This is a genomic window from Streptomyces sp. NPDC012935, from assembly GCF_042900345.1.
GTDB lineage: Bacteria > Actinomycetota > Actinomycetes > Streptomycetales > Streptomycetaceae > Streptomyces.
On record NZ_JBIBBC010000002.1, the window covers coordinates 1 to 228,278 of the forward strand.

Annotated in this window: 191 protein-coding genes, 16 tRNA genes, 1 rRNA gene, 1 other RNA gene, 3 pseudogenes and 2 riboswitches (1 of these 214 running past the window's edge); of the genes and pseudogenes, 103 read left to right on the top strand and 109 right to left on the bottom strand. The window is 70.3% G+C overall.

Translation table 11 applies throughout. The annotated features are described in order from the left end of the window. A 16S ribosomal RNA gene (locus tag ACFY5C_RS05330) occupies window positions 1-268 on the bottom strand; the annotation flags it as partial. Between the two features lie 663 nt (window positions 269-931). Continuing rightward, window positions 932-1,480 (bottom strand): MarR family winged helix-turn-helix transcriptional regulator, encoded by a 549-nt coding sequence (locus tag ACFY5C_RS05335; protein WP_369271988.1) that lies wholly within the window; start codon window positions 1,478-1,480, stop codon window positions 932-934. Between the two features lie 142 nt (window positions 1,481-1,622). On the opposite strand from ACFY5C_RS05335, the gene ACFY5C_RS05340 reads away from it, so the two are divergent. Then, the gene (locus ACFY5C_RS05340) at window positions 1,623-2,891 is read left to right on the top strand and encodes an MFS transporter (protein ID WP_389442149.1); all 1,269 of its coding nucleotides are present in this window, start codon (window positions 1,623-1,625) and stop codon (window positions 2,889-2,891) included. A gap of 134 nt (window positions 2,892-3,025) precedes the next feature. Here ACFY5C_RS05340 and ACFY5C_RS05345 read toward each other — a convergent pair whose 3' ends face one another. Beyond that, complete coding sequence (locus tag ACFY5C_RS05345) at window positions 3,026-4,696, bottom strand: SpoIIE family protein phosphatase (RefSeq protein WP_389440739.1); 1,671 nt, start codon at window positions 4,694-4,696, stop codon at window positions 3,026-3,028. 192 nt (window positions 4,697-4,888) lie between these two features. Next, a complete protein-coding gene (locus ACFY5C_RS05350) occupies window positions 4,889-6,268 on the bottom strand; it encodes an NAD(P)/FAD-dependent oxidoreductase (RefSeq protein WP_389442152.1) in 1,380 nt (459 codons plus the stop codon). Between the two features lie 383 nt (window positions 6,269-6,651). On the opposite strand from ACFY5C_RS05350, the gene ACFY5C_RS05355 reads away from it, so the two are divergent. Together ACFY5C_RS05355 and ACFY5C_RS05360 are read left to right on the top strand one after the other, a co-directional pair. After that, window positions 6,652-7,431 (top strand): TetR/AcrR family transcriptional regulator, encoded by a 780-nt coding sequence (locus tag ACFY5C_RS05355; protein WP_389440742.1) that lies wholly within the window; start codon window positions 6,652-6,654, stop codon window positions 7,429-7,431. Window positions 7,432-7,728: 297 nt separating this feature from the next. Then, complete coding sequence (locus ACFY5C_RS05360) at window positions 7,729-9,723, top strand: sigma-70 family RNA polymerase sigma factor (protein WP_389440744.1); 1,995 nt, start codon at window positions 7,729-7,731, stop codon at window positions 9,721-9,723. A 25-nt stretch (window positions 9,724-9,748) separates the two neighbouring features. On the opposite strand, the gene ACFY5C_RS05365 is transcribed toward ACFY5C_RS05360, so the two are convergent. Continuing rightward, window positions 9,749-13,396 carry a BTAD domain-containing putative transcriptional regulator gene (locus tag ACFY5C_RS05365; RefSeq protein WP_389440746.1) on the bottom strand — a complete coding sequence of 1,216 codons (3,648 nt, stop codon included), beginning with the start codon at window positions 13,394-13,396 and terminating at the stop codon, window positions 9,749-9,751. A 43-nt stretch (window positions 13,397-13,439) separates the two neighbouring features. Continuing rightward, window positions 13,440-15,539 carry an asparagine synthase-related protein gene (locus ACFY5C_RS05370; RefSeq protein WP_389440749.1) on the bottom strand — a complete coding sequence of 700 codons (2,100 nt, stop codon included), beginning with the start codon at window positions 15,537-15,539 and terminating at the stop codon, window positions 13,440-13,442. Window positions 15,540-16,285: 746 nt separating this feature from the next. On the opposite strand from ACFY5C_RS05370, the gene ACFY5C_RS05375 reads away from it, so the two are divergent. The 4 genes from ACFY5C_RS05375 to ACFY5C_RS05390 all read left to right on the top strand — a co-directional run bounded on the left by ACFY5C_RS05375 (window position 16,286) and on the right by ACFY5C_RS05390 (window position 21,864). Next, on the top strand, window positions 16,286-17,710 hold the full coding sequence (locus ACFY5C_RS05375) for an MFS transporter (protein ID WP_389440751.1): 1,425 nt from the start codon (window positions 16,286-16,288) through the stop codon (window positions 17,708-17,710). 432 nt (window positions 17,711-18,142) lie between these two features. Then, window positions 18,143-19,369, top strand: a complete 1,227-nt coding sequence (gene lhgO / locus ACFY5C_RS05380; protein ID WP_389440754.1) for an L-2-hydroxyglutarate oxidase — start codon at window positions 18,143-18,145, stop codon at window positions 19,367-19,369. 165 nt (window positions 19,370-19,534) lie between these two features. Next, window positions 19,535-20,386, top strand: coding sequence for a tRNA (guanosine(46)-N7)-methyltransferase TrmB (gene trmB, locus ACFY5C_RS05385; RefSeq protein WP_389440757.1), 852 nt, complete (start codon window positions 19,535-19,537; stop codon window positions 20,384-20,386). 146 nt (window positions 20,387-20,532) lie between these two features. Then, a complete protein-coding gene (locus tag ACFY5C_RS05390) occupies window positions 20,533-21,864 on the top strand; it encodes a PrsW family intramembrane metalloprotease (protein WP_389440759.1) in 1,332 nt (443 codons plus the stop codon). A gap of 18 nt (window positions 21,865-21,882) precedes the next feature. Here ACFY5C_RS05390 and ACFY5C_RS05395 read toward each other — a convergent pair whose 3' ends face one another. From ACFY5C_RS05395 to ACFY5C_RS05415, 5 genes are all read right to left on the bottom strand, one after another. Further along, window positions 21,883-22,827 (bottom strand): aldo/keto reductase, encoded by a 945-nt coding sequence (locus ACFY5C_RS05395; protein WP_389440761.1) that lies wholly within the window; start codon window positions 22,825-22,827, stop codon window positions 21,883-21,885. Window positions 22,828-23,032: 205 nt separating this feature from the next. Next, a complete protein-coding gene (locus ACFY5C_RS05400) occupies window positions 23,033-24,058 on the bottom strand; it encodes a M23 family metallopeptidase (protein WP_389440763.1) in 1,026 nt (341 codons plus the stop codon). An 11-nt stretch (window positions 24,059-24,069) separates the two neighbouring features. Further along, a riboswitch (cyclic di-AMP (ydaO/yuaA leader) is annotated at window positions 24,070-24,227 on the bottom strand. Between the two features lie 229 nt (window positions 24,228-24,456). Next, window positions 24,457-25,542: a PP2C family protein-serine/threonine phosphatase gene (locus ACFY5C_RS05405; protein ID WP_389440766.1), complete on the bottom strand. Its 1,086-nt coding sequence runs from the start codon at window positions 25,540-25,542 to the stop codon at window positions 24,457-24,459. A gap of 124 nt (window positions 25,543-25,666) precedes the next feature. After that, window positions 25,667-25,740 (bottom strand) — tRNA-Met (locus ACFY5C_RS05410). Window positions 25,741-25,838: 98 nt separating this feature from the next. Next, the gene (locus ACFY5C_RS05415; protein ID WP_389440768.1) at window positions 25,839-26,972 is read right to left on the bottom strand and encodes a dihydrofolate reductase family protein; all 1,134 of its coding nucleotides are present in this window, start codon (window positions 26,970-26,972) and stop codon (window positions 25,839-25,841) included. 87 nt (window positions 26,973-27,059) lie between these two features. Between ACFY5C_RS05415 and ACFY5C_RS05420 the strand changes: the two genes are divergently transcribed. Beyond that, a complete protein-coding gene (locus tag ACFY5C_RS05420; protein WP_389440770.1) occupies window positions 27,060-27,575 on the top strand; it encodes a MarR family winged helix-turn-helix transcriptional regulator in 516 nt (171 codons plus the stop codon). Window positions 27,576-27,691: 116 nt separating this feature from the next. Next, complete coding sequence (gene ribA, locus ACFY5C_RS05425; RefSeq protein ID WP_389440773.1) at window positions 27,692-28,336, top strand: GTP cyclohydrolase II; 645 nt, start codon at window positions 27,692-27,694, stop codon at window positions 28,334-28,336. 68 nt (window positions 28,337-28,404) lie between these two features. Here the strand turns inward: ribA and ACFY5C_RS05430 are convergent, their stop codons facing one another. From ACFY5C_RS05430 to ACFY5C_RS05470, 9 genes are all read right to left on the bottom strand, one after another. Next, window positions 28,405-31,686 carry a S8 family serine peptidase gene (locus ACFY5C_RS05430; protein ID WP_389440775.1) on the bottom strand — a complete coding sequence of 1,094 codons (3,282 nt, stop codon included), beginning with the start codon at window positions 31,684-31,686 and terminating at the stop codon, window positions 28,405-28,407. A 368-nt stretch (window positions 31,687-32,054) separates the two neighbouring features. Further along, window positions 32,055-33,653, bottom strand: coding sequence for a hypothetical protein (locus ACFY5C_RS05435; protein WP_389440778.1), 1,599 nt, complete (start codon window positions 33,651-33,653; stop codon window positions 32,055-32,057). 18 nt (window positions 33,654-33,671) lie between these two features. Beyond that, window positions 33,672-34,739 carry a trypsin-like peptidase domain-containing protein gene (locus tag ACFY5C_RS05440; protein WP_389440780.1) on the bottom strand — a complete coding sequence of 356 codons (1,068 nt, stop codon included), beginning with the start codon at window positions 34,737-34,739 and terminating at the stop codon, window positions 33,672-33,674. Window positions 34,740-34,760: 21 nt separating this feature from the next. Then, entirely contained in the window at window positions 34,761-35,129 is a 369-nt protein-coding gene (locus tag ACFY5C_RS05445; protein ID WP_389442155.1) for a trypco2 family protein, read from the bottom strand. A gap of 252 nt (window positions 35,130-35,381) precedes the next feature. After that, window positions 35,382-35,454, bottom strand: a tRNA-Lys gene (locus ACFY5C_RS05450). Between the two features lie 130 nt (window positions 35,455-35,584). Beyond that, the gene (locus tag ACFY5C_RS05455; RefSeq protein ID WP_389440782.1) at window positions 35,585-37,135 is read right to left on the bottom strand and encodes an amino acid permease; all 1,551 of its coding nucleotides are present in this window, start codon (window positions 37,133-37,135) and stop codon (window positions 35,585-35,587) included. Between the two features lie 48 nt (window positions 37,136-37,183). Next, window positions 37,184-40,288 (bottom strand): FG-GAP repeat domain-containing protein, encoded by a 3,105-nt coding sequence (locus ACFY5C_RS05460; RefSeq protein WP_389440785.1) that lies wholly within the window; start codon window positions 40,286-40,288, stop codon window positions 37,184-37,186. Between the two features lie 230 nt (window positions 40,289-40,518). Beyond that, on the bottom strand, window positions 40,519-42,735 hold the full coding sequence (locus tag ACFY5C_RS05465; protein WP_389440787.1) for a DEAD/DEAH box helicase: 2,217 nt from the start codon (window positions 42,733-42,735) through the stop codon (window positions 40,519-40,521). Between the two features lie 936 nt (window positions 42,736-43,671). Next, the gene (locus ACFY5C_RS05470; RefSeq protein ID WP_067022470.1) at window positions 43,672-44,022 is read right to left on the bottom strand and encodes a metallopeptidase family protein; all 351 of its coding nucleotides are present in this window, start codon (window positions 44,020-44,022) and stop codon (window positions 43,672-43,674) included. An 85-nt stretch (window positions 44,023-44,107) separates the two neighbouring features. Here ACFY5C_RS05470 and ACFY5C_RS05475 point away from each other — a divergent pair, with 85 nt between their 5' ends. The 4 genes from ACFY5C_RS05475 (at window position 44,108) to ACFY5C_RS05490 (ending at window position 46,035) form a co-directional block, all read left to right on the top strand. Then, entirely contained in the window at window positions 44,108-45,670 is a 1,563-nt protein-coding gene (locus ACFY5C_RS05475; RefSeq protein WP_389440790.1) for a metallophosphoesterase, read from the top strand. A gap of 80 nt (window positions 45,671-45,750) precedes the next feature. Beyond that, window positions 45,751-45,823: transfer RNA gene (locus tag ACFY5C_RS05480), tRNA-Glu, on the top strand. Window positions 45,824-45,860: 37 nt separating this feature from the next. Continuing rightward, window positions 45,861-45,935: transfer RNA gene (locus ACFY5C_RS05485), tRNA-Asp, on the top strand. A gap of 26 nt (window positions 45,936-45,961) precedes the next feature. Next, window positions 45,962-46,035, top strand: a tRNA-Phe gene (locus tag ACFY5C_RS05490). A gap of 145 nt (window positions 46,036-46,180) precedes the next feature. On the opposite strand, the gene ACFY5C_RS05495 is transcribed toward ACFY5C_RS05490, so the two are convergent. Further along, entirely contained in the window at window positions 46,181-47,353 is a 1,173-nt protein-coding gene (locus ACFY5C_RS05495; protein WP_389440792.1) for an RNA-guided endonuclease InsQ/TnpB family protein, read from the bottom strand. A 249-nt stretch (window positions 47,354-47,602) separates the two neighbouring features. Here ACFY5C_RS05495 and hrpA point away from each other — a divergent pair, with 249 nt between their 5' ends. The 3 genes from hrpA (at window position 47,603) to ACFY5C_RS05510 (ending at window position 52,371) form a co-directional block, all read left to right on the top strand. Beyond that, on the top strand, window positions 47,603-51,574 hold the full coding sequence (gene hrpA, locus ACFY5C_RS05500) for an ATP-dependent RNA helicase HrpA (protein WP_389440795.1): 3,972 nt from the start codon (window positions 47,603-47,605) through the stop codon (window positions 51,572-51,574). 94 nt (window positions 51,575-51,668) lie between these two features. Further along, a tRNA-Asp gene (locus tag ACFY5C_RS05505) sits at window positions 51,669-51,743 on the top strand. A 412-nt stretch (window positions 51,744-52,155) separates the two neighbouring features. Continuing rightward, window positions 52,156-52,371 carry a DUF6274 family protein gene (locus ACFY5C_RS05510; protein ID WP_389440798.1) on the top strand — a complete coding sequence of 72 codons (216 nt, stop codon included), beginning with the start codon at window positions 52,156-52,158 and terminating at the stop codon, window positions 52,369-52,371. Between the two features lie 492 nt (window positions 52,372-52,863). Here ACFY5C_RS05510 and bldC read toward each other — a convergent pair whose 3' ends face one another. Both bldC and ACFY5C_RS05520 read right to left on the bottom strand, forming a co-directional pair. Continuing rightward, the gene (gene bldC, locus ACFY5C_RS05515) at window positions 52,864-53,070 is read right to left on the bottom strand and encodes a developmental transcriptional regulator BldC (protein ID WP_003949541.1); all 207 of its coding nucleotides are present in this window, start codon (window positions 53,068-53,070) and stop codon (window positions 52,864-52,866) included. Window positions 53,071-53,642: 572 nt separating this feature from the next. Further along, the gene (locus ACFY5C_RS05520; RefSeq protein ID WP_389440800.1) at window positions 53,643-54,485 is read right to left on the bottom strand and encodes a hypothetical protein; all 843 of its coding nucleotides are present in this window, start codon (window positions 54,483-54,485) and stop codon (window positions 53,643-53,645) included. A 224-nt stretch (window positions 54,486-54,709) separates the two neighbouring features. Between ACFY5C_RS05520 and ACFY5C_RS05525 the strand changes: the two genes are divergently transcribed. Next, a complete protein-coding gene (locus ACFY5C_RS05525) occupies window positions 54,710-55,798 on the top strand; it encodes a Leu/Phe/Val dehydrogenase (protein ID WP_389440803.1) in 1,089 nt (362 codons plus the stop codon). 317 nt (window positions 55,799-56,115) lie between these two features. Then, on the top strand, window positions 56,116-56,367 hold the full coding sequence (locus ACFY5C_RS05530) for a DUF3073 domain-containing protein (protein ID WP_389440805.1): 252 nt from the start codon (window positions 56,116-56,118) through the stop codon (window positions 56,365-56,367). Between the two features lie 85 nt (window positions 56,368-56,452). Here the strand turns inward: ACFY5C_RS05530 and purM are convergent, their stop codons facing one another. From purM to purS, 9 genes are all read right to left on the bottom strand, one after another. Next, the gene (purM, locus tag ACFY5C_RS05535; RefSeq protein ID WP_389440808.1) at window positions 56,453-57,520 is read right to left on the bottom strand and encodes a phosphoribosylformylglycinamidine cyclo-ligase; all 1,068 of its coding nucleotides are present in this window, start codon (window positions 57,518-57,520) and stop codon (window positions 56,453-56,455) included. Between the two features lie 45 nt (window positions 57,521-57,565). Then, on the bottom strand, window positions 57,566-59,095 hold the full coding sequence (gene purF / locus ACFY5C_RS05540; RefSeq protein WP_389440810.1) for an amidophosphoribosyltransferase: 1,530 nt from the start codon (window positions 59,093-59,095) through the stop codon (window positions 57,566-57,568). A 61-nt stretch (window positions 59,096-59,156) separates the two neighbouring features. Next, entirely contained in the window at window positions 59,157-59,969 is an 813-nt protein-coding gene (locus tag ACFY5C_RS05545; RefSeq protein WP_389440812.1) for an META domain-containing protein, read from the bottom strand. 64 nt (window positions 59,970-60,033) lie between these two features. Further along, window positions 60,034-60,831, bottom strand: coding sequence for a sterol carrier family protein (locus tag ACFY5C_RS05550; RefSeq protein ID WP_389440815.1), 798 nt, complete (start codon window positions 60,829-60,831; stop codon window positions 60,034-60,036). A gap of 20 nt (window positions 60,832-60,851) precedes the next feature. Beyond that, window positions 60,852-61,685, bottom strand: a complete 834-nt coding sequence (locus ACFY5C_RS05555) for a M23 family metallopeptidase (protein ID WP_389440817.1) — start codon at window positions 61,683-61,685, stop codon at window positions 60,852-60,854. Window positions 61,686-61,759: 74 nt separating this feature from the next. Next, the gene (locus tag ACFY5C_RS05560) at window positions 61,760-62,260 is read right to left on the bottom strand and encodes an ArsR/SmtB family transcription factor (protein WP_389440820.1); all 501 of its coding nucleotides are present in this window, start codon (window positions 62,258-62,260) and stop codon (window positions 61,760-61,762) included. 151 nt (window positions 62,261-62,411) lie between these two features. Then, on the bottom strand, window positions 62,412-64,670 hold the full coding sequence (purL, locus tag ACFY5C_RS05565) for a phosphoribosylformylglycinamidine synthase subunit PurL (protein ID WP_389440822.1): 2,259 nt from the start codon (window positions 64,668-64,670) through the stop codon (window positions 62,412-62,414). Further along, on the bottom strand, window positions 64,667-65,371 hold the full coding sequence (gene purQ / locus ACFY5C_RS05570; RefSeq protein ID WP_389440825.1) for a phosphoribosylformylglycinamidine synthase subunit PurQ: 705 nt from the start codon (window positions 65,369-65,371) through the stop codon (window positions 64,667-64,669). The genes purL and purQ overlap by 4 nt, the downstream gene beginning before the upstream one ends. Further along, window positions 65,368-65,631 carry a phosphoribosylformylglycinamidine synthase subunit PurS gene (gene purS, locus ACFY5C_RS05575; RefSeq protein ID WP_015659417.1) on the bottom strand — a complete coding sequence of 88 codons (264 nt, stop codon included), beginning with the start codon at window positions 65,629-65,631 and terminating at the stop codon, window positions 65,368-65,370. The genes purQ and purS overlap by 4 nt, the downstream gene beginning before the upstream one ends. Before the next feature lie 308 nt (window positions 65,632-65,939). On the opposite strand from purS, the gene ACFY5C_RS05580 reads away from it, so the two are divergent. From ACFY5C_RS05580 to ACFY5C_RS05615, 8 genes are all read left to right on the top strand, one after another. Further along, window positions 65,940-66,257 carry an Lsr2 family protein gene (locus ACFY5C_RS05580; RefSeq protein WP_148000186.1) on the top strand — a complete coding sequence of 106 codons (318 nt, stop codon included), beginning with the start codon at window positions 65,940-65,942 and terminating at the stop codon, window positions 66,255-66,257. A gap of 158 nt (window positions 66,258-66,415) precedes the next feature. Continuing rightward, window positions 66,416-66,487 (top strand) — tRNA-Gly (locus tag ACFY5C_RS05585). A gap of 80 nt (window positions 66,488-66,567) precedes the next feature. After that, window positions 66,568-66,640 (top strand) — tRNA-Gly (locus ACFY5C_RS05590). Between the two features lie 131 nt (window positions 66,641-66,771). Continuing rightward, window positions 66,772-67,731, top strand: a complete 960-nt coding sequence (locus ACFY5C_RS05595; RefSeq protein ID WP_389440828.1) for an ABC transporter ATP-binding protein — start codon at window positions 66,772-66,774, stop codon at window positions 67,729-67,731. Further along, window positions 67,728-68,504: an ABC transporter permease gene (locus ACFY5C_RS05600; RefSeq protein ID WP_389440831.1), complete on the top strand. Its 777-nt coding sequence runs from the start codon at window positions 67,728-67,730 to the stop codon at window positions 68,502-68,504. Before ACFY5C_RS05595 ends, ACFY5C_RS05600 begins: the two co-directional genes overlap by 4 nt. Window positions 68,505-68,521: 17 nt before the next feature. Beyond that, window positions 68,522-69,754, top strand: a complete 1,233-nt coding sequence (locus tag ACFY5C_RS05605; protein WP_389440834.1) for a sensor histidine kinase — start codon at window positions 68,522-68,524, stop codon at window positions 69,752-69,754. Next, the gene (locus tag ACFY5C_RS05610) at window positions 69,751-70,401 is read left to right on the top strand and encodes a response regulator (protein WP_389440837.1); all 651 of its coding nucleotides are present in this window, start codon (window positions 69,751-69,753) and stop codon (window positions 70,399-70,401) included. The genes ACFY5C_RS05605 and ACFY5C_RS05610 overlap by 4 nt, the downstream gene beginning before the upstream one ends. A gap of 22 nt (window positions 70,402-70,423) precedes the next feature. Then, window positions 70,424-70,496: transfer RNA gene (locus tag ACFY5C_RS05615), tRNA-Gly, on the top strand. Between the two features lie 40 nt (window positions 70,497-70,536). On the opposite strand, the gene ACFY5C_RS05620 is transcribed toward ACFY5C_RS05615, so the two are convergent. The 6 genes from ACFY5C_RS05620 to ffs form a co-directional block, all read right to left on the bottom strand. After that, window positions 70,537-71,436, bottom strand: a complete 900-nt coding sequence (locus ACFY5C_RS05620; RefSeq protein ID WP_389440839.1) for a phosphoribosylaminoimidazolesuccinocarboxamide synthase — start codon at window positions 71,434-71,436, stop codon at window positions 70,537-70,539. A gap of 147 nt (window positions 71,437-71,583) precedes the next feature. Continuing rightward, the gene (locus ACFY5C_RS05625; protein WP_389440842.1) at window positions 71,584-73,074 is read right to left on the bottom strand and encodes a N,N-dimethylformamidase beta subunit family domain-containing protein; all 1,491 of its coding nucleotides are present in this window, start codon (window positions 73,072-73,074) and stop codon (window positions 71,584-71,586) included. Between the two features lie 259 nt (window positions 73,075-73,333). Beyond that, entirely contained in the window at window positions 73,334-75,880 is a 2,547-nt protein-coding gene (locus tag ACFY5C_RS05630; protein ID WP_389440844.1) for a hypothetical protein, read from the bottom strand. Window positions 75,881-76,240: 360 nt separating this feature from the next. Further along, window positions 76,241-77,494, bottom strand: coding sequence for a phosphoribosylamine--glycine ligase (gene purD / locus ACFY5C_RS05635; protein ID WP_389440846.1), 1,254 nt, complete (start codon window positions 77,492-77,494; stop codon window positions 76,241-76,243). Between the two features lie 87 nt (window positions 77,495-77,581). Continuing rightward, window positions 77,582-79,957 (bottom strand): DNA polymerase III subunit gamma and tau, encoded by a 2,376-nt coding sequence (locus tag ACFY5C_RS05640; RefSeq protein ID WP_389440849.1) that lies wholly within the window; start codon window positions 79,955-79,957, stop codon window positions 77,582-77,584. Between the two features lie 61 nt (window positions 79,958-80,018). Further along, window positions 80,019-80,113, bottom strand: an RNA gene (ffs, locus tag ACFY5C_RS05645) — signal recognition particle sRNA small type. 73 nt (window positions 80,114-80,186) lie between these two features. Between ffs and ACFY5C_RS05650 the strand changes: the two genes are divergently transcribed. Beyond that, window positions 80,187-80,274: transfer RNA gene (locus ACFY5C_RS05650), tRNA-Ser, on the top strand. A 214-nt stretch (window positions 80,275-80,488) separates the two neighbouring features. Here ACFY5C_RS05650 and ACFY5C_RS05655 read toward each other — a convergent pair. The 3 genes from ACFY5C_RS05655 to ACFY5C_RS05665 form a co-directional block, all read right to left on the bottom strand. Further along, a complete protein-coding gene (locus ACFY5C_RS05655; RefSeq protein ID WP_389440851.1) occupies window positions 80,489-80,797 on the bottom strand; it encodes a hypothetical protein in 309 nt (102 codons plus the stop codon). A 98-nt stretch (window positions 80,798-80,895) separates the two neighbouring features. Further along, window positions 80,896-81,120, bottom strand: a complete 225-nt coding sequence (locus ACFY5C_RS05660; RefSeq protein ID WP_389440854.1) for a hypothetical protein — start codon at window positions 81,118-81,120, stop codon at window positions 80,896-80,898. Window positions 81,121-81,164: 44 nt separating this feature from the next. After that, on the bottom strand, window positions 81,165-81,398 hold the full coding sequence (locus ACFY5C_RS05665) for a hypothetical protein (RefSeq protein WP_389440857.1): 234 nt from the start codon (window positions 81,396-81,398) through the stop codon (window positions 81,165-81,167). Between the two features lie 165 nt (window positions 81,399-81,563). On the opposite strand from ACFY5C_RS05665, the pseudogene ACFY5C_RS05670 reads away from it, so the two are divergent. Next, window positions 81,564-81,656: pseudogene (locus ACFY5C_RS05670) on the top strand (ATP-binding protein); the annotation flags it as partial. Here ACFY5C_RS05670 and ACFY5C_RS05675 read toward each other — a convergent pair. From ACFY5C_RS05675 to ACFY5C_RS05715, 9 genes are all read right to left on the bottom strand, one after another. Beyond that, window positions 81,656-84,112: a SpoIIE family protein phosphatase gene (locus tag ACFY5C_RS05675; RefSeq protein ID WP_389440859.1), complete on the bottom strand. Its 2,457-nt coding sequence runs from the start codon at window positions 84,110-84,112 to the stop codon at window positions 81,656-81,658. The pseudogene ACFY5C_RS05670 and the gene ACFY5C_RS05675 overlap by 1 nt on opposite strands. Window positions 84,113-84,201: 89 nt before the next feature. After that, on the bottom strand, window positions 84,202-84,990 hold the full coding sequence (locus ACFY5C_RS05680; RefSeq protein WP_389440862.1) for an Fpg/Nei family DNA glycosylase: 789 nt from the start codon (window positions 84,988-84,990) through the stop codon (window positions 84,202-84,204). 100 nt (window positions 84,991-85,090) lie between these two features. Beyond that, window positions 85,091-86,422 carry a TerD family protein gene (locus ACFY5C_RS05685; RefSeq protein ID WP_389440864.1) on the bottom strand — a complete coding sequence of 444 codons (1,332 nt, stop codon included), beginning with the start codon at window positions 86,420-86,422 and terminating at the stop codon, window positions 85,091-85,093. 62 nt (window positions 86,423-86,484) lie between these two features. Continuing rightward, window positions 86,485-88,485 carry a beta-galactosidase gene (locus ACFY5C_RS05690; protein ID WP_389440867.1) on the bottom strand — a complete coding sequence of 667 codons (2,001 nt, stop codon included), beginning with the start codon at window positions 88,483-88,485 and terminating at the stop codon, window positions 86,485-86,487. Beyond that, window positions 88,482-89,798, bottom strand: coding sequence for a glycoside hydrolase family 36 protein (locus ACFY5C_RS05695; protein ID WP_389440869.1), 1,317 nt, complete (start codon window positions 89,796-89,798; stop codon window positions 88,482-88,484). Before ACFY5C_RS05695 ends, ACFY5C_RS05690 begins: the two co-directional genes overlap by 4 nt. Before the next feature lie 26 nt (window positions 89,799-89,824). Next, a complete protein-coding gene (locus tag ACFY5C_RS05700; protein ID WP_383608046.1) occupies window positions 89,825-90,715 on the bottom strand; it encodes a carbohydrate ABC transporter permease in 891 nt (296 codons plus the stop codon). Next, window positions 90,712-91,689, bottom strand: coding sequence for a carbohydrate ABC transporter permease (locus ACFY5C_RS05705; protein ID WP_389440872.1), 978 nt, complete (start codon window positions 91,687-91,689; stop codon window positions 90,712-90,714). Before ACFY5C_RS05705 ends, ACFY5C_RS05700 begins: the two co-directional genes overlap by 4 nt. Before the next feature lie 5 nt (window positions 91,690-91,694). After that, window positions 91,695-93,008, bottom strand: a complete 1,314-nt coding sequence (locus tag ACFY5C_RS05710) for an ABC transporter substrate-binding protein (protein WP_389440875.1) — start codon at window positions 93,006-93,008, stop codon at window positions 91,695-91,697. 251 nt (window positions 93,009-93,259) lie between these two features. Beyond that, entirely contained in the window at window positions 93,260-94,996 is a 1,737-nt protein-coding gene (locus ACFY5C_RS05715) for a copper resistance CopC/CopD family protein (protein ID WP_389440877.1), read from the bottom strand. Here ACFY5C_RS05715 and ACFY5C_RS05720 point away from each other — a divergent pair. Beyond that, entirely contained in the window at window positions 94,934-95,611 is a 678-nt protein-coding gene (locus tag ACFY5C_RS05720; protein WP_389440879.1) for a hypothetical protein, read from the top strand. The genes ACFY5C_RS05715 and ACFY5C_RS05720 overlap by 63 nt on opposite strands. Before the next feature lie 67 nt (window positions 95,612-95,678). Here ACFY5C_RS05720 and ACFY5C_RS05725 read toward each other — a convergent pair whose 3' ends face one another. From ACFY5C_RS05725 to ACFY5C_RS05740, 4 genes are read right to left on the bottom strand one after another with little or no spacing between them, the layout of a single operon-like run. Further along, on the bottom strand, window positions 95,679-96,452 hold the full coding sequence (locus ACFY5C_RS05725) for an SDR family NAD(P)-dependent oxidoreductase (RefSeq protein ID WP_389440882.1): 774 nt from the start codon (window positions 96,450-96,452) through the stop codon (window positions 95,679-95,681). Next, window positions 96,449-96,922: a cupin domain-containing protein gene (locus ACFY5C_RS05730; protein ID WP_389440884.1), complete on the bottom strand. Its 474-nt coding sequence runs from the start codon at window positions 96,920-96,922 to the stop codon at window positions 96,449-96,451. The genes ACFY5C_RS05725 and ACFY5C_RS05730 overlap by 4 nt, the downstream gene beginning before the upstream one ends. After that, on the bottom strand, window positions 96,919-97,518 hold the full coding sequence (locus ACFY5C_RS05735; protein WP_389440886.1) for a GNAT family N-acetyltransferase: 600 nt from the start codon (window positions 97,516-97,518) through the stop codon (window positions 96,919-96,921). Before ACFY5C_RS05735 ends, ACFY5C_RS05730 begins: the two co-directional genes overlap by 4 nt. Next, window positions 97,511-99,679 (bottom strand): penicillin acylase family protein, encoded by a 2,169-nt coding sequence (locus ACFY5C_RS05740; protein ID WP_389440889.1) that lies wholly within the window; start codon window positions 99,677-99,679, stop codon window positions 97,511-97,513. The genes ACFY5C_RS05735 and ACFY5C_RS05740 overlap by 8 nt, the downstream gene beginning before the upstream one ends. A gap of 77 nt (window positions 99,680-99,756) precedes the next feature. Here ACFY5C_RS05740 and ACFY5C_RS05745 point away from each other — a divergent pair, with 77 nt between their 5' ends. The 5 genes from ACFY5C_RS05745 to ACFY5C_RS05765 all read left to right on the top strand — a co-directional run bounded on the left by ACFY5C_RS05745 (window position 99,757) and on the right by ACFY5C_RS05765 (window position 102,522). Further along, window positions 99,757-100,476 (top strand): siderophore-interacting protein, encoded by a 720-nt coding sequence (locus ACFY5C_RS05745; protein ID WP_389442157.1) that lies wholly within the window; start codon window positions 99,757-99,759, stop codon window positions 100,474-100,476. A gap of 77 nt (window positions 100,477-100,553) precedes the next feature. Continuing rightward, a complete protein-coding gene (locus tag ACFY5C_RS05750) occupies window positions 100,554-101,147 on the top strand; it encodes an HhH-GPD-type base excision DNA repair protein (RefSeq protein WP_389440892.1) in 594 nt (197 codons plus the stop codon). Window positions 101,148-101,259: 112 nt separating this feature from the next. Then, on the top strand, window positions 101,260-101,931 hold the full coding sequence (locus ACFY5C_RS05755) for an HdeD family acid-resistance protein (RefSeq protein ID WP_389440895.1): 672 nt from the start codon (window positions 101,260-101,262) through the stop codon (window positions 101,929-101,931). Between the two features lie 86 nt (window positions 101,932-102,017). After that, window positions 102,018-102,350: a hypothetical protein gene (locus ACFY5C_RS05760; RefSeq protein WP_389440897.1), complete on the top strand. Its 333-nt coding sequence runs from the start codon at window positions 102,018-102,020 to the stop codon at window positions 102,348-102,350. A 46-nt stretch (window positions 102,351-102,396) separates the two neighbouring features. Continuing rightward, window positions 102,397-102,522: a hypothetical protein gene (locus ACFY5C_RS05765; protein ID WP_389440900.1), complete on the top strand. Its 126-nt coding sequence runs from the start codon at window positions 102,397-102,399 to the stop codon at window positions 102,520-102,522. A 32-nt stretch (window positions 102,523-102,554) separates the two neighbouring features. Here the strand turns inward: ACFY5C_RS05765 and ACFY5C_RS05770 are convergent, their stop codons facing one another. Continuing rightward, window positions 102,555-104,207, bottom strand: coding sequence for a helicase HerA-like domain-containing protein (locus ACFY5C_RS05770; protein WP_389440902.1), 1,653 nt, complete (start codon window positions 104,205-104,207; stop codon window positions 102,555-102,557). A 193-nt stretch (window positions 104,208-104,400) separates the two neighbouring features. Here ACFY5C_RS05770 and ACFY5C_RS05775 point away from each other — a divergent pair, with 193 nt between their 5' ends. Both ACFY5C_RS05775 and ACFY5C_RS05780 read left to right on the top strand, forming a co-directional pair. Further along, window positions 104,401-104,697, top strand: coding sequence for a type II toxin-antitoxin system VapB family antitoxin (locus tag ACFY5C_RS05775; RefSeq protein ID WP_003999914.1), 297 nt, complete (start codon window positions 104,401-104,403; stop codon window positions 104,695-104,697). Between the two features lie 136 nt (window positions 104,698-104,833). After that, the gene (locus tag ACFY5C_RS05780; RefSeq protein ID WP_389442160.1) at window positions 104,834-105,445 is read left to right on the top strand and encodes a LytR C-terminal domain-containing protein; all 612 of its coding nucleotides are present in this window, start codon (window positions 104,834-104,836) and stop codon (window positions 105,443-105,445) included. A 51-nt stretch (window positions 105,446-105,496) separates the two neighbouring features. Here ACFY5C_RS05780 and upp read toward each other — a convergent pair whose 3' ends face one another. Next, window positions 105,497-106,132, bottom strand: coding sequence for a uracil phosphoribosyltransferase (upp, locus tag ACFY5C_RS05785; RefSeq protein ID WP_389440904.1), 636 nt, complete (start codon window positions 106,130-106,132; stop codon window positions 105,497-105,499). Window positions 106,133-106,270: 138 nt separating this feature from the next. On the opposite strand from upp, the gene ACFY5C_RS05790 reads away from it, so the two are divergent. From ACFY5C_RS05790 to ACFY5C_RS05830, 9 genes are all read left to right on the top strand, one after another. Continuing rightward, entirely contained in the window at window positions 106,271-106,456 is a 186-nt protein-coding gene (locus ACFY5C_RS05790; RefSeq protein ID WP_389440906.1) for a hypothetical protein, read from the top strand. 310 nt (window positions 106,457-106,766) lie between these two features. Next, window positions 106,767-107,297, top strand: coding sequence for a hypothetical protein (locus ACFY5C_RS05795; protein ID WP_389442163.1), 531 nt, complete (start codon window positions 106,767-106,769; stop codon window positions 107,295-107,297). A 92-nt stretch (window positions 107,298-107,389) separates the two neighbouring features. Further along, complete coding sequence (gene tadA, locus ACFY5C_RS05800) at window positions 107,390-107,821, top strand: tRNA adenosine(34) deaminase TadA (protein ID WP_389442166.1); 432 nt, start codon at window positions 107,390-107,392, stop codon at window positions 107,819-107,821. 59 nt (window positions 107,822-107,880) lie between these two features. Next, a tRNA-Ser gene (locus tag ACFY5C_RS05805) sits at window positions 107,881-107,965 on the top strand. Between the two features lie 163 nt (window positions 107,966-108,128). Next, window positions 108,129-108,308 (top strand): hypothetical protein, encoded by a 180-nt coding sequence (locus ACFY5C_RS05810; RefSeq protein WP_328880638.1) that lies wholly within the window; start codon window positions 108,129-108,131, stop codon window positions 108,306-108,308. Window positions 108,309-108,329: 21 nt separating this feature from the next. Beyond that, window positions 108,330-108,623 (top strand): Dabb family protein, encoded by a 294-nt coding sequence (locus ACFY5C_RS05815; RefSeq protein WP_389440908.1) that lies wholly within the window; start codon window positions 108,330-108,332, stop codon window positions 108,621-108,623. A 165-nt stretch (window positions 108,624-108,788) separates the two neighbouring features. Continuing rightward, entirely contained in the window at window positions 108,789-109,643 is an 855-nt protein-coding gene (locus ACFY5C_RS05820; protein ID WP_389440910.1) for an RNA polymerase sigma factor SigF, read from the top strand. A gap of 267 nt (window positions 109,644-109,910) precedes the next feature. Next, window positions 109,911-110,822 (top strand): RNA polymerase sigma factor SigF, encoded by a 912-nt coding sequence (locus tag ACFY5C_RS05825; protein WP_328426320.1) that lies wholly within the window; start codon window positions 109,911-109,913, stop codon window positions 110,820-110,822. Between the two features lie 49 nt (window positions 110,823-110,871). Next, window positions 110,872-111,639 carry a hypothetical protein gene (locus ACFY5C_RS05830; protein ID WP_389440912.1) on the top strand — a complete coding sequence of 256 codons (768 nt, stop codon included), beginning with the start codon at window positions 110,872-110,874 and terminating at the stop codon, window positions 111,637-111,639. A 12-nt stretch (window positions 111,640-111,651) separates the two neighbouring features. Here the strand turns inward: ACFY5C_RS05830 and ACFY5C_RS05835 are convergent, their stop codons facing one another. Continuing rightward, a complete protein-coding gene (locus tag ACFY5C_RS05835; protein ID WP_389440915.1) occupies window positions 111,652-111,846 on the bottom strand; it encodes a hypothetical protein in 195 nt (64 codons plus the stop codon). Window positions 111,847-112,051: 205 nt separating this feature from the next. Between ACFY5C_RS05835 and ACFY5C_RS05840 the strand changes: the two genes are divergently transcribed. The 4 genes from ACFY5C_RS05840 to ACFY5C_RS05855 all read left to right on the top strand — a co-directional run bounded on the left by ACFY5C_RS05840 (window position 112,052) and on the right by ACFY5C_RS05855 (window position 116,483). Beyond that, the gene (locus tag ACFY5C_RS05840) at window positions 112,052-112,504 is read left to right on the top strand and encodes a MarR family transcriptional regulator (protein WP_362387024.1); all 453 of its coding nucleotides are present in this window, start codon (window positions 112,052-112,054) and stop codon (window positions 112,502-112,504) included. Window positions 112,505-112,517: 13 nt separating this feature from the next. Then, window positions 112,518-115,040 (top strand): MFS transporter, encoded by a 2,523-nt coding sequence (locus ACFY5C_RS05845; protein WP_389440918.1) that lies wholly within the window; start codon window positions 112,518-112,520, stop codon window positions 115,038-115,040. 94 nt (window positions 115,041-115,134) lie between these two features. Next, the gene (locus tag ACFY5C_RS05850) at window positions 115,135-115,959 is read left to right on the top strand and encodes a YceI family protein (protein WP_389440921.1); all 825 of its coding nucleotides are present in this window, start codon (window positions 115,135-115,137) and stop codon (window positions 115,957-115,959) included. A gap of 50 nt (window positions 115,960-116,009) precedes the next feature. Further along, the gene (locus ACFY5C_RS05855) at window positions 116,010-116,483 is read left to right on the top strand and encodes a PPOX class F420-dependent oxidoreductase (protein ID WP_389440923.1); all 474 of its coding nucleotides are present in this window, start codon (window positions 116,010-116,012) and stop codon (window positions 116,481-116,483) included. Here the strand turns inward: ACFY5C_RS05855 and ACFY5C_RS05860 are convergent. The 9 genes and pseudogenes from ACFY5C_RS05860 to ACFY5C_RS05900 form a co-directional block, all read right to left on the bottom strand. Continuing rightward, window positions 116,480-117,259: a TetR/AcrR family transcriptional regulator gene (locus ACFY5C_RS05860; protein WP_389440926.1), complete on the bottom strand. Its 780-nt coding sequence runs from the start codon at window positions 117,257-117,259 to the stop codon at window positions 116,480-116,482. The two genes, ACFY5C_RS05855 and ACFY5C_RS05860, sit on opposite strands and share 4 nt — an antisense overlap. Window positions 117,260-117,406: 147 nt before the next feature. After that, window positions 117,407-118,912, bottom strand: a complete 1,506-nt coding sequence (locus ACFY5C_RS05865) for an MFS transporter (protein ID WP_389440929.1) — start codon at window positions 118,910-118,912, stop codon at window positions 117,407-117,409. 131 nt (window positions 118,913-119,043) lie between these two features. Continuing rightward, window positions 119,044-121,269 (bottom strand): ArnT family glycosyltransferase, encoded by a 2,226-nt coding sequence (locus ACFY5C_RS05870; protein WP_389440932.1) that lies wholly within the window; start codon window positions 121,267-121,269, stop codon window positions 119,044-119,046. Further along, window positions 121,266-122,771 (bottom strand): glycosyltransferase, encoded by a 1,506-nt coding sequence (locus ACFY5C_RS05875; RefSeq protein WP_389440934.1) that lies wholly within the window; start codon window positions 122,769-122,771, stop codon window positions 121,266-121,268. The genes ACFY5C_RS05870 and ACFY5C_RS05875 overlap by 4 nt, the downstream gene beginning before the upstream one ends. Window positions 122,772-122,785: 14 nt before the next feature. Further along, window positions 122,786-124,399 carry an ATP-binding protein gene (locus ACFY5C_RS05880; protein WP_389440937.1) on the bottom strand — a complete coding sequence of 538 codons (1,614 nt, stop codon included), beginning with the start codon at window positions 124,397-124,399 and terminating at the stop codon, window positions 122,786-122,788. After that, complete coding sequence (locus ACFY5C_RS05885; protein ID WP_389440940.1) at window positions 124,396-125,136, bottom strand: response regulator transcription factor; 741 nt, start codon at window positions 125,134-125,136, stop codon at window positions 124,396-124,398. Before ACFY5C_RS05885 ends, ACFY5C_RS05880 begins: the two co-directional genes overlap by 4 nt. A gap of 257 nt (window positions 125,137-125,393) precedes the next feature. Continuing rightward, entirely contained in the window at window positions 125,394-126,281 is an 888-nt protein-coding gene (locus ACFY5C_RS05890; protein WP_389440943.1) for a DUF2797 domain-containing protein, read from the bottom strand. 70 nt (window positions 126,282-126,351) lie between these two features. Beyond that, window positions 126,352-126,540: pseudogene (locus tag ACFY5C_RS05895) on the bottom strand (hypothetical protein); the annotation flags it as partial. Further along, entirely contained in the window at window positions 126,537-126,923 is a 387-nt protein-coding gene (locus tag ACFY5C_RS05900) for an HGxxPAAW family protein (RefSeq protein WP_389440946.1), read from the bottom strand. The pseudogene ACFY5C_RS05895 and the gene ACFY5C_RS05900, both read right to left, overlap by 4 nt. Before the next feature lie 90 nt (window positions 126,924-127,013). On the opposite strand from ACFY5C_RS05900, the gene ACFY5C_RS05905 reads away from it, so the two are divergent. From ACFY5C_RS05905 to ACFY5C_RS05930, 6 genes and pseudogenes are all read left to right on the top strand, one after another. Then, entirely contained in the window at window positions 127,014-127,496 is a 483-nt protein-coding gene (locus tag ACFY5C_RS05905; protein ID WP_389440949.1) for a MarR family winged helix-turn-helix transcriptional regulator, read from the top strand. A gap of 183 nt (window positions 127,497-127,679) precedes the next feature. Continuing rightward, window positions 127,680-128,020: pseudogene (locus tag ACFY5C_RS05910) on the top strand (PP2C family protein-serine/threonine phosphatase); the annotation flags it as partial. A gap of 130 nt (window positions 128,021-128,150) precedes the next feature. Then, window positions 128,151-128,996 carry a PP2C family protein-serine/threonine phosphatase gene (locus ACFY5C_RS05915; RefSeq protein ID WP_389440952.1) on the top strand — a complete coding sequence of 282 codons (846 nt, stop codon included), beginning with the start codon at window positions 128,151-128,153 and terminating at the stop codon, window positions 128,994-128,996. 43 nt (window positions 128,997-129,039) lie between these two features. Continuing rightward, a complete protein-coding gene (locus ACFY5C_RS05920) occupies window positions 129,040-130,086 on the top strand; it encodes an MASE1 domain-containing protein (protein WP_389440954.1) in 1,047 nt (348 codons plus the stop codon). A 200-nt stretch (window positions 130,087-130,286) separates the two neighbouring features. Continuing rightward, window positions 130,287-130,604 (top strand): hypothetical protein, encoded by a 318-nt coding sequence (locus tag ACFY5C_RS05925; RefSeq protein WP_389440956.1) that lies wholly within the window; start codon window positions 130,287-130,289, stop codon window positions 130,602-130,604. Between the two features lie 67 nt (window positions 130,605-130,671). After that, the gene (locus ACFY5C_RS05930) at window positions 130,672-131,475 is read left to right on the top strand and encodes a calcium-binding protein (RefSeq protein ID WP_389440958.1); all 804 of its coding nucleotides are present in this window, start codon (window positions 130,672-130,674) and stop codon (window positions 131,473-131,475) included. 54 nt (window positions 131,476-131,529) lie between these two features. Here the strand turns inward: ACFY5C_RS05930 and ACFY5C_RS05935 are convergent, their stop codons facing one another. The 3 genes from ACFY5C_RS05935 to ACFY5C_RS05945 all read right to left on the bottom strand — a co-directional run bounded on the left by ACFY5C_RS05935 (window position 131,530) and on the right by ACFY5C_RS05945 (window position 133,909). Further along, window positions 131,530-132,906, bottom strand: coding sequence for a hypothetical protein (locus ACFY5C_RS05935; RefSeq protein WP_389440961.1), 1,377 nt, complete (start codon window positions 132,904-132,906; stop codon window positions 131,530-131,532). 636 nt (window positions 132,907-133,542) lie between these two features. Further along, a tRNA-Arg gene (locus ACFY5C_RS05940) sits at window positions 133,543-133,615 on the bottom strand. Between the two features lie 203 nt (window positions 133,616-133,818). Beyond that, window positions 133,819-133,909: transfer RNA gene (locus tag ACFY5C_RS05945), tRNA-Ser, on the bottom strand. Window positions 133,910-134,113: 204 nt separating this feature from the next. On the opposite strand from ACFY5C_RS05945, the gene ACFY5C_RS05950 reads away from it, so the two are divergent. Continuing rightward, window positions 134,114-134,623 carry an SSI family serine proteinase inhibitor gene (locus ACFY5C_RS05950; protein WP_389440964.1) on the top strand — a complete coding sequence of 170 codons (510 nt, stop codon included), beginning with the start codon at window positions 134,114-134,116 and terminating at the stop codon, window positions 134,621-134,623. Window positions 134,624-134,934: 311 nt separating this feature from the next. After that, the gene (locus tag ACFY5C_RS05955) at window positions 134,935-139,242 is read left to right on the top strand and encodes a PAS domain-containing protein (protein WP_389440966.1); all 4,308 of its coding nucleotides are present in this window, start codon (window positions 134,935-134,937) and stop codon (window positions 139,240-139,242) included. Window positions 139,243-139,421: 179 nt separating this feature from the next. Here ACFY5C_RS05955 and ACFY5C_RS05960 read toward each other — a convergent pair whose 3' ends face one another. From ACFY5C_RS05960 to ACFY5C_RS05985, 6 genes are all read right to left on the bottom strand, one after another. Beyond that, window positions 139,422-141,077, bottom strand: a complete 1,656-nt coding sequence (locus ACFY5C_RS05960; protein WP_389440968.1) for a long-chain fatty acid--CoA ligase — start codon at window positions 141,075-141,077, stop codon at window positions 139,422-139,424. A 358-nt stretch (window positions 141,078-141,435) separates the two neighbouring features. After that, complete coding sequence (locus ACFY5C_RS05965) at window positions 141,436-141,996, bottom strand: SigE family RNA polymerase sigma factor (protein ID WP_389440970.1); 561 nt, start codon at window positions 141,994-141,996, stop codon at window positions 141,436-141,438. Window positions 141,997-142,167: 171 nt separating this feature from the next. Continuing rightward, window positions 142,168-143,334, bottom strand: coding sequence for a lipid-transfer protein (locus tag ACFY5C_RS05970; RefSeq protein WP_389440972.1), 1,167 nt, complete (start codon window positions 143,332-143,334; stop codon window positions 142,168-142,170). Continuing rightward, window positions 143,331-143,723, bottom strand: coding sequence for a MaoC family dehydratase (locus tag ACFY5C_RS05975; RefSeq protein WP_389440973.1), 393 nt, complete (start codon window positions 143,721-143,723; stop codon window positions 143,331-143,333). The genes ACFY5C_RS05970 and ACFY5C_RS05975 overlap by 4 nt, the downstream gene beginning before the upstream one ends. Before the next feature lie 62 nt (window positions 143,724-143,785). Then, window positions 143,786-144,739 carry a bifunctional MaoC family dehydratase N-terminal/OB-fold nucleic acid binding domain-containing protein gene (locus tag ACFY5C_RS05980; RefSeq protein ID WP_389442169.1) on the bottom strand — a complete coding sequence of 318 codons (954 nt, stop codon included), beginning with the start codon at window positions 144,737-144,739 and terminating at the stop codon, window positions 143,786-143,788. 308 nt (window positions 144,740-145,047) lie between these two features. Then, window positions 145,048-145,374 carry a hypothetical protein gene (locus ACFY5C_RS05985; RefSeq protein ID WP_389440976.1) on the bottom strand — a complete coding sequence of 109 codons (327 nt, stop codon included), beginning with the start codon at window positions 145,372-145,374 and terminating at the stop codon, window positions 145,048-145,050. A 378-nt stretch (window positions 145,375-145,752) separates the two neighbouring features. Between ACFY5C_RS05985 and ACFY5C_RS05990 the strand changes: the two genes are divergently transcribed. The 5 genes from ACFY5C_RS05990 (at window position 145,753) to ACFY5C_RS06010 (ending at window position 148,876) form a co-directional block, all read left to right on the top strand. Next, on the top strand, window positions 145,753-146,619 hold the full coding sequence (locus tag ACFY5C_RS05990) for a bifunctional DNA primase/polymerase (RefSeq protein WP_389440978.1): 867 nt from the start codon (window positions 145,753-145,755) through the stop codon (window positions 146,617-146,619). Between the two features lie 74 nt (window positions 146,620-146,693). Next, a complete protein-coding gene (locus ACFY5C_RS05995; protein WP_389440981.1) occupies window positions 146,694-147,125 on the top strand; it encodes a hypothetical protein in 432 nt (143 codons plus the stop codon). A 251-nt stretch (window positions 147,126-147,376) separates the two neighbouring features. After that, entirely contained in the window at window positions 147,377-147,907 is a 531-nt protein-coding gene (locus ACFY5C_RS06000; protein WP_389440983.1) for a DinB family protein, read from the top strand. A 103-nt stretch (window positions 147,908-148,010) separates the two neighbouring features. Then, on the top strand, window positions 148,011-148,379 hold the full coding sequence (locus ACFY5C_RS06005; RefSeq protein ID WP_389440985.1) for an amphi-Trp domain-containing protein: 369 nt from the start codon (window positions 148,011-148,013) through the stop codon (window positions 148,377-148,379). 143 nt (window positions 148,380-148,522) lie between these two features. After that, on the top strand, window positions 148,523-148,876 hold the full coding sequence (locus tag ACFY5C_RS06010; RefSeq protein WP_389440987.1) for a VOC family protein: 354 nt from the start codon (window positions 148,523-148,525) through the stop codon (window positions 148,874-148,876). Window positions 148,877-149,229: 353 nt separating this feature from the next. On the opposite strand, the gene ACFY5C_RS06015 is transcribed toward ACFY5C_RS06010, so the two are convergent. After that, the gene (locus ACFY5C_RS06015; protein ID WP_389440990.1) at window positions 149,230-149,619 is read right to left on the bottom strand and encodes a hypothetical protein; all 390 of its coding nucleotides are present in this window, start codon (window positions 149,617-149,619) and stop codon (window positions 149,230-149,232) included. A gap of 433 nt (window positions 149,620-150,052) precedes the next feature. Between ACFY5C_RS06015 and ACFY5C_RS06020 the strand changes: the two genes are divergently transcribed. After that, window positions 150,053-150,127, top strand: a tRNA-Trp gene (locus ACFY5C_RS06020). Window positions 150,128-150,386: 259 nt separating this feature from the next. On the opposite strand, the gene ACFY5C_RS06025 is transcribed toward ACFY5C_RS06020, so the two are convergent. Together ACFY5C_RS06025 and ACFY5C_RS06030 are read right to left on the bottom strand one after the other, a co-directional pair. Continuing rightward, a tRNA-Ser gene (locus ACFY5C_RS06025) sits at window positions 150,387-150,473 on the bottom strand. Window positions 150,474-150,630: 157 nt separating this feature from the next. After that, window positions 150,631-152,220: a S1C family serine protease gene (locus ACFY5C_RS06030; protein ID WP_389440993.1), complete on the bottom strand. Its 1,590-nt coding sequence runs from the start codon at window positions 152,218-152,220 to the stop codon at window positions 150,631-150,633. 275 nt (window positions 152,221-152,495) lie between these two features. Here ACFY5C_RS06030 and ACFY5C_RS06035 point away from each other — a divergent pair, with 275 nt between their 5' ends. The 3 genes from ACFY5C_RS06035 to ACFY5C_RS06045 all read left to right on the top strand — a co-directional run bounded on the left by ACFY5C_RS06035 (window position 152,496) and on the right by ACFY5C_RS06045 (window position 155,277). Next, a complete protein-coding gene (locus tag ACFY5C_RS06035) occupies window positions 152,496-153,323 on the top strand; it encodes a glycerophosphodiester phosphodiesterase (protein ID WP_389440996.1) in 828 nt (275 codons plus the stop codon). Window positions 153,324-153,493: 170 nt separating this feature from the next. Further along, window positions 153,494-154,132, top strand: coding sequence for an ATP-binding protein (locus ACFY5C_RS06040; protein WP_389440999.1), 639 nt, complete (start codon window positions 153,494-153,496; stop codon window positions 154,130-154,132). Window positions 154,133-154,311: 179 nt separating this feature from the next. Then, window positions 154,312-155,277 carry a DUF5926 family protein gene (locus ACFY5C_RS06045; RefSeq protein WP_389441001.1) on the top strand — a complete coding sequence of 322 codons (966 nt, stop codon included), beginning with the start codon at window positions 154,312-154,314 and terminating at the stop codon, window positions 155,275-155,277. A 243-nt stretch (window positions 155,278-155,520) separates the two neighbouring features. Here ACFY5C_RS06045 and ACFY5C_RS06050 read toward each other — a convergent pair whose 3' ends face one another. Then, the gene (locus tag ACFY5C_RS06050; protein ID WP_389441004.1) at window positions 155,521-156,195 is read right to left on the bottom strand and encodes a hypothetical protein; all 675 of its coding nucleotides are present in this window, start codon (window positions 156,193-156,195) and stop codon (window positions 155,521-155,523) included. 56 nt (window positions 156,196-156,251) lie between these two features. Then, window positions 156,252-156,911 carry a bifunctional DNA primase/polymerase gene (locus tag ACFY5C_RS06055; RefSeq protein WP_389441006.1) on the bottom strand — a complete coding sequence of 220 codons (660 nt, stop codon included), beginning with the start codon at window positions 156,909-156,911 and terminating at the stop codon, window positions 156,252-156,254. Between the two features lie 503 nt (window positions 156,912-157,414). Between ACFY5C_RS06055 and ACFY5C_RS06060 the strand changes: the two genes are divergently transcribed. The 4 genes from ACFY5C_RS06060 (at window position 157,415) to ACFY5C_RS06075 (ending at window position 163,373) form a co-directional block, all read left to right on the top strand. Next, a complete protein-coding gene (locus ACFY5C_RS06060) occupies window positions 157,415-158,926 on the top strand; it encodes a PP2C family protein-serine/threonine phosphatase (protein ID WP_389441007.1) in 1,512 nt (503 codons plus the stop codon). A 164-nt stretch (window positions 158,927-159,090) separates the two neighbouring features. After that, window positions 159,091-160,557 (top strand): aminopeptidase P family protein, encoded by a 1,467-nt coding sequence (locus tag ACFY5C_RS06065; protein WP_389441009.1) that lies wholly within the window; start codon window positions 159,091-159,093, stop codon window positions 160,555-160,557. Window positions 160,558-160,688: 131 nt separating this feature from the next. Next, the gene (locus ACFY5C_RS06070; protein WP_389441011.1) at window positions 160,689-162,035 is read left to right on the top strand and encodes a PLP-dependent aminotransferase family protein; all 1,347 of its coding nucleotides are present in this window, start codon (window positions 160,689-160,691) and stop codon (window positions 162,033-162,035) included. Window positions 162,036-162,125: 90 nt separating this feature from the next. After that, window positions 162,126-163,373, top strand: coding sequence for an MFS transporter (locus tag ACFY5C_RS06075; protein WP_389441014.1), 1,248 nt, complete (start codon window positions 162,126-162,128; stop codon window positions 163,371-163,373). On the opposite strand, the gene ACFY5C_RS06080 is transcribed toward ACFY5C_RS06075, so the two are convergent. From ACFY5C_RS06080 to ACFY5C_RS06090, 3 genes are all read right to left on the bottom strand, one after another. After that, window positions 163,348-164,181, bottom strand: coding sequence for a triphosphoribosyl-dephospho-CoA synthase (locus ACFY5C_RS06080; RefSeq protein WP_389441017.1), 834 nt, complete (start codon window positions 164,179-164,181; stop codon window positions 163,348-163,350). The two genes, ACFY5C_RS06075 and ACFY5C_RS06080, sit on opposite strands and share 26 nt — an antisense overlap. Window positions 164,182-164,191: 10 nt before the next feature. Next, window positions 164,192-165,214, bottom strand: a complete 1,023-nt coding sequence (locus ACFY5C_RS06085) for a protocatechuate dioxygenase (protein ID WP_389441020.1) — start codon at window positions 165,212-165,214, stop codon at window positions 164,192-164,194. A gap of 133 nt (window positions 165,215-165,347) precedes the next feature. Further along, window positions 165,348-165,797, bottom strand: a complete 450-nt coding sequence (locus ACFY5C_RS06090; protein ID WP_389441023.1) for an ATP-binding protein — start codon at window positions 165,795-165,797, stop codon at window positions 165,348-165,350. Between the two features lie 276 nt (window positions 165,798-166,073). On the opposite strand from ACFY5C_RS06090, the gene ACFY5C_RS06095 reads away from it, so the two are divergent. From ACFY5C_RS06095 to ACFY5C_RS06135, 9 genes are all read left to right on the top strand, one after another. After that, a complete protein-coding gene (locus ACFY5C_RS06095) occupies window positions 166,074-166,913 on the top strand; it encodes a hypothetical protein (RefSeq protein WP_389441025.1) in 840 nt (279 codons plus the stop codon). A 319-nt stretch (window positions 166,914-167,232) separates the two neighbouring features. After that, window positions 167,233-167,994, top strand: a complete 762-nt coding sequence (locus ACFY5C_RS06100; RefSeq protein ID WP_389441028.1) for a YcnI family protein — start codon at window positions 167,233-167,235, stop codon at window positions 167,992-167,994. A gap of 78 nt (window positions 167,995-168,072) precedes the next feature. Beyond that, window positions 168,073-168,738, top strand: a complete 666-nt coding sequence (locus ACFY5C_RS06105; RefSeq protein ID WP_389441031.1) for an SCO family protein — start codon at window positions 168,073-168,075, stop codon at window positions 168,736-168,738. Continuing rightward, window positions 168,735-169,193: a copper chaperone PCu(A)C gene (locus ACFY5C_RS06110; RefSeq protein WP_389441034.1), complete on the top strand. Its 459-nt coding sequence runs from the start codon at window positions 168,735-168,737 to the stop codon at window positions 169,191-169,193. Before ACFY5C_RS06105 ends, ACFY5C_RS06110 begins: the two co-directional genes overlap by 4 nt. A 13-nt stretch (window positions 169,194-169,206) precedes the next feature. Next, window positions 169,207-171,165, top strand: a complete 1,959-nt coding sequence (locus ACFY5C_RS06115) for a copper resistance CopC/CopD family protein (protein WP_389441036.1) — start codon at window positions 169,207-169,209, stop codon at window positions 171,163-171,165. A gap of 8 nt (window positions 171,166-171,173) precedes the next feature. After that, the gene (gene efeB, locus ACFY5C_RS06120) at window positions 171,174-172,508 is read left to right on the top strand and encodes an iron uptake transporter deferrochelatase/peroxidase subunit (protein ID WP_389441037.1); all 1,335 of its coding nucleotides are present in this window, start codon (window positions 171,174-171,176) and stop codon (window positions 172,506-172,508) included. A gap of 152 nt (window positions 172,509-172,660) precedes the next feature. After that, the gene (gene pheA / locus ACFY5C_RS06125) at window positions 172,661-173,593 is read left to right on the top strand and encodes a prephenate dehydratase (protein WP_389441040.1); all 933 of its coding nucleotides are present in this window, start codon (window positions 172,661-172,663) and stop codon (window positions 173,591-173,593) included. A gap of 567 nt (window positions 173,594-174,160) precedes the next feature. Continuing rightward, a complete protein-coding gene (serS, locus tag ACFY5C_RS06130) occupies window positions 174,161-175,438 on the top strand; it encodes a serine--tRNA ligase (RefSeq protein ID WP_389441042.1) in 1,278 nt (425 codons plus the stop codon). After that, on the top strand, window positions 175,435-176,238 hold the full coding sequence (locus tag ACFY5C_RS06135) for an HAD family hydrolase (RefSeq protein ID WP_389441044.1): 804 nt from the start codon (window positions 175,435-175,437) through the stop codon (window positions 176,236-176,238). Before serS ends, ACFY5C_RS06135 begins: the two co-directional genes overlap by 4 nt. Before the next feature lie 192 nt (window positions 176,239-176,430). Here the strand turns inward: ACFY5C_RS06135 and ACFY5C_RS06140 are convergent. The 6 genes from ACFY5C_RS06140 to ACFY5C_RS06165 all read right to left on the bottom strand — a co-directional run bounded on the left by ACFY5C_RS06140 (window position 176,431) and on the right by ACFY5C_RS06165 (window position 180,766). Further along, window positions 176,431-176,518 (bottom strand) — tRNA-Ser (locus ACFY5C_RS06140). Between the two features lie 294 nt (window positions 176,519-176,812). After that, window positions 176,813-177,043, bottom strand: coding sequence for a hypothetical protein (locus ACFY5C_RS06145; RefSeq protein WP_389441046.1), 231 nt, complete (start codon window positions 177,041-177,043; stop codon window positions 176,813-176,815). Window positions 177,044-177,226: 183 nt separating this feature from the next. Beyond that, a complete protein-coding gene (locus ACFY5C_RS06150) occupies window positions 177,227-177,946 on the bottom strand; it encodes an ABC transporter permease subunit (protein WP_389441049.1) in 720 nt (239 codons plus the stop codon). 12 nt (window positions 177,947-177,958) lie between these two features. Further along, on the bottom strand, window positions 177,959-178,870 hold the full coding sequence (locus ACFY5C_RS06155) for an ABC transporter ATP-binding protein (RefSeq protein ID WP_389441052.1): 912 nt from the start codon (window positions 178,868-178,870) through the stop codon (window positions 177,959-177,961). Continuing rightward, window positions 178,867-179,790, bottom strand: coding sequence for an ABC transporter permease (locus ACFY5C_RS06160; protein ID WP_389441054.1), 924 nt, complete (start codon window positions 179,788-179,790; stop codon window positions 178,867-178,869). Before ACFY5C_RS06160 ends, ACFY5C_RS06155 begins: the two co-directional genes overlap by 4 nt. Further along, window positions 179,780-180,766, bottom strand: coding sequence for an ABC transporter ATP-binding protein (locus tag ACFY5C_RS06165; RefSeq protein ID WP_389442172.1), 987 nt, complete (start codon window positions 180,764-180,766; stop codon window positions 179,780-179,782). The genes ACFY5C_RS06160 and ACFY5C_RS06165 overlap by 11 nt, the downstream gene beginning before the upstream one ends. A gap of 208 nt (window positions 180,767-180,974) precedes the next feature. On the opposite strand from ACFY5C_RS06165, the gene ACFY5C_RS06170 reads away from it, so the two are divergent. The 6 genes from ACFY5C_RS06170 (at window position 180,975) to ACFY5C_RS06195 (ending at window position 187,319) form a co-directional block, all read left to right on the top strand. Continuing rightward, on the top strand, window positions 180,975-181,826 hold the full coding sequence (locus ACFY5C_RS06170) for a M24 family metallopeptidase (RefSeq protein WP_389441056.1): 852 nt from the start codon (window positions 180,975-180,977) through the stop codon (window positions 181,824-181,826). 8 nt (window positions 181,827-181,834) lie between these two features. Further along, entirely contained in the window at window positions 181,835-183,592 is a 1,758-nt protein-coding gene (locus tag ACFY5C_RS06175) for an SDR family oxidoreductase (RefSeq protein ID WP_389442174.1), read from the top strand. Further along, window positions 183,589-184,614 (top strand): MerR family transcriptional regulator, encoded by a 1,026-nt coding sequence (locus ACFY5C_RS06180; protein ID WP_389441058.1) that lies wholly within the window; start codon window positions 183,589-183,591, stop codon window positions 184,612-184,614. Before ACFY5C_RS06175 ends, ACFY5C_RS06180 begins: the two co-directional genes overlap by 4 nt. A gap of 122 nt (window positions 184,615-184,736) precedes the next feature. Next, window positions 184,737-185,285: an RNA 2'-phosphotransferase gene (locus ACFY5C_RS06185; protein ID WP_389441060.1), complete on the top strand. Its 549-nt coding sequence runs from the start codon at window positions 184,737-184,739 to the stop codon at window positions 185,283-185,285. Window positions 185,286-185,419: 134 nt separating this feature from the next. Then, window positions 185,420-186,322 carry an LLM class flavin-dependent oxidoreductase gene (locus ACFY5C_RS06190; RefSeq protein ID WP_389441063.1) on the top strand — a complete coding sequence of 301 codons (903 nt, stop codon included), beginning with the start codon at window positions 185,420-185,422 and terminating at the stop codon, window positions 186,320-186,322. Window positions 186,323-186,431: 109 nt separating this feature from the next. Further along, the gene (locus ACFY5C_RS06195; protein ID WP_389441066.1) at window positions 186,432-187,319 is read left to right on the top strand and encodes a Cof-type HAD-IIB family hydrolase; all 888 of its coding nucleotides are present in this window, start codon (window positions 186,432-186,434) and stop codon (window positions 187,317-187,319) included. 37 nt (window positions 187,320-187,356) lie between these two features. Here the strand turns inward: ACFY5C_RS06195 and ACFY5C_RS06200 are convergent, their stop codons facing one another. The 4 genes from ACFY5C_RS06200 to ACFY5C_RS06215 form a co-directional block, all read right to left on the bottom strand. Then, window positions 187,357-188,427, bottom strand: coding sequence for a M23 family metallopeptidase (locus ACFY5C_RS06200; RefSeq protein ID WP_389441069.1), 1,071 nt, complete (start codon window positions 188,425-188,427; stop codon window positions 187,357-187,359). Between the two features lie 186 nt (window positions 188,428-188,613). Then, window positions 188,614-192,120, bottom strand: coding sequence for a thiol reductant ABC exporter subunit CydD (cydD, locus tag ACFY5C_RS06205; protein ID WP_389441072.1), 3,507 nt, complete (start codon window positions 192,118-192,120; stop codon window positions 188,614-188,616). Window positions 192,121-192,183: 63 nt separating this feature from the next. Next, window positions 192,184-193,203: a cytochrome d ubiquinol oxidase subunit II gene (gene cydB / locus ACFY5C_RS06210; RefSeq protein WP_389441075.1), complete on the bottom strand. Its 1,020-nt coding sequence runs from the start codon at window positions 193,201-193,203 to the stop codon at window positions 192,184-192,186. Between the two features lie 20 nt (window positions 193,204-193,223). Next, window positions 193,224-194,732 (bottom strand): cytochrome ubiquinol oxidase subunit I, encoded by a 1,509-nt coding sequence (locus ACFY5C_RS06215; RefSeq protein ID WP_389441078.1) that lies wholly within the window; start codon window positions 194,730-194,732, stop codon window positions 193,224-193,226. Between the two features lie 141 nt (window positions 194,733-194,873). On the opposite strand from ACFY5C_RS06215, the gene ACFY5C_RS06220 reads away from it, so the two are divergent. Then, window positions 194,874-195,266 carry a cyclophilin-like fold protein gene (locus ACFY5C_RS06220; protein WP_389441081.1) on the top strand — a complete coding sequence of 131 codons (393 nt, stop codon included), beginning with the start codon at window positions 194,874-194,876 and terminating at the stop codon, window positions 195,264-195,266. Window positions 195,267-195,282: 16 nt separating this feature from the next. Here the strand turns inward: ACFY5C_RS06220 and hisC are convergent, their stop codons facing one another. Beyond that, window positions 195,283-196,362, bottom strand: coding sequence for a histidinol-phosphate transaminase (gene hisC / locus ACFY5C_RS06225; RefSeq protein ID WP_389441083.1), 1,080 nt, complete (start codon window positions 196,360-196,362; stop codon window positions 195,283-195,285). A 452-nt stretch (window positions 196,363-196,814) separates the two neighbouring features. Between hisC and ACFY5C_RS06230 the strand changes: the two genes are divergently transcribed. From ACFY5C_RS06230 to ACFY5C_RS06240, 3 genes are all read left to right on the top strand, one after another. Next, window positions 196,815-197,927 carry a LacI family DNA-binding transcriptional regulator gene (locus ACFY5C_RS06230; protein WP_389441086.1) on the top strand — a complete coding sequence of 371 codons (1,113 nt, stop codon included), beginning with the start codon at window positions 196,815-196,817 and terminating at the stop codon, window positions 197,925-197,927. A 307-nt stretch (window positions 197,928-198,234) separates the two neighbouring features. Then, complete coding sequence (locus ACFY5C_RS06235; RefSeq protein WP_389441090.1) at window positions 198,235-199,311, top strand: metallophosphoesterase; 1,077 nt, start codon at window positions 198,235-198,237, stop codon at window positions 199,309-199,311. Window positions 199,312-199,503: 192 nt separating this feature from the next. After that, on the top strand, window positions 199,504-200,373 hold the full coding sequence (locus ACFY5C_RS06240; protein WP_389441092.1) for a hypothetical protein: 870 nt from the start codon (window positions 199,504-199,506) through the stop codon (window positions 200,371-200,373). A gap of 180 nt (window positions 200,374-200,553) precedes the next feature. On the opposite strand, the gene thiC is transcribed toward ACFY5C_RS06240, so the two are convergent. Beyond that, on the bottom strand, window positions 200,554-202,338 hold the full coding sequence (gene thiC / locus ACFY5C_RS06245) for a phosphomethylpyrimidine synthase ThiC (RefSeq protein ID WP_389441094.1): 1,785 nt from the start codon (window positions 202,336-202,338) through the stop codon (window positions 200,554-200,556). Then, window positions 202,331-202,520, bottom strand: a riboswitch (TPP riboswitch). (Overlaps the previous gene by 8 nt.) Before the next feature lie 71 nt (window positions 202,521-202,591). Here thiC and ACFY5C_RS06250 point away from each other — a divergent pair. After that, window positions 202,592-204,421, top strand: coding sequence for a YibE/F family protein (locus ACFY5C_RS06250; protein WP_389441097.1), 1,830 nt, complete (start codon window positions 202,592-202,594; stop codon window positions 204,419-204,421). Window positions 204,422-204,748: 327 nt separating this feature from the next. Here ACFY5C_RS06250 and ACFY5C_RS06255 read toward each other — a convergent pair whose 3' ends face one another. The 4 genes from ACFY5C_RS06255 to ACFY5C_RS06270 all read right to left on the bottom strand — a co-directional run bounded on the left by ACFY5C_RS06255 (window position 204,749) and on the right by ACFY5C_RS06270 (window position 207,038). Continuing rightward, window positions 204,749-205,186, bottom strand: a complete 438-nt coding sequence (locus ACFY5C_RS06255; protein WP_362386916.1) for an SsgA family sporulation/cell division regulator — start codon at window positions 205,184-205,186, stop codon at window positions 204,749-204,751. A 98-nt stretch (window positions 205,187-205,284) separates the two neighbouring features. Continuing rightward, window positions 205,285-206,145 carry an IclR family transcriptional regulator gene (locus tag ACFY5C_RS06260; RefSeq protein WP_389441099.1) on the bottom strand — a complete coding sequence of 287 codons (861 nt, stop codon included), beginning with the start codon at window positions 206,143-206,145 and terminating at the stop codon, window positions 205,285-205,287. A 203-nt stretch (window positions 206,146-206,348) separates the two neighbouring features. Then, window positions 206,349-206,561 (bottom strand): DUF5326 family protein, encoded by a 213-nt coding sequence (locus tag ACFY5C_RS06265; RefSeq protein ID WP_361746897.1) that lies wholly within the window; start codon window positions 206,559-206,561, stop codon window positions 206,349-206,351. Between the two features lie 159 nt (window positions 206,562-206,720). After that, window positions 206,721-207,038, bottom strand: a complete 318-nt coding sequence (locus ACFY5C_RS06270) for a cupin domain-containing protein (RefSeq protein ID WP_328880561.1) — start codon at window positions 207,036-207,038, stop codon at window positions 206,721-206,723. A 60-nt stretch (window positions 207,039-207,098) separates the two neighbouring features. On the opposite strand from ACFY5C_RS06270, the gene ACFY5C_RS06275 reads away from it, so the two are divergent. From ACFY5C_RS06275 to ACFY5C_RS06295, 5 genes are all read left to right on the top strand, one after another. Further along, on the top strand, window positions 207,099-207,476 hold the full coding sequence (locus tag ACFY5C_RS06275; RefSeq protein ID WP_389441102.1) for a phage holin family protein: 378 nt from the start codon (window positions 207,099-207,101) through the stop codon (window positions 207,474-207,476). A 7-nt stretch (window positions 207,477-207,483) separates the two neighbouring features. Beyond that, window positions 207,484-207,975, top strand: coding sequence for a low molecular weight protein-tyrosine-phosphatase (locus ACFY5C_RS06280; protein WP_389441105.1), 492 nt, complete (start codon window positions 207,484-207,486; stop codon window positions 207,973-207,975). Further along, window positions 207,972-209,153, top strand: a complete 1,182-nt coding sequence (locus ACFY5C_RS06285; RefSeq protein WP_389441107.1) for a cystathionine gamma-lyase — start codon at window positions 207,972-207,974, stop codon at window positions 209,151-209,153. Before ACFY5C_RS06280 ends, ACFY5C_RS06285 begins: the two co-directional genes overlap by 4 nt. A 231-nt stretch (window positions 209,154-209,384) precedes the next feature. After that, complete coding sequence (locus ACFY5C_RS06290; RefSeq protein ID WP_389441110.1) at window positions 209,385-210,290, top strand: LysR family transcriptional regulator; 906 nt, start codon at window positions 209,385-209,387, stop codon at window positions 210,288-210,290. Between the two features lie 111 nt (window positions 210,291-210,401). Beyond that, window positions 210,402-210,884, top strand: coding sequence for an NUDIX domain-containing protein (locus tag ACFY5C_RS06295; protein ID WP_389441112.1), 483 nt, complete (start codon window positions 210,402-210,404; stop codon window positions 210,882-210,884). Window positions 210,885-210,917: 33 nt separating this feature from the next. Here the strand turns inward: ACFY5C_RS06295 and ACFY5C_RS06300 are convergent, their stop codons facing one another. Next, complete coding sequence (locus tag ACFY5C_RS06300; RefSeq protein ID WP_389441115.1) at window positions 210,918-212,678, bottom strand: globin domain-containing protein; 1,761 nt, start codon at window positions 212,676-212,678, stop codon at window positions 210,918-210,920. 658 nt (window positions 212,679-213,336) lie between these two features. Between ACFY5C_RS06300 and ACFY5C_RS06305 the strand changes: the two genes are divergently transcribed. Continuing rightward, window positions 213,337-214,203, top strand: coding sequence for a GNAT family N-acetyltransferase (locus ACFY5C_RS06305; protein ID WP_389441117.1), 867 nt, complete (start codon window positions 213,337-213,339; stop codon window positions 214,201-214,203). A gap of 127 nt (window positions 214,204-214,330) precedes the next feature. On the opposite strand, the gene ACFY5C_RS06310 is transcribed toward ACFY5C_RS06305, so the two are convergent. Then, window positions 214,331-214,753, bottom strand: a complete 423-nt coding sequence (locus ACFY5C_RS06310) for a heme-binding protein (RefSeq protein ID WP_389441120.1) — start codon at window positions 214,751-214,753, stop codon at window positions 214,331-214,333. 105 nt (window positions 214,754-214,858) lie between these two features. Then, window positions 214,859-216,088 carry an MFS transporter gene (locus ACFY5C_RS06315; protein ID WP_389441122.1) on the bottom strand — a complete coding sequence of 410 codons (1,230 nt, stop codon included), beginning with the start codon at window positions 216,086-216,088 and terminating at the stop codon, window positions 214,859-214,861. A 140-nt stretch (window positions 216,089-216,228) separates the two neighbouring features. On the opposite strand from ACFY5C_RS06315, the gene ACFY5C_RS06320 reads away from it, so the two are divergent. Both ACFY5C_RS06320 and ACFY5C_RS06325 read left to right on the top strand, forming a co-directional pair. Then, window positions 216,229-216,687: a MarR family winged helix-turn-helix transcriptional regulator gene (locus ACFY5C_RS06320; protein ID WP_389441124.1), complete on the top strand. Its 459-nt coding sequence runs from the start codon at window positions 216,229-216,231 to the stop codon at window positions 216,685-216,687. Between the two features lie 25 nt (window positions 216,688-216,712). Next, a complete protein-coding gene (locus tag ACFY5C_RS06325; RefSeq protein ID WP_389441127.1) occupies window positions 216,713-217,165 on the top strand; it encodes a GNAT family N-acetyltransferase in 453 nt (150 codons plus the stop codon). A 49-nt stretch (window positions 217,166-217,214) separates the two neighbouring features. Here the strand turns inward: ACFY5C_RS06325 and ACFY5C_RS06330 are convergent, their stop codons facing one another. Further along, complete coding sequence (locus ACFY5C_RS06330) at window positions 217,215-218,606, bottom strand: serine hydrolase domain-containing protein (protein ID WP_389441130.1); 1,392 nt, start codon at window positions 218,604-218,606, stop codon at window positions 217,215-217,217. Window positions 218,607-218,815: 209 nt separating this feature from the next. Here ACFY5C_RS06330 and ACFY5C_RS06335 point away from each other — a divergent pair, with 209 nt between their 5' ends. After that, the gene (locus ACFY5C_RS06335) at window positions 218,816-219,379 is read left to right on the top strand and encodes a dihydrofolate reductase family protein (protein WP_389441133.1); all 564 of its coding nucleotides are present in this window, start codon (window positions 218,816-218,818) and stop codon (window positions 219,377-219,379) included. Window positions 219,380-219,496: 117 nt separating this feature from the next. Here ACFY5C_RS06335 and dnaB read toward each other — a convergent pair whose 3' ends face one another. Next, window positions 219,497-220,975 (bottom strand): replicative DNA helicase, encoded by a 1,479-nt coding sequence (gene dnaB, locus ACFY5C_RS06340; RefSeq protein ID WP_369272149.1) that lies wholly within the window; start codon window positions 220,973-220,975, stop codon window positions 219,497-219,499. A 451-nt stretch (window positions 220,976-221,426) separates the two neighbouring features. On the opposite strand from dnaB, the gene ACFY5C_RS06345 reads away from it, so the two are divergent. Then, on the top strand, window positions 221,427-222,773 hold the full coding sequence (locus ACFY5C_RS06345; protein ID WP_389441136.1) for an MATE family efflux transporter: 1,347 nt from the start codon (window positions 221,427-221,429) through the stop codon (window positions 222,771-222,773). 135 nt (window positions 222,774-222,908) lie between these two features. On the opposite strand, the gene rplI is transcribed toward ACFY5C_RS06345, so the two are convergent. The 4 genes from rplI to rpsF all read right to left on the bottom strand — a co-directional run bounded on the left by rplI (window position 222,909) and on the right by rpsF (window position 224,642). Next, complete coding sequence (gene rplI, locus ACFY5C_RS06350; protein ID WP_353692496.1) at window positions 222,909-223,355, bottom strand: 50S ribosomal protein L9; 447 nt, start codon at window positions 223,353-223,355, stop codon at window positions 222,909-222,911. A gap of 18 nt (window positions 223,356-223,373) precedes the next feature. After that, window positions 223,374-223,610, bottom strand: coding sequence for a 30S ribosomal protein S18 (gene rpsR, locus ACFY5C_RS06355; protein ID WP_003949403.1), 237 nt, complete (start codon window positions 223,608-223,610; stop codon window positions 223,374-223,376). 57 nt (window positions 223,611-223,667) lie between these two features. Then, window positions 223,668-224,270 (bottom strand): single-stranded DNA-binding protein, encoded by a 603-nt coding sequence (locus ACFY5C_RS06360; RefSeq protein WP_389441139.1) that lies wholly within the window; start codon window positions 224,268-224,270, stop codon window positions 223,668-223,670. A gap of 81 nt (window positions 224,271-224,351) precedes the next feature. Then, window positions 224,352-224,642, bottom strand: a complete 291-nt coding sequence (rpsF, locus tag ACFY5C_RS06365; protein ID WP_005482942.1) for a 30S ribosomal protein S6 — start codon at window positions 224,640-224,642, stop codon at window positions 224,352-224,354. A gap of 263 nt (window positions 224,643-224,905) precedes the next feature. Between rpsF and ACFY5C_RS06370 the strand changes: the two genes are divergently transcribed. The 3 genes from ACFY5C_RS06370 (at window position 224,906) to ACFY5C_RS06380 (ending at window position 227,680) form a co-directional block, all read left to right on the top strand. Further along, window positions 224,906-225,214, top strand: coding sequence for a hypothetical protein (locus ACFY5C_RS06370; RefSeq protein WP_328880546.1), 309 nt, complete (start codon window positions 224,906-224,908; stop codon window positions 225,212-225,214). 217 nt (window positions 225,215-225,431) lie between these two features. Further along, entirely contained in the window at window positions 225,432-226,550 is a 1,119-nt protein-coding gene (gene femX, locus ACFY5C_RS06375; protein WP_389441142.1) for a peptidoglycan bridge formation glycyltransferase FemX, read from the top strand. A 98-nt stretch (window positions 226,551-226,648) separates the two neighbouring features. Beyond that, window positions 226,649-227,680, top strand: coding sequence for an alanine racemase (locus ACFY5C_RS06380; protein ID WP_328880544.1), 1,032 nt, complete (start codon window positions 226,649-226,651; stop codon window positions 227,678-227,680). Between the two features lie 119 nt (window positions 227,681-227,799). Here the strand turns inward: ACFY5C_RS06380 and ACFY5C_RS06385 are convergent, their stop codons facing one another. Then, window positions 227,800-228,278 carry the 3' portion of a glycosyltransferase family 87 protein gene (locus ACFY5C_RS06385; protein WP_389441145.1) on the bottom strand. 1,021 nt of this gene lie beyond the right edge of the window, so 479 of the gene's 1,500 nt are visible here — the last part of the coding sequence; its start codon lies off the right edge, out of view; its stop codon occupies window positions 227,800-227,802.

The following is a 228,278-nucleotide window of genomic DNA, read 5'->3' on the forward strand; positions in this document are numbered from 1 at the left end:
CCTTGGTGAGCCATTACCTCACCAACAAGCTGATAGGCCGCGGGCTCATCCTTCACCGCCGGAGCTTTCAACCTTCACAGATGCCAGTGAAGGTGGTATCCGGTATTAGACCCCGTTTCCAGGGCTTGTCCCAGAGTGAAGGGCAGATTGCCCACGTGTTACTCACCCGTTCGCCACTAATCCCCACCGAAGTGGTTCATCGTTCGACTTGCATGTGTTAAGCACGCCGCCAGCGTTCGTCCTGAGCCAGGATCAAACTCTCCGTGAATGTTTACCGGTAATCCGGTGCAACACCACGAGAGCGGAACAGCCAGGCGGAATAAGCCCGGCCGTTCACAGCGTCCTCGCTGTGTTTTTTCAAAGGAACCTCGCCACCGAGAACTATTGTTCCGGTAGACGGGGTATCAACATATCTGGCGTTGATTTTTGGCACGCTGTTGAGTTCTCAAGGAACGGACGCTTCCTTTGTACTCACCCTCTCGGGCTTTCCTCCGGGCGCTTCCCTTCGGTCTTGCGTTTCCGACTCTATCAGATCCTTTTCTCGATCCGATTTCCTCGGTGCTTTCCAGGTTCCCGCTCTCGCGTTTCCCTTTCCGGCGTTTCCGACTCTATCAGATCCTTTCGGACCTGACTCCCAGTCAGAGGGGCTTGCCTTCCCGGCCGTTGGGCCGTTCCGACGTCTCAAACCTTAGCGGATCTGCTCGGCGATTCCCAATCGGGCCGCCGAGTCCCAATTCGAATTGAATTCGGGCATGCCGAAATCAACCCGGACGGGAGATCATGCTGGTGGTTTGGTTTGCCGCTTTCGCGGCGGGAGGTGCTGTCGTAGAACCGTTACGGCTCGGCGGCAACCCGAAGAACTTTACGGATCGTGCAGGGGGCTGTCAAGCGCCCCTTGTCAAGATCTTTTGCTGCGCGGCCGGGCCTCGCGTCAGTCCAGGTCGCTGAGGCGTCCGCCGGCGTCCGGCTGGGCGTGCTCCACCCTGCGGAGCAGCCGGGTGAGGACCTCGCCCAAGGTGGCGCGCTCCTCCGCCGACAGGTCCTGGAGCAGGTCCTCCTCGAAGACCGAAGCGAGCCGCATCGCCTCCAGCCACTTCTCCCTGCCCTCGGCGGTCAGCTCGACGATGACGCGTACGCGGTTGGACTCGTCCCGCTCCCGGGTGACCAGCCCCTCGGCGACCATGCGATCGATGCGATGGGTCATGGCGGCCGGGGTGAGGCCGAGGCCCTTGGCGAGGTCGCTGGGGCCCATGCAGTAGGGGGCGCCGGAGAGAACGAGGGCCTTGAGGACCTCCCACTCGGCGTTGCTGATGCCGAGGGCTGCGGTCTGGCGGCCGTAGGCGACGTTCATACGGCGGTTCAGGCGGGACAGCGCCGAGACGACCTTCTCGACCTGGGGGTCGAGGTCCTGGAACTCGCGCTGGTAGGCGGCGATCTGTTCTTCGAGTGTCGGTTCGCTGATGCCCGGGGTGTCGCCCATGGGCCGAGTATGGCACGGGCTCGCTTGGCGTTGAAGTCCTTCGATGTGTAGAGTTTAGCTTCGAAGTTTAGGTTCGAAGTCTTCAGGCTTGCATCTGAGAGATATGAGAGAGGTGAACGTGACCAGGGCGATGGGCGCAGCGATGCGCCGGATCCACGTGGGCAACGCACTCAGCGCGTTCGGGCTCGGTTTCACCGTCCCCTACCTGTACGTCTATGTGGCGCAGGTGCGGGGGCTCGGTGCCATGACGGCGGGGCTCGTCCTCGCCGTCTTCGCCGTGGCCGCGCTGGTCGTGCTGCCGTTCGCCGGGCGGGCGATCGTCCGGCGTGGCCCGCTGCCGGTGTTGATCGCCGCCCTGGTCACCGCTGCGCTCGGGGCGCTGAGCCTGGGGCTCGCGGGGAGTGCCGTATCCGTGCTGCTGTCGGCTGCCGCGCTGGGTGCGGGGCAGGCCGTGATGCAGCCGGCGCTCGCGACGATGATCGTCGACTGCTCCACCGCGGAGACCCGGTCCCGGGCGTTTGCGATGCAGTTCTTCCTGCAGAACCTGGGGCTGGGGGTCGGCGGGCTCATCGGTGGTCACCTGGTCGACGCGTCGAGCGTCTCGTCCTTCACTGTGCTGTTCTCGATCGAGGCGGCGATGTTCTTGCTGCTCGTCGTGGTGATGGCGACGGTGCGGGTGCCGCGGGCGCCGCGGATCGAGGGTGCGCCGGGTGCCGGGACGGGCAAGGGGAGCTGGAAGCAGTTGCTCCAGAACCGGGCGATGGTGCAGCTGTCTGTGCTGGGCTTCGTGCTGTTCTTCGCCTGCTACGGGCAGTTCGAGTCCGGGCTCAGCGCGTACGGGGTCGAGGCGGCCGGGGTTTCCACGTCGGCGCTCGGAACCGCGCTTGCGGCCAACACCGCGATGATCGTGGTGGCTCAGTTCGCCGTGCTGAAGTTCGTCGAGCGGCGGCGGCGGTCGCGGGTGATCGCGGCGGTCGGGCTCATCTGGGCCGTGGCGTGGGTTGCGGCGGGGTATGCCGGGCTGGGGCACGGTAGCCAGGAGATGGCTACGGCCGCCTTCATCTCCACCTATGCGCTGTTCGGGCTGGGTGAGGCGATGCTGTCGCCGACCGTTGCTCCGCTGGTGGCCGATCTGGCGCCGGAGGGGATGGCAGGGCAGTACAACTCGGCGTTTGCACTGGTCAAGCAGCTTGCGTTGGCTGTGGGGCCGGCTGTGGGCGGGCCGATGGGGGCATCGCTGCACGGGCCGTATGTCGTGACGTTCCTGTTGTTCTCGCTGGGGATCACGTATCTCGCTGTGCGGTTGGGGCGGGAGCTGAGTGCGGTGCAGGATCGGCCGTGGGTGGGGAAGAGTCGGGTCGTGGCGCAGGGGTCTGCGTCGGCTGCGGGGCAGGCTCGGGCGCGCGCCTGAGGGGTTTCGCCCCCGCCGCCCCTACCCGTCCCGTACCTGGGGGCTGCCGCCCCCAGACCCCCGCTGTCGGCCCTGAACGGGCCTCGTCCTCAAACGCCGGACGGGCTGGACTTCCTGGACCGGCGTCGAAGAATTCAGGGTCTTTGTGTGTCCAAGGCCGTCTTCGGCAGTACGAACTCGCACCACACCGCCTTGCCGCCGCCCGGTGTCCGTCGTGAGCCCCAGCTGGAGGCGATCGTTGCGACGATGGCGATTCCTCGGCCCGATTCGTCGGCTGGTTCTGCTCGGCGGCGTCTGGGGAGGTGGTCGTCGCCGTCCGTCACCTCGATGATCAGGCGGCGGTCGGTGCGGCGGAGGCGCAGGCGCATGGGCGGAGTGCCGTGTTGGAGGGAGTTGGCGACGAGTTCGCTGGCCGCCAGGACGCCCAGGTCGTGGAGGTCGGGCGGGAAGCGCCAGCTGGTCAGGACGCCGGAGGCGAAGGCACGCGCGCGGGGGGCCGCTTCGATGCCGCCGAGGAGTTCCAGGGCGGCGTTGCGGAAGAGGTCGCCGTCGGGGCCCGTGCGGGCCGGGTGCTGGAGGACCAGAACCGCCACGTCGTCGTCATGGTCCGCCGTGACGCCTGCGCTTCGGACGAGGCGGTCGCAGACGACCTGAGGGGTGCCCGTCGCGCCGGCCAGGGCGCGCTCCAGGGAGGCGATTCCCTCGTCGAGGTCCTCGTTGCGGCGTTCCACCAGGCCGTCGGTGTAGAGGACCGCGGTCGAGCCCGGGCTCAGGGGGATCGAGCCGGACGCGTGCATCCAGCCGCCGGTGCCGAGGGGTGGGCCGGTGGGTTCGTCGGCGCGTTGGACGGCGCCGTTCTCGTCGCGGACCAGGATGGGGAGGTGGCCGGCCGAGGAGTAGATCAGGCGGCCCTCGTTCGGGTCGTGGATGGCGTAGACGCAGGTGGCGATCTGGTTGGCGTCGATCTCTGTCGCCAGGCCGTCGAGGAGCTGGAGCACCTCGTGCGGGGGGAGGTCCAGGCGGGCGTATGCCCTCACCGCCGTACGCAGTTGGCCCATCACTGCTGCTGCCCGTACTCCCCTGCCCATCACGTCGCCGATGACCAGGGCCGTGCGGCCGCCGCCGAGGGTGATCACGTCGTACCAGTCGCCGCCGACCGCCGCCTCCGTGCCGCCGGGGTGGTAGGTGGCGGCGATGCGCAGGTCGTCCGGTTCCTCCAGCTCTTGCGGGAGCAGCGAGCGCTGGAGAGTGACGGCCGTTTCGCGTTGGCGGCGTTCGCTGGCGCGGAGGCGTTCGGCGGCTTCCGCGTGGTCGGTGACGTCGGTGGCGAAGATGAGGACTCCGCCGTCGCCCTCGGTCACGGGCGTGCAGGTGAAGGTGTAGGAGCGGCCGTCCGGGGCCTTGCGGGACTTGAGGGTGCGCGGCTTGCCGCTGCGCAGGACCTGGTCGAGGAGCGGGAACAGGCCCAGTTCGGCGAGCTCGGGGAGGGCCTCACTGGCCGGTTCGCCCGGGGGGCGTACGCCGAAGGCCGTGACATAGGTGTCGTTGACGTACGCGAGGCGGTGGTCGGGGCCGTGGACCAGGGCGACCAGGGCCGGGACGCGGTCGAGGACCTCGCGGACCGGCAGCTCGTCCACGGCGGGGATCGGCCTGGCCTCGTCGGTGAGGTGTTCGGCGCGGGCCGCGGGGACGGCGCCCGGGCCCTCTGCTCGGCGGTCCTGGGCGACCGCCGCCGCGGGTTCGGTCCGCGCTGCGGCGCGGCGCTGCGTTCCGGGGAGCCGGGCGCTCCAGCGCGTGAAGTTCACGAATCCTTGCCTCGTCGTCGTCTTCGGCCAGCTCCGGACCCGGCCGGGGGTCTGTGGGGGTGACGCCCGGGGTTGCGGCACTGTGGGGAGAGCCTTGTGGTCGGGATCGGTTCGGGGATCAGTCTGGCAGTGCGGCCGACCTGGCCGACACCCGTCTGACGCCTGCCCGGTCGGTGGAGTTCCTGGGTCCGGTCAGGACGACCCCTTCGGGTCGTCTTCCGGGTTGAGGGGATGCTTTCCACCGGCCGCGAGTTCGAACTCCGCACGGGGATGTTCGAGTGAACCCAGGGAGACGACCTCCCTCTTGAAGAGCCCCGAGAGGGTCCATTCGGCCAGGACGCGGGCCTTGCGGTTGAAGGTCGGCACCCTGCTGAGGTGGTAGACGCGGTGCATGAACCAGGCAGGGTAGCCCTTGAGCTTGCGCCCGTAGACCTGCGCGACACCCTTGTGGAAACCGAGGGAGGCGACCGAACCGGCGTATTTGTGGGCGTAGGTCTCCAGCGGTTCGCCGCGCAGGGTGTGCGCGATGTTGTCGCCCAGCACCTTGGCCTGGCGCAGGGCGTGCTGCGCGTTGGGGGCGCACTCCGTGCCGGATTCGGCGGCGGTGACGTCGGGGACCGCGGCAGCGTCGCCTGCGGCCCACGCGTGCGTGGTGCCCTCGATCGTCAGCTCGGGGGTGCCCTTCAGCCTGCCGCGCTCATTAAGTGGCAGGTCGGTCGCGGCGAGGATGGGGTGGGGTTTGACGCCGGCCGTCCAGACGACCGTACGGGTCGGGAAGCGGGCGCCGTCGCTGAGGACGGCGACGCGGTCCGCGCAGGACTCCAGGCGGGTGTGCAGGCGTACGTCGATGTTGCGGCGGCGCAGTTCGGTGACGGTGTAGCGGCCCATGTCCTCGCCGACCTCGGGCAGGATGCGGTCCGAGGCCTCGACGAGGATCCACTTCATGTCCTCGGGGCTGACGTTGTGGTAGTAGCGCGTGGCGTAGCGGGCCATGTCCTCGAGTTCGCCCAGCGCCTCGACGCCGGCGTATCCGCCACCGACGAAGACGAAGGTGAGGGCCGCGTCGCGGATCGCGGGGTCGCGGGTGGAGGAGGCGATGTCCATCTGCTCGATGACGTGGTTGCGCAGGCCGATGGCCTCTTCGACGGTCTTGAAGCCGATGGCGTGGTCGGCGAGGCCGGGGATGGGCAGGGTGCGGGCGATGGAGCCGGGGGCGAGGACGAGCTCGTCGTAGGAGAGCTGTTCACTGCCCGTGCCCTCCTCCTCGGAGGCGAGGGTGGTGAGGGTCGCGGTGCGCTTGGCGTGGTCGATGGCGGTGGCCTCGCCGATGATCACGCGGCACCGGGGCAGGACGCGGCGCAGCGGTACGACCACATGGCGCGGGGAGATGGAGCCGGCGGCCGCTTCGGGGAGGAATGGCTGATACGTCATGTACGGGTCGGGAGTGACGACCGTGATCTCGGCCTCGCCCCGGCCGAGTTCCGGTTGCAGCCTCCGCTGGAGACGCCGGGCCGTGTACATCCCGACGTAGCCGCCGCCGACAACGAGAATGCGCGCACGTTCCTTCACCATCCCATGACGCACCCGGCGCTTGCGTTTGTCCACAGGCTCGACCATTTGTGTGACCGGAGATCGTCGGCGCCGCGATTTGGCCGAATTGCCGGAGTGCGAGGAAGGTTCGCAGGTCAGCGGGTGTGCGCCGGGGGAACGCGGGTGGCGCAATCGGGACGTAAACGACTCGTACTCCGATCGAGGGGCGCTCCGTGCGGAACCTGCCCCTTCTGAATTGACTCCCTCTCAACTATGTTCGTGTGTCGACGGGGTGTAGGGGGATGCGCTCATCGGGTCCGTGAGTCACACGGAACGGACTCGTTGTCCGGGCTTGTTCCGCGACGCTCCGGCTTTGCAATGACGGGGAGTCTCCGGGGGGAGACGTCATTACCGGGGGATCGCTTATGCATGTTCAGGATTCTCGATGGTCTTCCGCATCCACCATCACACCGGGTGGCGGGGTGGGCGGCACCATGAGCGCGGCTGCGAGCAACGGACGCGGGGACGCGTCGCGTACGACGCCGCTGCGTGTGGACGCACAGCGCAATCTGGAGCACGTGCTGCGTGCGGCGCGTGAGGTCTTCGGCGAGCTGGGGTACGGCGCGCCGATGGAGGACGTGGCGCGGCGCGCGCGGGTCGGCGTCGGGACGGTGTACCGGCGCTTCCCGAGCAAGGACGTCCTGGTGCGGCGGATAGCCGAGGAGGAGACCTCCCGGCTGACCGACCAGGCACGTGCGGCGCTCGGTCAGGAGGACGAGCCGTGGTCGGCGCTCTCACGCTTCCTGCGCACGTCGGTGGCCTCCGGCGCGGGCCGGCTGCTGCCGCCGCAGGTGCTGCGGGTCGGGGTCGCCGAGGACGGCACCGCGCTCGACGAGGCCCGGGTGCCGCAGCAGCGGATGCAGCCGGGCGTCGGTGAACTGCGGCTGGTGCCCGAACAGCCTGTGGCCGTGCCGGTCGACCCGGTGGACGACGCGGGGGCGGCGGCGCTGCTCGACGTGGTGGGCCAGCTCGTGGAGCGGGCACGCGCGGCGGGCGAGCTGCGGGCCGACGTGTCGGTGTCGGACGTCCTGCTGGTGATCGCGACGGCGGCGCCCTCACTTCCGGATGCGGCGCAGCAGGCGGCGGCTTCGGCGCGGCTGCTGGACATCCTGCTGGAGGGGCTGCGGTCGCGGCCTCAGGCGTGAGTCGGCCGATGCGGCGGTGACCGTGACTTCGAAAGGGTGACTTCGAAGGAGTTACTTCGAAGGGGTGAGTGTTCGAAACACGTGCCTGCGAGGCGGGGTGCCCGCCGCCCTCGCCTCGAACACCACTGCGGTGAGCGCTGGTTGAGTCTTCCCCGCAGGGGCGAGGGCCAATACCGCGTCGCGGGAAGTCCCCACGGACGAGTGGATGTCCGTACGCGTGGGTCCTGACCAAAAGCCAATATGGCACCCTGACCCGGTGTCCGGGACTGGTGGAGCTGGCGGCGGGGGCTTTCCGCGATGAGCGTTGACGGGTGGGACGAGTCGCGCGGTGACGGTGACTCGGCGACACCGCAGGTACCGAGTCAGGGCGGACGGGCGGACCTCCCGCCGGGCGGCGACCCCTTGGAGGGGCGCTCACCGGGCCGCGCGGAGGGCAGCGTCCCGGCGCAGCGCGACCGGCGCGAGGACAGCGTGCTGCCTCCGCCCCGCGACCTGCCGTCCGCTGACCTGCCGGCACGCGACCTGCCGCCGTCGGACGCCGACCTGATCGGCCGGATGCGGTCCGGTGACGACACCGCCTACGAGGAGCTGTACCGGCGCCACGCGGAAGCGGTGCGCCGGTACGCGCGCACGTGCTGTCGCGACGCCCACACCGCGGACGACCTCACCGCCGAGGTCTTCGCCCGCATGCTGCAGGCCGTACGCCGCGGTTCCGGCCCCGAACACGCCGTACGCGCCTATCTGCTCACCTCGATCCGGCGTGCCGCCGCGGACTGGACGAAGTCGGCGCGGCGGGAGCAACTGGTCGACGACTTCGCGGTTTTCGCGGCGCAGTCCACGCGGGTCGCCGAGGTGTCCGACGACGACACGCTCGACCTGGGCGCGGACGTGCGGGCGATGCACGAGGCCGAGCAGTCCATGGCCATGCAGGCCTTCCGGTCGCTGCCGGAGCGCTGGCAGGCCGTGCTGTGGCACACCGAGGTCGAGGACGAGTCGCCGAGTGAGGTCGCCACACTCTTCGGGCTCGACGCCAACGGCACGCGCGTGCTCGCCAGCCGCGCCCGCGAAGGGCTCAAGCAGGCCTACCTCCAGGCTCACGTCAGCGCCAGCCTCGCCAGCGACGAGGAGTGCGCCCGCCACGCAGACCGGCTCGGTGCCTACGCCCGCGGCAGCCTGCGCACCCGCGCCGAGCGGGGCATGCGCAAGCACCTGGAGGAGTGCACCAAGTGCCGCCTGGCCGCGGGCCAGATCAAGGAAGTCGCCGGTGGTATCCCGGCCGTCGTGCCGGTCGCGGTCATCGGCTGGTTCGGCGCTGCCGGGTACGCCAAGGCGGCCGGGCTCATCGCGGGGGGCGCAGGGGCGGGTGCAGCAGGGGCGGCCGGCGCGGCGGGCGCGGCGGGCGCGGCGGGCGCGGCGGGCGCGGCCGGCGGCGGTTCGTCCGGTGGGGCGAGCTCCGGGGGCGGTGCGGCGGCCTCCGAGGGGCTGGGCGCTCCGGTGAAGGCCGGGATCGCGGCCGGTGTGGTCGCCGTGGGCGTGGTGGCGGCGATCGTGCTCGCGCTGGCCGGCAACGAGACGCCGGCCGACAGGCAGGACGCCAAGCAACCCCCCGTGCCCTCCCCCATCGTCGAGGAGACACCCACGCCCAAGCCGCCGGAGCCGCCCGAGCCGACACCGAAGGAGCCCGCCCCGCAACCGCCGGCGATCGTCCCTGCCGACCATCCCGAGGCGGCCCCGACACCGGCCTCGCCGCCCACCCGCGAGCCCAGTCCGACGCCCACGCCCTCCCCGCCCCCGGCTCCCGCCCCGTCGCCGACACCCACCCCCACCCCCACGCCGACTCCGACGCCGCCGCCCGCTCCGGTCGACTACCAGTGGAGCGAGCTGTCGTACAACATCACCGGCGACGGCACCGAGCCCGAGATGCGGATCGGTGAGAGCAGCTGGGTGTGGCAGCGCCACGGCCTGTCGATCGGCGACGAGCGGTACGCGAACGGTGTCACCGTGCACGGCCGGTCCTCCGTCACCATCGACCTCAACCGGGAGTGCTCCGCCTACACGGCGATGGCCGGCGTGGACGACTCGACCCTGGGGCTGGGCAAGTTCACCTTCTCGGTGTACGCCGACGGCGTCCGGTTGTGGCAGTCCGCGGTGATCAAGGGCGGGGACCCGGCCGTGCCCGTCCAGGTGAACCTCGCCGGGCGGGAGACCGTCCGGCTGGTGGTCGAGCCGCACGGCACTTTCGACACCGTCCTGTTGGCGGACTGGGCCGCGTCGAAGTTCAGCTGCGTGTAGGGGCGTTCAGCCGAGAGGGCTGGGCTTACGGCGCCTGCTCCGCAGGGAGCGGGAGGCCGCGCACGGCCTCGGTGAGGTCGTACAGGACGTCATCGTGGGTGAGGGCGGTGCCCCGGGTGTGCTCGGCGGTGAACCGTTCGGCGCCCAGGGCGGTACGGGCGGCGGTCTCGGCCCGCTCGGCGTGCGCGCGCTCGGGCTGGAGGCGCGGATTGCCGCGGCGCCAGTGCTCCGAGGCGGCGAGCAGCCGGACCGCGCGCGGGTGGTCGCCGAGGCGGGTCAGCAGGTCCGCGGCGGCGTCCGTGAGAGTCTCCGTGATCTGGTTGGCACAGCGCTTCTCCACGGCCAGGCGCAGAGCGTCGACCAGCCGCGGTAGACCATGCTCCGGGCCCGACTCCGCCGTCACCGTCATGGCGTCGACCGCGTTCAGCCCCACAACGAACTGGGGCGGTGGTGTGGCGCGCTCGGTTTGCGCACGTGCCGCCTCGCACATCTCGCGCGCACGGGCGGTGTCCTTGTCGTCGAGGGCAATCTGGGCGCGCAACAGCAGGACGAACGCCCGTGAGTCCGCCACGCCGTATCGGTCGGCCACCGCACTCGCCTCGTCCAGCAACGTCAACGCGGCTGTACGGTCACCCGAGCGGTGGGCGATCTCGGCCAGCCGGGCGATGAGGCCCGGGGTCTCGGTGTACGCGCCCACCTCGTGGGCCAGGCGCAGCGCCTCGTCATACTCGCTCCTGGCCTCCTCGAAGCGACCGCGCACCGTGGCCGTCTCGCCGGCCGCGCTGCACACCTGGGCCCGCATCCAGCGGTCGCCGACCCGTCGGCTGAGGATCCGCAGCTCCGCGAGGTCGTCGTCGACGTTGGCCAGGCCGCCCTGTGAATCGACGAGCATGTGCGTGCGGAACATCAGGATGCAACCGACCTCCCAGTCACCGCCGTACGACCGGCAGTTGGCCAGCGCGGCATCCATGACGGGACGGGTGTTCGCCGTGTCGCCCAGGATGTAGTGGGTCAACGGCCAGACCATGCCCGGGATGCGAGCCGCCTCCGGACCGCCCCGCGCAAAGTGGGCCTGCACACGCTCGATGTAGCGCCTGCGTCGCTCGTCCTGCCAGTGCTCCACCGGTTCGAACTCGATGGCGAGGAACAGATGCAGCATGCGCAGGCTCATGCGTGGCACGTGCCTCGGGTGGTGCGCCTGTTCGACCGGGGCGGTGAGGAGGGCGTCCAGCGGGGCGGCGGTGGGAGTGGTGGGACGGGCAACGGGAGGGGCAGCTGGAGGGGGAACGGGAGCGCCAGTTGGAGGTGCGCCCGGGCCTGAGGCGTCCAGGGTGGCGCACTGGCGCAGAATCCGTTCGACCCAGGCCGCGCCCTCGACGCGGTAGTTGCGCAGCCACCAGAACCAGCTCATGGCGAGGGCGATGGCCGTGGCATCCGGTTCGTCGCCTGCCGTGAGGGCGTGATCGAGGGACGCGCGGATGTTGTCCAGCTCGGTCTCCAGGCGGGAGACCCAGGGGAGTTGAACGGCGGATCGCAGCAGCGGGTCAGCTTTCTCCACGAGGGCGCGCACCCACGCGCGGTGCCGGCGCTCAGCGGCGAGACGCAGCTCGGGGAGTTCGGCGGCGCGCTCGACCGCGTACTCGTGGATGGTCTCCAGCATGCGGTACCGCATGCCGCCGGAGCCGTCCCGCTCGCACGGGGTGGCCACGATCAGGGACTTGTCGACCAGTGCGCCGCTGAGGTCCGCGACCGCGCCGGTGCACACGGCCTCCGCCGCCTCCAGGTCCCAGCCGCCCGCGAAGACGGACATCTCGCGCAGGACCGTCCGCTCCTGCTCGTCGAGCAGTTCCCAGGACCAGTCGACGACGGCACGCAGGGTCTGCTGGCGGGGCAGGACCGTACGGCTTCCGGAGGTGAGGAGGCGGAAGCGGTCGTCGAGGCGGTCGGCGATCTGGCGGGGGCTGAGCAGCCGGAGCCGGGCCGCCGCCAGCTCGATGGCGAGCGGCAGTCCGTCGAGGCGGCGGCAGATCTCCGCGACGGCCTCCTGGTCGTGCTCGTCGCGCAGTACGGCCGCGGCGTCGGGACGTACGGCCGCGGCGCGCTCCGCGAAGAGGCGGTGCGCCTGGTCGGGGAGCAGGGGCTCGACCGGGCGGACCAACTCGCCGGGGACGCCCAGGGGTTCACGGCTGGTGGCGAGGATCGTAAGCCCCGGGCAGCGGGTGAGGAGGGTCTCGGCGAGGGTGGCGGCTTCGCCGATGACATGTTCGCAGTTGTCAAGGATCAGGAGTTGGCTGCGCGGGGCGCAGTACTCGATCAGCAGGGCGACCGGGTCGTCCTGTGGGGTCGTCAGCTCGTTGGTCATGAGCACGGTCTCGCGCAGACCGAGCGCGTTGACCACCGCGCCAGGCACCGCCTCCGGACGGTCGAGCGGGGCGAGCTCGACGAGCCATGCCTGGGGGAGGCCGGCGGCGGCCTCCTCGGCGAGGCGGGTCTTTCCAGAGCCGCCCGGTCCGGTGAGCGTGACCAGTCGGGCCCTGTGCAATTCGGAACGGATGGCTTCGAGTTCGAGTTCCCGGCCCACGAAAGAGGTGAGGCGGGGGCGGAGGTTGCCGGTGCTTTCGGGGGGCGGTGGGGAGGAGATGTGGGGGGTGGGTTGCGGCTTGGGCTCGGCAGCGGGCTGGGGCTGGGGCTGGGGATTCGCCACGGAGTCCGGCTGGTGTGTCGTCCCGGGCTGCTGCTGGGGGCTCGCTTCCGGGGCCGGCTGCGGGCCCGCTTCCGGGGCCGGCGGGGGGTTCTCTCCCGAGGCCGACTGTGGGCTCCCTCCCGAGACCGACTGCGGGCTCTCCCTCGAGGCCGACTGGGGCTGCGCCCAGGGGTCGGGCAGGGTCTTCGTCCCGACGGTCCGCTGGGTCTTCCCGAGGCCCCGCCGGGGTCCCGCACCGGGCTCGGGAATCGCCGGTGTCAGCAGTTGGGTGTGCAGGGCTCGGAGTTCCGGTCCGGGGTCGGTGCCGAGGCCGTCGGCCAAGGTGCGGCGGACGGTTTCGTACGCGGCGAGGGCGTCGGCCGGGCGGCCCGTGTCGCGCAGGGCGCGGATGAGGAGGGCGTGCAGCGGTTCGTCGTAGGGGTGCGCCGCGGTCAGTTCCTTCAGGTCGGGTATGGCGTGCCGGGCGCGGCCCAGTCGCAGGTCCGCCTCGATACGCGCGCGGGTCGCCTCCATGCGCAGTGCCTCCGGACGGGTGGCGGCGGCGCCGTGGTCCGGGAGGTCGGCGAGGGCTGGGCCGCGCCACAGGGTGAGGGCGCTGCCGAGGACCTGGGCGGCGGTGGACGGGTCGCCTTCGGTCAGGGCGGAGGTGCCCTGGTGCACGAGGCGTTCGAAGACGAAGAGGTCCACGTCGTCCTGCGTCGCCGTGAGCAGGTAACCGCCGTGTGCGGACGTGATGGCGTTTTTGCCGAGGGTGCGGCGCAGGCGGGCGATCAGGGCCTGGAGGGCTGCGGGGGCGTCCTGGGGCGGGGTGCCGGCCCAGACCTCGTCGATCAGGGTGTCGACGGCGGTGACGCGGCCGGGGCGCATTGCGAGAGCCGTCAGGAGGGCCCGGAGGCGGGGGCCGCCCACGGGTACGACGGTGCCCTGGTCGTCCTCCGCCTGGGTGCCGCCCAGGATTCTGTACCGCACCGGGTCATTGTCCCCGGGGTGGGACGGCGCCTCCCCTCGCGCCCTAAACAGGCCGACCCCCCCCCCCCCCCCCCAACGCCCCCCGCTGCGGCTTGATCCCCGCCGGTACCGCCCGTTGCCGTGCCGGTGTCCCCGTCCAGCAGGTGCCTCGGCGGGCCAGTAGGCGGTGTAGCCAGAGCTCCAGGGAGACCAGGTCCGCCAGGCCGTCCAGGGGGAGCGGCTCGCCCTCGGCTGCCGCGCGGAGGGCCTTGCGGACCACACGGGCCTCCACCAGGCCTGCCTGGGCCAGGAGGGGGGTGCCGAAAAGGGTCATCAGGGAGTCGGCCGACGCCCGCAGGCCCGTCCTTGCGGCCACGGCCGCCGACGCGTGGGAAGGGGCGCCCCAGCCGGGCGGGAGGTCGGCCACGCCGGCGCCCTCCAGGACCGTACGCAGGATCGCCGCGCGGGCGCCGGGTTGGACGCGCAGTGCCTCCGGGAGGGCTCGGCAGGCGCGGACCACCTGGTTGTCGAGGAACGGGGCGTGCAGGCGTTGGAAGCGGATCTCGGCGGCTTGCTCCAGGACGCGCAGGTCCGCCGAGTGGCGGGCCAGTGCCGCACGCGCGCGGTAGTCGCCGGGGCGTTGGCCGGGGCCCACGCCGTTGCGACTCGTCGCCGCTTGCAGGCGAACCGATACTTCAGCCAGCGCCTCGCCGGTCAGCCAGCGTGCGGCCGGGCCGGGTCTGGCCCAGGTGAGCGCGGCGAGCGACGCCCCCACGGCACCCCCGGGTTCGTCGAAGCGGCGGTGGAGGAGGCGGTCGGCAAGGGATTCCAGACCGGTTCGGTACGGCGTGCGGGCCAGCTTGCGTGCCGCGCCGTACACGCGCGCGGGGACCAGCACCGAGCCGTCCGCCTTCGCCAGGGCCGCGACCGGGCGGACCAGGTGCCGCCGCTTGCGGTCCATCAGGAGGTCTGCGAGGCGGGCCGGGTGAGCGTCCAGGACCTGACGGGCGCCGTAGCCGGTGAAGTGGTCGGCGCTGCCGGACGCGAGGCGTGCGCGGTGCCGCGCGGCCGTCACCAGGCTCGGGCCGGGCTCGTCCGTCAGCGGGCCGTCCAGGTCGGCGTACGGCAGTGTCTCCTCGCCGCCGGCCACCACCACGTGGTGCAGTCGCGGATTGGCCGCAAGGGTTCCCGCCCGTTCCAGCTCGGCCTCGCGTCCGCCGACCGCGAGGTCGTTGAAGGTGACCGCCAGGAGGCGTTCTCCCGCGCCCGTGCCGTGCCCGAGGACCGTGCCCGGCATGCCGGGCAGTCCGGCGGCCAGCAGCGCCAGGGTGCCCGACGCGGGGCCGCCGGACAGGTCGGCCCCGATGCCCGGAACCGGCATCCCGCGCGCGGCACGCCGCTCGGCCGGGCCCATCCCCGGTACCGGTCCTGGGTCTATGTCGGCGCCGGGGACATGGCGGGGCGCGGACAGACGCGCGCGGACCGCCTCCACCAGGGCGTCGCGCACGGCGTCGACCGCGCTGTCGGGGTCGGCCGTCGGCGCCGCCACCGCCAGCGAGGCGACCTGCTCGTACCCGGCGATCTCGCGCGCCCCGGTGCGCAGGATCAGCGCATGCCCCGGCGGAATGCGCCGCACGCCGTCGTACGGGGTGGAGTCGTGCAGGGCGGCCGGTACGTCGGGGGCGGCCAGCAGCGCGGCGAGATGTCCGAAGTCGAGGTTGGCCTCGATGAGGTCGGCGAGGGGGAGCGCGGCGGTCGCATACGCCGTACCGCCCGCCCAAGGGGTGTAGAACACGGGCCGTGCGCCCGCCAGGTCGCCGCACACCATGACCCTGCGGCCGACCTGGACGACGGCCGTGTAGCTGCCGGACCAGGCCGTCAGGTGCCGAAGCGCCCCTCCGCGCGCGGCGAACAGACCGAGGCGCAGCTGCTCGTCACTCGCCCCGCACGTGCCCAGTACCGCGATCCGGGTCTGCGGGTCGGCCTTCACCACGCGCACCTCGTCGGGGCGCCAGTCGCCGACCGCCCACAGCGGATCGGGGTCGCCCCACAGGAGTTGGGAACCGACCGGGTGCACGGTTTCGCCGTCGCTCCCGGTCGCCCCCGCGGAGCCGATGCCGGCGGCCACCGCGGCGGTGCTGCTCCATCCCACCAACCACCGCATCGCCGCCTCCACAGGCTGTGGACAACCAGTGCACCGTACGAACCGGTTCACCATGCTGCCATGAAGGAGGCGTGCCGGAGCGGCGGCGGAGCCGCTCGAGATCCCGGAATCGCGCCCATGGGGGCGCCCCCGCGTCGACACGAACGCGCCGGGCGGCAGTCCGAACGCCCGGGCGGAGCAAGGCGATCGGGCGACTTGGCAGGACGTCTGCGCCAACCCCTGCGACGCGAATGCGCCCCCGATACGCTCCCCAAAAACGCCCTTCGCGCCCTCAACTGCCATGGTCGGAGCGGAAATCGCCCGCGAGAGGCGGGGTCGCTTTTCAGCCAAATCGGCGTCGTAAGGACAGGCTCGCGCACACTCCGTGCAAGTCCTGCGCACTACTCGGCGTACTCGTCGTGCGCGCAGTCCGGGGAACGGAGTGCGCCCCCCGGACCGTTCCGCCGCCCGCGGGGATGTAGGCGGCGGAATCCCCCAGCCCACTGGATCCAGTACAGCGGGCCGACCCACGCAGAAGCCATGGAACCGCTCCCCCGGTGGCTGGAGAAGAGCGCACGGACGGGCGCACAGCCACACAGTGGGGGCACGTCACAACTGTGCGTAGGGGGTGCGCACTTGAGTGCGGACCACAATCCCGCCATCCGGAAGAATGCCCCTTAACGCTTGGGATGCGGCGAACTACGCTGGGTTTACGAATGCCGCATGGTTATGCCAGCGCGGCAGCCGTCTGTGTCGAGGGGTGGCGCATGTCCAGGGAGCAACGCGGGCCGAACGAAAAGCTCGGCGCCGTTCTCGCCCTCGCGGGAATCAGCAATGCAGGACTCGCTCGACGCGTCAACGACCTTGGCGCTCAGCGGGGCCTGACTCTTCGCTACGACAAGACATCGGTGGCGCGCTGGGTGTCGAAGGGCATGGTGCCGCAGGGTGCCGCGCCGCATCTCATCGCCGCCGCGATCGGCCAGAAGCTGGGCCGCCCGGTGCCGCTCCACGAGATCGGCCTGGCGGACGCGGACCCCGCACCCGAAGTGGGCCTCGCCTTCCCCCGGGACGTCGGACAGGCGGTGAAGTCGGCGACGGAGCTCTACCGTCTCGACCTCGCCGGGCGCCGTGCCGGTGCCGGCGGCATCTGGCAGTCGCTGGCCGGTTCGTTCGCAGTAAGCGCATACGCAACGCCCGCCTCACGTTGGCTGATAACCCCGGCCGACACTTCGGTGGCACGTGACGTGAGTCCGTCCGAGAGCTCTGGCGCACCGCTCAAAGTCGGCCACAGCGATGTGCAGAAGCTGCGGGAGGCCGCCGAGGACGCAAGGCGCTGGGACTCCAAGTACGGAGGCGGCGACTGGCGTTCGTCCATGGTGCCCGAGTGCTTACGGGTGGAGGCGGCGCCGCTGCTGCTCGGCTCGTACTCCGACGAGGTGGGCCGGGCGCTGTTCGGGGCGAGTGCCGAACTCACGCGCCTCGCCGGGTGGATGGCCTTCGACACCGGACAGCAGGAGGCCGCCCAGCGGTACTACATCCAGGCCCTGCGGCTCGCCCGCGCGGCCGCGGACGTGCCCCTGGGCGGGTACGTCCTGGCGTCGATGTCACTCCAGGCGACCTACCGGGGCTTCGGCGACGAGGGTGTCGACCTCGCCCAGGCCGCCCTGGAGCGCAACCGTGGCCTCGCCACGGCCCGCACCATGAGCTTCTTCCGCCTCGTCGAGGCACGCGCACACGCGCGCGCAAGTGACGCGCAGGCCGCCGGCGCGGCCCTGAAGGCGTCGGAGGGCTGGCTGGAGCGGTCCAGGGAGGGGGACAACGACCCGTCATGGCTCGGGTTCTACTCCTACGACCGGTTCGCCGCGGACGCCGCGGAGTGCTACCGGGACCTGAAGGCACCGCGTCAGGTACGGCGGTTCACGGAACAGGCGCTGTCGAAGCCGACGGAGGAGTTCGTGCGCTCGCACGGACTGCGGCTCGTCGTCTCGGCGGTCGCCGAACTGGAGTCGGGCAATCTCGACGCGGCGTGCGAGCAGGGCGTACGGGCGGTGGAGGTGGCGGGGCGGATATCGTCCGCGCGCACCACCGAGTACGTGAAGGATCTGCTGCACCGCCTGGAGCCGTACGGCGACGAGCCACGGGTCGTCGAGCTGCGGGAGCGGGCGCGACCGCTGCTCATGGCACCGGCCTAGACGGAGATCTTCGGCACGCGCGCGTGCGCGGCGGCACAGCAGGGCTGAGCCGCCGCGCCGCCGCGCGGTCCGGCCGGGGGGCGTGGTTACGACGCGCCGTTCGAGCGCCCGAGGCAGCGCTCCAGCCCGCCGAGCTTGTAGAAGGGGCTGCCCTTGGCGATCGGGTGGCAGCCGGTCTTGAAGGCTCAGTGCCGCCGCATCGCACCGAAGCGGCGGACCGGATGAGTGCCGCATCGTCGAAGCGGTGCATGAGCTTCCCGTGGCTGGATCGCGGCGGTTCGGTGGCCGGATTTCCCGCCTTGCCAGAGGTTCCCCTCGGAATCGCCACGCCGAGGTGCCCGAGTCCGCATCCGGGTCGGGCCGCGCCGGTCCCCCGGGTTTGAGTGCGTTGTCAGTGGCGCAGTGCATTATCGAAACCGGGAGGTGGAGCAGGTGCGGGCGATCGCTTACGACTGTGACGTGCTCGTGGTCGGCGGGGGGATCGTCGGGCTGGCCACGGCGTTCGCGATCACGCGTGCCGCGCCGGGGACGCGGGTGACCGTGCTGGAGAAGGAGCCGGGTCCGGCCCGGCACCAGACGGGGCGCAACAGCGGGGTCATCCACAGCGGGATCTACTACCGGCCGGGGTCGCTGAAGGCCCGGTACGCGGTGCGGGGTGCCGCCGAGATGGTCAAGTTCTGCGCGGAGTACGGCGTCGCGCACTCCGTCACCGGCAAGCTGATCGTCGCGACAGAGCGGGCCGAGCTGCCACGCCTGCACGCGCTGGTGCAGCGCGGGCGGGAGAACGGCATTCCGGTCCGGGAGCTTGGCATCGCCCAGATCGCGGAGTACGAGCCGCAGGTGCGGGGGCTCGCGGCCATACACGTCGGGACGACGGGCGTCTGCGACTTCGTCGCCGTCGCACGGCAGCTGGCCGAGGCGTCCGGGGCGGAGATCCGGTACGGCGCCGAGGTGGAGCGCGTCGACCGGCGGGCGGACCTCGGGGTCGCCGTGCGCACCACGCGCGGGGACGTCGTGCGGGGGCGGGTGCTGGTGAACTGCGCCGGGCTGTACTGCGACGAGGTGGCCCGGATGACGGGGGACGAGCCTGGGGTGCGGATCGTGCCGTTCCGGGGGGAGTACTACTCGCTGGCGCGGCCGGAGCTGGTGCGGGGGCTGGTGTATCCGGTGCCGGATCCGGCGTTCCCGTTCCTCGGGGTGCACCTCACGCGCGGGATCGACGGGGATGTGCACATCGGGCCCAACGCGGTGCCGGCGCTGGCCCGGGAGGGGTACGGATGGGGGGTCGTCCGGCCGCGGGAGGTCGGGGCGACGGTAGCGTGGCCCGGAGTGTGGCGGATGGCGCTGCGGCACTGGCGGTACGGGGCCGGGGAGCTGCGGCGGTCGGTGTCGCGGGGGGCGTTCACGGAGGCGGTGCGGAGGTTGCTGCCTGCGGTGACTGCGGATGATCTGGTGCCGGCTGCGGCGGGGGTGCGGGCGCAGGCGGTGTTGCGGGACGGGGCACTGGTGGACGACTTTCTGATCCGGGAGGGGGACCGGGCCGTGCACGTGCTGAATGCGCCGAGTCCTGCGGCGACGGCTTCGCTGCCGATCGGGCGGGAGGTGGCTCGACGGGCGTTGGCGGTGTTGGGGCGCTGCGCCGGAGCTGGGGTGGGATGACTTCGCCCCCGCCGCCCCTACCCGTCCCGTCCCTGGGGGCTGCCGCCCCCGGACCCCCGCTTCGGCCCTGACCGGGCCTCGTCCTCAAACGCCGGACAGGCTGACTTTCCCGGGCCGGCGCCAGGCATTCCCGCGTCTCCCGCTCCCCGTAAAATCGATCCCACTGTGTCTGACTCCCTCAACGCCCCCGAAGCCCACCAGCCCGGCGCCCCGCACCAGTCCGGGGCCCCCGGCGAGCACGTCGGTCATCACCCCGGTGTCTCCGTCCGGCACACCCGGGCCAAGGGGGAACCCCGTTTTCCGGACGGACCGAAGCCCGATCCGGCGGGGTCGCACTTCGAGCGGCGGATCAGGAGCTTCCAGCCGCGGCGGAGCAGGGTGACCGCGGGGCAGGCGGACGCGTTGCAGCGGCTGTGGCCGAAGTGGGGGCTCGACATCGACGGGCAGTGCGTCGTCGACCTCGCCGAGCTGTTCGGGAACGACAACCCGGTCGTGCTGGAGATCGGCTTCGGGATGGGGGAGGCGACCGGGCAGATGGCCGCCGCCGACCCCGGCACCAACATCCTCGCCGTCGACGTCCACACCCCGGGGCAGGGCAACCTCCTCAACCTCGCCGACCACAACGGACTGAACAACGTCCGCGTCGGCAACGGCGACGCCATCATCCTGCTCCGCGAGATGCTCGCCCCCGACTCGCTCGACGGGCTGCGCGTCTACTTCCCCGACCCCTGGCCCAAGAAGCGGCACCACAAGCGGCGGCTCATCCAGCCGGAGTTCCTCAGCCTCGCCGCGACCCGGCTGAAGCCCGGCGGTCTGGTGCACTGCGCCACCGACTGGGAGCCGTACGCCGAACAGATGCTCGAAGTGTTGACCGCGCACCCCGACTTCGAGAACACACAGGCAGACGGCGGATTCTCGCCCCGTCCGGAGTTCCGGCCGCTGACCCGTTTCGAGGGTCAGGGACTGGACAAGGGTCATGTGGTGAACGACCTGCTCTTCCGCCGCGTACAGCGGTAGGAGCAGCGGGAAGCACAGCACCGAGACCGGCACCGAAACCAGCACCGAGACCAGCACCGACCAGACCACCGACAGCAAACCCCACCGGCGCCCGAGCCCCCTCGCGCTGCTGCGGGCGGCGCCACTGCCTCGTTAGGGTCAATGCCGTGGCCACCTGTCCCCCGTACCCCACGCACCCCACCGGTCCCACCGGCGGCGCACTGCGGCACGCGCACTGGTGGCAGAAGCGATGGGTGCGCTACGGCGCGCTCAGCACCCTGCTCGCGCTCTCCGGGCTGGTCATCCTCGCCCTGGTGCGTGAACAGACCGGCACCGAAGGGTTCCTGGTCGGGCTCGGCCTGGCCGTCCTGCCCGTACCACTGCTCGTCGCATCGTTCCGGTGGCTGGACCGGGTCGAACCGGGCCCGTGGCGCAATCTGCTGTTCTCCTTCGCCTGGGGCGCCTGCGCGGCAGCGCTGATAGCGATCGTCGCCAACAGCTTCGCTACCCGATGGATAGCCACCGCGACGGCCGATCCGTCGCACGCGGACACCCTCGGCGCCACCGTCATAGCGCCCGTAGTGGAGGAGATCGCGAAGGCCGCGGCCGTCCTGCTGGTCTTCCTCTTCCGCAGGCGGGACTTCACCGGCATCGTCGACGGCGTGGTGATAGCCGGCGTCACCGCCACCGGTTTCGCCTTCACCGAGAACATCCTCTACCTCGGCACCGCCTTCGGCACCGACCAGCTCTCCGGCGACCGCGGCATCGCCTCCGTCACCGCGGCGACCTTCTTCGTCCGCGTGATCATGTCGCCCTTCGCGCACCCGCTCTTCACCGTCCTGACCGGCATCGGCTTCGGCATCGCCGCGCTCTCGGGCGAACGGCAGCACGTGCGGCGGGTCCTCCTCCCCCTCTCCGGGCTGCTGCTCGCCATGGGCATGCACGCCCTGTGGAACGGCTCGTCGGCCTTCGGCGAGTTCGGGTTCTTCGCGGTGTACGCGGCCTTCATGGTGCCCGCGTTCGGGCTGCTGACCTGGCTGGTGATCTGGACCCGCCAGCGCGAGCTGAGGACCGTGCGCGAGGAGCTGCCCGCCTACGTCGTCACCGGGTGGCTGTCGCCGAGCGAGCCGTACGCACTGGGCTCGATGCGGGACCGGCGGGTGGCCCGGCAGTACGCGCGCCGCCACGGCGGGCGGACGGCGGCGCGGGCGGTGGCGCAGTACGAGGCCTACGCCACGTCGCTGGCGTTCCTGCGGCACCGGGGGCGCCGCGGGCGGGCCGGCACCGACTTCGTCGTACGGGAACGGGAGTTGCTGCACGAGCTCTGGCGACGCCGCGAGGTCGCGCGGCCGGCACTGGAGCACGCGGTGGCCGCCGCGCAGCCATGGCCGCCGGCTCATGGGTACGGGGCGCCTGCTCACTGGCAGCCGTACGGGAACGGGTACGCGGGGTACGGAACGACGACGCCCTCCCCCGCGTACAACCCCTATCGGACGTGACCGTGGGGCGGGGGCGGATCAGGCCGAGGCTGCCGTGAGCCTCCCCAGTTCCTCGTCCGTCAAGGTCAGCTCCGCCACCCTCAGCAACGCCGGCAGCTGCTCCAGCGTCCGTGCCGAGGCGATCGGGGCCGTGACCGTCGGCCGGGCCGCGAGCCAGGACAGGGCCACCGTGGCCACCGGCACCTCGTGGGCGGACGCGATCTCGTCCAGCACCGCCAGCACCCTGCGGCCCCGCTCGGTCTGCGCGTGCTTGCCGGCGCCCTGGGCGCGGGGGCTGTCCACTGCCGTACCGGCGCGGTACTTGCCCGTGAGGAACCCGGCCGCCAGGGCGTAGTACGGGACCGCTGCCAGGCCTTGCCGTTCGGCGAGGTTCTGGAGTTCGCCCTCGTAGGTGTCGCGGGAGACCAGGTTGTAGTGGGGCTGGAGGGCGACGTAGCGGGCCAGGCCTTCGCGGTCGGAGAAGGCGAGGGACGCCTCCAGCCGCTCCGCGGAGATGTTGGAGGCGGCGATGTGCCGCACCTTGCCCGCCTTCACCAGCTCGTCCAGCGCGCCGACGATCTCCTCGACCGGCACTTCCGGCTTGTCGAAGTGGGTGTAGTAGAGGTCGATGTGGTCGGTGCCGAGGCGGCGCAGTGAGGCGTCCGCGGCCGCCTTGATGTTGGCGGCGGTGAGGCCCTGGAAGTCGGGGTGCTGGCTGACCTTCGTGGCGATCACGACGTCCGCACGGTTGCCGCGCGCCTTCAGCCAGTGGCCGATGACTGTCTCGGACTCGCCGCCCACGTTGCCCTCGACCCACGCCGAGTACGAGTCGGCCGTGTCGATGAAGTTGCCGCCCGCTTCGGTGTACGCGTCGAGGACGGCGAAGGACTGGGGCTCGTCGGCGGTCCAGCCGAAGACGTTGCCGCCGAGGCAGAGCGGGAAGACCTCGAGGTCGGAGGAGCCGAGCTTGCGCAGAGAAGTCATGCTCGACATCAACGTCCGTGGCTGAGGCCGATCTTCCGGGAGAGGCGCAAAGTTCCCGTAAACAAGCGGACCCCGGCGCTCCGAACCGGCAGCCCTGACGTCGGGGGGACGCCGTCAGGACTGCCGGGGATCAGGACAGGATCGCCGGGGAAGAGGTGTGGACGGGCTTCGGCAGGGAACTAGCAGAGGCAGAGGACGTAACGCCTCAGGGCGTGAGCCCCTTGCCGCGCAGCCACGCGAGCGGGTCGATGCCGCTCGAGCTGCCGCCGGGGTGCACCTCGAGGTGGAGGTGGGCACCGGTCACGTTGCCCGTGGCTCCCACGCGGCCGATGACGTCGCCGGTGTTGACCTTCTGGCCCACGCTGACGCTGATCGAGGACTGGTGCGCGAACCAGACCTCGGTGCCGTCGTCGAGGGTGAGCTCGGTCTTGTAGCCGTACGAGCCGTCCCAGCCGGCGAACGTGATCGTGCCGCTGTGCACGGCCTTGATCAGTGTGCCCGAGGGAGCGGCGAAGTCGAGGCCCGTGTGGTAGCCGGAGGACCAGTAGGCGCCGGCCTGTCCGAAGGTCGAGGTGAGGGTGTACGAGGAGGTCGGCAGCGTGTACTGCTTGGCCAGCTCGGCGAGGCGCTCGGCCTCGGCCTTCTTGCGGGCCTCCTCCTCGGCCTCGGCCTTCGCGGCGGCGGCCTTGGCCTTGGCTTCCTGCTCCGCCTTGGCGGCCGCGTCGGCGGCCTCCTTCTCGGCGGCGGCGACCGCGGCTGCGGCGGCCTTGCTGTCGATCTGGTCCTGCTGGTACTCGGCCTGCGCGATGATCCGGCTCCGCAGCGCCTCACCGGCGTCGGAACCGCCCTGCGCGGTCTCCTCGTAGGTCTCGCCCATGGTGCTGAGCGCGGTGGCCGCGTCCTCGGCGGGCTCGGAGGAGTCGTCCGAGATCAGGGGCAGGTCCGGCATGGTGATGGCGACCGGCGGCTTGCCGCTGTTCGCGCTGGCCATGCCGCCCGCGCCGACGGCGGCTATGACACCGACGCCGAGAACCGTGGAGCTGCGGGCGAGTCCCCCGCCGCGCTGCTTGGAGACGCGATGCCTGCCACGTACGGGACGAAGGGACTCCGCGGTGGGGTTCCACTCCTCGAACGGGCCCTCGTCGGTGCGGTCGCGGTCGTAGCCGAAGGTGTCGGTGCTGCGCTGACTCGGCACGAACGGGGCTTGCTGGGCAGGCCGGTTGGACGCCACGTGGGCGTACTCCTTTCCTTCCTTCTCGCCTACCGGGTTAGCTGACGGGTTCGGAGCAGGAAGGTCTCCTACGCGCGTATACCGCCCGTGAGTTCACGGTGGTATTTGCGCGATTCACCCCAAGGTGGTGGTTCCCCGGTTCCCTTTCGAGATTCGGCGCGTGCGCACGGAGCCGCCTCTTGTGACGGCTGGGACGACCGCGCTGCGTTATCGAACGTTAATAGACGCGGGGTGCGGATTCCAAGCTGTTCCACTTGATCATTAACGATTTTCGGCTGGACTTACGGGTCATGAGCGGCCCAAATCGGGCGAGTTGGCCAGACCTCAGGCACCACATGAGTGTTGACGGTGCGTCAGTTGTTATGCGGAGGGGGGTCGCCCGGTCACGCCCCGTGACATCACGGCCGTCGTACGGCGATGAGGGCCATGTCGTCCGCCATCCCGCCGCCGGAGTGCCGCCGCGCCTCCGCCGCGAGTACGCCGAGGAGCGCGACCGGCTCGCGGCGGGCGTTGGCGCGCCCCGCGAGGCCCGCCTCGGGGTCGTAGAAGAGGCCGCTGCCGTCCCGCGCCTCGGACAGGCCATCGGTGTACAGGAGCAGCGTGGCCCCGCTCGGACAGTCGACCTCCTGAGCCCGGTCGGGCCAGACGCCCAGCTCCCGCATGCCCAGTGGCAGCGCCGGCTCGGCGGCGGGCAGCGAGCGCACGGTGCCGTCGGCGTACAGCAACAGGGGTGATGGATGCCCGCGGTTGACGAGGCGCACGACCCCCCTGGCGTGCGGCAGCTCGGCAAGTACGACAGTGGTGAACCTCTCGGCCGACTCGGCCCACTCGCGCCGGTCACGCTCGCGCAGCAGCGCCCGCTCCAGGCGCTGTGCGACCGCCTCCAGCGTGCTCTCCTGCTCGGCGGCCTCCCGGAAGGCCCCGATGACCACGGCTACCGCGCCCACCGCCCCGATGCCCTTGCCGCGCACGTCCCCCACGACGACCCGGAGACCGTGCGGGCTGTCCTGCACGGCATACAGGTCGCCGCCGATGGAGGCGCCCTCCTGCGCCGCCTCGTACCGTGCCGCGATCTGGAAGCCGCCGATCCGCTCGGCGGGCTCGGGCAGTACGGCGCGCTGCGCGGCCTCGGCGATCTCGCGGGCGGAGGCGAGGCGTTCGTCGCTGCGGCGGACGAGGACGTTGATGAGGACGGCGAGGACGGAGACGGTCACCACGGTGGCCAGCTCCGTGATCACCTCGGCGCTGGGAAGGCCGCCGCGCAGGATGCGCAGCACGAGGAGTGCTGCGACGGCCACGACGCCCGTGAGGACGGTGCCGCGTTGCGAGTAGAGCGGGGCGGCGATCAGGGGTGCCGCGGTGAAGAAGGGGGCGCCGGTGAAGTCCGTGGGTGTGACGGAGTCGTACACGCCGCCGGCCGCGATCAGCAGGGCGGGGAGCAGCCGGACGAACCGGCGTGCGTACGAGATCCGCCGTTGCTCCACCTCACCAGGGTTGCCGACGCGGGAGTGCGGGGCGAGTGGTGAGGGCCGACCGGACGAGCTGCGGCGCAGTCGGGCGGAAAACACTCAGGGCCGGAACTGATCAGTTCCGGCCCTGAGTCATCAGTAGCGGGGACAGGATTTGAACCTGCGACCTCTGGGTTATGAGCCCAGCGAGCTACCGAGCTGCTCCACCCCGCGGCGATGACTCAATAGTACGCCATCCGCAGGACAAGATGCACACGCGTTTCCCCGGCCCCGCCCTGACCAGTGTTTTGCGCCCCCGTCGGGCGGGACGGTCAGGGCAGCAGATGCCCATTCGGAGCCTTGGCCCGCCCCTCGTATTCCGGCAGGACCACGACATCCACCCCCTCCCCCGCCAGCAGCCCGCTCCCGTCGGCCCCGGCCACAAACGTGTCCGGCTCCCGCCAAGCCGTCACCACGCGCCGCACCCCCGCATCGAGGATCAACCGCGCGCAGGGCACCGGACGGGACGCCCGGCGCGTACAGGGCTCCAGACTCGTGTACACCGTGGCGGAGGTCACTCGGGGATCCCCGGCCGCGATCTTCGCCAGCGCAGCCTCCTCCGCATGCACCACGGGATCACCGCCCTCCCGCGAGTGCCCGCGCGCCAGCTCCGTCCCGTCGGCCGCCACCACGACCGCCCCGACGCTGAAGGCCGTCCCGGACGGCGGGCACTGGGCCGCCAGATCGCAGGCCACCGCCAGCCACCGCCGGTCCGCGGCGGACGGCAGGGCACCCGCACCGGGCGCCGTCGGCTCGTAGCGCATCAGCACGACGTCCTCGATCCGCCGCGTCTCGACCAGCCGCAGCCGACCGCCCTGATACCCGCCCGGCCCGAACAGCCGCGGCGCGTCCGGGTCCCCCACGAACAGGGGCGCCAGCACCAGCTGTACCTCGTCCGCCAGTCCCTGCTGAAGGAGCTGGGTGTGGATCGTGCCGCCCCCCTCGACCATCAGCCGCTCGACGCCGCGCACCTCGCGCAGGTGCCGCAGCAGGTCCCGCCAGTCCAGCTCGGCGCCCAGCGCGACCACGTCCGCCGCGAGGGGCGCCCGGCGCAGGCGCTCCGCGCCCTTCTCCGTCGTATAGACGACCTTCTCGCCGCCGGTGTGCCAGAAGTTCGCCGTCGGATCCAGCTCGCCGGACGCGCTGACCGTGACCTTGAGCGGATACTCCGGCTTTCCCGCCGCCACCCGCGCGGCACGCCGCTCGGCCGAGTTCACCAGCAGCCGCGGGTTGTCCGCCCGGATCGTGCCGGCGCCGATCAGGATCGCGTCCACGCCCGCCCGTACCTCGTCGACCCGGTCGAAGTCGGCCGGGCTGGAGAGCAGCAGGCGCTCGGGGGTGGTGTCGTCGAGGTAGCCGTCCAGCGAAACCGCGGCGGACAGCAGGACATAGGGGTACGACGGCATCGGCACGCTCTCCGGTTCGGGTGGTGTCTCGGCCCTGGTCTGGAATCCCGGCTTGGTTCAAGTTTGAAACAAACCTACACTGGTCGCATGACGACTCGCTGGCTCACCCCCGAGGAGCAGCGCGCCTGGCGCGCCTACATCGCCTCCGCCGCCCTCGTGGAGGACGCGCTGGACCGGCAGCTCCAGCAGGAAGCCGGCATGCCCCATCTGTATTACTCCATCCTCGCCACCTTGTCCGAGGCTCCGGAGCGCCGGCTGCGCATGACCGACCTGGCGGAGGGCCTGAAGATCACCCGCAGCCGGCTGACGTACGCCGTGACGCGCCTGGAGAAGGACGGGCTGGTGCGGCGCGAGGACTGCCGCTCGGACAAGCGCGGCAGCATCGCGGCGCTCACCGAGGAAGGGATGCGCGTCCTGGAGCGCGCGGCACCGGGCCACGTGGAGACCGTGCGGGCGCTGCTCTTCGACCGGCTGACCCCGGAGCAGGTCGGACAGCTGGAGGAGATCTTCACGGCGGTCGCCGGGGGCTTCCAGGGCGACGCCGCGCACGCCACCGCGGACGACGTGCCCTGGCGGCGGCGTTCCGGCAAGTCCTGTTCGTGACGCACGCCACAGGGAAAGTCAGTGCTTCAAATTTAAAGCATGGGATAGGGTCCTGTACCGAGGAGCTGCTTCAAATCTGAAGCAGATGGCCCGCGCACGGAACCCGGAGAACCCGCATGCCCGACTTCACCGCCGCCGCCACCCAGCGCGCCCGCGTCCGGGTTCCGCTGCGCTTCCAGGACGGCTACGGCGTCGACGCCGAACTCGTCACCTTCCACGGCCTGGCCGACGGCCTGGAACACGTCGCCGTCGTCCTCGGCGACCCGGCCCCCGGCACCACCCCGCTGGTCCGTCTGCACTCCGAGTGCCTGACCGGCGACGTCTTCGGCTCGGCCCGCTGCGACTGCGGCCCCCAGCTGCGCGAGGCCGTCGAGCGCATCGCCGAGCGCGGCGGCGTGCTGCTGTACCTGCGCCAGGAGGGCCGCGGCATCGGCCTCTACAACAAGCTCGACGCGTACGCCCTCCAGGACCAGGGCCTCGACACCTACGCCGCGAACGCCGCGCTCGGCCTCCCGGAGGACGCCCGCGACTACACGGCGGCCGCCCAGATGCTCACCGCCCTCGGCATCGGCGAACTGGACCTGCTCTCCAACAACCCCGACAAGGCAGACCAGTTGCGCGCCCTCGGCATCAAGGTCGAGGGCCGCGTCCCGACCGGCGTCTTCGCCACTGCGGACAACGTCCGCTACCTGCGCGCGAAGGTCCTGCAGACCCAGCACACGCTCCCGCTGGGCGACCTCGCGAAGCTCACCGCGGGCTGAGCGAACGGCGACAGGAAGGGGCGGGCGCCCGGCACCGGACGCCCGCCCCTCAGTCGTGATGCCGACGACTACGGCGTGACCTTCTCGATCGTCACCCCGCCGACACCCGCGGTCGTCCCGCGCGTGTTCACCAGCCGTACCTCACCGAAGAGCTGACGGCCCTCGGGCACGGCCCGTGCGACGGTGACGTTCGCCGCCGCCTTCGCCGAGTCACCCGTACCGAGCTTCACCGGCGCCGACTCGTCGACGGTGACCGAGCCGAGCGCGGAGGAGAAGTACGCGTCCCGGTAGTCGTACGCGGTCGAGCCGGACGGCACCTCGAAGCCGGCCACCTCGACGGTGTACTTGCCGGCGGCCGGGTCGGCGACGGAGACGGACTCCTCGGCGTCGCCGTCCGCGGACTGGCCGACGAGCTTGCCCTGGGCGTCGTACACCGACAGGTCGAGGTCGGCGCCCAGGTCGGAGACCTTGCCGATGGAGACGTCCAGCGAGGTCGTGCCCTCGGGCACCTCGATGGTGCTGGTGTGCGTCTCACCGCCCTTGATGGTCGGCCGCGCGGTCTTCGACGAGCCGAGCGCGCCGCCCTTGAGGTTGCCCTCGACGGCCTCCAGCTTGTTGGTCACCGTCCAGGAGGCGGCGACCGGGGTACCGACCTCGGCCTCCGGCACGGTCACGGACTCCGGGTCGAAGGAGGCGCCGTACACGGTGGCGTTCAGCTTGAACGGGTTGTCCAGGAGCGCCGACGTACGGCGCGAGTCGACCACGATCTCCCAGACGCCGGGCACCGGCTCGGCGGACTCGGGGAGGTCCTTGGTGTCCGGGCTGTTGTCCGCGGCGGGGACGCCGTAGGGGTTGATGGCGGTGAAGAACGTCCGGCTGCCCTGCTTCAGCCCGCCGAGCGTGATCTCCAGCGCCTTCGTGCCCTCCGGGACGGTCACGAAGTACGACCTGAAGTTGTTGCGCTGCACCGAACCCGAGGCGGTGAAGGTGTACTTGGCCGGTGTGGAGACGACCACGGTGGTGAGGATCTGCTTGTCGACGCCGACCGTCCTCGGGTCGTCGGCCTCCAGGATCGCGCTCTTGATGCCCGCCTGCTTCGGCGCGGCCTGCACCTTGACCGTCACCGGCTTGTTCAGCGGCAGGTCGACGACCTTCGGGCCGAGGATCGAGAAGGTGCGGGCCTTGTTGTTGGCCAGGCGCAGGGTGTGCGGGAGGGAGCCGGCGGGGCCGGACGTACGGGTGATCGTGACGTCGTACGTCTTCTTCTTGCCGGCCTTCAGGCCGCCCTCGCGGTCGTACAGACCCGTGCCGGAGCCCGGCGTCTTCAGCGCCTGGTCCAGCGCGGTGTCGACCGGGGCCTTCACCGCGTAGTCGTGGGCGGTGGCGCCCGCCCTGACCGCCTTCCAGGCGTCGGCGACGTCGATGCGGCCGGCGCCCTCCTCGTATGCCTGGAGTCCCTCGATGTGGTGGGCGGTCGAGGTCAGGGCGGTGCGAAGCTTCTCGGGCGTCAGCTTGACGCCCTTCTGCTTCGCGGCGGACAGCAGCAGCGCGGAGGCGCCCGCGGCCTGCGGGGACGCCATCGAGGTGCCGTTGTACATGGCGTAGCCGGCCGGGAGCTTCCAGCCCGCCTCGGCGATGGGCGCGCCGGGCATCCAGGCCGGGATGGTGCTCACCGCGGCGCCGGGGGCCACGACGGTCGGGGTGAAGCCGCCGTCCTCACGCGGGCCGCGCGAGGAGAAGTTGAACAGCTGGTACTTGGTGCGCACGCCGGTGCCGTAGTTGGCGGCGAAGGTCTCCTTGGAGACGCCCGCGCCGACCGAGACGACCTTGTCGGCGAGGCCCGGGTCGCCGATGGTGTTGGCGCCGGGGCCGGAGTTGCCCGCGGACAGGACGAGCTGGACGCCGTAGGTGTCGATGAGCCGCGTGTAGAGCTCCGCACGCGCGTTGTTGCCGTCGTTCAGCGGGGGCAGGCCGCCGATGGACATGTTGACGACGTCGACGCCACGGTTGGCGACGAGGTCGATCATGCCCTCGGTGAGCGCGACGCTGGAGCAGCCGGGGCCGAAGACGCAGGCCCGGCTGGAGACGATCTTGGCGCCCGGGGCCTGTCCGTCCATCCTGCCGCCGAGCATGCCGTTGGCGGCGGTGATGCCGGCCACGTGGCTGCCGTGCGCGCCTGCGGTGAGGCCGATGTTGACGAAGTCGGCCTTCTTGCCGGCCCAGTCGCCGCCCAGCGGGTCCATCGGCACGTCCTTGCGGACCTCCACGACGAAGTCCTGGCTCTCGGCGATGCCGGTGGCCGGGTCGTCGGTGCCGAAGTGGCCGACCTGGTGGCCGTCCTTGTACGGCTTCATCGGGGTGTCGTCGGTGAAGTCGCCGTTGTCGTTCACGTCGACGGTGACCTTGCCGGCCTTGGCGTCGTACAGGACGCCCCAGTCGTCGGTCGTGTCGCCGTCGCGGTTGACGTCACCGTCGGCGTCACCGTCCGCGGCCTTGCCCTGCTCGGTGACGTCCTCGCGGAAGGTGCTGACCTGGTACGCCCCCTCGGGCGCCGTCCAGCTCTTGCCCCCGAAGGTGAAGGACGGCCCGGAGACGGAGGTGGTCATCGCCCGCCAGGTGCCGTCGCCGTCGGCGATCGGGTCGGTGGCGGTCACCCAGTCGACGATCTTGCGCTCACCGGTCGTCGTCTTCTGCAGCGCGGGGCTCGCGAGGTCGACGCCGGTGTCCAGGACGCCGATGGTGACGCCGCGGCCGTCCGCCTTCGGGTTCTTCTTCACGAAGTCGACGGCGCCCGTCTCGAAGGACGGGTTGTACGGGTTCTTCGCGGGGGTGTTCCTGTCGGGGCCGGGGTAAGTGGCCGCGGAAGCGGTCGACTTGGCGCCGCTGTCGAGGCCCGGCTCCTCGAGGGGTATCTCGTCCCGCAGGTCGATGGCCTGCACGGAGGAGAGCTGCGCGGCCGCCGAGATGGCCGAGTCGGCCCTGCCTGTCGGCACGGTGGCCCGTACATAGCCGAGCTTGTCGTAGGTGCGGCCCACGGAGCCGCCCTTGACCGCGTCCAGCTGCGCGGCGACCTTCTCGGTCTGCCCGGGCGCGGTGGCGATCATCATCGTGACCGTCTTGTCGCGCTGTGCCTTGGCCTCGGCGAGGAGGTCTGCGTCGTCCGCACCCAGCTTGTCGTGGGCGGACTTGACGCCGGGGTCGGCCGCGGTGGCGGTGGAGCCGTCCGCGGCGAGGGCGAGGGGTATGGGGCCGGCCGCGCAGAGCGCGGCGACGAGGCCTGCGGCCACGGCGATTCGGGCGGCGCGTTTCGCACCGCCCGATATCGGGGCCGTGTGGGGGGTGGGGGGCATGGTGATCCCTGGTGCTGAAGGAACATAGACGCCGGCGGCCGGATCGAGCACCTTCGACCGCCGCGGTCCGGAATGTGATCCCGGATGATCGCCCAGCCTTCCTCAAGGGACCGATTTCTGTTGATAGTTCAGGGCGGGGAGATCTTCGCCTGGCACAAACCCGCCACGCGCCATGGCGGACGTATGGGAGCAGGCTGTGACATTCCTGTGAGGGGGTGGGGGCCGGCGTGACACCTGTGAGGGGTGGGGGGCCGGCGTGACACCGGGGGTTTGCGAGGCGCAAGAGCCTGGCCGATGAGGCGGACGCCGTCAGGGGGCACAAGGCACCGTTGTTCGGGCCGTTTCCACCGGCGGCGGAGCGGGAGAGCTCATTCGGAGGCTTGCTCCAGGGCCGCCTGCAGTTCGGCCACACGGCTGTGTGCCTCGATGGCACGGACCAGCTCCAAAGCCTCGCCGTACGCCTCGCGGGCGAGGGCAGGTCGGCCGGCGTGCAGGTGGATGTCTCCACGGATCTTCAGCATGGTCGCCAGCCCCGCCTGATCGCCCCGCGTCCGGTGAAACTCGACGGCCGGCGCGAGTATCTCCTCGGCGTCGGCATACCGGCCCATCTGGTCGTACGCCAGGGCGCAATGCCACTGGCACCACGTGATCTCGGCGGGGTCACCACGGCGTCGGCCCTCCTCCAGCGCCTCGGCCAGCACGCGCACCGCATCCTCCGGCCGGTCCAACTGCTGGTAGGCGTCGGCCATGTGGGCCGAGAGCCATATTTCGGCGCCCTTGTCGTCCCGCTGACGGTAGATGGCTTGCGCCTCGGCGTACCGGCGCAGCCCCTCACCCGGACGCCGCAGGTCACACTGAAGGTCGCCGAAGTGCGTCAGGATCCAGCCTTCCTTGTCCTTGTCACCCCGCCCGCGGGCGATCTCCAGCGCCCGCTCGTACAGCCCGGTCGTCTCCTCCCGGTGTCCCAGGATCCGCCGTGCCTCGGCGAGATGGATGAGCGAACTCAGCTCCGCCGAATCGTCGTGCCGGATGCGGGCCGCCTTCACGGCCATGGCCTTGACCGCCTCCATCTCCTCCCAGTGACTGCGGTAGAAGAGGAACTCGTACAGCGAGCCCGCAATACGCAGCAGCAGGTCCCACTCCTGGCTCTCGTACGCGGCGCGGACATTGGCCTGGAGGTTGAGGTGTTCCTCCGCGAACCACTCGATCGCGTCGGCGGGCGGCAACTCGTGAACGCCCCGACGGCCCAACCAGTCCTCCAGTCGCGTCGCGTACCAGTCCAGTGAGCGCCGGGCGGCCTCGCGCCGCTGGGCTTCCGTCTCGGTGTGCTCGGCATGGTCCCTGGCGTACAGGCGCAGCAGATCGTGGAGCCGGAAACGCTCACCTGCGGCGCCGCCGACCTCGACCAGTTGCCGGTCGGCGAGTTCGCCGAGTGACCGCTCAGCCTCCTCGCGCCCGATGCCCGCACAGCGTGCGGCCAGTTCGGGCACGAAGTCGGCTCCGGCGATCAGGCCGAGGTACCGGAACAGACGTCGGGCGTCCTGCGGCAGCACCCGGTAACTGGTCTCGAAGCTGCTCCGTACTCCGATGTCCTCGCCGTCCAGTTGGCCCTCCAGCCGTGAGAGGCGTCGCCGCTCGTCGGCCAGCAACCTGGCATGAGCGTCCAGCGGCCGACTGCGCAGGGAGGGAGCGCTGAGATTCGCGCCGGTGATGCAGATGGCCAGGGGCAGACCTCCCAGAAGGCTGATGATGGCGTCCGCGGCGCTTGGCTCACGGGCAACCCGCTCGCGACCGACGATGCGCTCGAAGAGCCGCATGGCCTCCGCTGTGGGCAGCGGCTCGACCTCCACACGGTCCGCGCCCCTGACGGAGGGCAGCGCTGAGCGGCTGGTGAGAAGGGCGGCGCTGCCCGGCGCCGAGGGCAGCAGCGGAACAACCCGGCTCACGTCGGCCACGTTGTCCAGCACGAGCAGGCTGGGACCTGCTCACAGGCGGTTCTGCAGCTCGTTCCGTCGCGACCGTGCGTCGGACGGGAGCGTGTCGCCGGTCAGCCCGAACGCCTCGAGGATCTGGATCACCGCGGCGTCTGTGGACACTTCAAGGCCCTCGCCGCCGAGGTCGATCTGGATGCAGGCGTGCCAAAAGGTGGGCGCCAGGCGGTGGGCGATCTGCGTGGCCAACTCCGTCTTGCCGACCCCTGCCATGCCATGCAGCACCAGCACCGGGGCGGTGTCCGCCAGTCTGTCGGTGAGCAGGGCGGTCGCCCTCGCGATCGCCCGCTCCCGGTCGGTGAAGTCCGCAGCGGCCCGGCGCAGATCCATGTGCAGGGTGGTCCGTCCCTGGACGGCACCACCGGGACGGGGCAGGTCGACCCAGCTACCCGCATCGAGGTCCCACCACCACGGCTCGCCTTCCCCCAGCACCGTCAGTCCGGTCAGAGGTGCCACAGTCAGCGTGGACGGCCCGTGAGGGAGATGATGCTCAGTGACAACGCCCAGGGCCACCGCCCCCAGTTGGGCGTCGTCGCTGAATACGACTGCCCCGGACATGCCACTCCACTGTGAGCGGCCGGCGCCGGCCAGCGCTTGCGGTGTCGAGGTCGTACGGAACTCCAGCAAACCACGCAGCAGGTTGGAACCCGGCGGGATGACACCGTGCACCTGTGTGCTGTCCCGGAGAGGGATGTCGGTGTGTTCCCGTGGGTGTTCGTTCCAGCCCGGGTAGCCGATGGCCCAGCAGTCTTTGACCAGCCTGGTCTGCCTGCGGTCGATCCGGGCGTAGCGCACGGCCGGCACATCTCCCAGCGACGGGTGGGCTGCGACACGCAGCACGGCGAGGTCCCGGGCGGCGTCCGCGGCAAGGACCTCCGCTGCCAGTTCGGTTCGGTCCCCGCGCCGTACACAGACCTGATCGTCGGCGTGGCCGTCGGTGAGGACGTTGTGCGCCGCTGTGAGGACCAGCCTGCCACTCACCAAACAGCCCGAGCCGACGCTCCATGTGCCGTGGGGACGTCGGCGGAGCACTTCCACCGCGCGCTCGGTGGGCGCGATCACAATGTCGTCCGAGTGACCGGGTTACGGCTTGGCGAGCGAGTCGCGCGTGACGGTGACGGGGCGTCCCGTACGATCCGTCGGCGCCTCCAGCGTGACCAGGACTCGCTGGATCTCCTCCCTGCGGTACTGGCCGTCACCCCCCAGTTCCAGCACCCAGAACTTGGCCCTTCCTGAGCCCGCCGCCTGGCGTGTCACGCCCAGGCTGAGCTCCAGTTGCACCTGGCCCACGCTGAAGCGGAAGTCCGCGTCCGAGCCCGCGGCGACGGCTTCGGCCAGCTCCTCCCGCAAGGCGGCGATAGTCTCAGCGAGCCCGAGGTTCCCCACGGTGATCCCCCGTATCCCTGTTCCGAATCCACAGAAGACTTCCGTCGAGTGACGGGTGGCCACCATGGCAGGCGGCGGCCCCGAAGCGGCCACGCTTGTCAGCCGTACGGAACGATTATTCCCAGGCGGGTGGAGCGACCCGCGAAAAAACGGAAAGCGCTGAGGCTGCCAGGAGACGGGCTACGGCGCCGCTGATCCTTCGGTCACGTCCGGCAGCTGCCAAGCCGTCCGCCCGAGAACGAGTCAGCGCCCGAGCCGACCGAAGCCGACCCGAGCGCTGCGTAGCAGGTCAGGGGCCACACCCCCGCCTACCGCCGGTAGGCCCTGTGGGACTCGAACCCACAACCAATGGATTAAAAGTCCACTGCTCTGCCAATTGAGCTAAGGGCCCTGGCGATGTTGCCACCCCGAGCATAGCCGCACGTGGCCGTGGATCCGATCGGGTATCGGGGTCACGGCCACGTCAGCGATGGCGGAGGGCCGCGGAAGGAGCTCTCGACCGGCCCGCGCGCGCCCGAGCGCTACGGATCCACCGGTTCGGGCGCCCCCGCACGTGCCGCGTCCCGGGCAATCGTGCGCTCATGGTCGGGGTTGAGGAACCAGTGCCGGGCCGACGCCAGCCACCAGGTCGCGGCGAAGCCGAGGACGACCAGGACGGCGACAGGGGCGTAGTTGAAGGTCTCCCAGGTCACCGGGGACACCTGCGGCAGCATGAACAGCACCGTGATCACGGCGACCCACGCCACCGCCACCACCCCCACGGCCCCCGACCAGCGCCCCAGGTGCCACGGCCCGCGCTCGAACGCCTCCCCCTTGCGCAGCCGCAGCAGCGTCGGGATGACGTAGGCGATGTAGAGGCCGATCACCGCGATCGAGGTCACCGCCGCGTACGCCGTGACGTTGATCAGATAGGGCAGCCCGAGCACCAGCGCCCCGCCCGCGGCCAGCCACACCGCCGCCACCGGCGTCCGCGTGCGCGGGCTGACCGTGTGCCACACGTGCGCGAAGGGCAGGGCGCCGTCGCGCGAAAAGGCATAGATCATACGGCTGTTGGCCGTCACGGACGCCATCCCGCAGAACAACTGCGCCCCGATGACGACCAGCAGGAGCAGCTTGCCCGCCGTCGCGCCCAGCGCGTCGAGCAGGATCTGCGCGGGCGGCGCGCCCGTCGGGGACGTGAGGGCGCCCTCGTACGACTGGATCGCGAAAGTGAAGCCCAGCAGGAGAACGAAACCCGCGATCCACGACGTCCAGATCGACTGCACGATCCCCTTCGGGCCGGCCGTCGACGCGTCGTGCGTCTCCTCCGTCATGTGCGCCGAGGCGTCGTACCCGGTGAAGGTGTACTGCGCCATCAGCAGGCCCAGCAGGACGACGTACACCCCGCTGCCCCAGCCGGTGTTGTTCACGAACTCGCCGAACACGAAGGACGCCGACCGGTGCTCGTCCGGTACGAAGGTCAGCGCGCCGACGATCACCGCGACACCCAGCACGTGCCACCAGACGCTGATGCTGTTGAGCAGCGCGACGATGCGCACGCCGAAGGTGTTGAGGAGGCCGTGCAGGACGAGGATGCCCGCGAAGAGCAGGATCGTGCGGCCCGGCGTCACCTCGAAGCCGAACTGCAGGTTCAGGTACGCGCCCAGGAACGACGCCGCCCCGAAGTCGATCCCGGCGGTCACCGCCACCTGGCCCAGCACGTTGAACCAGCCCGTGAACCACGCCCAGGCAGCGGCCGTACGCGGCGGCGCGAGCCGGTGCGCCCAGAAGTACAGGCCGGCGGATGTCGGGTACGCCGAACAGATCTCGGCCATGGCGAGGCCGACGAAGAGGGTCATCAGGCCTACGGCCACCCAGCCCCAGGTGATCACCGCCGGGCCGCCCGTGTTCATGCCGAACAGGTACAGCGTCAGGCAGCCCGACAGGACCGAGATGATCGTGAAGGAGACGGCGTAGTTGGAGAACGCCGACATGCGGCGGGCGAGAACCTGCGTGTAGCCGAGCTGGGCCAGCCGCTCTTCGTCCGAGACCTTCCCGGAGGACCGCCCACTCGCTATGGCGTCATCTGTCATGTCCCCAGCGATTCCCTCGCCGGGGGCATGACACACGTCACATCTTGGCTAGAAGATGCCCTTGTAGCCCTGCCAGCCACTCGCGATCTTCACCCGCGCGCCGAACGACCCCTTGCCGTCACCGTTGTTGCGCCAGACATTGCCGCTGCCGTCCCGCGAGACGAGGTCGGCCTTCCCGTCGCCGGTGATGTCCCCGGGACCGACGACGGCGTTGTAGCCCGTGCCCCAGTTCGCGAAGACCTTCACCCGGTCCTTCAACAGCCCGTTACCCACACCGTTGTAGCGCCACAGCGTCCCGGCCCTGTCGCGGGCGAGGACGTCCCCGTGCCCGTCGCCGTTGAGGTCCCCGGCGCCCAGGATCGTCGTGTAACCGGTCCACGCAGAGCGGATCTTCTTCCCTGCCGCGAGCGTCCCGTCGCTCTTCGCCGCGAACAGATACACGTCCCCCGTCGACGCCTTCCGCGCCAGCAGATCGGCCCGCTTGTCGCCGGTCAGGTCGCCGGGCGAGGTGAGCACGTTGTACGCGTTCCAGCCCGTGCCCAGCTTCGTGTACGCCGTCGCCGGGGTGAGCGCCTTGCCGCAGCCGGGCTTGTAGCCGCGCAGCGAGCCGTCACTCATCCGCACCAGCACGTCATTGCAGCGGTCGCCGTTCAGATCCCCGAACGGCACCGCGACCGCCTTCGTCGACCAGCCGCTCCCCGAGACCTTCCCGGAGAAGCTGCCCTTGCCGGTGCCCTGCTGGAAGGTCAGCGCGCCCGAGGAGTTGAGGGTGAGGAGATCACCGGAGCCGTCCGGCCTTCCCTCGGGGCCCACATGGTCGTGCCCCACCGGAGCTCCCCGCAGCAGCCGGACCGTGCCGCGCACTTCGACCGGGGCACCGACGCCGTCGGCCGGCGGGACGGCGAGCGTCCAGTCGTAGAAGCCGTTCGGCAGCCAGGCGTCGCCGGTCCGCCCGGGGTCGTCGCCGTCCCACCCGACGCTCAGTTCACCGCGCGCCGCTCCGCCGCTCTGTGTGTCGACGACCTTGCCGGTCGCCTTGCTGCGTACCGTCAGCCGCCAGCTCGCGGACGGCTTCGACAGCAGGAGGGTGGTCAGCGTGTCCGGCACGGTGTCGATCGTGTGCGCCTCGACGGACGCCGCGCTCTGAGCGGGCCCGAGCAGCCGCAGCGGCTGCTGGGGCACCCCGGACGGTACTAGGTGCACCCGCTGCTGGTCGTCGACGTAGGCCGCGTTCGCACCGGCCTTGTCCACCGTCCAGCGCACCTCGCGCTGTGAGTCGCCGGTGTCGGGCAGGTCGCCGATGACCCGGCTCGCCGGGGTGCCGCCCGCGACCGTGGTGAGCGTGAGCTTCCCGGTCCGCTTGTCGTGCGTGACCACGTACCCGTCGCCGAGTCTCGCCTCGTCCGCTGGGACGGGCACGGACTGCTTCGCCGTGCGGTCGTAGACACCGGCCCGGCCGTCGCAGGTCCAGTACAGATAACGGCCGAGCGCCTGGAGTTGGAGGGGCTTGCAGCCCGCGTCGGTGGTGACCGTGGTGGACTTCCCGGTCGAGAGGTTCAACGCCGATACGTTGCCCGGGGTCGTCCCCGCCGTCCACAGCACATCGCCGTCGAGGGCCGCCGCGCCCGAAACCCGGGCGACGGGGTCACCGTGCTCGCCGATCCTGTAGACGAACCGCGTGCCCGGGTCCGCGTACAGGACGTACCGCCCCGACACATCGAGGATGCGCCCGTCGAAGGGCACGCCCCGTTCCCAAAGGCTCCCGTCCTTCGGGCCGTTGACATGGAGCGCATACGACTCGGCGCCGCCGAAGTCCATCCAGGCGATCCGGCCGTCGGCGGTGCCGAAGATCTGCGAGCAGGCCACTTCCGTCGCCGGGCAGGCGTCGATCTGCGTGGAGGACCATGGGGTGAAGTCGGAGCGCACGCCGAACTCGGGCGTTCCGGTGGCGGCGACGGTCCGTACGTAGTCGTCGCGCCTCGTGCCTCTGCCGGTGTCCCTGACGACCAGGCGGCCCTGTTCGAGGGAGATGCCCTGGATCGCGGCCGGCGGCTTCGGCATGGCCTTGATCAGCCTGACGACCGGACGTCCGTCCGGGCCCGGCTCGATGCGCTGGACACCCCAGTCGCCGGCGGCCGAGTCCGTCAGGCCGACGGCCAGGGCGGCGCCGTCCGGGACGCCGGCCACGCTCGGGTTCGAACTGGGCAGCAGGGTCACCGTGGAGCCGCCCGCGATGGGCTTCGCGCGCACCGCTGAACCCGCACTGGGCCGGTGGATCAACCAGTCACCGACGACCGCGAGGTCCTGCGCGGGGTTGATGCCCGCGCCCTCCAAGGTGACCTCGACCGGCGCCGCGGACAGATCGGAGCGGGAGAAGACCTTCACGACAGGGTCGTTGAGATTGAACAGAACCACATGGTCGGCGGTGACCTGTGCCTTGAGATAGGGCTTGGGCAACGGCGGGGTCACGCTCCGCAGCTGTCCCGTCCGCTTGTCGACCAAGACCCATACGTAGGCGCCCGAGGTGCCCGGACGCCCCGCCACGAAGAGCAGACCGTCGGCGTCGGCGGCCTTCGGCTGCGCGAGGGAGTACCCCTCCGGCAACACCCCGGTGACCGGCACGTCGCGCGTGCTGCCGTCGGCCTCCGGGATCAGCAGGTGCATCTCCCGCACGCGTGTCCCGGCCTCGTCGGTCCGGTCCCGGTAGGCGACCGCCAGGTCGTCATAGGCGGCGAGATAGGTCAGCCCCTGCGGCGTCCGCACCGTACGTGTCGTGCCGTCGGCCGCGTTCCACAGGTCGACCCGGCCGTCGGCGTGGCGGTACGCGAGCACGTCACCGCCGGCCGTGCTGACGCCGGTGTACCCGGCCGGATGGACCACCTTCACGGATCTGCCGTCCGCATAACGCGTCCACACCAGCCCGGAGCCCTCCAGGCTGTGGAACACCCCCTGCGCGCCGGCACCGTTGCTTCCGGTCTGGCCCGACCCGCCGTAGATCGCGCCGGAAAGATACGTGCTGCGCAGCGTCGCCGGCACCACCGTCTCCGTGGGCCCGTCCGGGGCCGCGGCAGCCGGCAGCGCCGGGCTCAGGCCGGCGGCCAGAACGGCACAGGCCGCGACGAGACGAAGGCGTACGAAGCCATGACGAGGCAAGAGGGTCCCTCCCCGGGAAGCACGAGACGGTCCCGGCGCACTCTCGGCGCCCAAGGCCCCCCGGCCTTCACATCCGTCTCACAAGTCGGCTGATCTTACAGCCACCGAACAGACGTCCGGGGAAGGGATTTTCCGGCCGACTCCAACGAAAAAGCGCCGGGGCCCCACCGTCAGAACGGTGGGACCCCGGCGCGCAGTCACCTCACACGGCGTCAGCCGATGCGGCAACCTCAGCCGTTGCGCTTCCAGCGCGGCTTGTCGTCGCGGCGCCCGAAGGACGAGCCGCCGGTGCCGGTGCCGGTGCCACGGTGGTCGTCACGGCGGCCGTACGGACGCTCGTGCCCGCCGGAGCGGAAGCCCGGACGATCGTCGCGGCGGTCGCGGTTGAAGGGACGGTCGCTGCCACGGTGACCGCCACGCTCGTCACGACGCTCGAAGGGGCGGCCGGCCGGACGGTCGTCGCGGCGGAAGCCGCCACGGTCGTTGTCACGGCGCTCGAAGGAACGCCCGCCACGGTCACGGTCGAAAGAACCGCCACGGTCACGGTCGAAAGAACGGCCGCCACGGTCGCCGCCACGCTCGCCGCCACGGTCACCACGGTCGTCACGACGGAAGCCACCACGGTCGTTGTCACGGCGCTCGAAGGAACGCCCGCCACGGTCACGGTCGAAAGAACGGCCGCCACGGTCACCGCCACGGTCACCACGGTCGTCACGACGGAAGCCACCACGGTCGCCGTCCCGGTCCCGACGCTCGAAACCACGGTCGCCGCCGCGGTCACGGTCGCGGTTGAACCCGCCACGGTCGTTGTCACGGCGCTCGAAGGAACGGCCGCCACGGTCACGGTCGAAGGAACGGTCACGGTCGCGGTTGAACCCGCCCCGGTCGTCCCGCCGCTCACGACGCTCGTACGGCGCCGAAGCCTCCGCACGCTCGGCCCGGTCGACGTCCTGCGCCGCCGGCTGCTCAGGCACGGCCGCCTCGACAGCCTCGACCGCCGCGGCCTGCGCCTCGGCCACCGCAGCCTCCGGGTCGTCACCGCGCTCACGCGCCGCGCGGGCGACGAGCCGGTCGGACTCCTCACGCAGCTCGACGGCACGCCGCTGCGCCCGCTCCAGCTGCTTGGTGAGCTGGGCGACCTCACGCTCGGCCTGCTGAGCGGCGTTGCCCGCCGACTCCGCCTGCACCTCGGTCATCGAACGGGCGCCGGTGATCTCGGCGACCTCCGGGTCGAAGGCGTTACCGCCCTGGATGATGTGACGCGAGGCGTCGACGCCCGCGTCCTCCATCAGCCGGAAGATCTGACGCCGCTGGTGCGGCAGGGAGAGGGACACGACCGTACCGGTCCGCCCCGCACGCGCCGTACGGCCCGCGCGGTGCAGGTAGTCCTTGTGGTCACCGGCCGGGTCCACGTTCAGCACGAGGTCGATGCCGTCGACGTGGATACCGCGCGCGGCGACATCGGTGGCGACGAGGACGTTGACGTAACCGTCCTTGAAGTCGGCCAGCGTCCGGGTGCGCGCGCCCTGCGTCATACCGCCGTGCAGCGCATCCGCCTTCGCACCGGCGTCGCGCAGCTGCTCGGCGACACGGTCGGCGCCCAGCTGGGTGCGGACGAAGATGATGGTGCGGCCCTTGCGGGAGGCGATCGCGGCGGTGACCGGCGCCTTGTCCTTGGGCTTCACGATCAGGATGTGGTGCGACATGGTCGTCACGGCACCCTGCGCGGCGTCGACCTCGTGCAGGACCGGGTCCGTCAGGTACCGGTCGACGAGGGTCTTGATCTCGTTCTCCATGGTCGCGGAGAAGAGCATGCGCTGACCGCCGGCCGGCACCTGGTCGAGCAGCTCGGTGACCTCGGGCAGGAAGCCCAGGTCGGACATCTGGTCGGCCTCGTCGAGCACGGCGACCTCGACGTCCTGCAGCGAGCAGGCGCCACGGTTGATGATGTCGCGCAGTCGGCCGGGGGTGGCCACCAGCACGTCCACGCCGCGCTCCAGGGCGTAGATCTGGTTCCCCATCGACGTACCGCCGCAGACGACCTTCATCTTCAGGCCGAGCTGGTCGCCGTAGGGCTGGAGAGCGTCCGCGACCTGCATCGCGAGCTCACGGGTCGGGGTGAGGATGACGGCGCGCGGACGGTGCTTCTCCGTACGGCCGCCGGACAGGCGGGCCAGCGTCGGGAGACCGAACGACAGCGTCTTGCCGGAGCCGGTACGACCGCGCCCCAGGATGTCCTTGCCGGCCAGGGCGTCCGGGATGGTCGCGGCCTGGATCGGGAAGGGGGTGGTCACGCCGTTCTGCGCGAGCTTGCGCACAACACCCTCGGGAAGACCGAGGTCCGCGAACGTGGCCTCGGGGGCCTCGGGAGCCTCGGGGGCCTCCTCGACGACCGCGTTCTCAGCGTCCTCGGGCACGACGACGTGATCAGTACTGGAAATGGACATGCGTATGCGAAACCTTCCGGAGTCTCGTCGGCACGCGCCCGTCAACTCCGTGTTTCGCAATCGACCGCCTCAATGCGGTCCGCCACGGCAAGGGGAGAGTACGCGCCACACGGCGCGCTCTGCAGTGGCGCCGGGCAAATGGGATCAAACGATCTACCACCATACGCACCCCCAGCCCCCCAACGCAAACCGGCCGTCACCCGTGTAGGCAACGTCACTCGCCCCGACCGTGGGCACCCTCACGGGCCCTGCCCCTCGCCCCCCGCCGGGCCCAACCTCACGCAGGCGCCCCCGCAGCCGGCGCCGGCTCCCGCTGAGCCAACTGCGGCCCCGTCTCCTCATGCGCCGACGACGACGGCTCGGCCGCGGTGGGCGTCGGAGTATCGGACGTCGGCTGCTGCGTGGGCGTCGGTTCCGGATCCAGCGTCCGGGTGGGCGTCGGCTCAGCCGAACGCGTAGGACCCGGCTTCTCGCTCTGCCCCGGCTTCACCGGCGGCCTGCCCCCGGCAGGAGCGGACGCACTCGCATCCGCGGACGGCGAGACCGACGCAGAACCCGACTCGGCACCCTTGTCCGCATCCTTACCCCTGCCCTTCCCCTTCGCCCGCTTGCCGTCATCCGCGTGCGCCCCGAAACCGGAACCGCCCCCCGACACCGCCGAGCCCCCGTCGGGCGCCTCACCACCCCGCTCCCCCGCCGAACGCGACGGCTTCGCACCTTTGCCACCACCGTCGTCACCCACACTCATACAGCCGGCGGCAGCGGCGACGGCCATCACCGTGGCAGCCAGACGGACAGGTACGTACAAGGAGCGCACGGGAGCCACCTCCATGGGCGGGCGAAGAAGTCAACCTGCCCAACTCCCGCCGCCCACAAGAGGACACGCGCCCGCACCACCGCGACACAACCCCGCCACCGAAAGACCCCGGAGCCGCCTCACCCGTACCCGAGCGCATGCAACCGCGCGTCGTCGATCCCGAAGTGATGAGCGATCTCGTGCACCACCGTCACCTCGGTCTCGGCCACGACCTCCTCCCGCGACTCGCACATCCGCAGCGTCGGTCCCCGGTAGATCGTGATCCGATCCGGCAGCACCCCCGCGTACCACTCCCCGCGATCGGTCAGCGGAGTCCCCTCATACAACCCGAGCAGCTCGGGATCGTCCGCCGGCGGCTCGTCCTCGACGAACACCGCGACGTTGTCCATCAGCCGCGTCAACTCCGGCGGAATCCGGTCCAGCGCCTCGGCGACCAGTTCCTCGAACTCCTCGCGCGTCATCTCCAGCACACGCCCATTGTCAGGCACGAACCAGCCAAGAAGGAGCCGCCAACGGCCCCGCATATCCACCACGGCACCTGGGCATACGGGACCAATGGCTCGCGTCCCCGCCGCGTTCAGGAAAGTCGTCCGACACCTCCCCAGGCCCCCGCGCGCCCTCGCCCGCCGCTACGCCACCCGCCGCCCGGCCCCCACCCCCGAACTCGTCACCCAGCCCCACCCCTGGTCACGCGCCGTCGGCCTGGTCACCGTCGTCCTCATCGGCACCTGGCTCGGCCTGCTGATCGTCGGCAACGTCCGCGCCCCCGTCGGCCCCATGAACACGACGATGACCCTGCGCCCCTCCCTCACCGGCGGCACAAAGATCAACGTCTCCCCCCTCGGCGCCCTCCAACTCGACAGCCACATCGCCCCGGTCCGCCTGGACGTCAACGTCGACCAACTCGACCCCGTCCGCTCCCAGGCCCTCGTGGACCACCCCGAGCGCCTCTCCGGCCTCCAGGACGAAGTCACCCAGGACGTCACCCACGGCACCGTCGACCTGGCCCTGCGCAGCTGCATCGCCGTCGTCACCGGCGCCACCGCCCTCGGCCTCGCCGTCTACCGCCGCCCCCGCCGAGCCCTCGCCGCCGGCGGCCTCGCCCTCACCCTCCTGGCCGCCTCCGGCGGCACGGCCTACGCCACCTGGAACCCGGAGTCGGTCCTGGAACCCAAGTTCTCGGGCCTGCTGTCCTCCGCCCCGTCCCTGGTCGGCAACGCCCGCAGCATCGTCACCGAATTCGACGTCTACCAAAAGGAGTTGGCCCGCCTGGTCACCAACGTGACCAAGCTCTACGACGCCACCTCCACACTCCCCGCCTACGCGCCGGACCCCACCACCATCCGCGTCCTGCACGTCTCCGACATCCACCTCAACCCCGCGAGCTGGAAGATCATCGCCTCGCTCGTCGACCAGTACAAGGTCAACGTCATCGTCGACTCCGGCGACACCATGGACCACGGCACCGCCGCCGAGAACGGCTTCCTCGACCCCATCGAGGACCTCGGCGCCCCCTACGTCTGGGTCCGCGGCAACCACGACTCCCGCCTCACCCAGCGCTATCTCGAAGACCTCAAGAACGTCCACGTCCTCGACGACGGCAAGGCGAAGACCATCGCCGGCCTGCGCTTCGCCGGCATCGGCGACCCCCAGTTCACCCCCGACCGCTCCCAGATCCCCGGCGGCGACGCCGCCAACGAACTGGCGGGCGCCCGCCTGGCCACCTCCCTCCGCGACCAGAAGGCCGCCGGCACCCCCGTCGACGTCGCCGTCGCCCACGAACCCGTCGCCGCCCGCCAGACCGACGGCGAAGCCCCCCTCGCCCTGGCCGGCCACATCCACCACCAGGAAATGGAGCTCCTCCCTTACGGCACCCGCCTGCGCATCGAAGGCTCCACCGGAGGCAGCGGCCTGCGCGCGATCGAGGGCAAACACCCCGACCCCATCCAGACCTCGATCCTCTACTTCGACCGCCAGACCCGCCGCCTCCAGGCCTGGGACGAGATCGAACTCGGCGGCCTCGGCCTCACGACCGCGGAGGTGCGGCGCCACCTGGTGGAGGAGAACCAACCGGGCGCCACCGAATCCGAGACGGCATCCCCCGCCCCCACCCCGTAAACCGTTTTGGCGATACCTCCCGCCATCCCATATGCTTCTCACGTCCCCGACGCGCTGAGAAGCGCCCAGGCGGGCCGATAGCCCTCATCGTCTAGCGGCCTAGGACGCCGCCCTTTCAAGGCGGTAGCACGGGTTCGAATCCCGTTGGGGGCACGCAGTACGGTGTGCGACACTGTCGTACGCATCGCATGGTCCTGTGGAGCAGTTTGGAGTGCTCGCCACCCTGTCAAGGTGGAGGCCGCGGGTTCAAATCCCGTCAGGACCGCTGTGAGGCTTCGCAAGAGCCCTCACGGCTGGGTAGCTCAGTTGGTACGAGCGATCGCCTGAAAAGCGATAGGTCGCCGGTTCGACCCCGGCCCCAGCCACAGGCAAGGCCCCGATCTTCGGATCGGGGCCTTCTTGTATGTCTCCTGGTCTCGCTGTACGAGCGGCCGCGTCCACTACCGGTCAAACACCCCGGCTTGCAGCTCGGCCCGCCGATGGCTTCGGTGGAACCGGCGCATCCAGTCCTCAGGCCACGAGCTTGAGGACAGGGACCTGTGACTCGGCCCCGCAGACCCACACCCACCAGCCGCGTTGGCCGATGACGTGGGACGCGTTCAGGTCCGCGTGCTCAACGAAGCCGCAGGACCTGCAGGCGAACACGGCCTGGTGAGGCCGGTTGCGCTTGTCGATGTGATGGCAGTGCGAGCATTCCTGGCTGGTGTACGCCGGAGTGACGTGCACCACTGGCACCCCGGCCCTGCGCGCCTTGTAGGCGATGAAGGAGCCGAGCTGGCCGAAGGCCCAGGAGTTGATCGTGACGCGTTGGGGCTTCTTCAGCCGTGCCCGTTCGCGGATGCCGCTCAGGTCTTCGAGGGCGATTCCGCGGCCGGTGCGTTGTGCCTCCGCCACGATGTGTTTGCTGATCTTGTGGTTGATGTCGCGGATGCGCCGTGCCTGCTTGCCGGCGTGGCGTTTTGCTCGTCGTTTGGCGGAGCGGGTGTTCTTCTTGGCGAGGTCGCGTTGGAGGCGGCGGTCGTTTTCGCGGATCCGGTTGGTCTGTCTGCCGCTGTGGCGTCGTCCGGTGGAGGTGGTGGCGATGTTTTCGATGCCGAGGTCGACGCCGACAAAGCCTCGCGGGGCAGGGTTCTGTGGGGGCTCGGGTACATCGATGGTGGCCAGCAGATACCACTGGCCATTCTGATGGAGCAGGTCGGATTCACCCTGGCGCCGGTTGGCGAGGAGCTGTAGTTGGTCTTCCTGGCCCGTGTAGGGGAGGCCTTTCATGCGGCCTTGTACGGTCCAGATGGACACGGTTCGCTGCTCTGGCTGCCAAGAGAGCATGCGGTCGTCGTAGGGCTGTGCGGCGTCGGGGCGGAAGGTGATCGGTTTGCCGGTGGCACGGGTGTGTCGCTTGGAGCCGGGGTGGCCGAGGTTTCCGGCTTTGAGGTTGCCCGCCAGAGATGCGTAGGCGTCGCAGGTCTTCTTGATGACGTGTTGGGCTGCTTGGGCTCCGAGGTTCCAGCGTTCCTTGATCTGAAGGTAGATCAGTGCGCGCAGTTCGCGGTTGCGCTTGGTGCCGGTGGTGAAGGCATGGCGGGACGCGTGGTTGGCGGCTTCGTTGCAGGCGCGCAGGGTCGCCTGCAGTGCCGATGCCTGTTGGGGGGTCGGCAGGAGTTTCACGCGGATCACGAGCTTCACGGGTGAGAATCTAGATCTTGCTGCAGGTTCGATCTGGCAATCGTCTATCGATCACCTTTTCTGGCGACTGTTCGAACTGGTGATCGCTAACGGTTCGAGCGTTCTCGATATGGGGCTCCTGCGGGGGCCAGGTAGGTGGGTCGGGCCTGAGCGGGGCGCGGTGGGGTGTGGGCGGGGGTGGAGGTGGGGGTGGGGGCTCAGCAAAAGCGTTCGCCACGGATTTCGGTGGGATGAGATCCTGGATCGCGTATGTCTACGCACCCCGCCCCCGCCCTGGGCGCCCTCGCCCCCCGTCTGACCGAGTTGTCCCTGCGTGATGCGCAGCGGCTCGGGCGGCGGCTCGAAGGTGCGCGCAAGATTCGTAAGCCGGAGGCGCGGGCCGCCGTGCTGGCCGAGATCGAGGCGGAGATCGCCAAGGGCGAGGAGCGGATCGCCGGCCGGCGCGCGCGTGTGCCTGCGATCACGTATCCGGAGCAGCTGCCGGTCAGCCAGAAGAAGGACGACATCGCGGCCGCCATCCGCGATCACCAGGTCGTGATCGTCGCCGGTGAGACGGGGTCCGGCAAGACCACGCAGATCCCCAAGATCTGTATGGAGCTGGGTCGCGGCGTCCGCGGCATGATCGGGCACACCCAGCCGCGCCGTATCGCCGCCCGGACCGTCGCGGAGCGCGTGGCCGAGGAGCTCGACACGCCGCTCGGCGAGGCCGTCGGCTGGAAGGTGCGGTTCACCGACCAGGTGAATCCGGAAGCGACGTTCGTCAAGCTGATGACGGACGGCATCCTGCTGGCCGAGATCCAGACCGACCGCGAGCTGCGCGCCTACGACACGATCATCATCGACGAGGCCCACGAGCGGTCCCTGAACATCGACTTCCTGCTCGGGTATCTGGCGCAGCTGCTGCCGAAGCGGCCGGATCTGAAGGTCGTCATCACCTCGGCCACCATCGATCCGGAGCGGTTCTCCCGGCACTTCGGTGACGCGCCGATCATCGAGGTCAGCGGCCGGACGTATCCGGTGGAGGTGCGCTATCGGCCGCTCCTGGAGGAGGACTCCGAGGACGCCGACCGCGACCAGATCACCGCGATCACGGACGCCGTCGAGGAGCTGATGGGCGAGGGGAAGGGGGACATCCTCGTCTTCCTCTCCGGGGAGCGGGAGATCCGCGACACCGCGGACGCGCTCATGAAGAAGCAGTACCGGTTCACCGAGGTCCTGCCGCTCTACGCCCGGCTCTCCCACGCCGAGCAGCACCGCGTCTTCCAGCCGCACACCGGCCGCAGGATCGTTCTGGCGACCAATGTCGCCGAGACCTCGCTGACCGTTCCGGGCATCAAGTACGTCATCGACCCCGGCTTCGCCCGGATCAGCCGGTACAGCCATCGCACGAAGGTGCAGCGGCTGCCCATCGAGCCGGTCTCCCAGGCCAGCGCCAACCAGCGCAAGGGCCGCTGTGGCCGGACGAGCGACGGTATCTGCATCCGTCTGTACTCCGAGGACGACTTCGTCGCCCGCCCGGAGTTCACGGACGCGGAGATCCTCCGTACGAATCTGGCGTCCGTCATCCTGCAGATGACCGCGGCCGGCCTGGGCGAGATCGAGAAGTTCCCGTTCATCGACCCGCCGGACCACCGCAACATCCGCGACGGTGTGCAGCTCCTGCAGGAGCTGGGTGCGCTGGACCCGGCGCAGAAGGACGTACGCAAGCGGCTCACGGACACCGGCCGCAAGCTCGCTCAGCTGCCCGTCGACCCGCGGCTGGCCCGGATGGTCCTGGAGGCCGACAGGAACGGCTGTGTCCGCGAGGTCATGGTGATAGCGGCGGCCCTGTCCATCCAGGATCCGCGTGAGCGCCCGGCCGACAAGCAGACCCAGGCCGACCAGCAGCACGCCCGCTTCCGGGACGAGACGAGCGACTTCCTCGCGTATCTGAACCTGTGGCGTTACGTCCGTGAGCAGCAGCGCGAGCGCGGCTCGTCGTCGTTCCGGCGGATGTGCAAGCAGGAGTACCTGAACTTCCTGCGCATTCGTGAATGGCAGGACATCTACACGCAGCTGCGCACCGTCGCCAAGCAGATGGGCATCCACCTCAACGAGGACGACGCCCCCGCCGACCGGGTGCATGTCTCCCTCCTCGCCGGTCTCCTCTCCCACGTCGGCATGAAGGACGTGAAGGACGGCGCGAAGAACGAGTACCTGGGTGCCCGCGGCGCCAAGTTCGCGGTCTTCCCGGGCTCGGCCCTCTTCAAGAAGCCCCCGCGCTTCGTGATGTCCGCCGAGCTCGTGGAGACGACGCGGCTCTGGGCCCGCGTCAACGCGAAGATCGAGCCCGAGTGGGTCGAGCCGCTGGCGGAGCACCTGCTCAAGCGCACGTACTCGGAGCCGCACTGGGAGAAGGACCAGGCCGCGGTGATGGCGTACGAGAAGGTCACGCTGTACGGCGTCCCGATCATCGCCCAGCGCAAGGTCAACTACGGCCGTATCGACCCGGAGACCAGCCGGGAGCTGTTCATCCGCAACGCCCTGGTCGAGGGTGACTGGCGTACGCATCACAAGTTCTTCGCCGACAACCGCAAACTCCTCAGCGAGGTCGAGGAGTTGGAGCACCGGGCGCGGCGCCGGGACATCGTCGTGGACGACGACACCCTGTTCGACTTCTACGATCAGCGGGTGCCCGACCACGTGGTGTCCGGCGCCCACTTCGACTCCTGGTGGAAGCGCAAGCGGCACGAGGAGCCGGAGTACCTGGACTTCGAGCGCGAGATGCTCATCCGGGAGTCGGCCGAGGCGGTCACGAAGGCCGACTATCCCGACGCGTGGTGGCAGGGGCAGCTGAAGTTCCGTGTCACGTACCAGTTCGAGCCGGGCGCGGACGCGGACGGTGTGACGGTCCACGTCCCGCTCCAGGTCCTCAACCAGGTCACGGACGAGGGCTTCGACTGGCAGATCCCGGGTCTGCGGGAGGAGTTGGTGACGGAGCTGATCCGCTCCCTGCCGAAGCCGATCCGCCGCCACTACGTACCGGCGCCGAACTTCGCGAAGCGGTTCCTGGAGGCGGCGTCGTCCCCGCAGGGGCGCAATCAAGCACAGTCGCTGCAGGAACCCCTGACGGTGACCATGGCGCGCGAGCTGAAGCGCATGGTCGGGGTGCCCTTCACCGCCGACGACTTCGACTGGTCGAAGGTTCCCGACCATCTGCGCGTCACGTTCCGGATCATCGACGAGCGGCGCCGCAAGCTGGCGGAGGACAAGGACCTGGAGACTTTGAGGCTTCGTCTGAAGCCGAAGGCGAGGCAGGCCCTCTCGCAGGCCGCGGCGGCCACCGCCTCCCGCCAGGGCGGTGAGTCCCTGGAACGCAAGGGTTTGACCGACTGGAGCATCGGCACGCTCACCCGCGTCTTCGAGACCCGCCGTGCCGGCCAGCCGGTCAAGGCGTACCCGGCGCTGGTGGACGACGGCGACACGGTCTCGGTCCGGCTCTTCGACACGGAGGCGGAGCAGGCGGAGGCGATGTGGAAGGGGACCCGCCGCCTGATCCTGCGCAACATTCCGGTCAACCCGGCGAAGTTCGCGTCCGAGAAGCTGACGAACGCCCAGAAGCTCGCCCTGTCCGCCAACCCGCACGGCTCGATCCAGGCTCTCTTCGACGACTGCGCGATGGCGGCGGCGGACAGGCTGATCGGTGACTTCGGGGGGCCGGCGTGGGACGAGGAGTCGTACCGGAAGCTGTACGACAAGGTGCGTGCCGAGATCGTCGACACGACGGTCCGTGCGGTGGGCCAGGTGCAGCAGGTGCTGGCGGCGTGGCATGCCGCTGAGCGCCGCCTGAAGGCCGTACGCAGCCCCGTCCTGCTGGCAAACCTCACGGACGTCCGCAAGCAGCTGGACGCCCTGGTGAAGCCCGGCTTCGTGACGCAGACGGGCCTGCGCCGCCTGCCCGACCTGATGCGGTACCTGATCGCGGTGGACCGCCGCCTCCAGCAGATGCCGACGAACGTGCAGCGCGACACGACGCGTATGGAGAAGGTCCACGAGATGCAGGACGAGTACGCCTGGCTGCTGGAGCAGATGCCGCAGGGCCGTCCGGTCCCGTCGCAGGTGTTGGACGTCCGCTGGATGCTGGAGGAGCTCCGCGTCAGCTATTTCGCGCATGCGCTCGGTACGGCGTACCCGATCTCGGACAAGCGGATCGTGAAGACGATCGACACGCTCGCGCCGTAACGGTCCGGGCACGTAGGGTGAGTTCGACCAGTGGGCTCGCCCTCCTGTACAGTCTCTTCTCGCAGCGCAACGCACGAATGGCGCGGCGAAACCTGGTCCTGTGGAGCAGTTTGGAGTGCTCGCCACCCTGTCAAGGTGGAGGCCGCGGGTTCAAATCCCGTCAGGACCGCAGTGAAAGAGAAAGGCCCGCATCCCACCAGGGACGCGGGCCTTTCTTCGTCCCCACCTCACCCCCTCCACCCTGCCAAGGTGGAGGCCGCGCCCGCGGCGCAGCCGCAATCGAGTACAGCAAATCCCGTCAGGACCGCAGTGAAAGAGATCGGCCCGCATCCCACCAGGGACGCGGGCCTTTCTTCGTCCCCACCCACCCACCCCGTCAGGACCGCAGTGAAGAGTTAGGCCCGCGTCCTCGGCAAGGGACGCGGGCCTTCTTCGTGTCCGGCGCCCGTTTCGCGCCGCCCTGCGGCGTCCGGCGGCGGCCGGGGGAGGCCGGGGGAGGCTCCTGCCACCTTGACGGAGTCACATTCGCTCGGTACCCAGAAATCAGGGCTCTTCCGGCGTGACCCCCCTGGAGGTGGCGTATGGCGGCATCGACTAGGCACGAGACGCGGGCGTTGCTCCGTGCACACCTGTCGGCCGCTTCCTGCTATCCGCGACATCTCACTCGCCATTGCCCGATCTGCCACCACCTGTTGCGCCTGGCGATGGCTTCCGCCCCACGCCCCGCCCCTCGCACCGCACAGCCGGCTCCACCCCCCGAGGAGGTCGTCGAGGACGAGGCCACGTCCTCGGCGTGACCGTGGGCAACGTCAACTGCCGTCCTGCCGTGGGGCGCTGGAAGCAGTGCGCCTCAATAGCGCACATAGGCCAGAGGCAACAAGCACCGCGCCATGTGACGGGTGTCACCGCATGAGTTTCCGGAAACCTGGTACTTACACCTCGCCTACAACTGGTCAATTTAATATGTGCAATTGCACCAGCTTCCGGCGATCGCCCGGTGCACGCTGAGTAACCCTCAGGGCGAGTCCACAGGACATCCGACGCCCCTCCCCAGACTCCGACAAGGCCGCCCACAGACCACCTGCAGGCACACATCCTGCGCACAAAAAAGATCGCGCTGGACTCGGCGGAGTCCAGCGCGATCTACGACGCACCCTTGCTGCGTGCCTGAAGTGCCTTGATCGGCTCGGGCGTGGATCCTGTTGGGGCAGAACCCGCGTCGCTTGGAGCTAGGGGTCGGGCGCCACGACAATTGGGGGAACTGCCGTTTTGCCCGGTTATGGAGTTGTTCAGGCCTCGCTGCGCTGCTGCGGGATGCCCGCGAGCAGTGCGCGGACCTCAGCCTCGCGGTAGCGGCGGTGTCCGCCGAGCGTACGGATGGAAGTGAGCTTCCCGGCCTTCGCCCACCGCGTGACCGTCTTGGGGTCGACGCGGAACATCGTGGCGACCTCAGCCGGGGTCAGCAGCGGCTCGGCATCAGGGGTGCGAGCGGTCATGAGCGGCCTCCTCGGGAGAACCGAACCTTCTCGGTTCTTTCCTCTAAATTCTGCACCTTGACCCGCGTTGCCCGAAATGGCGGACGCGAGTCGAGTCGGTTATAGGACGAACGGCTTGTCCTCGGCACTACAACTACACCATCTGTCCAGCCGCGTCGGCCAAACCGATGGAATTGCCCTCCCAGGTGTTCATCAGCGACGGAAGCCGATGGACCATGCCATAGCGGACAGTCACGCCACTGTGACGATCAGTCACAGTGGCGCGCAGGAGTCCCAAGACCCCCCAAAGCGTGCAATGTCGAGCGGGAGTCCTCCCCGGACTCCTTGTCCTATTTTGGCACGAGGAGGGGTTAGGGGCGCAAGAGCCGCGTAAGTGCGGTCCGTCACGCTTACGCGCATTGACGCATCCTTCGCGCACTACGCCCGGATCGGGGCCTACGTCCCATGTTGACGAGACATCAGGAACCCCAGAGCGAGCACGAAACCCCAAAACGGGCGTTTCGTCAAACGCCAGTTCGTTACATCACACAGTTCGTTACGTCACACGAGTCATGACGTGTCACCAGGACCGCTCAGTTGGCGGAACGCCGGTCCCGTACCGACCGCCAGCGCTCCACGAGCCGCCCGTAGGCCGTCCCCGCGGCAGCCCCGTCGCCGCGCCGCAGCGCGTCGATGCCGTCGGCCACATCCGCCGCCGAGTGATCGTCCTCCAGCTCGCCGGCCGGCAGGGTGTGCACCAGGCCGCCGTAGTCCAGCTCGACCAGTGAGCGCGGATGGAACTCCTCCAGCCAGCGCCCGACGTCCACCAGGCCGTCGATGAGCGGCCCTTCGTCGATGGCGTCCTTCAGCGTCCGCAGTGCCCGCGCCACCCGCCGCCGCGCCTGCACCATCGGCGTCCGGTAGCGCAGCATCGGGGGAATGTCGCCCGAGCCCTTGTCGAAACGCCGCTCCCCGTCCGACACCAGCACGAACCAGTGCAGCGGCACCTGCCAGGTCGAGGTGCGGATCCACGGCCGCGCGTCCGGGTTACGGGACAGCCAGCGCTCGTAGTCCTGGGCCGCCTGGCGCCGTACGACCTCCGGCAGCACCGCGTCCAGGACGGGCTTGGGAAGCTCGTCGCCGATCTCTTCGAGGGCCTGCCAGCCGCGCAGCCGGGTGCGCCACGGGCACACGCACAGCACGCCCTCGACCTCGAGCACGAAGGCGTCGCCGCTCTCGTGCACCGGTACGGGGACGGGCGGCGTGGGCAGCAAGTCGGCCAGCGAGCGGCGCAGTTCGTCCTGATACGAGGGGCGGTCGGCGCGGCGGGCGTAGCGGGCCCAGTGGTCGCGCTCCGGTTCCGGGAAGGCGGCCAGTGGTTCGTACACCCGCAGATAGGTCGCGTACGGGACGATCACCGAGGACACCTTGGGCACGCCTGCTCCCTCCCCCGCCGTCTGCCAGGGAAACCTGCGAAACCCGCTCACAAACGTGCGGGAAAACTATGCAAATCGTCGCACGGGTGTACTCCGGGAGTAGGTGATCCTGAGCTCTGCGGGTTGGACGGGCGCCGACGGGTTTAATCTCATGCTCAACAGCTCTCCCGCCACCCGTACGGGAGCCAGCTCCAACCGCCGCACCGTACTCAGGAGTCACCACAGTGACCGACGTAACACACGGCGTCCTGCACACCCTGTTCCACTCGGACCAGGGGGGTCATGAGCAAGTCGTGCTCTGCCAGGACCGCGCCAGCGGCCTCAAGGCCGTCATCGCCATCCACTCCACCGCTCTGGGCCCCGCCCTCGGCGGTACGCGCTTCTACCCGTACGCGACCGAGGAAGAGGCCGTCGCCGACGCTCTGAACCTCGCGCGCGGGATGTCGTACAAGAACGCCATGGCCGGTCTCGACCACGGCGGCGGCAAGGCCGTGATCATCGGCGACCCGGAGAAGATCAAGTCCGAGGAGCTGCTGCTGGCGTACGGCCGGTTCGTGGCCTCCCTGGGCGGCCGCTACGTCACCGCGTGCGACGTCGGTACGTACGTCGCCGACATGGACGTCGTGGCCCGCGAGTGCCGCTGGACGACCGGTCGCTCCCCGCAGAACGGCGGCGCGGGCGACTCCTCCGTGCTCACCGCCTTCGGCGTCTACCAGGGCATGCGCGCCTCGGCCCAGCACCAGTGGGGCGACCCGTCGCTGCGCGGCCGCAAGGTCGGCATCGCGGGCGTCGGCAAGGTCGGCCACCACCTGGTGGAGCACCTGCGCGCGGAGGGCGCCGAGGTCGTCATCACGGACGTCCGGGAGGAGGCCGTCGGCCGGATCCTCGCGGCTCACCCGGAGGGTGTGACGGCCGTCGCCGACACCGCGACCCTCATCCGGGCCGAGGGCCTCGACATCTACGCCCCCTGCGCGCTCGGCGGGGCCCTGAACGACGACACCGTGCCGGCGCTCACCGCCACGGTGGTGTGCGGCGCGGCCAACAACCAGCTCGCCCACCCGGGAGTGGAGAAGGACCTCGCCGACCGCGGGATCCTCTACGCGCCCGACTACGTGGTCAACGCCGGTGGTGTCATCCAGGTCGCCGACGAACTGCACGGCTTCGACTTCGAGCGGTGCAAGGCGAAGGCCGCGAAGATCTACGACACCACTCTGGCCATATTCGCACGTGCGAAGACCGACGGGATTCCGCCGGCCGCCGCGGCCGACCGGATCGCCGAGCAGCGGATGGCGGAGGCACGCAGGGCGCTCTGATCCGGGGGGCAATGGATCATCCGGAAGCCCCAACAGGGGTTTGAGCGGTACCCGCCGGTGGGCAGTTGGAGAGAACTCTCACTTCTACCGGCGGGTCGACCGCCGATAAGTGGTTAAAATCGCGGTTGACCAGCGAGGACAGGGCACCTCGAAGGTCCTGTGCACACGCGCGTGCTGCGGGCGACGTACCGTATGGGCGCGGGCTCAGGTACCGTGGAAGCCCTACGGACCGGCCTCTCCACGGAGAGTCCGTTCCGGATCATGAACGCGTGTCAGACTCTGGGGCCGTCGAGCCCCGTCGTTAAGGGGGTCGAGCCATGGGGCGCGGCCGGGCCAAGGCCAAGCAGACGAAGGTCGCCCGCCAGCTGAAGTACAACAGCGGTGGGACGGATCTCTCACGCCTGGCTGACGAGCTGGGCGCATCGCCTTCGAACCAGTCGCCGAACGGCGAACCGTTCGAAGACGATGAGCAGGATGACGACGACCTGTACTCCCGGTACGCCGACCTCTATGAGGACGACGACGAGGACGAGGACGACGATTCCTCACAGCAACGTCGCGGAGCTTGACCTTGTATTGAGCACCCACCCGGTCGGTGACTTCGGTCGCCGACCGGGTTCTGTGCTGCCTGCAGGGCTTCAGCTCCCGGCGTGTTTAGTGTGAATAGGTCCCGGTCAGGGCCGCGCCCGTCTCGTGGTCGCCCCTGTCCGTGATCTCGCCCGCGACCCAGGCGTCCACGCCGCGGTCGGCCAGCGTCGCCAGCGCCGCTTCCGCGGACTCCTCCGGCACGATCGCGATCATGCCGACGCCCATGTTCAGCGTCTTCTCCAGCTCCAGGAGCTCGACCTGACCGGTCCGGCCGACGAGGTCGAAGATCGGAGCCGGGGTCCACGTGCCGCGGTCGACGGTCGCGTGCAGGTTGTCCGGGATCACCCGGGCCAGGTTGGCCGCGAGGCCGCCACCCGTGATGTGGCTGAACGCGTGCACGTCCGTGGTGCGGGTGAGGGCCAGGCAGTCCAGCGAGTAGATCTTGGTGGGCTCCAGCAGCTCCTCGCCGAGGGTGCGGCCGAGCTCGTCGATCTGCGCGTCCAGGGCGAGACCCCCCTGGTTCAGCAGGACGTGCCGGACCAGCGAGTACCCGTTCGAGTGAAGGCCGGACGCCGCCATCGCGATCACCGCGTCACCCGTACGGATGCGATCCGCGCCCAGCAGCCGGTCGGCCTCCACCACGCCCGTGCCGGCGCCGGCGACGTCGAAGTCGTTCTCGCCCAGCAGACCCGGGTGCTCGGCCGTCTCGCCGCCGACCAGGGCGCAGCCGGCGAGTACACAGCCCTCGGCGATGCCCTTGACGATCGCGGCGACCCGCTCGGGGTGGACCTTGCCGACGCAGATGTAGTCGGTCATGAACAGCGGCTCGGCACCGCACACCACGATGTCGTCCATGACCATGGCGACCAGGTCGTGGCCGATGGTGTCGTAGACGCCCATCTGGCGGGCGATGTCGACCTTGGTGCCGACACCGTCGGTGGCGGAGGCCAGCAGGGGGCGCTCGTAGCGCTTGAGGGCGGAGGCGTCGAAGAGACCGGCGAAGCCGCCGAGGCCGCCGAGGACCTCGGGGCGCTGGGTCTTCTTCACCCACTCCTTCATCAGCTCGACCGCGCGGTCGCCCGCTTCGATATCGACGCCCGCTGCTGCGTAGCTGGCACCAGTTGTCTCAGACATGGCAGTAGAGAACCTTCGTGTCGTACGGCAGGTGTTACGGGCCGCTTACGGGCGGCGGATCGCGTCGGCGGCGGCCGTGGCGGCCGGGCCGGCGGCCAGCTCCGTCTCCAGCAGCTGCTTGCCGAGCAGCTCGGGGTCCGGGAGGTCCATCGGGTACTCGCCGTCGAAGCAGGCGCGGCAGAGGTTCGGCTTGGCGATGGTGGTCGCCTCGATCATGCCGTCGATGGAGATGTACGAGAGGGAGTCGGCGCCGAGCGAGGTGCCGATCTCGTCGATCGTCATGCCGTTGGCGATGAGCTCGGCACGGGTGGCGAAGTCGATGCCGAAGAAGCAGGGCCACTTCACGGGGGGAGAGGAGATCCGGATGTGGACCTCGGCCGCTCCCGCCTCGCGGAGCATGCGGACCAGGGCCCGCTGGGTGTTGCCGCGCACGATGGAGTCGTCGACGACCACCAGGCGCTTGCCCTTGATGACTTCCTTCAGCGGGTTCAGCTTCAGCCGGATGCCGAGCTGGCGGATGGTCTGCGAGGGCTGGATGAACGTACGTCCGACGTACGCGTTCTTCACCAGACCCGCACCGAACGGGATGCCGCTCGCCTCCGCGTAGCCGATGGCGGCCGGGGTGCCGGATTCCGGGGTCGCTATGACCAGGTCGGCGTCGACCGGGGCTTCCTTCGCGAGCTTGCGGCCCATCTCCACGCGGGAGAGGTACACGTTCCGGCCGGCGATGTCGGTGTCCGGGCGGGCCAGGTACACGTACTCGAAGACACAGCCCTTGGGCTTCGCTTCCGCGAATCGCGAGGTACGCAGGCCGTTCTCGTCGATGGCGATGAACTCGCCCGGCTCGACCTCACGGACGTAGCTGGCGCCGCAGATGTCGAGGGCCGCGGACTCGGAGGCGACGACCCAGCCGCGCTCCAGGCGTCCGAGGACCAGCGGGCGGATGCCCTGCGGGTCGCGGGCCGCGTACAGGGTGTTCTCGTCCATGAAGACGAGGCTGAAGGCGCCCTTGACCTGCGGAAGCACCGTGTGGGCGGCCTCCTCGATGGTCAGCGGCTTGCCGTCCTCGTCGACCTGGGCCGCGAGCAGCGCGGTGAGCAGGTCGGTGTCGTTGGTGGCCGCGACGCGCGGGGTGCGGCCACCCTCCTGCTTGGGCAGGTCGGCGACCATCTCGGCGAGCTGGGCCGTGTTGACCAGGTTGCCGTTGTGGCCGAGCGCGATGGAGCCGTGCGCGGTGGCGCGGAACGTCGGCTGGGCGTTCTCCCAGACGGAGGCACCGGTGGTCGAGTAGCGGGCGTGGCCCACTGCGATGTGACCCTGGAGCGAGCCGAGAGAGGTCTCGTCGAAGACCTGGGAGACCAGGCCCATGTCCTTGAAGACGAGGATCTGGGAGCCGTTGCTGACCGCGATTCCCGCGGATTCCTGGCCCCGATGCTGGAGGGCGTAGAGCCCGAAGTACGTGAGCTTTGCGACCTCTTCACCCGGAGCCCAGACACCGAAGACGCCACAAGCGTCCTGGGGGCCTTTCTCGCCGGGAAGCAGATCGTGATTGAGTCGACCGTCACCACGTGGCACGGCTCCGAGTGTAGGCGAGATCGACCACTGGTCCGAATTGGGGATACGCGCCAGTAAAGGATCACTCAGCGGCGGACGCGTTTACCCGTTCGCCGTTTTCGCTGGTCAGCGTGAGGGTGCGGTGATCCACTTCGTACTTCACCGTGCCGTCGAAGAGGCCCAGGAGGGTCTTCTCCGTATTCATGAGTGAGGTGTCGCACATCATTCGCGTGGTGGACGCCGTGCCGAGCGTGATACGTCCGTCGCGGACCGTGGCCTCGGCCCTCACCTTGTTGCAGCCGAGGCTGCCGTTGACCATGCCGGTCTTCTCGTCGAACGTGAGGTGGGCCTTGCCGTCGGCGTCCGGGCTGGTGATGGCCCACTTCGTGCCCTCCAGCGGGGCTGCCTTCTCCTTGGTGAGGGCGACACGGTCACCGTCCGCCGTGGTCAGGGTGAGCCTGTCACCGTCGACCTCGGCGGTGAGGTTGCCGTCGGAGAGGGTGCGGGCGAGGCTCACCTCGAAGTTCGGGGGGACACCTTCGCAGGCCATCTCGGTCGCCTCCATCTTGTCGAAGGCGACCTTGCTGTCGGTGAAGGCGGCTTCGGCGCCGAAGCCGTTGCAGCCCAGGTTGCCCTTGACCGCGCCGCCGTCGGCGATGCGCACATAGGCGTTGCTCGGGGCGGCGCTCTTCTTTCCGTCGACGGTGACCTCGTCGACGGCCCAGTGCGCGCCGGTGACGGAGGCCGACGCCCCCGAGCCGACCGTGTCACTGCCCGCGTCCTCGCTGCCGCAGGCCACGGCGAGCGGGACGAGGGTCAGCGCGGCAACGGCGGCCAGTCGCTTCTTGTCCTTACCGCGCTTCTTGTCGTTACCGAGTGTGCCGAGTGTGTTCATGCCGGTGGGACGGGAGGGGCACGAGACTGGTTCCGTTTGTTCCCGTTCGTGGCCCGTACGCGTGTCAGCCCAGGAGCGGAAGCAGCCCGCCCAGGTCAGCGCGCTCCCCGCTCGCGCTCACCTTGGCCTCCGCCACGGCGTCCTGCCACGCCACCCGCCCGGTCGCCAGCCGGATCCAGGTCAGTGGATCGGTCTCCACGACGTTCGGCGGCGTGCCCCGGGTGTGCCTCGGCCCCTCCACGCACTGCACGACGGCGTACGGCGGGATCCGCACCTCGGTCGATCCGCCGGGCGCCTTCGCGGCGAGCGCGTCGGCGAGGAGGCGAGTGCAGGCGGCGAGGGCCTGGCGGTCGTGGGGGATGTCGAGGCCGGGGAGGGCGGCGTTCAGGTCGTCGGTGTGGACGATCAGTTCGACGGTTCGGGTGACCAGGTAGTCGGCGAGGGTCATGGCGCCGGTGAGCGCGGCGAGGAGACGTTCGCCGGGTGCCTGCGCCAGGTTCCGCGTGAGGTGTTCCTCGGTACGGGCGTAGAGCGCGTCGAGGTCAGGGTTGGCGGCGGCGATGTCCTGGGTGCGGTCGGCGATGTCACCGGCGCGGGCGGCCGTGGCGAAGGGCCAGTCCAGGAGGGTCAGTTCGGCCTTGGCCGGCTCGTCGCGGTCGAGGTTGCGGTTGACGCTCCCCGCGGCCATGGCCACGTGCGCGGCGAGGTCCCGCACGGTCCAGCCCGGCAGCCGGGTGGGGAGCGCGAGCTGCTCGTCGGTGAGGGTGCGGACCGCCTGCCGTACATGCCCGAACTGGGTGAGGACCGCGGTGCGGATCCTGGCGGGGTCGTAGGTGCGGGCGCGCTTCTTGACCGGGGGCATGGGGGTCAGCCTAGAGCGGGTCAGCCTAGAGCGGCGGCGGTGGAGGGCACCTCGAAGGTTTCCCCGTTGCGGGGGACCCCGACGCCGTGCCAGGTGAAGGGGACACCCCGGTCGGCGTCCGGGTCCGGGCCGTCCATCAGCTGGAAGTGCAGGTGCGGCTCGGATGAGTTGCCCGAGTTTCCGCAGCGGGCGATGACCTGCCCGGCGTGCACCCGGTCGCCCTCCCGGACGGCGAGCGAGCCGCGCCGCAGGTGCGCGTAGGCCGCGTAGGTGCCGTTGCCGAGGTCCAGGATCAGGTGGTTGCCGAGGATGCGGCGAAGGCCCGCCATCTCGCGCACCGAGCCCTCGACCAGCATCAGGTACAGCAGCCCCACGAGCGAGTTGCGGCTCAGGTGATCGCGCTGCCCGTCGACCGCCCGCACGACCGTGGCGTCGGCGACCGCGAGGATCGGCGCCTCGAAGGCCGGGAAGTCCTGGGGACGCCGGGCGATCGGCCACAGCCAGTGGAAGCCGGGGCGGGCACCGGGGTCCGGCTCGGCGAGGATGTCGATGGCGTACGTCTGCCCGTGGGCGTGGACGCCATGGCTCGGGGTGCGGTCGGCCGGACTGTTCAGCGCGGACCAGCGGCCGGTGACCGGTGGGGCGACCTCGAGGGGTTGCGGCGCCCGGCGCGAGCTGTCCGGGGCGCCGCCCCAGCGGTTGGCGACGGTCACGAGGACGTATGCCAGGACCAGCGGCAGGAAGTCCCACCAGACCGGGTAGCCCCAGCCGAAGCCGATGTGGGCGATCACCAGGCCGATGAAGGCCAACTGGAGGCCGCGGAAGGCCACCATGGCGAGCTTGCGTGCGGACATCGTTCCCCCTCCGGGTCGATCCGTGTTCGACCCTTGCTTCGGGCTGTGCTTCGGGCGTAGCTGCTCCGGTCTTGTTACGGACGGGCCGCCGACAGCGCCACCAGCAGCGGTACGACGCGCCCCGGCGGCACCTCGTAGCGGCCCCGGCCGGTCGTGTGCAGCCAGCCCGCGCCGGTGAGCTGGCGCAGGTGGTGGTAGATCTGGCCGGTCGTGCCGACCTCGTCCAGCTCGGCCAGTTCGGCCGCGGTACGGCGGCCGGCGATGACCTCGCGGAGCAGCCCGAGCCGGACCGGATGGCCGAGGGCGGCGAAGGACTCGGCGGCCTCGGTCCACTCGGCGTCCAGCAGCCCGTCGGTCAGCGCGCCGTGCTGCCACTCGTACTGCTCCCCGGTCGGCAGCCGTACCGCGCCGGTGAACAGCACCCCTCCGTCGGCCGCGCCCAGCTCGGCCAGCTGCTCCTTGAACCCTTGCAGGGCCCAGAAGTCGCCCTCGCCGATGCGGGGGGCGGTCTGCTGCGCGCTCTCCAGCGCCGCCAGCCGTCGCTCGAGGTCGGCGACACGTTGTTCGAGTTCCATGCTTCGATATTACGGAAGTACGTAATTACGTGCAAGCCTCGGGTTCGAGTGCCGAGTGCCGGGTGCCGGGTGCCGGGTGCCGCGGAGGCGGTACGACGAAGCCCCCGCCCGGTGACCGGACGGGGGCTTCGGAGCCGTAGGACCCCTCGTTTTACTTCAGCAGCGCCGGAATCGTCGCCTCGTGCGTCTCGCGCAGGTCCTCAAGGGACAGCGCGAACTCGCCCTGGAGCTCCACGGAGTCACCGTCGACGACACCGATGCGGGTGACCGGCAGGCCCCGCGCACCGCACATGTCGTTGAAACGGAGTTCCTCGGAGCGCGGCACGGCGACGACCGCGCGTCCCGCCGACTCGGAGAAGAGGAAGGTGAAGGCGTCCAGCCCGTCCGGTACGACGAGTCGCGCGCCCTTGCCCCCGAGCAGCGCCGACTCCACGACCGCCTGGATCAGACCGCCGTCGGACAGGTCGTGCGCGGAGTCGATCATGCCGTCCCGGGAGGCGGAGATCAGGATCTCGGCGAGCAGCCGCTCGCGCTCCAGGTCGACCTGCGGCGGCAGACCACCGAGGTGGTCGTGCACGACCTGCGACCAGGCCGAACCGCCGAACTCCTCACGGGTGTCGCCAAGGAGGTAGAGCAGCTGGCCCTCCTCCTGGAAGGCGACCGGCGTGCGCCGCGCGACATCGTCGATGACGCCGAGGACCGCCACGACCGGCGTGGGGTGGATGGCCGCCTCGCCCGTCTGGTTGTAGAGGGAGACGTTGCCGCCGGTCACCGGGGTGCCCAACTGCAGGCAGGCGTCCGCCAGTCCGCGCACTGCCTCCGCGAACTGCCACATCACCGCCGGGTCCTCGGGCGAGCCGAAGTTCAGGCAGTCGGAGACCGCGAGCGGCTTGGCGCCGGTCGTGGCGACGTTGCGGTACGCCTCCGCCAGCGCCAGCTGGGCACCGTGGTACGGGTCCAGCTTCGCGTACCGGCCGTTGCCGTCCGTGGCGATGGCGACGCCGAGGCCGGTCTCCTCGTCGATGCGGATCATGCCGGAGTCCTCGGGCTGGGCGAGGACGGTGTTGCCCTGCACGAAGTGGTCGTACTGCGAGGTGATCCACTTCTTGGAGGCCTGGTTCGGGGAGCCGACCAGTTTCATGACCTGGTCCTTCAGCTCGGCCGAGGTCGTGGGCCTGGGCAGCTTGTTCGCGTCGTCGGCCTGCAGCTCGTCCTGCCAGGACGGGCGGGCGTAGGGGCGCTCGTAGACCGGGCCCTCGTGCGCCACGGTGCGCGGGTCGACGTCGACGATCTTGCCGCCGTGCCAGTAGATTTCCAGGCGTTCGCCGTCGGTCACCTCACCGATGACGGTGGCGATGACGTCCCACTTCTCGCAGATCTCCAGGAACCGGTCGACCTTCTCCGGCTCGACGACCGCGCACATGCGTTCCTGCGACTCGCTCATGAGGATTTCCTCGGGCGAGAGCGTCGAGTCACGCAGCGGTACGTCGTCCAGGGTCACGCGCATGCCGCCGGAGCCGTTGGAGGCGAGCTCGGAGGTGGCGCAGGACAGGCCGGCCGCGCCGAGGTCCTGGATGCCGACGACCAGCTTCTCGGCGAAGGCCTCCAGGGTGCACTCGATGAGGAGCTTCTCCTGGAAGGGGTCGCCGACCTGGACGGCCGGACGCTTCGACGGCTTGGCGTCGTCGAAGGTCTCGGAGGCGAGGATCGACGCACCGCCGATGCCGTCGCCGCCCGTACGGGCCCCGTACAGGATGACCTTGTTACCCGCACCGGACGCCTTCGCGAGGTGGATGTCCTCGTGCCGCATCACACCGATGGCACCGGCGTTGACCAGCGGGTTGCCCTGGTAGCAGGAGTCGAAGACGACCTCGCCGCCGATGTTGGGCAGGCCCAGGCAGTTGCCGTAGCCGCCGATGCCGGCGACGACACCGGGCAGCACGCGCTTGGTGTCCGGGTGGTCCGCCGCACCGAACCGCAGCGGGTCCACGACCGCCACCGGCCGCGCGCCCATCGCGATGATGTCGCGCACGATGCCGCCCACGCCCGTGGCCGCGCCCTGGTAGGGCTCGACGTACGACGGGTGGTTGTGCGACTCGACCTTGAAGGTCACGGCGTAGCCCTGGCCGACGTCCACCACACCGGCGTTCTCGCCGATGCCGACGAGCATCGCGTCGGACTCGGGGGCCTTCTCGCCGAACTGGCGGAGGTGGACCTTGGAGGACTTGTACGAGCAGTGCTCGGACCACATGACCGAGTACATGGCGAGCTCGGCACCGGTGGGCCGGCGGCCGAGGATCTCCACGACCCTCTCGTACTCGTCCTTCTTCAGGCCGAGTTCGGCCCAGGGCAGCTCGACGTCGGGGGTCGCGGCCGCGTGCTCGACCGTGTCCAGAGGCGTCCGGCTCATGCGTTGACCAGCTTCTTGAGGATCGAGGTGAAGAAGGGGAGACCGTCCGTGCGGCCCGACCCGATGAGGGGCTCGACGGCGTGCTCCGGGTGCGGCATGAGGCCTACGACGTTGCCGGCCTCGTTGGTGATGCCGGCGATGTCGTTGAGCGAGCCGTTCGGGTTGCCGTATCCATCAGCGGCTTCGCCGCGGACGACGTACCGGAACGCGACCCGGCCCTCGGCCTCCAGCTTGTCCAGCGTGTACTGGTCGGCGACGTACCGGCCGTCCATGTTCTTGAGCGGGATGTGGATCTCCTGCCCGCTCTCGTAATCACTGGTCCAGGCGGTTTCCGCGTTCTCCACCCGCAGCTTCTGGTCGCGGCAGATGAAGTGCAGATGGTCGTTGCCGAGCATCCCGCCGGGCAGCAGATGCGCCTCGGTGAGGATCTGGAAGCCGTTGCAGATACCGAGGACCGGCAGTCCGGTCTTCGCCTGCTCGATGACGGTCTCCATCACCGGCGAGAACCGGGAGATCGCTCCGGCGCGCAGATAGTCGCCGTAGGAGAAACCGCCGGGCAGCACCACGGCGTCGACCTGCTTGAGGTCCTTGTCCTTGTGCCAGAGAGCGACCGGTTCTGCGCCGGCGAGGCGGATCGCGCGCTGGGTGTCCCGGTCATCGAGACTCCCCGGGAAAGTGACGACGCCAATACGAGCGGTCACTTCGCCGCCTCCGCGACTTCCTCCACCTTGACGGTGAAGTCCTCGATCACGGTGTTGGCGAGGAAGGATTCCGCAAGATCGTGGATGCGGGCGAGCGCGGCCTCGTCGACCGGCCCGTCAACTTCCAGTTCGAATCGCTTTCCCTGACGTACGTCCGAGATGCCTTCGAATCCCAGCCGCGGCAGTGCGCGCTGCACCGCCTGGCCCTGGGGGTCGAGGATCTCCGGCTTGAGCATGACGTCGACTACGACGCGTGCCACTGGCACTCCCGGTGTGTGGTGCTGAGCAGGTTCCTTCAGACTACCCGCACAAAATTTCTACGCGAGTAGAGTTGTAGGAAGCTACGTGACAGCCATCACGATGATGTACTGGAGGGGGGTGTTCACGAAAAGTTACGGGAAAGATCCCCGATCAGCCGCAGATAGGTATTGCGCTCGGACACGCGGACAGATTTAGTCGGGCTTCACATTGCATTGCCGGGCACTGTACAAATGAATTGGCAAATAGCCGACACGGCACGTCATCCCAGCTGAGCTGTATGACATGCCGGACGAAGGGACCGATATTCGTGGCGCAGAAGGTCGTGGTCACTCTCTTTGACGACATCGACGGCTCGGAAGCGGCGGAAACGATCGCCTTCGGACTCGACGGCAAGTCGTACGAGATCGACCTGAATGAAGCCAATGCCAAGAAACTGCGTAAGGCGCTCGCGCCCTACGTGGACGCCGGCCGCAAGCGGTCGAAGTCCGGCAAGGCGTACAAGCAGACCGAGGTCGCCCCGGACCCGGCGGCGGTCCGGGCCTGGGCCCAGGCCAACAAGATGGAGGTGCCGGCCCGCGGCCGCATCCCCAAGAAGGTCTACGAGGCGTTCGCCTCGGCCCAGTGAGGTGCTCGTTCGGGACGTGTCCTCAGGGTCCGTCAGCGCACCCTGAGGACGGCCGACTTGGGCCGGTGCGACAACCGACTTGCGCTACCCCCCTGCTGATCAGCTAATGTCTGGGGCACGCCGCCGGGCGGGGCAGAAAAGCCCAGCTCGCCGAGCATGCGGGTGTAGTTCAGTAGTAGAACATCCCCCTTCCAGGGGGAAGGCGCAGTGTGCAATTCCTGTCACCCGCTCTGCACCGCCGTACTGACCACGTAAGTGGATCAGGTAGGCTGGTGCTCGCACCGATCGGTGAGAGCCGGTCGGGGGCAATGCGGACGTAGCTCAGTTGGTAGAGCGCAACCTTGCCAAGGTTGAGGTCGCGAGTTCGAGCCTCGTCGTCCGCTCGGGAATCAGACCCCGGTCCTAATGGATCGGGGTCTTTTCGTGTGCCGCGCGCCGGGTCTCTGACATTTGTCATGCGGAGCGGTGACACCGCGCACTGCTTCCGGCTTCGGATCGCCGGGATGCTGATGTCATGAACATCAACGAACACGAACACGTGATTGAGGTCACTGACCTGCGTCGTGTGTACGGGGGCGGGTTCGAGGCGGTGCGCGGGATCACGTTCTCCGTGGACCGCGGCGAGGTCTTCGCGCTGCTCGGCACCAATGGCGCGGGCAAGACGTCCACCGTCGAGCTGTTGGAAGGACTCGCCCGGCCCGCCGCGGGACGGGTGCGGGTGCTCGGGCACGACCCCCACACCGAGCGGGACGTCGTACGGCCGCGGACCGGGGTGATGTTGCAGGAGGGCGGCTTTCCGTCCGAGCTGACCGTCGCCGAGACCGCGCGGATGTGGGCGGGGTGCGTGAGCGGGGCCATGCCCGAGGCCGAGGCCCTGGACAGGGTCGGGCTCGGGCGGCGGGCCGGGGTGCGGGTGAAGCAGCTGTCCGGCGGTGAACGGCGACGGCTGGACCTGGCACTCGCCCTGCTCGGCAGGCCCGAGGTGCTGTTCCTGGACGAGCCGACGACCGGGCTCGACGCCGAAGGGCGCCGGGACACCTGGGAGTTGGTGCGGGAGCTGCGCGACGCCGGTACGACCGTGCTGCTGACCACGCACTACCTCGAAGAGGCCGAGAACCTCGCCGACCGGATCGCGATCCTGCACGAGGGACGCATCGCGGCTGCCGGGACACCGGCCGAGGTGACGGCGGCCCAGCCCTCGCGGATCACCTTCGAGCTGCCCGACGGCTACTTCGTCGGGGATCTGCCGCCCCTCGACGACATGGGCGTGCGCGAGCACGAGGTCGACGGGCGCGTCGTACGGCTGCGCACGCACGAGCTGCAGCGCACCGCGACCCGGCTCCTGGTGTGGGCGGACACGGCAGGGGTGGAGCTGCGGCGGCTGGACGTGCGGCCGGCGTCGCTGGAGGAGGCGTTCCTGGGGATCGCGCGGGATGCGGCCGGCGCCGCCGAGAAGAAGGAGTACGCGGCATGAGTACGGCGATGACCACCCCCGTGGGACGCATGGCGGCGCTGGCCCGCGCCGAGGTGACGCTGCTCGGACGCAGCAGGGGCACACTGTTCGCGGCGCTGTTCGTGCCGCTGTTGCTGCCCTTCAGCGTGCGGGAGGCCGCGAAGGGGATGGACCTGGCGGAGGCCGGCCTGTCCCTCGGCACGGTCGTCCTGCCCGCCTCGATCGGCTTCTCACTGCTCTACGCGGTGTACGCCACGCTCGTCTCCGTCTACACCGCCCGGCGCGAGGAACTCGTCCTCAAACGGCTGCGCACCGGCGAGCTCAAGGACACCGAGATCCTGGCCGGGGCCGCGCTGCCGGCCGTGGTCACGGGGGTCGCGCAGAGCCTGGTGCTGGCGGTCGGCTGCGCCGTCCTGCTCGACGTGGGCGCGCCTGCCGCTCCCCATCTGGCCGTGCTGGGACTGCTGTTGGGCATCGTGCTGTGCGCGTCGCTGGGCGCCGTGACCGCGTCGTTCACCCGCAGCGTCGAGAGTGCGCAGGTCACGACGCTGCCCGTGGTGTTCCTCTCCATGATCTTCTCCGGGATGTTCGTCCCCCTCGAGGTGCTGCCGGACCGGGTGGCGTCGGTGTGCGAGTTCCTGCCGCTGACCCCGGTGATCACTCTGCTGCGGGGTGGCTGGACCGGCGATCTGTCGGCGTACGAGGCGATCGGTCCCGTGGTGACCGGGCTGGCCTGGACAGTCCTGGGCGTGTTGGCTGTGCGACGGTGGTTCCGGTGGGAGCCACGGCACTGAGGCAGGGGGGACGGCGCATGCGCGGGCCGGGAATGTGGTGGCGGGGCAAGAGCACGCCGGCGAAGGTGGAGACGTACACCCGGTGGTCGTTCCACTTCTTCGCGGTGATCGAGGTCGCCACGCTCGGTCTGCCCGCCGTCGGCTCGACGACGTCCGAGCCCGGGATCGCCCGCTGGCTGCTCCTGATGGTGTGCGCGCACGCCGTGGCCTGTGCCTTCACCGCGTCGCGGGCCCTCGACTGGACGCGCGGCCGCCGTGCGCAGCCGCTGCGGGCGATGGCGGGACTCGTCACCGTCGCCCTTGCGGTCGTCGTCGCCGCCACCCTCATCGTGCGGTACGGCCCGAACGGCGAGGAGGTCGACACCGCGGTGGGCACGGTCCTGGGCGGCACACTGGCCTTCACGGTCGGCACCCTCACGCTCGGCGTCGGCAGCAGGCAGCGCGTGTTCGCGGTCGTCGCGGGAACCGCGGTGGCCACCGGACTCGTGGCCCTGCCGCTCGGCTCCCCGGTCCCGGCGGCGCTGGGCGCGACGGTCGCGGTCTTCATCGCCTGCGGAATCCTGGCCCTCACGTCCGGTTTCTCCGTCTGGCTCCTGAACGCCGTCTACGAACTCGACGAAGCCCGCGAGACCCGGGCCCGGCTCGCCGTCGCCGAGGAGCGGCTGCGGTTCGGACGGGACCTGCACGACGTCATGGGGCGGAATCTGTCGGTCATCGCCCTGAAGAGCGAACTCGCCGTGCAGCTCGCGCGGCGCGGGCGGCCCGAGGCCGTGGAGCAGATGATCGAGGTGCAGCGCATCGCGGGCGAGTCGCAGCGCGAGGTGCGGGACGTCGTACGGGGCTATCGGGAGGTCGACCTGGAGGTCGAACTGGCCGGTGCACAGGGGGTGTTGACGGCGGCCGGGATCGAGTGCCGGGTGACCGGCCGGACGGCGGGGCTGCCCGTCGAGGTGCAGTCGGCGCTGGCCTGGGTGGTGCGGGAGGGGACCACCAATGTGCTGCGGCACGGGAATGCAGGGCGGTGCTCGGTGGGGGTCACGGTGAGCGAGGGACACGTGGTGTTGACGGTGGAGAACGACGGGGCCGCCGGAGCCCCCGACGGGGGTGGGGGCTCCGGGCTCGCCGGGCTGCGGGAGCGGCTCGCCGCGGTGGACGGGACGCTGGACGCCGGTCATGTGGGCGAGGCGGTGTTCCGGCTGGTGGCCGAGGTGCCGCTGGCGGGGGCGGGCGTGCGGGAGGTCGCCGTATGACCGACCTGCGGAGCGACCGCGCCACCGGCCGCCCGGCAGGGCCCGTACGACTGCTCCTCGCCGACGACGAGCATCTGATCCGGGGGGCGCTCGCCACCCTGCTCTCCCTGGAGGACGACCTCGTGATCGTCGCCGAGGCGGCGACCGGGCCGGAGGCGCTGGCGATGGCACGGGCCCACGAGCCGGACGTGGCCGTCCTCGATCTCCAGATGCCCGGCGCGGACGGTGTGAAGGTCGCCACATCACTGCGGGCCGAACTGCCCAGGTGCCAGGTGCTGATCGTGACCAGTCACGGGCGGCCCGGGCATCTGAAACGGGCCCTTGCGGCGGGTGTGCGCGGGTTCGTCCCGAAGACCGTCAGCGCACAGCGGCTCGCGGAGATCATCCGTACCGTGCACTCCGGAAACCGTTACGTCGACCCGGAGTTGGCCGCCGACGCCATCGCCGCCGGGGACTCACCGCTGACCGCGCGGGAGGCCGAGGTGCTGGAACTCGCCGCTGACGGCGCGCCCGTCGCGGAGATCGCGGAGCGGGCCGCGCTGTCGCAGGGGACCGTGCGGAACTATCTGTCCTCCGCCGTGTCCAAGCTCGGGGCGGAGAACCGGCACGCGGCGGTGCGTCTCGCGCGGGAGCGGGGTTGGGTATAGTGGTTCTCGCGCCACGGCGCATGCGAACGTAGCTCAGTTGGTAGAGCGCAACCTTGCCAAGGTTGAGGTCGCGAGTTCGAACCTCGTCGTTCGCTCAGTTTCGAAAGGCCCCCGGTTCTCCGGGGGCCTTTCGCGTTACGCCCAGCTCATACCCGTCAGGCGCTCGTAAGCCTCCACGTACTTCGCCCGGGTCGCGTCCACGACCTTCGGCGGCAGCGGCGGCGGGGGCTGCTCGCTCTTGCGGTCCCAGCCGGAGGCCGGCGAGGTCAGCCAGTCGCGCACGAACTGCTTGTCGTACGACGGCTGCGCACGGCCCGGCTCCCACTGCTCGGCCGGCCAGAAGCGGGACGAGTCCGGGGTGAGGACCTCGTCGGCGATGACCAGCGTCTCTCCCTCGAAGCCGAACTCGAACTTGGTGTCCGCGAGGATGATGCCTCGGTCGCGGGCGATGTCCCGGCCGCGGGAGTAGACGGCGAGGGTCACCTGGCGCAGCTGGGCGGCGGTGTCGGCGCCGACCTGGCGGGCGACCTCCTCGTAGGAGACGTTCTCGTCGTGCTCGCCGACCGCGGCCTTCGTCGCCGGGGTGAAGATCGGGGCGGGGAGTTCGCTGCCGTCGACCAGGCCCTCGGGGAGGGCGAGGCCGCAGACCGTGCGGGACTCGTTGTACTCCGCCAGGCCGGAGCCGGTGAGGTAGCCGCGGGCGACGGCCTCGACCGGGACCATCTGGAGCGACTTGCAGACGAGGGTGCGGCCCGCCCAGTCGGCGGGGGCGCCCGCGGGCACCTCGGTGCCCAGCACGTGGTTGGGGACCAGGTCGGCGAGCTGGTCGAACCACCACAGGGAGAGCTGGGTGAGGATGCGGCCCTTGTCGGGGATCTCGGTCGGCAGCACCCAGTCATAGGCGGACATACGGTCGCTGGCGACCATCACGAGGTCACCGGCCTCGTTCTGGTACAGCTCGCGCACCTTGCCGGTGTGCAGGTGCACCAGGCCCGGAACCTGGATCGGCTCGGGCTTTTCTACGAATCCGGACACGGTTCCTCCCCGTGGTTCTGTCCAATGGGTCGATTGTCCCGTACGGGGCGCTGACCTTGGACTGGGGGTGTGCTGGGTGAGCGGCTGAGCGTGTGCTGGGTGGCGACTGGGGTGTGCTGGGTCGCGACTGGGGTGTGCTGGGTGAGGTCAGTCACGCTTGCAGATGCGGTCCAGGAGGTTGGCGGTGGCGCGCTGGACCCGGGCGTCGACGTGGCCCGGGCGGTCCAGCGCCGGGGACCACGCGAACGTGCCGGACGCGAAGACCAGGGCGCCGGAGGTGGCGCGGTAGAGGGACGTCTCCTGGTGGCGCACGGCGCCTTCGCGGTCGGCGTACGGGGAGTGGGCGAGCAGGATGCGCTCCTCGTGCTCGGGGAGCGGGGTGCGCGGGAAGTAGCGGTCGGCCTCGCCCGCGACCAGGTCCTTGATCTCGTCGCCCTCGTGGGCGCCGGTCGCCTCCCACAGCCAGTGGTCGGCGTTGCGGACGATCAGGGGGTGCGGCTCCGGGACCTGGCCCGCGTACTGGATGCCGATCACCTCCTGTTCGGGGCGGTCGATCTCGCGCCAGAGGACCGAGCGGCCTGGGCCCTTGCGCTTGCGGCAGGTGAGGAGTCGGTCCGGGACGCCGGACGGGGACGGTCCCAACTCCACCTGCCAGTACATGGAGTTGGCGGAGAGGAAGACCAGGGAGGTGCCGTTCTCGCGGGCGAGCTCCACGGTGCGGCGCATGTTCGTCGACCAGTACTCGTCGTGGCCGGGGAAGACCAGGCCTCGGTAACGGGTGGGATCGACGTGTCCCGCGTGCAGGTCGCGGGCGTCGGCGTAGGCGATGTCGTAGCCGTAGCGCTCGGCCCAGCGGATGAAGTCGTAGGCGTGGCCGACGTGCAGGGGCAGGCCCGCGCCCGCGTACGGGCGGTCGAAGGAGACGGTCGTGGCGGCGTCGGCCTCGCCGAGCAGCCGGCCGTCCTCGTCCCACGCGTGGTAGAGGCTGGCGCCGATGCGGCCGTCCTCGGGGTAGAGGTTGTACGCCTGCCAGGTCACATCGGGCAGCAGCAGGAGCAGGTCCGCGGGGTGGTTGTCGCGGACCGTGAACGGGATGTGGGAGCGGTAGCCGTCGACGGTGGTCAGGACGGCCACATACGCGCCGATGCTCCAGTACGACGGGATCTGCAGGCGCCAGGACAGCCACCAGTGGTGGCAGGAGACCGTGCGGTCGGCGGTGAGCGGGGGCGGCTGGACGATGCCGGAGAGGCGGGGGCTGGTGGTGATCTTCGCGGCGCCGTCACCGCCGTAGTGGCCGATGCGGTAGATGTCGACGGCGAATTCCTGCGGGGGGTCGACGGTGATGTGGAAGTCGACGGCCTCGCCGGGGGCGACCGCGCCGGTGGAGATGAAGCCCTTGATCTGGCGGCGGACGTCGTCGGCCGAGCGGGGGCCGGCGCTGCGGGGTGCGGGGACCCTCGGGGTGTCCGATGTCGGTGGGTGGGCCTGGCCGTCCACGTACCAGGGGACGACCTGGCCGGTGTCGTCGAAATACGTCACGTTGCCGCGCAGCCAGGGGACCGGGCCCTGGCCGAAGGGGTCCGTCACGGCGTGCGCGAGTGCCCCCGACTCCCAGCGGCGGATCTGCTCCGACCCCATGCCATACCCTCCCTCGTTCCCCCGTGGTTGTGCATCGAGCGTCGTGTGGTGTGGTGCCCGTCTGCTGCAAGTGCCCTGTGTTGCCTGCGGTTCTGCCGCGCGACATGTGCTTGTGTGGCTGTCGTATGTCGTAAGCCCTTGCCATGTGCGCTATCGGTCCCAGCACATCACATTCCGCACGCATCCTGTCACTATTCGTTGCGAATTGGCCGAAAGTGGAACCGGGGGTTCCGGCCGCATACGGCGGGCACGGCAGCCGTCAGACCAGGCGAACCGGCTTCTCCGGGCGTATCCCCGACTCCACCAGCCAGGCCCGCAGGGGGGTCGGGTCGCCGTCCTCGATGAGGCTGAGGACTCTGGGGGCCAGGTCGGCGGCCCGTTCCCCGTTGATGAGGAGCGTGGGGCCGTCGAGCCAGTCCAGCCCCGGCACCGCACCGGCGGTGTCCATCGCGGCGCAGCACACCATCGCCGTCACGTGATCGGTGAGCAACTCGCGGGAGGTGCGGGGTGGTTGGAGCGGGAAGAGGGGGAGCGCGCCGATGTCCAGAAGAGTGGTACCGGGGTCTGGAGACGCCGTCCGCTCGGCCGGCGTCGCGGCCTCCTCGCGGGCCAACTCGGCGGTGATGCCTGCGGCGAGGGCGGAACTGCGCTCGGTTTCCTGGTCGTCGGCGCCGTGGTCGTCGGCCATGGCGGCGTACGGGGCTTTGGGGGGCTTGGGGGCCGAGATGGGGGTGGGGGTGGGGGTGGTGTGGGCGTCGTCGGCCTGGTCACCGGTGGCCGGGGGCTGGTTGGGGCCGGTGTACGTCTCGTCGGTCTGATCGCGGTCCGTGTGCGGGTCCGAGGCCTGACCGGAGTCGGCAGATGCGTCGGCACTCTGATCGCGGCCGGTGTGCGGGTCTGGGACCTGCTCGCGGTCGGCAGACGCGTCGGCAGCCCGGGCGGGGTCGGCTTGCCCGTCACGGGCCTGACCGCGGGCGGCGTGTGCAGCGGCGGCCTGGTCGTGAACGTCGGGTGCATGCGCCGCCTGATCGCGGCCGGCGTCCGCGTCGGAAGCCGGGGCGATGCCGGCCTGCGCGTCGGAAGCCGGGGCGTGACTGTCGTCCGCGTCGGAAGCCGGGGCCATGCCGGCGTCCGCGTCGGAAGCCGGGGCCATGCCAGCCTGCCCGTCGGAAGCCGGGACGACGCCGGCCTGCGGGTCGGAAGCCGGGGCGTGACTGTCGTCCGCGTCGGCAGCCTGATTGCGGGGGGCGTTCGCCTGGGCGTCCCCGCCACTGTCCGCAGAGAGGCCGGAAGCCCGGTCGGGACTGTCATGGGCGTCGGCGGCCTGACTCCGGCCGGCGTTCGACTCGGCGTCCGCCTCGCGGGCGGCAGACGCGTCGGAAGCCGCGGCGATACCGGCATGCCGGTCGGTGGTCTGGCGGAAGCCGGTCTGCGTCGCCGTCGTCTCGTCCTGGGGGCTGTGCGGCTCGGGGTGGCCTGCGGCGTTGGGGTACGCGGCGCCGGGGGCCGGGGTCGTCAGGTGGTCCAGGACTCGGGCCAGGGTCGGGCCGTCGGCTTCCGGACCCTCGGTGGTGCGGCGGACGCCGAGGGCGTCGAGGACGCGGTGGAGACGGGCCGCGTCGGTGCGCCATTTGCGGTCGACGACCTCCTCCGGATACTCCTGCCAGCCCACTGGGGACCAGTCAGGGCCGGGCTCGGCGGGGCCGCCGTGGAAGAGGCGGGCGGCGAGGAGTGACGCGGCCTCGTCGACCGTGCCGGGCTCTTCGAGCAGGTCACAGGCGGGGCGCTCACCCAGCCGGGAGGCGAAGCCCTCGGCCAGACGGTCCCGGCGGGAGAGTTCGGTGAGCGCGGCGACGACGCCGGCGTCCAGCCGGGACGGCCAGCGGCCCATCCGCCAGGCGGGCAGCGCGACCCGAGTGAGCAGCCTGTCCCAGCCCGCGTACGCCAACCCGACCTGCTCCTGTGCGACGATCCGCAGCCCGTAGTCCACAGCCTGTGCACGCTCGGCGGCCGCGGCGGCCACGCCCCGCTCCATCTCGGCCGCATGGTCCCGGCAACTGCGCAGCAGCAGCCGGGCGACCCAGCCGATGCCCGCGCACACCGCCCGCGACCCCGGGCAACGGCCGCGCGTCGAGGCGACGGCCACGGCGGCGTCCAGGCCCCGGACGAAGCGCCGGGCCTGGGCTATGTCGGGGTGCGCCGAGGGACCCGTACCGGCGACGACCGGGGCGAGGACCGCGCGGAGCTCGCCGACCCGCATCCACCACAGGAACGGGGAGCCGATGACGAGGACAGGTGCCGCGGGCGTACGGCGGTGGGCGCCGCGCGAGCTTCCGCCGTGCAGGCCGTTGAGACCGTCCTCGTCGCGGTCCTCCGCCGGGGGCGGTGGGCCGTGGGACGGGTGGGTGCGGTCCTCCAGCCAGCTGTCGCAGTCCGGCGTGAGCGCTATCGCGGACGGGGCGGGGACATCCAGGCGGTCGGCGAGGTCGCGCACCAGCCGGTACAGGTCCGGGGCCTGCTCCTCGCCGATCGGGACCGTGGGGCTGACGGCGGGGCGGGCGCGGGCGACCACCAGCGCGATCGCGGCGGCGGCGAGCAGGACGAGGACGGCGACGGGGGTGACGACCCAGCGGGCGGCATGCCAGCCCGAGCCGACGAAGTGGCCCGTGGAGGCACCGGCGAGCAGCACCACGGCGACCGCCGCGGGCAGCAGGGCGACGGCCAGCGCGCGGCTGCGAATGCGCAGCACCGCGAGGGCCCGGGCACGCGCGGCCTGCGCGCCCATCTCCACACCCATACCGGTCACGGCCGGACCTCACCCCCTCCGCGCTGCCCTGGCTGTCCGAACTGTCCTGGCTTTGCTCACTCCCCCACTGTGGCACCCACCACTGACATCGCAATGCCGGTGGGCCAAGTGCCGGAACGCTTGCGCCGCACCCTAGTTGGGGCTTCGGCCCACGTCAGCCGGATGGGGCATCGGTCACTCGATGGAATGGCTTTGGGGAGAGGTGGATGACGGACAGCGAGGATCAGGCCCCTGATCACGGCAGGTGGCAAGACCTGGTCCCGGACGGTGGCAGGCCCTGGTCCCGGCATGGATCAGGCCCCGAATCCTGAGACGGATTCGGGGCCTGCGGGGTTCATCCGGGGCGGGCGCTCGGGGTGGTTATTCGCCCGTCGCCGCCTTCGCCGCGATGTCCGTGCGGTGCTGGGAGCCGTCGAGCCGGATGCGGGCCACGGCCCGGTACGCGCGCTCGCGGGCCTGGGTGAGGTCCTCGCCGGTGGCCGTCACGGACAGGACGCGGCCGCCGGCGCTGAGGACCGCGTCGCCGTCCTGCTTGGTACCGGCGTGCAGGACGTACGCGTGCGGGGCGTCCTCGGCGGCCACCTCGTCGAGCCCGGTGATCGGGTCGCCGGTGCGCGGGGTGCCGGGGTAGTTGTGCGAGGCGACGACCACGGTGACCGCGGCGTCGTCGCTCCAGCGCAGGGGCTCAAGGTCGGCGAGTTCTCCCTTGGCGGCGCCCAGCAGGACACCGGCCAGCGGGGTCTGCAGGCGGGCCAGGACGACCTGGGTCTCGGGGTCACCGAAGCGGGCGTTGAACTCGATGACCCGTACCCCGCGGGAGGTGATCGCGAGACCCGCGTAGAGCAGCCCGGAGAACGGGGTGCCGCGGCGGCGCATCTCGTCGACCGTCGGCTGCAGAACCGTCTCCATGACCTCGTCGACCAGCTTCGGGTCGGCCCACGGAAGCGGGGAGTACGCGCCCATGCCACCGGTGTTCGGGCCCTCGTCCCCGTCGAGCGCCCGCTTGAAGTCCTGGGCGGGCTGCAGCGGGAGCACCGTCTCGCCGTCGGTGATGGCGAAGAGGGACACCTCAGGGCCGTCGAGGTACTCCTCGATGACGACGCGCTCGCAGGAGTTCGCGTGCGCCCTGGCCGCCTCGATGTCGCCGGTCACGACGACGCCCTTGCCGGCGGCGAGGCCGTCGTCCTTGACGACGTACGGGGCACCGAAGGCGTCGAGCGCCTCGTCGACCTCGGCGGGCGTCGTGCAGACGTAGGAACGGGCGGTCGGGACGCCGGCCGCCGCCATCACGTCCTTGGCGAACGCCTTGGAGCCCTCGATCTCCGCCGCCTCCCCGGAGGGACCGAAGACGGGGATGCCCGCCGCGCGCACGGCGTCGGCGACCCCGGCGACGAGCGGTGCCTCCGGCCCGACGACCACGAGGTCGGCACCGAGCCGTTCGGCCAGCGCGGACACGGCCGTGCCGTCCAGGGCGTCGACCCGGTGCAGCTCGGCGACCTCGGCGATGCCGGCGTTGCCGGGGGCGCAGTGCAGCGCCGTGACGTCGGGGTCGAGGGACAGGGAGCGGCACAGGGCGTGTTCGCGGGCGCCGCTTCCGATGACGAGGACCTTCACGGGGGTCAGCCTAACGGGGTTCTTGTGCGGGATGCCGAGGGGCCGGGGGTTCGTGACCTGTACGTTCCTCCAAGGCGCTGTGCCCCGCTACTCGTTCGTGAACTCCTCCACCACCGTCGCCCCCAGCTCCCGCACGATCAGTTCACGGCCGGAGAGCGCCGACTCGTTGAGGTCGGGGTCGTCGTCCTCGGGGATGTCGTCCTCGAGGTTCACCGGCGGACGCGGCTCCGGGGCGGATGAGGGCTCGGGGGCCGGGGTCGGGGTGGCCGTCGACGCCGAGGCCGCCGGGGGCGGGGTGGGCGCCGTGGGCGTGGGCCGGGGAGGGGCCGGGCGGGCGGAGGCCCCGCCACCGCCGTAGCCGCTGTTGCCACCGCCGGTGCCGCCTGAGCCGTAGCTGCCGCCGCCTCCGCCGAAGCCCGGGGAGCCACCCGGCGGCGGGGGAGCCGAGCCTCCGCCCGACGGGTCGACGATGGCCTCGATCTTCCACTGGACGTTGAACTGCTCGGCCAGTGCCTGACGCAGGACGTCCTCGCTGCCGCTGCTCGCGAAGTTGTCGCGCGCGCCGGCGTTGACGAAGCCGAGTTGGAGGGTGGTGCCGTCGAAGCCGGCCACCTGGGCGTTCTGGCTGAGCAGGATCCAGGTGAAGCGGCGGCGGTTCTTGACCGCCTCCAGGATGTTCGGCCAGAGCATGCGGGGGTCGACGCCGCTGCTCGGGGGTGCGTAGGCGGGGGCCGCGCCTGCGGTGTGGGGTGGCGCGGGTGCGGGCGAAGGGGGCTGCTGCGGTGCGGGTGCCGGGGTGCCGCCCGCCGGGGCCGGGGGCTGTGCGCCGCCGCCCGCAGGGGTTGCCGTGGGCCAGCCGCCGGGGCGTCGGCCGCCGCCCGCGGAAGCCGCAGTGGGCCAGGCGCCGGGGGCGGGGGCGGAGGGTGCCTGGGGGGTGGCCGCCGCCGGGGCAGGTGCAGGTGCGGACGGGGGCGCGGGTGTCGGGGGCGCGGGTGCGGGCTCAGGGGTGGGCGGAGCCTGGGAAGGCTGAGGCCGGTGGCCGCTCTGCGGCGCCTCGTCCGGGCCTGCGGGCGCGGGTGTGGCCTGCCCCGTGGGCGCCCCCTGCCCCACCGGGTCGGGGGCTGCCGTAGCGCCCGTCGGCCCACCGGGCCCCTGCCCCGGGGCTCCCGACGCCCGTACGGCAGCCCGGGCAGCGGCGGGACCGCCACCCGGCGCGACCGGCGCGGCGGCCGCTCCCGCGTGGGCGTCGGGGCCGGGTACGTACCCCATCGCGGGCATGCCGGCGCCGCCGCCCGCGGAGAAGTTGACGCCCCGCTCCAGCCGGTCGAGGCGGGCCATCACGGAACGCTCGTCCCCGTACGCCGCGGGCAGCATCACGCGCGCGCAGATCAGCTCGAGCTGCAGCCGGGGCGAGTTGGCCCCCCGCATCTCGGTCAGCCCCTCGTTGACGAGGTCGGCGGCACGGCTCAGTTCGGCGGCGCCGAAGATGCCGGCCTGGGCCTGCATGCGCTCCAGGACATCGGCCGGGGCGTCGATGAGCCCCTTCTCGGCGGCGTCCGGCACGGCGGCGAGGATGACGAGGTCCCGGAGCCGCTCCAGCAGGTCGACGACGAACCGCCGCGGATCGTTGCCCCCCTCGATGACGCGGTCCACGACCTCGAAGGCGGCGGCGCCGTCACCTGTGGCGAACGCCTCCACCACGGAGTCGAGAAGCGAGCCGTCGGTGTACCCGAGCAGAGAGGTGGCCATGGCATACGTCACACCCTCCTCCCTCGCTCCGGCGAGCAGCTGGTCCATGACGGACATGGAGTCACGCACGGACCCTGCGCCCGAGCGCACGACGAGCGGCAGCACGCCGTCCTCGACGGGGATGTTCTCCCGGCCGCACACCTCGCCGAGGTAGTCCCGCAGGGTGCCGGGCGGTACGAGGCGGAACGGATAGTGGTGGGTCCGCGAGCGGATGGTCCCGATGACCTTCTCGGGCTCGGTCGTGGCGAAGATGAACTTCAGATGCTCCGGGGGCTCCTCGACGACCTTCAGCAGCGCGTTGAAGCCGGCCGACGTGACCATGTGGGCCTCGTCGATGATGTAGATCTTGTAGCGGCTGCTCGCCGGCCCGAAGAAGGCCTTTTCCCGCAGCTCACGGGCGTCGTCCACACCACCGTGCGACGCGGCGTCGATCTCGATGACGTCGATGGATCCCGGGCCGTTGCGGGCGAGGTCCTGGCAGGACTGGCACTCGCCGCAGGGGGTGGGCGTAGGACCCTGCTCACAGTTCAGACACCGCGCGAGGATCCGCGCGCTGGTCGTCTTGCCGCAGCCGCGCGGCCCGCTGAACAGGTACGCGTGATTGACCCGGTTGTTCCGCAGCGCCTGCTGCAACGGGTCGGTGACATGCTCCTGCCCGATGACCTCGGCGAACGACTCCGGGCGATAGCGGCGGTACAGCGCGAGAGACGACACGCATACGAGGTTATAGGCGCCCACTGACAACCCGGCCCCGGCGGTCCAAGCCCCCGGGAACGCAAGGGCCCCCCACGCACCCGCCAGAGCCGACCTACCCTTGCTGCCTTCCGGCCCTGGGGGAGTTCAGTCAGATAGCGCCGCGTGAGGGGCTTCCCAGAGAGTACCCGATGTCAGCAGTGGGGAACGAGTTCGCGAGCACTCCTCAACGTCTTGTATTGTTTGCGGCGGAGGATTCGCCTAGAGGCCTAGGGCGCACGCTTGGAAAGCGTGTTGGGGGCAACCCCTCACGAGTTCGAATCTCGTATCCTCCGCCAGTGCCTCACCGGGCACGATGTCGAAGGGCCCCACCGCAAGGTGGGGCCCTTCGTCGTTGTCCGTCTCGATCGGCCGGAGGCGAACGCCGAGACGTAAGTGAGACGTAGGCGGGAGCTCTACGGAAACGGGAGCTCTACGGAAAAGCGCGTGGCGCTGTCCGTCCGCGGAACGGACGGGCAGCGCCACACGTGGAGCAGGAGGCTCGGCCGAGACTTAGCCGGGGAACGGCTTGCTGACCTCGTCCTCCGCCTTGATGCAGGCGTTGAGCTTCTTCTGGATGGCGGCCGCCTCGTTGAGCGCCCTGTTGGCCGCCGCCGTCTCCCCCAGCTGCTTCAGCTTCGCGGCCTTGCTCTTGAGGTTGGCGATCTGCTGGCGCATCTGGTCCTTGTGGCAGGTGATGGCGGCCTTGGCCGAGACCGCACCCCGGTCGGCGGACGGGGCCGCGTGAGCGGGCACCGAGGTGATGAAGAGACCGCCGACGATGGCCGCGGAGACGGCGAGGGCGGAGAAGCGCTTGGTCATGCGTTGTTCCCCCAGTTAGGGCTTGCGTTGGTCGAAGTGGATCTTACAGAGCCGCCCAACTCGCCAGTAACTTGCCCCGCGAGCGGCCGAAGCCGCTGTCAGCCTCCCGCCTCCGGACCCCAGCGCTCGGGCCCCACTCCGCGCCAGTCGATCCACGACACCTCCGCCACCTCCGACGGGTCGATCTCCAGCCCGGCCCGGCGCAGGAACTCCGCCACGTCGGCCACGTTGTGGGCCAGCCCGAGGATCTCGCCGTCCACGCGCACGCGTCGGCCTCCTGTGGCGGACGGCGGATGCACGGTCACGCGTATCGGTGCGGCCATGCCCTCAGGATCATCCGGGAAGTCGGGCCCTGCACCCCAGCTCGTCATCGACGATGCCGCCCATGGTCGTCCCTGCCCGGACGGCCCAGGTCACGCAGTTCCCACCACGCGGCGGGACTGGGGCGCCGCTGCTGCCAATAGGGGTGGAAGAACACCTCGGCCGACAGCCGGTACAGGCGCCGGCGCAGCTCCGTGCGACCGGGCCGCTCGGACAGTTGCCGGTAGGTGGCGCTCCACTCCCGCTGAGCCTGGGCGAGGTCGTCGGGAAACGTTCGCATGGCCAAATTCAATCATGTGTTCGATTTTTCAGGCCACACCAGTGGCTCGGTGTAACGCACTGACTTTCTGCCGTGCCCGTTCCCGCGCCCCGCGCCCCGCACGGCGCTGGCGTTGGATCCCGTGATCGCATGGATCAACGGCACGCACGGTGCAGGCAAGACGACGACCAGGACACCCTGCGCGGGCGCATCGCCAGGGACACGGTTCTCGGACCCGACTCCCCGTTCCGCCTCAGATACCTCGAGCCCTACGCCGATCAGATACCGGTCGGCAGTACCGGCTCCAACGGCTGTTCCGCCCAGATCGTCTTGCCCTTGGCCGTCTGGCGGGTGCCCCAGCGCTGGGTGAGCTGGGCCACGAGGAGAAGGCCCCGGCCCCCCTCGTCGTAGCTGCGGGCGCGGCGCAGGTGGGGGGCGGTGTTGCCGCCGTCGGACACCTCGCAGATGAGGGAGTCGTCGTGGGTGAGGTGGATGAGGCGGAGCTGGATCGGTGGTTCGGCGTGCCGGATGGCGTTGGTGACGAGTTCGCTGACGACGAGTTCCGTGACGAACGCGGCGTCCTCCAGGTCCCAGGCCTCCAACTGGGCCAGCGCGTCCTTGCGGGTCTGGGCGACGGCGGACGGGTCGGCCGGTACGTCCCAGGTGGCGACCTGGGAGGCGTCGAGCGCGCGGGTACGGGCGAGCAGGAGCGCCACGTCGTCCGGCGGGCGGGCCGGCAACAGGTCGGTGAGGATCCTGTCGCACATGCCGTCCAGGGTCGGCTCCGGGCCCGCGAGCAGGTGACGGAGGCGGAGCATGCCGTCGTCGAGGTCACGGTCCGGGGATTCGATCAGGCCGTTGGTGTACAGGGCGAGCAGGCTTCCCTCCGGCAGGTCGATCTCGGCCGCCTCGAACGGCAGGCCCCCCAGGCCCAGCGGGGGGCCGACCGGGAGGTCGAGGAGTTCGGCGGTGCCCTCGGGGCTCACCACGGTCGGCAGCGGATGCCCGGCCCGGGCCAGCGTGCAGCGCTGGGAGATGGGGTCGTAGACGGCGTACAGACAGGTCGCGCCCAGCTCGCCGGCGGGCTCGGAGTGCTCGTCGGCCGGCCGGCCGGCCTCACGTTCCGTGGACAGGCGGGCCACCAGGTCGTCGAGGTGGGTGAGCAGTTCGTCCGGGGGCAGATCGATGTCGGCGAGGGTGCGTACGGCCGTACGCAGCCGGCCCATCGTCGCGGAGGCGTGGATGCCGTGGCCGACGATGTCGCCGACGACCAGCGCCACCCGTGCCCCGGACAGCGGGATCACGTCGAACCAGTCGCCGCCGACGCCGGCGTGCGCCCCGGCCGGGAGATAGCGTGACGCCACCTCGAGCGCCGCCTGCTTGGGCAGCCGCTGCGGCAGCAGGCTGCGCTGCAGCATCACCGCGGTGCCGCGTTCGCGGGTGTAGCGGCGGGCGTTGTCGATGGAGACGGCCGCCCTGGCCGCAAGCTCCTCGGCCAGCACCAGGTCGTCCTGCTGGAAGATCTGGGACTTGCGGTGGCGGGTGAAGACGGCGACACCGAGTGTGGTTCCGCGAGCCGTCAGGGGCACCGCCATGACCGAATGGACGCCGAACTCGCGGACCCGGGCGGCCCGGGCCGGGTCCCGGGCGACCAACCGTGTGATCTCGGGGTGCGTCATCTCGTACACCTCCGCCCGTCCCGAGCGGAGCGTCACGACCGGCGCGGTGCCCTCCGGGTACTCGTCCACGTCGCCCAGCGCGACGACGGCCTCCGGCATGCCCGGCGTCACGGACTGGTGTGCGGCCCGTCGCATCAAGACAGGGCCGGGCGGAGGCCCGCCCTCCGGGAGCGGCTCATGCAGGTCCTCGAGGGAGGTCAGCAGGTCGACCGTGACGAAGTCGGCGAGTTCCGGGACCGTCGCCTCGGCCAGCTCCTGCGCCGTACGCATGACATCGAGGGTGGTGCCGATGCGCCGGCCCGCCTCGGCGATCATCTGGAGCCGCTTGCGGGCCCAGTGCTGCTCGGTCATGTCGTGCGCGGTGAGGCACACGCCCCGCACCTCGCCCGTCGCGTCCCGCAGGGCCGACAGGAAGATCGACCAGGCATGCTCGCGGGTCTCACCGGCGGCACGCAGGAAGTTCTCGTTGTACTGCGGCTCGCCGGTCTCCAGGACCCGCACCATGCTCTGTTCCGCCCGGTCGCCGGCCGGGTTGTCCACGATCTCGTTGACCCGCAGGCCGAGCATGTCCTCCTCGGTGAGGGCCACCGAGCGTTCCATGTCCGCGTTGGCGCGGCACAGGCGCAGCCGGGTGTCGTAGATCGCCAGCGCGCAGCAGGGGGACTGGGCGAAGCTCCAGGTCACGAAGGGGTCGTCGGCGAGCGGCGGGGGCTGCTGACTGCCCAGGGCCGACACCAGGAACCATTCGCCGCTCCGGTGGTGGGCGAGGACCTTGATCTCCAGCCGTCGTCCGTCGCGATGGCGGACCGGGACCGTGCCGTGCCATCTCGGCAGCCGGGCGAACGGGGGCGGGTCCGGTGGGACCGGCCCGGCCAGCAGCCCGGCCGCCGGTCGCCCGACGATCTGTTCGGCCGAGTGACCGAGCAGCTGCTCGGCGCCCGCGTTCCACCCGGTCACCGTGCCGCGTTCGTCGACGGTGACGCGGGCCGTGAGCGCCTCGCCGACCACAGCGTCGAGCGGACCTGTCGTCCGGCCGGTGATGACGGGCTCGTCCATGATCGTTCATCTCGCTCTCGCCGAGATTCACCGGGATCCTGAACCGGCCCGCACACGTCGGGCCGTCGCTTCGAGGCCGTTGGCCATACTCATGCCCCCTTCCCCTGGCACCCCGGACACCACACCGTCGTCCGGCCTGCCACGCGGGTGCGGCGCAGGGGCGTGCCGCAGCGGGGGCAGTGCGGGTCGGGATCGTCGCGGTGGCCGGTGAGCCAGGTGGGGCGAGGGGGGACCCGGCCGGCGGCCACAGCGGGGCGCAGGGTGCGGCGCATCTCGGTGTAGAGGCGGTGGCGCTCGGGCTCGGCGAGGGCGTTCGCCGGGGTGTTCGGGCGCAGCCTCGCCCGCCACAGGATCTCGTCGGCCAGGAGGTTGCCGAGGCCGGCCAGGGCCGACTGGTCGATGAGGACCGACTTGACGCGTCCGCGATGGGAGGCGAGCACGTCCTCGAACTCCTCGCGGTCCACGCTCAGGGCGTCGGGCCCCTGGTCCCGCAGCAGCCGTACGACATCGGAGTCGTTGTCGGCCAGCCACAGGCCCTGGAGTTTGCGCTGGTCGCGGTAGCGGAGCTGGTGGTCGCGGGCGACGGTGAGCAGGACGCGGTCGTGGGGGTCGGCCGCGTCGTCCGGATGGGCGCAGAGCAGCCGGCCGGTCATGCCGAAGTGCAGCGCGAGGGTCGGGCCGCCGGTGCGGGCGAGCAGCCACTTGCCGTGCCGCTCCGCCCTGGTGACGCGCCGCCCCTCCAGCGCCTCACGCAGTCGCCGCGCGCTCACGCCGTGCAGGACGCCCGGGTCGCGGACGTCGACGCGGCGGACGGTCCGGCCCTTCGCGCAGGACTGGAGCACGTTCCGGAAACCCTCGACGTCTGGCAGCTCAGGCATGGCGTACGGCCTTCGCGGTTGGATGCCGTGCTCTTATCTGTTTTGCCCCGTTTGGGAGACTTCTCACCTCGTGAGGCCCGGGTGTCGGCCCGGCGTCGGCCTAGCGCCGCTTGAACTCCACCGGCCCGGCGTTCATCTCCACGGTGCCGTCCGCGTGCAGGACCGGGCGGCGCTCGGTCATACGGCCGCTGTAGGCCTCGACGTGGTGGATCTCCGCCCCGTCGGGCGCGGTGAAGTCGACGAGGGCGATGGCCACCCAGTACCGGGTCTTCGTGTTCTCGAAGAGCGGGACCGTGACGGTCGAGCCGCGCCCGTCGGTGACCACGACCTTCGCACCGAAGCTGCGGAAGGAGCCGAAGCCGTTGCTGACCGCGGAGTACGCGCAGAGCAGGACGTAGCCCTGCTGATCGGGGCGGACGATACGCAGTGTCTCGCGGCCGGGGACGCGGGCGTCGCCGTCGAGGTGGATGAAGGGAGGGTTCTTCCGCGAGCCGAGGCGCTTGTAGTAGACGACGTCCGCGCCCTTGCCCTTGTGCGCCGTGTCCGAGGCGGGCGCGGGGCGCGACCCCTTCTTGGACGTGATGAGGGTGCCGGGTGCCTGGTCGCCGCGTATCGCCTTCGACGCCGGCACGAACAGGGCGTAGAGGTCGAGGTCGGCGCCCCGTTTGCGGCGCTGCTCGCTGCCGCCGTCCCACTCCAGGGTCGCGGTGACCACCAGCCCGCGGTCCGCCTTGTCCAGGCTCATCGCGACCTGGCCGCCCTTGTCGAGGCTGATCGTGCCGAGCGGGGGCTTGCGCAGGCTCATCGGCGGTGCGGTCGGGGCCGGCTGCGCGCCGCCGACGGGCGGCTCGGCCCGCACCGGCTCCTGAGCGGCCGCCTGCTCCTCGGGTTCCTCGGCCGTTTCGGACTCCTCCGCCTCCGCCACGTCTATGCCGAAGTCGGTGGCGAGCCCGGCCAGCCCGTCGGCGTACCCCTGACCGATGGCGCGCAGCTTCCAGGCCTCGCCCCTGCGGTAGAGCTCCATCAGGAGTACGGCGCGTTCGCCGTCGGTGAGGGCGGGCGGGCGGAAGCGGACCGGGTCGGCGCCGACTTGGCAGGCGCGGACGAGCACGTCCTTGACCTCGCGGAAGGTGCGGTTCGCGTCGTCGGGATCGCAGCTGCCGACCAGGACCACCCGGTCCACGTCCGCCGGGAGCGCGGCCGGGTTCATCTCGATGCGCTCCGGGGCCTCGGCATCGGCGGCGAGGTGCCGGACGGCACCGGACTCGGCGGACGGCTGGTTGTAGAAGACCAGGTCGTCGTCGGACCTGACCTTGCCGTCCGCCGCCACCAGCAGGGCACTGAGGTCGACCGCACCGCCCACGGCGTGCAGCTCGGCGACGACGGCCCCGGAGCCCACCGCTGTGTTCCCGCCCTTGGTCAGCTCCGGCATGCCGCCCCACCCCTCGAAGATCCCCCGGTGATTTCCCGCCACCATGCCACATGGCGGGATGCTCAGCGCGGCTCGCGCACCACCGCCGTCTCCCCCGCCGGAACACTGACCGAACCCGGCACCGGCTTGCCCGTCAGGAGTTCCGTGGCGTCCGACGCGACCGACACGTGGACGGGACGGTCGGTGTGGTTGATGAGGAACAGGTAGTCGGCGTCCGCGCCCCGCCGCAGGACCGCCTCGACGCCCTGCGGCGTGCTGCGCACCGGCTCCACTCCCGCCTCCCGGCGGATACGGTCAAGGAGCGCGGCCAGGGTCGCCGGGTCGGGCAGGGTGGCCACGTACCAGCTCGTCCCGGAACCGGTGCTGTTGCGAGTCACCGCCGGTACGCCGCTCAGCGGACCGGTCGTGTACGACGCGACCGACTCGGCGCCGGACAGCCGTAGCCGCTCCGACCACAGGGTCCCCGTACCGCCCCCGCTCAGCCCGACCGGCTCCCCCGGCAGCAGCGGGAACAGCTCGTCGGTGCGTACCCCGAGCGCCTCGCGGAACGCGCCCGGGTAACCGCCCAGCCGGACATGGCAGTTCTCGTCGACCGCGCCGCTGTGGAAGCCGACCGCCAGGGTGCCGCCGCCCGACGCGAAGGCCGTCAGGTTCCTCGCGCCCGCGTCGTCCACCAGATACAGGGAGGGTGCCAGCACCATCCGGTAGGCCGACAGATCCGCGTCGGGGCGTACGAAGTCCACCGCGACACCCGCCCGCCACAGCGGCTCGTACCAGGCACGGATGAGGTCCTGGAAGCGGAGCTCGGCGCTCGGCTGGGAGGGGAGTTCCATCGCCCAACGGGAGTTCCAGTCCCAGACGATGGCCACCTCGGCCGCGACGGTACTGCCCCTGACCTCCGCCAACGCCCGCAGATCCGCGCCGAGCCGGACCACGTCCCGCCAGATCTGGCTGTCCGTGCCGGCGTGCGGAAGCATCGCCGAGTGCCACTGTTCGGCACCCGCCCTCGCCGCGCGCCACTGGAAGTACGCGATGCCGTCGGCGCCGCGTGCCACATGGGCGAGCGCGTTGCGCCTCAACTCCCCAGGGCCCTTGGCCCTGTTCACCGGCTGCCAGTTCACCGCGCCCGTCGAGTGCTCCATCAGCAGCCAGGGGCCGCCCGCGAGGGAGCGGACCAGGTCACCGCTGAGCGCGATGTCGATCTCGGACTCGGGATCGGCCGACTGGAGGTAGTGGTCGTTGGAGACGACGTCCAGCTTCGGAGCCCAGCGCCAGTAGTCGAGGGCGTCGAAGTTGTACATCACCATGAAGTTGGTGGTGGCGGGGATGGCGGGGGCCGCCGCCAGCAGCACCTCGCGCTCCGCCTCGTACAGCGAGAGCAGCTCGTCGCTGCAGAAGCGGCGCCAGTCCAGCTGGTGGGTGGGGTTCGGGACGGCGCCGGTGGGGCGGGGCGGGAGGATCTCGTCCCAGTCGTAGTACCACTGGCTCCAGAAGCGGGTGCCCCAGGCGTCGTTCAGGGCGGCCAGGTCGTCCGAGTACCGTCTGCGCAGCCAGCGCCGGAAGGCGGCCGCACTCTCGTCGCAGTAGCACTCGGCGTTGTGGCAGCCGTACTCGTTGTGGACGTGCCACATCGCCAGCGCCGGGTGGTCCGCGTACCGGGCGGCCAGCGCCCGCGTGATGCGCAGGGCGGCGTCCCGGTAGTCGGGGCTCGAGGGGCAGAACGTCTGGCGGCTGCCGTACGACAGCCCCCTGCCGTCCTTGTCGACGGGCAGCGCCTCGGGGTGGGCGCGGAAGAACCACGCCGGGGGCGCCGCCGTGGGGGTCGCGAGGTCGGCCGCGATGCCGTGGGCGTGCAGCAGGTCGAGGACGCGGTCCAGGGGGGAGAAGTCGTACTCGCCCTCCTTCGGCTCCAGCAGCGCCCAGGAGAAGATGCCGACGCTGACCATGGTGACCCCGGCCTCGCGCATCAGGCGCATGTCCTCGGCCCAGATCTCCTCGGGCCACTGCTCGGGGTTGTAGTCGCCGCCGTAGGCGATGCCGGGGACGGACAGTTCGCGCTTCACCGGGCACCTCCCCCGAGGAGGCGGCGGGTCGTCGCCACGCCCCACTCGTCGAGCGAGAGCAGGCGGTCGCTGGAGGCCATCAGGCCGCCCGTCGCCTCGACATGCGCCGCCCACTGCTCCCTGGTCTCCACGGCCGGGCGGGCCATCAGGCAGTCGGGGTCGTTGATCCAGAGGCGGCCGTGCTGCCACTGGCGGCCGGCGCCGGTGAACTCGGCAGGGTCCTGGCCGGGTTGGCTGTAGTCGTCGGCCTCGGGGCGGCGGTGCGGGGCCGTGTCGGGGCTGACCCGCATCGCGTCGAACAGGCCGATGGACGCCAGCAGGGGTGCTCCGCAGCCCAGAAGGTAGGCGTCCGCGCCGATGGCCTCGCGGATCAGCTCGATCCCGGAGCGGTATGCCGTCAGCGCGTCGACGTCCGGGTCGTGCCGTACGCCGTCCAGGGCTCCCGCGTAGAGGAAGTCGACCTTGAAGTAGTCGTAGCCCTCGCCGCGCAGGGTCCGGAAGACCTCCGTCAGATACGCCGCCGCCTCGGGGTGCGTGGTGTCCAGGACGCGCAGGTCGTGGCCCCAGTTGCGGCCGGCGTGCGTGAAACCGCCGTCGGCGGTGCGCACCAGCCACTCGGGGTGCTCGGCGGCCAGGTCGCTCGCCGGGTCGACCAGGAAGGGGGCCGTCCAGATGCCGGCGCGGCGGCCGCGGGCGCGGATGGCGTCGGCGATGCCCGCACGGGAGCGGAAGCGGCCGGAGAGGGTGAGCCAGTCGCCGAGGGCCTTCTGGTAGCCGTCGTCGATCTGGACGACGTCGACGGGCAGGTCGAGGGTGTCCATCGCGCGGAGGTTCTCGTGGATGTCGTCCTCGGTGACGGCGGTGAAGTACTCGTACCAGGAGCACCAGACGGTGGGCGCCGGGCGGGGAGCCTCGCCCCCGAGACCGGCGGCCCAGTCCGCCAGCACGGCCCGGATGTCCGTGCCCGTCCACTCCTTCACCGGGCCGTCGGCGCTGACCTGCGCCGTGTCGCCGTCGACGGTCAGACGGATCGACGGCACCGCGCGCGTCGGCTCGACGGCCGCCCACAGACGCACGGGTGAGCCGTCGCCGGGGTCCAGGGCCAGCAGCCCCTCGCCCTGGAAGGCTCCCTCGGGAACGGTCACGCCGGGCCGGTAACAGACCGTCGCCCAGTTGTCGTTGGTCGGACGGTACGGCTCCTCGCCCAGGGCGTAGGAGCCACTGGGGCTCCAGGACTGCCAGCCCTCCTCGTGGACACGGGCGTGGGCCGTGTCCACGGGCACGGAGGCGACGGGGGTGAAGGGGTGGTGCACAGGTGTCTCTTTCAAGAAAGGGGCCGTCAGCCCTTGTTGGCGCCCAGCGTCAGACCGCTGACGAACTGCCGCTGGAGCACGAAGTACACGATCAGCGTGGGGATCGCGGTGAGCAGGGCGCCGGCGGCGACCAGGTTCGGGTCCGTGAAGTAGGCGCCGGTGAGGTTGTTCAGCGCCGAGGTGATCGGCATGTTCTCGCCGGTCGAGATCAGGACGAGGGCCCAGAAGAAGTCGTTGTAGATCCAGATGGACAACAGCGTCGCCAGGGCCGCCATCGCCGGGCGGCACAGCGGCAGCACGATCTGCCAGTACTGCCGCCACACCGAGGCGCCGTCCACGAGCGCGGCCTCGGTCAGCTCGTGCGGCAGCGAGCGCATGTAGTTGCTGAGCACGAAGGCGCAGAAGCCCGACTGGAACGCGACATGAATCAGCACCAGGCCGAGCGCGGAGTCGTAGAGCTTGCCGCTCATCGTGATGCCGGGCAGGTCGACCAGCAGGTACAGCCGGTACAGCGGGGTGATGATGACCTGCTGCGGCAGCAGGTTGCCCGCCGTGAAGACCAGCAGCAGCGCCAGGTTGATGCGGAAGTCGAAGCGACTCACGTAGAAGGCGACCATCGAGGACAGGAACAACGTCACCAGCACCGCCGGCACGGCGATGATCATGGTGTTGACGAAGTAGTGGCTCATGTCCGACTGCGTGAAGGCATTCGTGAAGTTGTCGAAGCTCAGCGTGTCCGGCCAGGACACGTATCCCTTCTCACTCGTCTCCGAGTACGGCCGCAGCGCCGCGTAGATCGCCCAGAGCAGCGGCGCGAGCCAGGCCAGCGCCGCGCCGGCGAGGAAGACGTGCAGCAGGATCCTGGCGGGGCGGACGGGGGCGCGCTTCTTGCCGAGCGCGAGGGTGCCGGTGCTCATGCGCGCCGCTCCTTCCGGAAGGTGGCCACCAGGTAGGGGATGATCACGACGAGCGAGATCAGCAGCAGGACGACCGCGATCGCGGAGCCGTACCCGATGCGGCTGGACTCGCCGATGATGTTGTTGGTGACCAGGATCGAGAGCAGCTCGGTGCCCTCGGCGCCCTTGTTGAAGACGAAGACCAGGTCGAAGGCGCGCAGGGCCTCGATGATGGTGACGACCAGGACGACGGTGTTGGTGGGGCGCAGCGTCGGGAAGATGACGCTCTTGAACGTCTGCCACTCGTTCGCGCCGTCGAGCGCGGACGCCTCCCGCAGCGAGGGGTCGACGCCCTTCAGGCCGGCCAGGTACAGGATCATCATGTAGCCGGTGTGGCGCCAGGACGCGGCGACGAGGATCGCCCACAGGTTCAGGTCCGGGTCGCCGATCCAGTCGATGTACTTACCGGGCTCGTTGGCCCCGATGAGGCTGTTGATCAGGCCGGTGTCGGGGTTGTAGACGAGCTGCCAGACGAAGCCGATGACGGCCATCGACAGCACGACGGGCAGGAAGAACGCGGTCTGGTACACCCTGCTGAACCGGATCTTCTTGTCCAGCTGCACGGCGAGGAACAGGCCGAGCGGGGTCGGGATCGCGATCAGGACGACGAACCAGATGACGTTGTGCTGGACGGCGGGCCAGAACTGCGGGTTCTGCTCGAAGAGTTCCTTGAAATTCTGCAGCCCGACCCACTGGATGGAGCCGAAGCCGATCCCGTCCCAGGTGGTGAAGGCCAGCGCGATCGAGGCCAGCGCCGTCACCCAGACGAGAGCGATGTGCAGGACGGTCGGCAGGCCCGCCATCAGCCCGAGGGTGAGCCGGTCACGGCGGGTCAGCAGACGACGGTGCCCGTGGGGCACCTTCTTGGCGGGGGCAGCGCCCGGAGGCGGCACGGCGGCCGCCTCCGGGATCTCCTTGGTGGTTTCTGTGGTCATGTCGATCAGCCGGACGCGAAGATCGTCTTCTTCTGGCGCTCGATCGAGGACAGCAGGCTGTCCACGCCCTTGGGGTCGCGGATGAACTTCTGCAGCGCGGGCTGCATCACGGTCGACGTGAAGTCGGGGCGGCTGTCGCGGTCCATGAACTGGGTCAGGGACTTGGCGCCGGCGATCATGTCGTACGCCTTCTTCTGCAGCGCGGTGTACGACGAGGTGTCGGCCTTGGTGGAGGCGTGGACCGAGCTCGGGTCGGACTTGAGATAGACGGTCTCGGCCTCCGGCGTGCCCAGGAACTCCAGCAGCTTGACGGCCTCGGCCTTGTTCTTCGGGCTCTTGCTCATCATGAAGCCGTCGGTCGGCGCCTCGACGGTGTCCTGCCCGAACTGCGGGTCCATCTCCGGGAACGCGAAGAAGTCCAGGTCGTCCAGGGCGGCCTTGTCGGTGAACTGCTGGGCCACGAAGGTGCCGAGCAGATACATGCCGGCCTTCTTCGAGGCGAGCGTCTGGGCCGCGTCCTGCCAGGTGCGGCCGACGGCGCCCTCCTGGTGGTACGGGAGGATCTCGGTCCACAGGTCGAAGACCTTGCGCACCTTGGCGTCCGTCCAGGAGGCCTTGCCCGCCATCAGATCGACGTGGAAGTCGTAGCCGTTCTGGCGGAAGTTGATCTGGTCGAAGGTGCCGAGCGCGGGCCAGGCGTCCTTGTCGCCGAAGGCGATCGGGACCAGCTTGTCCTTCTGCATCTGCTTGCACAGCGCGACGAAGTCGTCCCAGGTGGCGGGGACTTCGTAGCCGTTCTCCTTGAAGACGCTCTTCCGGTAGAAGATCGCCCACGGGTACGTGTACAGCGGCACGAAGTAGTACTTGCCGTCCTCGCCCTTGCTGAGCTTCTTCATCGCGTCGGGGAAGTTGCCCCCGATGGTCTGCCACACGTCGTCGATCGGGGTGGCCAGGCCCTTGGCCGCGAAGAACTGCATCCGGTAGCCGGCGAACCAGGTGAACACGTCGTCCGGCGTGCCCTGGAGGTAGGAGTTGATCTGCTCCTGGAAGGTGTTGGAGTCCTTGGTGTTCACGTCGACCGTGATGCCGGACTTCTTCTTGTAGGCCGCGTAGATGTCCGCGAACGCCTTCTTCGGCACCGCGTCGGACGCCTTGGAGCCGAGGGTGACGGTCTTCGGGTCGCTCGCCGTGCCGCTGCCGCCGCAGGCGCTGAGCAGCGGGACGCCCGCGCCGAGCACGGCGGCGCCGCCTATCCCGCGCAGCAGGGTGCGACGACTCGTCGATGGCAGGGAGAGACCGGAGGGGGAGAGGTGCTGCATCTACGGCTCCTGAGGGCAGGGTTCGATCATGAGGGTTGGACGCGTCGAAGTCCGTCGTAATCGATCAGAAATCAACTTGACCGAACACGGTGGCGCAATAACAGCCGTATGTCCGGTCATGCGTCAAGGGATGTCGATCGACGTTTCGGAAACGTGACCGACATCTCGGATCGAGGTTCAACATTTTGTTGACTTCAGGGGCCCGAAAAGGCGCACAGCCTCCGCCCGTCGGGCAGGGGCACCCGCAGGGACTAGCGGACGGTCACGGTCCTGGTCTCGCTCACCTGGTCGACCTCCGACGTCCGCACGGTCACCTTCATCTCCCACTTCCCGGCGAGGGGCAGGTTGAGGAAGCTGTTGGCCCAGTAGCCGCCCTTGTCGGTGAGTTCGGCGTCCAGGGGGCCGACGTCCTTGGCCGGGAGGGTGAAGGAGACACGCAGCTCGGGGACGATGGACACGCCGCCGTCGGGGCCGTAGACGAGGGCCTCGATCGAGTTGTCGCCGACCCGGCCCGGGTCGAGGGTGATCTGCACCTTGCCGTGGCCGCCGGAGGTGCCCACGTCGAAGGGGACCACGGTGACGGAGGCGCCGATCACCGCGGGCGACTGTGCCGCCGCCTCGGCCTGCGCCCGGCCGGGCAGAGTGCTGGTGAGGATCGTGGTGACCGCCAGCACCGCGGCACCGACGGCGACCTCGGCGAGAACCGAACGGCGCAGCGCGCGACGCTGCGGATCGACCGGCGGCGGTACGTCGGCCTGCGGCGCCTCGGGCAGTGCGGGCGGCCCGCCGACCGGCTCCGGAACCCGTTCCCGCTCCCTGTCCTCCACGACCGCCTTCGCGTCGGCCGTCGCCAGCCGCGCCGTCCAGCGCCGGGACACCGCCGCGGCGGCGAGAAGCAGAGCCACCGCGACGAGCTTGAGGACCAGCAGCCTGCCGTACGTCGTGCCGGTGAGCGCGTCCCAGGAGCCGAGGCCGCGCCAGGACTGGTAGACGCCGGTGACGACCAGGACGGTCACGGAGGCGAACGCGAGGCGGGAGAAGCGGGTGACCGTGGCCGGGGTCAGGTGGGCGCGGTACAGCGTCGCGAGCAGGGCCGCCAGCCCGCCCATCCACACCGCCGTGGCGAGCAGGTGCAGCGCCGAGGACGTCATGGCCACCGGCACCTGGATGCCCGCGGAGGCGTGCTCGCCGGCGGCCCAGGTCACCGCGAGACCGACGGCGAGGGCGGCACCTGCCCAGCCGTAGGGCCTACGGCGCCGGGTCAGCCGTACGAGATAGACGGCGGCGACCGCCAGGAGGCCCAGCCGGGCCAGCAGGACCGCGCCCGGCCTGCTGCCCACGGTCCGGGCCAGGGCGTCGGCGCTCAGGGCTCCGAGGGGGCCCTCTCCCGTCTCGTACGGGGCGCGCAGCATCAGCAGGGCGAGGGTGGCGGCGAGGAGGGTCCACCAGGCGCCCCTCAGCAGCTTGAGGAGCACCGGGGCGTCCGGTGGGCGGCACACCGCCATGAAGGCCGCGGCGCCGATGAGCAGGGCGGCGGCGAGGTAGGCCAGGTAACGGGCGATGTTGTAGAGACTCTTGGTCGCCGGGTCCTCGGCCGGCCCGGTGTCCACGGCGGCCGTCGTCAGGGACGGCTTCCCGACGGAGAACGTGAACGCCCCGGACACCGGGTGGCTGTCGGCCGACACCACCCGCCACGCGACCGTGTACGTGCCCTCTGCGAGCTTCGCGGGCAGCGTCACACGGGCGCTGTCACCGCCGTCCGAGCCATGCTCCGGCTCACCCGTGCGCAGCCGGCGGCCCTCGGGGTCCAGCACGCGGAAGGAGTCGTCGAGCAGGCCGACGGACTCCGTGAAGGTCAGGGTGAGGTGACGGGGGGCGGACTTGAGGACGGCTCCGTCCTCGGGGTCGGTGGCGCGGAGGGCTGCGTGAGCCGACGCGGGGCCTGTGCCGCCGAGGAGGAACAGGACCAGCAGGGTGCCGAGCAGCACCAGCCGTTGAACTCCTCGCCGCCCCTGGATTCGGCGCCGCGCTCGTCGTCGGTCATCGCACCCCACGTGTGTCACATCTCCGTCGTCGGACTCGAGGCCTCAGGGGAGGGTACGTACCCGAGGGCCTTCGGGCTCAGCGCGCCGGGCAACGGTTTTGCCCGCCCGAGTGGCACGAGGCGGCCGGGACCGGCCACGCGACTGACTGTTCCGGCAACGACCAAGGGCTCGCTCCGGCGGCCGGACGAGGGCGGTCTGCCGGCCGAGCTGTCCCATGCCGCTTCGCGTGAGTTCCTGCTCACGCCCGGCTTTCCGGCCGTCCACCTCGACATCGTGGGGATCGACACGAGGCACTTGCCGGGACGAGGACGGGATGGAACCCACTACGACCCCAACGGGTGGGACCACGGAGCCGGGTGGCCGGGAGAGGCCGTCGACAGCCTCCCCGGCCTGGCGGTGCTCCTCGGTCTGATCGCAGAGTCGCGCGTGGCCCTGGACTCCGCCGACGACGCCGTGCGCGTGGCCGCCGCCACGGATCTGCGGAGGCGCCTGACCGGTGTGGATCCGTTGGTGGACGACTCCGCGTTCTGGGACGGGCTTTTCGAGTTGTCCGACTGAGAACGCGGCCGACGAGACCAGATGTCACCGCGAGGCCCTGCAAACGGATGGTCCGCCGGGCGTCTCCTCACCACGTCGGCCGAGCCGACACCCCGCCGTCCACCACCAGGTCATGCCCGGTGACCCAGGACGCCAGCCCCGACGCCAGGAACACACACCCGTCCCCCACGTCCTCCGGCCGCCCCAGTCGCCCCGTCGGCGCCGCCCGCTCCCACCGCCGCACGCCCTCCGGCCACTCCTCGTCCAGCCCTTCCCGGTGGATCAGCCCGGGCGAGACCGTGTTGACGCGGATGCCCAAGGGGCCGTACTCCAGGGCGGCCGAACGGGCGTGCATCACGACTGCCGCCTTGGCGGCGCAGTAGTGGGCGTGCAGGGGCGCCGGATGCGTCGCCTCGATGGAGGCGATGTGGGTCACCGAGCCCCCGCCCTCCTGCCTGCGCATCACCTCGGCCGCGGCCTGCGTACACGCGAACACGCTCGACAGGTTGGTGTCCACGACCGCCCGCCACTGCGCCACGGTCATGCCCGCCAGCTCCCGCGTCGGTTGTACGCCCGCGTTGTTGACCAGCGCGGTCAGTCGCCCGTCACCCCAGTCGGCGGCGTCCCGCACCACGCGCCGGCAGACGTCCTCCTCGGCCAGATCCCCCCGCACCACGAGCGCCCGCCCACCCGACTCCCGGATACGGGACGCCACTTCCCCCGCCGCCTTGACCGCCGTACGGCAATGCAGGACGACCGCCGCCCCCTCCTGCGCGAACCGCAAGGCGATCCCGCGCCCGATACCGCCACCCGCTCCCGTGACGAGGGCGACCTGTCCTTCGAGGAGTCCGCGTCCAGTCATGGTCGGCACAGTGCCGCGATCCGTGCGGCCTCGGAGGGATAGCGCGCCGTCAGCTCCGCCAGGTCGCCGTGCTCATAGCCCTCGTAGGTGAAACCGGGCGCCATCGTGCAGCCGAAGAAGGACCAGGAACCGCCCGCCGCCACCCGCGCGCCCATCCAGGTCCCGGCCGGGACGGTGAGCTGGATGTGCTGGCCGCGCAGGATGTCGGGGCCGAGCAGGGCGGTGCGGGAGGTGCCGTCCGGGGCGAGGAGGAGCAGCTCCAGCGGGTCGCCCAGATAGAAGTGCCAGACCTCGTCGGACGGCAGGCGGTGCAGGGCCGAGAAGTCGTCCGCGGTGAGCAGGACGACTATCGCGGTCCCCTGCGGCCGGCCGTCGGGCAGCTCGGGCCCCGCCCAGGTCTGCCGGAACAGCCCGCCCTCGCGCGGGATCGGCTCCAGTGAGTAGTGCGCGACGAGGTCTTCGGGGGTCACGCCCGGAAGGCTACCTCCCGGGTCAGGAAGGCGAGTTGGGCCTTCTTCTCCGGGATGTACACCTCCGGGAGGTCGACCTCCGGCAGCACGACCGCCGGGCCGGCCGCGAAGCCCTGTTTGAGGAAGCGGGCGACGGCCTTTTCATTGCGCACATCCGGGTCGACGACCACCCGTCGGCGGTCCAGGGTGCCGAAGACGTACGACGCGACGACGGCCAGCAGCGCCGAGGTCCAGCCGGGCCGCGCGCCCTCCGGACCGGCGGGCGCCAGCAACAGGTGGATGCCGATGTCGCCCGGAAGGACCTCGTAGCACTCGCTGACCCGGTCCGCCTCCGGCTCGTACGTCTGGAGCACCGCCACCGGGTCCCCGTCCAGAGCCACGAGGAAGGCGTGGTGGGTGTCGAGGGTGGCCATGTGGGCGTAGATCCCGGCCACCTGGTCCCTGGTCAGGCCGTTCATGCCCCAGAAGGAGGCTCGTTCCTGGCTGACCCAGCCGTGGACGACTTCGGCGTCGGCGTGCGGGGCGAGGGGGCGGATCCGGACGGTGCCGAAGCCGTCGACGGCCTGCTCGTGGACTGCTGCGGACGGCTCAGACATCGGATTCCTTCTCGAGCTCGGTGAAATCGGTGACGACCGGTACCAGATCTCCCCCGACCCACAGGGGCAGCTGGTCACGGTGGTGGCGTGAACCGGGGACGCCGGACGCGCCGAGCGGGACCACCCAGCGGCTCGCCTCGCGGTCGGCCAGGTCCCAGACGTAGCGGGCGGCGGGACCGCGCGCGCTCAGGTCGGTGAGGCCGGGCACGGCGGAGGTGCACAGCACGCAGTCGTGGTCGCCGGACAGGCCGGGTCCGTCGTACGGGTCGGTCGCGAGAGCCCGCCAGGGGGCGAGGCGGTGGGTGTCGCCCCAGGTGCCGGTGGGCTGCCCGGCCCTCGCGGCGGCCACCTCCTCGACCGCCTCGCGGACGATCTCGGCGCGGTCGATGCCGTACAACTCCTCGGCGCGCAGCAGGTGTTCCACGGCGAAGCCGACGCGCGGGAGCAGGGCCAGCCAGGGGAGCAGGACCTGCGAGTAGGCGGGCGGGGCGGACAGTGCGGCGAAGGCCGGGTGCGCGGCGAGTCGCCGCACGACCGCAGCGCGCACCGCCGCATACCCGGCCGCGGCCGCGCTGTCCGCGTCCATGCGGCGGTCCCAGGCGAGGAGGGTCTGGCGGATGCGGGCGGCCTCGGGGGTGAGGGTGCCGACGGTGCGCAGCATCTCCAGCAAGGGCTCCGCGGAGGCGAGTTGCGTGTCCATGTGGATCGCCGGCATGTCCGCCGCCGACCAGCGGTCCTTCTCGCCGAGCAGCGCCGTGATGCGGTCGGCGCGATGGGGCGGGGCGAACTCGACGCCCAGGGGTGCGGCGAGGCCGCGCTGGTTGGCCATGGCCGCGACGCCGTCGGTGAGACCGCCGCGGGGCGTCTCGTGCCAGCCACGCCAGTCGTGGCCGGACTGCCAGGCCGGCACGAGCCGGATGCGGTTGGCCTCGGAGCGCACCGGCACCTTCCCGGCGACGCGGTGCAGCAGGCCACCCTCGGTGTCGGCGGCCTGGACGACGTTGACGGGCTCGGCCCACAGGTCGACGGCCCGGTCGACGTCGTCGACGCTGCGGGCCCGCAGGAGGGGGAGAAGGGCGCTGAAGCCGAGGTCGGCGGTGACGCGGGGCGGGTAGCGGAGGGTGACGGCGAGAGGGTCGTCGGCCAGGGCATGCCCAGTGGGGAAACCTTCCTGCAGCCCCTCGGACAGCCCTTCCTGCACCCCCTCCGACAGCCCTTCCTGCACCCCCTCGGGCAACCCTTCCGGCCCCCCGATGATCACCGGCCCCCGGTGCGTCTCGATCACCTCGATCTCGACCGGCTCCTCCCCCGCGACCTCCACGACCTCGGTGTGCCGGACGGCCCGCCGCCAGACCCCGTCCGGATCCAGCGCCTCCACGCCCGCGCCGGTGCGCCGCAGCCGCTCCCGGTACAGGTCCTGGTAGTCGGCCATGGCGTTCGTGATGGCCCAGGCGACCGTGCCGGTGTGGCCGAAGTGGGCGATGCCGGGGACGCCGGGGACGGCGAGGCCGATGACGTCGAACTCCGGGCAGGAGAGGTGGATCTGCTGGTAGACCCCGGGCTCCTCGATGAAGCGGTGCGGGTCACCGGCGATGATCGCGTGTCCGGTGACGGTCCGTTCGCCGCTCACCAGCCAGCCGTTGCTGCCGGAGGTGGCGGGCCCGTCGGTGGCGAAAAGCCCGACCGCGTCGGCGCCGAGATGCCGTACGACCTGCTCACGCCAGAGCTTGGCCGGGAAGCCCGCGAAGAGGATGTGGATGCCGAGCCAGATGCCGAGCGGGGTCCAGGGTTCCCAGCGGCCCGGGGCGAGCCCGGCCTGCGCGAACTCCGGGCTGCGGCGGGCGCCTTCGGCCAGACTCTCGTTGACCCCGTCGACGTACGCCCGCACCCACCCCGACGTCTCCGGGTCCCGTCTCTCCAGCTCGTCGAAACAACGTCTCGCCGTGTCGTCGAGGCGGGCCCGTCTGACGAACCGGTCCCAGGGCAGGGCCTCGGCGCCGAGGAAGGACGCGGACGTGCCCTGGGACCGGTGCCGCTCCACCTCCAGCTGCCAGGCCCGGTCGAGGGCGGTGACGCGGCCCTGTACCCGGGCGAGTTCTCTCGCTCCGTCGGCGCGGAGATGCGGTATGCCCCAGGCATCACGGAAGATCTCGCCGGTCACCTGTGCCCCTCCCTTGCTTTAGGTTAGGCTTCCCTAAGTTATTGGTGCAGGAATCGTACGCGAAGGGTGAGGACACCATGGGGCAGGGGCACGGCTGGGAGGGCGCGGTCCTGAAGCTGCTGCGCGCCAAGGACTTCGTGTTCACGGTGACGGGCGCCGAGGACGTCACGCCGCGGTACCGCCGCGTCCACCTCACCGACGGCGGCATGCTCGCGGTGACCGGCGTCCACCCCACGATGTGGGTCCGCCTGTGGTTCGACAACGCGGGCAAGCCCCACCAGCGGGCGTACACCCTGGTCGACGCCGACCCGGAGGCCGGCACCTTCAGCCTGGAGTTCGCCCTGCACGAGGGGTGCGCCAGCGACTGGGCGCGGGCGGCGAAGCCCGGGGACACGATCGAGGCGACCGTCCACGGCACGGAATTCGCCCACCCCGACCCGGCTCCCTCCCACGTCTTCGCCATCGCGGACACGGCCTCCCTCCCCGCCCTCAACTCCCTCCTCACCACCCTGGACCCGGCACCCGCGACGGTGTGGTTCGAGGGCGAGCGGGACGGCCTGCCCTTCCGGACGGCGGAGTCCCGCCATGACGTACGGACCCTGCCCAGGCGCGACGCCGGGGCCCACCTGGTCACCCAGGTGAAGGAGGCCCTGCCCGACCTTCTCAAGGACACTGCGGAGCCGTACGTCTGGATCGCCTGTGACACGGCGACGACCCGCGCCCTGACCTCCTACGTCCGTAAGGAGCTGGGCCTGCCGAAGCAGCGGGTGAACGCGCTGGGGTACTGGCGCCCCTGACCGGGCAGGGACGCGGACCCCTTGCGCGTCCCTGCCCCCGCGCGCATCCGGACGGCGCGCGCGGGATGATCGGGGTCATGGACGTCACCCTGCATCTCGCCCAGGACCCCGAGGCCGACGCACTCCTCGGCCGCAGCCCGCTCGCCGCGCTGGTCGGCATGCTGCTGGACCAGCAGGTTCCGATGGAGTGGGCGTTCAAGGGGCCCCGTACGATCGCGGACCGGCTCGGCGCGGACGACCTGGACGCGCACGACATCGCGGCCCAGGACCCCGACGCCTTCGTGGCCCTGCTGTCCGAGAAGCCGGCCGTGCACCGCTACCCGGGGTCCATGGCCAAGCGGATCCAGCAGCTGTGCCAGTACCTCGTCGAGCACTACGACGGCGAGGCCGAGCTGGTCTGGAAGGGCGTCACCGACGGACGCGAACTGCTGCGCCGCCTGGAGGACCTGCCCGGCTTCGGCAAACAGAAGGCCCAGATCTTCCTCGCCCTCCTCGGCAAGCAACTGGGAGTCCGCCCCACGGGCTGGCAGGAGGCCGCGGGCGCCTACGGCGAGCCGCAGTCCTTCCGGTCCGTCGCCGACATCACGGGGCCCGAGTCCCTGACCAAGGTGCGCGCGCACAAACAGGAGATGAAGGCGGCGGCCAAGGCGGCGAAGGCGGCGCGGAAGTAGGCAGCGCGCGGCGATGGCCCCATGACGGGCGCCGGCCGCGGCGCGTGGCGGCCGTCAGCCGTGTGGACCGCCCCGGATGGCGGGCGCGACGGGGACGTTCCCAGCATGGAGCATGACCGAGTCACCGCGTGGCCCCCTCGGGGGCCGGGACTATGACGACCGGCGGGTTCATGCAGGACATCCGCCCGGGGCGGGGGCGGGGCGGGAGGCCGAGCCGGCGTTCGAGGGGCCTTTGCACGTCCTCTCCCGGGCCGCCTGGCAGGTCGTACTGGGCACCGGGGTCTGTTCGCTGGTGCTGGGCATCCTGGTCCTGGTCTGGCCGGGCGCCCCGCTCTTCGTCTCCGGGGTCCTCTTCGGGCTCTATCTCCTGATCAGCGGGGTCTTCCAGCTGGTCTCCGCGTTCGGCACGCACCGGACGACCTCGCTGCGGGTGCTGGCCTTCGTCAGCGGCACCGTGTCGGTCCTGCTCGGTCTGTTCTGCTTCCGCCGCCCGATGCAGTCGATCCTGCTGCTCGCCCTGTGGATCGGCATCGGCTGGCTCTTCCGCGGCGTCACCCAGACGCTGGCCGCCGCCTCCGACAAATCCATGCCGGCCCGCGGCTGGCAGATCTTCCTCGGCGTCGTCACCATCCTCGGCGGAATCGTGCTGATCGACTCCCCGATCGAGTCGGTCACCGTACTGATGCTGCTGGGCGGGTGCTGGCTGGTGGCGGTCGGTGTCGTCGAGATCGTCATCGGATTCCGGATGCGGCAGCGGGCGCGCCAGGTCCCGCACGAGCTGTGATACGCGCCGCTGACCAGTACGCCGTGCGGGCGTATCTCACGCCGAACGGGATGAACGCCGTACGGCCCCCGGGGAGATGACCTTCCGTGAGTACCGCGAGTACCGCACGACGCCCCTCGCGCAGCCGCGCCTGGCTGCGGGTACTCGTGCTGCTGCTCGCGTTGCTGGTGCCGGGCGCGCACGCCCAGGCGCACGCCCTCCCCGTCGTGGCCGGCGTATCCGGCGAGATCGCCGAGCACGACGTCCTCGACACGGCCCTGCGGCCACCGGCTCGTGCCGACCGGCGCAACGCCGTACGGACGCGTCCGGCCCCGCCCCCGAGGCCGGCGCCCGGCGCCGCACCGGCCCCTCGGTCCTGCGCGCCGCCCGGGCAGCCGTACGTCCCGCACATCCTGCGCACGGTGGTCCTGCGCTGCTGACAGACCCCAGCCACGAGGTCCGTCAGTCGACGCAAGGAGCACAGTCATGCCCACCGACCACTACGCGGTCCTGCGCGCCCTGCTGCGCGCCGAGGCCAAACGCAACACGCCGACACCGCAGGTGAAGAAGGCCACGCCGCAGCTTCCCCCGAAGGTCCGGGAGCGCGGCTGACGCGGTCGCGGCGGAGGCGGGCTTTCTCCGGGTCACCGCCTCCGCCGCGCCGTGCCGAACAGCGAACGGGTGATCTCCCGCCCGATCTGCGTACCGACCGACCGAGCCAGGGACTTGAACATGCCACTGCCCACGACCTGTTCGACGACGGAGGGCTGCTCCTGCTGCCGAGCCCCGCGGTCCGCCGCCCCCGTCGGCTCGCGGATCTCGTCGGGCCCCTTCCCGCCGCGCGGCTCGCGGATCTCGTCCGGGCCCTTGCCGCCACGCGACTGGAGCCGCTCGTACGCCGACTCCCTGTCCACAGCCTGTGCATACCGGCCGTACAGCTCGGACGTCGTCACCGCCTGCTCCAGCGCGCCGGCCGCCACCGGCCCCATCAGGGACTCGGGGGCCCGCAGCCGGGTCGCGGCGACCGGTGTCGGGGCGCCCTTCTCGCTGAGCACCGTCACCACGGCCTCGCCGGTGCCGAGGCCGGTGAGGAGCTCCTCCAGGTCGTACGCCGAGTTGGGGAAGGTCTTCACCGTGGCCTTGAGCGCCTTCTGATCGTCCGGCGTGAAGGCGCGCAGTGCGTGCTGGATGCGGTTGCCGAGCTGGCCGAGCACATCGGCGGGGACGTCCTTGGGCGTCTGTGTCACGAAGAAGACGCCCACTCCTTTCGAGCGAATCAGCCGCACGGTCTGCGTGATCGAGTCCAGGAAGGCCTTGGACGCATCGTCGAACAGCAGATGCGCCTCGTCGAAGAAGAACACGAGCTTCGGCCTGTCGGCGTCCCCGACCTCGGGCAGGTCATGGAAGAGGTCCGCGAGAAGCCACATCAGGAAGGTCGAGAACAGCTGCGGTCTGTCCCGCACGGCGGCCAGTTCGAGGACCGACACGACGCCCCGCCCGTCCGGTGCCGTTCGCAGGAACCCGCTCGTGTCGAACTCCGGCTCCCCGAAGAAGTCCGCCATGCCCTGCGCCTCGAAGGCGGTCAGGGACCGCAGGATCACCCCGGCGGTGGCGGTCGAGAGCCCGCCGATGTTCCTGAGCTCGCCCTTGCCCTCGTCGGAGGTCAGGAATGCGACGACCGCCCTGAGGTCCTTGAGGTCGACCAGCTCCAGGCCCTTGGTGTCGGCGTAGTGGAAGATCAGGCCGAGTGACTGCTCCTGGGTCCGGTTGAGCCCGAGGACCTTGGACAGCAGGACCGGGCCGAAGCTGGTGACCGTGGCCCGTACGGGGATGCCGTGGCCGATGCCGCCCAGGGCGTAGAACTCCGCGGGGAAGCCGGTCGCCGCCCAGTCCTGGTGGACCTCGGCGGCACGCGAGCGCACCTTGTCGTTCGACTGCCCCGGCGCCACGACCCCGGACAGGTCGCCCTTGATGTCCGCCAGGAACACCGGCACCCCCTGCGCCGACAGCTGCTCGGCGATCAGCTGCAGCGTCTTGGTCTTGCCGGTGCCGGTGGCGCCCGCGACCAGGCCGTGCCGGTTCAGCATGGGCAGCGGCACCCGGACCTGCGCGTCGGGCAGGCACCGGCCGTCCCAGAGCAGGGCGCCCAGATCGAGAGCGGGGCCACCGAAGGCGTACCCGGCGGCGATCTCCAGGGCCTCCTGCGGCAGCGCGGCGGCACTGCCCCGCACCTCGGGCCCCCCGGCCGACGACACGGTCCCCGAGCCGCCCTTGGCCCTGCTGTCTCGCTCACTCATGCCAGACCTCCGCCCACCGAAATCCCGACGTACCCCCCGTTCGGAGCAACCCCTCCCAGCACTCCGCCTCCCCGTCGATCTGGCCGTCACCGTCTCGATCTTTGCCGTTTCATTCCGTTTGCCCCGGCTTTTCCAGCGTCGCACTGCGTCGCCATGGCTGCGCCCGGAAGGTCTTGACCGGTAGGCTTTCCGTGTGATCTTCAAGCGCATCGGAAACGGCCGGCCGTACCCCGACCACGGCCGGGAAAGCACCCGGCAGTGGGCGGACGTCGCGCCGCGCCCGGTCCGCCTCGATCAGCTCGTGACGACCAAGGGCCAGCTCGATCTGGAAACCCTGCTCGCCGAGGACTCGACGTTCTACGGCGACCTCTTCGCGCACGTCGTGAAGTGGCAGGGCGACCTGTATCTGGAGGACGGTCTGCACCGCGCGGTGCGCGCGGCGCTGCAGCAGCGCCAGGTGCTGCACGCGCGCGTCCTCGAACTCGACTGAACCCGGGCCGGCGCGCCCCTCGGCGTCACTTGTTGGCCCTTTCGGGTTGGACCGGGCAGCATCGAATGATCATCTAGTAGGCATTGCCGCTCGGGCGCACTACGCTGCGCCCATGAGCATGCTGACTCCCCCGGGCATGGGCGGCCAGTACCGGATCAAGGGGGACAAGTACCCGCGTATGCGCCGTCCTCGGCGGCGCGGCAGGCTCGTCGTCCTCACCGTCGCCTCGGCCGCCGTACTAGGCATGATCGGCTGGGGCACTCTGCAGCTCATCGATGTCTTCACCGACGGCGGAAAGGCCTCGGCGGCCGGCCCGAAGTCCGACTGCGGGTCCCGGGCGACGCCCTCGGCCCCACCCGCGGCGGCACTGCCCAAGCCGGGCAAGATCACCGTCAACGTCTTCAACGCGACGACCCGCAGCGGACTCGCCAAGCAGACCGCGGACGAGCTGAAGAAGCGCGGCTTCAAGATCGGCGACGTGGGCAACGCGGCCAAGGAGTTCGACAAGAAGGTCAAGGGCACCGGGATACTGCTCGGCCCGTCCTCGGCCCTGGACACCGCGCTGCCCGTCCTCGGCACCCAGCTCGGCACCGCCGAGCGCCGCACCGACGCCGCGCGCAAGGGCCCGGCCGTCGACCTGATCATCGGCAATCGCTTCAAGGAGCTCACGAAGAAGGCGGACGCCGACAAGGCGCTGGCCGCGCTGGCCAACCCCGAGCCGACGCCCACCGGCAAGAAGAGCTGCTGAGGGCAGTAGGGCCGCTCAGCCTCGTGAAGCCTGTCCGGCAGCCCGGTCGGGCTACTCGGCGGCGCCGTACAGGCGGTCCCCTGCGTCCCCGAGCCCCGGCACGATGTACCCGAGCTCGTTGAGGTGGTCGTCGACGGCGGCCGTCACGACCGTCACCGGCGTGCCCGCCAGCTCGCGTTCCATGAGCTCGACGCCCTCGGGGGCAGCCAGCAGCACCACGGCGGTGACATCGTCGGCGCCGCGCTTGATGAGCTCCTGGATCGCCGCGACCAGCGTGCCGCCGGTGGCGAGCATCGGGTCCAGGACGTAGACCTGACGGCCCGAGAGGTCCTCCGGCATGCGCGTGGCGTACGTGGAGGCCTGGAGCGTCTCCTCGTCGCGGATCATGCCCATGAAACCCACCTCGGCGGTCGGCAGCAGCCGGACCATGCCGTCCAGCATGCCGAGGCCGGCGCGCAGGATCGGCACCACGAGGGGGCGCGGGTAGGAGAGCTTGACGCCGGTGGTGGCGGTGACCGGGGTCGTGATGTCGACCGCTTCGGTGCGCACGTCCCGCGTGGCCTCGTAGGCGAGCAGGGTGACCAGTTCGTCGGCGAGCCGGCGGAAGGTCGCGGAGTCGGTGCGCTGGTCGCGCAGCGCGGTGAGCTTGTGGGCGACCAGGGGGTGGTCGACGACGTGGAGACGCATGTCCACAACAGTAACCGGGCCCGGTATGCCCAGCGTCCTCACTCGCAGCAACCCAGGGGCCATCACTTAACCCTTGCGCTGGCATCAAACCGCCCATCGGAGGGAAAGTGGGAGGGACGTACCGGGGGTGGTGAGCCGATGCCTGACCGTGAGTCCCCGGCGGACACCGCGCAGGAGGAAGCCGACACCGCGCGCCGTCGCCGCCGGGCACAGTTCCTGCGTGAGCTCGCCGAGGCCCGCGCGCTGCGGGACCGCGTCCAGCCACGCCGCGCCAAGGCGGCCAGGCTGCGCCACGCCATGCGCATGCGAACGTTCCGCTGGTAGGCGCACCGGGGAAGATCCGCGCCCTTCGGGGGTGTTGACCCGGTGGGCGTGCGTGGACACCTGGAAAAGCCGCGTACGATCCGCACGTGGCGGCAACGAGTGTGCTGGTGAGTCCTTCACGGACATGCTCGCGGACCCCCTCGGGACGACGCGATCAAAACTGCCGGACACAGGGAGCCGAAGACGTCCCCAGAACGCCTTGTTTCTGCCACGATTCCGAGTGGGTGGGCTCGGAGCACAGCTCTCCCCGCCCCAACCTCCGCCGGGGGGACCCCCAACCGGCACGCCTATGACCAGTGGGAGAGTCACGGTGTACTTCGCCGCACTGCTCGCGCGCACCGAAGACGGGTGGGAAGCGAGCGACACAGAGCTCGACGATGTGGAAACCCTGTCGGACCTGGCCGAACTGGCCCGTGAAGCCTCGCCCGAGGACGACACGGTGCTGGTGCTCATCGAGCAGGAGGACGCCTGGTTCGGCGTCGTCCGGATCGACGGCGAGGACGACCCTCGTATCTACGTCTCGGACGCCGCCGCCGCTGCCCGCAGCAGTTACGGCGAGATCCTGCTCACCGACGAACTGCTCGGCAGGGAGCCCGGCGACGACGGCGCCGACCTGGATGCCCTGGACCTCGACGGCACGGAAGAGCCCGACGGCGACTCCGACGACGACGAGGACGGCGGGAGCGCGGACGCGGTCTCGCACAGCCCCGTCGGCGACAGCGAGATCCTCGACGACCTCGGCGTCGGCGAGAAGGAACTGAAGGCCCTGGACGCCGAGGACGCGCTGGGCGCGATCGCCGAGGCGCTGGGCGCCTCGGAGGTGCTGGAGACCGTCCGCTGACCTCGCTCGCCCCGGGGTCGGTACCCGAGGAGCCCGAGGTGCCTGAGGAATCCGAAGTGCCCGACCCCGTACGCGACCGCTGGCGGGCCGCGATGCGGCTCGCCCTGGACGAGGCCGAGCTGGCCCTGCGGGGCGGGGACGTCCCCGTCGGCGCAGTCGTGCTGTCCGCCGACGGCACGACCGTGCTCGGCGTCGGCCACAACGAGCGGGAGGCGACCGGCGATCCGACCGCCCACGCGGAGGTCCTGGCGATCCGCAGGGCCGCCGGGCAGATCGGCGAGTGGCGGCTGAACGGCTGCACGCTCGTCGTCACGCTGGAGCCCTGCACGATGTGCGCCGGCGCGATCGTGCAGTCCCGGGTGGACCGGGTCGTCTACGGCGCCCGGGACGAGAAGGCCGGCGCGGCGGGCTCACTGTGGGACGTCGTGCGCGACCGGCGGCTCAATCACCGGCCCGAGGTGATCGAGGGCGTGCTCGCCGAGGAATGCGCCCGGCAGCTCACCGACTTCTTCCGGGATCGGTGATCCGAGCTCGGCGAATACCGATTTCAGAGCAGGGCGGGGCGTGCTGTAAGGTCTCCCTCGGTAGCGTGTCCGAGCGGCCGAAGGAGCTCGCCTCGAAAGCGAGTGTGGCGCAAGTCACCGAGGGTTCAAATCCCTCCGCTACCGCTGAAGAAGGGCCCCGTCATCAGACGGGGCCCTTCGTGCTGTTGATCTCCCGAGAGGCGCGAAGGTTACACTCACCGCCGGTAACACGGGGCCCTTTCGGCTCTTTCGACTCATTCGGCGCAGCAGACACAGTCAGAAAACAGCAGCCACAGGGGAGGCCGCGATGGCGGTGAATTCGAAGAAGGTCGCCGTCTACGTGGTCGTGGTCTTCGCGCTCTACGTGATCATCACGGACCCGGCCAAGGCCGCCGACTACGTGCAGATAGGGTTCGAGGGCATATCGGACGCCGCCCAGGCCATCGGCGACTTCATGACGTGGATCGCCAACGGTGGCGACAGCTAGGTCCTGCCGCAGGGAGTACTCATGATCCGCCACCTGGTCCTCTTCAAGCTCAACGAGGGCGTCGAGCGCGACGACCCGCGGGTCGTGGAGGGCGTCGAGGCCTTCCGCTCGCTGGAGGGCAAGATCCCCGAGCTGCGGCACTGGGAGCTCGGCTGGAACATCAGCGACCGCCCCATCGCCTACGACTTCGCCATCAACTCCGCCTTCGAGGACTCCGCCGCCCTGCGCGCGTACGCGGAGCACCCCGAGCACCAGGCGGGCGTCACCCTGTGGCGGGAGTTCGCCACCTGGGTGATCGCCGACTACGAATTCTGAGCCACGGACCCCCGGGTCCGCACGGAACCCCCGCAGCCCTCCGCCGGAACGGCGGGGGGCTTTCGCGTGTCTTGCGCACCGTTCCATCCCCAACACGGGATTATGCGGTACTTGAACACAATGAACTGTCTTGTGATGCTATGACCGCTTTTGACGGATGAGTTGATGGATCACGAGGTGGAGTTGACCGTGCCGGCCAGTACTGCGCCTCAAGCCCCGACCCAGGAGGAGACCCCCGCGTCCCCGCCGCCCCGCAGCCGCGGTGCGGACACCCGAGCGCTGACACAGGTGCTCTTCGGGGAGCTCAAGGACCTGAAGCCGGGCACGCCGGAGCACAACCGCGTGCGTGGGGCGCTCATCGAGGCCAACCTCCCGCTCGTGCGCTACGCGGCCGCCCGCTTCCGCTCCCGCAACGAGCCGATGGAGGACGTGATCCAGGTCGGCACGATCGGGCTCATCAACGCCATCGACCGCTTCGACCCGGAGCGGGGCGTGCAGTTCCCGACGTTCGCCATGCCGACCGTCGTCGGCGAGATCAAGCGGTACTTCCGCGACAACGTCCGCACGGTCCACGTACCGCGCCGGCTGCACGAGCTGTGGGTCCAGGTCAACAGCGCGACCGAGGACCTCACCACCGCCTTCGGGCGCACCCCCACCACCGCCGAGATCGCCGAGCGGCTGCGCATCACCGAGGACGAGGTGCTGTCCTGCATCGAGGCCGGCCGGTCGTACCACGCCACCTCGCTGGAGGCCGCGCAGGAGGGCGACGGGCTGCCCGGGCTGCTGGACCGCCTCGGCTACGAGGACCCGGCCCTGGACGGCGTGGAGCACCGGGACCTCGTGCGGCATCTGCTGGTCCAACTCCCCGAGCGCGAGCAGCGAATCCTTCTTCTGCGGTACTACAGCAACCTCACCCAATCGCAAATCAGTGCGGAACTCGGGGTCTCCCAGATGCACGTTTCGAGGCTACTCGCGCGTAGCTTCCAGCGGCTGCGTTCGGCGAACCGGATCGACGCGTAACCGCAAGCAGGATCGAGTCGTCACCGTCGCGAGCGAATCGCTCACCAGGGCGGATCCCGACAGTTCTCTGTTGAAAGACCGTCAGACCCCCTTTATCCAGGGCGGATTCAAGTCTCACATGTCGACATGTCACTACAGCGTGTTGCCGACATGTGACATTCTTCGGGAAGCGCGTTTGCCGTGGCTTCGGCTCCGGTATTCAGGTGAAGGCTGGCGTTCCTCGTTCGGAGCGTTCGCCATACCGTCCCGCGACCCAAAGGGGGTGGCATGTCCGCAGACCAGGGCAGCTCGAAGGTGCTCACGCTCACAAAGAGCGAGTCCGCGCCCGACGCCGTTCTCGACGACGTCACGGCTCTGGAGGCCGTCCCGGCCCAGGCCCTCCCGGCAACCGATGTCCCGGCCGTACCGGCCTCGGGTGACATCGACACCCGCACCCTGTCCCGCTCCCTGTTCCTGCGGCTCGCCGCACTGGACGAGCACAGCCCCGAACGCGCGTACGTCCGGGACACGCTGATCGAGCTCAACCTCCCGCTGGTGCGCTACGCGGCCGCCCGCTTCCGCTCGCGCAACGAGCCGATGGAGGACATCGTCCAGGTCGGCACCATCGGCCTGATCAAGGCGATCGACCGCTTCGACTGCGAACGCGGCGTGGAGTTCCCGACGTTCGCGATGCCGACGGTGGTCGGCGAGATCAAGCGGTTCTTCCGCGACACCTCGTGGTCGGTCCGCGTGCCGCGCCGGCTCCAGGAGCTGCGCCTCGCCCTCACCAAGGCCAGCGACGAGCTCTCCCAGAAGCTGGACCGCTCCCCGACGGTGACCGAACTCGCCGCCGTGCTGGGCGTGTCCGAGGAGGACGTCGTCGACGGCCTCGCGGTCGGCAACGCGTACACCGCCTCCTCGCTGGACTCCCCGGCCCCGGAGGACGACGGCGGCGAGGGCTCCCTGGCCGACCGGCTCGGGTACGAGGACACCGCGCTGGAGGGCGTCGAGTACCGCGAGTCCCTCAAGCCGCTGCTGGCCAAACTGCCGCCCCGTGAGCGCCGGATCATCATGCTCCGCTTCTTCGCGAACATGACCCAGTCGCAGATCGGCGAGGAGGTCGGCATCTCCCAGATGCACGTCTCCCGGCTGCTGACCCGGACCCTGGCGCAGCTGCGCGAAGGCCTCATCTCCGACTGACCCCTGCTGTGCCCTTCATATTTGACGGAGCGTCAGCCACCATGGCCCGATGCTTCGCCGAATATGGACGACCTCGACACCTGGCCGTCGGCGCGCCGTGATCGGTGCTTCGGCGGCCGTCGTCTGCCTGGGCGGGGCGCTGGGCGCGTGCGGCGGCGATGGAGGCGGTGACGGATACGTCGCGACAGGCGCGGCGGGCGGCCCGCCCCGCGTCTCCGGTACGGCTGCCGCGCCGACGGGCGAGGTGACGCTGGTGCCGCTCGACGGGCCGAAGGGCGGCGAGGCCGGGCAGGGCGGGGACAACAGCGGCGGCAGGGGTGAGAGTGGCAGTAACTCCCCTGGTCAGGGCGGGAGTCAGGAGCCGACGGCCGCCCGAGGGGCAGAGCGCCGAGTAACGGAGAGTCCCAACCACCTCCCGGGTGAAACCCCCGGACGCGCGGTCACGCCCACCGACCCGACCGGCCCGCCCGGCAGTTCACCCGCACCCTCGACGCCCGCGACCATTCCCTCGCCCGCGAAGCTGACCGTGAGCGATCCCGTACGGGAGCCCGCCGACAAGCGCTGGTGCGAGAAGGTGGCGCTCGACTTCCACAACTCGGGCGGTACAGCCGTGCGTTCGGGCACCGTCACCTTCGGCACCCACGTCATCGGCGCACTCGGCATCGACTGGGCGACGATCGAGTCGACGCAGGAGCTCCCGGCGCCGATCAAGGCCGGCGCACGCGAGGAGAAGAGCTGGACGGTGTGCGTCGAGTCCTGGCGGGTGCCGCTCGGCATGCACATCGAGACGCAGGACGTCTCCGTCCGGTGGAAGTGAACCCGGCAATGCCTACTTGAGCGCCAGCCAGGCCACCGCCGCCACGATCGCCACGGCGGCGATCACGCCGACGATCAGGCCGATGCGGGGACCGCTCGAAGCCGCCTGCTGCCGACCGCCCTGCGGGCCCTCGTCGACGAACGCGCGGAACATCTGGGTGTTGCCTGCGGGGTCGTGGTTGCCCTGGGGGCCCTGGGTGTTAGCCATGGCCTGAGACCCTAGCGAATCCGCGCGTTCGGCCCAAGTGGGGGCTGCCGCCCTGCACAGGGGGTCACAGGACCCACCCGACCTGCACATTTACGGTCGCAATACTTGCCTTTGCCAAGTTTTTGCGGCCCGGCCACCCTCTTTGTTTGCCTGTAGCAACCAACGGCTTCTATGGTTGCCCTAAGCAACAAATGACGGAGGTGTGATGGCCGAGCAGGCGCAGTACGAGGAGCTGGTCCGTCAGTTCAGCGCCTTCGGCGCCGTGAAGCGGGAGATGGGGCGGGTGCTGCCGTCCGACTGTCCCGCCGGCTCCGCCGCCGTCCTGACGTTGCTGAACCGCCACGGCGACATGCGCATGAGCAAGCTCGCGGAGTTGTTGGCCGTGGACATGTCGGTCACCAGTCGCCATGTCGCCCACATCGTGGAGCGCGGCTGGATCGAACGGTCCGCCGACCCGGCGGACAAGCGCTCACGCATCCTGCGCCTGACGCCCGAGGGCCTGGCACAGGTGGACCGGCTCTCGCGGTGCACCACGCAGATGCTCGCCGAGCGCCTGAGCGACTGGACCGATGACGAGGTCGCCCAGCTCACCCGGCTCATGGCGCGGCTGAGGTCGTCCTTCGACGAGTCCCCCCGTACACCCGCGATCACCCAGTAGGAAAAGGAATTTCATGGCAACGACCACACCATCCGGTGTGCGGGCGCACGCCAAGCACTCAGCAGGTGCCTCCGCCGACGGCGCCCCGATGTCGCACCGGCAGATCATGGAGGCACTGACCGGGCTGCTGCTCGGCATGTTCGTCGCGATCCTGTCGTCGACGATCGTCTCCAACGCCCTGCCCGACATCATCAAGGACCTCGGCGGCGGCCAGAGCGCCTACACCTGGGTGGTCACCGCGTCGCTGCTGGCGATGACCGCGTCCACCCCGCTGTGGGGCAAGCTCGCCGACCTCTTCTCCAAGAAGCTCCTCATACAGCTGGCCCTCGTGATCTTCGTGGCCGGCTCCGCGCTGGCCGGTCTGTCGCAGAACCCGGCCATGCTCATCACGTTCCGCGCGGTGCAGGGCATCGGCATGGGCGGTCTGTCCTCGCTGGCCCAGATCATCCTGGCCGCGATGATCTCCCCGCGTGAGCGCGGCCGGTACAACGGCTACCTCGGCGCCACCTTCGCGACCGCGATGGTCGGCGGCCCGCTGATCGGCGGCGTCATCACCGACACCGACTGGCTCGGCTGGCGCTGGTGCTTCTACGTCGGCGTGCCCTTCGCCGTCGTCGCCCTGATCGTGCTGCAGCGCACCCTGCACCTCCCGGTCGTCAGGCGGAAGGTCAAGGTCGACTGGGCGGGCGCGCTCTTCATCACCGCCGCCGTCTGCCTGCTGCTGGTCTGGGTGACCTTCGCCGGTGACAAGTACGACTGGGTGTCCTGGCAGACGTACGCGATGACCGGCGGCGCGCTCGCGCTGCTGCTGATCTTCATCTTCGTGGAGTCCAAGGCGAGCGAGCCGATCATCCCGCTGCGGCTGTTCCGCAACCGCACCATCACGCTCGCCTCGCTGGCCTCCCTGTTCGTCGGCATCGCGATGTTCGCGGGCACGATCTTCTTCAGCCAGTACTTCCAGCTGGCCCGCAACGAGTCGCCGACCATGTCCGGTGTCCTGACGATCCCGATGATCGTGGGCCTGTTCGTCTCCTCGACCGTCTCCGGCCAGGTCATCACCCGCACCGGCCGCTGGAAGGCGTGGCTGCTGGCCGGCGGTGTGCTGGTGACGGCGGGCCTCGGACTGCTGGGCACGATCCGCTACGACACCGAGTACTGGCACGTCGCGATCTTCATGGCTCTGCTCGGTCTCGGCGTCGGCATGATGATGCAGAACCTCGTCCTGGCCACGCAGAACCAGGTGGCCCCGAGCGACCTGGGCGTCGCCAGCTCGGTCGTGAACTTCTTCCGCTCCCTCGGCGGCGCGATGGGCGTCTCGGCGCTCGGCGCGGTCCTCAGCCACCGCATCACCCACTACGCCGAGGAGGGCATGACCAAGCTCGGCGTGCGGGGCTCCGGCAGCGGCCACGGCGAGATCCCCGACCTCGACGCGCTGCCCGGACCGGTGCGCACGGTCATCGAGAGCGCGTACGGCCACGGCGTCGCGGACGTCTTCCTGTACGCCGCGCCGATCGCCTTCCTCGCCCTGCTGTTCGCCCTGTTCATCAAGGAGGTCCCGTTGAAGACCAAGGGCGCCCTGGCCCAGGCCGCCGAGGGCGCCGAGCCCGCGACGCCGGAGCCCGCCGAGGCCGCCGCGCCGGCCGCCGCGCAGGAGCGGGTCCCGAGCTGGGCCACCGCCTCCTCCGACACGGAGGCCGCTCCCGACGGCACCCAGAAGCTCGCCGCCGTCGCCACGGTGGCGCGTGCCGAGGAGTCCGGCGGTGCGTCGTCCGGCGGCGTCCCGGTCCGCGGCTTCGTGCGGGGCGCGGAGAGCGCGCCGGTGCCGCAGGCCGCCGTCACGCTGATCTCCCTGGCCGGGCGCCAGCTGGGCCGCTCGGTGGCGCAGGCCGACGGCTCGTACGCGGTCGACGCGCCGGGCGCGGGCTCCTACGTCCTGATCGCCTCCGCCGACGGCTTCCAGCCGCAGGCCTCCACGATCGTCGTGGGCGGCGACGAACCGGTGGCGTACGACATCCTGCTCAGCGGCACCAGTGGCCTGACCGGAGTGGTCCGGGCCGCGGGGAGCGCGCTGGCCGTCAAGGACGCGATGGTGATCGTCACCGATGTGCGCGGCGATCTCCTGGCCACTGCGGCCACCGGCGAGCAGGGCGAGTTCAGCTTCGCCGAGCTGGTCCCGGGTGCCGTGACCGTCGCGGTGAACGCCGCCGGATACCGGCCGCGCGCCCTGCCCGTCGAGATCGGCGGCACCGGGGTCACCCGGGTCGAGGTCGACCTGGAGGCCGGCGCGCAGGTCCAGGGCGTCGTACGGGCGCCGCACGGACCGCTGGCCGACGCCCGCGTGACCCTGGTCGACGCGGCCGGCAACGTCGTGGGCACCGCCACCACCGGGACGGACGGGGCGTACGCCTTCACCGACCTGGACGGCGGCGAGTACACGGTCATCGCGACGGGCTACCCGCCGGTGGCGACCGCCCTGACGGTGACCGGCCCCGGCACCGACGACCACGACATCGAACTCGCCCACCCCGGCGAGTAGTGGGACCCCGGCCCGTGGTGTCGGCGCGCTCTGAGCGGAGGTGCGCCGCCGCCGCGGGCCGGTTCTTCTTGAGACCTTCTGAGGAGTACGTGAGATGGGACTGACCGCGAGGATCCGTACCCGGGACGGGTGGGCCGTGTCGCACGCGGTCGTCACGGTGACGGACACGACCGGAACGCAGGTGCTGCGCCTGGAGGCGGACGCGGAAGGGGCCGTACGGGACGCGAACCCGCTGGCTCCGGGGGCGTACACCGTCATCGTCACCGCCGTCGGCTACGCCCCCGCCGCCGCGAGCGCGATCGTCACCGCGAGCGGCCGCGCCGAGGTCGGCACGGTGACGCTGGCCCGGCAGGGCGGCACGGAACTGCCGCCGCCCGGACCGTGGACCGTCGACCCGGCCCACTCGAGCGTCGCCGCGGTGGCCCAGCACCTGGGGATCTCCAGCGTGCACGGCCGGTTCACCCAGTTCTCCGGCGCCATCGAGATCGCGCCGGACGACATCACCAAGTCCCGCGTGGAGACCGTGATCCGGGCCGACTCGATCGACACGGGGAACGGCATGCGGGACGGGCATCTGAAGTCGCCGGACTTCCTGGATGTGGAGAAGTACCCCGAGATCACGTACCGCTCGACGGGAGTCACGGCTGCCGCGGGCACCGACCGCTGGACGGTGCACGGTGAGCTGACCATGCACGGTGTCGTACGGCCCGTCGACCTGGACCTGGCCTACCTCGGCACCGGCGCCGACCCGTGGGGCGGGACGCGGGCCGCGTTCCGCGCGACGGCCGAGCTGCACCGGGACGACTTCGCCATGAACTACAACCAGGTCGTGCAGGCGGGGATCGCGGCCATCGGTACGACGCTCAAGGTCGAGCTGGACATCCAGGCGATACAGGGCGGGACACTGCCGCAAGCGTAAGCACGGCAGGGTCAGGCTGAAGGGGCCCGTCGGCCCCTAGGCTGCGTTCCATGGCACCGAACATCGCGACCAACACCCGCGTCTCACTCGAAGAGCTGCTCGACTTCGTACGGCCACGCCATCGCGCCGTCCTGCTGACCCGGCGGGCCGACGGCAGCCCGCAGGCCTCGCCGCTGACCTGCGGGGTCGACGACTCGGGGCGGGTCGTGGTGTCCACGTATCCCGAGCGGGCCAAGACGCGCAATGCCAAGCGGGACCAGCGGGTCAGCCTGCTCGTGCTGAGTGACGACTGGAACGGGCCGTGGGTGCAGATCGACGGTTCCGCCGAGGTCATCGACTCGCCGGAGTCCGTGGAACCGCTGGTCGAGTACTACCGGAACATCGCCGGGGAGCATCCGGACTGGGGCGAGTACCGGGCGGCGATGCTGAAGCAGGGGAAGTCGATCATTCGGGTGACGCCTGAGAAGTGGGGGCCGGTGGCGACGGGTGGGTTTCCCGCGCGGCTTGTCGAGGGCGGCGCCTAAGGGGTAGGCGGCTGTGGGGCGCTTCGCGCCACCATGGCCTCGATGCCTGCCACCAGCAGGTCCAGGGCGAAGCCGAAGTCCCTCTCCCACATCTCCTGCACCGTGTCGCCGCCCCGGGCCTCCATGAGTTCCGCGGACTCCTGGACGATGTCGGCGGCCTCCGGGGCCTGGGTGACCGTGCTCATGGCGTGCCGGAAATAGACGTCCGGGGTCATCCCGAACGCCGCGCTGCGGGCGATGAAATGGCCCTCGATCGTGCCGAAGCCGTACACGAACTGGAAGACGGCGGAGATGGCCGCGACCAGTCCGTGCGCCGGGAGGCCGGTCCTGCGGATGATCCGCTGGACCTGGCGGGAGAAGGCGAGGCTGTTGGGGCCGATGTTGACGTACGTGCCGATCAGCGGCGACAGCCACGGGTGCCGGACCAGCAGGCCGCGGTATTCACGGGCCAGCGCGCGCAGTTGGTCGCGCCAGTCCTCGTCGGCCTCCGGGTCGGGCAGGGTCAGTTCGCCGAACGCGGCATCCAGGGCGAGTTCGAGGAGGTCGTCCTTGGTGTCGACGTACCAGTACACGGACATCGCGGTCACGTTCAGCTCGGCGGCCAGCCGCCGCATGGAGAACTTGGCCAGCCCGTCCGCGTCCAGCAGCCGAATGGTCACCTCGGTGATCCGGTCCCGGTCCAGGCCGGAGGGCTGCCCGCCGCCACGTCCGCCACGACGTTCCTTGCCCTCCAGCCAGACGCTGGTCCGCGCGGACTGCCCGGCTGCCCTCACCATGGCGCACCTTCCTCGACTCCGTCACTGATCAAGATGCTAGGCGGCAACGCCCCGAAGGGGCGCGGGGCTGTGCAGCTTGCGGCTCCGCCGCGTGGGCGCGATCAGCCACGACGAACGCAGTCGCCCACAGCCCTGTGTCCCGAGCTCTCAGGCGAACTCTGCCCGCTCAGCACGCCGAAGCAACGCCCACGCGACCAACCCCCCGAGCAACACGGCCAACGCCCCCACGAGCAGACTGCTCTCCAGCCCGGAGGAGAACGCGTCCGTGATCTCCGCCTTCTCCTCGGCCGACCCCGCAGCCGCCAACGCCGCCGGAAGGGACGTCGCGGCCACCGGAATCAGCGCCGTGAACCGCGAGTTGAGCAGAGCGCCCAGCACGGCGACGCCCAACCCGGTGCCGAACTCCGCCACCGTGCCGTTGATTCCCCCGCCGACCCCCGCCTTCTCCGGCGGAATCGCGCTCATGATCGCGTGTGACATGGCCGGACTGGCGACGGCCGCACCGGTGCCGATGAGTACCAGCCCCAGCAGCGTGCCCGCGTAACCGCCCGAGGCCATCGTGGCGATGGAGGCCAGGCCGGCCGCCATGACCGCCATGCCGAACCCGATGGCGAGCGGGTTCCCCAGCCGGGCCGACCACTTCGCCGCCACGCCGGTGAAGTTCAGCGCCACGATCATCAGGGCGAGCGGCGCCGTGCGCAGCCCGGCCTCCAGGGGCTCGTAGCCGAGCACGAACTGCATGTGCTGGGTGAGCAGGAAGAGCGATCCGCCCATGCCGAAGGTGATGAGGACCCCGCCCGAGACCGCGCCCGTGAACTGCCGGTTCCGGAAGAAGTGTATGTCGATCATGGGGTACGGGATCCGGCTCTCCCAGTACGCGAAGGCGGCCAGCACGAGGATGGCCACGGCCGCCGTCACCAGGACGCGGCCCGACGCCCAGCCGTGTTCGGGCCCGGTGATGATCGCGTAGACCAGGGAGACCATGCCGATCGTGGAGAGCACGGCGCCCACCAGGTCGGGGCGGTCGCCCCGCGGGTTCTTCGACTCCGGGACGAGCACCATGACCGCCACCAGGGCGAGCACCGCGACCGGAATGTTGATCAGGAAGATCGCACCCCACCAGAAGTGGTCCAGCATGAAGCCGCCCAGGAGCGGGCCGGTCGCGAAGCCCAGTGAGTTCACCGCGGCCCAGATGCCGATCGCCTTCGGCTGTTCCTCCGGCGTGAAGATCTGTATGGCCACCGCCAGGACGGTGGTCATCAGCAGCGCGCCGCCGACGCCCATCCCGGCGCGCGCCGCGATCAGCTGGCCCGTGGAGTCGGCGAGGCCGGCCACGAGCGAGCCGGCACCGAACAGGGCCAGGCCCGCGGCCAGCATCTTCTTGCGGCCGTAGCGGTCGGCCGCGCTGCCCGCCGTGAGCAGCAGGCCCGACTGCACGAGCGAATAGGCATTGATCATCCACTGGATGTCCGAGGTGGCGGCGCCCAGTTCGCGGGTGAGCGAGGGGATGGCCACGTTGAGGACGGTGTTGTCGAGCACCACGGTGAGCACCGCGACGCACAGGACACCGAGGATCAGCCAGCGCTGCGGGTGGCCGCCCGGCGCCGCGAGCTGAGGCTGGGCCGGGGCCTGTTCCTGGGGGGACGTCGTCATGCTGTACAGCGTAGAATAAATCCCATACACCGTACAACGCGAGATTCCGCCGTACGGAGAGGCCGGGAAAGCCGGGAAAGCCGGAAGGGCGTACGGCCTCGGCGGCCGCACGCCCTTCCTCTCGTGAACCGTCAGCTGCTGGTCTGCTGCGTCAGGTCGTAGAACGTCGACGAGCCGACCGTCACCTGCTTGAAGTTGGCCTCGACCCACTCGGTGATCTGCGAGGACGTGCCGCTGCTGCTGCCGCCCATGCCCCCGCCGGAGCCGCTCGAGATGAAGTAGTGGATCTTGCCTTCCGTCACGTACTTCTTGAACTCCGCCAGTGTCGGGGACGGGTCGGTGCCGTTGAAGCCGCCGATCGCCATCACCGGGTCGCCGGTGGAGAGCTGGTAACTCGCGGCGTTCTGGGCGCCGATGGCCGCGGCCACCCAGGTGTAGTCACTCGCGTTCTTCTCCAGCAGTTCCTTGGCCTCGTCGCTGACGCTGGCGCCGTTGAGCAGGCCGCCCACGCCGCCACCGCCCATGCCGCCGCCGTCACCGGTCTGGCCGCCGGGGCCGCCCTGTTGCTGGTTCTGGCCCTGCCGGCCCTGGGTGTTGCCGTTGCCGTTCTGCTGCCCCTGGCCCGGCATACCGCCGCCGGGGAAGCCGTTGCCGTTCTGCTGGTTCTGGTTCTGGCCGCCCTGCTGGTTGTTCTGGCCCTGGCCCTGCCGGTTCTGGCCGGGCACGCCGCCCCCGCCGGGGCCGCCTCCCATGCCGCCGCCACCGCCGGGGCCACCGCCACGGCCGCCCGAGACAGCGGGTCCCGCGGTGACGATCGAGCCGGTGTGACCCTCGTTCACCGTGGTGAGGGTGTACGCGGTCGGGCCGGCCAGCGCGGCGACGAGGCCCAGTCCGACGACGCCCATGGTCAGTTGACGGCCCAGCCTGCCGGCGAAGATCAGGCCAAGCGCGGCGGCCAGTCCGCCGGCCAGGACCAGCCACCTCAGCCAGGGCAGGTAGTCGGAGGAGCGGTTGAGCAGGACGTAGCCCCAGACCGCGGTGGCCGTCATCGCGGCCGCCAGGGTCAGTGACGCCCACGCCTTGTCGCGCTTCTCCCAGAGCAGCGCCGCGCCCATGCCGATCAGCGGGGCGATGTAGGGGGCGAGGGCCACCGTGTAGTACTCGTGGAAGATGCCCTGCATATAGCTGAAGACCAGCATGGTCGTGATCAGCGCGCCGCCCCAGACGAGGAACGAGCCGCGCGTCACGGACGTACGGCGCGCCTTGCGGGTGGCCACCAGGGCCGCGATCAGCAGGATCAGCGCGGCCGGGAGCAGCCAGGAGATCTGGCCGCCGATGCTGGAGCTGAAGAGCCGGTCCCAGCCTGTCTCGCCCCAGTTGCCGCCGCCGTTGCCTCCCCCACCGCCGCCGACGCTGCCGGTCTCCTCACCGTTGAGCCGGCCCAGGCCGTTGTAGCCGAAGGTCAGTTCGAGGAAGGAGTTGTTCTGCGAGCCGCCGATGTACGGGCGGGAGGAAGCGGGCCACAGCTCGACGATCGCGACCCACCAGCCGCCGGAGACGACGATCGCGACCAGGCCCGCGGCGAGCTGACCGATCCGCTTCTTCACCGACACCGGCGCGCAGACCGCGTACACGATCGCGAGCGGCGGCAGGATCAGGAAGGCCTGCAGGGTCTTGGCGAGGAACGCGAACCCGATGGCGACACCGGCCCACACCAGCCACTTCGTACGGCCGTCCTCCAGAGCCCGGATGACGAAGTAGCAGGCCACGGCCATCAGCAGGGCCAGCATCGCGTCCGGGTTGTTGAACCGGAACATCAGCGCCGCGACGGGGGTGAGCGCGAGCACCGCGCCCGAGATCAGGCCGGCCGCGGGGCTGAACCGGCGGCGTACGGCCGCGTGGACGACGGCCACCGTGCCGACGCCCATCAGGACCTCGGGGAGCAGGATCGCCCACGAGCTGAGGCCGAAGAGCCGCACCGACAGGGCCATCGGCCACAGGGACGCCGGGGGCTTGTCGACGGTGATGGCGTTGGCCGCGTCCAGCGAGCCGAAGAAGAGGGCCTTCCAGGACTGGCTGCCGGCCTGGACGGCCGCCGAGTAGAAGGAGTTGGCGTAACCGGAGGCGCTCAGGTTGTAGAGGTAGAGGACGAGGGTGGCGAGGAGGAGGCCGAGGAAGGCCGGGCGGGCCCAGCGCGGGTCCTCGGGGCGGCCGCGCCACAGGCGCCGTACGAAGGGCTGCTCGGGTTCACTGCCCCCGTCCGCCGCTGCGGCGGACGGGGGCGGGGGAGGGCCCCAGGTGGCGGGGCTCGCGTCTCTGCCGTGGTCGTGGGTCTGCTGGTCGTAGTGAACGGTCATCGCATGTCCCTGGAGTCGGTGTCGTGCGGGCGCACCGGCTGCAACTGCATGGTGGCGTCCCGCCAGCTGCCGTCCGCGGCTTCACCGGCGCGGAACTGAGTGGTGTCGAACGGGTGGTGGGGAGCGCCCTGGGTCACCGGGCGCTGCGGGAGCGGACCGTGGTGGGCGGGCTGAGCCATGGAGCCGGCGCCCACCGTGGAGTACGTCGCGGAGGACGCCTTGGGGACCGGGGTGCGCGAGGCGTTCGTCGTCGCGTCGGCGTCCCGTCGGTCCGGGAACACCCACGCCCTGAAGAGCAGGAAACGCAGCACTGTCGCCGCGAGGTTGGCGGCGATCAGGACGGCGAGTTCGGTGGAGTGGCCCGGGTCGCTGCTCGCCGCGTTCAGGGCGGCCAGCGAACCGCTGGTCAGGGCGAGGCCGATACCGAAGACGACCAGGCCCTGCGCCTGGTGCCGGACGGCACCGCCCCGGCCGCGCACTCCGAAGGTGAGGCGCCGGTTGGCAGCCGTGTTGGCGATCGCGGAGACCAGCAGGGCGAGCGCGTTGGCCACTTGCGAGCCGGTGAAGACGCGGAAGCCGCTGTAGAGGAGGAGGTAGAAGAGGGTGGACAGGCCGCCGACGACGCAGAAGCCGACGAGTTGGCGGGCCAGGCCCTTGGGTACGTCCTTGATCTCGCGGTCGCGCGGGTCGTCGCCGAAGGGCCGGGTGAGCCGGTCCAGCGACAGCGAGCCGGTCGCCAGGGCCCTGCCCACCCGCCACACGCCCTTGAGGTCGTCGGTCGCCGTCTTCACGATGTGCACCGTCGAGTCGGGGTCGTCGACCCAGTCGACCGGCACCTCGTGGATGCGCAGGCCCGCGCGCTCGGCCAGCACCAGCATCTCGGTGTCGAAGAACCAGCCCGTGTCCTCGATCAGCGGCAGCAGCGCCTGGGCGACATCGCGGCGTATCGCCTTGAAGCCGCACTGCGCGTCCGAGAAACGGGCCTGCAGCGAGCCGCGCAGGATGAGGTTGTACGTGCGGCTGATGAACTCCCGCTTGGCGCCGCGCACCACGCGCGAGCTCCGGCTGAGCCGGGAGCCGATCGCCAGGTCCGAGTGACCGGAGATCAGGGGCGCCACCAGCGGCAGCAGGGCGTTGAGGTCGGTGGAGAGGTCCACGTCCATGTAGGCGAGGATCGGGGCGTCCGAGGCGGACCAGACGGTCCGCAGCGCCCGGCCGCGGCCCTTCTGCTCCAGCCGGACGGCCTTGACCTCCGGGAACTCCGCCTCCAGCCGCCGGGAGACCTGGGGGGTGGTGTCCGTCGACGCGTTGTCCGCGATCGTGATGCGGAACGCGTACGGGAAGGTGCGCTTGAGGTGATCATGCAGTCTCAGCACACACGGCTGGAGGTCCTTCTCCTCGTTGAAGACGGGGATCACTACGTCCAGGACAGGCGTACCGGCGTCGCCGGCCGGGAGGTGCTCCCGCGCCGGCAGGGTGCCGGGAGAAGAGTCGGTTCGCATGACACCGACTTTTGTCAGGCGCCCTGTTCCGCCCATGTGGTGGCACTGTGCTGTGCCTGTGAGTGCTGTTGCCAGCTCATTTCGGGGCTCGGCGGCGTCGGGAGAGCGGGCAGATGCACCGTGAAGACGGTGCGCCCGGGCACGCTGTCGACGGTCACGGCACCGCCGTGCGCGGTCGCCACGGCCTGCACGATCGCGAGGCCGAGGCCCGTCGAGCCGGTGGTACGGGAGCGCGCGGAGTCGCCGCGCGCGAACCTCTCGAAGACGTGCGGGAGCAGATCGGACGGGATGCCCTGGCCGTTGTCCTCGACGTCCACGCACATCCACGGGCCCCGTCGCTGGACACGGGCAGTCACGGTCGTACCCGGTGGGGTGTGGTTGCGGGCGTTGCCGAGCAGATTGACGAGGACCTGTTGCAGGCGGGCCGCGTCCGCCGACACGAGCGCGGGCTCGTCGGGCAGGTCGAGGCGCCAGTTGTGGTCCATGCCGGCCGCGCGGGCGTCGCTGATGGTGTCCACGACGAGTGGGATGAGGTCGGTCTGCTCGAACTGCAGGGGCCGCCCGGCGTCCAGCCGGGCGAGCAGGAGGAGATCCTCGACGAGGAGGGTCATGCGCCCCGCCTCGGACTCGATACGGCCGAGCGCGTGCCGCGTGTCGGGACCGACCTCTTCCCTGCCGCGTCTGGTCAGCTCGGCGTACCCGCGGATGGAGGCGAGCGGCGTCCTCAGCTCATGGCTGGCGTCGGCGACGAACTGCCGCACCCGCATCTCGCTCTGCTGGCGCGAGTGCAGGGCGCCGTGGACGTGGTTCAGCATGCGGTTGAGCGCGGCGCCGACCTGGCCGACCTCGGTGTGCGGGTCGGTCTCGGTCGCGGGGACGCGTTCGCTGAGGTTGACCTCGCCGGTATGGAGGGGGAGTTCGGAGACGCGGGTGGCGGTGGCGGCGACCCGGCGGAGGGGGCGGGTGGCTACGCCGACGATCACCGTGCCCGCGATACCGGCCGCGACCAGGGCGGCGGCGGTGACACTGGCCTCGATGAGGATGAGGGTGTTGAGGGTGTTGTCGACGTCCGCGGTCGGGATGGCGACGTAGTAGGCGCCGTTGGGGCCGCTGGCGTACTGGACGCGGTATTCGCCGTAGCCGGGGATGTCGACGGTGTGCTTCTTGGCGTCCTGGGCAACGGAGCCGACCGCCTTCATCGCGGCCTCACTGAGCGACTCGGGCTTCATCTGCGGGACGCCGTTGTCGTCCGTGGTCTTTTCGCCGATCTGGGCTTCGGTGACAGAGCCGTTCTGGACCTTCGCCGCGATGGTGCCGCTCGGCTGCGGCCCCTTGGCGACGAAGTCCTCCAGGACGACCGCCTTGGGCTTCCTCTCCTGGTCGGGCGCCTCGTCGTCCTTGGGCTGGCCCGGAGGCCGGAACGCGCCGGACGCCCGAGCCGCGACCTCGTTGAGCTGACCATCCAGCTGTTCGTACAGATGCGAGCGCAGAGCGAGCGTCGTCACGGTGCCGATCACCGCACACACCACCGCGATCAGTACGACGGACGCGACGACGAGCCGCGTCCGCAGGGTGCGCGGCTGTCCCGCCCGTCTCTTCTGCGTACGCGGTCGTCGTCGTCCGCTCATGACGCCGCGGGCTTGATCAGATAACCGGCGCCGCGCCGGGTGTGGATCATCGGCTCCCGACCGGCGTCGATCTTCCGGCGCAGGTAGGAGATGTACAGCTCGACGACGTTGGCCTGTCCGCCGAAGTCGTACGACCAGACCCGGTCGAGGATCTGCGCCTTGCTGAGCACGCGCCGCGGGTTGCGCATGAGGAAGCGCAGCAGCTCGAACTCGGTGGCGGTGAGGTGGATGTTCTCCCCGGCCCGCGACACCTCGTGGCTGTCCTCGTCCAGGGTGAGGTCGCCGACGACCAGCACGGACTCGGAGCGCCGGTCGGCGGCGCCGGAACGACGGATGAGGCCGCGCAGCCGGGCGACGACCTCCTCCAGGCTGAACGGCTTGGTGACGTAGTCGTCGCCTCCGGCGGTGAGCCCGGCGATACGGTCCTCCACCGCGTCCTTGGCCGTCAGGAACAGCACCGGCACGTCCGGAAGCTCCCGCCGCAGCCGCCCGAGGACGGTCAGCCCGTCCATGTCCGGCAGCATCATGTCCAGGACGACGGCGTCGGGCCGGAACTCACGCGCGCTCTGGATGGCACCGGTGCCATCCCCCGCACTCCGGATCTGCCAGCCCTCGTAACGCAGGGCCATGGACAGAAGTTCGGTGATCGACATCTCGTCGTCCACCACAAGCACTCGGACGGGGCTCCCGTCCGGCCTCAGCAGTTCGGTGCGCCCCTGGGGCGAGGTCGTGGTCATGGTGGACACCTAATCGGCGGCCTCTGAGAACACGCTTTCTGCAACCTGTGATTTTCCTGAGAAACGCACAGGAGGCTCTCAGGCAGTCCCTGGGAACTCCTTGGGGACCTGAGACTCACCAGCTCTGCCGCGCTCGGCAGTCGCTCGGTACCCGGTGTCCATCCCGGTGCGCACGGACGTGAACACGTCGGAGGGGTAAGGGGTTTCACAAGCCGCGGCAGGTGTGATGCCGGGCCCCTCCCGGCACGGGACGCCGTTCAGAACAGCCCGTCCTGCCCGCTCGCCTCGCGATCCCTGAACCCCCGCACCGGCATGGTCAGTTCGCCGTCCTCCCCGCTTTCGCCCGTCGGCACCAGTTCCCAGCCCGCCATCAACCGCGTGTCGACCACGACCACCCCGCCGCCCGTCCCCACATGCAGATCCGGCCCCGCAGCCGCCGCCAACCGCCCGCTCACCACCCCGCCCGCGACGAGCTCGGTCACGTGGCCGACGGCGGCCGGCAGATCCGCCAGCCCGAACACCCCGGCGTGGTCGACCGGTCGGCAGGGCTCGCGGGTGAGTGACTCCGGCCAGGCGGGAAGGGCCACGGCCCGGGCGTGCAGGTCCTCCACCTCGGCCGCACGCTCCGCCGCCGACCCCGGCAGCGCTGACCGCACCGCCCGCTTGTCGGCGTACGGAATCCGGTCCGGCACCCGCAGGGCCGCCCGCAGCAGTTCCTCCGTGCGCCGCGCGGCCATCAGCGGACCCACGCCCAGCCAGCTGAAGCAGACCGCCCCCTGTTCCAGCAGGCGTGCCGAGCCTCGCTCAAGGGCGGTGATGCCGACCTTGGTCATCCCGGGGCCGAACCAGGCCAGATATACGTGGTACGGGCGTGGGTCGTCGGCGATCGTGTCGGCGGCCACCGAGTGCGCCCGGTCCAGCCGCGCGCACTCCTCGCACCGCGCCCCCGTGCTCCGCCCCGGCACGACCGCCCGCACCGGACACGCATGCCCCCGCGCTCCCACGCATGTCCGCACTCCCCCTTCCGCGACCCCGAAGGCCACCCGCTTCCCCCAGGTCAGCGCCGAGCGCCGACCACCGTCCCACACCAGCTCAGGGCCGTCCGCCGACCATCGCAGCCCCTTGCATCTCCATGCCTGTGCCATCGCTCTCCGAGAGTAGAGGCAGGCACTGACAACGCCCGTTCAGCGGCCGTATCTGCCTCAGTGCGCCTTTCATGATGTCCTCGGTGGCTTCGGGGTCGTTGACGAGGCCGAGCCAGACGGGGCGGCCGCCCGCGGCGCGGCCCGCGGCGGAGGGCTGGACGACGATCACATTGGCGTGTGCGCACACGCCGAGGCAGTCGGAGATGCGCACCGGCGCGTTCTCGGCGAGTCGCGCGGCGCGTGCTTCAGCCTGCTTCAGCGCGCTTCAGCAACAGCGGGCTCCTGCTCGCCCGTGACAATGACGGCCTCGGACGTCGCCGCGACCGAAGGCCGTTCCAGTGCCCGTCCGCGCCCCCGTCCCGCCAGCCGGCAGCCCCAGCAGTCCGCATGCCCGTCCCGCGCGGTCAGATCGCGTGCCCCCATCCGCCACTGACCGCGCGGCCGTACGCCCGGAGGCTTGCCCCAGCCGGTGAGGTGCAGGGCCCAGGTGACGAGGACGCTCGCCGCCGTGATGCCGAGTCCGCCTGTGATCAGCACGGCCGAGACCGTGCATATCCCCGCGCCCACCACGGCGGAACCGATCGTCGCGATCGCCGTTCCGGTCCATCCTGCGACCGTATGTCCCTCGTCATACTGGCTCATGTGCGTGCTCCCTCCTTGCAGGCAGCGAATCTCTCATGAAGTAAGAAGTTTCGCGACTCAATCTCTCACGAGCTAAGGCAATCAGAAAAGATGCAAGCCAAGCCGCGTCCCGCCGCCACCCCGGGCCAGGCGCTGGAGGCGATGGACTCCCTCATCGCGGCCCACCTGCTCGGCCAGCAGGAGATGGCCCAGCGGCTGGGCCTGAACATCACGGACCTGCTCTGTTTCGGCTGTGTCCTGAAGGCCGGCGAGGACCTCCTCACGGCGGGCGACCTCGCGGAGCACGCCCATGTCACGACCGGCGCGATGACCGGCATCCTCAACCGGCTGGAACGCGCCGGCTTCGTCACCCGCCGCCCCGACCCGACCGACCGCCGCCGAGTCCGCGTGGCCGCCGTCCCGTCCGCGGTCACCCGCGTCGAGGCCCTCTACGGCCCCTACTACGCCCGCCTGACCGACCTCTTCGCCGACTACTCCGCCGACGAGATCGCCGTACTCACGGACTGGTTCACCCGGACAACGGGCCTCGCCCAGGCCTACATCGACGAACTCCGCGACCAGGACAAGGCCTGACGGCGGCCTCGCCGCTGGCCCGACTCAGTCCCACTGCGCAGCCGTTGTTGCCGATGGGGATGAATACGCCGATGCCCATGCCGCTCCCCAGCGGTCGGGTTCGCTTCAACTCCACCGTAGATACCTGGTGTTGACGCCGCGTCGGTGGGCGGGCGTCGTGTCCGTGAGGCCTGACGTCATCCCATCCCGCTCTCGGGCGGCCAGGTCGCCCTGGTCGTGGGCGACGTCATGGGCCACTCCCTGCCCGAGGCGGCGACGACGGGCCGGCTGCGCACCGCCGTCCACACCGTGGCCGCCCAGCGCTCCAGGACTCCAGGACTCCAGGACTCCAGGACTCCAGGACTCCAGGACTCCAGGACTCCACGACGAGGATCTGCTCCACAGCCGGGGCAGGCCACCCGCCCCCCACCCTGCTGCAACCCGACGGCACGGTGACCTTCCCGCCCCTGTCGGCCGACCCGCCCCTGGGCGCTGCCGAGCCCCCCTTGGGACTGCCTGAGCTGCCGAATCCTTCGGGGGCGGTTCGGGGGCGGTTCGGGACCAGGAGGACCCTCCCACCGCCGGGGTACGGTGAAAGCGCCATATATGTGAGGCAATGCGGCAGGCGCGAGTTATGCCACATCTGGCGCTCCGCAAGAACCGGGGTGTGACGCCATGGCCCACCGCCGCACCGAATCGGCCGGTACCGCCAGAGAGCTGTTGCAGCAGCTCGGGGATCTCACGGGCCGGATCATGGACCAGATCAAGCTCCAGCAGGCGCGCGTCGAGCTCGCCGCCGCGCTCCAGCGCCAGGTCCTCGCCGCGGAGCTCCCCGCCCTGCCCGGTCTGCAGGCGGCGGGACGGTACACGCCCGCACGAGGCGGGCTGGACATCGGCGGCGACTGGTACGACGGCTTCCTGATGCCGGACGGTTCGGTGGGGTTCGCCATCGGGGACGTACAGGGCCATGACGTCGAGGCAGCGGCGCACATGGGGCAGGTGCGGACCTGTCTGCGTGCCGTCGCGACCGCCACCACGGACCCCGCGGAGGTGCTCGAACGCACCAATGACCTGCTCGTCGCGATGGCCTCCGAGCTGTTCGTGACCTGCTCGTTCCTGCGCTTCGACCCGGGCACCGGGGAGCTGAGCGACGCCCGCGCGGGGCACGTCCCCGCCGTCTGGGCGACGACCGGCGGCCGCTGCGAGATCGTCCTGCACGACGGCGGCCTGCCACTGGGCATCCACGCCGGCGAGCACTACCCGTCGTCCCGTCGGCTGCTGACCGGCGCGGGCGCGTTCGTGCTGCTCACCGATGGTGTGGTGGAGGGCCCCGACTACCCGATCGACGACGGCATGAAGAAGGTGGCCGACCTGGTCGGCTACGCCTGCTGCAGCGACCCGGAGGAGCTGGCCGCGCAGGTGATCAAGGTGGCGGACCTCACCGGCCACAACGACGACGCGGCGGTCCTGGTGCTTCGCTACGACAGCATCGGGGACCGCACGTGGACCGGCGGAGGGTGAAGGGCATGCATGGTCGCGACGACGACCGCTGCGGTGGGCGGCGATGACCGCGGTGGCGCCCGGTGCGCGGCTCCGCCGGTACGGCGCCGAGGGCCTGCGCCTGGCTGCCGTGGCGGCGGCCTACTACGGCAGCGCCGAGCTCGGCCTCGAACAGGAACTGGTACGAGGGCAGGTCACGCCCTTCTGGCCGCCGACCGGCATCGCGCTCGTCGCCCTGATGCTCTGGGGGCTTCGCATGTGGCCGGCCGTCGCGGTCGGGGCGTTCGTGGTGAACGTGACGCTCGGACCGTCCATCCTCCCCGTGCTCGCCATCGCGGCCGGCAACACCATCGCCCCGATCTGCGCCTGCCTCCTCCTGCGCCGCGCGGGATTCCGCACCACCCTGGACCGGCTGCAGGACGCCCTCGCCCTGGTCTTCCTCGGCGCCCTGGGCGGCATGGTGATCAGCGCGACCATCGGCACGGGCGTCCTGGTGGCCGCCGACGCGCTGCCGGCCGGCGACTTCTGGGCGACCTGGTCGGTGTGGTGGACGGGCGACGCGATGGGCGTCCTGTTCATCGCCCCGCTCCTGCTGGCCGCCCGCACCGCCCGCCTGCCCCGGGACTCCCCGGTGCTGCGCGGCGCGGAGGCCCTGCTCCTGCTGGGCGGCACGGCGACGATCACCCTGGTCGCCACCCACAGCTCGGCCGACCTGCTCTTCCTGGTCGTCCCCTTCCTGATCTGGGCAGCCTTCCGCTTCCAACTCCACGGCGCCGCCCCCTGCGCCCTCACCGCATCCGTCATCGCGATCAGCGCGGGCGCCGCCGGCTCGGGCCCCTTCGCCGGCCAGGACCTCCTCGCCAAGATGGTCGTTCTTCAGGCCTTCAACGGCACCGTCGCCCTGACGACGCTCCTGCTCTCAGCAGTGATCACCGAACGGAACCAAACCCTCCAGGCCCTCCAGGACGCCTGCGACGACCTGACAGAGGCCCTGACCCAACTCGCAGCGGACCGCCCCCTCAGCAAACAGCCGCCCCGAACCGACTCGATCCACAGCTCCGGCGCGAACCCTCAACGCGCTCTCGGAGGCACCCGCCAACGGGGGGCCTAGCGGCTCGCCATGGCGTCCGCACGGACGAACGGTCAGGGATGACTGGTGGCCTCGGTCGGCCCGTCCGTATCGCATGTGACGTTTGAGCATGCAGGTGCGCTGGGAATTGCGGACAGCCCGTGTGACGGCTGTGCCTGAGTCATGGAAATGAACTGGGGGCAATGAGAGTGGCACCGCCTGCAGCGCGGCATCGGCGTTCGGTGAAGCGCCGTGCTCTTGCCGGGGTTTCGGCCGCCCCGGCGGCCGGGATCGCGGTCACCGCGACGATGGCCATGAACGCCGAGGCGGCGTGGACGTCGACGTGGAACGTGTCGGCCTCCGGCTGGACGCCCGCGCTCGCGACCGGCCTCGACGGCTACTCGATGATCGTGTGGACCCGTTCCCACAGCACCGGCAAGTTCGAGGTGCTCGGCGACGACGGCGACGGCGTGCTGGTCCTCCACCCGGTCGTCCCCAAGTCGACGCCCCCGTACAGCTACACCAGGACCAGCGCCCTCAGGTCGGTCACCGGTCCCTGACCGGCTCCGACCGCCCCGTTGCCACCCGCTCGGCGGGTTCCCACTTTGCCCTCTGTGAAGGAGACGCATGCGCAATCGCGCTGCCATCGCCCTGTTCAGTGCCGTCGCCGCGCTGGCCTGCTTCGCCGCCCCCGGTGCCTACGGGGACGAGACCCAGACCGACGTCCAGATCAGCAACGTCTCCTTCGACGGTGGCAAGAACACCGTCGTCGGTCTCTACGCCAAGACGATCACGGTTTCCGGGACCTTCACCCACCCGTCGGGTGTCCAGGACGCGGACTTCGTCCTGTGGCGTGGGCCGGATGGTGCGAACCCCTACGAGACCTACGCCGACCGCATCGTGTCGGACCAGTACTACTCCCATGCGGACTGTGTCGCCTCCAGTGCCACCACTTCCACCTGCTCGCAGACGATCTCCCTCGAACCGGACTGGAAGTACGGCGGCACCGCCCTCACCAATGCCCATGCCGGCACCTGGAAGGTCAGTGTGCAGGGGGTGGCCAATGACGACAGCTGGACCCACTCGGCGAGCTACACCACGACCCGGCTGCAGAGGCACTCCAAACTCACCGTGAACGCGGCCCCGGAACCGATCGCCAAGGGCAAGACCCTCACCGTCACCGGCAAACTCAGCCGGGCCGACTGGGACAATCTCGATTACCGGGGCTACACCAACCAGCCGGTCAGGCTCCAGTTCCGCAAGGCCGGTACCACGGCCTACACCACCATCAAGACGGTGTACACCTCCAGCACCGGCAACCTGACGGCCACGGTCCCCGCGTCCGAGGACGGCTACTGGCGCTGGAACTTCGCAGGCACCACCACCACCCCGGCCGTCAACGCGACCGGCGACTTCGTGGACGTGCAGTAACCCGGAACCAACAACAACCCCCAGGTCTGTGACCTGGGGGTTTCGCATGGAGACTCAGTCAGAGGTGACGTTGACCGTGACCGAGCCATAGGCATAGGCATGCCGGGCGTCGCCGTAGTACTGGACGGTGTACTGCACCTCGCCCTTGGCCTTCGGCTGGTCGGTGTAGTGGAACGTGCCGTCCGCGGCGACGGTCGCGGAGCCGATCAGCGTGCCCTCACCCGCCATGGGGTCGTCGAGCCGCCAGATGTCGACGGTGGTCCCCGCGCCGAAGCCCACCGGCGCCACGAGCTTTCCGGTGAGGGTGAGCTGCTGGTTCCGGGGCGACGAGGCAGGCGCTTGCACGGTGACGGTGGTGGCGACCTGCGGGTGGTTCAGGACCTGCAACGTCAGGGACGAAGAGCCGCTGGTCTCGGTGACTGCGAAGATCCGGCTGCCGTCCGGGGCCCAGGCCAGACCGCCGGGCAGGAGGGTGGTGTCGGCGTACTCGGAGGGCGCCTGGAAGTCCCAGGCGGTGTAGGCCGTGGAGTCTCCCTGCGCGAACAGCTGCACGTCGGACCAGGAGGGCCCGTAGACGCCCGCCGCTGTCGTGCCGTCGGGGGCGATCGCCACGGCGGTGGGGGACCAGTTGGTGGTCTGGATGCCGTCGTCCGCCAGGTCGGCCGTGCGCAGCACCTGGTGGTAATGAGCCGCGGCGCAGGCGAGGACGACCTGCCGGCCGTCCGGCGTCAGGGCGAGGTCCTGCAGGCTCTCGCATCCGTCCGGCCCCGGATCGACGCGCTGCACCCGGGTGTCGGCCCGACCGGTACTCACGTCGTACACCGCCACGGCGGCTGCGTTGCCGTCGGACTCGGCAGCCACGAGAGTGTTCGGATCCTGCGGCGCGGCGGCCAGGCGGGGCGAGCCGCGGAACATGTCGAGGCCCTGGCCCCGGGTGACGACCGGCTGCGCGCCCCTCAGGTCCAGGGAGCCCAGGGCGCCCCTCCACGTGTCGAGGCTGTAGCCGAACCAGACCCTGCCTCCGGCCAGCGCGAGGGACGTCGGACCGGCATAGGCACCCGCGCCGGTGCCGGTGTCGTACCTGGCGGTCTCCTGCAGAGTGACGGTGTCGATCGCGGCGATCGCACCGGCGTCGCGCAGCGCCACGTACAGCGTCCTGGAGTCGCTGGACAGCGCGAATCCCCAGGCGCCGTCCGCACCGCTGATCTGCTTGACGACCTGGCCCGTGTAGTCCGTCACGAGAACGCTGTCACCGAACGGGTCACTGAGAAAGACCTGCTGATGGGCCGCGTCGACGGCGATGTCCCGATACGAGCTGATCGGCAGTGGGCTACTGGTGTCCGCGGCGGCCGCGGTCGTTCCGAGGCCGAGGAACGAGAGGCTCAGGGCAGCGGAAAGTGCTGCTCCTTGTGCGAACTGTCTTATGCGCACGTGGTCGGTCGCTTCCTTCAGTAGAACGTCTGGAGGTGAGCTCCGCGGAAGGCACAACGAGCACAGCGGTCAGGCACTGTGCTCGTCACTGCCACTGTCATGATCGACAGGCGGCACTCCTCCAGCGCAGAGCCCGAGCCGGACGTCACACCAGGGGATCACTCAGTGCGGAGCCGGCCGGGAAGCCACCGAGCGCCGAGGGACAAGATCCCGGCGGCCGCACGGGCACTACGACCCTGGTGTTCATGGTCGTGGACACGGGGCGGGCCGGGGTCCGCGCCGTACCGGCGGTGACCGCACCGGGCAGCGCCGCGCCGTGCAGTCGTTCGTGACCGCCCTCTCCTGGCCACCCTGCTCTGGTCGATCCCCCGCCTTCAGGCCAACCACGCGCTGGGCACAGTCTCCTGGCAGGGCGAGCCGCACGTCCATGAGCGAGACGGGGATCGCGGCCGAGACCGCACACGTGACGCTAGCCCGCAGGCCCGGCCAACTCGGCGCTTGCTTGGAGAGTTGGGCCTCGGGAAGCCCAGGACGTCCAGCACGACTCCCCGGGCCGCGACGACCGCACCAACGCTCCCTGGACCAGGGCCCGGAAATGCCGAAGGCCCCGGAGTGATCCGGGGCCTTCGAATTGTGTGCACTCGGCAGGATTCGAACCTGCAACCTTCTGATCCGTAGTCAGATGCTCTATCCGTTAAGCTACGAGTGCTTGTTGTTCTGTTTTCCCGCCGCTCCCGGCCCTTCCGGCCCGCTCGCGGCGACAGGAAGAACATTACATGACTGCCGCCGCCATGTGAAATCCGTTTGCCATACCCCTTGTGACCTGCGGAAACGGTCCGATGGGGCCGGATCTCGGCGAGGCCGCAAAACGCCGAAGCCCCGGTCCGAGGACCGGGGCTTCGTGATCTAGCGCGGAGGCGGAGGGATTTGAACCCTCGATGGGCTTTAAGGCCCAAACCGCATTAGCAGTGCGGCGCCATAGACCGGACTAGGCGACGCCTCCAGCACAGCCGCCCGCGCGAGCGCGAGTGGTGCGTGCAGATGATGACACAGTCGAGCGTGCTGTCACCAATCGACCTCCACGGTACTAGGCGGGTAGGCCACAGGGCAAAGCTCTTCCCGGCGCGCTTCCCGGCACGCTTCGCGGAGCGCCGGGCAGGGAGGGGCGGGGCCGCAACGTCCGCGGAGGTGCGGCGTTAGTCAGGTCATGTTGCAGGTCAAGCGTTCCGCCCCGGCCCGGCGCCTCCGTCGGCTGCTCTTCGTCGCCGCCGGCTCCCTCGTCGCCGTCGGCGTCACCTCCGTCGCGCCCGCCGCCGCGCACGCCCAGGCCGCGCCGGTCCCCCTGGCGCCCCCGTCCCTGAAGGACCCCGGCCGCTCCGGCGACCACCTCACCGTCACCGTCCGCAACGCCGGCGGCGGTGCCGACGGGACCTTTGAGCTGTCCTGCCACCCGGCCGGCGGTGATCACCCCGACGCGGCCGACGCCTGTGCGGTACTCGAACGCGGTAGCAGGTGGGGCAGGGACACCTTCGCCCCGGCGGCGCGGGACGGCTTCTGCACCATGCAGTACGGCGGGCCGGCCACCGCCCATGTCACCGGGACCTGGGCCGGGCGCCCCGTCGACGCGCGGTACGACCGCAGTAACGGGTGCGAGATCGACCGCTGGGACCGGCTCGTGCCGCTCCTTCCCGACCTGCGGCAGCAGGGGCGGCCGTAGCCGCACGACAGCACCGCAGCGCGCCACGTCAGGGAAGCAGGGGGTCCGGTACGCCGTCGCACAGGCTTTCCATGGGGGAAGCATCGGCCCCGTAAAAGTCCCGCGAAGGTCTCGCGAAGTCCGAAGGGCGCTGGCAGGACGTCGGCACAGGCGGTCATACGTTCTGGGTCACTGCGTCGTGCGACCTCCCTCTCATCCGGCGTCGCGAGCGCAACCCCAGCCTTTAGACTCCCTCGCGTGACACGTCGCGGGCCGGTTGGCAAGATGGCCCGAGCGGTCGGCAAGGTGCGGTAACAGGGAGGAAGCGTCTCGTGAGCAGCAGGCCATCCCGAGGCGCTGCTCGCCTCGCAGCCATACTCGACGCGCTTCCCGATGCGTTGGTGCTGGTCAACGCCAATGGGACCGTCGTCAACGCCAACACCATCGCCCTGGAGGCCTTCGAGACGCCGGGGACGGCTCTGGTGGGGCGGGGGCTGCTCGATCTGCTGCCGCAGTTCGACTCCAAGCTGATCCCGGGGTCCATGCGGCGGCCCGACCACATGGATCCGCAGGGCCGGACCAAGCCGACCCGGATGATGGCCAGGCGGACCGACGGCAGCGAGTTCCCGGTCGAGGTCACGTCCGCGAATCTCGAGAACGGGCAACAGGCCTACGACGGATACGGCTACGGCGGTGACGAGCTGCTCATGCTCGTCGTACGGGATCTGACCGGCACCGTCGACACCGAGGCCGAGCTGGCGCGTTCGCAGCGGCAGACCGAGATGATCCTGCGGGCCGCTTCGGAAGGTGTCGTGGGCACCGACACCGACGGGCGGATCGTGCTCGTCAACCCGGCCGCCGCTCAGATACTGGGTTACCGGGCCAGCGACCTCGGCGGACGCGAGCTGCACACGCTCGTCCTGCACTCCCGGGCCGACGGGTCGCCCTTCCCGTACGAGGAGTCCGCGCTCGCCGACACCCTGCGCTCGGGGCGCAAGCACCGGGTGCGTGGGCAGGTGCTGTGGTCCAAGGGCGGGGACGAGGTGTCCGTCGACCTGACCACCGCGCCCGTACGCGACGGCGACCAGCTCGTCGGCGCCGTGATGACCTTCACCGACCGTCGGCCCTACGACGCCCTCGCCGAGGAGAAGACCACCGCCGAGGAGCGGCACGCCCAGGAGCTGGAGCGGCTCGCCGAGGAGCACGCCTCCGAACTGACGGCCCTGCGGCAGAAGCACGTGAACGAGGTCGAGGAGCTCCAGGAGCTGCACGCCGAGGAGCTCGCCGCGGGCGAGGATCGGTACGCCGCGCTCGGGGAGCGGGAGAAGGACCGGTACGAGGCGCTGGCGGCTCGGCATGAGCAGTTGCTGACGCTGCTCGCGGGCTCACTGCGGGGCCCGCTCGACGAACTCCGCCGTGAACTGGCCGCGCTCGCCGCGGACGACGCCGGGCAGCTGTGGCCCGAGGCCAACCAGGTGCTCCATCATCTGTCGGCCGGCTACTCCCGGATCACGACTCTCATCGACAACGTCCTCGGGTACCAGCAGCTCGACTCGGGGACCGACCAGGTCTCCCGTACGAAGGTCATGCTCGACGCCGTCGTCGCCGCGGGTGTCGACGGGGCCGTCGAGCTCATCGGGCCGGGGCGGGTGCAGTTCGCCGTGCACGCGCCGCCCATCGAGGCCGAGGTCGACCCGCAACGCCTGGCCACCGCGCTCGCGCATCTCGTCGCGGATGTCGCGGGGGTCGACGCCACCGGGAACTCGCCCGTGTCGGCGGGCGGTTACATGGACAACACCGTGGTCGTCGCCGCGGCACAGCGCGGTGAGGTCGTACGGATCGAGGTGCGTGGGCCGTATGCCGGGGGAGACCCGGTGCACGAGCCGATCGTGCGCGGGATCGTGCGGGCCCATGGCGGGGTGCTGCAGACGCACGAGGTGCCGGGGATGAGCGGCAGTGCCTACGTCCTCGAAGTGCCCATCGGGGGTGGGGCGGGAGCCGTTCCGGCCGCCCCCGTGGACGGCGTCGCGCCTGAGGTCGCTGACGGGACCGAGGGTGCCGCTGCGGCTACCGGTGCCGAGCAGGGTGGCGGTGCCGGGGGGCGACGGCGGGCCCGGCGGTCCTCCGTGGACGCCTTCCTGGACAGCGACAGGCCCGGTGCCGATTCCGCTGCCGATTCCGCTGCCGCGGAGGGCTCCGCGCCCACCGGGCGGCGGCGCAGGCGGGCAGCAGCTGCCGCTCCGGAGCTGCCCCAGGGTGCGGCGGATGCCGGCGGCGAGCCCTCCGGCGGTACCGGGCGGCGGCGTGGACGGCCTGCCGAGGACGGCGGGGACGGCGTCGCCGAGGGTGCAGTCGTCACGGCCGCCGAGCATGCGGCGGGGGCCGCGGCCACCGGGAACGGCCTGGGCGGGACCGTACCTCCGCAGGGCGTGCCCGCGCCCGGCGGACGACGCGCCCGGCGGGACGGCGGGGAGCAGCACGCTCTGCCGCCCGCCCTGCCCGCTGCCGGTTCCTCCGCTTCGGCTTCCGGGTCCGGTACGGCCGGCTCGGGCGATGCTCCGCAGCCGTCCGGGCGGCGTCGACGTGCCCTGGCCACGGCCGCCGAGCGGGGTGCCGCGCAGGCGCAGGAGGCCGGGCCTCGCCCGGTGTTCGCGCTGCCGCCCGCGGCGGCGGACCGGAGTGCTGTCAGCAGGGGGGAGGAGCAGGGCGGCGGTGAGCCGGCTGCGGCTCCCTCTCCGGCCGCGGCTGTGACGCCGGGTATCGCTGGGGCGCCGGGTGTGGCTGGGGCGCCGGGTGCCCCTGTGGCTCCGGGTGCTGTGGCTCCGGGGGCGATCCCGGCTCCTCCGCAGGGTCAGGTTCCGGGGCAGGTCCCTGCGCCCGCGCAGGTGCCGGCTGCCGGGCAGGGCATTGCTGGGGACGTTCTCGTCGACGAGGGTCGACACGATGCCGTGCCGCACGATCAGGCCGCGGACCACACCCCGCCGCAGCCGCATCCGACCAGCGCTCCGACCGGACGTCGCCGACGGGCCGTGGGCCAGCCGGTTGCGGACCAGCCCGTGCCGGCCGCCGCGCCGAACCCCGCTGCCCCGAGCCTGCCCCTCCCCGCCGAGGCGGCCCCCGGTCAGGCAGCCCCCGAGCAGGGCACCCCGGCTCAAGGCACCCCGGCCCCGCAGCCGTGGCCCGCCGCCGATGACACCCCGGACGCCGGGACTGCCGTACCGGCGAACGTCGCTGCCGGCACGCCCGTACCCCCGCAGGCCGCGCCGGGCGCCCCCGTACCGCCGAAGCCGAACAGCCCTCAGCCGGCCCAGCCCCAGCCCGCCTCGGGCACCCCGGCTCCGGGCACGCCGCTGCCTCCGGAAGCCGCGGCCGGACAGACCGAGCGGGCGGCCCAGCCGCTGCCCGCCGAAGCCGGCGCTTCGGGTGCCCCGGCCGCGCCCGTCGACCCGAACTCGACGCAGGGCCGGGCGATCAGCGTGCGGACGTTGGGGCAGGGGGTGCCGTTCACGCGGCAGGCCGCGCAGGTGCAGCAGCCGACGCCGCCCGCGCAGTCGTCGGCCACGCCTCCCCCGCATCAGACCAGCGGCGGACGGCGCCGCAAGCTGGGCACACCGCCCGACCCCGCCACGCGGCCCGGCGCTTCGCCGGAGCAGGCGGCGCGGCCGCATCCGCCGACCGAGCAGCCGGTGCCCGCACAGTCGCAGCAGTCGCTCGGCGGGCAACCCGCGTCCCAGCCCCAGCCCCAGCCGTCGCTGGCCGGGCAGTCGCGGCTGGCGCCCACGGCCGAGGCGGCCGGGCGGTCGTACGCCATAGGCGCGCCGGACGAGAACGCCGCCGAGGGGCCCGAGCCGCTGGACGGTCCGGGCGGGGCCGTCGAGGTCGCCGACACTCCGCGGCCGCAGCCGATGGACGACGAGCTTCCGCCGGAGCCGCTCGACAACCCGCGGCGGCTGCTGGTGTGGCCCGCCCCGGATGTGACGACCCAGCAGGCGCTGAGCGACCGCGGCTACCGGCCGGTCATCGTGCACTCGCGCGAGGAGGTCGACGCGCAGATCGCGGCGTTCCCCGCCGCGCTGTTCGTCGACCCGCTGACCGGGCCGATCACACGGACCGCGCTGCAGTCGCTGCGGCAGGCCGCGGTCGCCGCGTCGGTACCGGTGATGGTGACCGCGGGCCTCGGACAGGCCTCGCGGGAGGCGGCGTACGGCGCCGACCCCGCCGTACTGCTCAAGGCGCTGGCGCCGCGGGACAGTGAGCAGCACCCGCCGCGGGTGCTGCTGATCGAGGAGCACGCGGAGATCGCGTTGGCGCTGACCGCGACGTTGGAGCGGCGCGGGATGCAGGTGGCACGGGCCGCGAGTGATGCCGACGCGGTGGCGCTGGCGGGTGATTTCCGGCCGAACCTGGTGGTGATGGACCTGCTGCAGGTGCATCGGCGCCGGGCCGGGATCGTCGACTGGCTGCGCGCGAACGGGCAGCTCAACCGCACCCCGCTCGTCGTCTACACCGCCGCCGTCGACCAGGCCGACCTGCCCCGCCTGGCCTCGGGCGAGACGGTGCTGTTCCTGGCCGAACGGTCCACGAGCGGTGAGGTGCAGAGCCGGATCGTGGACCTGCTGGCACGGATCGGTACCAACTGACCGACCGTGCCGTGGCGCCCCTGAAAGGGGGCGCGGGACTGTCTCGATGTGCCCCCCTGCCCCCCCCCTGAAAAGGGGCGCGGGGCTGTCTCGATGTGCGGCTACCGACGCGTGGGGCGGGCAGCCACGGACCACCCGCAGCTGCCCGCCCCACGACGGTTCCCCGCAACGACGCCCCGTCAGAGCTGGGTGACGTCCAGGCCGCCCTCGGCGTACTGCCTGCGCAGCACCTTCTTGTCGAACTTGCCGACGCTCGTCTTCGGCACCGCCGCGATGACCGTCCACCGCTCCGGCAGCTGCCACTTTGCGATCTTGCCCTCGTCGGCGAGGAAGGCGCGCAGGGTCTCGAAGTCGGCGCTTGCGCCCTCCTTGAGGACCACCGTGGCCAGCGGACGCTCGCCCCACTTCTCGTCGGGGACGGCGACCACGGCGGCCTCGGCGACGTCCGGGTGGGACATCAGCGCGTTCTCCAGGTCGACCGAGGAGATCCACTCGCCGCCGGACTTGATGACGTCCTTGGCGCGGTCGGTGAGGGTGAGGAATCCGTCGGCGGAAATGGTGCCGACGTCGCCGGTCTTCAGCCAGCCGTCCTCGCTGAACTTGTCGGCGGGGCGCAGCGGTTCGGCGTCGGGGCCGTTGTAGTACGCGCCCGCGATCCAGGGGCCGCGCACCTCCAGCTCGCCCGCCGACTCGCCGTCCCAGGGGATGCGCTCGCCGCCGGGGCCGGTGAGCCGGGCCTCGACGCTCGTCGGGAAACGGCCCTGCGTCAACCGGTACGCGAACTCCTCCTCCGTACCGACCGCGTGGGCCGGCGGCCGGGCGACCGTGCCGAGCGGCGAGGTCTCCGTCATGCCCCAGGCGTGACAGACCCGCATGCCGAGCTCGTCGAACGCCGCCATCAGCGACGGCGGGCAGGCCGAGCCGCCGATGGTGACCTGGCCGAGGCTGGAGACGTCCCGGGGGCTCGCGGTGAGCTCTGCGAGCAGGCCCTGCCAGATGGTGGGCACGGCGGCCGCATGGGTCGGCTTCTCGCGCTCGATCATCTCGGCGAGGGGCGCGGGCTGAAGGAAGCGGTCCGGCATCAGCATGTTGACGCCGGTCATGAAGGTGGCGTGCGGCAGACCCCAGGCGTTGACGTGGAACTGGGGCACCACCACGAGCGAGGTGTCCTGGTCCGTCAGGCCCATCGACTGGGTCATGTTGACCTGCATGGAGTGCAGGTAGATCGAACGGTGCGAGTAGACGACGCCCTTCGGGTCGCCCGTGGTGCCGGAGGTGTAGCACATGGCGGCGGCCTGCCGCTCGTCCAGCTCCGGCCAGTCGTACGTGGTCGGCTTGTCGGCGATCAGTTCCTCGTACTCGTGCACCTGGACGTCGGCGGCCGCGAGGCCCGAACGGTCACCCGGCCCCGACACCACCACATGCTCCACCGTCTTGAGGTGCGGCAGCAGCGGCACCAGCAGGGGGAGGAGCGAACCATTGGCGATGACGACCCGGTCCGCCGCGTGGTTGACGATCCAGGCCAGCTGCTCGGCCGGGAGGCGCAGGTTGAGCGTGTGCAGGATCGCGCCCATGGAGGGGATCGCGAAGTAGGCCTCGACGTGCTCGGCGTTGTTCCACATCAGGGTCGCGACCCGTTCGTCGCCGGCCACGCCCAGGTCCTCGCGCAGGGCGTGCGCGAGCTGGGCCGCGCGATCGCCGACCTCGGCGAAGGAACGGCGATGCGGCTCCGCCTCACCGGTCCAGCTGGTGACCTGCGATGTTCCGTGGATCGTAGACCCGTGGGTCAGGATCCTCGAGATCAGCAGCGGTACGTCCTGCATGGTGCTCAGCACGGCGGTCCTCCCGGGGCGACATTGCCTACGCGGTAGTAAGGGTTGCGGAGATTCTGCGCGCATACCGCGCGGTATGTCACTAGTACCGGCTGATCGATCACGTCACGTTGCGTTCACGGGGCTGTGACGGTAGGCGGGGCGGTGGCCTTGTTTCGGTGCCGCCCTTGTTTCGGTGCCGGCCTTGCTTCGGCGCCGGCCTTGCTTCGGCGCCGGCCTTGCTTCGGCGCCGGCCTTGCTTCGGCGCCGGCCTTGCTTCGGCCGCGCCCTAGTTTCGGTGGCGGCCTTGCTTCGGGCGCCGCCCTTGCTTCGGTGCCGGCGTCGGCGTCGGCCCTGCTTCGGTCTGGCGTCGGCGTCCGCCCTACCGGACCAGCACCAGCTCAGGGTCCTCTCGCAGCTTCCCCAGGGCTCTCGACACCGCCGACTTCACCGTGCCCACGGAGACGCCGAGCACCTCGGCCGTCTGGACCTCGCTGAGGTCCTCGTAATACCGCAGGACGACCATCGCCCGCTGCCGCGCCGGCAGCCGCATGATCGCGCGCCACATGGCGTCGTGCAGCGCCTGCTGCTCCGCCGGGTCGTCGTCGTGGCCGGGGGTGGGCTCGGGCTCGGGCAGCTCGTCGCAGGCGAACTCGTCGACCTTGCGCTTGCGCCACTGCGACGTCCGCGTGTTCAGCAGCGCCCTGCGCACATAGCCGTCGAGCGCGCGATGGTCCTCGATGCGCTCCCAGGCCACGTATGTCTTGGTGAGCGCGGTCTGCAGCAGGTCCTCCGCGTCGCACGGGTTCGCGGTCAGCGACCGGGCGGTACGCAGCAGCACCGGCTGGCGGGCCCGCACGTACGACGTGAAGGAGGGATACGTCGCGTTCGGAAAGGACCGCGTCGCGGCGTCGGAAGCGCTGGTGCAGACGGGTGTGGTCATGGCTCCACGCTATGAGCGGCCCCTGCTTGAGCGGATCGGCCGCAGGTGCCGAAGCAACGTCCGCCTCAGGTTGTAGGGGTGGGGCTGACTCCACCTCCTGAAGGTGGACGAGCGACGGACGCATACTGCGGGATTACCCCTGAGGGTCATCCGCCGACAGCGAGGCCTGGATCAGCCGTCGGCGGTCAGGACCAGCCCCGATGTCGGCACCCCTGTCCCCGCCGTCACCAGCACCCGCTCCGCCCCGCGTATCTGGTTCACCGACCTGCCCTGCACCTGCCTCACCCCCTCCGCTATTCCGTTCATCCCGTGCAGATACGCCTCCCCGAGCTGCCCCCCGTGAGTGTTGAGCGGCAGCCTCTCCTCGGCCACGAAGTCCGCGGCCTCCCCCTTTCCGCAGAACCCGAACTCCTCCAGCTGCATCAGCACAAAAGGAGTGAAGTGGTCGTACAGAATCCCCACGTCGATCTCCCCCGGCCCCAGCCCCGCCGTCCGCCACAGCTGCCGCGCCACCACGGCCGTCTCGGGCAGGCCGGCGAGGTCGTCCCGGTAGAAGCTCGTCATCTGCTCCTGCCCGCGGCCGGCGCCCTGGGCCGCTGCCGCTATGACGGCCGGCGGGTGGGGCAGGTCACGGGCCCGGTCGACGGACGTGACGACGATCGCCTGGCCGCCATCCGTCTCCTGGCAGCAGTCCAGCAGCCGCAGCGGCTCGACGATCCAGCGGGAGGCCGCGTGGTCGGCGAGGGTGATGGGTCTGCCGTGGAAGTACGCGGCCGGGTTGGTCGCGGCGTACTTGCGGTCCATGACCGCCACATGTCCGAAGGCCTCCGGCGTCAGCCCGTAGGTGTGCAGATACCGCTGCGCCGCCATCGCCACCCAGGAGGCGGGGGTGAGCAGCCCGAACGGCAACGACCAGCCCAGCGCCACGCCCTCCGCCGACGGCTCCCGGTGCTGTACTCCCGAGCCGAAGCGCCGCCCCGACCGCTCGTTGAAGGCCCGGTAGCAGACCACCACCTCCGCAATCCCCGTCGCCACGGCGAGCGCCGCCTGCTGGACCGTCGCACAGGCCGCGCCGCCGCCGTAGTGGACGCGGGAGAAGAAGGACAGCTCACCCATTCCGCACGCCTGGGCGACGGTGATCTCCGGGCTGGTGTCCATGGTGAACGTCACCATCCCGTCCACATCCCCCGGCGTCAGCCCCGCGTCGTCCAGCGCTGCCCGCACCGCTTCCACCGCCAGCCGCAGCTCACTGCGCCCCGAGTCCTTGGAGAACTCGGTGGCCCCGACACCGACGATCGCCGCCCGCCCGGCGAGGGCGTCCCGCGCCCGCACGCTCATGCCGGGCCCTCCGGCACGGTCACCGTCACCGTCCCGGTCACGTGCTTGCCGATGCCGTTCGCGCCGGTCACCCGAACCGTCGCCGTGCCGCCGTCGACTGCCTCGACCTTGCCCGTCAACACCATCGTGTCTCCCGGGTAGTTGGGCGCTCCGAGACGAATGGCCACCTTGCGCAGGACGGCTGTCGGTCCGAAGTGGTCCGTGATGTAGCGGCCGACCAGGCCGTTCGTCGTCAGGATGTTCATGAAGATGTCGGGGGAGCCCTTCTGGCGGGCCAGCTCCGCGTCGTGGTGCACGTCCTGGTAGTCGCGTGAGGCGATGGCGCCGGCGACGACCAGCGTGCGGGTGATCGGGACCTCCAGCGGAGGCAGTTCGTCACCGGCCTTCATGTGCCTCCCTCTCACTCCCTCACCGCCCGTCAAGCGCCTCCCCGTCACTCCCTCACCGCCCGTCATGTGTCCGCCCCCTGCATCCCCTCGGCCTCCTGAACGCGCCAGACCGGCAGCGCCAACTCCTCCTCGTACTCCTGGAATTCGAGCCGCACCGGCAGCCCGATGCGCACCTTGTCGTACGGCACCCCCAGCACGTTGCCGATCATCCGCACCCCTTCGGCCAGTTCGATCAGGCCGACCGCGTACGGAGGATCGAAGGCGGGGAACGGGGGGTGGTGCATCACGACGTACGAATAGACCGTCCCCTCGCCACTCGCCTCGACCGTGTCCCAGTCCGGCCCGCCGCAGGCGTTGCAGCCGGGCAGCCAGGGGTGGCGGAGGGTGCCGCAGCCGGTACAGCGCTGGATGAGCAGTCTGTGCTGCTCCACGCCCTCCCAGAAGCCGGCGTTGTCGCGGTTGACGACGGGGCGAGGGCGTGCGGGCTTCTGCCGCCGGTCCGGCTGTGATGGCTGCTCCCGCCCTGCCCGACGTATGGGCGCGTACTTGAGGATGCGGAAGCGGTGGGTGCCTACGAGGTCGGGGCCGACGCGGATGTCCATGCGGGTGGTGACGAAGTACCCCGTGCCCAGCTTCGTCGTCTTCTTCTCCGAGATCGACTCGATCACCGAGTCGAAGGTGATCTCGTCCCCCGGGCGCAGGGGCCGTAAATACTCCTGCTCGCAGTCCGTGGCGACCACCGAGGTGAAACCCGCCTCGTCGAGCAGGCCGAGCAGGTCGTCGTACGCGTGCGTGCGTCCCGTATGGCCGACGAGGCCGCTCATGGTCCACGCCTGGAGCATGGTGGGCGGCGCAATGGCGTCCGGTCCCGAGTACGCCGGGTTGGTGTCGCCCATCGCCTCGCACCAGTGCCGGATCATGGGCATATTGACGGGGTCCCTGCCGGCGCGGGCCACGGCGGCGCGCCGCCCCTCGTAAGCCTTGAGCCGCGTCGCGAACTCGTCTCCCGCTTTCACCTCATGGCTCACCACCGACTCGTAGCTCACCGTCGCCACCCCTCGTCCTCATCGCCCCACGGCGCATCGCACTGACACTTCTGGTACACCGCGACCGCCGATCCGGTTCCCACCACTTCTCGGGAACGTCCACGAGGCCCTACGAAGGTTTCTGACTGTCCGTCAGATACGACACACTGTCAAGGCCGCAGAAAACGCCTGTGCGGCGGTACCGAAGTACCGCCGCACAGACGCGTTGCACCTACAGAGCACACCCCACACAGTCCGAGGAGGCCGGTGCCTGAGCACGGGGCACCGACCCCCTCAGCTCACCACCAGAGCGGCGTGAAGTTGACGGACGTGTTGTCGTTGCCCTGGTTGACGGAGGTGAACGCGGAGCCGTTGACCTGGGCGGTGTTGCTCTGGTTCGAGGCGCCGGAGCCGGTCGCCTGCTGCTGGGTGGTGGACGAGGTGCCGTAGTTGTCGCCGCCGACCCCGCTGCCGATGAGGCCCTGAGCGGCGGTCGTGACAGCCGCGCTGGATCCGTCGTCCGCGAAGGCGCCGTTGTCCGCCGTCGCGACGCCGGCGAAGAGGGCGGCGGCCAGCGGGAGTGCGGAGACGGCGGCGATGACGCGGGCGGTACGGATGCTTGCCATGTTTGTTCCTCCAGAACAGGTGCGCCCAGGCTCCCCGCCGGACGCATTGGTGGTGCATGAAGTACTGCTCGTTCCCGGGCAGTTGGCCGACCGCCCCGGAGTTCTGCACGACGTCGCGAGATCAGAGTTGCCCACCGAATCCCCGGCGAACCACCCCGGAAGCCCCTATTCGCCCTGAAGCGTGATGACAAGTCGATAAACCCCTTTCGCCACTTCCAACTCCCAAGACAGGGCAGTACGGGCAGCTCCGCCCCAAGCCCCACAAGGGAGGAAAGGTTCCCGCGCACTTCCGGCCAATCCCTGCCGACCGGCGGGTCGCCCGGCGAGTCACACCCTCCCCCTCTTTCTTTTTTCGAACACACGTACGAACATAGAGGCATGGCCACCACCGACCGGCAGGCCACGACGCTGGCCCTCGCACACGCCCTGTCAGCCGCCGAACGCGGACTGGCCGTCATCCCCCTGTCCCGGACGAAGCTCCCGGCCCTGCGCTCCCCACACCGCGACGACCCCGATCCCGCGCCCTGCCACGGCGAGTGCGGCCGCTTCGGACACGGGGTCTACGACGCCTCCACCAACCCGGCCCGCATCCGCGAACTCTTCGCCGCCGCCCCCTGGGCCACGGGCTACGGCATCGCCTGCGGCCTGCCCCCGCACCACCTGATCGGCATCGACCTCGACACCAAGTCCGGTACGGACTCCTCCGCCGCCCTGCGCGAACTGGCCCTGCGCCACCTGTTCACCATTCCGCCCACGGTGGTCGTCCTGACCCCCAGCGGCGGCCGCCACCTCTGGCTGACCGGCCCGGCCGACGTCGTCGTCCCCAACTCGGCGGGGCGCCTCGCACCCGGCATCGACATCCGAGGCGCCGGCGGCTACCTCGTCGGCCCCGGCTCCCGCACCGACCACGGCACCTACAGCACCGCTCCCGGCACCTCCCACATAACCCCCGCACCCTGCCCGCGCGCCCTCCTGCGCCTTCTGCTCCCCCCGCCCCGTACGCACCACTTCACGCCCCCGTCGGCCGGCGACCACGGCCAGGGGCTCGTCCAGTTCGTGCTCGCCGCCCATGAGGGCCAGCGCAACACCCGCCTGTTCTGGGCTGCCTGCCGGGCCTACGAGGACGGCATCGGCCCCGCCCTCGTCGACCCCCTTGTCGAGGCGGCACTCAACACCGGCCTGACCGAACGCGAGGCCCGCGCGACGATCGCGTCGGCGGCGCGGATGACGAGGCACCGGCCCTGACGGGCGCAGCCGCCCGACCGAGGCCTCGAAAAATGCACGGGAGCTCGATGCACCACCGCCCTAGAGTGCCGACCATGTCGCTGACCCGAGTCGTCCTCACGTCCGGCCGCTCGCTCGACCTCGCCGAGCTGCGGCTCTCCTCGACGTACGGCGGAATGCTGGAGGGCTACCCGTGCAGGCTGGTCAACGACATGAAGATCAAGGGCCTCGTCCACACCGCGGAACGTGCCCACCCGTCCGCGCCGGTGCACCTCGTGCCGCCGCCACGCGACTATCCCGACCAGTACGCGGGTGCGTTCGGCCCCGTCGAGGTGCTGCCCTCCGTGGCCTGCGTCGGCGCCTTCCACTCCACGGCCCTCGACCGCGACCGCGACCCGGTCCTCCACCGCTCCGCTCTCACGATCATCTGGTTCCAGCCGACCACGCACGTGCCGTACGGCTGCGATGCGGAGGAGGCGCTGCGCGAGGTGGATTGGGAGGGGCTGGCGCGGGACTACGAGCTCTAGGGATCGCGGTCTCCGGCACGCTACGACCTCCAGCGTTCCAGCGTGCTACGGCCCGTCACGCCCTACGGCCTCTCGCGGGCTACGGGCTCTCACGTCCTACGGCCTCCCGCGGGCTACGGTCTCCACGTCCTACGGCCTCTCGCGCGCTGCGGGCTCTCGCGCCCTACGGCCCTGAAGGCAGCCCTCCCGGGGTAGCGGGGGTGGGGAAATCGGCTTGCCCCGCGGGGGAGCCCCTGTGCCAAGGTCGGCCGATGAGCGTTTCCCGACGTGACCTGCTGCGCTGGCAGTTCGATCTGACCTGGGCGTTGTTCGAGTACCACCTCGAGCGGCTCCGGCCCGAGGACTTCCTGTGGAAACCGGGGCCGCACTGCTGGACGGTGCGCCGGGCCGACGACGGCACCTGGGTGCCGGACTGGGCAGAGACGGAGCCCGAACCGGTCCCGGTGCCGACGATCGCCTGGGTCAGCTGGCACATCGGCTGGTGGTGGAGCGTGGCCACGGACCATCTGCGAGGACGCCCGCCCCGGGAGCGGACCGACGTCGCGTGGCCCGGCGACGGCACGGCAGCCGTCGCCTGGCTGCGCGACCTGCGCGCGGACTGGCTGACAGCACTGGAGGGGCTCGACGACGCGGATCTCGACGCCACGGCGCCGTTCCCGTGGCCGAAGGACCCGCAGTACACCGTCGCCCACATGATCGGCTGGGTGAACGCCGAGCTGATGAAGAACGCCGCGGAGATCGGGCAGTTGAGGCTGCTGCGGGCGAGCCGTACGGGCGGCTGACCTGGGATTTCACTGCACGTCGCCACGAGATGTCCAACTCGGCCCGCACCCCCAGAATGGGCATTACCGGGTGTTTTGTGCGCTGGATCGGATCGGAGACGCCATGACGGACCTCAAGTTTGAGCAGAAGCGCTCCCTCTCCCGCCTGGAGGCGGCTGATCAGCTCGCGGCGCTCGCGGCCGCTTTGCGGCAGGGCGGGGACGCCGAACTGGAAATCGATCCCTGGAAGTTGAGTCTGCGGATCCCTGCCGACCTTCACAGTGAGATCGAGTTCGAGGTCGAGGATGGGGAGATCGAACTCGAGATCGAGCTCAAGTGGCCGATCACACCGGCCGCGCGGTCGGCGTCGTCGCCGCCGACAGAAGAGCGGGCCGCCACGAAGCGGACGACTGCGAAGCGGACGACTGCGAAGCCGGCCACAGCAAAGCGATCCACCGCTGCCGGGAAGCGGGCCGGAGCGAAGCAGTCCTGAACTCGGCGGCACCGCGCTTCGCAGCGCAGCACGTGAGAGCGGCGAGCGGCGAGCGGCGAGCGGCGAGCGGCGAGCGGCGAGCGGCGAGCGGCGAGCGGAAGGAACGCCTGTTCTCGAAGTCACGGTGTGCCTAGGCTCGGCACATGACCTTGGAATGGGAACAGGTAATTGTTCACTCGGCGGATCCGGTGACCTTGGGGCAGTGGTGGGCCACGGCTCTTGGTTGGGTTGTGGTCCACTCCGATGACGACGAGTTCGAGATCCGCCCGGAGCCGGATAGCCTGCCAGGGTTGGACTTCGTCCGGCTTGATGAGGCCAAGAAGGCCAAGAGCCGTCTGCATCTCGACTTCAGGCCTGATGACCAGGACGCCGAGGTGGCACGCCTCGAGGCTCTCGGCGCGAAGCGCGTGGACATCGGCCAGGGTGACCAGTCGTGGGTCGTCATGGCAGACCCTGAAGGCAACGAGTTCTGTGTCCTTGCCCAACGGCGTAAGTGAAAACCGATGAGGGCACGCGTGGCCGTCAACGCCCCCGCCGATAGGCCAGGACGATCCCGACCGTAGCCAGCACCGCGACCACGACAACGAACCAAGTGGGCATTGAGTCAAGCCCCTTGTAGGCGATCGGGACGGTCACGGACATCGGACCCCCTTGGGCGGCAACCATCTCCGAGTGCCCACGGCCAAGCTCGAGATGCTTTGCCCGGAGGCATCCCCCGCGACGTGCAGGTGTCGCGCACGAGAACGGCCCCTGACCCCTTCACCCGGTCAGGGGCCGTTCACCAGCTTCTGCCAAGGTCAGACCGGCGAACCCGCGCCGCCGCAGTCGCAGCCACGCTCGCCGTGCTCGCTCAACCACCAGTCACAACAGGAACGATCACTGCGGCGGCAGCAGACAGCAGGCCCCCTACAGCGAGAGCGCCGTTGAACTTCTCTTTGGCCGTTGGGAACACGGAGCGGCTGACGTTTCCCACCTTGCTGCGCAGGACGATCATCTTGATCTTCTGCCACCTGTGCTGACGCTTCGAGCAGCCCATCAACACGCCGTAAGCGTTGTTGCGGCAGTAGGTCTGCCCGTCTCGGTTGACGGCTCCGCACCAGACCGGCACCTGGAAGGCGGCATAGGCCGAGACACCGACTGACAGAGCCGCGATCACCGGCAATGCCCATTGCTGGCTCCAGGCAACGACCAAGGCAGCAGCCACCATGTATCCCCAGTACAGACGCACTACTTTCCCCATGGGCACGCAGAGTATCGGCGCATATGCGCAGCGCATAGGCGTGAATTGGACAGGCGCCTGTGCGGGCCCTGACCGCGTCGCCGGCCACGGACGTCACAAGTGCGGGCGTCCCAGAGCGGGTTGTGCACTTCGGGAGAGCCGATCCCTTGCCGTCCGAGCCATGCATCCGCCGTTGCCGCCACCTGGTCATCGCGGCCGACGACCGGCGCCGCCAGCCGTATTGCCGGGCAGCAACGCTCGCGTTTGAGTGGCCGAGCCGGTGATCCAGCGGTTGCGCTGAGACTCCGGGATGGACAGGACCCCGTTCGCGAGTGCCGAACGAGCTGGGGCATGCGCGGGGAACCCCCACCCCGTCTGCCTTTCCCGTCCGCGTCGCGCCAGGGGAAGGTGATGGCTTGGCAGATCCGTCAGCCGCAACGATCGCGGCCAAGGGCGGGACGTAGCGCAGTGGTCGACGCGAGCGGTCTCCAGAACCGCGGGGACGCCGGTTCGAATCCGGTCGTCCCGCCCCCTTGAGCGATCACGAAGCAACCCTCGGTTCGAGTGGCGGCGTTAGCGAGCAGTCCAACCGTTGAGGGCGATCCGCCCCGTCTCGCGCTCTCTCTACACGCCAGTCGGATCAACAGCAGCCATGGCCAGAGGCTATGCGTGCCATGCCCCTGTCGTGCCCGCTCGACCGGGGAGCCACGGGGAACACCGGGGGCCAGCGGTGCCTGGACATGCCAACGGCCCCTGACCGATCCAGCAGGTCAGGGGCCGTTCACATGCGGTGGGTGTGGGATTTGAACCCACGGTGACATCGCTGCCACGACGGTTTTCAAGACCGTTCCCTTAGGCCGCTCGGGCAACCCACCTCGGCCCCGGCCCACCTGCGCCGGAGCGGCTACAGCCTACCGGCAGCGCGGGCTATACGGAGTGCGTGGTCCACATGGGGCCCAATGGCTCCGCCGTCAGGATGGGTTGGTCGGGCGGAGCCGGTCGTACGCGCGCGTGGCCGCGTGGCCGTCGGTGTCAGCTGTCGCCCGTGCGGGAGCCCAGGGTCAGGTCGACCGTGTGGGACTGGCTGCCCCGTTCGTAGGTGATCGTGACCTTGTCGCCGGGCTTGTGGGTCCAGATCTCGCCGATCAGGGTCGGGCCGGAGTCGATCACCCGGTCGTCGAGCTTGGTGATGACATCGCCGGGCTTGAGGCCGGCCTTGGCTGCGGGGCCGCCCGCCTCGACCGCGTCCGACCCGCTGGCACCCTGCTCGGTGATCTTGGCGCCGTCGGTGGTGTCCTCCAGGGAGACGGAGGCGCCGATCTTGGCGTAGACCGGCTTGCCGGTCTTGATCAGCTGCTGGGCGACGTACTTGGCCTGGTTGATCGGGATGGCGAAGCCGAGGCCGATCGAGCCGGACTGGCTGGTGCCGCCCAGGCCGTTGGCGGCGGACTGGATCGCGGAGTTGATGCCGATGACGTTGCCCTGCGCGTCCAGCAGCGGGCCGCCGGAGTTGCCGGGGTTGATCGAGGCGTCCGTCTGCAGGGCGCTCATGTACGAGGCGTTGCTGCCGGTGCCGTCGCTGGAGGCCACCGGGCGGTTCTTGGCGCTGATGATGCCGGTGGTGACCGTGTTGGACAGGCCGAAGGGGGCGCCGATCGCGATCGTCGAGTCGCCGACGGCCACCTTGTCGGAGTCGCCCAGCGTGAGCGGCTTGAGGTCCGACGGGGCGTTCTTGAGCTTGATGACCGCGACGTCGTAGCCCTGCGCGTTGCCCACGACCTCCGCGTCGTACTTCTTGCCGTTCGCGAAGGTCGCCGTCAGCTTGCCGCCGTCGACCGCGTCGGCCACCACGTGGTTGTTGGTGACGATGTGGCCCTCGGTGTCGAAGACGAAGCCGGTGCCGGTGCCACCCTCGCCGCCGCTGCTCTCCGCCTGGATGGTGACGGTGCTCGGCAGCGCCCTTGCGGTCACGCCCGCTACGGTGCCCGGGTCGCGCTTGACGGAGCCGCCGCTGTCGGGGGCGGAGACGGTCGTCGAGGAGGTGTTCTCGTTGTTCTTGGCCAGGGTGTAGCCGAGACCGCCGCCCAGGCCGCCTGCGACCAGCGCGGCGATGAGGACCCCGGCGAGCAGTCCGCCCCGCCCGCGGCCGGACTTGGGCTCCGGCTGCTGGTAGGCCGTACCCCAGCCGGAGCCCCCACCGAAACCACCGGCACCGAAGCCACCCGCACCGGCACCACCCGTGGCGGCACCGCTGTCGGCGTACGACGGTGTGCCGGGCGGCGGCGGGGGCGGCCAGGACGCGTCAGGGGCAGAGCTTTGCGGAGCAGGAGCAGGAGCAGGAGAAGGGGCGGAGTCAGGCGCCGGGGCCGGCTGCTGGGCTCCGTGCGAAGCGGACTCGGCGGCGGGCGGCTGAGAGCCCTCGGCGGCCCTGTGGGCGTAGGGCTCGGTGCCGGTCGAGACCGCCGGGGCGTCACTCGGCACCGGAGGGATCTGAGCGGTCGGGGCGTCGCCGCCCTCGGGAACCGGGCGCTCCTGGGACGCCGGAGCAGCAGGAGCATCCACCGGCACAGGGGGTGCGGACGGGGCCGGGGGTACCGCGGCGCCCTCGTTCTCGGTGCTCACAGCTTCTCTCCTCGATCCACGGCTGTTGATATCGGTCGCACTCGGTCACGCCCGTTCACGCTGGCCAGTAATTGTCGGCTGTCGGCGCTTCAGCTGTGCATGGCTTTTTGTATGCCGTCAGCTTTTCCCACGGGCCGTCAGAGCACCATAAGCGGTCGCTGTGGGTTCGCGGCCACTCTTTATATAGGTCATGTGCGACTAAACGAGCACAATCCGAGTGTCTTTACGACTCCTCCGGTCGCACGTCTACCCCCGCTCGGTGGCACCATGACGCGGTGACCCACGCACGGCAGCAGCAGATCCAAGTCGTCGCCCATCGCGGAGCCTCCGAAGACGCCCCCGAGCACACCCTGGCCGCGTACAAGAAGGCCATCGAGGATGGCGCGGACGCCCTTGAGTGCGACGTACGCCTCACCGCCGACGGTCACCTCGTGTGCGTCCACGACCGTCGCGTCAACCGTACGTCCAACGGCCGCGGCGCGGTCTCGGCGCTGGAACTCGCCGAGCTCGCCGCCCTGGACTTCGGCTCCCGCAAGAACCGTGACTCATGGAAGAACCGTGCCGAGGAGCCGGACTGGGAGTTCCGGCCGGAGGACCCCGAGGACACCTCCGTACTCACTCTGGAGCGGCTGCTGGAGCTCGTCGCCGACGCGGGGCGGCGCGTGGAGCTGGCGATCGAGACCAAGCATCCGACCAGGTGGGCGGGGCAGGTCGAGGAACGGCTGCTGCTTCTGCTGAAGCGGTTCGGGCTCGACGCGCCCACCTCGGGCGCCGAGTCCCCGGTGCGCGTCATGAGCTTCTCCGCGCGCTCACTGCATCGCGTGCGTGCCGCCTCGCCCACGCTTCCCACGGTCTATCTGATGCAGTTCGTCTCACCGAGGCTGCGGGACGGACGCCTGCCCGCCGGCGTCCACATCGCGGGCCCTTCGATCCGGATCGTGCGCAGTCACCCGGCCTACGTGGAGCGACTGAAGCGGGCCGGCCACCAAGTGCACGTCTGGACCGTGAACGAGCCACAGGATGTCGATCTCTGTGTAGAGCTCGGCGTCGACGCCATCATCACCAACCGCCCGCGCGCGGTGCTGCGCCAGCTCGGCCGCTGAAAACTCGGGGCACACGGGGAAACCCCTAAAACCCCTACAACCACTGCGCAACCCCTTGACCTCATAGCCCCTCCAGCCCCATCCTCCACTCTCGGCCACACCTACGAATTCCAGCCATCCCGATTACAGGGAGTGCTCCGGCGCGTTCGTTCCGTATTCGATCGTTCTGAATGCGTCCCCGGACCTTGGTTGGCCGGTTTCCGGTACAGGCCAATGGGGCATCCACACCGTGGCGTGGGGCAAAGGAGGTCTCGGGGGTGGCGTTGGTGGTGGCACAGGAGGTGCCCACGTCGTCGAGCATGGCCGTTCCCCATGGCCCTGCGGGCGTGGGGAAAGCGCGACACCGTATGCGCTCTCAATTGCGCAGGGGTGGCGTGGCGGAATCGGTCATCGACGATGCCGTACTGATTCTTTCCGAACTCTTGAGCAACGCGTGCAAACACGGCAGGCCGCTGGGTGACGCGCTGTCCGGGGACGGCGACGTCCGTGCCGCATGGCGCGTGGAGACGGGCGGCAGGCTCACGCTGGAGGTGACGGACGGCGGCGGACCCACTCGCCCTGCTCCGGCCACGCCCTCGGTCACCGCGCACGGCGGCCGCGGGCTCAACATCATCACCGCCCTGGCCGACGACTGGGGTGTACGGGACGACGCCCGCGGCGAGGTCACGGTCTGGGTCGTGGTCCACTGCGGCGTTCATGATCCGGATGCCGGGCACCGCCGCGACGATTTCGCTACGCGCGTCGCAGCGCCGGCCGTGGGCGCGATATCCGGCCTCGACTTCGCGGACGCCTTCGACGATCTGGACTGAAGGCAGCGAAGCGTGGGACACGGCATGACGACAGCGGTTTCGGCCGACGCTCCGCCTGCGCCGCGAAGCGCCCCGCTCCCGGCGCGACCCGTGGGTTGTCCACAGCCTCCCGTCGACCATGGCGCGAACGGCTAGGCTCGCGCCCGTACGAGACGAGCCGTAACCGGGAGACACCCACGATGGCCAAGAAGCGACCCCAGACCAAGGCCAAGCGCCCGCAGATCATCGACGGCGAGGTCCCGGTCGTCGGCGCACGCGAACCCTGCCCCTGCGGCAGCGGCCGCCGCTACAAGGCCTGTCATGGCCGGTCGGCCGCGCAGGCGGTGACCGAGCTGGTGCAGCGCCCGTTCGACGGGCTGCCAGGCGAGTGCGACTGGGTGGCCCTGCGCGAGCTGGTGCCCGCAGCCACCGTCGAACTGCCCCTGAAGGGCGGCCTCCCCGAAGGTGTCCCGTCCGTCACGCTGGCCACGGTGCTGCCGATGGCCTGGCCGGCCCTGCGCCGCGACGACGGCTCGGTCCTGCTCGGCCTGCAGAACGACACGGCGTCCGGCGACATCAGCCGCGACCTCGCCGACACCCTCCAGCAGGCGCTCGCGGCACAGCCCGGCACCCCGGTCCAGGGCCGCCGCGCCCCGGCCGACGGCCCGCGGCTGCAGGATCTGCTCGACCCCGAGGGCGCCTTCGAGCCAGTTGTTCACCCCGGCTTCGAGTTCTGGGTCCCGGACGCGGAGAACGCCACTCCGGAAGTGGCCGCCTCCCTGGAGCGGGCCAACGCCGCGGCCATCCCCACCGTCAAGCTGACCGGCGTGGACGCCGCCTACTGGTGCCAGACGCCGGACAAGAACCACCTGCGCTGGGTCATGCCGCACCCCGAGGAGCAGCTTCTGGACGCTCTCGCGCGGCTGCACGCGGCAGGGAAGTCGAACCTCGGCGAGGGGACCCGCCTGGTGGGCTCCTTCCGCGCTCACGGCCTCACCGTGCCGGTCTGGGACCTGCCGAGCGGCGTCGGCGCGGAGGACGTGGAGAAGCCGGCGGCCGAGTTCGCCGAGCGTCTCGCCGCGGCCCTGGCCACGGACGCCCCGCTCACCGCGGACGAGCGTCGCGCGCGGGGCGGCCTGACCAACCGGCAGGTCACGCTCAGCTGACGGGTGCCTCGCGGATCGGGTGCGGCTGAACGACCGTTCAGCCGCACGGCACCCCTCTCGAGGGGTGAATCCGATCACAACTCCCATGCGGAGCAAGGGAATCCGTGACTGGAAAGCCCGGATCGAATTTGCGAACCGCCGATCTCTTGTTACCGTTCCAGTAGCCCGGTTGCTGGTGCATCCCCCGTCGCCAGCAACCGGGTCTTTCCATGTGCGCAGACCTTTACGGAATGGCGTCACATGTCAACCGCCCGCACCCGCCCCGGATTTGCCCGGTGCGGAGTTGCTCGCGGAACGCAGCAACAGCGCCCCGCGCCCGGCCCGCTCGGCGAACTCCGTGACCGCCGTGTAGGCGCCCGCATCTCCGCGTGTGCGCTCCCGGGGCGTCTCACAGGTCCCCGGCTCGTCCTCGGCGCCCACGACGCAGCGCATCTGCAGCGTGCGTCCACCGGGCCCCATGAGGCTCAGCACGGAGTCCAGCGCGCCGCCGGTCGCATTGCGGAAGTAGGTGCGCGCCCAGGTGTCCTCGCCCTGCGTGAGGACACAGGTCTGCGCCTCGATGCCCTCGGGCGAGGTGAGTTCGGGACCGCAGCGGACGGCGGTGGCAAGACCCAGGTCGAGCAGCAGCGGGGACCCGGTGTCAGCGGCGGACGGTGCCTTGGCGTCGCCGCCAGGGGACGGACGTACGGTGCCGCCCTTCGGGGCGGGCGGGGAGGACCGTACGGCATCACGGGCGGGAGCCCCCACGGCGGCCCGGCCCGCTTCGACGACCTGGCCGGCGGCCGCCCAGGCCAACGGCAGGGCGACCGCGGCCGCCGCGACGGACGCGAGGGCGATCAGACGGATTCTTCTGTGCTTCGGCCCGCGGCGATGCGATGACGGTGACGGTGCCCGGTTTCCCCTGGAATGACGCGACATATAGCGGAACATAACGACCGTGCACGTGTGCACCGTTCCGCGCGCGCCGGAGAGCCCTACAACTCGGGCGCGCTCACACCCGTACGAGTGAGGGCCTCGACCACGGCGTCCACCACGGCCTCCACATCCGGCACCCACGGGGAGGCCGAGCCGGGCAGCGGTGCCCGCTGCCAGCTGATGGGGCCCAGGCCCGTCTCGGACGGGGGCAGGGCGATGTAGCCGCCCTCGCCGTGGAAGCGCAGGGAGCCGGGGACGAAGTCCTTGGCGTACAGCAGTTCGCCCAGTTGTTCCATGGAGTACGGCTTCACCAGGATCGCCCAGCGGGTGGGCGAGGCGACGACCGGGCCGAGGCGCATGCCCTTGCGGTCGAGTGCGGCGAGGGCGTGGGCGGCCGGCAGGGCGGGCAGGCTGACCGCGCAGGGAGCCTGGCCGCCGGTGGCGAGGATGACCGGCGCCGTCGGCCGGTTGGTCCACCACCAGCGCAGCATGCGCTCGTCGGTGGTGGCCGCGAGGAGGCCGGGGTCGAAGGGGTGCGCGCCGGGCACCGTGCATTCCGGGTCGGGGCAGCCGCAGAGGGAGTGCCCCTGCGGGTGCGTCGTCACGCCCGGGAGTACGGGCCAGCGCCATTGCGTCGCGAAGGTCAGGGCCGCGCTGATCTGCTCAGACTTCCCGTCACCGCGCAGGAGCCTGCGTCGCTTTCCGAGGATCTCGCGCATGAGCGCTCGTTCCTTTCCGTTGCACCGCTGGCAACACCGTGGTCCACATCACACCATGTGTCGATCACTTCACTGTGCGTACCTGTTGGCGCATCACACCCCTGCAACGAGCAAGGGGAACCCCTATGGGCCGAGCGTTGGCTGCGTCCGCGGCAGCCTCGTCCATACTGCGTCTAGCAAAAGCATGGGCGTGGCGTGGGGTGGCGAAGTCTGGCGTTTTGCCGTCGCGCGTATTTCTCTTCGCCTCCGCCACGGGAGGATGGGGCACGATCGTCAGTGGCTAAGACGCCCGGGTCCGTCACCAGGTTCCGGGTGGTTGTCCACCGCTCCTGGCCTTCACCGAGTACGTACCCATCACGACCGCTGTGACGCTCCGTCGAGCGAAACCAGTCGACCGCAATACCCCGTTCCCTGAGGCAGTTTTAAGCCAACTTTGCCTTTACGCAAGAGGTATACCAGGAGTGCTCGGGTGACCCACGGACACCAGGAATCCCGGCAGGACAATGCTGGACATCCCCTTACGAGTGCGTGTACATGTGGAGACACTGCTAGCGGCGCAGAATGACATGGGGGTTTGCGATGCTTTTGAGCAATACGCACCGGTCGGAAAGCCGGACGCCATGAACGCCCCTCACCCTCCGAAAGTGGCCGGAATCGATTCCACGGTTCCCTCGCCCGCACACACTGTCGCGCCCGCGCCCGGGGCCACGGGAGCCCCAGCGGTTCCCCCACCGAACCCGCCGGGCGCACTGCTTCAGGACCGCCTCGCCGGTTGGGTCTCGGATCTCACGACGCTCCATGAACTCACCGAACGTCTGGCGCGCACGGACGCACTCGACGACGCACTCCAGGAACTCCTGCGCGCCGGATCCGCCCTCGTGGGCGCCCGGCGCGGTCTTGTCGTCCTGGAACCCGCCGACGGCCTCGGCCCGGACACCACCATCGGGCTGGGCCTCGCGCGCGCCGACCTCGGGCACATCGAGACCGTGCCGCGCAGCTCGCTTTCCTACGGCAGGATCCTCGACGGCCTGCCCGGCGGCGACGGCGAGATCGCCGAACCCGACCTGTTCGCCGAGGCCAAGCTCGACCCCCGCCACCGCGAGGTGGCCGCCCGCCTCGGCTACGCCGCAAGCTACGCCCTCCCCCTGTCCACCGGTGCCGCCGGCCGCCTCGGTGCCGCCGTATGGCTGTACGACGAGCCCGCCGAACCGGTCGAGCGCCAGCGCCACCTCGTCGGCCTGTACGTCCGCTACGCCACCGAGCACCTGGCCCGGCTCCTCGAGGTCGAGCGCACGCGCACGGCCATGAGGACGATGGCCGAGGAACTGCTCCCCTCCCGGCTGCCCCGCATGGCAGGCGTCCAGCTCGCCGCACGGCACCGCACCGGCCCGCGCGGGGGCGGCGACTGGTACGACGCCCTGCCGCTGCCGGACGCCGCGCTCGGCCTCGCGGTCGGCTCGGTGACCGGCTCCGGCCCCAGCGCCATCGCCGCGATGGGGCGGCTGAGGGCCAGCCTGCGGGCGTACGCCGTCATGGAGGGCGAGGACCCGGTCGCGGTCCTGTCCGATCTGGAACTGCTGCTCAGACTCACCGAGCCCGCCCGCTCCGCCACCGCCCTGTTCGCCTACTGCGAGCCCTCCCTGCGCAAGATCACACTCGCCGGTGCCGGGCACACTCCGCCGCTGCTGATCGGCGATCGGCGCACGGAGTTCGTGGAGACCTCCGTGTCCGCGCCGCTGGGCATGCTGGCCTGCTGGGAGGCGCCGAGCGTGGAGCTGCTGGCCGAAGCCGGAGAGACGGTTCTGCTGTACACCGACGGGCTGCTGCACCGCACCGGCGATCCCACCGACCGCGCCTTCGCCCGGCTGCACTCGGCGGCGGCCGGGGTGCCGAGGGCGATCCGGCACGACCCGGACGCCGTCGTCGACCACGTCCTGCGGACCGTGCTGCCGGGCGGAGTGGATCAGGCGGACAGCGAGGAGGACGTGGTGCTGCTGGCGGCTCGCTTCGAGTAGTGCCCGGACCCCTGCTTCGAGCAGCGGCCCGTGGCCCCTCGGTCACTCACCCATAACAAGGGCGTGGCCTGCGCCATAGCAGCGGTGGGCAACCGGTCCTTCTCCCCTGGGCCCTCTCCCGTACGACCGTACGATGGAGGGGGTCCAGTGCCGTATCGAGGAGGATGACCGCCGTGGCAGAAGAGCTCTCGGAGACCCCGGAGACTGCCGAAGAAGAGCCCGTGAAGCAGCGCAAGAACGGCCTGTACCCGGGCGTGTCCGACGAGCTTGCCGAGAACATGAAGTCCGGCTGGGCCGACACGGAGCTGCGCGGCCTGGAGCCGATCCCGCAGGCCGCCGAGACCGCCGCGCGCCGCGCCGCGCTGTCGGCGCGGTTCCCGGGCGAGCGGCTGGTGATCCCCGCGGGCAACCTCAAGACGCGGTCGAACGACACCGAGTACCCCTTCCGGGCGTCGGTCGAGTACGCCTACCTCACCGGCAACCAGACCGAGGACGGCGTGCTCGTCCTCGAGCCCGCCGCCGACGGTCACAAGGCGACGATCTATCTGCTGCCGCGCTCCGACCGCGAGAACGGTGAGTTCTGGCTGTCCGGCCAGGGCGAGCTGTGGGTCGGCCGCCGGCACTCGCTCACCGAGGCGGAGAAGCTGTACGGCATCCCCGCTTCCGACGTGCGCCAGCTGGCGGACGCGCTGCGTGAGGCCACCGGCCCGGTGCGGGTCGTGCGTGGCTTCGACGCCGGCATCGAGGCGGCGCTCACCGACAAGATCACCGCCGAGCGCGACGAGGAGCTGCGGGTCTTCCTGTCCGAGGCGCGGCTCGTCAAGGACGAGTTCGAGATCGGCGAGCTGCAGAAGGCCGTCGACTCCACCGTGCGCGGCTTCGAGGACGTGGTGAAGGTCCTCGACAAGGCCGAGGCGACGTCCGAGCGCTACATCGAGGGCACGTTCTTCCTCCGCGCGCGTGTGGAGGGCAACGACGTCGGCTACGGCTCCATCTGCGCGGCCGGGCCGCACGCCTGCACGCTGCACTGGGTGCGCAACGACGGGCCCGTGCGCTCCGGTGACCTGCTGCTGCTCGACGCGGGCGTCGAGACGCACACGTACTACACCGCCGACGTCACGCGCACGCTGCCGATCAACGGGCGGTACAGCGAGATCCAGAAGAAGATCTACGACGCCGTGTACGACGCCCAGGAGGCCGGTATCGCGGCCGTACAGCCGGGTGCGAAGTACCGGGACTTCCACGACGCCTCGCAGCGGGTGCTCGCCGAGAGGCTCGTCGAGTGGGGCCTCGTCGAGGGGCCCGTCGAGCGGGTGCTGGAGCTCGGGCTGCAGCGGCGGTGGACGTTGCACGGGACCGGGCACATGCTCGGCATGGACGTGCATGACTGCGCTGCCGCGCGCGTGGAGTCGTATGTCGACGGCACGCTGGCGGCGGGCATGGTGCTGACCGTCGAGCCGGGGCTGTACTTCCAGGCCGACGACCTGACGGTGCCGCAGGAGTACCGCGGTATCGGTGTGCGGATCGAGGACGACATCCTGGTGACCGAGGACGGGAACCGGAACCTCAGCGCCGGGCTGCCTCGGCGGTCGGACGAGGTCGAGAGCTGGATGGCATCTCTGAAGGGCTGATGTTCGATCGATGGCCGGACACCAAGGGGGTGTCCGGCCATCGTCGCGGTCTGCAGGCAGTTCGTGGCCGGTCACGCCCACGCGGCGGAGCCGCAAAGCGACACAGCCCCGCGCCCCTTCAGGGAGTTGGTGTGGACCTGCATATAGAACTCGCCGCCGTCGAAGGGCGCCGCGCGGGACTGGAGCGTGCCCTGCGCGACGCTGTACGGGACGGGCGGCTCAGCCCTGGCGCGCGGTTGCCGGCCACCCGGCGGCTCGCCGACGAACTCGGCATCTCGCGCAACACCGTCAAGGCGGCGTACGACCAGCTTGTCGCCGAGGGATATCTCACCGCTCGGCAGGGCGCAGGCACCCACGTCGCCGAGCTGCTTCCCGTCGGCGCCGAACCGCCGGAGGCCGCCGCACGCGCGCGGGTGCCGCGTTTCGATCTGCGGCCCGGGAGCCCGGATGTGGGGACGTTTCCGGCGGCTGCCTGGCTGCGGGCGTTGCGCAGGGCGATCGCCGCGGCGCCCTCACTGGCTTACGACTACGGCGATCCGCGCGGGCGTACAGAGCTGCGGACCGCGCTGTCGGGGTACTTGGGGCGGGCCCGGGGGGTGATCGCTCCGGCGGAGCGGATCGTGATCACCTCCGGGTACGTACAGGGGCTGGCGCTGCTCACGCGTGTGCTGGAGGGCGGCACGTTCGCGATGGAGGACCCCGGGCTGCCGTTCCATCGGGAGGTGGTGCGGCGGGGCGGTGGCACCGTTGTGCCCGTTCGGGTGGACGAACGAGGGGCATGCGCCGAGGGGTTGGGGGACTGTGACGCCGTTGTCGTCACGCCCGCGCATCAGTATCCGACCGGCGTGACGCTGCACCCGGAGCGGCGGCGGGCGCTCACGGACTGGGCACGCACGCGTGGAGGCTTGATCGTCGAGGACGACTACGACGGGGAGTTCCGCTACGACCGCCAGCCCGTCGGGGCGCTGCAAGGGATGGCGCCGGGGCAGGTGGTCTATCTAGGCACGGCTTCGAAGACTCTCGGGCCCGCGCTGCGGCTCGGCTGGATGGTGCTGCCCGCGCACCTGGTCGACGCTGTGGCCGACGCCAAGCTGCACAGTGACCATCACACCGAGTCCATCGGCCAGTTGGCGCTCGCCGAGCTGATCGACAGCCATGCCTACGACCGTCATGTGCGCGCCTGCCGGCTGCGGTACCGGCGGCGCAGGGACCAGCTCGTGGAGCTGCTGGGGGCGCGTCGGCAGGTGCGGGGGATCGCGGCCGGGCTGCACGCGCTGGTGGAGGTCGACGACGAGGCACGGGTACTGGCGCGTGCCGAGGAGGAGGGGCTCGCGGTGGGGCACCTCGGCGAGCACTGGCACGCGCCGGGCTGTGGTGAGGGTCGTCCGCAGGGGCTGGTCGTGGGGTACGGGACCCCTCGGGAGCGGGCGTATCCGCAGGCGTTGGCGGTGCTGGGGAAGGTGCTGGAGGGCGGCTGAGAGGGTGGCCGGCCGGCCCTGAATTGGGCCACTGAAACAGCCCGTGATTGGTGCTACTGAGCAGCCCACTGCGTTTCTAGTGTCGTAGGCATGACGAACTCGCTCGTTCCGCCCGCCGGTCCGCAACGCGTCCTGGCCCTTGCCCAGTTGAGCAACTCGGTCGGGGACGGGGCCTACTACACGACGTCGGCCCTCTACTTCACCCAGGTCGTAGGCCTCGCCCCCGCGCGGGTGGGACTCGGGCTGACCGTCGGCTGGGCGGTCGGATCGCTGGTGGGGGTTCCACTGGGGCGGCTCGCCGACCGGCGCGGCGCGCGCGGTACGGCCGTGCTGCTGGCCCTCGCGACGGGGCTCGCGGTGGCGTCCTTCGTGGCCGTACGCGGATTCGTGCCGTTCGTGCTGGCCGCGTGCGGGTACGCGGCCGCGCAGTCCGGGCTCGCGGCGGCCCGGCAGTCACTGCTCGCGGGGCTCGTGCCGGCCAGGGAGCGGACCGGGCTGCTGGCGCATCTGCAGTCGACGCTCAACGCCGGTCTCGCGGTGGGCGCCGGGCTGGGCGGGCTGGCACTGCACGCCGGGACGCGGGCGGCGTATCTCGGGGTGTTCGCGCTGGACGCGGTGAGTTTCCTGCTGTGTGCCGGGCTGCTGATGAGGCTGCCCGCCGTGCCGCGGCCGGCGCTCGTGCCGGTGCCCTTGCAGAAACGTCGCAGTATGGGCGTCCTGCGGGACCGGCCGTACGCCCTCGTCGCGCTGCTCAACACGGTCCTGCTGCTGCGGCTGCCGCTGCTCAGCCTCGTGCTGCCGCTGTGGATCACTCGTAGGACCGAGGCGCCCGCCTGGCTGGTCTCCGCGTTGTTCGTGCTCAACACCGGTGCGGTGATGCTGTTCCAGGTCAGGGTGGCGCGCGGGGTCACGGGGCTGGGCACCGCCACGCGCGCGGTGCGCCGTGCGGGCTGGGTGATGCTCGCCGCGTGCGTGGTGTTCGCGCTGTCGGCCGGGGCCTCCCTGTGGGTGGCCGCAGGTGTCCTGGTGGTCGGTGCGGTGCTTCAGGTGGTGGCCGAGATGGGGCAGTCGGCGGGTTCCTGGCAGCTGTCCTTCGACCTGGCTCCCGAGGGCCGCGTCGGCGAGTACCAGGGCCTGTTCGGGACCGGCGTCACCGTCGCCCGCACCCTCGGCCCGCTGCTGCTCACGGCCCTGCTGGTGGAGTGGGGGACACCGGGCTGGCTGCTGCTGGGCGGGGCGATGCTGGCCGCGTCGTACGCGATGGGACCGGCGGCGCGGTGGGCCGCCGGTCGCCGGGCCGAGGAGAACAGCGTCAGGCAGCCCGCGCTCGTGCCGTGACGGGCAGGGCGTCCAGGAACAGCGCCCCCGCGAGGAGCCCCGCACTCCCCCGCGGGCTCCACGCGCGTGCGTGCAGGTCGGCGTCGAGGGCCGCCAGGGCTTGTGCGCCCGCCTCCGTGTACGTGCCGCCCGCTTCCAGGACCGCGCGGGCGCCCGCCTGGACGTGCCGCAGTCCCATCGGGCCCGCGGTGTAGAGGAGTTCGGTGTCCTGGAGGGTGGACATCACGGTGAGCAGGGCGTCCAGGCGGGCCTGATCCTCCGTGGCCCCGGCCGCGCGGGCCGTGGCGAGCGCTGCCAACGCCCGCCGTACGTGCGGGAATCCGGCCCGCGCCTCGCCCCGCGCCCCGGCGGCGCCGTACTGCGCGGACACCGAGGAGCCCCGGGAGGGCCGGCGAGGGGCGCGCTTGTCGGTGTGGGCGGCGATGCGCTTGGCGGTCGAGGCGACGTCCCGTGCGCCGGCCCGGGGGTCGAGTGCGGCCGCGGCAACCAGCAGGCCGAGCGTCCACAGCGCGCCCCGGTGGCCGCCGCCCGCGAGGTGCACGGAGTGCTCGGCGCACCTGCCGATCGCGCCGAGTTCGCCGCGGAGCCCGGGCGTCGGCTCGCCCGTACGCCGGGCCGCGGCCGCCATCGCCGCAAGGCCCGGCGTCAGCGCCTTGGCCGACCAGCGCAGCGTGCCGTGGTCCCGACGGGTGACGCGGGCGCCCAGGTCGCGTGGGTCGGGCAGGCCCGGCTTGGGAGCCAGCGCCAGCTGCCCGGTCAGCGCGGTCACGGCGACCTGCGCCAGTGCCTCGTCGTCGCGGCTTCTCATGGCCGTACCCCTAGGAGGAGGCCGAGGCCGAGGCCGACGGGGTGCCGCTGGGCGGGTCGCTCGGGGTGCCGCCGGGCGGGTCGCTCGGTGCGCCGCTCGGTGCGCCGCTCGGTGCGCCGCTCGGTGCGCCGCTCGGTGCGCCGCTCGGTGCGCCGCTCGGGGGCGTACCGCCACCGCCGCCGCTGCCCGCGCCGGTGTTCTCGGCGTCCGGGTCGACGCCGATGGTGAGCGAGCCCTTGTAGCCCTTGGACGGGTCCTTCTTGTGGACGGCCTTCAGGGTCAGCAGGCCGCTGGATGCGCCGCCGCCGTCGTAGACCATGTCGTCGTCGAGCGTGGTGTAGCTGCCGGAGTGCTTCGCGTACGGCTCCAGCGTGAAGATCTCCTCGGCGATCGCGTCGTCGAAGAACAGCTGGCCGGTGTGGTTGACCTCGCCGCCCTCGTACGTCCCGTCCTCCTTCTGGCCGCCGGTGTGCACCTTGAGATGGATGTGGCAGGTGCGCGGGGTGTACCAGCCCGGGAAGATCGTCTCGAACTTCACGACCCCGTTGGCGTTGGCGATCTGATACCCGCGCAGATAGGTGTTGTCGTTCGCGGTCGAGCCGTCCTCGCTCTCGGCGGGCGCGGAACCGCCGGGGTTGGCCGTGGTGTAGCCGGAGTAGTAGCCCCAGGCGTCGCAGTGCCAGATCTCCACCGCGGCGCCCTTGACCGGGGTGCAGCCGTCGGTGGCGTCCACGACGGTGAGGCGGAGCGTCAGCGGGACGCCGCTCTTGCCCTCGGTGATGTCCTTCCGCACCAGGGCGTTGTCCAGGTAGTACGGCCCTTCGGTGACGCTTGACATCAGCGTCATGCAGGTGCCGCCGCTCTCCGAGGCGGTCGTGGTGGCGGTCGCCGCGGCGCCGGTCGCCGTCTCCGCCGTGTCGGCGAAGGCCGCCTGATAGCCCGCTACGGCCAGTCCGCCCGCCGCGACCGTGCCACCGGTCACCACGAGCGCGCGGCGCCGGGTGATCGACTTGTCCTTGTGGTTTCCCGTCATGGCCAGGAAGTTAGGGACGCAGCCCGTCAGCAGCTTGGGGTGGCACTGTGCTGGGGCTGTGAGTCCTGAGGAAGCTGAAGCCGCTCGACGTGACGTGAAGCCGAACGGCTCGACGTGACGTACGGGGTCGGCGCTACACCGCCATCAGCGACGGATCCTTCTTCCACTTGAGGATCTTGTCGAAGCTCACCACCGCACCGCCTCTGCCCGGCTTGTTGCCGAACTGGACGTGGTCGGCGAGCTCCTCGATGAGGCAGAGTCCCCGGCCGTGCTCGGCGTCGGTGGTCGCCGGACGTGGTGCGTGCACCGGTGCGGTGAAGCCGGGGCCCGAGTCGGCGACCTCGATGTGGCACTTCTCGCCGTCCAGGTACGCCGTCACCCGGTACGCCTGCGGGGAGCCGTCGGGCATGGTGTCGCCGCCGTGTTCGACGGCGTTGGCACAGGCCTCGCTGAGGGCGACCGAGAGGTCGTAGGACACGTCGGGGTCGACGCCCGCGGTCTCCATGGTGCCGATCAGCAGCCGCCGGGCCAGGGGCACGCTCGCAGCTTCGCGCCGCAGATGGAGTGACCACCAGATGCTCATGCTCCAGCCTCCTGGCCGCGGCTCGACATACCGTTACGTATTGCCACGAGTGCCCATCGGTAAGCACATCATTGACGTGATGCCGCCCATATGGTCGATGTGCCTACGCGGGAATCGGTGTATGTGGGGGCGGCACACACCAGAGGGTGACCTTCCGGTCGTACGGCCCCAATGCCCCGTACTGCCCCTATGCCCCGTACGTCCCCTACCGCTCGTATGTCATCTTGCGGACCTGCCGTATGGCGGCCATAAGGCCAGTGCGATGATGACCCCGCCATGACTGCCCCCCACCCGCGCACGGTGCGCTCCGGGAGTGATCTCCGGATACTGCGGGCCGCGGTGTTCGCCGCGGTCTGCGTCGTGCTGGCCGGGGTCGGGCATGTTCTGGGCTCCTGCGCCACGATCCCGCTGTGGACGCTGGGCGCGGGGTTCCTCGGAGTCCTCCTGGTCACGGTGCCGTTCACCGGGCGGGCACGCTCGCTGCCCGGGATAGCCGCACTGCTCGCGGCGGGCCAGACCGTCCTGCACACGCTCTTCGGGCTGGGGCAGCACGGGGCCAGTACCGGGGCAGTCACCGGATCCTCCGCCGCTTCCGCCCCCCTGTCGGACGCCGCACTCGTGGAGCAGGCCGCGCGGCTCGTCTGCGGGACCGCCGCGGCGGCCATCAGCCCCGCCCAGGCCCAACGGCTCCTCACCGAGGCGCGGCTGAACCCGGCCGCCGGGGCGCACGCGTCACACCCGTCGGCGGACGCCATGTCTGCCGCCACCGACTCCTCCGCATCGCTGCTGCCGTCCCTGCCCATGGTGCTCGCCCACGTTCTCGCTGCGGTCGTCGCGGGGTGGCTGCTGCGGCGCGGGGACCTGGCCCTGCTGCGGATCGCCGAGATGTCCGCGGTGTCGGCGCATGTGGTCGCCGAAGGGGCTCTCGTACGTTCCCTGCGCGGGGCGCTCGCGCTGGTGCGCGCCCTGCGCGCCGGGCTCCCGGGCGCGCCCGAGGCAGGCCTGCGCCTGCCGCGCGCCGAGACGCTCGTACGGTCGGCACCCCGCACCGTCGCCCTCCAGCACACGGTGATCAGGCGCGGCCCGCCGGCCGCTGCGTTCGCTCTCGCCGCCTGACACGACGCGACCGCCACTCCACCGAGGTGGGGATGAGGACCGCCGTCGTGCGGCACGCGCGTGTGCCTGCGTGCACCGATCGCAGGAAGAGGGGCTTCCCGCCTCCGGACTCTGGACTTCCGGGCTCCGGGCCTCCGGATACCAGGCCTACCGGCTCCGGACCTCCGGACACCAGGCCTCCGGGCTCCGGGCTTCCGGGCTTCCGGACAACGGACTTCCCGGGAGGGTCACCTCTTTTCCGTCTGATCGGGCACCCCCGCGCACGCGTACTCCTCTTCACCACCGGAATCCCGATCTCACTCACAGTGGAGTGCTCAGCATGAAGGCCTCTCGTATCGCCACCGTCGGCGCCCTCGCCGGTACGGCCGTGCTCGCCCTGTCCGTCCCCGCCTTCGCCCACGTCAGCGTGCAGCCGGAGGGCACCGCCGCCAAGGGCGGTTACGCGGTCGTCGACTTCAAGGTCCCGAACGAGCGCGACAACGCGTCGACCACCAAGCTCGAGGTCACCTTCCCGACCGACCACCCGCTGGCCTCCGTGATGCCGCAGCCCGTGCCCGGCTGGAAGGCCGAGGTCACCAAGTCCAAGCTGGACAAGCCGCTGGAGATGCACGGCAAGAAGATCACCGAGGCCGTCAGCAAGGTCACCTGGACCGCCGACGGCAAGGGCGTCGAGCCCGGCTTCTTCCAGAAGTTCCCCGTCTCCGTCGGCACGCTGCCCGAGGACGCCGACGAGCTCGTCTTCAAGGCCATCCAGACGTACTCCAACAAGGAGGTCGTGCGCTGGATCGAGGTGCCGCAGGAAGGCCAGGAGGAGCCCGAGAACCCGGCCCCGGTGCTCGAACTGTCCGCCGCCGAGGAGGGCCACCACGGCTCGTCGTCCTCCGACAAGGCCTCCGCCGAGGCCTCCGCCGAGGCCTCCGACTCCGATGACGCCGAGGCCGCCTCCGCGAAGACGGACGCCGCCGAGCCTGCCGACAGCAGCGACACCACGGCCCGCGTCCTGGGCGTGGTCGGCATCGTCGTCGGCGCGCTGGGCGTGGCGTACGGCGTGATCGCCGGCCGTCGGCGCACCGACGCCTGACGGCACCTTCGGTTCACGGCGCGCGCCGGGGCACGCCCCCGGTGCGCGCCGGAGCTCACACAACTGGGAACTTTTTCTATGCGTACGAAGACCCGTAAGAAGACCTTTGCCGCGGCCGCCCTGCTCGCAGCCGCCACCCTCACCCTCTCCGCCTGCGGCAACGGTGACGACAGCGCCGAGCCCGTCACCGTGGTCTCCGAGGAGGCCGGCTCGGACAAGGCCGCCATCGTCCTCGACAAGCCCTTCGAGAAGCCGGACCTGGTCCTCACCGACACGAACGGCGAGAAGTACGACCTCCGCAAGGAGACCAAGGGCAAGCCGACACTGATCTACTTCGGCTACACCAACTGCCCCGACGTGTGCCCGCTCACGATGAACAACGTCGCCGTCGCCAAGAAGCAGCTGCCGAAGGCAGAACAGGACGAGCTGCGCGTGGTGTTCGTCACCACCGACCCCGAGCGCGACACCGCGGCCGCGCTCGGCAAGTGGCTCAAGGGCATCGACCCGCAGGTCGTGGGCCTGACCGGCGAATTCGACACCATCCAGGCCGGCGCCCGCACCCTCGGCATCTCCATCGAGCCGCCACACAAGGACAAGAACGGCAAGATGGTCTCGACCCACGGCACGCAGGTCGTCGCGTTCTCGCCGAAGACGGACGCCGGGTACGTCCTCTACACCGAGTCCGCCACCGTCGACGACTACACCAAGGACCTCCCCAAGCTGATCAAGGGGGCGAAGCCGTGAGGCGGTTCGCCCCTGTGACCGTGGTCCTGACCGGAGCCCTCGTCCTTACGGGCTGCGGCTCCGGCGATTCCCAGGGCGACTCCAAGGCGGAACTGTCCGTGGGCGGCGCTTACATGCCACAGCCGGTCTCCGACTCCATGGCGGCCGGTTTCCTGACCGTCACCAACAAGGGCGGTACGAAGGACGAGTTGACGTCCGTCACCAGTGACGTCGGCGACGTGACCGCCCACGAGACGGTCGGATCGTCGATGCAGGAGGCCAAGGACGTCGCCGTCCCCGCGCACGGTCAGCTCGTCTTCAAGAGCGGTGGCAGCCATCTGATGTTCGAGAAGCTGAAGCGGAAGCCGAAGCAGGGCGAGAAGGTGACCGTGAAGCTCCACTTCGCCGAGTCCGGCACGGTCACCGTCGAGATGCCGGTGAAGTCCGCCACGTACAGCCCGAAGACCGGACACTGAGGGAGAGATCGCCTTGACCCAGACCATCGCCCCCCGCGTCCGGACCCTGGTGCTGCTGCTCCTGGCCGCCACCGGTCTGCTCCTCGCCGGAGCCGGGCCGGTCTCCGCGCACGCCGCGCTGACCGGCAGCGACCCCGCGCAGGGGGCGGTGGTGGAGAAGGCCCCGACGCAGGTCTCGCTGACCTTCTCCGAGGGCGTGGCCCTCTCGAACGACTCCCTGCGCGTGCTCGATCCCAAGGGCAAGCGCATCGACCGCGGCGACCCGGCCAACGTCAGCGGCACGACGTACGCGGTGAAGCTCCACAGCGGCCTGCCCGACGGCACGTACACCGTCACCTACCAGGTCGTGTCGGAGGACAGCCATCCCGTCGCCGGCGCCTACACCTTCTCCATCGGCGCGCCCTCCCAGACGAGCGTCTCGGTCTCCGGCCAGGAGGCGGGGGGCGGTGTCGTCGGCTGGCTCTACGGGTTCGGGCGGTACGTGTCGTATGCCGGGTTCATCGTCCTGGCCGGCGGTGCCGCCTTCGTGCTCGCCTGCTGGCAGCGCGGCTCGGGGGTGCGGGCGCTGCAGCGGCTCGTCGTCACCGGATGGCTGGCCCTGACCGCCGCCACGCTCGGACTGCTGCTCCTGCGCGGCTCGTACACCAGCACCGGGAAGGTCGGCGACGTCTTCGACCTTGACCTGCTCGGGCAGGTGCTGCAGACCAAGACGGGTGCGGCACTGGTGTCCCGGCTGCTGCTGCTCGCCGCGGCGGCGCTGTTCATCGCCGTGCTGTTCGGGGCGTACGACAAGCGGGAGGACGAGGAGAAGCGGGACCTGACCTTCGGGCTGGCCATCGGCGGGACCGTCGTGGCGGCAGGGCTCGCGGCGAGCTGGGCGATGTCCGAGCACGCCTCGACCGGGCTCCAGGCCCAGATCGCGATGCCGGTCGACATCCTGCACCTGCTGGCCGTCGCGAGCTGGCTCGGCGGGTTGGTCGCGCTCCTCGTCGCGCTGTACCGAGGACCCGTGGACGCGCCGCTCCCGGGGTCGGCCGTACGACGGTTCTCGCGCGTCGCGTTCGGCAGCGTGCTGGCACTGGTCGCGACCGGGATCTACCAGTCGTGGCGGCAGCTCGGGTCGTGGTCGGCGTTCACCGGCACGCGGTACGGGCAGTTGCTGCTGGTCAAGATCGGGCTCGTGGTGCTGCTGGTGGGGATCGCCTGGATCTCGCGGCGGTGGACTGCGCGGCTGGCGGAGACGGTCGTGGCCAAGCCGCGGAAGGCGACCGAGGACTCCGACGGCGAGAAGGAGCACGCCACGGCCCAGGCCGGCGCATCCTCCTCCACCTCTGCCGCTGCTTCCGGCGAGAAGGGTGCCTCGGCCGGGGACTCCGGTAAGAAGGGCGGCGGCTCCCAGCGCGCCGCCCAGCTCGCACGGCAGCAGGCCGCGATCGACACGGCTCGGCAGAAGCAGGAGCGGGACGCCGATCCGGACAGGTTCGGGCTGCGCCGCTCGGTGCTCGCGGAGGCGGGCGTCGCCGTCGTCCTGCTCGCCGTCACCACGATGCTGACGTCGACCGAACCGGGGCGTACGGAGGAGGACGCGCGGGCGGCCACGTCGTCCTCGTCCGCCGAGGCGTCGTCGGCCGGTGCTCTGACGCTGGACATGTCCTTCGACACCGGGGGCGAGGACGGCGAGGGCGTCGTACGCATCGACCTCGATCCCGCGCGCGTGGGCGGCAACGAGATGCACGTCTACGTGCAGCGCCCCAACGGCCGCGCCTTCGACATCCCCGAGGTGAAGGTCGCCTTCACCCTGGAGTCCCAGGACATCGGGCCGCTGCCCGTCGTCCCCGACCACATCGCCACCGGACACTGGTCGGCGAGCGGAGTGCAGATCCCCGTGGCGGGCGAGTGGAAGATCACCGTGACCGTGCGGACCTCCGACATCGACCAGACCACCGTCTCCAAGAACGCGCAGATCGGCTGAACCCCACCATGGCTGACCAGTCCATTCCGGAGGCCCGTACTCCCAGGACGCCTGCGACTCCCGCACCGGCGCCAACGGGCGAGAGGGCACTTAATGGCGGCGTTTCCGAAGGCGCCACTGATAGGGAGGGTCTGTCGAGGCGGCGGCTGCTCGGGACCGCCGGTGCGACCGGGCTGGTGCTCGGTGCGGCGGGTGGCGCCGTGGGCTACGCCGCCCGGCCGGCCGAGGCGACACCGCTCACCTCCCTGGGCGCCGATCAGGTGATGTTTCACGGGAAACATCAGCCCGGCATCCTCCAGGCACTCCAGGCGCGCGGCCACGTCGTCGCCTTCGACCTGGCGGCGGGCGCGGGCCGCAAGGAGGCGGCGGCGTTGCTGCGCCGCTGGTCGGAGACGGCTCGACGGCTGATGGCGGGCGAGGCGGCGCAGCAGGACGACACGGATGTCGCCCGGGACGCCGGGCCGTCGTCGCTGACGATCACCTTCGGCTTCGGGCACAGCTTCTTCGCGCGGACCGGCCTGGAGAAGCAGCGTCCGGTCTCGCTCGATCCGCTGCCCGACTTCTCCTCGGACCAGCTCGACAAAGCGCGCAGCAACGGTGACCTGTGGGTGCAGATCGGCGCCAACGACGCCCTCGTCGCCTTCCACGCCCTGCGCGCGATCCAGAAGGACGCGGGCAAGGCAGCCCGGGTGCGCTGGCAGATGAACGGCTTCAACCGGTCGCCGGGCGCCACCGGGCACCCGATGACTGCGCGCAACCTGATGGGCCAGATGGACGGCACGCGCAATCCGAAGCCGACGGAAGCCGACTTCGACAAGCGCGTCTTCGTGCCGGAGTCCGGCTCGAAGGACCCGGCCTGGATGGCGGGCGGCTCCTACGCCGTCGTACGCCGCATCCGCATGCTGCTCGACGACTGGGAGCAGCTCTCGGTCAAGGCGCAGGAGGACGTGATCGGGCGCCGCAAGTCCGACGGGGCGCCGCTGTCCGGGGGCACCGAGAAGGCCGAGATGGACCTGGAGAAGACGGACAAGGCAGGGAACCTGGTCGTCCCCATCAACGCCCACGCGCGTATCACCCGGCCCGACCAGAACGGCGGGGCGGCGATGCTGCGGCGCCCGTTCTCGTACCACGACGGCATCGACGCGGACGGGGTGCCCGACGCGGGGCTGCTCTTCATCTGCTGGCAGGCCGACCCGCTGCGCGGCTTCGTCACCGTCCAGCGCAAGCTCGACCGGGGCGACGCGCTGTCGAAGTACATCCGGCACGAGGCGAGCGGGCTGTTCGCGGTGCCGGGCGGGGCGGCGGAAGGGGAGTACGTGGGGCAGCGGCTGCTGGAGGGGTGATGTCCGCCCTCCCGCGCCATCGGCGACGTCGGCCCCTTCCCGGACCATCGGTGACGTCGGCCCCTTCCCGGACCATCGGCCACGGACCACCCCTTGCCGCGCCCGGGTGAGATGTGTACGCCGTGTTTCGCAAGGCCCATTAGGGTGAGGTCATGCCAGCGAGCTATGCCTATCTCGGCCCCGAGGGCACCTTCACCGAAGTCGCCCTGCGCACGCTTCCCGAGGCCGCGACCCGGGAGCTGATCCCGTACGTGTCCGTGCAGTCCGCGCTCGACGCGGTGCGCGTCGGCGAGGCCGAGGCCGCGTTCGTGCCGATCGAGAACTCCGTCGAGGGCGGGATCACGACCACGCTCGACGAACTGGTCGCGGGCGCGCCGCTGATGATCTACCGCGAGGTGCTGCTGTCGATCACCTTCGCGCTGCTGGTCAGGCCCGGCACGAAGCTGTCGGACATCAAGACGGTCTCCGCGCACCCGGCCGCCCAGCCGCAGGTGCGCAACTGGCTGAAGCGGAACCTCCCGGACGTCCACTGGGAGTCCGCCGCGTCGAACGCGGACGCCGCGCGCCTGGTCCAGGCGGGCCAGTACGACGCCGCCTTCGCGGGCGAGTTCGCGGCCGCCCGGTACGGCCTGGAGGCCCTGGAGACCGGCATCCACGACGCGGAGAACGCCCAGACGCGGTTCGTGCTGGTGGGCCGGCCCGCCCGGCCCGCTGCGCCGACCGGCGCGGACAAGACGTCCATCGTGCTGTGGCAGCGCGACGACCACCCCGGCGGGCTGCGCGACCTCCTCGGTGAGTTCGCCACGCGCGGCATCAACCTCATGCTGTTGCAGTCCCGGCCGACCGGCGCGGGCATCGGCAACTACTGCTTCTGCATCGACGCCGAGGGGCACATCTCCGATCGGCGGGTGGCCGAGGCGCTGATGGGGCTCAAGCGGATCTGCCTGGGGGTGCGGTTCCTGGGCTCGTATCCGCGCGCGGACATGCAGCCGGGGGATGTGCGGCCACCGCGCCTCGGGACGTCGGACGAGGAGTTCGTGTCGGCGGCGGACTGGGTGGCGCGATGCCAGGACGGGCGGTTCTGAGCGGCCCCTCGGCGGCCGGTGCCGACTGGGTCCAGCGCAGGTTTCCGGCCAGTACTACCAGCGGATTATCGTTATCCACAGGGGTTATCCACAGGTACTCATCTCGACCTGGGGACAAGTCGACAGGGGGGCATGAGTCTGTCGACAAATCGCTCCCCAGGCCCTTCCGGCGTCCACCAACGCGCAAGTCACCCTTCGTCCACTCTTTTCCTTTGGGCAATCCTTTGGGGCGACCAGTTTCCACCCAAAAGTGCGGGTAGACTGGGTTTGTCCTGGGAATCCTCGACTCACGCGGCGCGTTACGGAGTGATCAATTCCGGCATCCACAGTCCATCCACACACCCTGTGGATAACTCTTCGGAGGCTGGGGATCCCTGTGGACAACCGCGACCCAAGTCCCGTTCTCCACAAGGGAATCGAGTCAACCGGCCGCCTCCTGCCTGCCCCGTTCCAGGGAGTGAGACACCTTTTATTGACACGATTAGCAATTCCCCCATAACGGTACGTAAGCCGCAGTCCGGAATAGCGAGTCGTGGGCTGTCACCCCTCCCCGGTAGCCTTGAGCGCGTGATTGACCTTCGCCTGCTCCGTGAGGACCCCGACCGAGTGCGCGCCTCGCAGCGCGCCCGTGGAGAGGACGTCGCGCTCGTCGACGCCCTCCTGTCTGCCGACGAGCGGCGCAGGTCGTCCGGCGTCCGCTTCGACGAGCTCCGTGCCGAGCAGAAGCAGCTCGGCAAGCTCATCCCCAAGGCCTCCGCGGACGAGAAGGCCGAGCTGCTGAAGCAGGCCAGCCAGCTCGCCGCCGACGTCAAGGCGGCCGACGCCGAGCGCGACGCGGCCGACACCGAGACCCAGGAGCTGCTCCTCCAGCTCGGCAACCTCGTCCACCCGGACGTCCCGGTCGGCGGCGAGGAGGACTTCGTCACGCTGGAGACGCACGGCGAGATCCGCGACTTCAGTGCCGAGGGCTTCGAGCCGAAGGACCACCTGGAGCTCGGCTCGCTCCTCGGCGCGATCGACGTCGAGCGCGGCGCGAAGGTCTCGGGCTCACGCTTCTACTTCCTCACCGGCGTAGGCGCCCTTCTGGAGCTCGCTCTCGTCAACGCGGCGATCGCCCAGGCCACGGCGGCCGGCTTCACGCCCATGCTGACCCCGGCGCTGGTCCGCCCCCAGTCGATGGCCGGCACCGGATTCCTCGGCCAGGCGGCCCAGGACGTCTACCACCTCGCCGACGACGACCTCTACCTGGTCGGCACCTCCGAGGTCCCGCTCGCGGCGTACCACATGGACGAGATCATCGACGCCGACAAGCTCCCCCTGCGCTACGCGGGCTTCTCGCCCTGCTTCCGCCGCGAGGCCGGCTCGCACGGCAAGGACACCCGGGGCATCTTCCGCGTGCACCAGTTCGACAAGGTCGAGATGTTCTCGTACGTCGACCCGGCGGACTCGCAGGCCGAGCACCAGCGCCTGCTGGAGTGGGAGAAGCAGTGGCTGACGTCGCTGGAACTGCCGTACCGGGTCATCGACGTCGCCTCCGCCGACCTCGGCTCCTCGGCCGCCCGCAAGTTCGACTGCGAGGCGTGGATCCCGACGCAGGGCAAGTACCGCGAGCTGACGTCGACCTCGGACTGCACCGAGTTCCAGTCCCGCCGGCTGTCGATCCGCGTCCGTGACGGCAAGAAGGTCAAGCCGCTGGCCACGCTCAACGGCACGCTGTGCGCCGTCCCGCGCACCATCGTGGCGATCCTGGAGAACCACCAGCAGGCCGACGGTTCCGTCCGGGTCCCCGAGGTGCTGCGCCCGTACCTGGGCGGCCGGGAGGTCCTGGAGCCGGTCACCAAGTGAGCACCGGTTTTCCTTACAAGCTGATCGCGACCGATCTCGACGGAACGCTCCTGCGCTCCGACGAGTCGGTCTCGCAGCGCACCCGTGACGCCCTCGCCGCCGCGACCGCCGAGGGCGCCGCGCACATCGTCGTCACGGGCCGGGCGGTCCCCTGGACCCGCCACGTCCTAGACGACCTGGGCTACGAGGGCCTCGCCGTCTGCGGCCAGGGCGCCCAGGTCTACGACGCCGGCGAGCACCGCCTGCTGACGTCGGTGACCCTGGACCGTCAACTGGCGGGCGTGGCGCTGGCCAAGATCGAGGCGGAGGTCGGCCCGCTGTTCCTGGCGGCGAGCCGCGACGGCCTGGACGGCGACGTGCTGGTCGGCCCGGGCTACGCGCTCACGGGCACGCTTCCGTCCACCCCGTTCACGGACGCGTCGGATCTGTGGTCCGCCCCGCTGAACAAGATCTACATACAGCACCCTGAACTCTCGGACGACGAGCTGGCCAAGGCCGCCCACAAGGCCGCGGGCGGCTTCGTCACGGTCGCGATGGCCGGCGAGGGCATCGTGGAGCTGCTCCCGCTGGGCCTCTCCAAGGCCACGGGCCTGTCGCTGGCAGCACGCCGTCTGGGTCTGAAGGCCGCCGAGACCATCGCCTTCGGCGACATGCCGAACGACATCCCGATGTTCGCCTGGGCAGCACATGGGGTGGCCATGGCCAACGCCCATGTCGAACTGAGAGCGGTGGCGGACGAGGTGACGTCCTCCAACGAGGAGGACGGGATCGCGGTGGTGTTGGAGGGGTTGCTGGGCTGAGGGTGCGGATGCCGGCCGGCGTCCCGCGCCGCCGAAACCCGCGGGCATGTGTGCCGCTTGGGGGCGGCACGGGTGGCCGCGGGCGGCACCTCGGAACGCGGGGCCGCGCCGCCGGCCTCTCAGCTGCAGTGCCGGCCACCTGCTCAAGGCCCCGGCCGGCGCAGGCGGCCAAGCCGCAGTGGCAACGTCTCGCGGAGGATGCACGGATCGAACGTGCGCGGGCCTTTCGGACCCGACCACGGTTTAGCAAACCGGTGCCTTACCACTCGGCCAATCCTCCGGGTGGGCGGCCCACGCGAGAGCGACGTCGCGTGCTCGAAGCGGCCGCCCCGGGCAGCTCCCCATGCGGTAGGGACTCGACGGAGGGGTAGCGATTACTCCGGAGCCCGCCGCGGACTGCCCTGACGGGAGCTGGACGTACTGTCGTGCATGGACATCGTCCCGCTCCTCTCCCAGCAAGTGGCGCCGAACTCACCGTCCGGCGATGTGGACACAACCACTGTGCCTGTACGGAGAGTTGGGCGCCACCGATTAACAGGGCCCCAGAAGGCCGCCGGAAGGAAGCCGTACGCCCCTACCGGCGGCGCCACTTGCGACGGCGCCCCTTGCTGAAGAACCACCCGGCAGGCGGCTCGTCCGAGCGCCACGGCTGCGGCTCTGGCTCCTCACGGCGCCAGCGCGCGGCCAGCATCCGGGCCCGGGCGGACGGCTCGGCGGTGTCGGCCGCGCGTATGAAGTCGTCGTCCAGGACCAGGCTGTCCCAGGTGTCGTCCCCGGACCCTTCGCGATCCTCGTGCTGCGACATGCCGCCTGCCATCCCTGTCCTCCAGTTCGTGCAGTGCACCCCGGTGCATCCCCTTGGCCCAGTGTGCCCGGACAGAGGTGAAGCCCCAGTCAAGAGCGGGCCCCCTCAGGGACCCGCCTCTTCACACGCCACCGGCACCGTCACCGGCACCGGCGAACTGCCTCAACTGCGCAATGGCGCCCGTCACTCCTCACCGGCGAGCGTCAGCGAACGCAGCTTCTGTCCCGCGTACCAGGTCGCGAGGACGGTCACCACCGCCAGCAGCGCAGTCGCCGTGGGAAGGGCGACGTCCGAGGTCACCATGTCCCCGCCGGCGACCTTCTGCGCCACCGCAAGCGCCCACTGCTGGACACTCAACGTGCGCGCACCCGGCACCAGGGAGCCGAACAGGGCCTCCCAGACGAGCGCGTAGACGAGCCCGAAGACCACCGCGTGCCGGGACACCGTGCCGAGCAGCAGGAAGAGCGCGGCGTACGCGATGGAGGCGACCAGCGCGGCCACCGTGTAGGCGACGGCGATCTGCTGGCCGTTGCCGTTGAGGATGAAGCCCGCGATGAAGGTGGGCAGCGCCGAGAACACCATCGTCACGGCGATCGCGACGATCAGCTTGGTGAAGATGATCGTCGGCCGCTTCACCGGCTTGGACAGCAGATACACCACCGAGCCGTCGTCGATTTCGGGCCCGATCGCGCCGGTGCCGGCGATGACACCGATGATCGGCACCATGGTGGCGAGCGCCAGCCCGCCGAGCAGGTCGGACGCGGTCTGGTCGTCGGCTCCGGCGAGGGCACGCACCACCACCGAGATTCCGATGAGCAGCAGCGGCAGCGCGCCGAGGATGAGGGCTCGGCGCCGGCCGAGCAGAGCCCGGTAGGTAAGTCGGGCGACTGTGGGGTCGTACATCTTTTCGGCCTCCTACGCCGCGACCAGATACGAGAACACGGACTCGAGGGACTCGTCGGACGGCGAGACCGTGAGCAGGCGGATGCCGTGCTCGCGTGCCACCCTCGGCAGCAGGGCGGTGAAGCGACCGAAGTCGACGGCCTGGATGTGCAACGCGCCCTCGGCCAGGTCGACCTCGATCCCGGACGTCGACGGGTCGGCGATCAGCGCGGCCGCGAGGGTGCGGTCGTCGCTGGAGCGCACCAGGTAGCGGTGCGGGCGGTCGGTCATCAGACGGCGGATCTTGCGGAAGTCACCGCTGGCCGCGTGCCGTCCCGCTACCACGACCTCGATGTGCCAGGCGAGTTGCTCGACCTCTTCGAGGATGTGGGACGAGAACAGCACCGTGCGCCCCTCGTCGCCCATGCGTCGCAGCAGATCCATGAGCTGCATGCGCTGCCGTGGGTCCATGCCGTTGAAGGGCTCGTCGAGCAGCAGCAGCGAGGGGTTGTGCACGAGGGCGCTCGCCATCTTCACGCGCTGGCGCATGCCCTTGGAGTACGTGGAGATCTTCCTGTCCTGCGCGTACTCCATCTCGACCGTGGCGAGCGCCTTCTGGGCGGCCTTGTCGCCCAGGCCGTGCAACTCGGCGTTGGCGACGACGAATTCGCGGCCGGTGAGGAAGTCGTACATCGCCTCGCGCTCGGGGACGATGCCGATGTGCTTGTAGATGGCCTCGTTGCGCCAGGTCGGCTGTCCGTCGAGGGTGACCGTGCCGGTGGACGGGGCCAGGAAGCCGCCCATCATGTTGATGAGGGTGGACTTCCCGGCGCCGTTGGGGCCGAGGAGGCCGGTGACGCCGGGGCCGATCGTCATGGTGATGTCGTTGACGGCGACCACGTTGCCGAACCAGCGGGAGACGTGGTCGATCTGGAGCGTGGTCACAGTCCCACCTTCTTGTAGCGGCGCATCAGGAGGCCGTAGGCGGCGGCGATCAGGCCCAGGGTGACGAGGACGTAGACAGCACCTTCGCCATTGCTCGGGCCCACCCCGCCGGGGAAGGCGGAAGTCGCGCCCAGGAAGGCGGACTGAACGCCGTCGATGAGCGTGATCGGCGAGAAGAGGCCGATCCAGGCGATGGCGCCGCTGCTGCCCCCGCCGTCGATGGACTGCGCGTCGGCGATGGCCTGAAGCGTGGAGACCGCGCCGTAGGAGATGGTCAGCACGGCGATCACGGCCGCGATGCCGAAGCCGCGGCGCGGCGTGACCGACGCGATGACCAGGCCGATTCCGGCGAACAGCAGCGAGAGCAGTGCCACGGACACGAGTCCCTGCGCGAATCCCTTGGTCTGGTCGGCGAAGTCGAGCTTGGCCAGCAGCGCGCCCACGTAGAGCACGAGCAGCGGGGCCGCGGTGAGGAGGAACAGCGCGGAGGCCAGCGCCGCGAACTTCGCGCGGACGTAGTCGGCGGTCTCGATCGGCCGTGAGAAGTACAGCGGCACGGTCTTGAAGCGCAGGTCGCGGGAGACGGACTGCGGTGCCTGCGAGGCGACGTACAGGCTGATCACGGCCTGCATGACGATCGCGTAGCGCGTGTAGTCGACGGGCAGGTCGTTGGCCTTGGTGGCGACCGCGACGGCGACCATGATGGCCGCGGGCACGCACATCACCACGAACAGCAGCATCGGCAGCACCTTGGACTTCACCGAGCGGCCGAGGCCGTAGGAGCCGCGCAGGGACTGCGAGTAGAGCGAGCGGGTCGCGTAGGAGCGGCCGAGGCGGGGGCCGTCGTAGCTGCGGTAGCCGATGTTGTGGATGCGGGTCTGGTCACCCGACTGTGTGGTCACGGGCTGCTCAACCGCCATGGCCGACCGCCTCCTTCCGCTGTGCGTCGGTGCTCTGCTCGCTGTGCTCGCTGTCCGTGAAGACCTCCGAGATGTGGTGCCGGCGCTGCTCCATGCGCACCAGGCCGAGCCCGAGGTCGGCGACCACGTCGCGCACCAGGTCGTAGGTCTCCTCGCCCTGCGCGGTGAGCAGCAGGATGTGACCGGCGCCCGGGAGGCCGCCGCTGCCGTCGAGGACCTCCACCCCGCGCGCGTGGAGCGCGTCGCGCACCGCGCGGGTGCCGTCCGGGTGGTCGTCGGTGTCGGTGACCTCGATGGCGAGCGTCGTGGTGGTCTGGGTGAAGTCGGTGGTGGAGCTGGAGCGCAGCAGCTTGCCGCCGTCGATGACGACGACGTGGTCGCAGGTGCGCTCCAGTTCGCCCAGCAGGTGCGAGGTGACCAGGACCGAGATGCCGAAGTCGGTGTGGATTCGGCGGATGAGGCCGAGCATCTCGTCGCGGCCGACCGGGTCGAGGCCGTTGGTGGGCTCGTCCAGGAAGACCAGTTGCGGGTCGTGCACCAGGGCCTGCGCCAGCTTCACACGCTGCTTCATGCCGGTCGAGTAGCCGCCGATGGGGCGGTAGCGCTCCTCGTACAGGCCGACGTGGCGCAGCGTGTCCGCGGTGCGCTCGCGCGCGGCGGCGGGCGGCAGGCCGGACATGCGCGCCATGTGGACGACGAACTCGGTGGCCGAGACGTCGGGCGGCAGACAGTCGTGCTCCGGCATGTACCCGACCCGCTCGCGGATGGCGGCGCCCTTGGTGGCGACGTCGAGTCCGAGCACTTCGGCACGGCCCTCGGTGGCGGGGGACAGACCCAGCAGAATCTTGATCATGGTGGACTTGCCGGCTCCATTGGCTCCGACGAGTCCGGTCACCCCGGGCCCGATGTCCATGGTCAGCCGGTCAAGCGCGGTCACCCTGGGGAACCGCTTGCTCAGGCTTTCGGTCGCGATCACAGTCACGTCATAGACGGTAGTGACCCGTACCACTGCGGTCATCAGACCCGAGAGCCGTCTTGGTATCAGACCTCAGGTGTACGGGCATCTAAGGGTCCCCCTGAGGTCTCACGCGATCTATTGACGCAACCTCTAACAACTGTCACATTCGTCGGTGTCAAGTTACAGACACGTACCGCAGTCAGCGTGGACGAGGGTGGGCGGTGGCATGACGACGGCAGTGGCAGCAGGTTCGGGTGAACTGGCCGGGGAACTGCGCGGGTTCAGAAGGGTGCAGCGGCTCGCGTACGAGTGCGCGGAAGCCGTCGCCGCGCAGCTGGAGCCCGGCATCACCGAGCGCGAGGCGGCGCGCATGCAGCGCGAGTGGCTGCGCGAGCGCGGGGTGCGTGACTGGTTCCACCTGCCCTTCGCGTGGTTCGGGGACCGCACGGCGTTCGTGAACTTCCGGGTCCCGCTGCAGTTCTTCCCCACCAACCGGCGCCTGGAGCCCGGGATGCCGTTCATCCTGGACATGGCCCCTGTGTACGACGGCTTCACGGCCGACATCGGCTACTCCGGCTCGCTCGGCATCAACCCGGTGCAGGACAAGCTGCTGGCCGACCTGGAGGCGCACCGCGAGCTGATCCTGCGCGAGGTGCGCGAGCGCCGGCCGCTGCGGGAGATCTACGACGACGTGGACCGGCTCATGGTCCGCCAGGGCTACGCCAACCGGCACCGCGCCTATCCCTTCGGCGTGATCGCGCACAAGGTCGACCGGGTCAGACAACGCCGTTGGTCACCGCATGTCTTCGGGTTCGGCACCCAGTCCCTCAAGGGCCTGGCGAGCGACGCGCTGCGCGGTCACCGCGAGGGCTGGTCCCCGCTCTGGTCGCCGTACCGCTTCTCCGACCACCCGCCGCAGCCAGGCCTGTGGGCGGTCGAACCGCACCTCGGCTTCAGAGGTACGGGTGCCAAGTTCGAGGAGATCCTGGTCGTCACCGACTCCGAGGACCCCGAGCAGAGCGCCTTCTGGCTGGACGACGATCTGCCGCATGTGCGGCGCTGGGCGGAGGAGAAGTGACGGTGCCGGTGACTCTTCAGGGCGCGCGCGAGCGCCGGGTGCGGACCGGCGACGTCGAGCTGTGCGTCGCCGAGCTGGGCGACCCCGGCCAGCCGACGGTGATGCTCGTGCACGGCTACCCGGACAGCAAGGAGGTGTGGTCCGAGGTCGCGCCGCGGCTGGCAGACCGCTTCCATGTCGTGCTGTACGACGTCCGCGGCCATGGCCGGTCGACGGCACCGAAGCCGCTGCGCGGCGGGTTCACGCTGGAGAAGCTGACGGACGACTTCCTGGCCGTCGCGGACGCGGTCAGTCCGGGCCGGCCCGTGCATCTGGTCGGGCACGACTGGGGCTCGGTGCAGTCCTGGGAGTTCGCCACGGTCCAGCGCACCGAGGGCCGGATCGCATCCTTCACCTCGATGTCCGGGCCGTCCCTCGACCACTTCGGCCACTGGATCGGCGGGCGCCTGAAGCGGCCCACCCCGCGCCGCGTCGGTCAGCTCCTCGGCCAGGGCGTCAAGTCCTGGTACGTCTACGCGCTGCACACGCCCGTGCTGCCCGAACTGGCCTGGCGCGGCCCCCTCGGCAAGACCTGGCCGCGCATCCTGGAGCGTATGGAGAAGGTCCCCGGCGGTGGCTACCCGACCTCGTCCCTGCCGACGGACGCGGCGCACGGGGCATGGCTGTACCGGGACAACGTACGAGCCCGGCTGAGCCGCCCGCGCGCGGACGCCTACGCACACGCATCCGTGCAGCTCATCACGCCCCTCGGGGACGCCTTCCTTTCGGAGCGGCTCTACGACGAACTGGAGCAGTGGGTTCCGCAGTTGACCCGGCGCACGCTTCCGGCGAAGCACTGGATCCCGCGCTCACGCCCCGACCAACTGGTGTCCTGGATTACGGAGTTCGTGACGTCCGTCGAGGGCGGGCGGCCGAAAGGCGTGACCGCGACCGGGAAGTACGCCGACCGCTTCGGCGGGCAGCTCGTCCTGGTCACCGGCGCAGGCAGCGGCATCGGGCGGGCGACGGCGTACGCCTTCGCGGAGGCCGGCGCGCGCGTGGTGGCCGTCGACCGGGACTCCGAGGCCGCGGGCCGCACCGCCGAGATGTCCCGGCTGATCGGCGCACCCGAGGCCTGGGCCGAGACCGTCGACGTCTCCGACGAGCAGGCCATGGAGAAGCTCGCCGCGAAGGTCGCCACCGAGTACGGCGTGGTGGACGTCCTGGTGAACAACGCCGGAATCGGTCTGTCGGGCTCCTTCTTCGACACCACACCGGAGGACTGGAAGAAGGTCCTCGACGTCAATCTGTGGGGCGTCATCCACGGCTGCCGGCTGTTCGGCAAGCAGATGACCGCGCGCGGACAGGGCGGCCACATCGTCAACACCGCGTCGGCGGCGGCGTACCAGCCCTCCAAGGCGCTGCCCGCCTACAGCACGTCCAAGGCGGCCGTGCTGATGCTGAGCGAGTGCCTGCGCGCGGAGCTGGCCGGCCAGGGCATCGGCGTCACCGCGATATGCCCCGGCTTCGTCAACACGAGCATCACCTCGACCGCGCGCTTCGCCGGGGTCGACGCCGACGAGGAGAAACGGCGCCAGAAGAGGTCCGCGCGTCTGTACGGGCTGCGGAACTATCCGCCGGAAAAGGTCGCCGACGCGATCCTGCGGGCGGTGGTGCGGGGCGACGCGGTTGTTCCCGTGACGCCGGAGGCGCGTGGGGCGTATCTCATGTCGAGGTTCACGCCGAAGGCGCTGCGCAGGATCGCGCGGTTGGAGCCGCCGCTATGAGCGACGGGGGTCCTGCGCGCGGGGGAGCGGTTGCCGGTGAAGGCCTGTCCGGGCGGCGCGATGCGGCCGGGCGCGCGCCCGAGGCGGTGCCCGCGCCCGCCTACCGGATCGAGGACCTCGCACACCTCAGCGGCGCCACCGTGCGCACCATCCGCGCCTACCAGGACCGCGGCCTGCTCCCCCGCCCGGAGCGCCATGGCCGGGCCAACCTCTACTCGGACGCCCATCTCAACCGCCTGCGCCAGATAGCCGATCTCCTCGACCGCGGTTACACCCTGGCGTCCATCAAGGAGCTCCTGGAGGCCTGGGACGCCGGTCGTGGCCTCGGTGGGGTGCTCGGGCTGGTCGCCGAGGTGGACGGGCCGTGGACCGACGAGGAGGCGGTACGGATCTCGCGCGTCGAGCTGGAGGAGCGCTTCGGCGGCACCCCGGACGACGCGGCGGTGGCCGAGGCCGTGGAGCTCGGCGTACTCGAGCCGGTTCCCGGCGACGCAGACTCCTTCGTCGTGCCGAGCCCTCAAGAGCTCGCCGTGGCGGTCGAGTTGCACTCCGCCGGGGTTCCGCTGTCTGCGATCGCCGGTCACCTGCGGGAGTTGAGGGGTCAGGTGGAGCACATCGCCGCGCGTTTCCTGGAGTTCACCACCGAGCACGTCTTCGCGCGCTACCTCGACGGCGCCCACCGTCCGACGGACGCGGAGGCGGCCGAGGCGGCCTCTCTCGTACGGCGGTTGCGTCCGCTCGCCCAGCACACCGTGGACGCTGAACTCGCCCGCGCCATGCGGCGGTTGGCCGTGCGACATCTGCGTCAGCACCTGGGCGCGGACGAGACGCCCGGCCTTCGGCAGCGGACGAGAGTGGTGCCCGTACCCGAGGAGACAATGCAGGCCGTCGAAAGCCTGGTTGGCGAAGAGCAATCAGCTGAGTTCATCGCGCTCGCCGCCGAACGGGAAGTCCAGGCGCGGGCCTTGGACAGGCTCGCCGCAAATCACAGCTCAGCAGGTGATCTTGACGAAACCCCTTGAGACGACGGCTCGTTGTCCACAGAATCGCCAATTCCCCTGTGGATAACCGCACTTGGTTGTGGACCAAACATCCGGAGTGAAATCGTTCGCGTGATTCGGGCCTCTCCCGGCAGTCTGGTGGCATGGACGAAAGACGCACCGTGAAGGTGTCGAAGTACCTCTCGAAGCACCTGCGCCACCAGCCGGAGCGCATCGGGCTCACCCTCGACGAGGGCGGCTGGGTCGAGATCGGGACGCTGATCGCCGCCGCGACCGCGCACGGATTCCGGTTCACCCGGGAAGAGCTGGATCACGTGGTGGCCGCCAATGACAAGAAGCGCTTCGCGATCGAGGGCACCCGGATCCGCGCCAGCCAGGGCCACAGCATCGACGTCGAGCTGGGACTGCCCCCGGCGACCCCGCCGGCCTACCTCTACCACGGCACCGTGGCCCGCAACCTGGACGCGATTCGCAGCGCCGGCCTCCTGCCCATGAACAGGCACGACGTGCACCTCTCCGCCGACCGCGAGACAGCGACGCGGGTCGGCGCCCGGCGTGGGCGCCCGGTGGTGCTGTCCGTGGATGCCGGCGCCATGCACCGCGACGGCCACGTCTTCCATGTCAGCGCGAACGGGGTATGGCTGACGAAGGCCGTGCCGCCGGAGTATCTGCGGTTTCCCGAGACTCACTGATCGGGCCACCACGGGGCCCCTGAGTACATACCGGTGATCGACTACGTATCACTGATCGACCCCGCTCCGTGGCCGAGCAGCCGCGGGCGGTGGCTGTTTCACGTGAAACCCATTCGGCCGCATAGGCTCGATGCATGAGTCTGCGCCTGAGCACCGTGATCCTCCCTTACCGCCGCTGGTCCGAGGGGGGCCGCCAGGCATGGCAGCGCGCGGAGGAGCTCGGCTTCCACACCGCGTACACCTACGACCACCTGTCCTGGCGGAGCTTTAGGGACGGCCCCTGGTTCGGCGCCGTGCCGACACTGACCGCCGCCGCGGCCGTCACCGACCGGCTTCGGCTGGGCACCCTGGTGACCTCGCCGAACTTCCGGCATCCGGTGAACCTCGCCAAGGAACTGATCTCCCTCGACGACATCTCGGGCGGCCGGGTCACGCTCGGCATCGGCGCAGGCGGCACCGGCTTCGACGCCACCGCACTCGGCCAGGAACCATGGACCCCGCGCGAGCGTGCCGACCGGTTCGCGGAGTTCGTCGCGCTGCTGGATCAGCTGCTGACCGAGGACTCGGTGTCGTACAAGGGCGACTTCTACTCGGCGCACGAGGCGCGCAACATCCCGGGCTGTGTGCAGCGCCCCCGGCTGCCGTTCGCGGTCGCCGCGACCGGGCCTCGCGGTCTGCGGCTCGCGGCGCGCTACGGACAGGCGTGGGTGACCACGGGCGACCCGAAGCTGTATGAGAACGGCACTCCCGAACAGTCGGTTCAAGCCATTCGCGGACAGGTCGGGAAGCTGACCGACGCCTGCGCAGAGTTCGGCCGGGATGTGGCCGGGCTCGACAAGATCCTGCTCACCGGGTTCACCCCGGACCGGGGCCGTCCGCTGGAGTCCCTCGACGCGTTCGTGGACTTCGCCGGCCGCCATCAGGAGCTGGGATTCACCGAGATCGTGGTCCACTGGCCGATCCCGGACTCTGACTTCGCGGCCGACGAGAAGGTCTTCGAGCAGATCGCCATGGAGGCAGCGGCGCAGCTGCACTGAGCTCACGGCAGCGACGGCGCTGGTCAGGAGGATGTGGGCGGCGCTCGGGGGCGGTTTCTGCTCAGGGGCGGACTCAGATGTGCGGACTGCTGCACGGCCGTGCAGGCATATGCGGGAGAATGGCCCGGTGACCTCAGCGACTCGACAGCCCCAGACCCCGGCCGCCGCTGTCCGCCCGCGGCTCATCGCCACCGACCTGGACGGCACTCTGCTGCGGGACGACAAGTCGGTCTCCCCGCGCACGATCGCCGCGCTGGCCGCCGCCGAGGCGGCGGGCATCGAGGTGTTCTTCGTCACCGGCCGCCCCGCGCGCTGGATGGACGTCGTCAGCGACCACGTCCACGGGCACGGCCTGGCGATCTGCGGCAACGGCGCCGCCGTGGTCGACCTGCACGGCGGCCCCGGCACCCACCAGTTCGTGAAGGTGCGCGAGCTGGCCCGGGAGAACGCCCTGGACGCCGTACGGCTGCTGCGTGACGCGGCTGAGGGCACGGTGTACGCGGTGGAGCAGACGTACGGCTTCTACCAGGAGCCGGACTATCCCAAGCTGCACATGGAGATACCGGACAACCTCGCGCCGGCCGAGGACCTCCTGGCGCCGGACGCCCCCGGAGCCGGCGAGCCGGTGCTCAAGATCCTCGCCTACCACCCCACCCTCGACCCCGACGCCTTCCTCACCCTGGCCCGCCTCGCGATCGGCGACCGTGCCAACGTCACCCGCTCCAGCCCCAGCGCCCTGCTGGAGATCAGCGGCCCCGGAGTCTCCAAGGCCAGCACACTCGCCCTGTGCTGCGCCGAGCGCGGCATCTCGCACGAGGAGGTCGTGGCCTTCGGGGACATGCCCAACGACGTCGAGATGCTGACGTGGGCAGGCCAGTCGTACGCGATGGGCAATGCGCACCCCGATGTCATCGCCGCCGCGTCGGGGCGGACGGTCGCCAACAACGAGGACGGCGTGGCTGTCGTGATCGAACAGCTGCTGGCGAAGCGGGTCTAGGGCCTGATCCGTCGGACACGCCCCAGACCTGTCCGAGTTACCCGAGCGGCACTCCGCGCTCGGACAGCCACGGCACCGGATCCACCCCCGAGCCCAGGTCGGGGGTGACCCGCACCTCGAAGTGCAGGTGCGGGCCGGTGGAGTTGCCCGTCGTGCCGGACTGGCCGATCCACTGCCCGGTGTCGACCCGCTCGTCCTGGTCGACGGCGACGGAGGCGAGGTGGGCGTACTGCGTGTAGTAGCCGTCCGCGTGCCGGACGACGACCTCCATGCCGAAGGCGCCTGCGCACGCCACCTTCACCACGCGTCCGTCCCCGACCGCCCGCACCGGCGTGCCGATCGGAACCGCGAAGTCCTGCCCGGTGTGCCGCTTCGCCCAGCGCTTTCCGCCACTGCCGAACGCGGCGGACAGCTCGTACTTCGCGACCGGCGTGACCCAGGCGCTCGTGCCGTCCGTCTTCTTCTGGTCGAGCCGCGCCGCACCCGGGCACGATCCGGCGGCCACGGAGACGTCGGCCTTGCCCTGCAACGCCCACCGCGCCTCTTCGAGCTTGTCCTCGATCCCCTGCTTCAGCACGGCGAGCTCGGCGTTGCGCTTCTCCAGCGCCTGCCAGGCCGCTGCGGCCTTGGCCTCGTCCCCGGCGAGCCGTACCTCGGCGCGACGGCTCTTCTCGATGGAGTTGGCGACAGCCAGGTTCGCCTGCGAGAACACATGCTGACCACGCATCAGTTGGTCAGGGCTCGTCGCGAGGATGATCTGCGCGGTGAGCGGCATGCCGCCGCCGTTGCGGTACTGGGCGCGCGCGATCCGGCCCAGGTCCGCACGCAGGGCGCCGATCTCCCGCCGCTCCCGTTCGAGCAGCGCCTCGATCCGCAGCGCCTTCGCCCGCCGCGTCTCGGCCTGCTTCCGCCCCGCCTCGTACCGCTCCGTCGCCCGGGCCGCCTCCTCGTACAGCTTCACCACCCGTGCGCTGAGGGCCGAGTCGGTGCCGTTGTGGCCCGGGGTTCCCTTGCCGTCACCGGCCGCGCCGGCAGGGCGGGCCACGAGGCCGACGAGCGCACACAGCAGCGCCGGAACGACCAGGAGGCGACGGCGATATGAGCGCATGCCAGCGATCCTGGCCCGAGGGGCGGGCGAGGGCACTGTTCAAGTCGTACAGGTGGGGGACGTGTTGCTGCGGATGGGTCAGTACGCCCGTTGACGCGAGCGCCGACGAGCGTCACCACCCCATCCGCTGACGGCAGCGGATGGCCGGCGAACAGCAGGCGCCCACAACTACGGACCGGCCGGCCGCTACGGCGCCCCCACCAGCAGATCCGCCTGCTCCTCCCGCTCCACCATCCCCCGCAACGGCCCGTCCACAGCTACCAGCTGCGCGAACGATCCCCGCTGCGCCACCCGTCCCTCATCCAGGACGACCACCTCGTCCACGGCCTCCAGCCCGGCGAGTCGGTGCGTGATGAGCAGGGTCGTACGGCCCTCGGTGGCGGCCAGCAGGTCGGCGGTGAGGGCGTCGGCGGTCGGCAGGTCCAGGTGCTCGGCGGGCTCGTCCAGGACGAGGACGGGGAAGTCGGCGAGCAGTGCGCGGGCCAGTGCGAGCCGCTGGCGCTGACCGCCCGACAGCCGTGCCCCGTGCTCACCCACGAGCGTGTCCAACCCGTCGGGCAGACCGTCGGCCCAGTTGAGCAGCCGGGCCCGGTGCAGGGCGTCTCGCAGTTCGGCCTCGGTGGCGTCCTTCCTGGCGAGGAGCAGGTTCTCACGCACGGAGCTGTCGAAGAGGTGTGCGTCCTGCGCGCACAGGCCGATAAGGCGCCGTACGTCGTCACCATCCAGCGCGTGCGCGTCCACGCCTCCAAGCGTGTACGAGCCCGCATCGGCTTCCAGGAAGCGCAGCAGTACCTGCGCAAGCGTCGTCTTACCGGACCCGGACGGCCCGACCACGGCGATCCGTCGGCCCTCCTCCAGAGTCAGGTCGAGTCCGGCGAGTGCGTCCCGGTCCTGCCCGGCGTGGCGAGCGGTCAGGCCCCTGACGGCAACCGGGAAGGGCGACGCGGGCGCCTGCCGGGGCCGGGTGGGTTCCCTTACGGGTTCGGGCGCGTCCAGCACCTCGTACACTCGCTCGGCGCTCTTGCGCACCCGCTGCCGGTACTGCACGGCGAGCGGCAGCCCCAGGACGGCCTCGAACGCGGCCAGCGGGGTGAGGACGACGACGGCCATCGTCACGCCGCCCAGCCGCCCGTCAGCGACCGCCTGGGCGCCCACGAGCGCGGTGGCGGCGACGGTGAGCCCGCTGATCAGCGCGGTGAGCCCGTCACCGAGCGCGGTCGCGGAGGCTGCGCGCGAGGCGATCCGGGTCAGCGTCCCGTCGGCCCGCCTCGCCTGTGCCGTACGGCTGGGCAGGGCGCCGGCGACGGTGAGCTCCGCGGTGCCGGTGAGCAGATCCGTCACGCGCGTCGCGAGCATTCCGCGGGCAGGGGCCAGCCGGCGCTCGGCGCGTCGAGCGACGGCACCGGTGAGGAGCGGAACTCCGGCCCCGGCCGCGAGGAGCCCGGCCGCGAGCAACGCACCGGCCTCGGGCAGCAGCCAGGCCGTGAAGCCGACGGCCCCGGCGGACACGACGGCGGCGGCAGCGGCAGGCAACAGCCACCGCAGCCAGTAGTCCTGCAGCGCGTCCACATCCGCGACGAGCCTCGACAGCAGATCGCCCCGCCGCGTGCGGCGCAGCCCAGCGGGCGCCAGCCGCTCCAGCCGCCGGTACACGGCGACCCGGGTGTCGGAGAGCATCCGCAGCACGGCGTCGTGCGACACCAGCCGCTCGGCGTACCGGAACACGGCCCGCCCGATACCGAAGGCCCGCGTCGCCGTCACGGCCACCATCAGATACAGGACGGGCGGCTGTTGCGAGGCCCGCGAGATGAGCCACCCGGAGGTCGCCATGAGCCCGACGGCGCTGCCGAGCGCGAGGCTGCCGAGCACCAGCGCGAGGACGAGGCGACCGCGCCGGGGTCCGGACATGGCGCGGACGCGGGCGAGAACCCCTCGTGGGGCTGCCGTGAGCGAAACGGCCCCGGCATCGTCGGAAGCGGTATCGCCGTGCGGGTCCAGCTCCTCCGGACGGTCAACGGGCGCCTTGGGCAAGGCCTCTGCCGACACCGGCGCCACGGCCTCCGCCAGCCGCACCACCCGGTCCGCCACACCCAGCAACGCCGGCCGATGCACCACCAGCAGCACCGTCCGCCCCACCGCCAGCCGCCGCACGGCCTCCACGACCTCGGCCTCGGTGGCTCCGTCGAGTGCGGCCGTCGGCTCGTCGAGGAGCAGCACGGGCCGGTCCGCGAGAAACGCCCTGGCCAGCGCGAGCCGCTGCCGCTGTCCTGCTGACAGCCCGACTCCGTCCTCGCCCAGCGCGGTCTCGACGCCCTGGGGCAGCGCGTCCACGAACTCCAGCGCCCCGGCGTTCCCCAGCGCCTGCCGCACGGCAGCGTCGTCCGCGTCGGGTCGCGCCAGCCGTACGTTCTCGGCGATCGTCCCGGCGTACAGATGCGGCCGCTGCGACACCCAGGCGATCCGTGAGCGCCATTCCTCCAGATCGAGTTCTGCAAGATCCGCTCCCCCGACGAGGATCCGCCCCTCGGCCGGCCGCACGAACCCCAACAGCACGTTCAGCAGCGTCGACTTGCCCGCGCCGCTCGGCCCGACGAGCGCGACCGTCTCCCCGGGCTCGACATCGAAGGACACGTCCGACACCGCGTCGGAGGACCGTCCGGGGTAGCGGACCGAGACCCCTTCGAACGACACCGCCCCTGTCGGCACCGCCGCGCTTCCCGACGCCGGCGCCGGAGTCTCCAGCACCTCGAAGATCTCCTCGGCTGCGGACAGGCCCTCGGCCGCCGCGTGGTACTGCGCTCCCACCTGACGCAGTGGCAGGTAGGCCTCGGGTGCCAGTACGAGGATGACCAGGCCGTCGTACAGATGCATGTCGCCATGGACAAGGCGCATGCCGATCGTCACCGCGACCAGGGCCACCGACAGCGTCGAGAGCAGTTCCAGCGCGAAGGAGGAGATGAAAGCGATCCGCAGGGTCCGCATGGTCGCCCGGCGGTATTCATCGGTGATCCGCCTGATCGACTCGGCCTGCGCCCTGGCGCGCCCGAACACCTTCAGGGTCGGCAGGCCGGCTACGACGTCCAGGAAGTGCCCGGACAGCCGGGACAGCATCCGCCACTGACGGTCCATCCGGGACTGCGTGGCCCAGCCGATCAGCATCATGAAGATCGGGATCAGCGGCAGGGTGCCGACGATGATGGCCGCCGACACCCAGTCCTCGGTCACGATCCGCGCCAGCACCGCGATCGGCACGACCACCGCGAGCCCCAACTGCGGCAGATAGCGAGAGAAGTAGTCGTCGAGGGCGTCGACGCCTCGCGTGGCGAGCGCGACCAGAGATCCGGTCCGCTGACCGCTCAGCCAGTCGGGCCCCAGCTCGGTCGCCCGCTCCAGCAGTCGCCCGCGCAGCTCCGACTTCACGGCCGCGGCGGCACGGTGAGCGGCGAGTTCGGTGAGCCACGCGACCACTGCGCGGCCTACGGCCACAGCCACCAACAGCAGGAGGGGAGTGCGCAGTTCAGCGCCGGACATGCCGTGCTGGAAGGCCCCCACCACCGCCTCGGCGATGAGCATCGCCTGTGCGATGACCAGCACGGCACCGACGGTGCCCAGGCCGACGACCGCGATCAGGAAGAGGCGAGTGGCACGGGCGTATCGGAGGAGACGCGGATCGATCGGTTTCACGTGAAACATGCCCTTCGGTCCAGGGCGGGGTGTTTCACGTGAAACATCGTGAACCACCCCGCCACAGCGGACTCAGTGCTTGGCCCCCGAAGCGGCACCCGCGGCAATGTGCTGCGTGCCGATCCGCTTGCGGAAGACCCAGTAGGTCCAGCCCTGGTAGAGCATGACGACCGGCGTGGCGATCACCGCGCACCAGGTCATGATCTTCAGGGTGTACGGGCTCGACGACGCGTTGGTGACCGTGAGACTCCACTCGTCATTGAGCGAGGACGGCATGACGTTCGGGAAGAGCGTCAGGAACAGCATCGCGACGGCGGCCACGATGGTGATGCCGGAGAACGCGAACGACCACCCCTCGCGCCCCGCCTGGTTCGCCACCAGGGCCGCCACCAGCGCGGCCACGGCCACGACGAGGGCGACAAGGCTCTGACCGTCGCCGTTCTCGATCTGCGTCCAGAGCAGGAAGATCAGCGCCAGCACAGCAGCAGCGAGACCTACCCACAGGGCCAGCTTCCGCGCCCTCTCCCGGATCTCCCCGACAGTCTTGAGCGCGGTGAACACCGCACCGTGGAAGGTGAACAGCGTCAGCGTCACCAGGCCACCGACGAGCGCGTACGGGTTGAGCAGGTCCAGGACGTTGCCGACGTACTCATGGTTCTCGTCGAGCTGCACGCCGCGCACGATGTTGCCGAAGGCGACGCCCCACAGGAATGCCGGGAGCAGCGAGCACCAGAAGATGGCGTTCTCCCAGTTGCGCTGCCACTGCTCCTCGGGGCGCTTCGCCCGGTACTCGAACGCGACGCCCCGGACGATCAAGGAGATCAGGATGAGCAGCAGCGGCAGATAGAAGCCGGAGAAGAGCGTGGCGTACCACTCGGGGAAGGCGGCGAAGGTGGCGCCGGCCGCCGAGAGCAGCCACACCTCGTTGCCGTCCCAGACAGGGCCGATGGTGTTGATCAGCACCCGCCGTTCGGGCCGGTTGCGGGCCAGCAGCTTGGTGAGGACGCCGACCCCGAAGTCGAAGCCCTCCAGGAAGAAGTAGCCGATCCACAGGACGGCGATCAGTACGAACCAGACGTTGTGAAGTTCCATGACTGTGCAGCTCCCTCGGCCTAGTACGAGAAGGCCATCGGCTTGTCGGCGTCACGGTCGTCGCCGCCGATCTTCGTTGGCGGGTTCAGGTCGGCCTCGGTGAGCTCGGGCGGGCCGGCCTTGACGTACTTCGCGAGGAGCTTGACCTCGACGACGGCGAGGATGGCGTACAGCGTCGTGAAGACGATCATCGAGGTGAGAACCTCGCCCTGGGAGACGCCGGGGGAGACCGCGTCCCGGGTGCGCAGGACGCCGTACACGACCCACGGCTGGCGGCCCATTTCCGTGAAGATCCAGCCCCAGGAGTTGGCGATCAGCGGGAAGGCCAGCGTCCAGATCGCGATGCGCCAATACAGCTTGGTCAGCTTCGGGCCGAGCGCCTTCTTCGGGAGCAGCACCAGGTGCGGCACCTCATCGTCACCGACCCTCAGGTGCTGCGGCAGCATGAACTTCTTGCGGGTCAGCCAGAGTCCGATCAGGCCGATGGTGAACGACGCCATGCCGAAGCCGATCATCCAGCGGAAGCCCCAGTAGGCGACGGGGATGTTGGGCCGGTAGTCGCCGGGGCCGTACTTCTCCTGCTCGGCCTTGTTGACGTCGTTGATGCCGGGGACGTACGAGGTGAAGTCGTCCTTGGCCAGGAAGGACAGCAGGCCGGGAATCTCTATGGCGACCTTGTTGTGGCCCTTGTCGACATCGCCGATGGCAAAGACCGAGAACGGTGCCGGCTCCTCGCCGTCCCACAGCGCCTCGGCCGCGGCCATCTTCATCGGCTGCTGCTCGTACATGATCTTGCCGAGGGTGTCACCGCTGATCGCGGTGAGCAGGCCTCCGACGGCGACGGTGACCAGGCCGAGCCTGAGCGAGGTCTTCATCTCGCGGATGTGCCTCTTGCGCAGCAGGTGGAAGGCGGAGATGCCGACCATGAACGCGCCACCGGTGAGGAAGGCCGCCGACAGGGTGTGGAAGGCCTGGGCGAGCGCGGTGTTCTGGGTCAGCACGAGCCAGAAGTCGGTGAGCTCGGCCCGCCCCTTCGCCTCGTTGATCCGGTAGCCGACGGGGTGCTGCATCCAGGAGTTGGCCGCCAGGATGAAGTACGCCGACAGGATCGTGCCGATGGAGACCATCCACATACAGGCCAGGTGGATCTTCTTCGGCAGCTTGTCCCAGCCGAAGATCCACAGCCCGATGAAGGTGGACTCGAAGAAGAAGGCGATCAGGGCCTCGAAGGCGAGAGGGGCGCCGAAGACGTCACCGACGAAGCGGGAGTAGTCGGACCAGTTCATGCCGAACTGGAACTCCTGCACGATGCCGGTGACGACACCCATCGCGATGTTGATCAGGAAGAGCTTGCCCCAGAACTTCGTCGCTCTGAGGTACTTCTCCTTCTCCGTGCGCACCCAGGCGGTCTGCAGCCCGGCCGTGAGGGCGGCCAGCGAGATCGTCAGAGGAACAAACAGAAAGTGGTAGACGGTGGTGATACCGAACTGCCAGCGCGCCAGAGTCTCCGGCGCCAAAGCCAGGTCCACGTCGCCGCTCCTTACCCCGCTTGTGAAAGCGTTCACATTCACAAGCAATTATGCAGCACGCCCATCCCTGCCCTCAAAGGGGGGTCCTTCGTCAGGATCAACCCCTTGGCGCACACTTCAACATATTGTTGAATCAGTGCCATGCAGACACCGACGCCCACACAGATACGGATCTCCTGGCCCGCGGGACACCTCACCGCGACCCTCGACGACACCCCCACCACGCAAGCCCTCGTCAAGGCCCTGCCGCTCGCCTCCAGCGCCCGCACCTGGGGAGAGGAGGTCTACTTCGACACAGGCGTCGCTGTTCCACGTGAAACCAGCGCACAGCAGGTCGTCGAGCCGGGCACGGTCGCCTTCTGGACCGACGGAGACGCGCTCGCCCTCCCCTACGGCCCCACGCCGATCTCGCGAGGCGACGAGTGCCGCCTCGCGAGCCCGTGCAACGTTCTGGGCCGCCTCGACGGCGACCCCCGTCTGCTGGCCACGGTCCGCGACGGCGACCCCGTGCGCGTGGAGCTGGTGGACGCCTGACCGTGCCCGCGGCCTCCTAGAGCTCCTTCCGGAACCCTTCCGCCACCTTCAGGAAGATGTCGTTCGCCTCGTCCTCCCCGACCGTCACCCGCACGCCCTCGCCCGGGAACGGCCGGATCACCACGCCCGCCTGCTCACACGCCTGAGCGAAGGCGACCGTGCGCTCCCCCAGTCGCAGCCACACGAAGTTGGCCTGGGTCTCGGGCACCGTCCAGCCCTGAGCGCGCAGCCCGTCGACCACGCGGTTGCGCTCGCACACCAACGAGCCGACCCGGCCGATCAGTTCGTCCTCGGCACGCAGCGAGGCGATCGCCGCCTCCTGCGCGACCTGGCTCACCCCGAACGGCACAGCCGTCTTGCGCAGGGCCGCCGCGACCGGCTCGTGGGCGATCGCGAAACCGACGCGGAGGCCGGCGAGGCCGTAGGCCTTGGAGAACGTCCGCAGCACACAGACGTTCGGCCGCTCACGGTAGATCTCCACCCCGTCCGGCACCTCGGGGTCACGGATGAACTCGCGGTACGCCTCGTCCAGCACCACCAGGACGTCACGGGGCACCCGATCGAGGAACCGCTCCAGCTCGGCCCGCTTCACGACCGTGCCGGTCGGGTTGTTGGGGTTGCAGACGAAAATCAGCCTCGTGCGGTCGGTGATGGCGGCGGCCATCGCGTCCAGGTCGTGCACGTCTCCCGGCGTCAGCGGCACCTTGACGGACGTGGCACCGCTGATCTGCGTGATGATCGGGTACGCCTCGAAGGACCGCCAGGCGTAGATGACCTCGTCGCCGGGTCCGGCGGTGGCCTGGATCAACTGCTGGGCGACGCCGACCGAGCCGGTGCCGGTGGCCAGGTGGGAGATCGGGACGCCGAAGCGCTCGGACAGCTCGTTCATCAGCCCCGTGCACATCATGTCGGGGTAGCGGTTGAAGGACGCGACGGCTGCCGTCACGGTCTCCATCACGCCGGGCAGCGGCGGATAGGGGTTCTCGTTGGAGGACAGCTTGTAGGCCACCGGACCACCGGCCGCGGCAGGCTTGCCCGGCTTATAGGTGGGGATACCCTCCAGCTCGGCGCGCAGCTTGGGGCTCGTCTCGCTCACCGCAGTCCTCCTCGCGACCACCGGCGGCCCATCACCACCGCCGGCTCCAATACTGCTCACCTTATGAGGATTCCGCGCCGATGCGTACAGGTGAGGGAGGGTCGATGCGCACGGAAGAGGCGAGCGCGCCCGCTGATCCCCCCTGTCACACCTGCATCAGGGGCATCGCCATACGAAGGCGTACGAATTGGGGGGCGCGCCACACATATATCTACGCGCCGGTGGCTCGCTCCGTGGCGCGCATCACCCGTGAAGGTGAGTTGAGACCTCTTCGAAACATCGGGCACTTGGCAGGCCCATGCGCGCCGACAAGTCACGTCCTGCCATTGGATCGTTCAACTCCCTTGTTTTCAAAGGGCATTGACGCATGATGACCTTGCAGAAACGTGTCTGTCAACGCGTGCATATGCGTCCGCACTACCCCACCGAATGAGCCCTACTATCGGCTCGCCATGACAGCAGCAGGGAAGCACCAGGTGAGCCGCGCGGAAACCTCTCGTCGAGGCAGTCGACCCGGCCGGGCGGGTATCAGAGACGTGGCCGCCGCCGCGGGGGTCTCCATCACGACCGTCTCCGACGCCCTCAACGGCAAGGGCAGGCTCCCCGACGCCACCCGACGCCATGTCCGCGAGGTCGCCGACCGGCTGGGCTACCGCCCGTCGGCGGCCGCCCGCACACTCCGTACGGGCAAGTCAGGACTCATCGGCCTGACCGTGACGACATACGGGGATGAACCTTTCACCTTCACCGAGTTCGCGTACTTCGCCGAGATGGCGCGCGCCGCCACCTCGGCCGCGCTCGCCCGCGGCTACGCCCTCGTGATCCTCCCCGCGACCTCACGTCACGACGTCTGGTCGAACGTCGCCCTCGACGGCACCGTCGTCATCGACCCGTCCGACCAGGACCCGGTCGTCAGCGAACTGGTCAGACAGGGACTGCCGGTCGTCTCCGACGGCCGCCCGGCCGGCTCGCTCCCGGTCACAGCCTGGGTCGACAACGACCACGAGGCTGCCGTACTCGGCATCCTCGACCACCTGGCCGACGCGGGCGCCCGCCGGATCGGGCTGCTGACGGGCACGACGACGGACACATACACCCATCTGTCGACCACCGCCTATCTGCGCTGGTGCGAGCGGGTCGGCCAGGACCCGGTGTACGAGGCCTATCCGGCGCACGACCCGTGCGCGGGCGCCGTCGCAGCCGACCGGCTGCTCGCCCGGCCCGACCGGCCCGACGCGGTCTACGGACTGTTCGACCCGAACGGCACCGACCTGCTCGCCGCCGCCCGCCGCTACGGCCTGCGCGTACCGGACGACCTGCTTCTGGTGTGCTGCAGCGAGTCCACGGTGTACGCCAACACCGAGCCGCCGATCACCACGCTCTCCCTGAAGCCCCGCCGTATCGGCACGGCCGTGGTCCAGCTCCTCATCGACGCCATCGAGGGGGTCGAGTCGGACCAGCCGGTCGAGCAGGTGATACCGACCGAACTGATCGTGCGTACCTCGTCCCAGCGACGCCCGCCGCGTACGACCGTCAGCCCGCCCCGGTCGCCCGAGGGCCGGTAGCAACCGGGCGAAGACCTGCCGCAGGAGCCGAACGAGGAGCGGCAGAGGCAGGTCGAAGGGCCGAAGCAGTGGGGCGAGGGGCTTCAGGAGCAGTTCGAGGGGCGTCAGTGACGCGGCGATCGAGCTGCCGAAGCCCGGGCCAATCGGGGCGAAAGCGGCAGTGAACAGGAGTCCTGCTCCGATTCACCACCCCTGGGTCATCACATGGCGCGATCGGCATTCCTATGATGGGCCCACGACACCCACGGGCCGCTGCGACCAGGCAGTCCGATGCGGTGCAGCTGCGGCGCGATGGTGGAGGGGTCTGATGACTCAGGGGGCCGGTCAGGGACCCGAGATGGAGCGGACGGCGACGTTGCGCGACTTCCGGGTGCCCGCTTACGTGCACGAGACCGGTCCGTACGTCCACAGCATGCACACGGGCGACGTCGCCCCGCCCCTCGACGAGACGTATCCGGAGGGGTACACGCCCACGCAGCGCGACCTGCCCGTGATCAACCGCGGCGACACGGTCCAGGTGCACGTCGACCCCGCCGCCATGCCGGTCCCGGACTCGACGGCAGGTGCCGGCCCGCTGTTCGTGGTCGGCGATGTGCACGGCTATCTCGACGAGCTGATGTCCGCACTCCAGGAGCAGGGCCTCATCGACTCGGCGGGGAACTGGTCCGCGGGCACCGCCCGGCTGTGGTTCCTCGGTGACTTCACCGACCGCGGCCCGGACGGCATCGGCGTCATCGACCTCGTGATGCGGCTGTCCGCGGAGGCCGCAGCGGCCGGCGGCTACTGCAAGGCCCTGATGGGCAACCACGAGCTGCTGCTCATCGGCGCCAAGCGATTCGGTGACACTCCCGTCAACTCCGGCGCGGGCACCGCCACCTTCCAGGCGGCCTGGCTGCTCAACGGCGGCCAGAAGACCGACATGGACCGTCTCCAGGACCACCATCTGCAGTGGATGTCGCGCCTGGACGCCATGGAAGAGGTCGACGGGCATCTGCTCGTCCACTCGGACACCACCGCCTATCTCGACTACGGCGACTCGATCGAGGCGGTCAACGACACCGTCCGCGAGACGCTCACACGCAATGACGCCGACGAAGTCTGGGATCTCTTCCGAAAGTTCACCAGGCGCTTCTCCTTCCGCGACGAGGGCGGCGCCGACCATGTGCGTTCCCTGCTCGATACGTACGGCGGCACCCGTGTCGTTCACGGCCACAGCCCCATTCCTTACCTGACGGGCGAGGTCGGCTCCGAGGACGGCGAGGACAACACCGGGCCTTTGGTCGAGGGGCCGCACGTCTACGCCGACGGTCTCGCCATCGCGATGGACGGCGGCGTGACCATGGCCGGAAAGCTGCTGGTCCAGCAACTTCCCCTGGATATCTGACCGTTCACGGGGCAGGTGTCGCCCATGGCGGGGTGACGGAAGAGGGCGCAGGCCAGGGCCCAATTTTGGCAAACCCCCTGTCACCGTGTGCCGTGACCGCTCTACCATCGGCTTATCCGTAGCAGGCTCCCCTCCGTTTCTGCCCGACGGCTCGTTGGCATGCGAGCCCCAAGCCCTACGGAGCATCGGGGGATGCACATGAACAGCGTTCCGCAGCACCTGCTGAGCGAGGACCGCCAGGAATACGAGCGGATCCTCGATGAGGCGCTGCGCTCCGCACCACACCGCCCGGAACTGGCCGCTGTCGGTCAGCGGCTCAACCCCGAACAGCTGCGCACGATGGCGCTCAACGCCACCGCTCTGATCACGGCGGCCGCGGCGACCGAGTACCAGCACTACGTGAAGGTCCGCGAGGAACTGCGCCAACCGGCGCCGTCCACCCCGTCCTCCACCCGCGAGTCCGGCTCCTCCGAGTCGGGCTCGGGCGCGATGGGGCTCGCCACGACCATGGGAGAAGTCGCCGAGACAGCCGGCCCGGGCGTCATAGCCGTGCTCGCCGTCCTGGCACCCGTCCTCGCCGGCACCGCCGCGGCGATCTTCCTGCTCGTCGGCTACATCCTCAAGATGTTCGACCCCGAGCCGGCGTTCGCCCAGACGATGCTCACCACCGGTTGGGTGTTCGGCGCCGTGGCAGCGGCCGCCATCCTGGTCGCCGCCGTCGGTCTCCTGCTCACCGCCCTGCGCAACCGTCCTGCGTTCGACGGCGGGCCGTACGGCGAACTGAGCGAGGAAGTCACCCGGGCCAGGGAAGCCTGGCGCGAGGCCCTGCTGGAGCGCGGCGTCCTGCCCTTCCTGCGGGAGGCACTCGCCGACCCCGGCACGGCAGCGGCCCTGGACCGCACGCCACCGTCGACACCGGCCGGCCGCATCCCGAACCTCGGCTACGACCGCCCGGGTTTCAGCAGCCCGGACGACGGCGCCTCCCGAGGCTCGCGGCCGAGCTTCAGCAGCCCGGACTACACGAGCCCGGACTTCGGAGGCCCGGAACACCAGCCGGAGTAGCGCCTCGGCTTGCGCCCCCGCCGCAGGAGAGCCCCGTCCGGGGCCCCCTCCTTCACGACGGAACCCCGGGGAGACCTCCTCGGGGAGGCGCAAGCCGAACAGCTGGGCAGCAGCAACGCCGGCCCACGACGGCAGCACGCCGGACACCGGGGCATCGCGCCCAGGGTCAGGACGTCGACGTCAGTCCGCGAGCGGCAGGTACACCCGGTTACCCGCCGCGGCGAACTCCTTCGACTTCTGAGCCATGCCCTCCTCGATCTCCTCCTTCGACCCGCCGTGTGCGCGGCGGATGTCCTGGGAGATCTTCATCGAGCAGAACTTCGGCCCGCACATGGAGCAGAAGTGAGCCGTCTTGGCGGGCTCGGCCGGGAGGGTCTCGTCGTGGAACTCCCGTGCCGTGTCCGGGTCGAGTGCCAGGTTGAACTGGTCCTCCCACCGGAACTCGAAGCGGGCGTCGGACAGCGCGTCGTCCCACTCCTGCGCACCGGGGTGCCCCTTGGCGAGATCGGCCGCATGGGCGGCGATCTTGTACGTGATGACGCCGGTCTTGACGTCGTCACGGTTGGGCAGGCCCAGGTGCTCCTTGGGCGTGACGTAGCAGAGCATCGCCGTGCCCCACCAGGCGATCATCGCGGCACCGATGCCGGAGGTGATGTGGTCGTACGCGGGCGCGACGTCGGTGGTCAGCGGGCCGAGCGTATAGAACGGAGCTTCATCGCAGATCTCCTGCTGAAGGTCGATGTTCTCCTTGATCTTGTGCATCGGGACGTGACCCGGGCCCTCGATCATGGTCTGTACGTTGAAACGCTTGGCGATCGTGTTGAGTTCCCCGAGCGTCCTCAACTCCGCGAACTGCGCCTCGTCGTTGGCGTCCGCGATCGAGCCGGGCCGCAGGCCGTCGCCCAGCGAGTACGTGACGTCGTAGGCGGCGAGGATCTCGCAGAGCTCCTCGAAGTTCTCGTAGAGGAACGACTCCTTGTGGTGCGCCAGGCACCACGCCGCCATGATCGAGCCGCCGCGCGAGACGATGCCGGTCTTGCGGTTGGCCGTCAGCGGTACGAACGGCAGCCGCACGCCCGCGTGGACGGTCATGTAGTCCACGCCCTGCTCGGCCTGTTCGATGACCGTGTCCTTGTAGATCTCCCAGGTCAGCTCCTCGGCCCGGCCGTCGACCTTCTCCAGAGCCTGGTAGAGCGGCACCGTGCCGATGGGGACGGGGGAGTTGCGCAGCACCCACTCACGGGTGGTGTGGATGTTGCGGCCGGTCGACAGGTCCATGACCGTGTCGGCGCCCCAGCGGGTCGCCCAGGTCATCTTCTCGACCTCCTCCTCGATGGAGGAGGTGACCGCGGAGTTGCCGATGTTGGCGTTGACCTTCACCAGGAACCGCTTACCGATGATCATCGGCTCGATCTCCGGGTGGTTCACGTTCGCGGGCAGCACTGCCCGGCCCGCGGCGATCTCCTCGCGGACCACTTCGGGAGAAACGTTCTCCCGGATGGCCACGAACTCCATCTCGGGAGTGACCTCGCCGCGGCGTGCGTAGGCGAGCTGGGTGACCGCCTCGCCGTCACGGCCGCGGCGGGGCTGACGCGGCCGTCCGGGAAAGACCGCGTCGAGGTTGCGCAGGCCGCCGCGCGGCGAGGTGTGCTTGATGCCGTCGTCCTCGGGACGGACGGGGCGGCCGGCGTACTCCGCGGTGTCGCCGCGGGCGATGATCCAGTTCTCCCGCAGCGGGGGCAGCCCCCTGCGGACGTCGGTGTCGGCGAGCGGATCGGTGTACGGGCCCGAGGTGTCGTACAGCGTGACCGACTGCCCGTTGGTGAGGTGCACCTGGCGGACCGGCACCCGCAGATCGGGGCGTGAACCCTCGACATACGCCTTGTGCCAGCCGATGGACTTCCCGGCCTCCTCGGACTTCTCGTCCTGAACGGAGGCAGGCGTGCGCGCGTCCTTGATGGTCATGAGACCTACTCCCTACGCCGGCATTACCCGGTAACAGGTTCGGCGGTCGACGCAGCCGTATCCGTCTGCCGACGTTTCGTGTGAAACATCACTCGCGATGAGTGATGTTTCATGTGAAACATCGCTGGGACGGAGGTCAGCGCCCTCTCAGCCCGGTGCTCCGAGCTCCCGCGTGTACAAAGGTGGCACCACGCTAGCGTCAATTCGGGCGCGGTGAACAGGGGGCCCCAATCGTTCTTGCGATGATCGGGCGGTGACCACGACGCATGAACCTCCGTACCCACCGCCCGAGCCGCCCCACGGCTCCGGCTCAGGAAGCGGCCCCGGAATCGGCCCCGAGCGGGGCAACGGCCGTACTGACGGCCGGGGTTCGGGGATGCCCGGAGGGAGATACGGCGGTGCTTACGGCCGTGGTCCCGGAGGCGGGAACCAGGACGATCATGCGACTGGGGACGGGGGCTGGCACGAGCACGGCCCCAGATCCGGTGGGCCGCAGAACCACGGCAGCGGGGTCGGCGGTGGCCAGGGGCACAGGCCCGGCCCCGGCGGTCCTCACGAGCGCGGTCCCGAACCCGGCGGCCCACCCGGGCCGGCTCCCGGCCCGGGTGGCGGGCACGGTCACGGCTCCGGGGGCGGTCACGGGCCTGGGTCCGGGGGCGGCCACGGGTCCGGGGGCGGTCACGGGCACGGTCCTGGGTCCGGGGGTCGGCGTGGCGGCGATGACGGGGACGAGAACGGGCACGGGCACTCGCACAGTCATTCCCACGGTCCGGCTGCTCCCGTCTCCAGGCATCTACGCAAGGTCATCGCGGCGGTCCTGATTCCGTTCGCCGCGGCGGTGATGGTGGGGCTCGCGGTGCTGTGGCCGGGCGGTGCCCCGCCGCACGAGCGCACCGGTGTCGGCTTCGACCGGCAGACACAGCAGGCCACGGTCACCAAGGTGGTCGAAGTGAGCTGCAAGGAAGTGGGGGCCTCGGGGGTGCCCCCGACCGGCGACACCTCCACCGCCGAGGGTTCCTCCGCGGTGCAGCAGGAGAGCGGCACCTGCAAGAAGGCGACGATCCGCGTCGACAGCGGCAAGGACAAGGGCCGTACGTTCACGGAGATCGTGCAGCCCGACCAGTCACGACAGTTGCACGAGGGCCAGGAGGTCGTGGTCGCCTACGAGCCCTCCGCACCCAAGGACCTGCAGTACTCGGTCACCGACGTGAACCGGCGCGTCCCCCTGGCCGTGCTCGCCGGCATCTTCGCCATCGCCGTCGTGGTCGTCGGGCGGTTGCGGGGCCTCATGGCACTGATCTCGCTGGCCATCAGCTTCGCGGTGCTCAACTTCTTCATCCTGCCCGCGATCCTCCAGGGCTCGAACCCGCTGGTCGTCGCGGTGGTCGGGTCGAGCGCCATCATGCTGATCGCCCTCTACCTGTGCCACGGCCTGTCGGCCCGTACGTCGGTGGCGGTGCTCGGCACGCTGATCTCGCTGTTGCTGATCGGCATCCTCGGCTCGGTGTTCATCGACTGGGCCGCGCTCACCGGCAACACCGACGACAACACCGGCCTGATCCACGGGCTGTATCCGTCGATCGACATGAGCGGTCTGCTGCTGGCCGGCATCATCATCGGTTCGCTCGGTGTCCTCGACGACGTGACGGTCACCCAGACGTCCGCGGTCTGGGAGCTTCACGAGGCCAACCCGACGATGGGATGGCGCGGGTTGTACCGGGCGGGTATCCGTATCGGCCGCGACCACATCGCGTCCGTCGTCAACACCCTTGTCCTCGCGTACGCGGGTGCCGCGCTGCCCTTGCTGCTGCTCTTCTCGATCGCGCAGAGCGGCGTGGGGACGGTTGCCAACAGTGAGCTGGTGGCGGAAGAGATCGTGCGCACACTGGTGGGCTCCATCGGCCTGGTCGCGTCGGTGCCCGTCACCACGGCCCTCGCGGCCCTGGTGGTCTCGGCCGACCGGCCGGAGAAGGGAGCCGTGCCGGCAGGTACCCAGCCGGTCCCGGCAGGCGGTGTGCCGACCTCGACGGGCGCGCAGCCGGCTCCGGGGCGCGGCGGGCGTGGGCGTCGGCGGAAGCGGTGACGTCGGCGGAAGGGGTAACGGTAGGGAAGGGCTGAGGACGGGGAAAGGCGGGGACGCCGGGAAGGGGTGAGGACGGGGACGCCGGGAAGGCGGGGACGGTGGGGAAGGGCGGGGACGCCGGCACAGGACGTGGCAGATCTGGTTCGCCGACCGCGCGCGTCCCGTGTACCGAACCCGAACCCGAACCCGAACCGAACCCTCGCCCTCGCCCTCGCGCCTACGGCCGCACAGGTCCGGCGTCATGGGGAGCGTGCCCGGCGAGGAAGCGCTCCCCATGCGCGCGGGGCGCCCGGCGAAGCGTTACGCCACCCCTGGCAACCGTAGGCCTCAGCCCGCGCTCTGCTCCTCCGCGAGGATGCGGTCCAAAGCCTCGTCGAGGTGTGCGTCGAAGTCGGCGAGCGCGCCCTCCTGACCGAGCGGCACCAGCTTGTCGGTGCGGTCGAGAAAGGCCACCAAAGGCGCCACCGAGGAGCGGAACAGCGCCTGGTCGGCACCGACCTGAAGCCGGATCAGCACATCGCCCAGCGTCTCGGTGCCGGCCGGTGACACCCGTACATCTCCCTCCCCGCACGGGCGGCCCACCCCGTCGACCAGCAGTTCCCGGCCGAAGGCCCAGGTCACGGGGGCGTCGCCGGGCAGGTGGAAGGTCAGCCGTACGGCATAGGGATCACAGGTCTCGTAGCGCAACTCCACCGGGATGCGGAAGGAGAGCTCCTCGGACACGAGAAAGCTCATCATGACCTCTGCTTCTACGGACTCGCGCATCGCCCTACCCCGTCGTTTGCAGTCGACTGGCCGGGAACGGACCCCGACACTGGTGGAATCTTGCTGAACGTACACGAGAGATCACAAGGAGTGAGTTTTCAGATACTGATAGAGATCGAGAGTGACCCCAGGAGCCGCCCGATCTCCTCCTGCAGTTGCAGCACCGCCGACAGCAGCCGGTCGGCCTGGTGGGCGGGCAGCGAAATGGCCATCGTCGCGGCCGTGGTGCCCACCGTGATGGGGATGGCCGCGCACACGGTGCCCAGCGCGTACTCCTGACGCTCGGTCACCGGATCCATCCGACGGGTCCGTTCGAGACGTTGCAGCATGGTGCGGGTATCGCGCACGGTGTAGGGGGTGATGGACTCCACGGGATGGCGGTCCAGGTGATCGCGGCGAGCGTCCTCGTCCAGCTGGGACAGCAGGCACTGACCGATGGCGTGCGCGTGGCCGGTCTCCCGGAAGTCGGCCCATTCCTCGACCGCCGGATTGCCCGGCGTGTCGGAGACGCACATCACCTCGATCTCGCCGTCGCGGTACTGGGCGTAGTAAACCGGGACACCGATGGCGTCACGCCATTGAGCGAGCGCGTCGGCAACCGTGCTGCGACGTTTCTGCTCGGCTGCGCTGCTGCTGAGTCGTACGGCCGCCTCGCCGAGGAAGAACAGTCCTTTGTCACGGCGCAGATAGCCCTCGTGCACCAGCGTGCGCAGCAGGTGGTACGCGGTGGGCAGGGCCAGGCCCGCCTCGCGGGCGAGTTGCTTGGCCGGGGCGCCGTACTCATGCTCGGCGACACATTCCAGCAGGCGCATCGCGCGCTGGACGGATCCGATGAGCGTCGCGGACTGCGGCTGCTCGGCTGAGGCCGGGGCGGCCTGCCGCGGGACCTGGGGGACGGAGGAGCGCGGCTGTTCGAGGGGTGCCTGGGGCTCTGAGGGTGCGGTGTCAACCGTGGCCAAGGGTTACTCCCGAAGCGCGAGGGGGGAACCCGTGCTGGGGAACACGGGGAGGTGCACGCCGCCCGCGGGGTCGCCCCCGCGTCGATTTCCGGACTCTATTGGCCCGTCACCGCTCGTAGACGCCCTGCTCGGAAAACTTCCCTCGCCCGAGGGAACCGGCGATTCCTGTTACCGCCCGCCGGTCCCCACAGCCCCCACGGACCTCACCAGTCGCTGCGCGACGAGGAGCTCGACGTGAACTTCCGTACGACGTAGATCAGTCCACCGACCAGTGCTACGAAGACCAGCGCCTTGAAGAGCAGTCCGATGACGAACCCCACGACGCTGGCTATCAGCCCACCGAACACCACCAGAGCGATGACCGGCACCGCGATCCACTTCACCCACCACGGCAGTCCTGCGAAGATCTCACGCATCGCCCTCGTCCTTACCTCTCCGCCCGCTACTGTGCCGGGTCCTGATCCTTCGAATCTGCTGATCCTGCACTCGATGCTAGGTCCGGCGGGTGCCCGGCGGACGCCTCGCAGCCCTTGTCCTCCCCTGATCGATCCCCTAGGGAACCCCGAGGCCGAGGGTCAGCTCTCGGGCGGAGAGAACACCACGAGCACCCTCAGGTCCTCGCTGATGTGGTGGAACTTGTGGGCCACCCCGGCCGGCACGTACACCACACTGCCCCGCGCGACATGTGTGGTCTCCATGCCGACGGTGATCTGGGCACGGCCGCTCACAACGAAGTAGACCTCGTCCTGGTTGTGCGGCTTCTGTGGATCGTGGGCACCGGCGTCGAGCGCGTACAGACCGACCGACATGTTCCGCTCCCGCAGAAACTGCAGGTAAGCGCCCTCGTTGGCGGCGCGCTCCGCCTCCAGTTCATCCAGCCGGAATGCCTTCATCGCTCTCGTCCGCCCTTGTCCCGGTGCTCGTGGCCGATCTCGTCTGCCACGATCAGACACATGAAGAATTTCCTAGTCAAGACAGTCGCCAACGCGGGTGCCCTGGCGGTCGCCGTCTGGCTGATAGACAAGATCACCCTCACCGGTGACAGCACGGGCAAGAAGATCGGCACCCTGCTGATCGTCGCGCTGATCTTCGGCCTGGTGAACTTCGTCGTCAAGCCGATCGTGAAGCTTCTGAGCCTCCCGCTGCTCATCCTGACGCTCGGCCTGTTCACTCTGATCGTCAACGCGCTGATGCTGCTGCTGACCTCGTGGCTCGCCGACAAGGTCGACCTGAGCTTCCACGTCGACGGCTTCTGGACGGCCGTACTCGGTGGCCTGATCATCTCGATCGTCTCCTGGGCGCTCAACGTCGTCCTGCCCGACGGGGACTGAGCTTTTGATGACCTACCGCGTCTGCTTCGTCTGCACCGGCAACATCTGCCGTTCTCCGATGGCCGAGTCGGTCTTCCGCGCGCGTGTGGCGGAGGCCGGGCTCGACGGCCTGGTCGAGGCCGACAGCGCCGGTACCGGCGGCTGGCACGAGGGCGACCCGGCCGATCCGCGCACCGTCTCCGTGCTCGAGGAGCACGGTTACGACAGCGATCACACGGCCCGCCAGTTCCAGCCGTCCTGGTTCGCGCGCCTCGACCTCGTCATCGCCCTCGACGCCGGCCACCTCAAGGCCCTGCGCCGCCTGGCGCCCTCACCGCAGGACGCGGCGAAGGTACGCCTGCTGCGCTCCTACGACCCCGCCGCCGGCGACGACCTCGACGTCCCCGACCCGTACTACGGGGCCATGGACGGCTTCGAGGAGTGCCTTGAGATGGTGGAGGCAGCAAGTACGGGCCTCCTCACGGCGGTCCGCGAACAGGTGGAGGGACAGCCGGTATGAGCAGTACGGATCCTCAACGACTGCCTTCCGAGGGGCGGCCTTCCGAAGGGCGGCTTGCCGACGGAGACGGCACACGCGCGGTGCGGGCCGGACTGCCCGAGCCGGTCGCGTACGAGCCGACCCTGCCCGGCCCCGTGTTCGCCGCCCACTATCACCTGCCGGGCGAGCCCACGGGCCCGTACACCTACGGCCGCGACGAGAACCCGACCTGGACCCATCTGGAGCGCGCCATCGGCGGCCTGGAGGCGCCGGGGGAGGACGGCGTCGAGACGCTGGTCTTCGCGTCTGGCATGGCCGCCACGTCGTCGGTGCTCTTCTCCCAGCTGCGGGCAGGGGACGCGGTCGTCCTGCCCAGCGACGGCTACCAGGCGCTGCCCCTGGCGCGCGCGCAGTTGGAGGCATTCGGGATCGAGGTACGCACGGCACCGACCGGCGGGGACGCCCAGCTCGGTGTCCTGGACGGCGCGAAGCTGCTGTGGATCGAGACCCCGTCGAACCCCGGCCTCGACGTGTGCGACGTCCGGCGGCTCGTGGAAGCGGCACACGCGCGTGGCGCCCTCGTCGCCGTCGACAACACTCTCGCGACGCCGCTCGGACAGCGCCCGCTGGAACTCGGCGCCGACTTCTCGGTGGCCAGCGGCACCAAGCAGCTGACGGGACATGGCGACATCCTGCTGGGATACGTCAGCGGCCGCGACGCCGAGGCCATGGCCGCCGTACGGCGCTGGCGCAAGATCGTCGGAGCCATTCCGGGACCCATGGAGGCCTGGCTCGCGCACCGTTCCCTCGCCACGCTCCAGATGCGTGTGGAGCGGCAGAACGCCACCGCCCTGGCCGTCGCCGAGGCGCTGCAGGACTGGCCGGAGGAGCTCGGGGTGCGCTACCCCGGACTGCCTCGCGACCCCTCGCACAAGATCGCCTCGCAGCAGATGCGGCGCTACGGGTGCGTGGTGTCCTTCACGCTGCCCACGCGCGCGCGTGCCGAGCGTTTCCTGGAGGCGCTGCGGCTCGTCGACGACGCGACCAGCTTCGGCGGAGTGCGCTCCACTGCCGAACGGCGCGGGCGCTGGGGCGGAGACGCCGTGCCGGAGGGCTTCATCCGTATGTCGGTCGGCGCCGAGGATCCCGAGGATCTGGTGGCGGATGTGCTGCGTGCACTGGACGAATCGGCCCGGTGACGGGGCCCGCCCGTGCGCGCGTCGGCGTCCGGATACGTGGAACGGGCGGTCCGAGCCTCCCCCCTCGTGGCTCGGACCGCCCTCGGTTCTGCGCGCGAAGAACCGCGCGAACAAGGCTAGTTGACTCTCTGTCAGTGTCCAATCACCGTAGCGACAGCGACCTATCGACTTATTTATAGTTGGGCCCTGCCCTGGGGGTGGAGAGAAGGACGGGGAAGGGGAGGGTGTGGCATGGATCTGGCCTTGTTGCGCACGTTTGTGACCGTGCACCGGGCTGGTTCCTTCACCCGCGCCGCCGCCCTGCTCGGGCTGTCGCAGCCGGCAGTGACCTCGCAGATCCGCACTCTGGAAAGGCAGTTGGGCCGCCCCCTCTTCCTGCGGCAGGCCCGCGGAGTGACGCCCACGACCATCGGCGACGAACTCGCCCACAAGGCCGCACCTCATCTCGACGCCCTGGTGGAGATCACCGAGACCGGTCTCGACGAGGAGTCCTCCTTACGGTCCCTGCACCTCGCCGGGCCTCCTGAGTTCACGGCCGAGCGGGCCCTGCCCGCGCTCACCGAGCTGACCGGCGAAGAGGGCCAGGGCTTCGCTCTGCGCGCGTCCTTCGGCAACGCCGAGGAGACCCTGGAAGGTCTGGCCGCCGGACATCATGATCTGGCCATCAGTACGGCCCGTCCGCGCGGCGGTCTGCTCACGGCGACTCCGCTCTGCGACGAGGTGCACGTGCTTGTCGCAGCGCCCCAGTGGATCGACCGGATCGGCTCGGGCCAACTGCGTCACAAGGGAGCGCACGCCCTGGAGGACGTCCCGGTGGTGGAGGTGCATGAGTCCCTGCCCTTCGTCTCCCGGTACTGGGCCGCGGTCTACGACTCCCGTCCCGCCGCCCCGGGCACCGTGATCGTCCCCGACCTTCGTGCTGTCCTCGCCTGTGCGGTCGCGGGGGCAGGACTGGCGGTGTTGCCCCGCTATCTGTGTGCGGCCGCCCTGGAGCGCGGCGATGTCGTCGCCCTGCACGATCCGCCGGTGCCACCGCTGCGGACGTACTTCCTGGTGGTCCGCACCGGCACACTGGCGATGCCCCACATAGCGCGGGCCCATGAGTGGCTGCTGCGGGCCGCTTCCGACTGGGCCTGAGCCGGGCATTCAGGGCGCATCCCGGACAACATCCGAGGCGCTCACACCATGAGCTCGACCAGTGACGTTTCGCGATGTTTCACGTGGAACCAGCCGGGCCACATTTCTCCCATGACCGTCCGACCCGTGGTCAAGCGCACCGCCCGCGCCGTTCTGCTGGACGGTGACGACCTGATCCTGATCAAGCGCACCAAGCCCGGCCTCGATCCCTACTGGCTCACACCCGGTGGCGGGGTCGAGCCGACAGACGCGACGGTCGTCGACGCCCTGCACCGCGAGGTGTACGAGGAGCTCGGCGCCAAGATCGTCGATGTCGTGCCCTGCTTCGTCGACACCGTCGAGCACATCGGCGAGGACGGCGGAGCGACCGGTGTGAAGGTGCAGCACTTCTTCGTGTGCCGTCTGGAGTCCATGGACACGTCCCTGCGGCACGGGCCCGAAATGGACGAGCCCATCGGCGAGTACGAGATCGTGCGCGTGCCGTTCACCCGGGTCGGGATCGCATCCGTCCACCTCGTACCGCTGTCACTGCGGCACTACCTCGACGGGAACATCGAGGGCGTCCGTGCCATGCACGCACCCGATCTGGGCTGATCCGACGGCAGACCTCGACCGTGGCGGTGCTCGTCAGTCCCCGGCGGTGACGAGCTCCTCCACAGAGTCATGGCGTATGCGCTCGAACGGCATGCCGATGCCCCTCAAGGCGTCGACACCGCTGCGGATCATCCCAGGCGGTCCGGAGACAAAGGCGTCGTACTCGGTCCACGGCCCGTACTCGCGTATGGCTTCGGGAAGCTGGAGCAGGCCCTGCCGGTCCACGACCGGGCGGACATGGAGCCAGGGATGGGACTGCTGGAGCCGGAGCATCGTGTCGATGTCGTACAGGTCCTGGTTGGTGCGAGCGCCGTAGAAGACCTCGACCGATCGCCGTTCACCGTGCTCGGCGACATCCTCGACCAGTGCCTTGATGGGCGCTATGCCGGTGCCTCCGCCCACGCAGAGCAGCCCGCTCTCGGTGGTGTGGTCCACGGTCATCGAACCGGCCGGCGGACCGAGCCGGATGATGTCTCCCGGCCGGGCGCGGTGCACCAGCGCGTTGGAGACCCAGCCCGCGGGCACGGCCTTCACATGGAAGGTCAGCAGGCCGTCCGAGCGGGGCGCCGAGGCGAAGGAGTAGTGCCGCCAGATCCTGGGCCACCAGGGTGTCTCCACGCTCGTGTACTGCCCGGCGAGGAAGGGATACGGCTGGTCGGGGCGGACGGTCAGGACCGCGACGTCCGAGGTTCTGAGGTCGTGCGAGACGACCTCCGCGTACCACCAGGCGGGGGCGCGCAGTTCGTCGGCCGCCGCCGCGTCGATCATGACCTGCGAGATCGTCGTGTACGCCCGGACCCAGGCGGCTTCCATCTCCGCGTCCCAGATGCCGGCGGCGTACTTGCTCAGCGCACCGATGAGGCACTCGCCGACGGCCGGATAGTGCTCGGGCCGGGTGCCGTACTTGCGGTGTCCGCGCCCCAGGTTCTGCAGGTAGTCGACGAGGACAGGGGTGTTGTCGATGTGCTCGGCCGCGGTGAGCAGCGCCTTGAGCAGCCGGTCCCGCTGGGTGTCCATCGCGGCCGGGAAGAGGGAACGCAGATCGGGGTGGCGTACGAAGAGCAGCGCGTAGAAGTAGGAGGTGACCTTGTCCGCCACCGGGCCGACCTCGGTCATGGTCCGGCGGATCAGGACGGCGTCCGGGGAGACGGCTTGGGCCGGAGCGGGGCGCTGGGCCGGCACGCGCAGTTGGGGGGAGGGCGAGGCGAGAGGGGCCGGGTCCGGTGCCTCCGGCCGTGTTGTGGTGGCCTGGGCGGCCTGCATCTCCGGGCGCGTTGCCGTGGCTTGGGCGGAGGATTGCGGGGCCTGAGCAGAGGCTTGCGACGCTTGGCCTGAGTACGGGGCGTGGGGGGACGTGGCCAGCGTGGGCTGTATGTGAGTCGGGGCGGTCGTGTCGGGCGTCGATATCGCGGCTGGCGCCCCGCGTTCCGCGTACGGGCTGCCGACGGGGCCCGAAGCGCCGGGATCGGCTCCGACGTCCACCGAGGTGGGCCCGGGCGGATGAGTCGCCGTGGTGGGCTGTGGTGGGCCGGCCGTCGTGGTGGGCCGTGGCGGACCGGCCGTCGTGGTCGGCTGTGTGGTGTTCTGGGGCGGCGGGGCCTGGCCCTCGCCTGCCGCTGTCCGGCCCACCGGGCGCATCGCAGCCAGGCGACTGCCCTCTGTCGCCTCGTGTTCGCCGCCCGGAGAAGTCTCCGGCTGCTTGCGCGGCGTGAACCAGCCGCCCCCGCCGCCGGAAGTGCCGTTGTCGGCCGACGTGGTGGTCGGAGCGTCCATGGTGTGCCTCGCCTCGAACATCTTTCGGTCGGTCTGCGCACTTCCCCTATCGGAAGGTGCCTGCTTCCCCCGCGACGGCTTACTTGTCCCCGTTCCTTGCCGCGACCAATGCGGCCACATTCAACCCGTATTCACACTCAGTACGGACAAGTAAGGCGAGAGTGTGACATTGGCCGCAGTACTCTCACCGCAGCATCCCACTGCGTGTGGGCACCCAGGCCGCATAACCGAGAATGCCGGTCTTCGATCTCTCCGTCCCGTTACGCTGCTTTGCCTTGCGCTCAGTCCGCGTCGACAGTCCGCATCACGGCTCGGACACGAACCGGACTCGACCATACCGGCCGCTGCCGCGATCACAAGTCCCCCCTTGCTCCCTCACGAATTGGGCGAGGGAACGAACGAGCAATTCCTTCAATTACCGGATGCTGCGCACCAATTCGCGGGCTTCCCGCTGATCCATCCCCATGTAGGAGCGGGCCACGAGTCCGGCCGGATGGCGGTCCGAGTTGATCGGCTCTTCCCACGCACTTCATGGATGCTCGTCGTTCGTCCACGTTTCACGTGAAACACCCAGCGACTATCGGCGGGCTGTGCGGCGGGGCATGACATGGCCAAAAGCTCGTACGTCTCACCGGAAACGGCTGGACGACCAGGGCAGTAGTCAGACAGCCTGACCTGCGTGCCGACTCCATCCCTCGCCGCTCTGCCCATCCGCCGTCTGACGCCTCGCGACCTCACCGCCTGCGCCGACCTGTCCGAGGATCGGGGCTGGCCCCGTGAGGAACACAAGTGGCAGTTTCTGCTGACCGCCGGGAAGGGCTACGGGATCGACGATCCCACCGGCGGGCTTGTCAGCGCCTGTGTCGTCACGGACTACGGACCGCGAGACCGCCCCGATCTGGGGGCCATTGGCATGGTTCTGGTCGCCGAGCGTCATGCACGCCAGGGAGTCGGGCGCCGGCTCATGCGGCACGTCGTCTCCGTGATGGGCACGACACCGCTGACACTGCACGCGACGCCGAACGGCCAAGCGCTCTACGAAGAACTCGGCTTCAAGGTCATCGGCCGGGCGGAGATGCTGCGTGGGCACTTCAGGGCCGATACCTCAGGGCCGTCGGTGGCCACGCGCGCGGCCACTGCCGAGGACCTCAATGCGATCGTCCGGCTCGACGAGGAAGTGTTCGGCACGGATCGCACGCACATCATCACGCGGCTCCCCGCCTTCACGGACCGGTTGCGTGTCGCCGAGAAGAACGGCCGGATCATCGGATACGCGGGCGCCTGGCCCAACATGGACACGCAGGTGGTGGGCCCACTGATCGCCCGCGACACGGAAACCGCGAAGGCACTCATCGCCTCCCTCGCCGCCCACACCGACCGCCCGCTGCGCACCGACATCGACGTACGCCACGAGGAACTGCTCAACTGGGCGAAGGAGCACGGTCTGGCGTCTGTCGCCTTCAACTCGGTGATGACGTACGGCATCTCGGAGCTGCCCGGCGACTGGACCCGGCGGTTCGCTCCGGTGACGGTGGCGGCGGGCTGAGGTAGTCGGCTCGGGGCGAGGAACAGTGGCCTGAGGCGGGTATGGAACGCGCCGGTCCCCGTCGGGAACCGGCGCGTCCTGGTTGTCGGGGTGCCTTGATGGCGTGCGCCCCTGGGGAGGGATGGCGTCAGGCAAGTGCCTCGATCGCGGCCGTCGCGAACTGGTGATCCTGCTCGGGCGCACCGCCGCCCACGCCGATCGCGCCGATCAGCCGACCGTCCCGACGGATCGGCACACCGCCCGCGATGAACAGCAGCGGACGGTCCAGCGCGGTGGGCAGGGTGTGGAACGGGCCACCCGGCTGTACGGCCTCGACGAGTTCCGCGGTTGGGGCGTTGAGCTGGAGTGCCGTGTAGGCCTTGCGGGTGCTGGTCTCCCCGGAGATCAACACGGCTCGGTCGTCACGCCGGAACGCGAGCAGGTGGCCTCCGGCATCGAGGACGGTGACGCTGACGGTCACTCCGGCGGCCTCGGCGGCGCGGTGGGCGGTGGCGACGAGGAGGTCGGCGTCCTGGGTCGTCAGGGGCGTGACGGCGCTGGTGGTGCTCATGGGGGGTCTCCTTGATGGTGGTGCGAGGGTGTGGTGCGGAGGTTTCGGTGGGCTGTCACGGGGCCGGATGTGCGGGGGCGGCCCTGACCCCGCACACGGGTCGGCTCAGTGGTGTGCGACGGCTCGCTGCTCGGCGGGCGCGGCGGGCACTGCGGGCGCGGTGCTCATGACGGCCGTGCCGGCGGATGCTCCCTCGCGGCGCTCCAGCGCGGCCGAGAGGAAGGCGAGCAACAGTGCGGCCGCGGCGAGGGCGGCGCCCACCCAGTTGGGGGACGTGAAGCCGTAGCCGGCCGCGATGACCATGCCGCCGAGCCAGGCGGCGAGGGCGTTGCCGAGGTTGAAGGCGCCGATGTTCACGGCCGAGGCCAGCGTCGGAGCGCCATGTGCCTGGTCGAGGACGCGCTTCTGCAGCGGGGGGACCGTGGCGAAGCCCAGGGCGCCGATAAGCGCGATGGTGATGGCCGCGAGGACCTTGTTCTGCGCCGTGAGCGTGAACAGCGCGAGCACGACGGCGAGGGCGCCCAGGGAGACGTACAGCATGGGCATCAGTGCGCGGTCGGCGTACCTGCCGCCGATCAGGTTGCCGCCGACCATGCCGAGCCCGAAGAGGACCAGCAGCCAGGTGACAGAGCCGTCTGCGAAGCCTGCGACCTGGGTCATCATCGGCGCGATGTAGGTGATGGCTGCGAAGACACCGCCGAAGCCGAGGACCGTCATCGCCATGGCGAGCAGGACCTGGGCGTTCTTGAACGCGGCCAGCTCGTGACGCAGCTGTACGCCCTGGGGCTTGGGCATGTCGGGGACGAGCTTGGCGATCCCGGCCAGACCGACCACCCCGAGGGCGGCGACGATAACGAAGGTGACCCGCCAGCCGGCGGACTGCCCGACGAACGTGCCCAGCGGGACGCCGACCACATTGGCGACGGTCAGACCGGTGAACATCATCGCGATGGCCCCGGCCTTCTTGTTCGGGGCGACCAGGTCGGCCGCGACGACCGAGCCGATGCCGAAGAAGGCACCGTGGGCGAGCGAGGCGACCACACGCCCGATCAGCATGACGGAGAAGCTGGGGGCGAGAGCGGACAACACGTTGCCGGCGATGAACAGTCCCATCAGCAGCATCAGCATCCGCTTGCGGGAGACCTTGGTGCCGAGCACGGTCATCAGGGGAGCGCCGAGGACCACGCCGAGCGCGTAACCGGTCACCAGCAGCCCGGCTGTGGGGATGGTGACCCCGAAGTCGTTCGCGACCTCGGGCAGCAAACCCATGATCACGAACTCGGTCGTGCCGATTCCGAAGGCCCCGATCGCGAGGGCCAGAAGCGCGAGAGGCATGAAGGGGTACACCTTCCAGAAGATTGCAGAAGCGCTTTACGTTTGACGACAATACTTGCAGACGCGGCATACTTGCAAGCGCAGGCTATTGCGGCACTGCTCTACTCTGGCTTCAGTCACTCCGGGTGGGAGGAAACGCCATGACCGCCACGGACCCCGCGCTCACCGCGCTCGCCCAGGGCTGGTGCGCCCTCTCCCTGCTGCACGGGAGGATCGAGGCCCGCATCGAGCGCGCCCTGCAGACCGGGCACGACCTGAGCGTGCGCGAGTACTCCCTGCTCGACGTGCTCAGCCGCCAGCACAACGGCGAAGGCGGCCACCTGCAGATGAAGCAGGTCGCCGACGCCGTCATCCTCAGCCAGAGCGCCACCACCCGGCTCGTCACCCGGCTCGAGGACCGCGGCCTGCTCTCCCGCTACCTCTGCCCCACCGACCGCCGCGGCATCTACACCGACGTCACCGAAGCAGGCCTGACGCTCCTCGAAGAGGCACGCCCCACCAACGACAAGGCGCTGCGCCAGGCCCTCGACGAAGCCGCGACCAACCCCGAGCTGGCCCCACTGGTCCGGGCCGTCGAGACACTTCGCATCCCCGTCTGAGAGCCCGCCCGCATAGGGTGCGGGCATGGGAGATCTTGAGATACGAGCCGCCGTCGCCGATGACGTTCCCGCGATCGTCGGCATGCTCGCGGACGATCCGCTGGGTGCACGGCGTGAGTCACCGGACGACCTGACCCCCTACCTGGACGCCCTGGAGCGGCTGAGCGCCGATCCGAACCAGCACCTGGTCGTCGCCGTCCGCGAAGGCCGCGTCATCGGCACGCTCCAGCTCACGATCATTCCCGGGCTGTCCCGCATGGGCGCGACCCGCTCCATCATCGAAGGTGTGCGCATCCACGCCGACGAGCGCGGCAGCGGCCTGGGCACGCAGCTCATCGAGTGGGCGGTCGCCGAATCCCGGCGCCAGAACTGCCAGTTGGTGCAGCTGACCACCGACAAGTCCCGAACCGACGCACACCGCTTCTATGAGCGGCTCGGCTTCACTGCCTCACACTTGGGCTTCAAGATCCAGCTGTGACGACGACGGGGCGCCTGTTTCACGTGAAACAGGCGCCCCACTCGAAGAATCAGACCGTACCGATCCCCCGCCACCCCTGCGGATCCACACCGCCCGGCACAGCAGCCCCCTCGTCGTACGGCTGACGCGTGAAGACGAACGACCCGAGGTCCAGATGGTCCACGGTCCCGTCGGGGCGTCGTACGGCCCTTAGGAGCTCGCCGGCGTAGTAGCCCTCCAGCCCCGTCCATGTTCCGTCACCGTTGGCTCGAAACCGCGAGCGGCGGCCCTTGCCCGACAGCGGCTCCACGGAGAGCAGCCCATCGGCCGTCAGTCGCAGCGCGAAGGCGTGTGTCCCCCAGTACCACTGACCGGCCAACTCCAGGGGCACGGCGCCGGCCTCGGTCATCGGACGCCACGGCTCGGGGATGCGTGGCTCGGCTTCAGCGACGATCCGGACGAGGTCGGCGGCGACCGTGAACAGCAACGGACCCGAAGTGCAGTTGGCCAGCACAATGGCTGCGAGATCGTCCTCCACGCCGACAGCGAGGCAGGCGAGGAAGCCCGGCAGGGATCCCGAGTGTCCAACGAGGGTCCTGCCGTCCTGATGCCGGATCTCCAGGCCCAGGCAGTACGCGTACCCACTCGCCACATCCGCCGCCTCCGAGGGAGCCGCCGGCGTCCTCATCTCCCGCAGCGACTCGGCGCTCAGCACACGGTCGTCGCCCTTGATCAAGAACGCAGCGAAGTTCGCCAAGTCACCCGTTGTCGACCAGAGTTGGCCGGCCGGTGCCATCCGACCGAGGTCTTCGACGGGCTCCGGAAGCATCACATCGGCCCAGGGATGGACCGCCCAGCCGCCGGCGTGCGGTGCCTGCGGTCGTGTACTCGTCCGGTCCAGGCCCAGGGGTTCGAGCACTTCACGCCGGAGTACGTCCTCCCAGGGAGCGTCTCGCAGCTTCTCGACCAGAGCCCCCAGCAGCGTGTAGCCAGGGTTCGAGTAGTGGAAGCGGCGGCCGGACGGATGCAGGAAGGGTTGCCCACCCAGGACGTCGGAGAGCTCGGGACGCAGTGATCCAGGGGTCCGTTCCCACCAGGGCCCAGGCGTCTCGGCCGCCAGCCCGCTGGTGTGCGCGAGCAGTTCGGCGATGGTGGCCTCCCCCGCTGCCGTGCCCGGCAGATGCTTCTCCAGCCGGTCACCGAGGGCCAACAGGCCCTCGTCGCGCAGCCGCAGGACGAGAACGGCGGTGAAGGTCTTGGTGATCGAACCGATCCTGTACTGCACGTTCTCGTCCGGCCCGTGCCCGTCCACGGAGGTACGCGAGCCGTGCCACACCGCCCGACCGTCCCGTACGACCGCGGCGACCAGCGAGGGCGCGCGTCCTTCGGCCTGGGCCACTGCGATGCGGTGCAGCAGCGCTCGACGCGTGGCAGGGAGCAGGTCTTCCTGGGGTGTAGTCATGGCCCCAGTCCACCCCGTCGACCACATGGGAGTCGAACTCATATCCCGATGCTCAGTCTCAGATCGATGCCATTTCCACGGCGGAACGATGAGTCCGCGGCTGAGCCACCGGGCACGAGGACTACATGCGAGCTCAGATCGCGCACCGATGAGTTTCCCGCGCCGCGCCGGTCTGTACGCGTGAGACCGACCCACGGAAGGCTGGCGCCATGCGGAAACTGACCTTCGCCATGAACCTGAGCCTGGACGGCTACATCGCCGCGCCCGGCGACGACATCGGCTGGAGCGTACCGAGCGACGAGCTGTTCCAGTTCTGGTCCGACCAGTTGCAGGCGACCGACCTGACGCTGTACGGGCGCAAGCTGTGGCAGACGATGAGCTCGTACTGGCCGACCGGCGACCAGCAGCCCAACGCCACCCCGGCGGAGATCGAGTTCGCGCGCCGCTGGCGGGACATGTCGAAGGTGGTGTTCTCCTCGACGATCGACAAGGTCGACTGGAACACCCGCCTGGTCACCGGTGACGCGGTCGCCGAGATCACCCGGCTCAAGGCCGAGGACGGCGGCCCGATGGACATCGGCGGCGCGACGCTCGCCGGGGCGGCCATGCGGGCCGGGCTGATCGACGAGTACGTGCTGGCCACCGCGCCGGTCCTGGTGGGCGGCGGCACGCCGTTCTTCACCGCGCTGGACAGCTGGGTGAACCTGAACCTGGTGGAGACGCGGACGCTTCCCTGCGGGGTGATCCTGACCAGGTACGAGACGAGGCGCTGAGCGCCCGAAAGGGTGAGAACCTCGACCAGCGAGTCTCACGAAGACGGCATAAGTGCCGCCGATGTGCCATCGGAGATGAGACTGTGCAGCGAAATCTGAGACCCTGCAGGGCTCCGATCAGGTCTGCGCCATGTCCACGAAGCGTGAGTAGTGGCCCTGGAAGGCGACCGTGATCGTCGCCGTCGGACCGTTACGGTGCTTGCCCACGATGATGTCCGCCTCGCCCGCGCGCGGCGACTCCTTCTCGTAGGCGTCCTCGCGGTGCAGCAGGATCACCATGTCGGCGTCCTGCTCGATGGAGCCCGACTCACGCAGGTCGGACACCATCGGCTTCTTGTCCGTGCGCTGCTCGGGGCCACGGTTGAGCTGCGAGAGCGCGATCACCGGGACCTCCAGCTCCTTGGCCAGGAGCTTGAGGTTACGGGACATGTCCGAGACCTCCTGCTGACGGCTCTCGGAACGCTTCGAACCACCGGCCTGCATCAGCTGCAGATAGTCGATGATCACGAGCTTGATGTCGTTGCGCTGCTTCAGCCGACGGCACTTCGCGCGGATCTCCATCATCGACAGGTTCGGAGAGTCGTCGATGTAGAGCGGCGCCGCCGAAACCTCGGGCATCCGCCGCGCCAGACGCGTCCAGTCCTCGTCCGTCATCGTGCCGGAACGCATGTGATGCAGTGCCACACGCGCCTCAGCCGACAACAGACGCATCGCGATCTCGTTGCGCCCCATTTCCAGGGAGAAGATGACGCTCGCCAGGTTGTGCTTGATCGACGCCGCCCGCGCGAAGTCGAGTGCGAGCGTGGACTTACCCATCGCGGGGCGCGCCGCGATGACGACCATCTGGCCAGGGTGCAGGCCGTTGGTGAGCGAATCGAGGTCCGTGAACCCGGTGGGCACACCCGTCATCTCGCCGGTACGGGAGCCGATCGCCTCGATCTCGTCGAGCGCGCCCTCCATGATGTCGCCGAGGGGCAGATAGTCCTCGCTGGTCCGCTGCTCGGTGACCGCGTAGATCTCGGCCTGCGCCCGGTTGACGATCTCGTCGACGTCGTCGTCGGCCGCGTATCCCATCTGCGTGATGCGGGTGCCCGCCTCGACCAGGCGGCGCAGAACGGCCCGCTCGTGAACGATCTCCGCGTAGTACTCGGCGTTCGCCGCCGTCGGCACCGTCTGGACGAGGGTGTGGAGGTAGGAGGCGCCGCCGACCTTGTTGATCTCGCCTCGCTTGGTGAGCTCGGCGGCGATGGTGATGGGGTCGGCCGGCTCGCCCTTGGCATAGACGTCGAGAATCGCCTGGAAGATCGTCTCGTGGGCGGGCTTGTAGAAGTCGTGGCCCTTGATGACCTCGACGACATCCGCGATGGCGTCCTTGGACAGGAGCATGCCGCCGAGGACGGACTGCTCGGCGTCGAGATCCTGCGGCGGCACGCGCTCGAAGGCAGAACCGCCGCCGTCCCACTGGCCGTTGTCCCGGCCGCGGTCGTGCTGCTCGTCGCGTCCTCGGCCGCCGTCGCCCTGTCGACGGGATGCAGGCAGACGATCGCTGGGGCCGCTGTCGGCCCACGGGTCGTCCAAGGGCTCGGAAATGCTCACCGAGCAGCCTCCTCCCGTCCGCCGAGCGGACCTCGCCGTGCCCCTCTGTTCTACGGCACGACACTGACAAATGAGAGGCCCAACTCCGGTCCTGGCACGTCGGTTGATCGGCGGCTTCCCGGGCCGACGGACGGAGTGGGCGCCGCACCACGGTAGGCCTGCGGGCACCGTCAGCCAATCTGGTTATCCACAGGCCATGTGGACGACGGCCCGGATGCTGTGGAGAACTCCACAAAACCTGTGCACGACACGGTGGACAGCCCTGTGAACAAGCCCCCAACAATTTTCGATCAGCGGCTCTGACCTGCTGGTTTGCCATCCACCGGCTGTGCAGAAGAAAAACTTCCCCAGTCGGACCAAGATCGCTTCGAACGGTGCGCGAGAGCACACACCACGAGACGGTGAGTAAGGGTCACTGCGTCATTGCATCTCTTACCTGTGGACGATTAGATTGGTGGCCATGACACAGGCTCCCGCGACCCCCAAGGCCGCCCGGCGACAGCACGACCGAGAGATCGTCGCACTGGCCGTCCCGGCCTTCGGCGCACTCGTCGCCGAGCCCCTCTTCGTCATCGCCGACAGCGCGATCGTCGGCCATCTCGGCACAGCGCAGCTCGCCGGGCTCGGGGTCGCTTCCGCCCTCCTCATGACAGCCGTCAGCGTCTTCGTCTTCCTCGCCTACGCCACCACAGCAGCCGTTGCCCGCCGCGTCGGCGCCGGCGACCTCCAAGCCGCCATCCGCCAGGGCATGGACGGCATCTGGCTGGCCCTCCTTCTCGGCGCCGCCGTCATCGCGGTCGTCCTGCCCACGGCACCGTTTCTCGTGGAACTCTTCGGCGCCTCGGACACCGCGGCCCCGTACGCGACCACCTATCTACGGATCTCGGCACTCGGCATCCCAGCCATGCTCGTCGTGCTCGCCGCCACCGGCGTCCTCCGCGGACTCCAGGACACCAAGACACCTCTCTACGTCGCTGTCGCCGGCTTCGTCGCCAACGCCGCCCTGAACATGGCTCTCGTCTACGGCGCCGACCTCGGCATCGCAGGCTCCGCCTGGGGCACCGTCATCGCCCAGTGGGGCATGGCCGCCATCTATCTCATAGTCGTTGTCCGCGGGGCTCGTGAGCACGGTGCCTCCCTGCGCCCGGACGCGGCCGGCATAAGGGCTTCCGCACAAGCTGGAGTGCCATTGCTGGTCCGCACCCTCTCACTGCGGGCCATTCTGCTGATTGCGACGGCCGTCGCGGCCCGCCTCGGAGACGCCGACATCGCTGCGCACCAGATCATCCTGTCGCTGTGGAGCCTGCTCGCCTTCGCGCTGGACGCCATCGCCATAGCCGGGCAGGCCATCATCGGGCGATATCTCGGGGCCGACGACGCCCAGGGCGCCCGAGCCGCCTGCCGCCGCATGGTGGAGTGGGGCATCGCCGCCGGTGTTGTCCTCGGACTACTCGTGGTGATGGCCCGGCCGCTCTTCCTGCCGTTGTTCACCAGCGACACGGCCGTTCAGAACACAGCCCTGCCCGCCCTGCTCGTGGTGGCGCTCTCCCAGCCGATCTGCGGCGTCGTCTTCGTCCTGGACGGCGTCCTGATGGGAGCAGGCGACGGCCCTTACCTCGCCTGGGCCATGGTGCTCACCCTGGCGGTGTTCGCTCCGGTAGCGCTTCTCATCCTCGCGGTCGGCGGTGGCCTCACCGCAGTCTGGGCAGCCATGACACTGATGATGACGGTGCGCATGCTGACGCTCTGGGCACGCACCCGCTCCGGCCGCTGGCTCGTCACGGGCGCGACACGCTGAGGGGGACGCGCTGATGTTTCACGTGAAACACGCTGTTTCACGTGAAACGGGCTCGATCTGACCCACTGCACGGATGAGGGGCCGTACCCGCTGGGTACGGCCCCTCATCTCAGCTGTTCAAGCCGAGCGCGGCAATCAGGCCGCGACAACCTCGATGTTGACCTTGGCGGCAACCTCGGGGTGCAGACGCACGGACGTCTCGTGGGCGCCCAGGGTCTTGATCGGCGCACCGAGCTCGATGCGGCGCTTGTCGACCTCGGGACCACCGGAAGCCTTGATCGCGGAAGCGATGTCGGCCGGGGTGACGGAACCGAAGAGACGACCGGCGTCGCCGGAGCGAACGGCCAGACGGACCTTGACGGCCTCGAGCTGGCCCTTGACCTGGTTGGCCTGCTCGATGGTCTGGATCTCGTGGATCTTGCGAGCACGACGGATCTGCTCGACGTCCTTCTCGCCGCCCTTGGTCCAGCGGATAGCGAACTTCCGCGGGATCAGGTAGTTGCGAGCGTAACCGTCCTTGACGTCAACGACGTCGCCCGCGGCACCGAGGCCGGAGACCTCGTGGGTGAGGATGATCTTCATGTTTCGGTCACCCTTCCCTTATCGCGCGGTGGAGGTGTAGGGCAGCAGCGCCATCTCACGGCTGTTCTTCACAGCCGTGGCGACGTCACGCTGGTGCTGCGTGCAGTTGCCGGTCACGCGGCGGGCACGGATCTTGCCGCGGTCGGAAATGAACTTCCGCAGCATGTTCGTGTCCTTGTAGTCCACGTACGTGACCTTGTCCTTGCAGAATGCGCAGACCTTCTTCTTCGGCTTGCGCACAGGCGGCTTCGCCATGATGTTTCTCCTGTGTGATCAAGAAGTGTGGGTACGACCCACCCTCGGCCCGGGGGCCTAGAAGGGGGGTTCGTCCGAGTAGCCGCCGCCCTGCTGACCGCCGCCGGAGTTTCCACCCCAGCCGCCGCCACCACCGCCGCCGCCCTGGTTGCCACCGGCGGGAGCGCCGGTCGCCCACGGGTCGTCGGCGGGAGCGCCGCCGCCCTGCTGACCGCCGCCGGGGCCACCGCCCCAGCCGCCGCCACCCTGGGCGCCACCGCCGCCGCCGTAACCACCCTGGCCACCGCGAGCGCCACCGGAGGTCTTGGTGACCTTGGCCGTGGCGTTACGCAGGCTGGCGCCGACTTCCTCGACGTCCAGTTCGTAGACCGTGCGCTTGACGCCCTCGCGGTCCTCGTAGGACCGCTGCTTCAGCCGGCCCTGCACGATGACGCGCATGCCTCGCTGGAGCGACTCCGCGACGTTCTCCGCCGCCTGACGCCAGACCGAGCAGGTCAGGAACAGGCTCTCGCCGTCCTTCCACTCGTTCGTCTGGCGGTCGAAGGTGCGGGGAGTGGACGCGACACGGAACTTCGCGACCGCCGCACCGGAAGGGGTGAAGCGCAGCTCGGGGTCATCGACAAGATTGCCGACGACCGTGATGACGGTCTCGCCTGCCATGGGGGAACCTCTCGGCGGGTTTGCTGCTCTGGCTGCTTGGTTGCTGCTACTCGAATCCCGAGCTCAGCTGAGCGGGAGAGCTCAGTGGGTCTCGGGACGGAGGACCTTGGTCCGGAGGACCGACTCGTTCAGGTTCATCTGGCGGTCGAGCTCCTTGACGACCGCAGGCTCGGCCTGCAGGTCGATGACCGAGTAGATGCCCTCGGGCTTCTTCTTGATCTCGTACGAGAGACGACGACGGCCCCAGGTGTCGACCTTCTCGACCTTGCCGTTGCCCTCACGGACGACGGAGAGGAAGTTCTCGATCAGGGGGGCGACAGCGCGCTCCTCCAGATCGGGGTCGAGGATGACCATCACCTCGTAGTGACGCATGTGGAACCCACCTCCTTTGGACTCAGCGGCCACGGTCGTTCCGTGGCAGGAGGGTTGTTATGCGTACGCAACGGTATCGGCCGCCACTGACAATCGGGGTGACCTCGCGGTCGCCCCGAGCTGGCCCGGGCAGACACCGGTGCAGACGGTACACAGTACCCGCACACCCGCTTCCGGTTGAAATCCGGCCGCCCTGGTCCACAATCTGTACACATCGGGTGTGTATGGCGCTACGATGCGCCGCCTTCCGCAGGAGGTGCCCTATGGCACAGGCAATGCGACCCAACACCGTCGGAGGCCTCTTCGCCACGGACGGAAAGTCCCATCCCATCCAGGACACCCTGCTCGTGGTGACCCTGGTGCTCGGCATCACGTCGTTCATCACGGCCCAGTTCCACTTCTTGCACCTGCTCAGCTCCTGGACAGGTCTGGTCGGCATCCTCACGGGCGCTTACGGCCAGTGGATCTCGGAGACGACCCGTGAGCGCTTCGGCCTGATCGTGGGTCTCGGCGCCTCTGGAGTCGGCTTCTTCCTCGGCATGGCACACGGCGGGCTCTTCGGCGGCTTCTGACGCCTGCTCGCACGCACTTCTCGCGCCGGTCACGGAGACCGACCTCCGAACACCGGCACATCAGCGCATAGAACACCCTCGAACGCCCCGGCGGCCTCATGGCCGGGGCGAAGCTGCCGTACGCCCAGTCGGGGCGCTCGCAAGGCGCAGTAGGCTTCGGCGCGAGAGCCGGAGCCCCTGAACCCATGGGGACACACCAGCCCGAGGAGCGCCCCGAATGAGCCTGACCCTGAGGACGATCAGTCGCGAGCAGCATCTGGCATACATCCAGAGCCTGCCGTCGGCGAGCCACATGCAGGTCCCGGCCTGGGCAGACGTCAAGGCGGAGTGGCGCTCGGAGAACCTCGGGTGGTTCGACAAGTCCGGCGAACTGGTCGGCGCCGGCCTCGTCCTCTACCGGCAGCTGCCCAAGATCAAGCGCTATCTCGCCTATCTGCCCGAGGGCCCGGTCATCAACTGGTTCACGCCGAATCTGACCGACTGGCTGGAACCGATGCTCGCGCATCTGAAGAACCAGGGCGCCTTCTCCGTGAAGATGGGCCCCCCGGTGATCATCAGGCGCTGGGAGGCCACGTCCATCAAGGCCGGCATCCAGAACCCGGACGTGAAGCGGCTGCGTGACATCGAGGCCGACTTCATCGAGCCGCGCGCCTTCGAGGTCGCCGACAAGCTCCGCCGCATGGGCTGGCAGCAGGGCGAGGACGGCGGGGCAGGCTTCGGCGACGTGCAGCCTCGCTACGTCTACCAGGTGCCGCTGGCCAACCGGTCCCTGGAAGAGGTCCACAAGAACTTCAACCAGCTGTGGCGACGCAACATCAAGAAGGCCGAGAAGGCCGGCGTCGAGGTCGTCCAGGGCGGTTACCAGGACCTCGCGGAGTGGCAGCGCCTGTACGAGATCACGGCCGTGCGCGACCACTTCCGCCCGCGCCCGCTGTCGTACTTCCAGCGCATGTGGACGGCCCTCAACACCGAGGACCCCAACCGCATGCGGCTGTACTTCGCCCGCCACAACGGCGTGAACCTGTCGGCGGCGACGATGCTGATCGTCGGCGGGCACGTCTGGTACTCCTACGGCGCCTCCGACAACATCGGCCGTGAGGTCCGGCCCTCGAACGCGATGCAGTGGCGGATGCTGCGCGACGCCTACGCGCTCGGCGCGACCGTCTACGACCTGCGCGGCATCTCCGACTCCCTGGACGAGACCGACCACCTCTTCGGGCTGATCCAGTTCAAGGTGGGCACGGGCGGCCAGGCCGCCGAGTACCTCGGCGAGTGGGACTTCCCGCTCAACAAGCTGCTCCACAAGGCACTCGACATCTACATGTCGCGTCGCTGACCTTGCGCTCTCTGCTTCGATACCGTCAACAGCTGCACCGTCGATAGCTTCCATACCTCTGATACACCGCAGCCACGAGAAAGGTTCCAGGTCCGGCCATGGCGCTCACGCTCTACGTCGACACCGCGCGCTGGCGGGCGCACCACAAGCACGTGCAGGAGCAGTTCCCGGGACTCGTCCCGGTCTGCAAGGGCAACGGCTACGGGTTCGGGCACGAGCGGCTGGCGGAGGAGGCCACTCGACTGGGCTCGGACGTCCTCGCCATCGGCACGACGTACGAGGCGGCGCGCATCAAGGACTGGTTCGGCGGTGACCTGCTGGTTCTGACGCCGTACCGGCGCGGCGAGGAGCCGGTGCCGCTGCCCGACCGGGTCATCCGCTCGGTGTCGTCGGTGGACGGCGTGTACGGGCTCGTGGGCGCCCGCGTCGTCATCGAGGTGATGTCCTCGATGAAGCGGCACGGAGTCAGCGAGCACGACCTGCCGCAGCTGCACGCCGCCATAGAGAACGTCCGGCTCGAGGGCTTCGCCATCCACCTGCCGCTGGACCGCACCGACGGCTCGGACGCCGTCGAGGAGGTCATCGGCTGGATGGACCGGCTGCGCGCGGCCCGGCTGCCGCTGCACACGATGTTCGTCAGCCACCTCAAGGCCGAGGAACTCGCCCGTCTCCAGCAGCAGTTCCCGCAGACCCGCTTCCGCGCCCGTATCGGCACACGGCTGTGGCTGGGGGACCACGACGCCACCGAGTACCGCGGCGCGGTCCTGGACGTCACCCGCGTCTCCAAGGGCGACCGCTTCGGCTACCGGCAGCAGAAGGCGGCCTCGGACGGCTTCCTGGTGGTCGTTGCCGGCGGTACCTCGCACGGGGTGGGCCTGGAGGCCCCCAAGGCGCTGCACGGCGTCATGCCGCGCGCCAAGGGCGTCGCCCGGGCCGGTCTGGCCACGGTCAACCGGAACCTGGCTCCCTTCGTATGGGGCGGCAAGCAGCGCTGGTTCGCCGAGCCGCCGCACATGCAGGTCTCGATCCTTTTCGTTCCCTCGGACGCGCCCGAGCCGAAGGTCGGGGACGAGCTCGTCGCCCATCTCCGGCACACCACCACGCAGTTCGACCGGATCGTGGACCGCTGAGCTGCCACACTCGGCAACGCCCGCCAACGCCGTAACAACGAAAGGCCGTACACGGACTCTGCCGTGTACGGCCTTTCGCGTGTACGGCCTCTCGCGTGTGCTTCCTACGCCGTGTTCGCTCAGAGCGAACCGCCGGGCGCCCCGCGGCTGCCCCACTCCACCTGCGGCCCCTCGAAGTGGGCCGCGTGCCGCGGGGGATGGGCTGCTTGGCCGAGCACGAACACGTCCTCCGCACCGTCGAGGACCCCTCCCGACGGGTCGTCGTCGCCGGCCCGGCGCACCGGGTCCCGCTCCGGCATGAGGATGTCCCGTACGACCACGGCGCACATGTACAGCGTTCCCAGCAGGTGCACGCCGATGGCCCAGTGGTAGCCGTCGGGCGGCAGTCCCTTGTGAGCGTCCCCGCTGGTCGTGTACGCGAGGTACAGCCAGATCCCGAGGAAGTACGCCACCTCGCAGGCCTGCCAGATGAGGAAGTCCCGCCACCTCGGCCGGGCCAGCACCGCCAGAGGCACCAGCCACAGGACGTACTGCGGGGAGTAGACCTTGTTGGTGAGGATGAACGCCGCGACGATCAGGAAGGCCAGCTGGGCGAAGC

Excerpts from the sequence above, each read along its gene's own strand:
- ACFY5C_RS05700 (WP_383608046.1), bottom strand. The coding sequence starts at position 90,715 with ATGAGCACCGGCACCCTCGCGCTCGGCAAGAAGCGCGCCCCCGTCCGC.
- ACFY5C_RS05765 (WP_389440900.1), top strand. The coding sequence starts at position 102,397 with ATGCCCACCGACCACTACGCGGTCCTGCGCGCCCTGCTGCGCGCCGAG.
- ACFY5C_RS06320 (WP_389441124.1), top strand. The coding sequence starts at position 216,229 with ATGACCGCCACGGACCCCGCGCTCACCGCGCTCGCCCAGGGCTGGTGC.
- ACFY5C_RS05825 (WP_328426320.1), top strand. The coding sequence starts at position 109,911 with ATGTCCGCAGACCAGGGCAGCTCGAAGGTGCTCACGCTCACAAAGAGC.
- pheA (WP_389441040.1), top strand. The coding sequence starts at position 172,661 with ATGCCAGCGAGCTATGCCTATCTCGGCCCCGAGGGCACCTTCACCGAA.
- ACFY5C_RS05790 (WP_389440906.1), top strand. The coding sequence starts at position 106,271 with ATGCCTGACCGTGAGTCCCCGGCGGACACCGCGCAGGAGGAAGCCGAC.
- ACFY5C_RS05445 (WP_389442155.1), bottom strand. The coding sequence starts at position 35,129 with ATGGTGGCCACCCGTCACTCGACGGAAGTCTTCTGTGGATTCGGAACA.
- ribA (WP_389440773.1), top strand. The coding sequence starts at position 27,692 with ATGCCCGACTTCACCGCCGCCGCCACCCAGCGCGCCCGCGTCCGGGTT.
- rplI (WP_353692496.1), bottom strand. The coding sequence starts at position 223,355 with ATGAAGATCATCCTCACCCACGAGGTCTCCGGCCTCGGTGCCGCGGGC.
- hrpA (WP_389440795.1), top strand. The coding sequence starts at position 47,603 with ATGTCTACGCACCCCGCCCCCGCCCTGGGCGCCCTCGCCCCCCGTCTG.
- ACFY5C_RS05680 (WP_389440862.1), bottom strand. The coding sequence starts at position 84,990 with ATGCCTGAGCTGCCAGACGTCGAGGGTTTCCGGAACGTGCTCCAGTCC.
- ACFY5C_RS06185 (WP_389441060.1), top strand. The coding sequence starts at position 184,737 with ATGGACGAAAGACGCACCGTGAAGGTGTCGAAGTACCTCTCGAAGCAC.
- ACFY5C_RS06150 (WP_389441049.1), bottom strand. The coding sequence starts at position 177,946 with ATGTACGACCCCACAGTCGCCCGACTTACCTACCGGGCTCTGCTCGGC.
- ACFY5C_RS06045 (WP_389441001.1), top strand. The coding sequence starts at position 154,312 with ATGGCCAAGAAGCGACCCCAGACCAAGGCCAAGCGCCCGCAGATCATC.
- ACFY5C_RS05710 (WP_389440875.1), bottom strand. The coding sequence starts at position 93,008 with ATGCAGCACCTCTCCCCCTCCGGTCTCTCCCTGCCATCGACGAGTCGT.
- ACFY5C_RS06160 (WP_389441054.1), bottom strand. The coding sequence starts at position 179,790 with ATGGCGGTTGAGCAGCCCGTGACCACACAGTCGGGTGACCAGACCCGC.
- ACFY5C_RS05860 (WP_389440926.1), bottom strand. The coding sequence starts at position 117,259 with ATGGTGAGGGCAGCCGGGCAGTCCGCGCGGACCAGCGTCTGGCTGGAG.
- ACFY5C_RS05335 (WP_369271988.1), bottom strand. The coding sequence starts at position 1,480 with ATGGGCGACACCCCGGGCATCAGCGAACCGACACTCGAAGAACAGATC.
- ACFY5C_RS06055 (WP_389441006.1), bottom strand. The coding sequence starts at position 156,911 with ATGCGCGAGATCCTCGGAAAGCGACGCAGGCTCCTGCGCGGTGACGGG.
- ACFY5C_RS06095 (WP_389441025.1), top strand. The coding sequence starts at position 166,074 with ATGACTGCCCCCCACCCGCGCACGGTGCGCTCCGGGAGTGATCTCCGG.
- ACFY5C_RS05375 (WP_389440751.1), top strand. The coding sequence starts at position 16,286 with ATGTCCAGGGAGCAACGCGGGCCGAACGAAAAGCTCGGCGCCGTTCTC.
- ACFY5C_RS05745 (WP_389442157.1), top strand. The coding sequence starts at position 99,757 with ATGGGGCAGGGGCACGGCTGGGAGGGCGCGGTCCTGAAGCTGCTGCGC.
- ACFY5C_RS05780 (WP_389442160.1), top strand. The coding sequence starts at position 104,834 with ATGGGCGGCCAGTACCGGATCAAGGGGGACAAGTACCCGCGTATGCGC.
- ACFY5C_RS05600 (WP_389440831.1), top strand. The coding sequence starts at position 67,728 with ATGAGTACGGCGATGACCACCCCCGTGGGACGCATGGCGGCGCTGGCC.
- ACFY5C_RS05340 (WP_389442149.1), top strand. The coding sequence starts at position 1,623 with ATGCGCCGGATCCACGTGGGCAACGCACTCAGCGCGTTCGGGCTCGGT.
- cydB (WP_389441075.1), bottom strand. The coding sequence starts at position 193,203 with ATGGAACTTCACAACGTCTGGTTCGTACTGATCGCCGTCCTGTGGATC.
- ACFY5C_RS05900 (WP_389440946.1), bottom strand. The coding sequence starts at position 126,923 with ATGAGCCAGTATGACGAGGGACATACGGTCGCAGGATGGACCGGAACG.
- ACFY5C_RS05655 (WP_389440851.1), bottom strand. The coding sequence starts at position 80,797 with ATGACCAAGCGCTTCTCCGCCCTCGCCGTCTCCGCGGCCATCGTCGGC.
- ACFY5C_RS06230 (WP_389441086.1), top strand. The coding sequence starts at position 196,815 with ATGACAGCAGCAGGGAAGCACCAGGTGAGCCGCGCGGAAACCTCTCGT.
- ACFY5C_RS06315 (WP_389441122.1), bottom strand. The coding sequence starts at position 216,088 with ATGCCTCTCGCGCTTCTGGCCCTCGCGATCGGGGCCTTCGGAATCGGC.
- ACFY5C_RS05675 (WP_389440859.1), bottom strand. The coding sequence starts at position 84,112 with ATGGACGAGCCCGTCATCACCGGCCGGACGACAGGTCCGCTCGACGCT.
- ACFY5C_RS05850 (WP_389440921.1), top strand. The coding sequence starts at position 115,135 with ATGGGACTGACCGCGAGGATCCGTACCCGGGACGGGTGGGCCGTGTCG.
- ACFY5C_RS05610 (WP_389440837.1), top strand. The coding sequence starts at position 69,751 with ATGACCGACCTGCGGAGCGACCGCGCCACCGGCCGCCCGGCAGGGCCC.
- ACFY5C_RS05995 (WP_389440981.1), top strand. The coding sequence starts at position 146,694 with ATGTCGCTGACCCGAGTCGTCCTCACGTCCGGCCGCTCGCTCGACCTC.
- ACFY5C_RS05855 (WP_389440923.1), top strand. The coding sequence starts at position 116,010 with ATGGCACCGAACATCGCGACCAACACCCGCGTCTCACTCGAAGAGCTG.
- ACFY5C_RS05510 (WP_389440798.1), top strand. The coding sequence starts at position 52,156 with ATGGCGGCATCGACTAGGCACGAGACGCGGGCGTTGCTCCGTGCACAC.
- purL (WP_389440822.1), bottom strand. The coding sequence starts at position 64,670 with ATGAGCCGGACGCCTCTGGACACGGTCGAGCACGCGGCCGCGACCCCC.
- efeB (WP_389441037.1), top strand. The coding sequence starts at position 171,174 with ATGGCTGACCAGTCCATTCCGGAGGCCCGTACTCCCAGGACGCCTGCG.
- ACFY5C_RS06290 (WP_389441110.1), top strand. The coding sequence starts at position 209,385 with ATGGATCTGGCCTTGTTGCGCACGTTTGTGACCGTGCACCGGGCTGGT.
- ACFY5C_RS06005 (WP_389440985.1), top strand. The coding sequence starts at position 148,011 with ATGACGGACCTCAAGTTTGAGCAGAAGCGCTCCCTCTCCCGCCTGGAG.
- ACFY5C_RS06220 (WP_389441081.1), top strand. The coding sequence starts at position 194,874 with ATGCAGACACCGACGCCCACACAGATACGGATCTCCTGGCCCGCGGGA.
- ACFY5C_RS05905 (WP_389440949.1), top strand. The coding sequence starts at position 127,014 with ATGCAAGCCAAGCCGCGTCCCGCCGCCACCCCGGGCCAGGCGCTGGAG.
- ACFY5C_RS06235 (WP_389441090.1), top strand. The coding sequence starts at position 198,235 with ATGACTCAGGGGGCCGGTCAGGGACCCGAGATGGAGCGGACGGCGACG.
- ACFY5C_RS05810 (WP_328880638.1), top strand. The coding sequence starts at position 108,129 with ATGGCGGTGAATTCGAAGAAGGTCGCCGTCTACGTGGTCGTGGTCTTC.
- ACFY5C_RS06170 (WP_389441056.1), top strand. The coding sequence starts at position 180,975 with ATGACGACGGCAGTGGCAGCAGGTTCGGGTGAACTGGCCGGGGAACTG.
- ACFY5C_RS06105 (WP_389441031.1), top strand. The coding sequence starts at position 168,073 with ATGCGTACGAAGACCCGTAAGAAGACCTTTGCCGCGGCCGCCCTGCTC.
- ACFY5C_RS05870 (WP_389440932.1), bottom strand. The coding sequence starts at position 121,269 with ATGACCGTTCACTACGACCAGCAGACCCACGACCACGGCAGAGACGCG.
- ACFY5C_RS06085 (WP_389441020.1), bottom strand. The coding sequence starts at position 165,214 with ATGACGGGAAACCACAAGGACAAGTCGATCACCCGGCGCCGCGCGCTC.
- ACFY5C_RS05415 (WP_389440768.1), bottom strand. The coding sequence starts at position 26,972 with ATGCCGTCGTACCCCTATGTCCTGCTGTCCGCCGCGGTTTCGCTGGAC.
- bldC (WP_003949541.1), bottom strand. The coding sequence starts at position 53,070 with ATGACCGCTCGCACCCCTGATGCCGAGCCGCTGCTGACCCCGGCTGAG.
- rpsR (WP_003949403.1), bottom strand. The coding sequence starts at position 223,610 with ATGGCGAAGCCGCCTGTGCGCAAGCCGAAGAAGAAGGTCTGCGCATTC.
- ACFY5C_RS06050 (WP_389441004.1), bottom strand. The coding sequence starts at position 156,195 with ATGTCGCGTCATTCCAGGGGAAACCGGGCACCGTCACCGTCATCGCAT.
- ACFY5C_RS05355 (WP_389440742.1), top strand. The coding sequence starts at position 6,652 with ATGCATGTTCAGGATTCTCGATGGTCTTCCGCATCCACCATCACACCG.
- upp (WP_389440904.1), bottom strand. The coding sequence starts at position 106,132 with ATGCGTCTCCACGTCGTCGACCACCCCCTGGTCGCCCACAAGCTCACC.
- ACFY5C_RS05605 (WP_389440834.1), top strand. The coding sequence starts at position 68,522 with ATGCGCGGGCCGGGAATGTGGTGGCGGGGCAAGAGCACGCCGGCGAAG.
- ACFY5C_RS05990 (WP_389440978.1), top strand. The coding sequence starts at position 145,753 with ATGGCCACCACCGACCGGCAGGCCACGACGCTGGCCCTCGCACACGCC.
- ACFY5C_RS05595 (WP_389440828.1), top strand. The coding sequence starts at position 66,772 with ATGAACATCAACGAACACGAACACGTGATTGAGGTCACTGACCTGCGT.
- ACFY5C_RS06145 (WP_389441046.1), bottom strand. The coding sequence starts at position 177,043 with ATGTCGCAGCACGAGGATCGCGAAGGGTCCGGGGACGACACCTGGGAC.
- ACFY5C_RS05430 (WP_389440775.1), bottom strand. The coding sequence starts at position 31,686 with ATGCCCCCCACCCCCCACACGGCCCCGATATCGGGCGGTGCGAAACGC.
- ACFY5C_RS05665 (WP_389440857.1), bottom strand. The coding sequence starts at position 81,398 with ATGCGAACGTTTCCCGACGACCTCGCCCAGGCTCAGCGGGAGTGGAGC.
- ACFY5C_RS06330 (WP_389441130.1), bottom strand. The coding sequence starts at position 218,606 with ATGACTACACCCCAGGAAGACCTGCTCCCTGCCACGCGTCGAGCGCTG.
- ACFY5C_RS05475 (WP_389440790.1), top strand. The coding sequence starts at position 44,108 with ATGGCTCGCGTCCCCGCCGCGTTCAGGAAAGTCGTCCGACACCTCCCC.
- ACFY5C_RS06180 (WP_389441058.1), top strand. The coding sequence starts at position 183,589 with ATGAGCGACGGGGGTCCTGCGCGCGGGGGAGCGGTTGCCGGTGAAGGC.
- ACFY5C_RS05920 (WP_389440954.1), top strand. The coding sequence starts at position 129,040 with ATGACCGCGGTGGCGCCCGGTGCGCGGCTCCGCCGGTACGGCGCCGAG.
- ACFY5C_RS05815 (WP_389440908.1), top strand. The coding sequence starts at position 108,330 with ATGATCCGCCACCTGGTCCTCTTCAAGCTCAACGAGGGCGTCGAGCGC.
- ACFY5C_RS05880 (WP_389440937.1), bottom strand. The coding sequence starts at position 124,399 with ATGAGCGGACGACGACGACCGCGTACGCAGAAGAGACGGGCGGGACAG.
- ACFY5C_RS05560 (WP_389440820.1), bottom strand. The coding sequence starts at position 62,260 with ATGGAACTCGAACAACGTGTCGCCGACCTCGAGCGACGGCTGGCGGCG.
- ACFY5C_RS06060 (WP_389441007.1), top strand. The coding sequence starts at position 157,415 with ATGCTGGACATCCCCTTACGAGTGCGTGTACATGTGGAGACACTGCTA.
- ACFY5C_RS06270 (WP_328880561.1), bottom strand. The coding sequence starts at position 207,038 with ATGAAGGCATTCCGGCTGGATGAACTGGAGGCGGAGCGCGCCGCCAAC.
- purM (WP_389440808.1), bottom strand. The coding sequence starts at position 57,520 with ATGTCTGAGACAACTGGTGCCAGCTACGCAGCAGCGGGCGTCGATATC.
- ACFY5C_RS06010 (WP_389440987.1), top strand. The coding sequence starts at position 148,523 with ATGACCTTGGAATGGGAACAGGTAATTGTTCACTCGGCGGATCCGGTG.
- ACFY5C_RS05875 (WP_389440934.1), bottom strand. The coding sequence starts at position 122,771 with ATGCGAACCGACTCTTCTCCCGGCACCCTGCCGGCGCGGGAGCACCTC.
- ACFY5C_RS06310 (WP_389441120.1), bottom strand. The coding sequence starts at position 214,753 with ATGAGCACCACCAGCGCCGTCACGCCCCTGACGACCCAGGACGCCGAC.
- ACFY5C_RS05685 (WP_389440864.1), bottom strand. The coding sequence starts at position 86,422 with ATGCCGGAGCTGACCAAGGGCGGGAACACAGCGGTGGGCTCCGGGGCC.
- ACFY5C_RS05770 (WP_389440902.1), bottom strand. The coding sequence starts at position 104,207 with ATGAGTGAGCGAGACAGCAGGGCCAAGGGCGGCTCGGGGACCGTGTCG.
- ACFY5C_RS06080 (WP_389441017.1), bottom strand. The coding sequence starts at position 164,181 with ATGAGAAGCCGCGACGACGAGGCACTGGCGCAGGTCGCCGTGACCGCG.
- ACFY5C_RS05890 (WP_389440943.1), bottom strand. The coding sequence starts at position 126,281 with ATGGCACAGGCATGGAGATGCAAGGGGCTGCGATGGTCGGCGGACGGC.
- ACFY5C_RS06255 (WP_362386916.1), bottom strand. The coding sequence starts at position 205,186 with ATGCGCGAGTCCGTAGAAGCAGAGGTCATGATGAGCTTTCTCGTGTCC.
- ACFY5C_RS06335 (WP_389441133.1), top strand. The coding sequence starts at position 218,816 with ATGCGGAAACTGACCTTCGCCATGAACCTGAGCCTGGACGGCTACATC.
- ACFY5C_RS05370 (WP_389440749.1), bottom strand. The coding sequence starts at position 15,539 with ATGCGGTGGTTGGTGGGATGGAGCAGCACCGCCGCGGTGGCCGCCGGC.
- ACFY5C_RS05455 (WP_389440782.1), bottom strand. The coding sequence starts at position 37,135 with ATGACAGATGACGCCATAGCGAGTGGGCGGTCCTCCGGGAAGGTCTCG.
- ACFY5C_RS06285 (WP_389441107.1), top strand. The coding sequence starts at position 207,972 with ATGAGCAGTACGGATCCTCAACGACTGCCTTCCGAGGGGCGGCCTTCC.
- ACFY5C_RS06325 (WP_389441127.1), top strand. The coding sequence starts at position 216,713 with ATGGGAGATCTTGAGATACGAGCCGCCGTCGCCGATGACGTTCCCGCG.
- rpsF (WP_005482942.1), bottom strand. The coding sequence starts at position 224,642 with ATGCGTCACTACGAGGTGATGGTCATCCTCGACCCCGATCTGGAGGAG.
- ACFY5C_RS06275 (WP_389441102.1), top strand. The coding sequence starts at position 207,099 with ATGAAGAATTTCCTAGTCAAGACAGTCGCCAACGCGGGTGCCCTGGCG.
- ACFY5C_RS05975 (WP_389440973.1), bottom strand. The coding sequence starts at position 143,723 with ATGAAGGCCGGTGACGAACTGCCTCCGCTGGAGGTCCCGATCACCCGC.
- ACFY5C_RS06200 (WP_389441069.1), bottom strand. The coding sequence starts at position 188,427 with ATGCGCTCATATCGCCGTCGCCTCCTGGTCGTTCCGGCGCTGCTGTGT.
- ACFY5C_RS06065 (WP_389441009.1), top strand. The coding sequence starts at position 159,091 with ATGACCGCCGTGGCAGAAGAGCTCTCGGAGACCCCGGAGACTGCCGAA.
- ACFY5C_RS06295 (WP_389441112.1), top strand. The coding sequence starts at position 210,402 with ATGACCGTCCGACCCGTGGTCAAGCGCACCGCCCGCGCCGTTCTGCTG.
- ACFY5C_RS05835 (WP_389440915.1), bottom strand. The coding sequence starts at position 111,846 with ATGGCTAACACCCAGGGCCCCCAGGGCAACCACGACCCCGCAGGCAAC.
- ACFY5C_RS05625 (WP_389440842.1), bottom strand. The coding sequence starts at position 73,074 with ATGGGGTCGGAGCAGATCCGCCGCTGGGAGTCGGGGGCACTCGCGCAC.
- ACFY5C_RS06090 (WP_389441023.1), bottom strand. The coding sequence starts at position 165,797 with ATGAGCATCTGGTGGTCACTCCATCTGCGGCGCGAAGCTGCGAGCGTG.
- ACFY5C_RS05950 (WP_389440964.1), top strand. The coding sequence starts at position 134,114 with ATGTTGCAGGTCAAGCGTTCCGCCCCGGCCCGGCGCCTCCGTCGGCTG.
- ACFY5C_RS06040 (WP_389440999.1), top strand. The coding sequence starts at position 153,494 with ATGCGTCCCCGGACCTTGGTTGGCCGGTTTCCGGTACAGGCCAATGGG.
- ACFY5C_RS06380 (WP_328880544.1), top strand. The coding sequence starts at position 226,649 with ATGGCGCTCACGCTCTACGTCGACACCGCGCGCTGGCGGGCGCACCAC.
- ACFY5C_RS06015 (WP_389440990.1), bottom strand. The coding sequence starts at position 149,619 with ATGGGGAAAGTAGTGCGTCTGTACTGGGGATACATGGTGGCTGCTGCC.
- ACFY5C_RS05985 (WP_389440976.1), bottom strand. The coding sequence starts at position 145,374 with ATGGCAAGCATCCGTACCGCCCGCGTCATCGCCGCCGTCTCCGCACTC.
- ACFY5C_RS05465 (WP_389440787.1), bottom strand. The coding sequence starts at position 42,735 with ATGTCCATTTCCAGTACTGATCACGTCGTCGTGCCCGAGGACGCTGAG.
- ACFY5C_RS05845 (WP_389440918.1), top strand. The coding sequence starts at position 112,518 with ATGGCAACGACCACACCATCCGGTGTGCGGGCGCACGCCAAGCACTCA.
- ACFY5C_RS05350 (WP_389442152.1), bottom strand. The coding sequence starts at position 6,268 with ATGGTGAAGGAACGTGCGCGCATTCTCGTTGTCGGCGGCGGCTACGTC.
- ACFY5C_RS05725 (WP_389440882.1), bottom strand. The coding sequence starts at position 96,452 with ATGACTGGACGCGGACTCCTCGAAGGACAGGTCGCCCTCGTCACGGGA.
- ACFY5C_RS05915 (WP_389440952.1), top strand. The coding sequence starts at position 128,151 with ATGGCCCACCGCCGCACCGAATCGGCCGGTACCGCCAGAGAGCTGTTG.
- ACFY5C_RS06300 (WP_389441115.1), bottom strand. The coding sequence starts at position 212,678 with ATGTTCGAGGCGAGGCACACCATGGACGCTCCGACCACCACGTCGGCC.
- ACFY5C_RS06000 (WP_389440983.1), top strand. The coding sequence starts at position 147,377 with ATGAGCGTTTCCCGACGTGACCTGCTGCGCTGGCAGTTCGATCTGACC.
- ACFY5C_RS05865 (WP_389440929.1), bottom strand. The coding sequence starts at position 118,912 with ATGACGACGTCCCCCCAGGAACAGGCCCCGGCCCAGCCTCAGCTCGCG.
- ACFY5C_RS05395 (WP_389440761.1), bottom strand. The coding sequence starts at position 22,827 with ATGACTTCTCTGCGCAAGCTCGGCTCCTCCGACCTCGAGGTCTTCCCG.
- ACFY5C_RS05750 (WP_389440892.1), top strand. The coding sequence starts at position 100,554 with ATGGACGTCACCCTGCATCTCGCCCAGGACCCCGAGGCCGACGCACTC.
- ACFY5C_RS05755 (WP_389440895.1), top strand. The coding sequence starts at position 101,260 with ATGACCGAGTCACCGCGTGGCCCCCTCGGGGGCCGGGACTATGACGAC.
- ACFY5C_RS05885 (WP_389440940.1), bottom strand. The coding sequence starts at position 125,136 with ATGACCACGACCTCGCCCCAGGGGCGCACCGAACTGCTGAGGCCGGAC.
- thiC (WP_389441094.1), bottom strand. The coding sequence starts at position 202,338 with ATGACCATCAAGGACGCGCGCACGCCTGCCTCCGTTCAGGACGAGAAG.
- ACFY5C_RS05545 (WP_389440812.1), bottom strand. The coding sequence starts at position 59,969 with ATGAACACACTCGGCACACTCGGTAACGACAAGAAGCGCGGTAAGGAC.
- ACFY5C_RS05555 (WP_389440817.1), bottom strand. The coding sequence starts at position 61,685 with ATGTCCGCACGCAAGCTCGCCATGGTGGCCTTCCGCGGCCTCCAGTTG.
- ACFY5C_RS06190 (WP_389441063.1), top strand. The coding sequence starts at position 185,420 with ATGAGTCTGCGCCTGAGCACCGTGATCCTCCCTTACCGCCGCTGGTCC.
- ACFY5C_RS05530 (WP_389440805.1), top strand. The coding sequence starts at position 56,116 with ATGGGGCGCGGCCGGGCCAAGGCCAAGCAGACGAAGGTCGCCCGCCAG.
- ACFY5C_RS06100 (WP_389441028.1), top strand. The coding sequence starts at position 167,233 with ATGAAGGCCTCTCGTATCGCCACCGTCGGCGCCCTCGCCGGTACGGCC.
- cydD (WP_389441072.1), bottom strand. The coding sequence starts at position 192,120 with ATGTTTCACGTGAAACCGATCGATCCGCGTCTCCTCCGATACGCCCGT.
- ACFY5C_RS05970 (WP_389440972.1), bottom strand. The coding sequence starts at position 143,334 with ATGAGCGTGCGGGCGCGGGACGCCCTCGCCGGGCGGGCGGCGATCGTC.
- ACFY5C_RS05705 (WP_389440872.1), bottom strand. The coding sequence starts at position 91,689 with ATGACCACAGAAACCACCAAGGAGATCCCGGAGGCGGCCGCCGTGCCG.
- ACFY5C_RS05965 (WP_389440970.1), bottom strand. The coding sequence starts at position 141,996 with ATGACCACACCCGTCTGCACCAGCGCTTCCGACGCCGCGACGCGGTCC.
- ACFY5C_RS05830 (WP_389440912.1), top strand. The coding sequence starts at position 110,872 with ATGCTTCGCCGAATATGGACGACCTCGACACCTGGCCGTCGGCGCGCC.
- tadA (WP_389442166.1), top strand. The coding sequence starts at position 107,390 with ATGCGGCTCGCCCTGGACGAGGCCGAGCTGGCCCTGCGGGGCGGGGAC.
- ACFY5C_RS05820 (WP_389440910.1), top strand. The coding sequence starts at position 108,789 with ATGGATCACGAGGTGGAGTTGACCGTGCCGGCCAGTACTGCGCCTCAA.
- ACFY5C_RS06075 (WP_389441014.1), top strand. The coding sequence starts at position 162,126 with ATGACGAACTCGCTCGTTCCGCCCGCCGGTCCGCAACGCGTCCTGGCC.
- ACFY5C_RS06280 (WP_389441105.1), top strand. The coding sequence starts at position 207,484 with ATGACCTACCGCGTCTGCTTCGTCTGCACCGGCAACATCTGCCGTTCT.
- ACFY5C_RS05660 (WP_389440854.1), bottom strand. The coding sequence starts at position 81,120 with ATGGCCGCACCGATACGCGTGACCGTGCATCCGCCGTCCGCCACAGGA.
- ACFY5C_RS06265 (WP_361746897.1), bottom strand. The coding sequence starts at position 206,561 with ATGCGTGAGATCTTCGCAGGACTGCCGTGGTGGGTGAAGTGGATCGCG.
- ACFY5C_RS05735 (WP_389440886.1), bottom strand. The coding sequence starts at position 97,518 with ATGTCTGAGCCGTCCGCAGCAGTCCACGAGCAGGCCGTCGACGGCTTC.
- ACFY5C_RS06370 (WP_328880546.1), top strand. The coding sequence starts at position 224,906 with ATGGCACAGGCAATGCGACCCAACACCGTCGGAGGCCTCTTCGCCACG.
- ACFY5C_RS06195 (WP_389441066.1), top strand. The coding sequence starts at position 186,432 with ATGCGGGAGAATGGCCCGGTGACCTCAGCGACTCGACAGCCCCAGACC.
- ACFY5C_RS05550 (WP_389440815.1), bottom strand. The coding sequence starts at position 60,831 with ATGCCCCCGGTCAAGAAGCGCGCCCGCACCTACGACCCCGCCAGGATC.
- ACFY5C_RS05840 (WP_362387024.1), top strand. The coding sequence starts at position 112,052 with ATGGCCGAGCAGGCGCAGTACGAGGAGCTGGTCCGTCAGTTCAGCGCC.
- ACFY5C_RS05360 (WP_389440744.1), top strand. The coding sequence starts at position 7,729 with ATGAGCGTTGACGGGTGGGACGAGTCGCGCGGTGACGGTGACTCGGCG.
- ACFY5C_RS06360 (WP_389441139.1), bottom strand. The coding sequence starts at position 224,270 with ATGGCAGGCGAGACCGTCATCACGGTCGTCGGCAATCTTGTCGATGAC.
- ACFY5C_RS06240 (WP_389441092.1), top strand. The coding sequence starts at position 199,504 with ATGCACATGAACAGCGTTCCGCAGCACCTGCTGAGCGAGGACCGCCAG.
- ACFY5C_RS05420 (WP_389440770.1), top strand. The coding sequence starts at position 27,060 with ATGACGACTCGCTGGCTCACCCCCGAGGAGCAGCGCGCCTGGCGCGCC.
- ACFY5C_RS05930 (WP_389440958.1), top strand. The coding sequence starts at position 130,672 with ATGCGCAATCGCGCTGCCATCGCCCTGTTCAGTGCCGTCGCCGCGCTG.
- femX (WP_389441142.1), top strand. The coding sequence starts at position 225,432 with ATGAGCCTGACCCTGAGGACGATCAGTCGCGAGCAGCATCTGGCATAC.